The sequence below is a fragment of the Vibrio sp. Y20_XG_PY13 genome (genome assembly GCF_024181925.1).
Lineage (GTDB): Bacteria > Pseudomonadota > Gammaproteobacteria > Enterobacterales > Vibrionaceae > Vibrio > Vibrio parahaemolyticus.
In genome coordinates this window covers 523,319-700,476 of the sequence record NZ_JAMZAL010000002.1, presented here as the reverse complement: position 1 = coordinate 700,476, position 177,158 = coordinate 523,319, and the positions used below count along the sequence as shown (strand labels likewise).

General features: G+C 44.8%; 150 protein-coding genes, 2 tRNA genes, 1 other RNA gene, 1 pseudogene and 1 riboswitch (1 of these 155 cut by a window edge). Of the genes and pseudogenes, 99 read left to right on the top strand and 55 right to left on the bottom strand.

The genetic code is table 11. From position 1 onward, the window contains the following. Nucleotides 1-32: 32 nt before the first annotated feature. Nucleotides 33-117 (bottom strand) — tRNA-Tyr (locus NL646_RS08235). A gap of 282 nt (nucleotides 118-399) precedes the next feature. Here NL646_RS08235 and vmeE point away from each other — a divergent pair. The 3 genes from vmeE (at nucleotide 400) to NL646_RS08220 (ending at nucleotide 5,026) form a co-directional block, all read left to right on the top strand. Beyond that, a complete protein-coding gene (gene vmeE, locus NL646_RS08230; protein ID WP_253664074.1) occupies nucleotides 400-1,494 on the top strand; it encodes a multidrug efflux RND transporter periplasmic adaptor subunit VmeE in 1,095 nt (364 codons plus the stop codon). Continuing rightward, the gene (gene vmeF, locus NL646_RS08225; RefSeq protein WP_253664073.1) at nucleotides 1,494-4,607 is read left to right on the top strand and encodes a multidrug efflux RND transporter permease subunit VmeF; all 3,114 of its coding nucleotides are present in this window, start codon (nucleotides 1,494-1,496) and stop codon (nucleotides 4,605-4,607) included. The genes vmeE and vmeF overlap by 1 nt, the downstream gene beginning before the upstream one ends. 221 nt (nucleotides 4,608-4,828) lie before the next feature. Continuing rightward, a complete protein-coding gene (locus NL646_RS08220; protein ID WP_005461161.1) occupies nucleotides 4,829-5,026 on the top strand; it encodes a type II secretion system protein in 198 nt (65 codons plus the stop codon). Nucleotides 5,027-5,116: 90 nt separating this feature from the next. Here the strand turns inward: NL646_RS08220 and NL646_RS08215 are convergent, their stop codons facing one another. After that, nucleotides 5,117-5,692 carry a porin family protein gene (locus NL646_RS08215; protein WP_005461140.1) on the bottom strand — a complete coding sequence of 192 codons (576 nt, stop codon included), beginning with the start codon at nucleotides 5,690-5,692 and terminating at the stop codon, nucleotides 5,117-5,119. Between the two features lie 215 nt (nucleotides 5,693-5,907). Here NL646_RS08215 and NL646_RS08210 point away from each other — a divergent pair, with 215 nt between their 5' ends. Next, nucleotides 5,908-6,225 carry a DUF1244 domain-containing protein gene (locus NL646_RS08210; RefSeq protein WP_021449582.1) on the top strand — a complete coding sequence of 106 codons (318 nt, stop codon included), beginning with the start codon at nucleotides 5,908-5,910 and terminating at the stop codon, nucleotides 6,223-6,225. Nucleotides 6,226-6,285: 60 nt separating this feature from the next. On the opposite strand, the gene NL646_RS08205 is transcribed toward NL646_RS08210, so the two are convergent. After that, nucleotides 6,286-7,380: a PLP-dependent cysteine synthase family protein gene (locus tag NL646_RS08205; RefSeq protein WP_025518212.1), complete on the bottom strand. Its 1,095-nt coding sequence runs from the start codon at nucleotides 7,378-7,380 to the stop codon at nucleotides 6,286-6,288. Between the two features lie 139 nt (nucleotides 7,381-7,519). On the opposite strand from NL646_RS08205, the gene NL646_RS08200 reads away from it, so the two are divergent. Together NL646_RS08200 and NL646_RS08195 are read left to right on the top strand one after the other, a co-directional pair. Next, nucleotides 7,520-7,984, top strand: a complete 465-nt coding sequence (locus tag NL646_RS08200) for an Lrp/AsnC family transcriptional regulator (RefSeq protein WP_005481879.1) — start codon at nucleotides 7,520-7,522, stop codon at nucleotides 7,982-7,984. 456 nt (nucleotides 7,985-8,440) lie between these two features. Further along, a complete protein-coding gene (locus tag NL646_RS08195) occupies nucleotides 8,441-11,485 on the top strand; it encodes a cadherin repeat domain-containing protein (RefSeq protein ID WP_253664072.1) in 3,045 nt (1,014 codons plus the stop codon). A 64-nt stretch (nucleotides 11,486-11,549) separates the two neighbouring features. On the opposite strand, the gene tesB is transcribed toward NL646_RS08195, so the two are convergent. Next, nucleotides 11,550-12,410 (bottom strand): acyl-CoA thioesterase II, encoded by an 861-nt coding sequence (gene tesB / locus NL646_RS08190; protein WP_005461165.1) that lies wholly within the window; start codon nucleotides 12,408-12,410, stop codon nucleotides 11,550-11,552. Between the two features lie 311 nt (nucleotides 12,411-12,721). On the opposite strand from tesB, the gene NL646_RS08185 reads away from it, so the two are divergent. Then, the gene (locus tag NL646_RS08185) at nucleotides 12,722-13,156 is read left to right on the top strand and encodes a YbaY family lipoprotein (protein ID WP_005461146.1); all 435 of its coding nucleotides are present in this window, start codon (nucleotides 12,722-12,724) and stop codon (nucleotides 13,154-13,156) included. A 29-nt stretch (nucleotides 13,157-13,185) separates the two neighbouring features. Here the strand turns inward: NL646_RS08185 and NL646_RS08180 are convergent, their stop codons facing one another. Beyond that, complete coding sequence (locus tag NL646_RS08180; RefSeq protein ID WP_005461131.1) at nucleotides 13,186-13,488, bottom strand: DNA base-flipping protein; 303 nt, start codon at nucleotides 13,486-13,488, stop codon at nucleotides 13,186-13,188. A 268-nt stretch (nucleotides 13,489-13,756) separates the two neighbouring features. On the opposite strand from NL646_RS08180, the gene NL646_RS08175 reads away from it, so the two are divergent. The 4 genes from NL646_RS08175 to NL646_RS08160 all read left to right on the top strand — a co-directional run bounded on the left by NL646_RS08175 (nucleotide 13,757) and on the right by NL646_RS08160 (nucleotide 17,765). Beyond that, nucleotides 13,757-14,500, top strand: a complete 744-nt coding sequence (locus NL646_RS08175; RefSeq protein ID WP_005461144.1) for a hypothetical protein — start codon at nucleotides 13,757-13,759, stop codon at nucleotides 14,498-14,500. Between the two features lie 160 nt (nucleotides 14,501-14,660). Continuing rightward, nucleotides 14,661-16,664 (top strand): GGDEF domain-containing protein, encoded by a 2,004-nt coding sequence (locus tag NL646_RS08170; RefSeq protein ID WP_229620853.1) that lies wholly within the window; start codon nucleotides 14,661-14,663, stop codon nucleotides 16,662-16,664. 137 nt (nucleotides 16,665-16,801) lie between these two features. Further along, nucleotides 16,802-16,898: signal recognition particle sRNA small type (ffs, locus tag NL646_RS08165), an RNA gene on the top strand. Between the two features lie 132 nt (nucleotides 16,899-17,030). Further along, nucleotides 17,031-17,765: an RNA methyltransferase gene (locus tag NL646_RS08160; protein WP_005461159.1), complete on the top strand. Its 735-nt coding sequence runs from the start codon at nucleotides 17,031-17,033 to the stop codon at nucleotides 17,763-17,765. Between the two features lie 91 nt (nucleotides 17,766-17,856). Here the strand turns inward: NL646_RS08160 and fdxA are convergent, their stop codons facing one another. Next, nucleotides 17,857-18,180 carry a ferredoxin FdxA gene (fdxA, locus tag NL646_RS08155; RefSeq protein WP_005495940.1) on the bottom strand — a complete coding sequence of 108 codons (324 nt, stop codon included), beginning with the start codon at nucleotides 18,178-18,180 and terminating at the stop codon, nucleotides 17,857-17,859. Between the two features lie 205 nt (nucleotides 18,181-18,385). Between fdxA and NL646_RS08150 the strand changes: the two genes are divergently transcribed. The 4 genes from NL646_RS08150 to udp all read left to right on the top strand — a co-directional run bounded on the left by NL646_RS08150 (nucleotide 18,386) and on the right by udp (nucleotide 24,326). Beyond that, on the top strand, nucleotides 18,386-20,005 hold the full coding sequence (locus NL646_RS08150) for an NAD(P)/FAD-dependent oxidoreductase (protein ID WP_005461132.1): 1,620 nt from the start codon (nucleotides 18,386-18,388) through the stop codon (nucleotides 20,003-20,005). Nucleotides 20,006-20,348: 343 nt separating this feature from the next. Beyond that, nucleotides 20,349-20,768 (top strand): CBS domain-containing protein, encoded by a 420-nt coding sequence (locus NL646_RS08145; RefSeq protein ID WP_005461138.1) that lies wholly within the window; start codon nucleotides 20,349-20,351, stop codon nucleotides 20,766-20,768. A 182-nt stretch (nucleotides 20,769-20,950) separates the two neighbouring features. Continuing rightward, on the top strand, nucleotides 20,951-23,257 hold the full coding sequence (locus NL646_RS08140; protein ID WP_253664071.1) for a zinc/cadmium/mercury/lead-transporting ATPase: 2,307 nt from the start codon (nucleotides 20,951-20,953) through the stop codon (nucleotides 23,255-23,257). 310 nt (nucleotides 23,258-23,567) lie between these two features. After that, nucleotides 23,568-24,326: a uridine phosphorylase gene (udp, locus tag NL646_RS08135; protein ID WP_005461152.1), complete on the top strand. Its 759-nt coding sequence runs from the start codon at nucleotides 23,568-23,570 to the stop codon at nucleotides 24,324-24,326. A gap of 190 nt (nucleotides 24,327-24,516) precedes the next feature. Here the strand turns inward: udp and NL646_RS08130 are convergent, their stop codons facing one another. Both NL646_RS08130 and NL646_RS08125 read right to left on the bottom strand, forming a co-directional pair. Next, nucleotides 24,517-25,677 carry a DUF1887 family protein gene (locus tag NL646_RS08130; protein ID WP_005461150.1) on the bottom strand — a complete coding sequence of 387 codons (1,161 nt, stop codon included), beginning with the start codon at nucleotides 25,675-25,677 and terminating at the stop codon, nucleotides 24,517-24,519. Between the two features lie 153 nt (nucleotides 25,678-25,830). Then, nucleotides 25,831-27,822, bottom strand: a complete 1,992-nt coding sequence (locus NL646_RS08125; protein WP_253664070.1) for a methyl-accepting chemotaxis protein — start codon at nucleotides 27,820-27,822, stop codon at nucleotides 25,831-25,833. 236 nt (nucleotides 27,823-28,058) lie between these two features. Here NL646_RS08125 and hinT point away from each other — a divergent pair, with 236 nt between their 5' ends. The 7 genes from hinT (at nucleotide 28,059) to NL646_RS08090 (ending at nucleotide 34,276) form a co-directional block, all read left to right on the top strand. Next, nucleotides 28,059-28,409 carry a purine nucleoside phosphoramidase gene (gene hinT, locus NL646_RS08120; RefSeq protein WP_005461572.1) on the top strand — a complete coding sequence of 117 codons (351 nt, stop codon included), beginning with the start codon at nucleotides 28,059-28,061 and terminating at the stop codon, nucleotides 28,407-28,409. A 74-nt stretch (nucleotides 28,410-28,483) separates the two neighbouring features. Beyond that, nucleotides 28,484-29,881 (top strand): COG3014 family protein, encoded by a 1,398-nt coding sequence (locus NL646_RS08115; protein ID WP_005495934.1) that lies wholly within the window; start codon nucleotides 28,484-28,486, stop codon nucleotides 29,879-29,881. Next, nucleotides 29,881-30,273, top strand: a complete 393-nt coding sequence (locus NL646_RS08110) for a YcfL family protein (RefSeq protein ID WP_005456243.1) — start codon at nucleotides 29,881-29,883, stop codon at nucleotides 30,271-30,273. Before NL646_RS08115 ends, NL646_RS08110 begins: the two co-directional genes overlap by 1 nt. Nucleotides 30,274-30,339: 66 nt before the next feature. Further along, nucleotides 30,340-30,930, top strand: coding sequence for a penicillin-binding protein activator LpoB (gene lpoB, locus NL646_RS08105; RefSeq protein ID WP_253664069.1), 591 nt, complete (start codon nucleotides 30,340-30,342; stop codon nucleotides 30,928-30,930). A gap of 24 nt (nucleotides 30,931-30,954) precedes the next feature. After that, the gene (thiK, locus tag NL646_RS08100) at nucleotides 30,955-31,836 is read left to right on the top strand and encodes a thiamine kinase (protein ID WP_021449349.1); all 882 of its coding nucleotides are present in this window, start codon (nucleotides 30,955-30,957) and stop codon (nucleotides 31,834-31,836) included. A 74-nt stretch (nucleotides 31,837-31,910) separates the two neighbouring features. Next, on the top strand, nucleotides 31,911-32,450 hold the full coding sequence (gene ycfP / locus NL646_RS08095; RefSeq protein ID WP_005456278.1) for an alpha/beta hydrolase YcfP: 540 nt from the start codon (nucleotides 31,911-31,913) through the stop codon (nucleotides 32,448-32,450). A 536-nt stretch (nucleotides 32,451-32,986) separates the two neighbouring features. Then, on the top strand, nucleotides 32,987-34,276 hold the full coding sequence (locus tag NL646_RS08090) for an NAD(P)/FAD-dependent oxidoreductase (RefSeq protein ID WP_005456272.1): 1,290 nt from the start codon (nucleotides 32,987-32,989) through the stop codon (nucleotides 34,274-34,276). A gap of 129 nt (nucleotides 34,277-34,405) precedes the next feature. Here NL646_RS08090 and NL646_RS08085 read toward each other — a convergent pair whose 3' ends face one another. The 4 genes from NL646_RS08085 to NL646_RS08070 form a co-directional block, all read right to left on the bottom strand. Next, nucleotides 34,406-34,954 (bottom strand): GNAT family N-acetyltransferase, encoded by a 549-nt coding sequence (locus tag NL646_RS08085; protein WP_253664068.1) that lies wholly within the window; start codon nucleotides 34,952-34,954, stop codon nucleotides 34,406-34,408. Between the two features lie 212 nt (nucleotides 34,955-35,166). Next, complete coding sequence (locus NL646_RS08080; protein ID WP_021449347.1) at nucleotides 35,167-35,934, bottom strand: peptidoglycan binding protein CsiV; 768 nt, start codon at nucleotides 35,932-35,934, stop codon at nucleotides 35,167-35,169. A gap of 7 nt (nucleotides 35,935-35,941) precedes the next feature. Further along, nucleotides 35,942-39,403, bottom strand: a complete 3,462-nt coding sequence (gene mfd / locus NL646_RS08075) for a transcription-repair coupling factor (RefSeq protein ID WP_021449346.1) — start codon at nucleotides 39,401-39,403, stop codon at nucleotides 35,942-35,944. A 5-nt stretch (nucleotides 39,404-39,408) separates the two neighbouring features. Then, complete coding sequence (locus tag NL646_RS08070) at nucleotides 39,409-39,978, bottom strand: PilZ domain-containing protein (protein WP_015296459.1); 570 nt, start codon at nucleotides 39,976-39,978, stop codon at nucleotides 39,409-39,411. A 264-nt stretch (nucleotides 39,979-40,242) separates the two neighbouring features. On the opposite strand from NL646_RS08070, the gene lolC reads away from it, so the two are divergent. Genes lolC through lolE form a run of 3 tightly spaced genes read left to right on the top strand, consistent with a single transcriptional unit; the run spans nucleotide 40,243 to nucleotide 43,398 of the window. Then, entirely contained in the window at nucleotides 40,243-41,451 is a 1,209-nt protein-coding gene (gene lolC / locus NL646_RS08065) for a lipoprotein-releasing ABC transporter permease subunit LolC (protein ID WP_253664067.1), read from the top strand. Beyond that, nucleotides 41,444-42,151 carry a lipoprotein-releasing ABC transporter ATP-binding protein LolD gene (gene lolD, locus NL646_RS08060; RefSeq protein WP_025554247.1) on the top strand — a complete coding sequence of 236 codons (708 nt, stop codon included), beginning with the start codon at nucleotides 41,444-41,446 and terminating at the stop codon, nucleotides 42,149-42,151. The genes lolC and lolD overlap by 8 nt, the downstream gene beginning before the upstream one ends. Before the next feature lie 2 nt (nucleotides 42,152-42,153). Next, nucleotides 42,154-43,398, top strand: coding sequence for a lipoprotein-releasing ABC transporter permease subunit LolE (lolE, locus tag NL646_RS08055; RefSeq protein WP_021449343.1), 1,245 nt, complete (start codon nucleotides 42,154-42,156; stop codon nucleotides 43,396-43,398). Nucleotides 43,399-43,602: 204 nt separating this feature from the next. Here the strand turns inward: lolE and NL646_RS08050 are convergent, their stop codons facing one another. Next, nucleotides 43,603-44,112, bottom strand: coding sequence for a DUF2062 domain-containing protein (locus NL646_RS08050; protein WP_005456245.1), 510 nt, complete (start codon nucleotides 44,110-44,112; stop codon nucleotides 43,603-43,605). An 8-nt stretch (nucleotides 44,113-44,120) separates the two neighbouring features. On the opposite strand from NL646_RS08050, the gene NL646_RS08045 reads away from it, so the two are divergent. From NL646_RS08045 to kdsB, 5 genes are read left to right on the top strand one after another with little or no spacing between them, the layout of a single operon-like run. After that, the gene (locus NL646_RS08045; protein ID WP_140383518.1) at nucleotides 44,121-46,379 is read left to right on the top strand and encodes a DNA internalization-related competence protein ComEC/Rec2; all 2,259 of its coding nucleotides are present in this window, start codon (nucleotides 44,121-44,123) and stop codon (nucleotides 46,377-46,379) included. Between the two features lie 31 nt (nucleotides 46,380-46,410). Further along, a complete protein-coding gene (gene msbA, locus NL646_RS08040; RefSeq protein ID WP_253664066.1) occupies nucleotides 46,411-48,159 on the top strand; it encodes a lipid A ABC transporter ATP-binding protein/permease MsbA in 1,749 nt (582 codons plus the stop codon). A gap of 5 nt (nucleotides 48,160-48,164) precedes the next feature. Beyond that, complete coding sequence (gene lpxK / locus NL646_RS08035) at nucleotides 48,165-49,172, top strand: tetraacyldisaccharide 4'-kinase (protein ID WP_021449340.1); 1,008 nt, start codon at nucleotides 48,165-48,167, stop codon at nucleotides 49,170-49,172. Next, nucleotides 49,153-49,332 carry a Trm112 family protein gene (locus NL646_RS08030; RefSeq protein ID WP_005378451.1) on the top strand — a complete coding sequence of 60 codons (180 nt, stop codon included), beginning with the start codon at nucleotides 49,153-49,155 and terminating at the stop codon, nucleotides 49,330-49,332. The genes lpxK and NL646_RS08030 overlap by 20 nt, the downstream gene beginning before the upstream one ends. After that, nucleotides 49,332-50,087, top strand: a complete 756-nt coding sequence (kdsB, locus tag NL646_RS08025; RefSeq protein ID WP_253664065.1) for a 3-deoxy-manno-octulosonate cytidylyltransferase — start codon at nucleotides 49,332-49,334, stop codon at nucleotides 50,085-50,087. The genes NL646_RS08030 and kdsB overlap by 1 nt, the downstream gene beginning before the upstream one ends. Before the next feature lie 77 nt (nucleotides 50,088-50,164). On the opposite strand, the gene NL646_RS08020 is transcribed toward kdsB, so the two are convergent. From NL646_RS08020 to NL646_RS07980, 9 genes are all read right to left on the bottom strand, one after another. Then, on the bottom strand, nucleotides 50,165-51,724 hold the full coding sequence (locus tag NL646_RS08020; RefSeq protein WP_005456192.1) for a SpoVR family protein: 1,560 nt from the start codon (nucleotides 51,722-51,724) through the stop codon (nucleotides 50,165-50,167). Between the two features lie 11 nt (nucleotides 51,725-51,735). Then, nucleotides 51,736-53,007 (bottom strand): YeaH/YhbH family protein, encoded by a 1,272-nt coding sequence (locus tag NL646_RS08015; RefSeq protein WP_005481863.1) that lies wholly within the window; start codon nucleotides 53,005-53,007, stop codon nucleotides 51,736-51,738. Between the two features lie 47 nt (nucleotides 53,008-53,054). Next, complete coding sequence (locus NL646_RS08010) at nucleotides 53,055-54,989, bottom strand: PrkA family serine protein kinase (RefSeq protein WP_005456210.1); 1,935 nt, start codon at nucleotides 54,987-54,989, stop codon at nucleotides 53,055-53,057. A gap of 489 nt (nucleotides 54,990-55,478) precedes the next feature. Beyond that, nucleotides 55,479-55,979, bottom strand: a complete 501-nt coding sequence (locus tag NL646_RS08005) for a YfbU family protein (protein ID WP_005456271.1) — start codon at nucleotides 55,977-55,979, stop codon at nucleotides 55,479-55,481. A gap of 154 nt (nucleotides 55,980-56,133) precedes the next feature. Beyond that, nucleotides 56,134-56,802, bottom strand: coding sequence for an energy-coupling factor ABC transporter permease (locus tag NL646_RS08000; RefSeq protein ID WP_253664064.1), 669 nt, complete (start codon nucleotides 56,800-56,802; stop codon nucleotides 56,134-56,136). 160 nt (nucleotides 56,803-56,962) lie between these two features. Further along, on the bottom strand, nucleotides 56,963-57,703 hold the full coding sequence (gene pflA / locus NL646_RS07995; RefSeq protein ID WP_005456250.1) for a pyruvate formate lyase 1-activating protein: 741 nt from the start codon (nucleotides 57,701-57,703) through the stop codon (nucleotides 56,963-56,965). Nucleotides 57,704-57,849: 146 nt separating this feature from the next. Further along, entirely contained in the window at nucleotides 57,850-58,827 is a 978-nt protein-coding gene (locus NL646_RS07990; RefSeq protein ID WP_253664063.1) for a lipid A deacylase LpxR family protein, read from the bottom strand. 152 nt (nucleotides 58,828-58,979) lie between these two features. After that, the gene (pflB, locus tag NL646_RS07985) at nucleotides 58,980-61,256 is read right to left on the bottom strand and encodes a formate C-acetyltransferase (protein ID WP_005456189.1); all 2,277 of its coding nucleotides are present in this window, start codon (nucleotides 61,254-61,256) and stop codon (nucleotides 58,980-58,982) included. Between the two features lie 305 nt (nucleotides 61,257-61,561). Further along, entirely contained in the window at nucleotides 61,562-63,109 is a 1,548-nt protein-coding gene (locus tag NL646_RS07980; protein WP_253664062.1) for a DUF3360 family protein, read from the bottom strand. A gap of 456 nt (nucleotides 63,110-63,565) precedes the next feature. On the opposite strand from NL646_RS07980, the gene NL646_RS07975 reads away from it, so the two are divergent. The 6 genes from NL646_RS07975 (at nucleotide 63,566) to NL646_RS07950 (ending at nucleotide 71,300) form a co-directional block, all read left to right on the top strand. Then, nucleotides 63,566-65,041, top strand: a complete 1,476-nt coding sequence (locus NL646_RS07975) for a hypothetical protein (RefSeq protein WP_024702781.1) — start codon at nucleotides 63,566-63,568, stop codon at nucleotides 65,039-65,041. A gap of 264 nt (nucleotides 65,042-65,305) precedes the next feature. Beyond that, entirely contained in the window at nucleotides 65,306-66,076 is a 771-nt protein-coding gene (locus NL646_RS07970) for an ABC transporter ATP-binding protein (RefSeq protein WP_005456207.1), read from the top strand. Between the two features lie 83 nt (nucleotides 66,077-66,159). After that, complete coding sequence (locus tag NL646_RS07965; RefSeq protein ID WP_005456273.1) at nucleotides 66,160-66,930, top strand: ABC transporter substrate-binding protein; 771 nt, start codon at nucleotides 66,160-66,162, stop codon at nucleotides 66,928-66,930. Between the two features lie 81 nt (nucleotides 66,931-67,011). Then, the gene (locus tag NL646_RS07960; protein WP_229615148.1) at nucleotides 67,012-67,752 is read left to right on the top strand and encodes an ABC transporter permease; all 741 of its coding nucleotides are present in this window, start codon (nucleotides 67,012-67,014) and stop codon (nucleotides 67,750-67,752) included. 3 nt (nucleotides 67,753-67,755) lie between these two features. Beyond that, nucleotides 67,756-68,433: an ABC transporter permease gene (locus NL646_RS07955; RefSeq protein ID WP_005456275.1), complete on the top strand. Its 678-nt coding sequence runs from the start codon at nucleotides 67,756-67,758 to the stop codon at nucleotides 68,431-68,433. A gap of 146 nt (nucleotides 68,434-68,579) precedes the next feature. Next, complete coding sequence (locus tag NL646_RS07950) at nucleotides 68,580-71,300, top strand: ImpA family metalloprotease (RefSeq protein ID WP_253664061.1); 2,721 nt, start codon at nucleotides 68,580-68,582, stop codon at nucleotides 71,298-71,300. 97 nt (nucleotides 71,301-71,397) lie between these two features. Here the strand turns inward: NL646_RS07950 and xthA are convergent, their stop codons facing one another. The 5 genes from xthA to dinG all read right to left on the bottom strand — a co-directional run bounded on the left by xthA (nucleotide 71,398) and on the right by dinG (nucleotide 75,876). After that, entirely contained in the window at nucleotides 71,398-72,204 is an 807-nt protein-coding gene (gene xthA / locus NL646_RS07945) for an exodeoxyribonuclease III (protein WP_005481860.1), read from the bottom strand. 90 nt (nucleotides 72,205-72,294) lie between these two features. Continuing rightward, nucleotides 72,295-72,459 carry a pleiotropic regulatory protein RsmS gene (gene rsmS, locus NL646_RS07940; RefSeq protein ID WP_005456217.1) on the bottom strand — a complete coding sequence of 55 codons (165 nt, stop codon included), beginning with the start codon at nucleotides 72,457-72,459 and terminating at the stop codon, nucleotides 72,295-72,297. Next, nucleotides 72,459-73,004 carry a primosomal replication protein gene (locus tag NL646_RS07935; RefSeq protein ID WP_031416462.1) on the bottom strand — a complete coding sequence of 182 codons (546 nt, stop codon included), beginning with the start codon at nucleotides 73,002-73,004 and terminating at the stop codon, nucleotides 72,459-72,461. The genes rsmS and NL646_RS07935 overlap by 1 nt, the downstream gene beginning before the upstream one ends. Continuing rightward, on the bottom strand, nucleotides 73,001-73,786 hold the full coding sequence (locus NL646_RS07930; RefSeq protein ID WP_005456200.1) for a TSUP family transporter: 786 nt from the start codon (nucleotides 73,784-73,786) through the stop codon (nucleotides 73,001-73,003). Before NL646_RS07930 ends, NL646_RS07935 begins: the two co-directional genes overlap by 4 nt. Before the next feature lie 14 nt (nucleotides 73,787-73,800). Then, nucleotides 73,801-75,876 (bottom strand): ATP-dependent DNA helicase DinG, encoded by a 2,076-nt coding sequence (gene dinG / locus NL646_RS07925; protein WP_021823168.1) that lies wholly within the window; start codon nucleotides 75,874-75,876, stop codon nucleotides 73,801-73,803. Between the two features lie 514 nt (nucleotides 75,877-76,390). Here dinG and NL646_RS07920 point away from each other — a divergent pair. Next, nucleotides 76,391-77,374, top strand: coding sequence for a porin (locus NL646_RS07920; protein ID WP_021453112.1), 984 nt, complete (start codon nucleotides 76,391-76,393; stop codon nucleotides 77,372-77,374). A 259-nt stretch (nucleotides 77,375-77,633) separates the two neighbouring features. Beyond that, nucleotides 77,634-78,287 carry a DUF2057 domain-containing protein gene (locus tag NL646_RS07915; protein ID WP_025818114.1) on the top strand — a complete coding sequence of 218 codons (654 nt, stop codon included), beginning with the start codon at nucleotides 77,634-77,636 and terminating at the stop codon, nucleotides 78,285-78,287. A gap of 98 nt (nucleotides 78,288-78,385) precedes the next feature. On the opposite strand, the gene NL646_RS07910 is transcribed toward NL646_RS07915, so the two are convergent. Continuing rightward, nucleotides 78,386-79,084: a pseudouridine synthase gene (locus NL646_RS07910; protein WP_020840328.1), complete on the bottom strand. Its 699-nt coding sequence runs from the start codon at nucleotides 79,082-79,084 to the stop codon at nucleotides 78,386-78,388. A gap of 311 nt (nucleotides 79,085-79,395) precedes the next feature. Here NL646_RS07910 and NL646_RS07905 point away from each other — a divergent pair, with 311 nt between their 5' ends. After that, entirely contained in the window at nucleotides 79,396-81,621 is a 2,226-nt protein-coding gene (locus NL646_RS07905; RefSeq protein WP_029855917.1) for an NADP-dependent isocitrate dehydrogenase, read from the top strand. Nucleotides 81,622-81,751: 130 nt separating this feature from the next. Here NL646_RS07905 and cspD read toward each other — a convergent pair whose 3' ends face one another. Beyond that, nucleotides 81,752-81,970 (bottom strand): cold shock domain-containing protein CspD, encoded by a 219-nt coding sequence (gene cspD, locus NL646_RS07900; protein ID WP_005456215.1) that lies wholly within the window; start codon nucleotides 81,968-81,970, stop codon nucleotides 81,752-81,754. Nucleotides 81,971-82,669: 699 nt separating this feature from the next. Here cspD and clpS point away from each other — a divergent pair. From clpS to NL646_RS07885, 3 genes are all read left to right on the top strand, one after another. After that, complete coding sequence (gene clpS, locus NL646_RS07895) at nucleotides 82,670-82,990, top strand: ATP-dependent Clp protease adapter ClpS (RefSeq protein WP_005456259.1); 321 nt, start codon at nucleotides 82,670-82,672, stop codon at nucleotides 82,988-82,990. Nucleotides 82,991-83,037: 47 nt separating this feature from the next. Next, entirely contained in the window at nucleotides 83,038-85,308 is a 2,271-nt protein-coding gene (gene clpA / locus NL646_RS07890; RefSeq protein WP_005495889.1) for an ATP-dependent Clp protease ATP-binding subunit ClpA, read from the top strand. A 133-nt stretch (nucleotides 85,309-85,441) separates the two neighbouring features. After that, complete coding sequence (locus tag NL646_RS07885) at nucleotides 85,442-86,482, top strand: serine hydrolase (RefSeq protein WP_069533522.1); 1,041 nt, start codon at nucleotides 85,442-85,444, stop codon at nucleotides 86,480-86,482. Between the two features lie 68 nt (nucleotides 86,483-86,550). Here NL646_RS07885 and infA read toward each other — a convergent pair whose 3' ends face one another. From infA to aat, 3 genes are all read right to left on the bottom strand, one after another. After that, on the bottom strand, nucleotides 86,551-86,769 hold the full coding sequence (gene infA / locus NL646_RS07880) for a translation initiation factor IF-1 (protein ID WP_001040192.1): 219 nt from the start codon (nucleotides 86,767-86,769) through the stop codon (nucleotides 86,551-86,553). A gap of 81 nt (nucleotides 86,770-86,850) precedes the next feature. After that, the gene (locus tag NL646_RS07875) at nucleotides 86,851-87,552 is read right to left on the bottom strand and encodes an arginyltransferase (protein WP_024699955.1); all 702 of its coding nucleotides are present in this window, start codon (nucleotides 87,550-87,552) and stop codon (nucleotides 86,851-86,853) included. Next, nucleotides 87,549-88,259 carry a leucyl/phenylalanyl-tRNA--protein transferase gene (gene aat / locus NL646_RS07870; protein WP_020840333.1) on the bottom strand — a complete coding sequence of 237 codons (711 nt, stop codon included), beginning with the start codon at nucleotides 88,257-88,259 and terminating at the stop codon, nucleotides 87,549-87,551. The genes NL646_RS07875 and aat overlap by 4 nt, the downstream gene beginning before the upstream one ends. 39 nt (nucleotides 88,260-88,298) lie before the next feature. On the opposite strand from aat, the gene NL646_RS07865 reads away from it, so the two are divergent. Beyond that, on the top strand, nucleotides 88,299-88,775 hold the full coding sequence (locus NL646_RS07865) for a glycine zipper 2TM domain-containing protein (RefSeq protein ID WP_005495881.1): 477 nt from the start codon (nucleotides 88,299-88,301) through the stop codon (nucleotides 88,773-88,775). Between the two features lie 161 nt (nucleotides 88,776-88,936). Continuing rightward, the gene (gene aroA, locus NL646_RS07860; RefSeq protein ID WP_005495880.1) at nucleotides 88,937-90,217 is read left to right on the top strand and encodes a 3-phosphoshikimate 1-carboxyvinyltransferase; all 1,281 of its coding nucleotides are present in this window, start codon (nucleotides 88,937-88,939) and stop codon (nucleotides 90,215-90,217) included. A 57-nt stretch (nucleotides 90,218-90,274) separates the two neighbouring features. Here aroA and NL646_RS07855 read toward each other — a convergent pair whose 3' ends face one another. Next, nucleotides 90,275-90,523, bottom strand: coding sequence for a YciN family protein (locus NL646_RS07855; protein ID WP_005478953.1), 249 nt, complete (start codon nucleotides 90,521-90,523; stop codon nucleotides 90,275-90,277). A gap of 464 nt (nucleotides 90,524-90,987) precedes the next feature. Between NL646_RS07855 and topA the strand changes: the two genes are divergently transcribed. The 4 genes from topA (at nucleotide 90,988) to NL646_RS07835 (ending at nucleotide 97,805) form a co-directional block, all read left to right on the top strand. Continuing rightward, nucleotides 90,988-93,618, top strand: a complete 2,631-nt coding sequence (topA, locus tag NL646_RS07850) for a type I DNA topoisomerase (RefSeq protein WP_253664060.1) — start codon at nucleotides 90,988-90,990, stop codon at nucleotides 93,616-93,618. A 596-nt stretch (nucleotides 93,619-94,214) separates the two neighbouring features. Next, nucleotides 94,215-95,432 carry a glucose-1-phosphate adenylyltransferase gene (gene glgC, locus NL646_RS07845; protein ID WP_023585404.1) on the top strand — a complete coding sequence of 406 codons (1,218 nt, stop codon included), beginning with the start codon at nucleotides 94,215-94,217 and terminating at the stop codon, nucleotides 95,430-95,432. Next, nucleotides 95,422-96,879 carry a glycogen synthase GlgA gene (gene glgA / locus NL646_RS07840; RefSeq protein WP_253664059.1) on the top strand — a complete coding sequence of 486 codons (1,458 nt, stop codon included), beginning with the start codon at nucleotides 95,422-95,424 and terminating at the stop codon, nucleotides 96,877-96,879. The genes glgC and glgA overlap by 11 nt, the downstream gene beginning before the upstream one ends. Nucleotides 96,880-97,001: 122 nt before the next feature. Further along, on the top strand, nucleotides 97,002-97,805 hold the full coding sequence (locus tag NL646_RS07835) for an alpha/beta fold hydrolase (protein WP_005495870.1): 804 nt from the start codon (nucleotides 97,002-97,004) through the stop codon (nucleotides 97,803-97,805). Nucleotides 97,806-97,847: 42 nt separating this feature from the next. Here the strand turns inward: NL646_RS07835 and NL646_RS07830 are convergent, their stop codons facing one another. The 5 genes from NL646_RS07830 to torD all read right to left on the bottom strand — a co-directional run bounded on the left by NL646_RS07830 (nucleotide 97,848) and on the right by torD (nucleotide 102,225). Beyond that, on the bottom strand, nucleotides 97,848-98,168 hold the full coding sequence (locus NL646_RS07830) for a DUF2007 domain-containing protein (RefSeq protein ID WP_005483105.1): 321 nt from the start codon (nucleotides 98,166-98,168) through the stop codon (nucleotides 97,848-97,850). Further along, nucleotides 98,168-98,860 carry a TVP38/TMEM64 family protein gene (locus NL646_RS07825; protein ID WP_017448272.1) on the bottom strand — a complete coding sequence of 231 codons (693 nt, stop codon included), beginning with the start codon at nucleotides 98,858-98,860 and terminating at the stop codon, nucleotides 98,168-98,170. Before NL646_RS07825 ends, NL646_RS07830 begins: the two co-directional genes overlap by 1 nt. Before the next feature lie 211 nt (nucleotides 98,861-99,071). Then, nucleotides 99,072-99,662 carry a TfoX/Sxy family DNA transformation protein gene (locus NL646_RS07820; RefSeq protein WP_005457243.1) on the bottom strand — a complete coding sequence of 197 codons (591 nt, stop codon included), beginning with the start codon at nucleotides 99,660-99,662 and terminating at the stop codon, nucleotides 99,072-99,074. 116 nt (nucleotides 99,663-99,778) lie between these two features. Then, nucleotides 99,779-99,868, bottom strand: a riboswitch (cyclic di-GMP riboswitch). Between the two features lie 267 nt (nucleotides 99,869-100,135). Next, nucleotides 100,136-101,140: an HTH-type transcriptional repressor PurR gene (gene purR / locus NL646_RS07815; RefSeq protein ID WP_005457245.1), complete on the bottom strand. Its 1,005-nt coding sequence runs from the start codon at nucleotides 101,138-101,140 to the stop codon at nucleotides 100,136-100,138. A gap of 437 nt (nucleotides 101,141-101,577) precedes the next feature. Next, entirely contained in the window at nucleotides 101,578-102,225 is a 648-nt protein-coding gene (gene torD / locus NL646_RS07810) for a molecular chaperone TorD (RefSeq protein WP_020904011.1), read from the bottom strand. A 265-nt stretch (nucleotides 102,226-102,490) separates the two neighbouring features. Here torD and torR point away from each other — a divergent pair, with 265 nt between their 5' ends. Beyond that, nucleotides 102,491-103,204, top strand: coding sequence for a two-component system response regulator TorR (torR, locus tag NL646_RS07805; RefSeq protein WP_253664058.1), 714 nt, complete (start codon nucleotides 102,491-102,493; stop codon nucleotides 103,202-103,204). 69 nt (nucleotides 103,205-103,273) lie between these two features. Here torR and elyC read toward each other — a convergent pair whose 3' ends face one another. Beyond that, nucleotides 103,274-104,059 (bottom strand): envelope biogenesis factor ElyC, encoded by a 786-nt coding sequence (gene elyC, locus NL646_RS07800; RefSeq protein WP_005457224.1) that lies wholly within the window; start codon nucleotides 104,057-104,059, stop codon nucleotides 103,274-103,276. A 114-nt stretch (nucleotides 104,060-104,173) separates the two neighbouring features. Here elyC and cmoM point away from each other — a divergent pair, with 114 nt between their 5' ends. The 4 genes from cmoM to mukB are packed head-to-tail and all read left to right on the top strand — an operon-like array spanning nucleotide 104,174 to nucleotide 111,477. Then, nucleotides 104,174-104,965 (top strand): tRNA uridine 5-oxyacetic acid(34) methyltransferase CmoM, encoded by a 792-nt coding sequence (gene cmoM / locus NL646_RS07795; RefSeq protein WP_029803718.1) that lies wholly within the window; start codon nucleotides 104,174-104,176, stop codon nucleotides 104,963-104,965. Nucleotides 104,966-104,967: 2 nt separating this feature from the next. Beyond that, nucleotides 104,968-106,305, top strand: a complete 1,338-nt coding sequence (gene mukF / locus NL646_RS07790) for a chromosome partition protein MukF (RefSeq protein WP_005483103.1) — start codon at nucleotides 104,968-104,970, stop codon at nucleotides 106,303-106,305. Beyond that, nucleotides 106,286-107,011: a chromosome partition protein MukE gene (gene mukE / locus NL646_RS07785; protein WP_005483111.1), complete on the top strand. Its 726-nt coding sequence runs from the start codon at nucleotides 106,286-106,288 to the stop codon at nucleotides 107,009-107,011. Before mukF ends, mukE begins: the two co-directional genes overlap by 20 nt. A gap of 2 nt (nucleotides 107,012-107,013) precedes the next feature. After that, nucleotides 107,014-111,477 carry a chromosome partition protein MukB gene (gene mukB, locus NL646_RS07780; RefSeq protein ID WP_021823155.1) on the top strand — a complete coding sequence of 1,488 codons (4,464 nt, stop codon included), beginning with the start codon at nucleotides 107,014-107,016 and terminating at the stop codon, nucleotides 111,475-111,477. Nucleotides 111,478-111,645: 168 nt separating this feature from the next. Here mukB and NL646_RS07775 read toward each other — a convergent pair whose 3' ends face one another. The 7 genes from NL646_RS07775 to NL646_RS07745 form a co-directional block, all read right to left on the bottom strand. Then, complete coding sequence (locus NL646_RS07775; RefSeq protein WP_005457235.1) at nucleotides 111,646-111,798, bottom strand: hypothetical protein; 153 nt, start codon at nucleotides 111,796-111,798, stop codon at nucleotides 111,646-111,648. 202 nt (nucleotides 111,799-112,000) lie between these two features. Then, nucleotides 112,001-112,969, bottom strand: a complete 969-nt coding sequence (locus tag NL646_RS07770) for an alpha-L-glutamate ligase-like protein (protein ID WP_193229431.1) — start codon at nucleotides 112,967-112,969, stop codon at nucleotides 112,001-112,003. Nucleotides 112,970-112,972: 3 nt separating this feature from the next. Continuing rightward, nucleotides 112,973-114,478 carry an inactive transglutaminase family protein gene (locus tag NL646_RS07765; RefSeq protein WP_005495851.1) on the bottom strand — a complete coding sequence of 502 codons (1,506 nt, stop codon included), beginning with the start codon at nucleotides 114,476-114,478 and terminating at the stop codon, nucleotides 112,973-112,975. Between the two features lie 11 nt (nucleotides 114,479-114,489). Beyond that, nucleotides 114,490-115,236, bottom strand: coding sequence for an ATP-dependent zinc protease (locus tag NL646_RS07760; RefSeq protein ID WP_062907829.1), 747 nt, complete (start codon nucleotides 115,234-115,236; stop codon nucleotides 114,490-114,492). A gap of 221 nt (nucleotides 115,237-115,457) precedes the next feature. Next, on the bottom strand, nucleotides 115,458-116,429 hold the full coding sequence (cmoB, locus tag NL646_RS07755; protein WP_005483112.1) for a tRNA 5-methoxyuridine(34)/uridine 5-oxyacetic acid(34) synthase CmoB: 972 nt from the start codon (nucleotides 116,427-116,429) through the stop codon (nucleotides 115,458-115,460). A gap of 112 nt (nucleotides 116,430-116,541) precedes the next feature. Beyond that, nucleotides 116,542-117,279 (bottom strand): carboxy-S-adenosyl-L-methionine synthase CmoA, encoded by a 738-nt coding sequence (gene cmoA / locus NL646_RS07750; RefSeq protein ID WP_025552850.1) that lies wholly within the window; start codon nucleotides 117,277-117,279, stop codon nucleotides 116,542-116,544. Nucleotides 117,280-117,421: 142 nt separating this feature from the next. Beyond that, entirely contained in the window at nucleotides 117,422-118,288 is an 867-nt protein-coding gene (locus NL646_RS07745; RefSeq protein WP_025526353.1) for a DUF72 domain-containing protein, read from the bottom strand. 273 nt (nucleotides 118,289-118,561) lie between these two features. Here NL646_RS07745 and aspS point away from each other — a divergent pair, with 273 nt between their 5' ends. The 21 genes from aspS (at nucleotide 118,562) to NL646_RS07640 (ending at nucleotide 137,995) form a co-directional block, all read left to right on the top strand. Beyond that, the gene (gene aspS / locus NL646_RS07740; RefSeq protein ID WP_253664057.1) at nucleotides 118,562-120,340 is read left to right on the top strand and encodes an aspartate--tRNA ligase; all 1,779 of its coding nucleotides are present in this window, start codon (nucleotides 118,562-118,564) and stop codon (nucleotides 120,338-120,340) included. 128 nt (nucleotides 120,341-120,468) lie between these two features. Then, nucleotides 120,469-120,990 carry a crossover junction endodeoxyribonuclease RuvC gene (gene ruvC / locus NL646_RS07735; RefSeq protein ID WP_005457261.1) on the top strand — a complete coding sequence of 174 codons (522 nt, stop codon included), beginning with the start codon at nucleotides 120,469-120,471 and terminating at the stop codon, nucleotides 120,988-120,990. A gap of 121 nt (nucleotides 120,991-121,111) precedes the next feature. Continuing rightward, nucleotides 121,112-122,563, top strand: coding sequence for a methyl-accepting chemotaxis protein (locus NL646_RS07730; RefSeq protein ID WP_023585411.1), 1,452 nt, complete (start codon nucleotides 121,112-121,114; stop codon nucleotides 122,561-122,563). Between the two features lie 78 nt (nucleotides 122,564-122,641). Continuing rightward, the gene (gene ruvA / locus NL646_RS07725; protein WP_005486097.1) at nucleotides 122,642-123,256 is read left to right on the top strand and encodes a Holliday junction branch migration protein RuvA; all 615 of its coding nucleotides are present in this window, start codon (nucleotides 122,642-122,644) and stop codon (nucleotides 123,254-123,256) included. A gap of 21 nt (nucleotides 123,257-123,277) precedes the next feature. After that, nucleotides 123,278-124,282, top strand: a complete 1,005-nt coding sequence (ruvB, locus tag NL646_RS07720) for a Holliday junction branch migration DNA helicase RuvB (RefSeq protein ID WP_005457270.1) — start codon at nucleotides 123,278-123,280, stop codon at nucleotides 124,280-124,282. Between the two features lie 460 nt (nucleotides 124,283-124,742). After that, nucleotides 124,743-126,329 carry a cytochrome ubiquinol oxidase subunit I gene (gene cydA, locus NL646_RS07715; protein WP_005457265.1) on the top strand — a complete coding sequence of 529 codons (1,587 nt, stop codon included), beginning with the start codon at nucleotides 124,743-124,745 and terminating at the stop codon, nucleotides 126,327-126,329. Nucleotides 126,330-126,346: 17 nt separating this feature from the next. Further along, complete coding sequence (cydB, locus tag NL646_RS07710) at nucleotides 126,347-127,483, top strand: cytochrome d ubiquinol oxidase subunit II (RefSeq protein ID WP_005483614.1); 1,137 nt, start codon at nucleotides 126,347-126,349, stop codon at nucleotides 127,481-127,483. 12 nt (nucleotides 127,484-127,495) lie between these two features. Beyond that, on the top strand, nucleotides 127,496-127,603 hold the full coding sequence (gene cydX / locus NL646_RS07705) for a cytochrome bd-I oxidase subunit CydX (protein WP_000270284.1): 108 nt from the start codon (nucleotides 127,496-127,498) through the stop codon (nucleotides 127,601-127,603). Then, on the top strand, nucleotides 127,596-127,898 hold the full coding sequence (gene ybgE / locus NL646_RS07700) for a cyd operon protein YbgE (RefSeq protein WP_005495828.1): 303 nt from the start codon (nucleotides 127,596-127,598) through the stop codon (nucleotides 127,896-127,898). The genes cydX and ybgE overlap by 8 nt, the downstream gene beginning before the upstream one ends. A 172-nt stretch (nucleotides 127,899-128,070) precedes the next feature. After that, nucleotides 128,071-128,490 (top strand): tol-pal system-associated acyl-CoA thioesterase, encoded by a 420-nt coding sequence (ybgC, locus tag NL646_RS07695; protein WP_005483618.1) that lies wholly within the window; start codon nucleotides 128,071-128,073, stop codon nucleotides 128,488-128,490. Further along, complete coding sequence (gene tolQ, locus NL646_RS07690) at nucleotides 128,480-129,178, top strand: protein TolQ (RefSeq protein ID WP_005485405.1); 699 nt, start codon at nucleotides 128,480-128,482, stop codon at nucleotides 129,176-129,178. The genes ybgC and tolQ overlap by 11 nt, the downstream gene beginning before the upstream one ends. 3 nt (nucleotides 129,179-129,181) lie before the next feature. Further along, on the top strand, nucleotides 129,182-129,625 hold the full coding sequence (locus tag NL646_RS07685) for an ExbD/TolR family protein (protein WP_005485411.1): 444 nt from the start codon (nucleotides 129,182-129,184) through the stop codon (nucleotides 129,623-129,625). 12 nt (nucleotides 129,626-129,637) lie between these two features. After that, complete coding sequence (gene tolA, locus NL646_RS07680) at nucleotides 129,638-130,708, top strand: cell envelope integrity protein TolA (protein ID WP_005485402.1); 1,071 nt, start codon at nucleotides 129,638-129,640, stop codon at nucleotides 130,706-130,708. A 10-nt stretch (nucleotides 130,709-130,718) separates the two neighbouring features. Next, on the top strand, nucleotides 130,719-132,071 hold the full coding sequence (tolB, locus tag NL646_RS07675) for a Tol-Pal system beta propeller repeat protein TolB (RefSeq protein WP_253664056.1): 1,353 nt from the start codon (nucleotides 130,719-130,721) through the stop codon (nucleotides 132,069-132,071). Between the two features lie 30 nt (nucleotides 132,072-132,101). Continuing rightward, entirely contained in the window at nucleotides 132,102-132,626 is a 525-nt protein-coding gene (gene pal / locus NL646_RS07670) for a peptidoglycan-associated lipoprotein Pal (RefSeq protein ID WP_005459802.1), read from the top strand. A gap of 15 nt (nucleotides 132,627-132,641) precedes the next feature. Beyond that, a complete protein-coding gene (ybgF, locus tag NL646_RS07665) occupies nucleotides 132,642-133,397 on the top strand; it encodes a tol-pal system protein YbgF (RefSeq protein ID WP_020904002.1) in 756 nt (251 codons plus the stop codon). 211 nt (nucleotides 133,398-133,608) lie between these two features. Beyond that, nucleotides 133,609-134,670, top strand: a complete 1,062-nt coding sequence (nadA, locus tag NL646_RS07660) for a quinolinate synthase NadA (protein ID WP_005459805.1) — start codon at nucleotides 133,609-133,611, stop codon at nucleotides 134,668-134,670. Between the two features lie 118 nt (nucleotides 134,671-134,788). Then, nucleotides 134,789-135,832, top strand: coding sequence for an ion channel (locus NL646_RS07655; RefSeq protein WP_025502392.1), 1,044 nt, complete (start codon nucleotides 134,789-134,791; stop codon nucleotides 135,830-135,832). Next, a complete protein-coding gene (locus NL646_RS07650) occupies nucleotides 135,832-136,248 on the top strand; it encodes a DUF350 domain-containing protein (protein ID WP_253664055.1) in 417 nt (138 codons plus the stop codon). Before NL646_RS07655 ends, NL646_RS07650 begins: the two co-directional genes overlap by 1 nt. Before the next feature lie 8 nt (nucleotides 136,249-136,256). Beyond that, complete coding sequence (locus NL646_RS07645; RefSeq protein WP_025541142.1) at nucleotides 136,257-136,826, top strand: DUF1190 domain-containing protein; 570 nt, start codon at nucleotides 136,257-136,259, stop codon at nucleotides 136,824-136,826. A 2-nt stretch (nucleotides 136,827-136,828) separates the two neighbouring features. Further along, on the top strand, nucleotides 136,829-137,995 hold the full coding sequence (locus tag NL646_RS07640; RefSeq protein WP_253664054.1) for a glutathionylspermidine synthase family protein: 1,167 nt from the start codon (nucleotides 136,829-136,831) through the stop codon (nucleotides 137,993-137,995). A 72-nt stretch (nucleotides 137,996-138,067) separates the two neighbouring features. On the opposite strand, the gene NL646_RS07635 is transcribed toward NL646_RS07640, so the two are convergent. Beyond that, nucleotides 138,068-138,679, bottom strand: a complete 612-nt coding sequence (locus NL646_RS07635) for a YecA family protein (RefSeq protein WP_005459839.1) — start codon at nucleotides 138,677-138,679, stop codon at nucleotides 138,068-138,070. A gap of 53 nt (nucleotides 138,680-138,732) precedes the next feature. Between NL646_RS07635 and NL646_RS07630 the strand changes: the two genes are divergently transcribed. From NL646_RS07630 to NL646_RS07600, 7 genes and pseudogenes are all read left to right on the top strand, one after another. Then, complete coding sequence (locus NL646_RS07630) at nucleotides 138,733-141,153, top strand: hybrid sensor histidine kinase/response regulator (protein ID WP_029850603.1); 2,421 nt, start codon at nucleotides 138,733-138,735, stop codon at nucleotides 141,151-141,153. Nucleotides 141,154-141,609: 456 nt separating this feature from the next. Beyond that, on the top strand, nucleotides 141,610-142,059 hold the full coding sequence (locus tag NL646_RS07625) for an L-alanine exporter AlaE (RefSeq protein ID WP_005459815.1): 450 nt from the start codon (nucleotides 141,610-141,612) through the stop codon (nucleotides 142,057-142,059). A gap of 144 nt (nucleotides 142,060-142,203) precedes the next feature. Beyond that, nucleotides 142,204-142,291: transfer RNA gene (locus tag NL646_RS07620), tRNA-Ser, on the top strand. A gap of 457 nt (nucleotides 142,292-142,748) precedes the next feature. After that, a pseudogene (locus NL646_RS07615) lies at nucleotides 142,749-144,385 on the top strand (methyl-accepting chemotaxis protein). Between the two features lie 424 nt (nucleotides 144,386-144,809). Further along, entirely contained in the window at nucleotides 144,810-145,949 is a 1,140-nt protein-coding gene (vmeA, locus tag NL646_RS07610; protein WP_017448300.1) for a multidrug efflux RND transporter periplasmic adaptor subunit VmeA, read from the top strand. 2 nt (nucleotides 145,950-145,951) lie between these two features. After that, nucleotides 145,952-149,113, top strand: coding sequence for a multidrug efflux RND transporter permease subunit VmeB (vmeB, locus tag NL646_RS07605; RefSeq protein WP_005477950.1), 3,162 nt, complete (start codon nucleotides 145,952-145,954; stop codon nucleotides 149,111-149,113). Nucleotides 149,114-149,311: 198 nt separating this feature from the next. Next, nucleotides 149,312-149,764 (top strand): MarR family winged helix-turn-helix transcriptional regulator, encoded by a 453-nt coding sequence (locus NL646_RS07600; RefSeq protein WP_020903997.1) that lies wholly within the window; start codon nucleotides 149,312-149,314, stop codon nucleotides 149,762-149,764. A gap of 74 nt (nucleotides 149,765-149,838) precedes the next feature. Here the strand turns inward: NL646_RS07600 and NL646_RS07595 are convergent, their stop codons facing one another. Next, complete coding sequence (locus NL646_RS07595) at nucleotides 149,839-150,795, bottom strand: AEC family transporter (RefSeq protein WP_253664053.1); 957 nt, start codon at nucleotides 150,793-150,795, stop codon at nucleotides 149,839-149,841. Between the two features lie 637 nt (nucleotides 150,796-151,432). On the opposite strand from NL646_RS07595, the gene trpS reads away from it, so the two are divergent. Beyond that, nucleotides 151,433-152,455 (top strand): tryptophan--tRNA ligase, encoded by a 1,023-nt coding sequence (gene trpS / locus NL646_RS07590; protein ID WP_043046150.1) that lies wholly within the window; start codon nucleotides 151,433-151,435, stop codon nucleotides 152,453-152,455. 70 nt (nucleotides 152,456-152,525) lie between these two features. Here trpS and NL646_RS07585 read toward each other — a convergent pair whose 3' ends face one another. From NL646_RS07585 to NL646_RS07570, 4 genes are all read right to left on the bottom strand, one after another. Further along, a complete protein-coding gene (locus tag NL646_RS07585) occupies nucleotides 152,526-153,485 on the bottom strand; it encodes a chromosome partitioning protein ParA (RefSeq protein ID WP_253664052.1) in 960 nt (319 codons plus the stop codon). After that, complete coding sequence (locus tag NL646_RS07580; RefSeq protein WP_253664051.1) at nucleotides 153,482-154,810, bottom strand: sphingomyelin phosphodiesterase; 1,329 nt, start codon at nucleotides 154,808-154,810, stop codon at nucleotides 153,482-153,484. Before NL646_RS07580 ends, NL646_RS07585 begins: the two co-directional genes overlap by 4 nt. A gap of 250 nt (nucleotides 154,811-155,060) precedes the next feature. Further along, entirely contained in the window at nucleotides 155,061-155,831 is a 771-nt protein-coding gene (locus NL646_RS07575) for a tRNA isopentenyl-2-thiomethyl-A-37 hydroxylase MiaE (RefSeq protein ID WP_005459884.1), read from the bottom strand. Nucleotides 155,832-155,955: 124 nt separating this feature from the next. Beyond that, entirely contained in the window at nucleotides 155,956-156,720 is a 765-nt protein-coding gene (locus NL646_RS07570) for a hypothetical protein (protein ID WP_005459911.1), read from the bottom strand. 314 nt (nucleotides 156,721-157,034) lie between these two features. Here NL646_RS07570 and cysB point away from each other — a divergent pair, with 314 nt between their 5' ends. Further along, complete coding sequence (cysB, locus tag NL646_RS07565; RefSeq protein ID WP_005459882.1) at nucleotides 157,035-158,009, top strand: HTH-type transcriptional regulator CysB; 975 nt, start codon at nucleotides 157,035-157,037, stop codon at nucleotides 158,007-158,009. 56 nt (nucleotides 158,010-158,065) lie between these two features. Next, nucleotides 158,066-159,262: a methyltransferase gene (locus NL646_RS07560; RefSeq protein WP_140354120.1), complete on the top strand. Its 1,197-nt coding sequence runs from the start codon at nucleotides 158,066-158,068 to the stop codon at nucleotides 159,260-159,262. Between the two features lie 92 nt (nucleotides 159,263-159,354). Here the strand turns inward: NL646_RS07560 and ald are convergent, their stop codons facing one another. After that, entirely contained in the window at nucleotides 159,355-160,479 is a 1,125-nt protein-coding gene (ald, locus tag NL646_RS07555) for an alanine dehydrogenase (RefSeq protein WP_005459904.1), read from the bottom strand. Nucleotides 160,480-160,635: 156 nt separating this feature from the next. Between ald and lrp the strand changes: the two genes are divergently transcribed. The 8 genes from lrp to NL646_RS07515 all read left to right on the top strand — a co-directional run bounded on the left by lrp (nucleotide 160,636) and on the right by NL646_RS07515 (nucleotide 169,596). Next, the gene (gene lrp / locus NL646_RS07550) at nucleotides 160,636-161,130 is read left to right on the top strand and encodes a leucine-responsive transcriptional regulator Lrp (RefSeq protein WP_005378234.1); all 495 of its coding nucleotides are present in this window, start codon (nucleotides 160,636-160,638) and stop codon (nucleotides 161,128-161,130) included. Nucleotides 161,131-161,282: 152 nt separating this feature from the next. Beyond that, nucleotides 161,283-164,369 carry a DNA translocase FtsK gene (locus NL646_RS07545; protein ID WP_253664050.1) on the top strand — a complete coding sequence of 1,029 codons (3,087 nt, stop codon included), beginning with the start codon at nucleotides 161,283-161,285 and terminating at the stop codon, nucleotides 164,367-164,369. Between the two features lie 74 nt (nucleotides 164,370-164,443). Continuing rightward, nucleotides 164,444-165,070, top strand: coding sequence for an outer membrane lipoprotein chaperone LolA (gene lolA, locus NL646_RS07540; RefSeq protein WP_017448307.1), 627 nt, complete (start codon nucleotides 164,444-164,446; stop codon nucleotides 165,068-165,070). A 66-nt stretch (nucleotides 165,071-165,136) separates the two neighbouring features. Continuing rightward, on the top strand, nucleotides 165,137-166,426 hold the full coding sequence (locus tag NL646_RS07535; RefSeq protein WP_301339292.1) for a replication-associated recombination protein A: 1,290 nt from the start codon (nucleotides 165,137-165,139) through the stop codon (nucleotides 166,424-166,426). A 91-nt stretch (nucleotides 166,427-166,517) separates the two neighbouring features. After that, nucleotides 166,518-167,825: a serine--tRNA ligase gene (serS, locus tag NL646_RS07530; protein ID WP_005495761.1), complete on the top strand. Its 1,308-nt coding sequence runs from the start codon at nucleotides 166,518-166,520 to the stop codon at nucleotides 167,823-167,825. A gap of 369 nt (nucleotides 167,826-168,194) precedes the next feature. Continuing rightward, entirely contained in the window at nucleotides 168,195-168,761 is a 567-nt protein-coding gene (locus NL646_RS07525; protein WP_226056634.1) for an ATPase, read from the top strand. Further along, complete coding sequence (locus NL646_RS07520; protein WP_031777588.1) at nucleotides 168,755-169,195, top strand: hypothetical protein; 441 nt, start codon at nucleotides 168,755-168,757, stop codon at nucleotides 169,193-169,195. The genes NL646_RS07525 and NL646_RS07520 overlap by 7 nt, the downstream gene beginning before the upstream one ends. Nucleotides 169,196-169,329: 134 nt before the next feature. Continuing rightward, the gene (locus NL646_RS07515; protein ID WP_021449297.1) at nucleotides 169,330-169,596 is read left to right on the top strand and encodes a DksA/TraR family C4-type zinc finger protein; all 267 of its coding nucleotides are present in this window, start codon (nucleotides 169,330-169,332) and stop codon (nucleotides 169,594-169,596) included. A gap of 69 nt (nucleotides 169,597-169,665) precedes the next feature. Here NL646_RS07515 and bioA read toward each other — a convergent pair whose 3' ends face one another. Continuing rightward, nucleotides 169,666-170,946, bottom strand: a complete 1,281-nt coding sequence (bioA, locus tag NL646_RS07510; RefSeq protein ID WP_253664048.1) for an adenosylmethionine--8-amino-7-oxononanoate transaminase — start codon at nucleotides 170,944-170,946, stop codon at nucleotides 169,666-169,668. Between the two features lie 130 nt (nucleotides 170,947-171,076). Here bioA and bioB point away from each other — a divergent pair, with 130 nt between their 5' ends. Genes bioB through bioD form a run of 4 tightly spaced genes read left to right on the top strand, consistent with a single transcriptional unit; the run spans nucleotide 171,077 to nucleotide 174,756 of the window. After that, nucleotides 171,077-172,129, top strand: a complete 1,053-nt coding sequence (gene bioB, locus NL646_RS07505) for a biotin synthase BioB (protein WP_253664047.1) — start codon at nucleotides 171,077-171,079, stop codon at nucleotides 172,127-172,129. Next, a complete protein-coding gene (bioF, locus tag NL646_RS07500) occupies nucleotides 172,116-173,267 on the top strand; it encodes an 8-amino-7-oxononanoate synthase (RefSeq protein ID WP_253664046.1) in 1,152 nt (383 codons plus the stop codon). Before bioB ends, bioF begins: the two co-directional genes overlap by 14 nt. After that, a complete protein-coding gene (gene bioC, locus NL646_RS07495) occupies nucleotides 173,267-174,073 on the top strand; it encodes a malonyl-ACP O-methyltransferase BioC (RefSeq protein WP_025509840.1) in 807 nt (268 codons plus the stop codon). Before bioF ends, bioC begins: the two co-directional genes overlap by 1 nt. Then, nucleotides 174,070-174,756 (top strand): dethiobiotin synthase, encoded by a 687-nt coding sequence (gene bioD / locus NL646_RS07490; RefSeq protein ID WP_005460040.1) that lies wholly within the window; start codon nucleotides 174,070-174,072, stop codon nucleotides 174,754-174,756. The genes bioC and bioD overlap by 4 nt, the downstream gene beginning before the upstream one ends. 82 nt (nucleotides 174,757-174,838) lie before the next feature. Here the strand turns inward: bioD and NL646_RS07485 are convergent, their stop codons facing one another. Continuing rightward, a complete protein-coding gene (locus NL646_RS07485; RefSeq protein ID WP_005459995.1) occupies nucleotides 174,839-175,006 on the bottom strand; it encodes a hypothetical protein in 168 nt (55 codons plus the stop codon). Between the two features lie 357 nt (nucleotides 175,007-175,363). On the opposite strand from NL646_RS07485, the gene htpX reads away from it, so the two are divergent. From htpX to NL646_RS07470, 3 genes are all read left to right on the top strand, one after another. Continuing rightward, nucleotides 175,364-176,227, top strand: a complete 864-nt coding sequence (gene htpX, locus NL646_RS07480) for a protease HtpX (protein ID WP_005459987.1) — start codon at nucleotides 175,364-175,366, stop codon at nucleotides 176,225-176,227. A gap of 214 nt (nucleotides 176,228-176,441) precedes the next feature. Beyond that, nucleotides 176,442-176,861: a nuclear transport factor 2 family protein gene (locus NL646_RS07475; RefSeq protein WP_020840374.1), complete on the top strand. Its 420-nt coding sequence runs from the start codon at nucleotides 176,442-176,444 to the stop codon at nucleotides 176,859-176,861. After that, on the top strand, nucleotides 176,858-177,158 hold the 5' portion of the coding sequence (locus tag NL646_RS07470) for an SDR family oxidoreductase (RefSeq protein ID WP_020840375.1). The gene runs 425 nt beyond the window's last position; 301 of the gene's 726 nt are visible here — the first part of the coding sequence; it begins with the start codon at nucleotides 176,858-176,860; its stop codon lies beyond the right edge, outside the window. The genes NL646_RS07475 and NL646_RS07470 overlap by 4 nt, the downstream gene beginning before the upstream one ends.

The window sequence follows — 177,158 nt, the reverse complement described above, 5'->3', positions numbered from 1 at the left end:
GTTTTCTCATGACATAATCACAAGAAAGAATATGGTGGAGGGGGACGGATTCGAACCATCGAAGGCGGAGCCGGCAGATTTACAGTCTGCTCCCTTTGGCCACTCGGGAACCCCTCCAGGGTGTTTTATACTTGAAAAATGTTTTCCCAACGCATCTCTCAAGTGCGGAGCGCATCATAGCAAACTCGCTCCGGCTGTAAAGCGTTTTTCTAGCGTTTTTACGTTGAATGCTGCCTTTTTGGGCAAAGATGGTAGAAAGTCAGCGTTTTGTATGTCCTTTATACAGAACGAAAATATACTTTTTACCGGAATTTACACTACTTGACGTTAAAAGACGTATCTATTGATAAACTGTAAGCAGTTTAATGACATAAGTTTATTCGTTTAGTAGTCAAGATCATGAGCATGAAAGCCACTTTATCCTTATCTGTTTTAACGCTTTCTACATTAATGGCTTCCCCTAGCGCTTTTGCAGCAAAGCGAGGTCCGTCTGCGGTCACGGTTGTGACTGAGCAAGTAGAAACGCACGAAATTAATCAATCTTTATCCCTTATCGGCAAATTGAAGGCGGCAGAGTCTGTGGTTGTCGCTTCAGAAGTTGCAGGTAAGGTCAAAAAAATTGCAGTAAAAGCAAACCAGAACGTGCAGCAAAACCAACTGTTAATTCAATTGGATGATGATAAAGCGCAAGCAGCACTGGTAGAGGCAAAAGCTTACTTAAAAGATGAAGAACGTAAGTTAAAAGAATTTCAGCGTTTAGTTAAACGAAACGCAATTACTCAAACCGAAATTGATGCACAAAAAGCAAGCGTGGAGATTGCTCAGGCTCGACTTGATGCTGCGAAAGCGAATCTCGCCGATCTGCATATCACCGCGCCCTTTTCTGGAACGGTTGGATTTATCGATTTCAGCCGCGGGAAAATGGTTAGCGCAGGAACTGAGCTTCTGACATTAGACGATCTGTCGGTCATGGAGTTGGATTTACAAATTCCAGAACGTTATTTGTCGATGTTGTCAGTTGGAATGGAAGTTGCCGCGAAGACCAGTGCTTGGGGTGAACAACGTTTTTCTGGGAAAGTCACGGGTATTGATACCAGAATCAGTGCAGAGACATTGAATTTGCGCGTGCGCATTGAGTTTGATAACCCAGAAAACCAATTGAAACCGGGTATGTTGATGAACGCTTCACTGGCATTTCCTGCTATTAAAGCGCCGATCATTCCTGTTCAAGCACTTGAATACTCAGGCACCAAACGCTTTGTATATGTAATTGATGAAAACAACAAAGCGACTCGCCAAGAGGTGTTGCTGGGGGCTCGTGTCGACAACAAAGTAGTGATTGAATCTGGCGTTGAGATTGGTGACAAGATCGTTGTTCAAGGTATTGTTAACATGCGTGATGGCGTTGAAGTGAAAGAAATTGTCGCGCCACTCAAAGTGAACACCACGGATGTGACAGGCAATGACAGTGAATCGGCTGAGGAAGGAAACTAATGTTAATTTCCGACGTTTCAGTTAAACGCCCTGTCGCGGCGTTAGTTCTGAGCATGCTGTTGTGTGTGTTTGGCTTTGTGTCATTCACCAAATTAGCCGTTCGTGAAATGCCTGATATTGAGAGCCCAGTCGTTTCTATCAGCACGCGTTATGAAGGCGCGTCGGCGACCATTATTGAAAGCCAAATCACCTCCGTACTGGAAGATCAGCTTTCTGGGATCAGTGGCATTGATGAAATCAGTTCCACCACTCGTAACAGCATGTCACGCATCACGATCACCTTTGAGTTAGGTTACGATCTGAATACTGGGGTGAGTGATGTGCGTGACGCCGTTGCTCGTGCTCAGCGCTCGTTACCTGATGAAGCAGATGACCCAATTGTTTACAAGAACAATGGTTCGGGTGAAGCGTCCCTTTACATCAATCTAAGTTCTTCTGAAATGGACCGCACACAGCTGACGGATTATGCCGAGCGTGTTCTGATGGATCGTTTCAGTTTGATCACGGGTGTGAGTTCTATCGATCTCTCTGGTGGTTTGTACAAAGTCATGTACGTGAAACTCAAACCAGAGCTTATGGCTGGTCGTGCGGTCACGGCATCGGATATTACATCAGCTTTACGAAGTGAGAACCTAGAAAGCCCGGGTGGTGAAGTTCGCAACGACTCGACAGTGATGTCGGTGCGTACGGCTCGTACTTACAACACACCTGAGGACTTCCAGTATCTTGCCATTAAACGTGCAAGCGACAACACGCCTATCTACCTAAAAGATGTGGCGGATGTCTTTATTGGTGCAGAAAACGAGAACTCGACCTTCAAAAGTGACGGTGTTGTAAACATCAGTCTTGGTGTGGTACCGCAATCAGACGCAAACCCGCTAGAAGTGGCGAAGCTGGTTCGTTCTGAAGTCGATAACATTCAGAAGTTCTTACCAGAAGGAACACGTCTCGCGATTGATTACGACGCGACAGTATTTATCGAGCGTTCAATCGAAGAGGTGTACAGCACGCTGTTTATTACAGGTGGCTTGGTGATCTTGGTGTTGTATATTTTCATCGGACAAGCCCGTGCGACTCTAATCCCAGCGGTTACGGTGCCCGTTTCTCTGATCTCTTCGTTCATTGCCGCGTACTACTTTGGCTTTTCTATCAACTTGATCACTTTGATGGCGTTGATCCTGTCTATTGGTTTAGTAGTGGATGACGCGATTGTGGTTGTTGAAAACATCTTCCACCATATTGAACGTGGTGAATCGCCTCTGCTTGCCGCGTACAAAGGCACTCGAGAGGTTGGTTTTGCGGTTATCGCGACAACGTTGGTTCTGGTGATGGTGTTTCTGCCAATTTCCTTTATGGATGGCATGGTAGGGCTGCTATTTACAGAGTTTTCTGTATTGCTGGCTATGTCGGTAATTTTCTCCTCTTTGATTGCACTGACACTTACACCTGTGTTGGGCAGCCAGATCCTAAAGGCAAATGTAAAACCAAATCGATTCAACGAAGTGGTCGATCGTCTGTTTAGCAAGCTGGAGAATGGCTACCGCTCATTATTGAAAGGAGCATTGAAAGCTCGTTTGGCTGCGCCTTTGGTGATTCTGGCTTGTATGGGCGGCAGTTATTTCCTAATGAATCAAGTACCAGCTCAATTGACGCCACAAGAAGATCGCGGTGTGATTTTTGCGTTTGTGCGCGGCGCAGATGCTACGTCGTACAACCGAATGTCAGCCAATATGGATATTGTCGAAGACCGATTGATGCCATTGCTAGGGCAAGGCTATCTGAAGTCATTCAGCATCCAAACGCCAGCGTTTGGTGGTCAGGCAGGTGACCAAACTGGCTTTGTGATCATGATTCTAGAAGATTGGAATGAACGTGATGTAACGGCTCAGGAAGCGCTCAACAAAGTACGTGGTGCATTGGCGGGTATCCCTGATGTTCGAGTGTTCCCATTTATGCCAGGTTTCCAAGGTGGTTCGAGTGAGCCTGTTCAGTTCGTATTAGGCGGTTCTGATTATGATGAGCTTCTCGTCTGGGCTGAACTGTTGAAGAACAAAGCCGAAGAATCACCAATGATGGAAGGCGCTGAGATAGACTACTCAGAGAAAACGCCAGAGCTGTTAGTTACGGTCGACAAACAACGCGCGGCTGAACTCGGTGTGAGCGCAAAAGACATTTCTGACACGTTAGAAATTATGCTCGGCGGTAAAAGCGAAACGACTTATGTTGAGCGTGGCGAAGAGTATGATGTTTACCTTCGCGGTGATGAAAATAGCTTCAATAATGCTGCCGATTTGAGTCAGATTTATCTGCGTACCAACAGCGGCGAGCTAGTGACATTAGACACGGTCACAAAAATAGAAGAAGTGGCAGCATCTATCCGTCTGTCTCACTACAACAAACAGAAGTCCATCACCATTACTGCAAATCTTTCCGAAGGTCATACATTGGGTGAAGCGCTGAATTACCTCGATCAGCAAGCTATCGACAACTTGCCGGGTGACATTTCTGTGAGTTATTCGGGTGAGTCGAAAGACTTTAAAGAGAACCAAGCGAGTGTCGCAGTTGTGTTTGCACTGGCATTGCTGGTGGCGTATCTCGTGTTGGCGGCTCAGTTTGAAAGCTTCGTGAACCCGCTAGTAGTGATGTTCACTGTACCAATGGGTGTGTTTGGTGGTTTCCTTGGTTTGGTCGTGATGGGGCAAGGAATGAACATTTACAGCCAGATCGGCATGATCATGTTGATCGGTATGGTAACGAAAAACGGCATTTTGATAGTAGAATTTGCCAACCAGCTACGTGACCGTGGCGTTGAGTTTGAAAAAGCGATCATTGATGCCGCCGCGCGACGTCTACGCCCAATTTTGATGACTGCGTTTACCACACTTGCAGGTGCAATCCCGTTGATCGTATCAACAGGTGCTGGTTATGAGAGCCGTATTGCCGTGGGTACGGTTATCTTTTTCGGGATGGGGTTTGCTACATTGGTGACCTTGTTTGTTATCCCTGCGATGTACCGACTGATTTCTGCGAAAACACAAGCTCCAGGTCATGTAGAAGCAGAACTGAACAAAGCGCTCAGCCACGATTCGAAAGGCCGCACAGTGCATCCTTAACGACAACATGTAACGCTTTGATTAAAAACGCCGAACCATTTTTGTTCGGCGTTTTTTTATATTTCTAGTGATTATTTATAGATCTAACCATTAATTGTGGTTATTATTTCGCCACTTCTTCGAGGGGCACAGGACTCGCTCATCGTTTATGACTGAATGTCGAGTCTTGCTAGGTATAAAGCCAGGAAGGTGGCTATACCTATGATTATTGAGGTGTTCCCTTGAAAAAAGTTCGTGGTAGTTACATGGTAGAAATGGTTCTGGTTGCGGGTATTATGGCGTTGTTAGTCACCACTGCACTTCCAACGTTTACGAATGCGCTAAAAGGTCATCAAGATGGTATTTTGGCGTCACTTGATACTGTTCAACCTAGTAGTCATGTAAACAAAGAGACCGCAGAAAAGTTTTCCGCTCAATAAGCAAAGCTACTTTCTTGATTGATAAAAGAAGCCGAGGCATTTGCCTCGGCTTCTTTACATTTAACTTCAAATACTGGGTTCAACGTCGTACTAGAAGCGTTTTCCTAAGCTGATTTGTAGACCTTCATAGCTGTCGTAAAAGTCTTCAAAGCCCATATCTGCGACATTGTAGATGTACTCTGCGCGTAACCAGATATCTTTACTCATATCCCAATGAACTCCAGCTCCCACGTTAAACAGTGCGCCAGAGTCGTCAGTCACTTTCTGGGCATTTGGAACATACATTTCTGCTTGAGTCCCCAAAGCGGTCACGCGGCCAAACAAAGAGAGTGGTGTGTCGCCTAAGTTGTCACTGGTCAATACCGCTGACATGCCTGCTTGGTAATAGTGCAAATCCAAATCTGTTTTTAGCGTGTCGTTCTTAAGCTCGTTTTGGGAGTAACGAAGCACACCTTCAAACGCAAGGTATTGATTAACATAATAGCCCCAGCCAACAGTGATATGCGGTGTGGACCACTCATTGTCTCTGTCTGATCCAAAATACGGCGTATCGAAACCAACGTTACCAGTACCCAGGTAAAAATAAGATTGATGAGTTTGTTCTTGAGCAGCAAAAGTCGGCACACTGATGGTCAAGGCAGACAATAATAGGATGGCGTTTTTCATAACTTGACGATAACCTTTGTAAAAGACCGTTGTAATGATTTGTGTTAATATTAATTTAATCAATAAGATAGATGGCGCTTATCATATCAGTTTTTGTTCAAAGGTAGTGATTTTCGAATGGGAATTGTTGCGCTAAAGCATACTTCCTACTTATGAAAGTGGACTAACTGGATATGGTGACGAAAGCCAATCAAATAAGAGAGAAGGAAAGTAAAGTGGCTGAATTCAAATATAAAAATCTGACTCAAGAAGAACAAGACAAGTTAGACGCAGCGACATTTCGTCGTTTATTGGCGCATTTAGATGCAAACAAAGATGTGCAAAACATCGACCTGATGATCCTTGCGGGCTTTTGTCGTAACTGCTTTAGCAAATGGTACAAAGCAGAGGCTGAAAATCTCGGTTTGGATTTAGATATTGATGACGCTCGCGAACGTGTTTACGGCATGACTTATGATGAGTGGAAACAAAACCATCAACCAGCAGCAACGCCAGAACAATTGGCCGCGTTTGAAGCGCGTCAGAAAAAGTAATCCCAATCAAAAAAAACAGCCCGCACATAAGCGGGCTGTTTTTATATTCGAATTTGCATCTTAAGTGGTAATTGGACCGCAACATGCTGGCTCAACACAGCCTTTCGCTTGAATGACTTCAAGTTGCGCGAGATAAGGTTGAATATCACCGATGTTCTCTTTTACCCATGCTAAGTCGTAATACGTATCTAAGTAACGCTCACCAGAGTCACATAGAAGTGTCACGATAGAGCCTGTTTCACCGCGTTGTTTCATTTCGCAGGCCAGTTGAAGTACACCGTAGAGGTTCGTCCCCGTAGATGCACCGACTTTACGTCCAATCAGCTGAGAAACCCAATGCGCGGTCGCGACACTTGCCGCATCAGGAATTTTTCGCATCTCATCAACCACTCCGGCGATAAAGCTTGGCTCAACACGTGGTCGGCCGATGCCTTCAATTTTGCTGCCAGTATTGCCTTTTAATTCATTGTTGCCGGATTGGAAGGCATCGTAAAACACTGAGTTTTCAGGGTCTACCACACACAGTTTGGTGTCGTATTTTTGGTAACGAATAAAGCGGCCAATGGTTGCTGATGTGCCACCAGTTCCTGGACTCATCACTACCCAACTCGGAATTGGGTGATCTTCTAACTGCATTTGGCTGAAGATCGAGTTCGCGATGTTGTTGTTGCCGCGCCAGTCAGTTGCACGTTCAGCATAAGTAAACTGATCCATGTAGTGGCCATTTAACTCTTGAGCCAAACGTCGAGACTCGTCATAAATCTGATCTGAGCGTTCAACGAGGTGTGCTTTGCCACCGTAAAACTCAATTTGTTCAATCTTTTTACGCGCGGTGGTTTTTGGCATAACGGCAATGAAAGGTAAGCCAAGTAAGCGAGCAAAATACGCTTCTGAAACGGCAGTGCTGCCTGAGGATGCTTCAATTACTGTGGTTTCAGGACCAATCCACCCATTACAAATCGCATAAAGAAACAACGAACGCGCCAATCGGTGTTTGAGAGAGCCTGTTGGATGCGTGCTCTCATCTTTTAGGTAGATATCGATACCATCAAGAGAAGGCAGTTCGAGTTTAAATAAATGAGTATCAGCAGAGCGTTGAAAATCCGCTTCAATTTTACGCACTGCATTGTTGATCCAGTCGTGGTCAGTACACATGGCGTCTCTCCTTGGAAATCGATAGATAAGCATTAGATAGGGATAATTTACCTATAAGGTGAGAGAAAAACTTTGCTATAGTTGCTCTTGATAAGTATTAGGGTGGAAAAATTTTCTACATTTTATGGTTTTTATAGAAATGAAATTAGATCGGGTCGATAAACAACTGCTTGCTTTGCTACAAACCGACAGCACCTTGTCATTAAATGACTTAGCAGAGCGAGTCAATCTGACAACAACGCCATGTTGGAAGCGTTTAAAAAGGTTGGAAGAGGAAGGCTACATTGAAAAGCGCGTCGCGTTACTGAGCGCAGAAAAACTCGACTTGTCTTTTATCGCTTTTGTTCAGCTAAAAACCATCGATCACTCCGAAGATTGGTATCACCATTTTGTCACAACAGTGAGTGATTTCCCTGAGGTGATGGAGTTTTATCGTATGGCCGGCGAGTATGACTACATGATGAAAGTGCTGGTGAAAGATATGAAGTGCTTTGACGAATTTTATAAGCGCTTAGTGAATAGTGTAAAAGGGCTATCTAACGTGACTTCAACATTTGCAATGGAGTCGATTAAATATACCACTGAGTTGCCAATTCGAAGCTAATCTAAGTTTACAGTTACTGGAATAATCGTTGTTACTGACGAGACATTAAAATGGAATGTAAGAGTGACATTATTCCAGTTTTAAAATACATATCTCTTTTATTAAATATAAACGAGATTCGTTCTTGCTTTTATTTGTGCATTAGATAATTATGTTTTTCTAATCTGTTAATGTCCATACAGCATAACCCGCCAAAAATTAACGCAATTTTTCTTCATTATTTTTCCTGTTTTATTTTGTTGAATATTCACTCTTTCTAAATTAATCAATTACATTAATTTAAACGTTTGCTTCGCGTTTTTTCGGGTAATTTTCTCGCCATTTATCAGAATTTATTTTTACCCTTAATATAGTAGTAAATACTTAAGTAATAAAGTCATCAACAATAGGGATGGCGATTAATAAAACATCGTATTATTATCTCGCCCCTTGAGATGTAACAAATTATTACTAAAAATGAACAGAAATTATTATTTGATTTTTCTTGCTGCTTTACTTGCTGGTTGCGGTGGAGGAGGTGACTCCAAGCCGAGCAATACAAGCTCTCCAACTTCTATCACGAAGCAGAGTCGTCCACAGCTGATTGTTGAAGATGCCTCGTTGCAGTTTGAGGGTGTGGGAACCATCACTCAGACACTATTGAGCAACGTTCGCGGCTCAGTATCTTACCAAGTCATTGATTCAAATCCGCCGAATGTGGTGAGGGTGAATGATTCGGGTGTATTTCAAATCCTGCGTCCAGGCACTGCGATAATTCGTGCAACAGATACCAGTTCTGTGTATGAATCTTCTGAAACGACGTTTTCGGTCACGGTTGAACGAGGTTTTAACAATGATCTTTCTGCCAGTGATTTAAGCCTAGTTGCACTCGATCCTGACGGGAAAGCTCTGACCGTGCGCGGGCAGAAAGGTAAACTGACTTACCAAGTCGAAAGCGGGCAGAACCTCATTCAAGTTGATGATAACGGCGTTGTTTATTCACTTGGTTCTGCGGGTCAGGCTTCTGTACTGATTTCCGATTCAGGTAACGACTTATATCTACCTAAGCAAGTTCGTGCAACCGTAACATTGTATGCGATAGGTGCTGAGCAACTTAAATTTGCCTTAATCGAAGATGAGTATCGAGACGGTTTAACCTTAGCGCCTTCACGTTTGGATAAAGTTGAAACGCAAAATATCACTTACAAAATTTTGCGCAGCGAACCAGACAACGAGGTTGCCGAGTTACTAAACCCAGAAACGGGTTTGCTTTTGATCCACAACGTTGGTCAGGTAACCGTCGAGGCGACAGCAACATACAGCGATGCTTTCTTAAACAAGCAGCAAGTCGCTCAGTTTGTGGTCGATGTGAAACAGGGTCAACGTCAAGCCATCAGTGTTGCGAATATTGCTAAGACGTATGAAGACGGTGGACGCATTTTCCCTCAAGTTGCACACGCTCGCGGTGACTATGGATATCGCATCATCAATGGTGAAGACGTTGTCGCTAAAACTACGGATGGTGAAGCGTTGCTGATCAAAGGCGTTGGTAGCGCAGAAGTTGAAGCCTACGAATACGACTTGCGTAATTATCCAGCAAGTAAAACTCGCTTCAACATTGAAATCGAACGCGCACCTCATCCGGTAATGAAAGACGTGGAAATGTCTCTCACTTATCAGCCTAAACTGGCTATTCCAATGGCGTTTGCTGGTCAGAAAGGCAAAGTCAGTCTGATTGGTGGGTTGCCGGAAGGTCTTCGAATGAAGGATGGCAACTTAGAAGTGGATACCGCGGGCGAATATCGTCTTAAGTTTGAAGATGATGGCGGTGACTTTTACCAACCAATTCAATTCAACGTTGTGATCAAAGTTGCGAAAGCGCAAGGCCAAGCGATGACGACGCAAGATTATGAAATGGTATACAGCAAAGACTACGATTTTAACTTGCAGCGTGATTTTGGTTTAACGGCCAGCAATGATCATTTGGAAGTCGTTGACAATACTTCTCCAGGTGTTGCAGATGTTATTGGTGACGGTCTTATTCGTGTCTACAAAGCGGGTCAAACGACGTTAACGGTTCGCAGGAAAGAGAGTGCAAATTACACGGCCGGTCCAGATCAAAAAGTTCGCTTCAACATTCTGAGTGCGCCAAGCCGAATTGCTATCCAGTCAGGCGTAGTAGAAGGTACGTGGAACATCAACCAACCTTATGTCCAAAAACCATCTATTCTCGGTACGGTTGGCGAAGTGAGCTACCGATTTGCGACGGATTCTGCAACTGATGTGGTTTCATTAGATCGCAAAACGGGTGATATGCGCATTCTGAATGCGGGCAGCACCAGAGTTATTGTGTCGGACGCAGGCAACGATAAGTTTACTCCAGGTGAAAGTAGTTTCGCTGTAACGATTAAACAAGGTAGCAACCCGGTTTCTATTACTTATCCAACTCTGGACTTTTCTGCTGGTGCGGTTATCACACCTGTGATGAGTGGGGGAGAAGCCAAAGCAAGCTACCGTCTGATTAACCAAGCTGAGCCGGTGGTTGAGTTGTTATCTTCAGATTCTGGTCGTTTGAAAGTGCTGCATGCTGGCAATTACCAAGTGGAAGTGACGTTAACTGCACGTAACTATACAACTAAAACCGTATTGGTTAACGGCACCATTAATAAAGCGGATCATCCAGGTCTTACGACGAAGCTTCAAACTGTGGAATTTACGCCATTTAAGACGATTAGTTTGGATTTTGGTAAAACGGTAGGCACTCGCACTTACGCATTTGCTGATACCGTGAGTGAAGAGCTTGCAACGTTAGACAATGCGAAAGCTGAGTTGACGCTAACTAATTACTCTCAATATCATTCTATTGCGTTGGATATTTCTGAGAGTGAATCGCGAGATTACAAAGCGTTACCAAGAACTAGAGTTACGGTTCATGTCGATTTGGCAGAATCGGGTGTTGCAGATAAATACACACAACTTGATAGCGAACAAACCGTCATCGTCAGTACCCTCAGTGCCCCACAGTTTTCCAATTTAGAAGAAAGTGAGTTTGGCATCATGGGGTCGCGTTCGGTACGTGAACCGACGGATGATGAGCTGCAAAAATTTGGCAAAGGTAAGGTCGCGCTGTTCTTGTTAAAACCAGTGGGTAGCGATGACCGAACCAAACAAAAGGCAGTCTGGGTGCATGTTGCTCGATTTGATGGCTGTACTGCGGATCTGTTTTCTAATGATCTAAAACCATTCGATGCAATTGATTATGATGCTGTAGGTTATTGTGCGAACGGTAGTACGATTCGTATGACTCGCTTTTTAGTGATTGACGACTCTAAACTAGAAAATATTGAGTATGAGTTGGCAGCGCCAGTCATGTACTACCGTCGCGGTCAACGTGAGTTCTTAGCGAGTGATGACGGCGGTTTTTATGCCAAGCCAAATGTGGTGTACGGCAAAAGCAAGTATGGCTATCCGAAATCACTTTATGAATGGTCAGTGGTCACCATGAAGTATCAACCGAATTAATCATCGTTTGATACCCACGAAAAAGGAGTGCTGAGCACTCCTTTTTGCGTCTTATACGCACGGGTTACTTCGTGTAGCGCATGACTCCTTCTTGTACGGCAGTCGCTACCAAATGACCTTGCTGGTTATAAATTTCGCCACGCACTAAGCCTCGAGTATTACTCGCCGTTGGGCTTTCTATTGCGTACAAAAGCCATTCATCCATCTTGAAGGGACGATGGAACCAGATTGAATGGTCAATCGTCGCAACTTGGAAATTCGGCGTCATTAACGACACTTCATGTGGATGCATCGCCGTGACCAAAAATCCCCAATCTGACGCGTAAGCCAGCAAGTATTGATGAATCAGTTGGTTATCTGGCATCTCACCGTTAGCACGAATCCAAAGGTACTGTTTTGGCTCCGCTTTTTTGGGTTTTAGAGGATTGATCACCGTGACAGGGCGAGTCTCAATCGGTTTTTCTCCGCAGAATGTTTTACGCAAGCGCTCTGGCAGAAACTCCGCGATATGACTTGCGAGTTCACTCTCTGAGGCGAAGTTTTCAGGCCCCGGAATATCTGGCATGGCTTTCTGGTGATCGAACCCCGGTTGATCGCCGTGATAAGAAGCCGTTAGGTAAAAAATAGGTCGTCCATTTTGCACTGCTTTAACGCGTCTGGTGCTAAAGCTACGTCCATCTCTTAAATTTTCCACATCGTAAATGATCGGCTTTTCAGGGTCTCCAGGGTAGAGAAAATAGCTATGGAAGGAGTGTACAGTGCGTGTTTCTTCTACTGTGTAACGCGCCGCTGAGAGGGCTTGTCCAATCACTTGGCCGCCGTAGACTTGAGGTAAACCTAGGTTTTCACTTTGTCCACGAAACAAGCCTTCTTCTAATTTTTCGAGTTGTAGTAGGCTGAGCAATTCTCGTAATGGTTTACTCATTGTGTCTCCTCACCGATGTGTTTTTTCTTCACGTTACCTCAAGATCTGATGATCTGTGAAGTGACTTTGTTTAGAACTGTTGAGTGACTTAATAGTAGTCTCATCCTTAAACCTACGAATAAGGCAAAAGGAATGGTAACAACGTTTCTGCTTTGCAGGAAAAGTCCGGCTAGTCCTAATTATGAAACGAAATCAATTGTTTGAAAAATTCTAACTTAGTCAAACTATTGTCAAATAAACGAAAGGAAACAAGACAGTTTTATATTCCAACCCTATACTTATCCCGATTTAATACTCTTCTTGAGGAATATATGAAAAAAACACTACTACTTGTTACTTCTTTACTTTTTGGCGCTGCGTTAGTGGGTTGCCAAACTTCTCAAACAACAGAAATGGAATCTGCTGAGGCGTCAATGAAGACAATTACAGGTACAGTGGCTTACCGTGAACGTATTGCTCTACCACCAAATGCTGTGGTTACGGTAACACTAGAAGATGTGTCTTTGGCTGATGCGCCATCTAAGCTTCTAGCAAAACAAACGTTCGAAACAGAAGGTAAGCAAGTTCCTCTTTCGTTTGAGCTGAGTTACGACAGCAACGAAATTAAACCGAATCACACTTACAGCGTGCGCGCGCGTATTGAAGTCGATGGTAAATTGCGTTTCATCAGTGATACGCATAACGGTGTGATCACAGATGAAGCACAAACTCACCAGTTGGATATTCGTCTAGTTGGTACGCGTTAATACCAAACATAGCGAACAAAAATGGCAGCCTAAGGCTGCCATTTGTATTTTCTGAGGGCGATTTTTCCTATCTCAGAAACTTCGATCCCTTCTGCTTCTAATTTCTGCTTTTGCCTGTCTAAGTCTCTGCCTTTCAGCGATATCTTCCCTTGACTATTGATGACTCGAAACCAAGGCAATTTGCTACCTTCTGGCAAATTCCCAAGAGCTTTTCCTACGTGTCTGGCGTATCCCGGATAGCCTGCCATTTTGGCAATTTCGCCGTAGGTCGATACTTTTCCTTTTGGAATTTGGTGAATTACAGCAAAGATTTGCACTAAAAATTGGTCCATACTGAAACTGTCCGTTGTGGCTTGCTAAGGAATGGTAATACACACGACTTGTATTTCGCTAACAGTTCTTGTGCATGGTTAACATTTGTTGCTAATGAGTTAGATGCCTTTTTAAAGACCTTTTAACTAAAGACAAATTGGTGCACCAAGCGCACGAAATACAAATTAACGATAAGCTAAGCTTGAATCTAGACCCACTCAACGACTTTAGATACCCAGTTTTATTTGCCGTTGAGTTACCAAGTTGGTGGGGAAGCCAGGAGGCGCTATGATTTTTTCAACACTTCAATTTTTCATCACAACTTTTCTTGCCGTTGTGTGTGCCCGAGCGATGAGTTTGAGTGAGGGCGAAATCCCAGTACTCGCACTCATGATCCCGGCATTATGGCTGTTGCCTCAAGGTGGCCTTGCTGGCTTAGTGTTGCTCGGCGCTATGATGGTGTTTGGTGCGACGCTTTCGATGCAGCCCATTGCGTTGTCTGTTGGTGTGCTGATTCTATTCCCGTTACTTATGGTGGTGTTCTCACATCGCAGCTCTCTTGGCGTTCTCCTTACCACCGGTTTGATTGTGATTACCTTACAAGTAGGGCTGATGGTCACGCAACAAGGCGGTAAGCTTGATGGTTCAGCTTGGGTGACCGTGGTTCAAACGTTGTCTGTTGTGGTCATGTGGTGGGCTGCAACGCATTGGAAACGCTCAGAAAAACACAGCTGGTGGCCTTTGCTTTTACTATTGCCTCTCTGGATTGCCGATCTTCATTACGCGGTGCTGGTGGCGTTGAGCATTACTGGGATGTTGGCTTCGATGGAAACACTCGCCAAATTAAAAGACTCGATTCGCTGGAGTAAGTTGCTTTGTTGGACACTACCAACCGTCGGTTTTGCGGCGTTGGTGGTGAGCCCTAATACGGATGTACCAAACCCTGTATTTGTGGTCTGGATCTGTTTGTTGGGTACTGCTTGGATGACGGACTACATCTTACGTAGTAGTGACGAGCAGGCGGAGTTATAAAATAGTTGTAGGCGTTCAGAGGAAAAAGTGACCCGTGCGGCAGACTGTTGAATTGATTGTGAAACAATAAGTGAATTAGTATATGTTCATCATTTCATAATTATTCTACTTTCCATAATAATAACCACACTGTAAGTGGTTAATTTTAGATAAGTTTGTCATGATCACACTTGCTCGAACGCTGCTGCTTTTCGCTTGTCTGTTGCCAAGCCTTCATGTAAAGGCCGAACCTTCATTAAAGCCTCACTATAAAATCGCGACGGAAGCGGATGATGTTGTCACTCGCGTTTTATTTGATGCGGTATCCACTGAATTTGGTGTGAGTGTTGAGTACATCAACTACGCGAGTTTTGATGCCATTTTAGATGCAGTCGCGAATGAAGACGCGGACTTTGCTGCCAACATTACCTATACCAATACTCGCGCTGAGCGTTTCAGCTATTCCCGACCAACAAACATTGAATACACATACTTATATGGGCTGAGCGACTCGACATTAGATGATATTTCACGTGTTGGTGTGCCTCAAAACACCATCTACTCAGAACTGATCAAACAGTATCATCCAGAGTTAAAACAAGTTCCTTATAAAGGCCATAACGAAGCCGTACGTTTGTTACAAACTGGTTTAGTGGATGGCGTGGTTGATGCGATTAACCAACTCAAACCAATGTTGTTGGAAGGGTTTGATGCCAAAATGCTCAACGATCAGATCTCCATCAAACCTGTTTCTATCATTAGTAAAAAAGGTCACCACTTAGAAGAGTTGGATACCTTTGCCTCGTTTATTCATGGTGAAGCGGTACAAAAGCAACTTCGTGAGCAAATCGCGTTGTATCAATTTGAGTTGAGACGCTCAGCCCTGCGAGATGCGATCAAGTTACTGCCTGTCGATTTAAAAGAGCCAATTCGAATCAAAATGGAATCCATCTTTCCTTACGTGGTGTACAACCCTGATGGCACCGTACAAGGGATGACAGCCGATATCGTTCTACAAAGCTGTGAAATTTTGGATTTAAACTGTGTGATCATCAGTGAGCCTAACGAAAGTTGGGAGTCGATGTATCGCCAGTTCATGAAAGGTGAATTTGATATTTTGGCACCATTGACGGTGAGCAGAGAACGGCATGAATTCAGCTATTTCCCAAGACCGCACTATTCACCAGCTTCAGTGATGGTCAAGCGATTGGGCTACAAGCCAAACACCTATTCCCATGTGTCACAATTGATCTCTGAAAGAATCGGTGTAGTCAAAGACGATTTCTTCGATCAAATGATGACTCAGCTTTTACCGTTGAAAGAGCTTGAGCGTTTTAACACGCAGCACGATCTTATTGAAGCATTGCTTAAAGGGGAGGTGGATTACATCCCGATGGATACGGCAATGCTCAACCATTTCCTTCGTTTGAGCGAGCTTGTGCCCATCGAACAAGATACCGCGATAGGGGAGTTTTACAGTTCGCAGTTGTCTATCGGCCTCGTCGCGAATGAACGCGGTGCAATGTTAGCGCCATATTTTAGCCGCGCGATCGCGATGTTGGGCGTTGACAAAATTGTGGCTCAATACGATTTGCGTCCAGATTGGCGCACGGCGTTAGAGTATGAGGTGCGATTGGCAACACAAACCCAAGCGGTATTTCTATTCGTACTTGTATTGGCAATTTGTGTTTCTCTCTATCTGTATCGTCAATCCAACACCGATAATTTAACTGGGTTGAGGAATCGTCGCTCTTTGCAAGTTAAGTATCGCCAAGGGGTGAATAAGGATTTGGCGATTCTTTATTTAGATATTAATCACTTCAAACAAATCAACGATACCTACGGTCATTTAGCGGGTGATGAAGTGCTGCAATTGCTTTCGCTGAAGATACATCGAGTGTGGTCTGGGCGAAGCTATCGTATTGGTGGTGACGAATTTATTTTGCTCGGATACCCAACACAAATAGAGCTTTCGCGAGCCGTTCAAGAACTGAGTCGATTGGATGTTACCGATAAATTGTGCGCGGAGCTGAAAACCGTCACGATTTCAGTTGGTGTTTCTGAGAAACGAAAGCAGCACATGAGTTTGGAACAAGCGCTGCATTTGGCGGATGAAGACATGTACGTCAGCAAACATTCTTCTCGTCATTATTCTGGTTCTAGCGACTATCTTGTTCAGTCTTAAATGGATGAATTGATCGAGTTTTGTCCAAACGAATTAAGAATAGTGGATTTAGCGGTTTTTGCCCTTGCATTATGAAGGCCGATACTGAATAATCCCCAACATCATTTGAGGCAAGCCCTCAAAAAAGAATTATGGGGCTCTGGTCCTCTCGCAACAATAGCTCGTGAACTCGGTCAGGTCCGGAAGGAAGCAGCCGCAGCGTGTGACTTGTGTGCCGGGATGTGGCTGGGGTCCCACCCTTTAAAAGCCCCGCTTATATAGCGGGGCTTTTTCGTTTTTAACATCTCTTTTTGCCTTGAGCACTTTACTTTATAATCACGCTTGTTTTAATTCGCCAAGTATTCACTTTCCTCCTGAGATATTGTCATGATTTCAAAAAACCAACTAAAACTGCTTCGTGCTTTGGGCCAAAAGAAACAGCGTAAAGCGCATGGTTTGTTTCTTGTTCAAGGTGAAAAGAACGTATTAGAGTTGGCGAGCAGCTCATTGGTTGTGAAGCAAATTTTTGCTACGGCAGACTTTTTGGAAAGTCACCGCCAAGAGCTAAGTGGTTTTGAGTGCGTTGAAGCGTCGCTTGATGATCTAACCAAAGCAAGTACGCTTGTGAGCAACAACGCAGCCATTGCTGTGGTAGAGATTCCAAACGTAAAAGAACCACAGGCAAAGGGCTTGATGATTGCTCTGGATGGTGTTTCAGACCCAGGTAACCTAGGTACGATTATCCGTGTAGCTGACTGGTATGGCATTAAGCACATTATTGCGAGCACTGACTGTGCAGACCCGTATAACCCAAAAACCATCAGCGCGACAATGGGCAGTTTTGGGCGTGTGCAAGTGAGTTTGGTTGATTTGCCAAGCTACTTAGCTGAAGCAAACTTGCCAGTGTATGGTGCTTTCCTTGAAGGTGAGAGCGTGCATAAAACTGAGTTTTCAGCAGAAGGTATTTTGTTGATGGGCAGCGAGTCACATGGTGTGCGAGAAGAAGCGTCCAAGTTCGTGACAGATAAGATCACGATTCCTGCTTTCGGTGGCGCAGAATCTTTAAACGTGGCAATGGCGACGGGCATCATTTTAGACAACATGCGTCGTCAGCACAGCTAATCGTATCAACAAATTTTAGATACAAAAAAAGCGTAACGGCCCAGGCGATGTCAAGCTGAGGTTCATTACGCTTTTTTCGTTTTGAATGCGGTTATTTTTCTAACATATCCAACTTGTTTGGCACGCCATTCCATTTTTCCGCTTCATCCATCGCTGGTTTCACTTCAGTTTGTACCGGCCAGATTTCTGCGAGTTCGGCGTTGAGCTCTTTGTAGATGATTTGATCTTCAGGCAGCTCGTCTTCTTGGAAGATTGCCGCTGCGGCACACTCGTCAACACACAAGCCACAGTCGATACATTCTATTGGGTTGATTACCATGAAGTTTGGACCTTCGTGGAAGGCGTCAGCCGGGCACACCGCGACACAGTCGGTGTATTTACATTGGATACAGTTATCGGTTACGACAAACGCCATGATAATCAGCTCTTAAGTTAGTCAAAATCAAAGAAGGGGGATAATACTCATCCCAAGGCAAAATTCAACATTCACCAAGTTAAATCCGTCGTCCAACCTTGATTTAGTATGACAGACAATTCAATTTCTCGTAAAATGCGCGCCATTGTGAGCTGGGGGCCGTTAGGTTTTTTGGCTAAGACACCTACTATAACGAGACATCGATATGATTCGTATTAATGAAATTAAGCTTCCTCTTGATCATGAGGAAGGCGCGCTATTAGACGCGATCACTAAAAAACTTGGCATTCCTGCTGAGAAAGTTATCTCTTTTAACGTCTTTAGACGCGGCTACGATGCTCGTAAGAAAACCAATATTCATCTTATTTACACGCTAGACATCATCGTTGAAGGCGATGAAACCGCGTTGCTAGCGAAGTTCGCAAACGATCCTCACGTTCGCCAAACGCCAGACATGGAATACAAGTTTGTTGCGAAAGCACCTGAGAACCTAACAGAGCGCCCAATCGTCATCGGTTTTGGTCCATGTGGTCTATTTGCTGGTTTGGTGTTGGCTCAAATGGGTTTCAACCCAATCATTGTTGAACGTGGGAAAGAAGTTCGTGAACGTACTAAAGATACTTTCGGTTTCTGGCGTAAACGCACGCTAAACCCAGAATCAAACGTACAGTTTGGTGAGGGCGGTGCGGGTACGTTCTCTGACGGTAAGCTGTACAGCCAAGTGAAAGATCCAAACTTCTACGGTCGCAAAGTGATCACTGAATTTGTAGAGGCTGGCGCACCAGAAGAAATTCTATACGTAAGTAAACCGCACATCGGTACTTTCAAGCTGGTAACGATGATCGAGAAAATGCGTGCGACTATCATCGAGCTAGGTGGTGAAATTCGCTTTAGTACTCGTGTTGATGATCTTCATATGGAAGACGGTCAAATCACTGGCGTGACATTGTCAAACGGTGAAGAGATCAAATCTCGTCACGTGGTATTGGCTGTTGGTCACAGTGCGCGTGATACATTTGAAATGTTGCACGAGCGCGGTGTGTACATGGAGGCGAAACCATTCTCGGTTGGCTTCCGTATCGAGCACAAGCAATCGATGATCGACGAAGCGCGTTTTGGTCCAAATGCGGGTCACCCAATTCTTGGTGCTGCGGATTATAAACTGGTTCACCATTGTAAAAATGGTCGTACCGTGTACAGTTTCTGTATGTGTCCAGGCGGCACTGTTGTTGCGGCGACATCTGAAGAAGGTCGCGTAGTGACGAACGGCATGAGCCAATACTCTCGTGCAGAGCGTAACGCAAACAGTGCGATTGTTGTGGGTATCTCTCCTGAGGTGGATTACCCGGGTGATCCTCTAGCAGGTATCCGTTTCCAACGTGAACTTGAATCTAACGCTTACAAACTAGGCGGCGAAAACTACGATGCGCCAGCACAGAAAATCGGTGACTTCCTGAAAGGTCGCGATCCAAGTCAACTTGGTGATGTTGAGCCATCATTCACGCCGGGCATTAAGCTCACAGACTTATCGAAAGCGCTGCCTCCATTTGCGGTAGAAGCGATTCGTGAAGCCATTCCAGCTTTCGATCGTAAGATCAAAGGTTTTGCATCTGAAGATGGCCTACTGACTGGCGTTGAGACTCGTACCTCTTCACCAGTTTGCATTAAGCGCGGTAAAGATTTCCAAAGTGTAAACTTAAAAGGCTTCTACCCTGCGGGTGAAGGTGCAGGTTACGCTGGTGGTATTCTTTCTGCTGGTATCGATGGTATTAAAGTCGCAGAGGCGGTTGCGCGTGACATCGTTGCAGCAATGGAAAATGCATAATTAAATCACTTTTTGATTTGATGAAAGCCAGTCAGTTTTGCTGACTGGCTTTTTTGTATGTGCTGCATAGCTAATTAGGATTAGTGAGCATTTTCTGCGCGATATTTGAGACGTTTCCTCGTCATGTCTCAGGCTTTTGTTGGTGTTTGCTTCTGCAGATAACTTTTTCTTATTGGGATAAATATGCAACAAGATTTAGCTTGAGAGCAGTAGAGAAATGAATTTTGATAGAGATCAATAGACTACGCCTATGAACAAAATTGCTAATTTCCATTTAGTAAAATCAAGAAAGTAGACGACACTTATCTTAAGGCCGCAATAAAATGCCGCTAAGGAGATAAGAATGCATTCATTAAAAGTAAAAGATTACATGACGTTGCAAGCGGTGACTTTCACTAAAGACATGTCACTTACAGCCGCTTTGAACAAAGTGATGCAGAGCGTGACGCTTGGTGGTCCAGTCATTGATGAAAACGAAAAAGTAGTGGGGTTCTTATCTGAACAAGATTTGTTAGATAAGTTGGTGAAAGCCAGCTACCACTGCCAAGATACACATACTGTGCAAGAGTGTATGCATGAAGATGTGTTGTCCGTCTCGCCAGAAATGTCGGTCATTGAATTGGCGGATATGATGAAAGTCGGTAAGCCAAAAATGTACCCAGTAGTTGACGACCGAGGAAAGCTTGTTGGCATCATCACTCGCCGTGATGTTCTGCGCGCTATTGGGATGACGTTAAACGAATGCTTTAAACATCCAGTTTGATGACGATATCGACATGACTACTTCGAAAGGCGCCGCGGCGTCTTTCTTTTCTCGGAAGAGGCTGAGGTTGAGCGAAGTGGTTATTTTTCTCTTTTAACAAAATTCGTCTTGACCTTGGAGCTAGCTCCAAGGTTTATCCTTAGTGGTAGATGAACAGTCTCAGCCAATAAGGAAAATAAACTATGTGTACAAAACATCAAGGTTGCCAGTCAGGCAAAATCAAAACTGCGGTGCCACTCAGCGCCCATGACTCTTGCTGCGCGCCAACTAAACCGACGCTAAATATTGCTCAAGCGGGTGTTGATACTGTTGAAAGCTCTTGCTGTAGTGGAGGCAGTTGCAGTTCGGACACCGCCGATGAAGAAGGCCCCGCGGAACAGCGAGAATTCTCGATTCGTAGCAGTTGGATCGTGTCCGATATGGACTGCCCGTCTTGCGCGCAAAAGCTTGAAAAAGCCATCATGTCATTGCAAGGCGTTACGAATGCTAAAGTCCTTTTTGCTACAGAAAAGTTAGTTGTCGATTTTGATGACCATTCTCTAAGTTCGATCATTGAACAAACAGCGCGCCAAACTGGTTTCCCGCTTTCTGCGCTGGATAAACCAAAGCAAAAGAAAGAGAACAAAGGCTGGTTCGGTTTTGTTCAAGACAATCTACAGATTTTATCGATCGCAGGTGCTATGGCATTTGCGGGCCTAGTCGCAAGCATCAACCCTCAGCTTAGTAGCTGGATTTTTACTTTAACCTGTTTGCTGGGTTTGTATCCTATTGCCCGTAAGGCAGTCAAACTGGCTCGTGGTGGCACACCATTTGCCATTGAAACACTGATGAGTGTGGCTGCATTAGGTGCGTTGTACTTAGGTGAAACCGCAGAAGCCGCGATGGTGTTATTGCTCTTCCTTATTGGTGAAAAGCTAGAAGCATACGCATCATCACGAGCTCGAAGTGGCGTTCAGGCCTTAATGGATTTGGTACCAGAAAACACCACGCTGATCATTGATGGTGTACGCAAAGAAGTACCAGCGTCTCAACTTCAACCTGGGGACGTCATTGAAGTGGCACCTGGCGGTCGTTTGCCAGCTGATGGTGTATTGATGACGACGTTAGCCAGCTTTGATGAAAGTGCATTGACCGGTGAATCGGTTCCTGTTGAGCATGAAGAGGGCGGGAAAATCATGGCGGGGGCTGTGGTAGTCGATAAAGTAGTGCAGGTGCAAGTGACCTCCCGCCAAGGTGAAAATGCCATTGACCGCATCCTTCATTTGATTGAAGAAGCTGAATCGCGCAAAGCGCCGTTAGAACGATTCCTCGATAAATTCAGTCGCTGGTACACACCACTTATGATGTTGGTGTCTCTTGCCGTCATCGTTACGCCACCATTACTGTTCGCTCAACCTTGGGAAACATGGGTGTACCGTGGTTTAGCATTGCTCTTAATCGCTTGTCCTTGTGCCTTGGTTATTTCAACGCCTGCTGCGATTACGTCGGGTCTGGCTGCAGCGGCACGCCGTGGTGCATTGATCAAAGGTGGGGCAGCGCTTGAGTTGCTTGGCAAAGTGGAGTCGGTCGCGTTTGATAAAACAGGCACGTTGACACAAGGTAAGCCGCAAGTAACAGACGTGGTGAGTTATGATGTAACAGAAGAAACGCTACTGAGTTTAACGGCTTCTATCGAGATGGGGTCAAGTCATCCTTTAGCGGTTTCATTAGTGAAGCGGGCCGAAGAACAAGGCGTTTCGATTCCTGAGGCAAGTGATAAAACTGCTCAAGTCGGCTCTGGCGTAACAGGTTTGGTGAACGGTAAATTAGTGCAAGTTATTGCGCCATCAAAAGCGGACTTCCCTGTTTCTTCGAAAGTTGAACAACGTGTTATTGAACTGGAAGAACAAGGCAAAACCGTGGTGATCGTTCGTCACGATTACGAAGTTATTGGCGTGATCGCGTGGCAAGATACTCTTCGTCAAGATGCACAACAGGCAATCGCCACGTTGAAAATGTTGGGCGTGAGTTCTGTGATGTTGACTGGGGACAACCCACGCAGTGCGGAAGCGATAGCCCATCAAATTGGTTTGGATTACAAAGCAAGCTTGTTGCCTGCCGATAAAGTGCGTTATGTGGAACAACTTTCTACTGAGCACACGGTTGCAATGGTTGGTGATGGTATTAACGACGCACCTGCGATGAAAGCGTCTAGCATTGGTATCGCGATGGGCGGAGGTACTGACGTCGCATTAGAAACTGCTGATGCGGCACTAACGCACAACCGCTTGGTTGAATTGCCAGCAATGATTGAATTATCACGTGCGACGCTGAACAACATTCGTCAAAACGTGGCGTTGGCGCTTGGCTTAAAAGGTGTGTTCTTAGTCACCAGTTTATTGGGTATCACTGGGCTTTGGGTTGCGGTATTGGCAGACAGTGGGGCGACTGCGTTAGTGACACTCAATGCTCTAAGACTTCTGCGTTTTGAATCTAAACAAGTGCAATAACGCTATTCTCAAAGTTGCTCTATATTTAACCCGAGGCGTTTCTCGTCTCGGGTTTTTATGTTTCTGTGGGCACTATAAGTTTTGTAAATACAATCTGAGCCATTGGACTTGCTGTTATGCAACGAAATGATAAATTTGCCCGAATAATGTGATCAAAACCGTTTTAATTTGAAATTGTAGATTTATTACATTTTATCAATGTGATTGTGATCACTCTATGTTGGTGCAAGGTTCGCTACAGTGCTCCTGTACCCAACAACTTACTAATGAGCTTATTGTTTACAAAATAAGCCACAATAAGGAGCGACATATGTCTCAAGCTGTATTCCATTTAGGTGTTACTGAAGCTGATCTTAATGGTGCAACTCTAGCCATCATTCCAGGTGATCCAGCGCGTGTTCAAAAAATCGCAGAACAAATGGAAAACCCTGTATTCCTAGCAAGTCACCGCGAATACACGCTTTACCGCGCAGAACTAGACGGTAAGCCAGTTGTGGTTTGTTCAACAGGTATCGGTGGTCCATCTACCTCTATCGCTGTAGAAGAGCTAGCACAGCTTGGTGTTCGCACATTCCTACGTGTAGGCACAACTGGTGCAATTCAACCACACGTAAACGTAGGCGATATGATCGTGACAACAGGCTCTGTTCGTCTAGATGGTGCAAGCCTACACTTCGCTCCAATGGAATTCCCAGCAGTTGCAGACTTTGATGTTGCGACAGCGATGAAAGCAGCAGTTGAAGAATCTGGTGCAACAGTTCATATGGGTGTGACTGCTTCAAGTGACACTTTCTACCCAGGTCAAGAGCGTTACGACACATTCACAGGTCGTGTTGTGAAGCGTTTCCAAGGCTCTATGAAAGAGTGGCAAGACATGGGCGTGCTGAACTTCGAAATGGAATCAGCAACGCTACTTACCATGTGTGCAAGCTCTGGCCTGAAAGCAGGTTGTGTGGCGGGTGTAATCATCAACCGTACACAAAAAGAGATTCCAGATCATTCAACACTGAAAGAAACGGAAGCTCGCTCAATTAAAGTTGTAGTAGAAGCAGCACGTAAAATGCTTTAAGCGCTCACTTTAGTTGGCATTTAAACAAACAGAAAAACCCAGAGGCTTGCCTCTGGGTTTTTCTATGCGCCTTGTTCAAGGTGCGATTTTCTAGATTCTGAAACGCAAAGTGATTGAAGCTAGGATAGGCACTAAAAACAGGCATTAAAAAGCAGCTCCAGTGAGCTGCTTTCGTGGTTTTAGAGGGCGACTAAATTTCGTCAGAACCGCCAGCGGCTTCAAACCATTTCGCAAGATGCGTTTTGAGATCTTTCAGCTCTTCAGGGCCGATAAGCGCAAGGCCAAGATCCTCTGCACGAGTAATGTCATTGTGACGAAGAGGGCGGAAGCTCACCAGCATAGCGCGTGCTTGTAGACCGCCTAGCAGGTCACGCAAAGATTCCAGTTTGTACAGTGTATCGTCACCATCATCGCGCATGCCTTTCGTTTTACACTCAATGATGTGCAGCTTGTTATTTACAACCGTTGCTACGTCTAGCTCGTTACGTACTTCACTTTCACCCAGCTTACGATATACCTGAACATTCAAAGAGCGGTCTTGAATCGTGGGCATGGTGTCTTGGATTTGCTTCACAGTGCTGTGAACCAGAGTCTCCAACCATTCGCCGTTAGAGAATCGACGTGCGTCTTCGTTCGCGAAGGTCAAAATGCCATTTTCGTAAGTCGCGATCTGTGCTTCGACAAGATCCGACAGCAGCATGTTGAGTTCACGGTAGCCTTGTTGCTTCTCAGACAGCTCCACATCCAGCTTCTGCTCCTTACGGCAGGTTGTCGCAAGGTAGTTGAGTGTCGCCAAGCCTGGGCCCAATTCAAGCGCATTTGACGCCCAGCGTTCGCCAAGCTCATACAGTTTTTGATCAAGAAGAGGAGGAAGGTCTACGTGGTGGAACTCGCCGCGCGCACCGAAAATGGTTAGGTAGTCGGAGATAGTAATGTGGTCTTCAACTTGCGTATCTTCTTTGCCATCTGGGTAAAGCCAGCAAAGTTTGTCACTGTTTGGTTCAACCACGAAGATAGGCCAGCGATAAGTACGGAAAACCTCGTAAACCGACAACAATCGATGACGAAGGCCACAGCTTGCGTTCAGTTTGACGTCTTCTCCACGGTCGTGAAGATCTTTCGCGAGCTTTTGAATCGATTGTTTAATCAGGGTTGTATTGACAGCAGACGGAATTTCAAAAAACTCAGAAGTAATCTCTCGCTGCTCTAACACGCTACTCAGTCGGTCAAACATATCTACCTGTGTTTTGTCACCAATGAATACGATATGTGTGCTTAAAGTGCGATTATCCAATAGAGGAGTGACCAATCTCACTGGGTCTTGGTCGATAATACCAACATGAACAGCCATAGATTTTCCTTTTTGTGTGGCCGCTCGAAAAGAGAAGTGCAAGGGATGAGCAGGCCATATTACCCATATGTAGACAAGGCCGAGAAAAAACAAGGGCGACTTCATAAAAAGTCGCCCTTATACAGCTGGTTGCATCAACTATTGCATAAAAATTTACAATTTAAAGCGATGGACTAATTCATTTTGCTGATGAGCAAGCTGAGTGAGAGATTCACTCGTATGAGTGATACTCGACATCGCGTGGTAACTTTCATCCGCAATATTGTTGATGTCTTCAATGTTGCGCGCAATATCTGCTGAGGTTTCGCTTTGCTCTGCTGCCGCTTGAGAAATGTGCGTACTCATTTGGCTGATTTCGATAATGAGTGCTTGGATCTCTTCCATTGAACTGTTCGCTTTCGAGGCTTGCTCAACCGACATTTCCATATCACTCATGCAGCTTTGAATCACTTGGTTGGCTGACTGAGAGCTCGATTGCAGATTGCTGATCATCGATTCGATTTCTGTGGTGGATTGTGTGGTTTTTGATGCCAGCACACGCACCTCATCGGCTACCACGGCAAATCCGCGTCCTTGCTCTCCTGCACGTGCTGCTTCAATCGCGGCATTGAGAGCCAACAAGTTGGTTTGCTCAGCAATGTTGCGGATGACATCCAAAATTGAGCCAATTTGACCACTCATCTTTTGCAGTTCAGAAACGGCAGACACAGACTCGTGAAGGCGCGTTTCTAGCTGATTGATAGTCGAAATGTTACTACTCATGACATTTCGGCCTTCTTCGGATGCAGACTCAACACGTTGAACCATTTCCAAAGAGCCTTGAGCGCTTTGCGCAACTTCTTGAACCGAGTGAGACATCTCGGTCATAGCCGTTGCCACGTTGGCGGTCTGCTCACGTTGTGCATTCAGCTTAGATTGCGCTTGAGAAGACGTTCGTTCGTTCGTTGTCGCGGTCGAGGCTAAGTTTTCTGATGCTTCATTTAGCTTCACTAGAATGTCGTGCAAGCTGTCCGCTAACGTGTTGATATGGCCACTAACGCGGCTGAACTCGTTGTTAAAGCGAATATCAATACGTTGCGTCATATCGCCTTTAGTTAGGCTCTCTAGCGCACTGAGAATACGTGTTAATGGCTCACGCACACTTTGCGCGATGTGATAGCCGATAGCCGCCGCAAACAAAACCACAACTACACCAATCACAATCGCTTTCGTCACGCCAGCAGAGTAAATGTCACCGGCATCATCAAGAGATTCGTTTAGTTTGTCTGTTGCTGTCGTTGTGAATTGCTCAAGGATAGCCATCGTAGAATCGACTTTGTTAGCTAAGTTCGCAATGTTGTCGTACAGAGCTGCGCGAGCGTTGAGGTAGTTGTTGTGTTGGTCTAGCACACCACCACGCATACCTACGTCACGGGTAAATTGTTCTACGGATTCGCCAAAAGCTTTTTCTAACTCAGGAAGCTGAGTGACCAACCCACGGAATGCGTAGTTCAAGTGCGTTACTGCTTTACGGTTTTTCGTTACCGCTTGCGTAACAAACTCAGGATTGGAGCTGGCCAGCGCATCGGAAGTGATCACTTCGGCATCTTTGAGTTTGATGAAGTAGCTTTTCGCCATAACCTTCACTGAAATACTCGATTGGTCTGCAACGTATTCTTTCAAGCCAACAGAAAGTTCAGTGTTGAGTTTTTGAAAGCGGCGCGATGACTTCTGCACTTCTTCTTGTGCTGAAAACATTGCTTCATAGTTGTCCATTGCTTCGAGCGCTTCGGTAAAGTAGCTTTGCTCTAGCGTCTTCAGTTGAGAAAAAGGTTCGGCAAGAGAAGGGTAGATCTGGCTTGCTGATTCGAGCTGCGCCAAAGTGGATTCAAAACGTTGTTGAGATCTCGCAAACTCCTGACGCATTTCTTCCATGCGCTGTTTATTCTCAGTGGTTAGAAAATCTTTAAAAGACTTGTCGGCAGAAAGCAGTTCCACACTGGTTTGGTTAGATAACGATACAAGGGGCAACGATGATTTAGAGACGGTTTCAAATTTACCGTGAATATCGTGCATTCCCCCCATCATAATAGCAATTGTGACAGCAAACAGGATGATGATCAGCGCAAAGCCCGCATACATCCTTTTAATAACTGAACCTCGCATAAGTGAGCTTCCTCTCCCAAAAATAGACAACATAAATAAGAATTGTCTTAAAAAAGTAACAAAATTCATTGGATTGTATTGAGTTCGTGACGCACGTTTTATGACGCATACGACAAAAAAAGCTTCGTTTATTAGCATTAGATTGATAATGTTAAGTGAACACTGTTTTTTATTGAGCTCAGCTTTGGGTTGGAGCATACTAAATGGGTTACACACCTTTATAAAATGGAGTCCCCATGGCGGAAGAAACTATCTTTAGTAAAATTATTCGTAAGGAAATCCCAGCAGACATTCTTTACCAAGATGATTTAGTGACCGCGTTTCGCGATATTAACCCTCGCGCGCCAAGCCACATTCTTATCATCCCGAACAAGTTGATTCCGACAACGAACGATGTGGAAGCAGAAGACGAAGCAATGATGGGACGCCTATTCACTGTGGCGAAGAAGCTTGCGAAAGAAGAAGGCATTGCTGAAGACGGTTACCGTTTGATCCTTAATTGCAACCCTCATGGTGGCCAAGAGGTTTACCATATCCATATGCACCTACTAGGCGGTCGTCCTTTAGGTCCAATGGTATTGAGCTAAGCTAATTTGAAAAGGGTGGTGCCTATGCCACCCTATTTATATTCTTTTCTGAGCACACATTTGCGGAGATAAATGTGAAATTAGGTGTGAAGCTGTTTGGACTGATTAGCTGGGTCTTGATGGCGTCTGGCTGCGCTAATTTGTCTGCGGGCAATTTGTTTAGCCACTACAGCGACCAGAATCAAGAAGTTTATCAGGCAGTTGTTGCTGGCAATTATGCCAACGCTGAGCAACTCCAATCGAGCGACGTCGGTGGCGAGATCCTTGGCAATTTCGAAAAGGGTCGTATTTCATTCCTTGCGAAAGATTATCCAACCAGCCTCAAAGCTCTCGAAGAGAGCGACCGCGCGGTACGTGTTCAACAAGACCGAGCAACCATTTCTGTTTCTGAAACAGCGACGAGCGTAGGTTCACTCGCTGTAAACGACAATCTTAACGAATACCAACCTGCAGACTACGAACTCGGCTTTTTGCATTTATACCTTGGTCTGAACTATCTACAAAAAAATGATTTAGAAGGCGCACTCGTCGAAGTTCGTCGTGCCAACCAAGTTCAGGAAGCGGCGAGAAAAGCGCGTGAAAAAGAGCTGAAGTCGGCAGAAAAAGATCTAAAAAACCAAGGTATGTCAGCCAACTTAGGCAGCGTGCTCGCGAGTTATCCAGACGCAGGGAAAAAACTCAGTGCGGTGCAAAACGGCTATCTCTTCTATCTTTCTGGTTTGTTGTACGAAGCGTCACGCGATCTAAACAGCGCTTATGTGGATTACCGTCGCGCTTTGGCTGTGATGCCAGATAACAAACAAGTTATTGAAAGCACGATGTACGCCGCGAAAAAGCTCGGTATGCGTGAAGATTTACGTCTGCTTGAAAAACGCTATGGCAAGGCACCGACAGGGTTAAATAAGTCACAAGGACGCGTCATTGTGATTGACGAGCAAGGTGTGGTTGAGGCTTTGCAAGGTTGGCGTATTGATTTACCTATTTTTGACAGTCGCGGCAATGGCGCAATCTACTCATTGGCACTACCTTATTATCCGAAACGTGGGGCACCACGCTTTAGTGATGTGGCTTTGAATGGAACAAAACTGCCTTCTAGTACGTTGGCTGACGTTAATGCCATGGCTCAGAATGATTTGAATGAACGCTTAACGACAATAGTGATTCGCCAAGCCATTCGCGTTTGGGCGAAAGACCGAATCAGAAAAGAAGCAGCGAAAAAAGGCGATGACGTGGGCAATATTCTTTTCAACGTTTGGAATACGTTAACAGAACAACCAGATACTCGAAGCTGGCAAACGCTGCCAGCGCAAGTGAAGACGGCCTCACAAATTGTGAAGCCGGGTACACAGCAGCTAAATTTAGGCGATCAAGTCTATCAATTTGACGTACCAGCGCAGCAAACCACACTGGTGTGGGTTTCTCGTCAGGGAGCGCATTCGACGGTATGGCATAAACAATTAGGGAGATTGTAATGAGAGCATGGCTTATTGGCTTAGCAGTCATTATCGGTTTGGCAGGTTGTGCGGACAACACTGCTGGGATCCGAGTTGATGGCCAAACACAAAACGTATTTTTTAACGATAACGTATTGGGCAGCCGACTGTTGGTTGACAACATCACCACGACTTACGTCGATGATCGACCACGTGGTGTGGTGCAGTTAAGCAGTAACTACAAAGGTGACCAGCATATTCTTTATCGCTTCTACTGGTACGACAACAATGGTTTGGAAGTGAACACCAAACCGGGGCCTTGGCGCAAAATGATCGTGCGTGGATTTGAATCTGTGACGCTTTCGGAAGTCACGGTCAATCCAAATGGCACACATTTCCGTGTTCAAATTAGAGAAGCACAAGACGATTAATCTTAACGGCTTTGCCGTAGCTGCCGCGCCAACATGCGCTGGTATTGATATAACTAAGGAACTCTCATGAAAAAAAGTATTATTGCTCTTTTAGGTCTAGCCGTTATTTTGGGTGGTTGTTCTAACAAAGTCTCTTACGGTGATTCACAAGCGACTGAAACCACAACCATCGATTTCGGTTCGACGGACCTACAAAAAATTGCTGGCGAGATGGTAGACAGCATGATGATGTCAGGTTCAGTAGCAGCAATTACTCGTGACCAACGTCCAATCGTGTTTGTTGAGCGAATCAAGAACAAAACCAGTGAGCACATCGACACTGAATCGATCACTGATACCATCTCAACTAAAATGCTGAACTCAGGCAAATTCCGCTTTGTTGATATGGACCGCGTAGAATCGGTTCGTGAACAACTTAACTTCCAAAATACGGACGAGCTTGTTAACCAAAGTACAGCAATTCAGTTTGGTAAAATGGTCGGTGCGCAATACATGCTTTACGGTAACCTTTCTAGCATCGTGAAAAATGCAGGTAGCTATAAAGATGTATACTACAAAATGACAATGCGTTTGATGGATTTGGAAACAGGCCTAATCGAATGGGCTGATGAAACAGAAATCCGCAAAGAGCAATCCAAGAGCCTATTTGGCCTTTAATTGACCATAATGGAGAAGTCATCAATGGCGTGGTTTTCTTGGCAACAAGCAAAACAGTTAGATCCGAGCTTAAATGCGTTAGATGGCTTCTTTTCAGAACCACCGGTGAAGGTGCAAACCGTCACCGGCGGGCTCACCAACCGCTGTTGGCGGTTGGAATCTTCTCAAGGCCTTGCTTATGTCTGGCGACCGACCAGCAACGTATGCAAGGCTTTTTCTATCTCTCGTCATAACGAGTATCAAGTTCTTCATGCGATCGAGCCGCTAAATCTCGGGCCAAAGCCGATCTTCGTTCATGAGCAAGGGTTATTAGTGGAGTGGATCGATGGGATCACGCTGACAAAAGATGGTATCGAGTTGGAAGAACTCTTACCCATCGCGGCGACCATTCATCAATACCATTCGAGCTCCATACCTGTTGTGCCATTTTCTTACATCTCACGAATTGATCATTATTGGTTGGAGTTAGAAGGAAAGTACGTCGGTTCGGAATTTGAAACCCTATACAAACACTGGCGTTCTGAACCTAGTGTTGAACAAATTCCGTTAGCGCTGTGTCACTTTGATTTGGGGTGTTACAACCTAGTTAGGGGAGATCAGGGCGTGAAAGTCATTGATTGGGAGTACGCAAGCCTTGCAGACCCAAGATTGGATTTAACGCTCATTTTGCAAATTACCGATTCGCCAATAGAAGAGTCGGTTGAACGCTATTGCCAGATTCGAAATATTGAAAATACCTCAGTTTGGCTTGAAGGAGTAAAAGCGTGGCAACCCCGCACTTTAGTGATGGCAATGCTTTGGTACTTGCTTGCTTATAAATTATGGGGAGATGAACAATACTTAAACAGTGCGCAAGAGTTTAAAGACTTATTGTGTTTAGAAGATCACTGTTTTGAGAACTCGTGACGTTTTCCCCTTTATCAGTAAGGAAATAGTGGTAGTTTTAAAAAAAGTACCAGATTTTACAGGGAGAGGTACACATGATTATTTACTTGCACGGCTTTGATAGTACAAGCCCAGGTAACCACGAAAAAGTTCTTCAACTACAGTTCATCGATGACGATGTCCGTTTCATTAATTACAGCACGCTTCATCCTAAACATGACATGCAGCACCTGCTAAAAGAAGTGTCGAAGGTTATCGATCAGTCTGATGATCCTAATCCACTTATCTGTGGGGTTGGCCTTGGTGGGTATTGGTCTGAGCGTATTGGTTTCTTGTGTGGTATTAAGCAAGTGATGTTCAATCCGAACTTACATCCAGAAAACACCATGGCTGGTCGCATCGATCGCCCAGAAGAATACGAAGATATTGCAACGAAGTGTGTAGATCAGTTCCGAGCTAAAAACCAAGGGCGCTGTTTAGTGATTTTGTCGAAAGAAGATGAAATTCATGACAATACAAAAACGGCTTCTGAGTTAGAAAAGCACTACGACATCATCTGGGATGAATCGCAGTCACATAAGTTCAAGAAAATCTCTCAGCATCTTCAAGCGATGAAAGAGTTCAAAAATACCTAGTACGCAAAACTCATTGTTTACGATTTAAACAGCACTGCTTGCAGTGCTGTTTTTCTATCTGTCCCATTTCGCTTTTTGCTGGATTATTCCAGCTCACATTTTCAGCCGTTTAAAGGCAAGAATATTGTGTTCTTTCTATGGTTTTCTTACTGATGAACTATGTGGCACGAATACCTTGTTGTAGAGTAGTCGAAAAGTAGTCAATCCGCATCCAGAGTAAGGATTTTGGTTGCCTTCAAAGGATGGCTCTATATAATGAACCAGACTAAAATAATTTGATAAATATCAAAAAAAATTGAGAGCGAGTGAGAAACTTGCCCACTTTTGTCTGGAATCGTATGTTTCAGGCGATGTTAATGATGCCCAATGAACAAACAGTAATAACAACGAAAAACATAGGCATCCGTTTTAATCCAAACAAGCTGAGACACCTCTAAGAACCAAGAATTCATCGGTTGGATGTTTTACCGCAGATTTGCTGTGAGTGAGACATCGGGCTGAACCCCATATATTCATTTTTGTAGAGGAAAATCATTGTGACACGCATTATCGTTGTAGGCGGCGGTGCTGGTGGCCTTGAGTTGGCGACTAAGCTTGGCCGTACTCTTGGTCGTAAGAACCGTGCGCAAATTACGCTAGTAGACCGTAAAGCGAGCCACTTGTGGAAACCACTGTTGCATGAAGTTGCAACGGGTTCTTTGGATGAAGGTGTTGACGCTTTGAGCTACCGTGCTCATGCGAAAAACCATAGCTTCGATTTCCAAATGGGTAGCCTTCAAGACATCGACCGTGAACGTAAAGTGATCATTTTAAGTGAGCTGAAAGACGAGCACGGTGAACTTCTTATGCCAAGCCGCGAGCTTGAATACGATCTTCTAGTGATGGCGATTGGTTCAACATCGAACGATTTCAACACTCCAGGCGTTCGCGAAAACTGTATTTTCCTAGATAGCCCAGAACAAGCGCACCGTTTCCGTACAGAAATGAACAATGAGTTCCTAAAGCTGCATGCGAAAAACGGTAACGGTACAGTGGATATCGCGATCGTTGGTGCTGGCGCAACGGGCGTTGAGCTATCGGCTGAGCTGCACAATGCCGTGAAAGAACTTCGCACTTACGGATTTGGTGATCTAGATTCAAGCAAGCTGAATGTTAATCTGATTGAAGCGGGCGAGCGCATTCTTCCTGCATTGCCACCACGTATTTCGTCTGCGGCGCATCAAGAGCTTGTTAAGCTGGGTGTAAACGTTCGTACAGCAACGATGGTGACTAAGGCGGAGAAAGACGGCCTAACTACCAAAGATGGCGAAAAGATTCCTGCGCAAATCATGGTTTGGGCTGCGGGTATCAAAGCTCCTGATTTCATCAAAGACATTGCAGGTCTAGAAACAAACCGTATTAACCAATTGGTTGTGAAAGGAACACTGCAAACAACGCGTGATGACGATATTTTTGTTATCGGCGACTTGGCACAATGCACACAACCAGACGGCTCATTTGTGCCACCTCGTGCGCAAGCTGCGCACCAAATGGCTAGCCAAGCGTTCAGCAACATTGTGGCGAAGCTAAATGGTCGTGAGTTGAAAAACTATGTGTACAAAGACCATGGTTCTTTAGTATCTCTAAGCCGTTTCTCTACAGTAGGTAGCTTGATGGGTAACTTAACCAAAGGTTCGATGATGGTTGAAGGCCGTATTGCACGTGTTGTTTATATCTCACTATACCGCATGCACTTGATGGCACTTCACGGCGTGTTCAAAACAGGCTTGATGATGCTGGTTGGCCGCATTAACCGTGTATTGCGTCCAAACCTTAAGCTTCACTAATATCGGCGATTCAGCCAGTTTAAGTGTTGAAACTATAGAATAGAAAAAGCCACCGCAAGTCGGTGGCTTTTTGTTTCTGTATTGTTCCGTACCAAATAAGACTGACACCTTCTAATGCTTACCGCTGTCTTACAGCAAATCTGTTGGCAGAAGTGAATACACGACGCCATCTTTTGGTTTGCCATGGAAAATAAATCGATTTCTGGCGATGGCTTCTTTTTTTGCTCCAACGGATTCGCTCAACGCTTGGCTGGCGTTGTTATCAGGATCACAAACGATTTCAATACGAGTTAAGCTCAGTTTCGCAAAACAAAATTCTGCCAACGCTTTAATCGCCTCTTGAGCGTAGCCTTGTCTTTGGTAACGGTCTGCTACCCAATAACCAATACTCGCCATATTAAACGTATGGTAAAGCTCATTCACGGCTGCCATTCCCAGCAAGGTATTGCTATCTCTATCATAAATACCGAAACCAAATGCTTCCGTTTTGACCCAATTTAAACGTGTTGCTAGTAGAAAGTCTTGGGCATCTTTTAGCGAGACTTCTGCGTCACACCAATCAAGCCAAGTATGCAAAGATGGGGATTGGGAGAGCAATCGTTGTAGCGAGTGAGCGTCATCTGCTGGGATAAGACGAAGGGCTAGGCGAGGGGTGATGATTTCAAAATCTGGGCTCATGAATAAATACGACTTCCATTGCTGATTTTAGAGATACCGACCTTTCGTTCCTTAGGTCATTGTAGTTGCTGGCTTGGGTTTACTTCGCTCAAAGGCTAAGGCTTCAAACCGAGTGACTACTGGCATGGTTGTGATTAAATGAGTTTAGGTGATATGAAGTGGCAGATAAAACAAAGCGCAGCGATTGCTGCGCTTTGTAGAACTGTCGAAGTTTAGTTAACTCGACGCACTTGGATGATCATTCCCATTAGAGGGTTGTCTAAGTAGTGCGTTTCGCTGCTTTTCATGCGGCGTTTTTGATCCAATCGGTAGCTCTTTAAGAAGGTTTCTTCAGTCACCGTTGGTGAGATTTCTGCGAGGTTACCCACTTGAACGTTGCCGTCAACATCACCGAGTTCATCATTCAACTGGTCAGTTGATTTAGACTCAAAGCGAACTTCACGAACGCTTGGTTCACGCAAATCCAGCGTGGTTTCTGCAAACAAGTAATGCTGCACGTAAATTTGGAATTTGCCATCTAACTCATACAGTGGGCCGTTGATGGTTTCTTCGTTATAGCCATCGCTAGAGTAGCTGTTATTGCCATTAATCGGGCTACCATCTGCATTGTAAGAGCCAGAGAAATCACGACCACCTACAATTCGAAAGATTGGCGCGCTTGCTTTACCTCGATCACCTTGACGCCATGCTACGTGTTTTAGCACTTTAAATCCGGCATGATTGTTCAGCGCCGCTTCTTGTGCGTTTAAGCGGAAAGAAGAGCGAGGTAACAGAGTTACGCCTTTAGAGCGGCGGTAGGCTTCGCTGTCCAAACTGCCGACATTTTCCATGTCGATTTTAGGCAGTTGGTTTGGCCAAGATTCAGTAGTGCTTTCAGCGTCGACTGCTCGCTTGAAAATAATTACTTCAATATCAAATTGACGCGCAGCCCAAGAAGGCATTGAGACACATAGAAGCAATAACGGGATCAATATTCTCATTCGACTATTAGCTCGTTGGTAATAAATTCTGTTTAAAATCATTCAGTAAGTCTTGTACAAACTGAATGCGTTTACGTCGGTCCGCCAATGGTACGCTAAACTTGAACTTAGTTGGACCTTCCATTGCAAATTTTTGCGGCTGTGATTGCAGGAGTTTAACTAAATACGCTGGATTTATGTCAGCATCAGGGTAAAACTCGATAAATCCACCTTTATCATGGGCTTCTATCTTCTTCGCTTTAATACTACCTGCGGCAAATTTCAATTCTGAGACAGCCAGCAAGTTCTTCGCGGCATCAGGAAGTAAGCCAAAGCGGTCGATCAGCTCAACTTTTAATTCGGATAGCTCATCGCTGTCGCTCACACTCGCAATTCGTTTGTACATCGACAGACGCGTATTGACGTCTGGAATGTAATCATCAGGCAGTAGCGCAGGGATTCTCAGTTCCACTTCTGTTTGTTCACGAAGCAGATCATCCAATGATGGCTCTTTACCTTCTTTCAACGCTTCGACTGCTTGTTCAAGCATTTCCATATACAGTGTAAAACCAACCGATTGAATTTGACCACTTTGTTCGTCACCAAGCAGTTCACCAGCGCCACGAATTTCCAAATCGTGCGTTGCCAGAGTAAAGCCCGCGCCTAAGTCTTCCAGTGAAGCAATGGCATCGAGACGTTTAATGGCATCTTTGGTCATTGCTTTTGGATGTGGCGTTAACAAATAAGCATAAGCTTGATGGTGAGAGCGACCAACACGGCCACGCAATTGATGCAGTTGCGCCAAGCCAAGGTTGTCAGCACGATCCATAATGATTGTGTTGGCCGTCGGAACGTCGATACCCGTTTCAATGATGGTGGTACACACCAACACGTTAAAGCGCTGGTGGTAGAAATCATTCATGATGCGTTCTAGTTCGCGTTCACGCATTTGGCCATGTGCCACGGTAATACGGGCTTCTGGAATGAGTTTTTGTAAGTCTTCTGCCGTTTTTTCAATGGTTTCTACCTGATTGTGTAGGAAGTAAACCTGACCACCACGCATAATTTCACGCAGTACGGCTTCTCGCACCACGGACTCTTCACGTTCACGAACAAATGTCTTGATAGCTAAACGGCGTGCTGGTGGTGTGGCGATGATCGACAAATCACGCATACCACTCATTGCCATGTTCAGCGTACGAGGAATCGGCGTTGCCGTTAGGGTAAGAATGTCCACATCGGCGCGCATCGCTTTGACTTTCTCTTTTTGACGAACACCGAAGCGATGCTCTTCGTCGACAATCAACAAACCCAAATCTTTGAATTTGATGTCGCTGGAGAGCAATTTGTGCGTACCGACGACGATATCAACTTTGCCATCGGCAACATCTTGCAAAATCACTTTTTGCTCTTTGGCTGATTTGAAGCGAGAAAGCACCTCGACTCGGATTGGCAAGTTCGCGAAGCGGTCACGGAAGTTTTCAAAATGCTGCTGAGCAAGCAGGGTTGTTGGCACGAGTACGGCAACTTGCTTGCTGTTGTCCGTAGCAACAAAGGCCGCACGCATGGCAACTTCTGTTTTACCAAAACCAACGTCACCACACACCAAGCGATCCATGGCTTTTGCTTGGCACATATCGGAAAGCACCGCGTTGATTGCCATGGCTTGATCATCGGTTTCTTCAAACGGGAATGTTGCCTTGAAGGTCGCGTATTGGCCACGATCTAAGGCAAATTTAAAGCCCGGTTTTAGCTCACGCTTCGCGTATACATCAAGTAGCTCTGCTGCAACATCGCGTACTTTTTCAGCCGCTTTTCGACGTGCTTTCGACCATGCTTCACCGCCAAGTTTGTGCAGAGGAGCCGTTTCTTCAGCGCCGCCAGAGTAACGGCTGATCAAGTTTAGCGAGGAAACGGGAACATAAAGTTTGGCGTCGTTTTGATATTCAAGCGTCACATACTCGGTTTTCATTCCCCCCGCTTCAAGGGTTTGCAGACCAATGTAGCGACCGATACCGTGGTCTATATGAACAACAGGTTGGCCTGGTTTCAGCTCGGCAAGGTGGCGAATAACAGTGTCACTGTTGACGGCTTTTTTGTCTTTGCGACGGCGTTGAATTACGCGATCGCCAAGCAAGTCACTTTCGCATATCAGCGCGAAATTCAGCTCGTCATGAATAAAGCCGTGTTCTGCTGAACCAAGAATCAACGTGAAACGGTGGTCTGACTCTAAAGCGTGATACAGCGATTCTTGTACCACTGGGCGAACTTTGATGCCTTGCAGAAGCTCAGTCAGAGCTTCGCGTCGACCTTCCGATTCCACCGAAAAGATGATTTTGCCCGTAAATTGTTCGCTGAATTGGCGCAAACGAGATAATGGCTCTTTGTTTTGCTGTTGAACGCCAAGTTCTGCCAGTGTTTGTACCGCTAAGTTTTGGCGGCCAGCACGTTTCACTACTTTCTCTAGGCTGAGCTGTGCCTGAGGAAGTTGTTTGAAGTGTGCAAACAATTCGTCTTTCTTGAGCCACAAATCATGTGGGGCAAGAAGTGGACGCAGAGGATCAATTTTCTTTTGATCGTAGCGATACTCGACGTCATTTAAGAATGTGTCGACAGCTGCTTCAATGTCGCCGTATGTGATCAGCTGCGAATCTTCAGGTAAGTAGTCGAACAGGGTTTCGGTATGGTCGAAGAACAGTGGTTGCCAGTATTCAATGCCTGCCGGCCACGTTCCTTTGGTGACTTGCATGTAGATGGATTCTGGCTCGCGTCTCGCCTCAAACTGGGTGCGCCAACGAGTACGGAAATCTTCAATCGCTTCTTTCGTCGTTGGGAATTCATGCGCAGGCAGCAATTGGATTTGCTGAATGTCTTCAATAGAACGCTGGTTTTCCGGATCGAAAGTGCGAATGGTGTCGATCTCATCATCGAAAAAGTCAATACGGTAAGGATCAGCACTGCCCATCGGGAATAAGTCGAGAATCGAACCTCGGCTCGCGTATTCACCCGGCCCAAATACTTGGTCTACGTGACGGTAACCCGAGTTCTCTAGTTGCACTCTCAGGTTTTCTAGCGAGAAATTATCGCCTGTTTTGACCATTAGTGTGTGCTGTAACAAAAATTCTCGCGGAGATTGGCGCTGAAGAACAGTGCTGACTGGCACGATAGTGACGCCGCCACGTTGATTTGGCAGTTGGTATAGGCGAGCAATACGGTCAGAAATTATCTCTTGGTGTGGAGAAAAATTGTCGTATGGCAACGTTTCCCAATCAGGGAAAAGGCTTACCGGTTGGTCGGTAAACTGTTCGATTTCTGCTTGCAGTTTCAACGCGATCTGCGGATCTGGCACAACCAGTAGTGAGTGACTTGAATGCTGCTTGGCCAGTTCGGCAATGGCGAGTGGCAGCGCTGCACCGGGTAAGTTGCCAAGTTGTTTTTTGTCGCCACGCTCTGTTGGATTGGTGACGGAAAGTATCGTTGCTTTGGTCATAGGAGTTATTTTTTATCTCGCTCCAGTGAGCGCTGACGTAAAAGTTTTTGCTGTTGATATAAAGCGGCTTTAATGAGCAAATCTTGGTCTGCTTCTCTGAGCATTTTATATCTAAGAGTGACGACGAACCCTTGCTCAGAGGCGACACACTCTACGACTTGAGCGTAGCAGTAAATTGCCGCAGCAGGATGGTCAAGAAAGAGTTTCACTCGGACAAATTGGTCCGTTTCAACTGGGCTTGATGAGCGGTAACTCAACTGACTTGCTCCAAATTGAGTGGTTTGGAAGCGAACCGAAATATCATCTTGTTGAGACAACATAAAGCTCAGCAGTAAGTTGAGCTTTGAGTTTTGCGTATCGAGCAAACTAATAACGTGTTTAAGCTCTTTATTTTGCAGCTCTAGGCGTGCGTTATCTGCCAATGTATCTAAGTGGCTGAACTCGCTCGCGACAATAAAAGGCGCAGGAATTTCTGACACAAACGTTTCTTCGTCTGGCAAAGCAAAATCGGTCCCCAAGGCTTCCACGTTAATGGTGAGGTTATGGTGAACGGTGAAGTATTCTTGCTCTGTCATAAATCGGTCCTTTGTTGCCAGCGAGCACTCTCATTTCACGAATAATAAGAGGGATAGGGCACTGATTATCGCTAACTGAATGAAGTTATCAAGTTTACCACTACTGCGTTTGAACTTTTTGCCCTAAATGCAGACTTATTGCATGTCGTTGACAAATTTAGCGATTATCTTGTCTTCTTCATGAGAAGAGTAAGGTAAGATAACTCTTATTATTTAGAACTAGGGTCAATCGCCCTTATTAGAAAACCAGTTGGTTTGTCCTGTATGTATCATCCTATCTCTTTGTTTATTGGCTTGAGATATCTTCGGGGACGCTCCGGAGATAGGTTTAGCCGATTTGTTTCTTATATGTCGACGGCGGGCATCACGATCGGTGTGATGGCGTTGGTTACTGTGCTTTCGGTTATGAACGGATTCGAAGCACAACTGAAAGAGCGCATTCTTGGTGTTCTTCCTCACGCGGTGATTTCTCAACATGATGGTAGCACTCCACTGACGGAGTCTGCGCCGCAATTCATTCAAGCGATGTCGGATGTTGCTGAGCCAGAACCTGTTGTTCGCGGAGAGGCGGTAATTCAAAGTTCGGCACAACTGACGGCAGGTTATTTGATTGGGATTGAGCCTAAGAAAGGCGACCCGATTGCCAACCATTTGATTGCGGGTCGTTTGTCTTCTCTTCAAGCGGGAGAGTACAAAGTGTTTCTTGGCCACAGTTTAGCGCGCTCTCTTAAGGTTTCTATTGGCGACAAAGTTCGTTTAATGGTGACAAACGCCACGCAGTTTACCCCTCTTGGTCGAATCCCTAGTCAGCGCAACTTCACAGTGGCTGGTATTTTTAATACCGGTTCGGATGTCGATGGTCAGCTTATGATCGTCAATATGGCGGATGCAGCTAAGTTAATGCGCCTGCCCAAAGATACCGTATCTGGCTGGCGAGTGTTTTTCTCTGACCCATTTATGGTGACGGATTTCGCAGATAAACCGATGCCAGAAGGTTGGCAGTGGAGTGATTGGCGTGCACAACGTGGTGAGCTTTTCCAAGCTGTGAAAATGGAAAAGAACATGATGGGCTTAATGCTGGGTCTCATTGTTGGCGTTGCAGCGTTTAACATCATTTCTGCTTTGATCATGGTGGTGATGGAAAAACAATCTGAAGTCGCGATTTTGAAAACGCAGGGTATGACGCAATCGCAAGTCATGACGATTTTCATGGTGCAAGGCGCAAGTAGTGGTGTGATTGGGGCTATTGTCGGCGGAGCGGTTGGCGTGGCGTTGTCACTCAACCTCAACGCCATTTTGGAATCGGCTGGCGTGGCTCTGTTCAGCTTTGGCGGGCATTTGCCAATTGTGATTGATTCTTTCCAAATTCTATTAGTGGTAGTGCTAGCGATTGCTCTGAGTCTGGCTGCTACTGTTTATCCTTCTTACCGAGCATCTTCTGTTAAACCTGCTGAGGCACTTCGCTATGAATAAGCTATTAGAATGTCGTGATATTCGTAAAGTATACCGAGAAGGTTCCTTGGATACGGAAGTGTTGAAAGGCGTGAGCTTTGATATCGATAAAGGTGAGCTCGTTTCTATTGTTGGCTCATCGGGCTCTGGTAAGAGTACGCTGCTTCATATCCTTGGCGCATTGGACGACGCTACGCAAGGTGAAGTGGATTTTTTAGGGCAGAACCTATCGGCGTTAAGCTCCAATAAACAGGCTGCTCTTCGCAACAAACATCTTGGTTTTGTGTATCAATTTCACCACTTACTTGCTGATTTTACGGCACTTGAAAATGTCGCAATGCCACTGCTGATTGGCGGTACTAAAGTGACAGAAGCTAAACAGGCGGCAAAAGCGCTGCTTGAGAAAGTGGGCTTGAGCCATCGTATGGATCATCGCCCATCAGAGCTGTCTGGTGGTGAGCGCCAGCGCGTGGCCATTGCTCGTGCTCTTGTGAACAAGCCTGACTTAGTTTTGGCTGACGAACCAACTGGTAATCTGGATCATAATACGGCTTTGGCGATTTACGATTTGATGCGTGAACTAAACAAAGAGTCGAACATCGCCTTTTTGGTGGTGACGCATGACAACGAACTCGCAGCAAAAATGGACCGTCAGATGCACATGCAAGATGGCCTTCTGGTGGATCGTTTGATGACCAAATCTGCATCGGTGGAGGGCTAGTTTTGTTCTCTTCTTTAGCATTAATGATTGGTGGACGCTTTAGCCGTGCGAAAAAGCGCAACAAAATGGTGTCGTTCATTTCTCTTTCTTCAACCATTGGTATTGCAGTAGGCGTGGCGGTGATCATCATTGGCCTTTCGGCGATGAATGGTTTTGAGCGTGAGCTTCAGTCGCGTGTGTTGTCCGTGATTCCTCATGGTGAGTTAGAAGGGGTTAATGGGCCACTGCAGAACTACACCAAGACGATGAACCAAGCGCTGCAACATGAGCATGTCGTTGCTGCCGCACCGTACGTCCGATTTACAGGTTTAGCCGAAAAAGGCAGTAAACTAAAGGCGATTGAAGTGCGTGGTGTGGATCCTGCCTATGAGCAAGCGGTGTCGAGCATGTCTGACTTTATTGATCCAGAGGCATGGCAAAACTTTTACTCAGGCCAACAACAAGTGATTTTAGGTCGAGGGGTTGCAAATGAGTTGAAGGTGCAAGTCGGTGACTACGTCACGTTGATGATTCCTCAAGCGGGTGGCACGAATAAAGTTCAAGCGCCAAAACGTGTGCGCGTCAAAGTGGCGGGTTTCTTGACGTTGAACGGTCAAATTGATCATTCATTGGCTTTAGTTCCGCTGGCGGATGCTCAGCAATACGCTCGTTTAGGAGACGGGGTAACTGGAATTTCTCTAAAAACCGATGATGTTCTTGATGCGCCTTCGATCGTTCGAGAAGTCGGCAACCTAGTGAATGTGTACGTATATTTGAAGAGTTGGCAGCAGCAGTTTGGCTTTCTCTACCGTGACATTCAGTTGGTACGCACGATCATGTATTTAGTCATGGTATTAGTGATTGGTGTGGCGTGTTTCAATATCGTCTCGACATTGATGATGGCGGTGAAGGACCGCGCAGCAGAGATCGCGATTTTGCGTACGATGGGGGCAAAAGATGGTCTGATTAAACGTATTTTCGTTTGGCAGGGCGTCTTCTCTGGAGTATTTGGTAGCCTTGTCGGTAGCCTTGTTGGTGTGTTGGTTGCGTTGAATTTAACTCCAATCATTAAGGGGCTTGAAGGCTTAATAGGACACCAGTTTTTATCGGGTGACATCTACTTTGTGGACTTTCTTCCATCGCAGTTGCATTGGCCTGACGTCGCATTGGTGTCGACCACCGCTATCGTATTAAGCCTATTGGCCACTTGGTACCCAGCTTCTCGCGCAGCGAAACTGAACCCTGCCGCAGTTTTGAGTGCTAAGTAGCGAAGGAAGGAAAGCTAGCCTCGTAGACATCGTTGTTAGCGATGACTTATTTTGCTAAGTACACTAGATACAAAAAAGGACCTTTCATGGTCCTTTTTTGTATTCATTAGCATCTTTTCATTCTTTGCTTACATTTCGTTTCAGCTTTATTGTCGTTTGAACCTCAAGCCATGTCGCAACGAATGATTTTAGCGTCTTATCCGCTTATCTTACTTTTCGTTTTTGCCAACTGCGAACGACAGAGTAGCGCCACAATCCGCGAATACCGAAATAACCAATGATCGCAGAACCCACACCGCAAATTGCGCACCCCAATAGGAATGGAGGCCCAATCGTGCTCATCTGTTGCATGATAAAGTCCCAAGATAGCTCAAAATGGAATGGCTGAGGTGGAACATGCATGACCCATGCACCGAGCTTGTAAGCAAAGTAAAACAAGACTGGCATGGTAATAGGGTTGCTGACCCAAACGAGAGCGACTGACAGAGGTAAATTTACGCCCATTAAAATGGCTAAACCTGCAGACATGATCATCTGGCTCGGAAGCGGGACAAACGCCATAAATAGGCCAACGGCAAAAGCACCTGACGCAGAGCGACGGTTTAAGCACCAAAGGTTCGGGTTGTATAACACATTGCCGAAGACCTTCAATGCTTTTTGGCGTTTGATCACTTCGTGATCAGGCATGAAGCGTTTTATCAGCTTTCTAGGCATAGGACGACATGACTCTCTTAGAAAAAAGTTGGACCTTGGCGTTATTTGTCGCGAGCGTAATTTCGTCTGCATGGTGGCCGACGATGCCGGATTGGCGTTGGTTGCTGCTGGGAATAATTACCACTGGCTCAATAATTAAATTACGTCGAGGCTTAATTAGCATAGGCGTAATTGTGGGCTTTATGGTTGTCATCGTCCACGGCAATATTATGGAGTATCAGAGACAAGCCCTTTTTCAAGCAGGTGAGAATAGTACCATAATTGGTAGAGTTGACAGCTCTTTTACGCAAATAAGTCACGGATATGAAGGTGTCGTAGCGATAAAACAAGTGAATTCTCACACTCTGTTACCTTTTCTTAAACCTAAAGTCCGCCTTATAACGCCATTCCCACTAGCTGTTAACAGTGAGTTTACGACTAACGTTTTGATTAAGCCCATTATCGGCCTCAGAAATGAAGCGGGTTTCGACGCAGAAAAGCAGTCAATGGGAAGTGGTGTTGTTGCAAGGGCGGTCGTAACTAAAGATTCATACTGGGTCATTCGTACTTCTTCGTCTTGGCGCGAAGCTATTATTCAAACTGTTGAGCGTGATATTTCTCGCCTTGAGCATTTTGCTCTAATCAAAGCACTGGCTTTTGCTGATCGCACTGGGCTTACGAAAGAGGATTGGCAGTCTCTGCGTGACAGCGGACTACTGCATCTTGTATCGATTTCTGGTTTACACATTGGGATGGCACTGACGTTTGGGCTCGCCCTTGGTGGGCTTATTCGGCTTGCTATGCCGCGATATTGGTTTCTGCCATCAGTGAGTGGGTTGGCGTTTGCCATTGTTTACGCTTGGCTTGCTGATTTTTCTTTGCCGACGACCCGAGCCGTTTCTGTTTGTATCATCTATATTGCTTTGAAGTATTGGCTTGTTCATTGGAGCCCATGGCGCGTACTGCTACTGGCCGTGGCGTTGCAACTTTTCTTCCAACCTTTTGCTTCTTTTAGTTTGAGTTTTTGGCTGTCTTATTTATCCGTTGGTGCCGTTTTGTTTGCGGTTAACACAGTGCAAGACTCGAAGGAAGGTCGTTTAGGAAAGTTGCGGATACTTTTGTTGACTCAACTGATACTGAGCTTATTGATTGTCCCGATCAGTGGCTATTTTTTCTCTGGATTTAGCTGGTCTTCTTTAGTCTACAATTTGGTTTTCATTCCTTGGTTTGGCTTTGTTGTCGTTCCAATCATGTTTGCTGCTTTAATTGCGTCATTGCTCTTTCCTATGTTGGCGAAGGTTCTATGGTATTTGCTTGACATATTCCTGGTTCCACTAAGTTGGTCGGTTCGATATGCCATAGGAACTTGGCAACCCATTAGTGCCGAGTGGACATTTGTTATTGCTGTAGTGAGTGCCGTGCTCGTTTTAAGACATGTTATGCCTCGTTACGTTTGGATGTTTGTCTGTGTAATTGTTGTGGTGACAGGGTTGTTTCCTAAGCAAGATAACCAAACTTGGCGTATTGATGTGCTTGATGTCGGGCATGGGTTGGCGGTACTGGTTGAAAAAGAGGGGAGAGTTTTACTCTATGATACGGGCAAGGCTTGGCAAAACGGCAGTATAGCTGAGCAAGTGATTACGCCAGTACTGCACCGCAGAGGTTACTCAAGTGTCGATACGATGATTTTAAGTCATGCCGATAATGACCATGCTGGCGGCCGAAAAGTGATAGAGCAGTACTTTTCACCTAAACACAAACTAAGCAGCCAGAGCTTTTTACATTATCAGCCTTGTATTGCTGCTGAGAAATGGAAGTGGCAAGGGTTGAACATGGAGGTACTTTGGCCTCCTAAACCTGTTGTACGTGCATACAACCCCCACTCTTGTGTCATCAGTCTGGAAGACCCTAGTTCAGGTTTTAAAATGTTGTTCACTGGTGATATCGAAGCCATCAGCGAATGGATACTGCTTCGAGAGCCAGAAAAGCTGCGCAGTGATGTAATGCTAGTGCCGCATCATGGAAGCAAAACCTCTTCTAATCCTAAGTTTATCAATGTTGTTGAGCCTAGCTTGGCTATTGCGTCAACGGCAAAACTAAACCAGTGGGGAATGCCTGCACCTGAAGTCGTTCAGGCCTATACCGATAGTGGTGTTAGTTGGTTAGACACTGGAAGTGATGGCCAAATAACAATCTTACTTGATGGCAATAACTGGCGTTTTGAAAGTAAACGTCGTGAGACAATTGAGCCTTGGTATAGGCAGATGCTGCGTAACCGAGTAGAATAAGAGTCTTACTGTAAGAAAATAAAGCACTTCTATGTCGATAAATACTGATGAAACGACTTGGCAGACGTTTAAACGTCTTTGGCAATTTATCCGCCTTTACAAGTCTGGCCTTATCGTTGCCGTCATTGCATTAGTGATTAATGCTATCTCTGATACTTATATGATTTCTCTACTAAAACCGCTTCTCGATGAAGGTTTTGGTAATGCGGATTCTGATTTTCTACGTACACTTCCTTTAATTATATTTGTCATGATGTTCATTCGTGGCACGAGTGGTTTTGTCTCCACGTATTGTTTGAGTTGGGTCTCTGGCAATGTGGTGATGCTAGTACGACGCATGGTGTTTAATCACTTTATGCACATGCCTGTATCGTACTTTGACAAAGAAAAAACGGGTAACTTGCTTTCTCGAATCACTTACGATTCAGAGCAAGTCTCTGCGGCGACGAGCCAAGCGTTAGTGAGCATCGTACGTGAAGGCGCAAGCATTATTGGTTTGCTTGTTCTGATGTTTTACAACAGCTGGCAGTTGTCATTAGTGCTGTTTGCTGTAGCGCCTGTGGTTGCTTGGGGTATTGGTGTCGTTTCTAAACGATTCAGAAAAATCTCTAAGAACATGCAAACGATGATGGGTAATGTGACCGCATCGGCTGAGCAAATGTTAAAAGGGCACAAAGTCGTATTGAGCTACGGTGGTCAAGACATTGAACGTCAACGTTTTGATAAAGTCAGCAACCAAATGCGTCAACAAAGCATGAAGTTGGTAACGGCTCAGGCTGCGGCAAACCCAATTATTCAAATGATTGCATCATTTGCGATTGTTGCTGTTCTTTATCTGGCAAGTATTGATTCAATCAAAGAGCAGCTGACTCCGGGTACTTTTACCGTGGTCTTTTCTGCGATGTTTGGTTTGATGCGCCCACTTAAAGCACTGACAAACGTAACTTCTCAATTCCAACGTGGTATGGCAGCAAGCCAAACTTTGTTTGCTCTGATCGATTTAGAACCAGAGAAAAACGAAGGTAAATACACGGTTGAGCGCGCGAAGGGTGATGTATCTGTGAAAGATGTCAGCTTCACGTATGTAGGTTCAGAAAAGCCGGCTCTAGAGCATGTCAGTTTTGATATTCCTCGAGGTAAAACGGTCGCTCTAGTGGGGCGTTCAGGTTCAGGTAAAAGTACCATTGCGAACTTGTTTAACCGTTTTTATGACGTAGACAGTGGCTCGATTACATTGGATGGCCGTGATATTCGTGACTATGAATTGAAGAACTTGCGTGAGCAGTTTGCTTTGGTTTCGCAAAACGTACATCTTTTCAATGACACCATAGCAAACAACATTGCTTACGCGACGGAAGATAAGTACCAGCGCAGCGATATTGAGCATGCAGCGAAGCTGGCTCACGCAATGGAATTCATCAGTAAGATGGAAAATGGTTTAGATACCATGATCGGTGAAAACGGCGCGAGCTTATCTGGTGGTCAGCGCCAACGTGTAGCTATTGCTCGTGCGTTACTGCGTGATGCGCCTGTACTGATTCTTGACGAAGCAACCTCCGCATTGGATACGGAATCTGAGCGTGCTATCCAAGCTGCCTTAGATGAGCTGCAGAAAGATAAAACTGTGTTGGTGATTGCTCACCGCTTGTCAACGATCGAAAAAGCCGATGAGATTCTAGTCGTAGACGACGGTGTCATTATTGAACGAGGTAATCACGCAGACTTGATTGCTAAGAATGGCGCTTACGCTCAACTTCATCGCATCCAGTTTGGCGAATAATTGCTGTGGTTGAAAAAATCTGGTTTGAAAATCATCCATTAAAATATCTGTTGTGGCCATTATTATGGCCACTCAGTGTGTTGTTTGGTGCAATCAGTAGAGCGAAGCGTCAACAGTTCCAAACTGGTCGCAAGCAAGCGTATCAAGCACCCGTGCCCGTAGTAGTGGTCGGTAATATCACCGCTGGTGGCAATGGTAAGACGCCTGTTGTGGTTTGGCTGGTCGAGCAATTACAACATCTGGGGTATAAACCGGGAGTGGTGTCTCGAGGATACGGTGCGAAGGCTCCGCAGTATCCGCTGGTGTTAAATGATGATACTCCTACTCAACATTGTGGTGATGAACCTAAACTCATCCACCGGCGCACCGGAGCTCCTGTCGCAGTAGACCCTGTACGTGCAAACGCCGTGAAAGCGCTATTAGAGTTAGATGTGGATATCATCATTACCGATGATGGTTTGCAGCATTATGCTCTAGAGCGTGATGTTGAACTTGTGATTGTTGATGGAAATCGTCGTTTTGGTAATGAGTGTTTGATTCCGCTTGGTCCATTGCGCGAAGGTGTTGAGCGACTTCAGGAAGTTGACTTTATCATCACCAATGGTGGTTTGGCCCATCAGGGTGAGATCTCGATGTCTCTAGCGCCATCAAAAGCGATCAACCTAAAGACCAAGCAGCAAGTTGATGTGAGTGAGTTAAAGGCGCTGGTGGCATTTGCCGGTATCGGGCATCCACCTCGGTTTTTTAATACACTAGAATCAATGAATGCGGATGTTAAAGTCACGAAAGGTTTTGCGGACCATCAAGACTTTGACCAAAAAGAACTTGAAGCATTGGCTCTGCAAGGGGCGAATGTGATTATGACAGAGAAAGATGCTGTCAAATGTAGCGACTACGCACAAGACAATTGGTGGTATCTGCCTGTATCTGCTCAATTTGAGCCTAAAGATGCAGAGCGAATTTTAAATCGAATAAAAGAGGTTAAAGCGACTTATGGATCACCGTCTGCTTGAGATTGTGGCTTGCCCAGTGTGTAAAGGTAAGCTGACTTACGATAAAGATAATCAAGAGTTGATCTGCAAATTGGATCGCCTTGCTTACCCTATCAAAGAGGGTATTCCTGTTCTGCTTGAGCCAGAAGCTCGCACCATGAGTATGGATGAGGGACGTTAATGTCTTTTACGGTTGTGATACCGGCTCGTTACTCTTCGAGCCGTTTACCAGGTAAACCACTGGCTGATATCGGTGGTAAACCAATGGTGCAATGGGTTTACGAACAAGCAATGCAAGCTGGCGCTGATGACGTGATCATTGCTACTGACGATGAGCGAGTTTCTGTGGCGGTTGAGCAATTCGGTGGCAAAGTTTGTATGACTTCGCCAAACCACGAATCTGGTACAGAGCGTTTAGCGGAAGTGGTAGACAAAATGGCCATTCCTGCTGACCACATTATTGTGAACGTTCAAGGTGATGAGCCTTTGGTACCACCAGTTATCATCCGCCAAGTCGCAGATAACTTAGCCGCTAGTGATGCGCCTATGGCTACGTTGGCGGTTGAAATTGAATCTGAAGATGAAGTCTTTAACCCAAATGCCGTAAAAGTCGTTGCTGATGAGCGTGGTTATGCCATGTACTTTAGCCGAGCAACAATTCCTTGGGATCGTGATAACTTCGCTAAGCAAGACAAAGCTATCGTGAATCCATTGATGCGTCACATCGGTATCTATGCATACCGCGCAGGTTTCATTAATACTTACGTAAACTGGGCGCCAAGTGCCCTAGAGCAAATTGAATGCCTAGAGCAGTTACGAGTGCTTTGGTACGGCGAGAAAATCCACGTTGCAGTCGCTAAAGAAGCGCCAGTAGCAGGCGTTGATACGCCAGAAGATCTTGAAGCCGTTAGAGCTATTGTTGCGAAAAAAGCGTAACGATTCTACTTCTTGCAGTTAATAAAAAGGCTCCTTTCATGGAGCCTTTGGCTTTAAGGGGATGAGTCTATTTTTTGCTAAATGTTTGAGTCGTACTGATTGCGTTTTGGACAAGTGGCTAATGTTTCTCTGTGTCCCGTGTCTTTAACTTCTTCTAAGATTACGTCAAAGCCCCATAGGCGATAGACGTGTTTCAATACCTCATCATAACTTTCATCGAGTGGAATGCGGTTATGAGGAACGTACTGCAACGTGAGTGAACGGTCACCACGAACATCCACGTTAAACACCTGAATGTTAGGCTCTAAGTTTGATAGGTTGTACTGCGCTGCCAGAGTTTCTCGAATGCGTTTGTAGCCCATTTCATCATGTATGGCGGAGACTTCAATAAAGTTCTTCCTGTCATCATCGTTGATGGCGAACAGTTTGAAATCACGCATCAATTTCGGAGACAGATATTGGCTGATAAAGCTTTCATCTTTGAAATTATGCATAGCAAAATGCAAGGCATCTAACCAATCTGTTCCTGCTAGATCCGGGAACCACTCTTTATCCTCGTCAGTTGGCTCTTCACAAATACGCTTTATATCGCGGAACATCGCAAAACCGAGAGCATAGGGGTTGATACCGCTAAAGTAAGGACTGTTGTAAGGTGGTTGAGCAACCACACTTGTATGGCTATGTAAAAATTCAAGAATGAACTTTTCGGACACAATACCTTCATCATACAAGTGGTTTAAAATCGTATAGTGCCAGAACGTTGCCCATCCCTCATTCATAACCTGAGTTTGCTTCTGTGGATAAAAGTACTGGCTGATTTTTCGGACGATTCGAACAACCTCGCGTTGCCATGGTTCCAAGAGCGGCGCATGTTTCTCAAAGAAGTAGAGTAGGTTTTCTTGAGGTTCACTAGGGAAGCGCTCTTTAATGTCTTCTTCTTTAGTTTTGGCTCTTGGTACGGTTCGCCACAGTTCATTGACTTGAGATTGCAGATAAGCCTCGCGCTCCTCTTGGCGGGCCTTCTCTTCGGTAATCGAGATTTTCTCTGGTCGTTTGTAGCGGTCGACACCAAAGTTCATTAACGCATGGCAGGAGTCGAGAAGTTTTTCAACCTCTTGAACGCCGTAGCGCTCCTCACATTCGGCAAGGTACTTTTTAGCAAAGAGTAAGTAGTCGATGATAGAACTGGCGTCCGTCCACGTTTGGAACAGATAATTCCCCTTGAAGAAAGAGTTGTGACCGTAGCACGCGTGCGCGATGACAAGTGCTTGCATGGTGACTGTGTTCTCTTCCATCAAATACGCAATACAAGGGTCAGAGTTAATCACAATCTCGTACGCTAGGCCCATCTGACCATGTTTGTAGTTCTGTTCTGTTTGAATGAACTTTTTACCAAATGACCAATGGTTGTAGTTGATAGGCATACCGATACTTGAGTACGCATCCATCATCTGCTCAGACGTGATCACTTCGATCTGATTTGGATAGGTGTCCAAACGATAGTGCTCCGCGACACGTTTTATTTCCTTGTGATAGCGTTCAAGCAGTTCGAATGTCCAATCCGGTCCGTCAGGTAGCAACTTGCTGTTGCGCTTTTTAGGCGCCTCTCCAGAGAGGTTTTTTGTTGCGGTAGTCATCGCTAGCCTCCTTACGCCGTTTCTTTTTGGAATAGTTCTCGGAAGACTGGGAAGATATCCTCCACAGAGCGAATATTCTTCATAGCGAAGTTTGGAAACTCGTCGGTGAGCTTCTCATACTCGTGCCATAAGGTTTGATGTGAGCGACGCGTGATTTCTATATAAGAATAGTACTGACAATTTGGCAGCAACTTATTCACGAGTAAATCTCGGCATCGTGGTGAGTCATCCGCCCAGTTATCCCCATCGGACGCTTGAGCTGCGTAGATGTTCCACTGACCAACCGGGTAACGCTCTTTGACGATTTCATCCATTAATTTCAAAGCACTAGATACGATGGTGCCACCGGTTTCTTGCGAGTAGAAAAATTCGTGTTCATCGACTTCTTTGGCTTGCGTGTGGTGGCGAATAAACACAACGTCTACGTTTTCATAGGTGCGAGTCAAGAACAGATACAACAGCACATAGAAGCGTTTTGCGATGTCTTTGGTCGCTTGATCCATAGAACCAGACACATCCATCAAACAAAACATCACGGCTTGGCTAGAAGGGACTGGTCGTTTTTCGTAGTTTTTAAAACGTAAATCGAAAGTATCGATGAACGGCACATTTTCAATTTTCTTGCGCAGTTCTTCGATTTCTTTTTTCAGACGATTTTCTTCAAGTTGTTGTGCTGGCTCAATATTTTTGATGCGAGTCAACTCGTCTTCGAGCTCTTTAAGAAGTCGCTTTTTGCCAGCCGTCATGGCGGTTCGACGAGCTAACGATTGCTGCAATGAACGAATAACGGAAATATTGGAAGGGATCCCCGCAGTTTGGAAACCTGCTCGGTGAGTTTTCCATTCCGTAATTTTAGCGATTTGATTTTTTTCTAGATTCGGTAGCTCTAAGTCTTCAAAAAGAATATCCAGGTATTCATCTTTTGAAATTTGGAACACAAATTCATCTTGACCTTCGCCATCGGGACTTGCGTTACCTTCACCAGAGCCACTGCCTTGACCTCCACCTTTTGGACGCTCGATTTTATCACCCGTAATAAACTGATCGTTACCAGGGTGCACGCGTTCACGCACGCCACCTTTCCCTTGATGGAAAATCGGCTCGTTAATGTCTTTGTGCGGTATTGAGACGTCTTCGCCCGTTTCTGTATTCGTGATCGAGCGTCGATTCACTGCGTCAGCTACCGACTCTTTGATCTGCTCTTTATGGCGCTTCAAGAAGCGCTGTCTGTTAACAGCGCTCTTGTTCTTGCCATTGAGCCTGCGGTCTATAAATTGCGCCATGAAATAGCCCTCTTCATGTTTCACAAGCGACCTAACTCAACACTGGGTTAGGATGACTTACGTACTCGTAGGTACCACTCAGAAAGTAGGCGAACCTGTTTCTCGGTATAGCCTTTTTCCATCATGCGAGCGACAAAGTCGTCGTGTTTCTTCTGATCTTCAGAAGAGGTTTTCGCATTAAACGAGATAACCGGAAGAAGCTCTTCGGTATTGGAGAACATTTTCTTCTCGATTACCGTGCGCAGTTTTTCGTAGCTGGTCCAAACTGGGTTTTGACCATTGTTATTGGCTTTCGCACGAAGCACAAAGTTGACGATTTCATTTCGGAAATCTTTCGGGTTGGAGATACCAGCGGTTTTCTCAATTTTCTCTAGTTCCGCATTGAGAGACGCGCGGTCAAATAGCTGCCCCGTTTCTGGATCACGGTATTCTTGGTCCTGAATCCAGAAGTCTGCGTAGGTAACATAACGGTCGAAGATGTTTTGGCCGTATTCAGAGTAAGATTCTAGGTATGCGGTTTGAATCTCTTTACCGATAAACTCAACATAACGAGGAACGAGGTACCCTTTCAAAAACTCAAGATATTTTTCTGCGGTTTCTGAAGGGAATTGTTCGCGTTCTACTTGTTGTTCAATCACATAGAACAAGTGAACTGGGTTTGCTGCCACTTCGGTTTGGTCAAAGTTGAACACGCGAGACAAAATCTTAAACGCAAAACGTGTAGATAGGCCGTTCATACCTTCATCGACGCCTGCGTAATCTCGATATTCTTGGTAGCTTTTCGCTTTGGGATCGGTGTCTTTTAGCGTCTCGCCGTCGTACACGCGCATTTTCGAGAAGATAGACGAGTTTTCAGGCTCTTTCAGACGAGAAAGAATGCTGAATTGCGCCAATGTTTCTAATGTGCTTGGTGAGCAAGGGGCTTGAGACAGTTCACTGTTTTCAAGCAGTTTTTGATAGATTTTAACTTCTTCCGATACGCGTAAACAGTACGGTACTTTTACGATGTATACACGGTCTAGGAAGGCTTCGTTGTTTTTGTTGTTGCGGAAGGTTTGCCACTCAGATTCGTTAGAGTGAGCCAAAATCATGCCGTCGAATGGAATCGCAGAAAGGCCTTCCGTCCCGTTAAAGTTGCCTTCTTGTGTTGCGGTTAGTAATGGGTGCAATACTTTAATTGGCGCTTTGAACATCTCGACGAATTCCATCAAGCCTTGGTTTGCTTTACACAGCGCGCCAGAGTAGCTGTACGCATCTGGGTCGTCTTGAGAGTAGTGTTCGAGTTTACGGATATCCACTTTACCAACGAGTGATGAAATATCTTGGTTGTTCTCATCACCAGGTTCGGTTTTCGCAATACCGATTTGGTCAAGGATAGAAGGACGAACTTTCATCACTTTAAATTTGGTGATGTCGCCGCCAAATTCGTGAAGGCGTTTCGCTGCCCAAGGTGACATGATTGAGCGAAGGTAGCGCTGCTCAATACCGTAGTCCGTTTTCAGAATCTCGCCATCTTCGGTCGCTTTGAACAAACAGAATGGGTGGTCGTTCACTGGGCTGCGTTCGCCATTAGCGCTCAATACGTAAATAGGCATCGCTTCCATAAGCGATTTTAATTTTTCAGCAAGTGAGGACTTACCGCCACCAACAGGGCCCAATAGATAGAGGATCTGTTTGCGTTCTTCTAATCCTTGTGCCGCATGTTTGAGGTAAGAAACAATTTGTTCAATCGCATCTTCCATACCATAAAAGTCTTTGAATGTTTCATAGCGAGAGATAACGCGGTTGGAGAAGATGCGGCTCAAACGTGGGTCTTTAGCTGTATCTATTATCTCTGGCTCACCGATTGCCATCAGTAGGCGTTCTGCTGCATTCGCATAAGCACTTTTGTCATCCTTACACAGGGCTAGAAACTCCTGTAACGACATCTCTTCATCTTTTGCAGCTTCATATCTGGATTGATAGTGGTCGAAAATACTCATGTCGCTTTCCCCTTTAATAGTCAGTCTACCGACGAACGTTGGTGCAGGCTGTTCCACGTTTTGCTGTGCTCTTAGTTGCCTGAATGTCGACGTCCTGTTATCTCATTTGGTTTGTACGAAATGTATGACCAGTAACACCAAAGACTTTGCTTTATGGACAGTTTTTTCATCACAACGGTGAGCAGTGGATGTGTACTTTTCAGTCACAGCCTTTCTCTACTTAAGCCTAGTCGGGGATTTGCAATTTTGCTTAACAATTATGAATTTATTGTAAAAGTGACATTTGAATCACTCTTTAGATAAGGATGAATTTATGTTGCGAATAGGGCGGAGATAAATCAAATATTTGGTGAAAAATACAGAATTTCAGTGATTCGTTATTCCACATTGCACAAGATAAGCAGAAGGATACGGTAGTGAAGAATGGAAGTTGTGATAGGAAAATAAAAAAAGGAGAGCGAATGCTCTCCTAATCAAAGACTTGCTATCTTACGCACTAAAAATTTGTGCAAGCTCGTTTTCACACAAGTGATATTGACGAGGGCAGTTACGCCAAGTTTGCAGCATGCGGCGGTATTTATCTAGCATTGGCATTTGGCTGTTAAAGTGGTGATCTGCCTTGTCGAATTGTGGGTAAAGACCTTCAGAATCAACAAGGAAGCGGACGTAATGCACTTGCTGCGCTTCTGTTGCGATATCGAAACCTAAGAACTGTAAGCGACGTTGGTCTACTTTGCTACGCTCTTCCGCATCTAACATATTGTTAGATTCTTGCATCGCGTGATACATCTCCATAATGTCGATGATTTCACGGCATTCTGCTTCTGAAAGGCAACCGAAATCTTTGTTCAGTTCGCGCATTTGTAGCTCATAGCCGCGTTCAACGATCGTCTGTAGGCGTTTGTATTTAGCCGCATTATTCGGATCAAGCTGAGACATTAGGTTGTATTGGTTTGATAGGATCAAACGTTGAGCGTTTGACATTTCCATGATGACCTCACTAAATAATCTAATACATTTTTAATGTGCTTAGGTTAACGCTTCAGACAAGGGTGAAACATGATCTCAACACATATTTAATATGAAAAAATGGCAAGAATTGTCGAATTCAGCCACGTTGAGATACACGATATAAGAAGAATATCTACTTTTTGTGATAGTGGTTGTATATGTAATCTCGGTCCGAAAACACTCTTAACCACTCTGGCTTGAAGACGGTTAATACTGCCAGTGACATCCCGTTAAGTAACCCTTCGGGGAACGCAAGCAATGGGACAAAAATAAAGTAGTTGTGTTGAATGGTTTCCCAATCGTAGTGGCCAACCAACAAGTGATAAAACGAGTTAAATACTAAGTGTAAGCTGCCTGTGAGTGCGCCATTAAAAAAGCCAGCGACAAAAATAAACACAAAGATGTTGCGGGGTAAATAATGGTAACTAAGCAAAAAGACTAAGTAGCTGATTAATATTGGAACGAGCGCCGATAGCACAAGAGAGATCGGGAGCAAGATAAACGAAATATCGTGTATCCAGTGGTAGGCGATCATAGCAGGAATGCTGAGCAAAAAAGCCATTCGCCAACCGTACATCATGGTTAGTGTCGTTAACGCGAGAAAGTGTATTTGTAACCCTTCTTTTACTCCTGCTTGAGCAGACCAAAGAACCGTAATGAGGAAGAAAGAGGCAAGTACGATATGTTGAAATGCTTTCTCTTGTTCAAGTTTAGGCCAAACTACTTTTCTCCAATCGGGTATGCAAAAAGCAACGACAACCCAAGTGACGATGATGAGTGAGCCTACGTTAAACCAGTCCATGAACTCTTTTCCTAAAATGCGTTTGTTACTTTTACGTTAATCCTTTTGTTGGGGCGCTATTTTACACGCCTTGGTGATTTATATAAGGAATTTGCCAGTGTTACATACAAAAATGCCAGCTAAATGCTGGCATTTCTAGAACGTTAAGTTTCTTATTTGCTTAGTATTTCACGTTAGAGTGGTACTGAGACAAGATGGATTGAATTTCATCCATTGTCTCTTTTGAAGGAGGATTCACGCCTTCAAGAGGGTACTCTAAACCAAGAGCTTCCCATTTATGTGCACCGAGTTTGTGGTATGGGAGCAGTTCAACTTTCTCGATGTTGTCCATATCTTTAATGAATTCACCCAGCATGTGCGCCGCTTCTGGATCATCGGTGTAACCCGGCACAACTACGTAGCGGATCCATGTTTTTTGACCAATTTTGTGCAAGTAACGAGCAAAGTCTAACGTACGTCGATTCGACACACCGATAAAGTCTTGGTGAATTTCATCTTTCATATGTTTGATATCTAGCATCACCAAATCAGTCGCGTCCAATACTTCGTCGATCACTTCTGTGTGTTTACGAATGTAGCCATTGGTATCTAGACATGTGTGGATGCCTTCTGCGTGAGCCGCACGGAAAAAGTCGCGAACAAATTCTGGTTGAAGCATGGCTTCGCCACCAGAACAAGTGATACCACCACCTGATGCATTCATGAAATGACGGTAGCTTTTCGCTTCGGCAATGATTTCTTCAACAGTAACTTCTTTACCATCATGCGTGTCCCAAGTATCGCGGTTATGGCAATACTTACAGCGCATTAAACAACCTTGCAAGAAGACGATAAAACGAATACCAGGTCCGTCTACGGTACCGCATGATTCAAATGAGTGAATACGACCAGTTGTTGACATCTTTTGCTCTCATTACTAATAAATTCTTGCTGTTATTTTATTACAAAAAGCAGGGTTAAAACAGCCTTGTGGGTGGCTAAGGCAGCGTAATGTGACCAAAGAAAACGGCCAATGATGCGTTCATTGGCCGGAGAGATAAATACTATTTAAAAGAAAGCAAAGACTGAGAAAGAACCAGTACCATAAACGTCAGTTTGTGATTCTTCGTAATCAGGTGTTTTCACCGTAAAGGTTAGGCTTGCGCCGTAATTCTGGTTATACCAAGTTGCACCTGCAACGGCACTTGCTTGCCAGTTTTCTAGAGTCACATCATAAGGTTCTGATGAGCCTGGAATACCTGAGCGATCGCCTTCAATGGTGATATCGTTGAAACGGTATCGACCTTCAAATCCTGTAAAGACAAACCAACTGGAGGTATTTTTCGCAAGCATACTGGCAGAGAAAGGGCTTTCTACACTGATGTTTGCTGCGCCAATACTGTTGGCTAGATTCGTGCCCCAGCGGAACATGACACCTTGTGATACATCGCTGCGGAAGTTACCTGCGTTAATGTCATTCACATTAGTGATTTCCCATTGCGTCTTCTGGCCCTTACTGCGCATGAGTTTATTGAAAGCTCGGTAACCAACGCTAAAGGCAATTTCATCGTCAATTTGGTAATCCCAGCCTTGAGGATCGGTTGAACCAGTGATGCCGTGAACAATTTCCTGCGCTTTTTCTGATAGAGAACTTTCACCTGTGGCACCAATGGTGAAGTTATAGCGAACGGCTTGATCGGCGGTTAGAGATAGGTAGTTGATTTCAGTGTGTAGGTAACCAGCATATGGACGGTCATTGGCAAGAGGGTAGTCTGCTTCAATATCACTTGGAGTCCACATCTTGTGGCCAAGTACTACCTCGATCTTATCGACATTGGATTGGTCTGCATTTTCTAAGCTGAACCATTTCCATTCGCTTTCTTTTTTTAGCTTCTCGGTTGCGTAAGAGAAGAATATACCGTTGGTGTAATCTTGGTCGACACCAAAAATGCCATCGTTATCAAGGGTAAAGGATACTGTGGATTTGGTGGATGCCAGAGCAACTGGCGATAAAAGGGTAAGGAAAATTAATTTACTGAGTTTCATATACTGCATTTACTAACTTTTTTTGCATCATACGTAAGAATTCAATCAAAATCTTCCGCAATGTCACAACTTTAGTTCAAGAAACAAAAAAAGGCTGATGCTTTGCAGCATCAGCCTTTGTTGTATCACTAAAACGTTATTTCGCTATAGTCTTATAGAGACTCAGTGAATGTACGTGCGATTACGTCAGCTTGTTGCTCTGCAGTTAGAGAGTTGAAGCGAACAGCGTAACCAGATACACGAATTGTTAGCTGAGGGTATTTCTCTGGGTGCTTAACTGCGTCTTCTAGAGTTTCGCGGTTAAGAACGTTCACGTTTAGGTGTTGACCACCTTCGATACCAGCTTCGTGGTGGAAGTAACCATCCATCAGACCAGCAAGGTTAGCGCGTTGTGAACCCTCATCTTTACCTAGTGCGTTAGGTACGATAGAGAATGTGTAAGAGATACCATCTTGTGCGTCAGCAAACGGCAGTTTAGCAACTGAAGTTAGTGATGCTACAGCACCTTTCTCATCGCGACCGTGCATTGGGTTTGCACCTGGAGCAAATGGAGCACCAGCACGACGACCGTCAGGTGTGTTACCAGTTTTCTTACCGTATACCACGTTTGAAGTGATAGTAAGAATTGACTGAGTAGGGATTGCATCACGGTAAGTCTTAAGCTTACGGATTTTGCCCATAAATACAGAAACAAGTTCACATGCGATGTCATCAACGCGTGGGTCGTTGTTACCAAATTTAGGGTAATCGCCTTCGATTTCGAAGTCGATTGCTAGACCGTCTTCATCACGGATAGGTTTAACAGTTGCGTATTTAATTGCAGACAGAGAGTCAGCAGCAACAGATAGACCAGCAATACCACAAGCCATAGTACGTTTAACGTCACGGTCGTGCAGAGCCATTAGTGCAGCTTCGTAGCTGTACTTGTCGTGCATGAAGTGGATTGCGTTTAGTGCAGTCACGTACTGCTTCGCTAGCCAATCCATGAAGTGGTCCATTTTTTCCCACAACTCGTCATAGCTTAGTACGTCGCCTTCGATCTTAGGCATTTTCGGACCAACTTGGATTTTTAGCTTCTCATCCACACCACCGTTGATGGTGTAAAGCATAGTTTTCGCAAGGTTAGCACGAGCGCCGAAGAACTGCATTTGCTTACCAACAACCATTGGAGATACACAACATGCGATTGCGTAGTCGTCAGAGTTCATGTCTGGACGCATTAGGTCGTCGTTTTCGTACTGGATTGAAGAAGTATCGATAGATACTTTCGCACAGAACTTCTTGAAGCCTTCAGGTAGTTGCTCAGACCAAAGTACAGTGATGTTTGGCTCTGGAGAAGGACCCATTGTGTATAGTGAGTTTAGGAAACGGAAGTTAGTACGAGTAACTAGCGTACGACCGTCAAGACCCATACCACCCATAGACTCAGTTGCCCAGATTGGGTCGCCAGAGAATAGGTCATCGTACTCAGGAGTACGTAGGAAACGAACCATACGTAGTTTCATTACGAAGTGGTCGATCATTTCCTGAGCTTGTTCTTCAGTAAGCTTACCAGCAGCGATATCACGCTCGATGAAAACGTCTAGGAACGTAGAAGTACGACCTAGAGACATTGCAGCACCGTTTTGAGACTTAACAGCTGCTAGGTAGCCGAAGTAAGTCCATTGGATAGCTTCTTGTGCAGTTTCAGCAGGGCGAGAGATGTCACAACCGTATTTCGCAGCCATCACTTTCATTTGGCCAAGTGCACGATGTTGCTCAGCGATCTCTTCGCGAAGCTGCATAGTCATTTGAAGATCTTCACCGTTCTCAAAACGCTCTTGTAGAGATTTGAATTGAGCCAGTTTGTCCTTCATTAGGAAGTCGATACCGTATAGAGCAACACGGCGGTAGTCACCGATGATACGGCCACGACCGTAAGCATCTGGAAGACCAGTTAGAACACCAGATTTACGACAAGCTAGGATTTCTGGAGTGTAGATGTCGAAAACACCAGCGTTGTGAGTTTTACGGTATTCTGTAAAGATTTTTTTAACTTGTGGGTCTAGTTCGCGGTCGTATGCTTTGCACGAACCTTCAACCATGCGGATACCACCGTTAGGGATGATAGCGCGTTTTAGAGGAGCGTCAGTTTGAAGACCAACGATAGTCTCAAGATCTTTCTCGATGTAGCCTGCATCGTGAGCAGTGATGGTAGAGATGATAGAAGTATCGAAATCAACAGGAGCGTGAGTTGAGTTCTCTTGCTTGATACCTTCCATTACCTTAGCCCAAAGCTTGTTAGTTGCTTCAGTACCTTCAGAAACTAGGAAAGATTCGTCGCCTTCGTACGGAGTGTAGTTCTTTTGAATGAAATCACGAACGTTTACTTCGTTTTGCCAGTCACCTGCAACAAAACCTTCCCAAGCTTTAGCAAATTGCTCTGCCATGACATACCTACCTTTTTAGTAGAAAAAATTACGTACTGCTTCGCCGTTGAGCCAGCTATCCCCAAAATCTGAGGGGGAACAGTACACTCTTTTGAATAACAATATTTATAGTCTTAAATTTAAAAAATTGGGTCACAAAACTATAAATATTGTCACTATCTTTAATGACACTCTTTTTAAGAGACAACTAGAGGTTAAACTAAAATTTTTTTGCAAACCTTAAACTAAATCAATAAATCCTCAAAAATCTCGATAAAAATGGGGTAGCGACAAGCGCTACCCACACGTTTTTTGAACAATCAGCCTTACAGCCAAGCTTTGATGCCATACTGGCCTTCTAGCATACCAACTGCAAGCATAGCGACCAAACAGATAACAAGTACACCTACTGGGGTCACAATCTTGTCTACGAATGACAGGCGAGCTGCACGCTCTTTGTCACCAATTAGACCGTTGTTATCAAGTAGCATTGTTAATGCCCATGCTAGTACAGGGTTAACGACGGCAGAACCGAAAATACAGATACCCGCTGCTTGAGAGTCTTTAGAGTCTTTCACCATTTGCATACCAGCTTCAAGTAGAGGTAGAGATACACCTACAAGAAGAGCGACACGCATTACTGGTGGCCATACTGCGATGTCCATTGGGAAGCCAAGGATCGCGATGATCATCACCAGAAGACCAAGAAGGATAGCACCGCCAGGAATTGGACGTTTTGCAATCGCTGCTGGGATCATGTAAGTACCCCAAGATGAAGTGATGTTACCACCACCTACCGCTGTACCTACCATCTGACGGATAGAACACATAGTCATTGTGTCATCAACGTCCATTAGTACTTTTTCAGTCTTTTTAGGGTAGTTAAGTTCTTGGAAAATACGATGACCTAAGAAGTCAGGAGACCACATTGCTACTGCTAGGATTGCAAAAGGCAGTGACGCGATGAAGTGTTCCATATTAGGAAGACCGAGCATCCAACCTTCTTCAGTGCTGCCCCACCAGTAAACAGGGTTTAGATTCGGTAGACCAGTTTCAGTGACGAATTTGATGTCAAAACCAGCACCTAGCACTAGAGCGATAATAAGGCCTGTGAAAGCACACACTGGAATCGCAAGCCAACGTTTGTTCACTTTTGCAAGGAAAGCGTATAGTGCGATAGTCACTGCAAGCACGATCAGACCCACGTAACCCATGCTACCAGCTTCAACAGTAGAAGATTGTAGACCAACCGCCCATTCTTGAATCGAGTTGATTTGGCTCATGGTACCCGTCAAGCCCAAGAAAATGAGCAAGCCACCAGCTGTACCCTCTGAGGTGAGGTTCACCAGTTTAGAACCGCCTTTCAAGAAGCTAAGTAGAAGACCGAATACACCAATAAGAATTGCCAATGCAAGAGGGTGAGCACCAGCGAGAGCGATGGTACCAATAAGAGGGATCATTGGACCGTGGTTACCTGCTAAGTTGGCTTTCGGGTTGATAAAGCCAGAAGCAAGCACACAGAAAAGTAGTGCAGGGATTAGCATTTCTACACGCGCAACTTCGATGGCAAAATCTTTACCTAAGTTAACGTGGTCCCATGCTGCAGTAAGACCTTCAGCCCAAGACATCATTACCGCAGAGTACATTGCGATAATGCCGATAGTACCAGCAAGTGCTGGAACTAGGTCTTCAAGCTCAAAGCGGAAGTCACGACCTGGCAAGTTTAAGCCGAAACGACGCGGCTTCATGATTTGTAGTTCGTGGTCTAGGTAGTCTGAACGGCTCGCGAACTCAGATGATGGACGATGAAGCTCACGGTAGCTTTTGGTCTCGATATCTGAATCAGAGTGCGCTTTGTTAACTGCGTCTGACATAGATTCCTCATATATTTAAAAGTTATGAATTATTCATTCAAGTGTGTTATTCCGCATCCTGCGGCACGTCCTATGCTAGCTATTATTAGATTTGTTACACGTCGACGTCGTGCCTAAGCATAGCTAATAACTTGTTGTGTTGAGGCACAAAAAATTCCTCATCTTTTGGCTGGAGTCTAGCAAGATAGCCATTTAGGGTGATTGATTTAGATCACTTTAAGAATAGATGTGAAATAAAACTACAGAAAGTGTCTGGTATGCGAATGAGATGGTTATTTAGTGTGTAATTTCATTACACAAGTTGCATAAAATTAGAGTTTATTGCCCTGCATCGCATGAGTCACCCTTAAATGATCAATATTCACGATGTTTATATAAAGCTGGCTTTATTCTTGCTTTGTACCGAGCAACGACGATTTTTTGGCTAATCATTGCCGCTCAGTTTAGGAAGAAGACATGAAACAGCTTAAAGTACTGCCACTTGTGGCAATTATCTCAGGTTTAATGGTCGGTTGTGGCGGCGGTGGCGGCGGTGGTGGCGGTGCTGCGCCGAAAACAGCGTTTACTTTTGATTTTGCTATACCAGCAACAATGACTGAAAGTGAAGCTACTGCGAAAGGTTGTACGGTGTATGACCACAAAACCGAGCTCAACGGTGATAAAACGGTTTTAACCTATAGCGCAGCGTCAAAAGAGCAAGTGACTAACTATGTTATCGGTTACTACTCTGATGCAGATGGCAAAAGAGCCGGAGACATCATCAAACCAACCACTGATAACTTTAAGTTTTATCTTGAAGATATCCCTGACGGCGGCTTTGTAACGTTTCAAGCAATAGAATTTAACGGTAGAGAAGCTCGCGTAAATACGTTTTCAAAAGAATTCTTACAAGATAAGAAACTACGTAATGCCACGTTTGCCCTTAACCGAGACTCTTTGAACAAGTGCTTTACTGGCGGTAACTTAGCAAGCAATAAGTTTACTAACCTAGATTACCGAAATGCTGAATCAGGTGGTGGAGACTACAACTTTGTCTCGCAAACCGATATTTTCACGTCACCTAACCCTGATATGTTGCCTACCGATGAGCTTATGGGACTTAAAGGTGAGCCAACGGCGTTGTTCCAGTATGAATCTGGTTCAAGCGACAAAGCGCTTTACCAGTATGGTATTGGTTCGTGGGGGACTGGTGAGATCGCCTTAGTCAGAGCGGATAATACGTCAAACATTTATTCGTCTTCTGATTATACTTACGACACTCTCCACATTGGTTTTGTTACTAACGGCTTTGCGTATGATGCGCTGAAGCTAGATAAAACTGCCGTTGAATACAATCGCCCTAGTGCAACGAATAAAGAAACTTGGGTATACATGGCGTTCTCAGAGAATCAAGTTAATGGTTGGGAGTCTCTACTTAACGAAACGGTCTCTGATGGATGGGATATTGACGTTGATCCAAGCTCTTACTTAAATATTGATAACCTGCCAAACACAAAACCAAGTGTATCAACACAAGGAAGTGCAGACTCGGTGATTGATCTGGACATGGGTTTAACATCGTCTACAGAAGGCTTTACTCGTGTTGCTTACTTTGCGGCTTCAGGCGACTATAAAGTCACACATCGTATATTCACAAAGAGTGACAGTGACTCTGTTGTTGTTCCTGAGCTCCATTACTACAATTTCCCAACATCAGCCGTTAACGGTTTGAAAGTTTCAGCTTCGGACGATTTTAATCGCACTGCTTTGGTATTGAGTGACGATAGCAATATCGACTCTAAAGTTTTCATGAGCTTCTTTTCTAATGGTGAAGCGTCAGAGCCTGAGCTAGATGAAGACTTGGATGGCATCATTACTTCTGAAAAAGAAGGCCTAGAAAATGAAGTGACATTACGTACTTCAAACTCATTGGTAGTCAGTCGTTTTAATTAATTCATTACGACCCTAAATAAGTTTCAATTAACACTTTTGTAAATTTATTAAGCCCCTTCTAAAGGGGCTTTTTTATATTTAATATTCAGCTTTTGAAGAATATGTTGCTATATATTGCATATTCATTTGTCTATCGTATCTATCTATTCGATTTATTTAGGTTAATAATTTGTTGCAACTTTCTGGGGGTGGTGCTAATTTGTTCCGAAATAGAGAGGGCGGAGTCCCTTAATTGCAGTGACAAAAACACAGGGAGTAGAGCGCATGAATGATGTACCAGCGCTAGATATAAAAGACCTGCACAAAACATTTGGACAGAATGAAGTCCTGAAAGGCATTTCACTTGCCGCTCACAAAGGGGATGTTATCTCCATCATTGGCTCTTCCGGTTCTGGCAAGAGTACTTTTCTTAGATGTATTAACTTACTAGAAACACCGACCGCTGGTGAAATTTGGGTAAACGGCGAGCTTATTCAAATGAAAAACAACCGCGCGGGTGAATCCGTACCTGCCAACGAAAAACAAGTTCAGCGTATTCGTTCGCGTTTAGCTATGGTTTTTCAGGGGTTTAACCTTTGGTCTCATCTTACCGTTCTTGAAAACGTCATCGAAGCACCTGTTCACGTTCTTGGTGTGCCGAAAGCTCAAGCGATTGAAAATGCAGAGTTGTTACTGAAAAAAGTCGGCCTTTACGAACGTAAAGATTATTACCCAGGTCATTTATCTGGTGGTCAGCAACAGCGTGCTGCGATTGCTCGTGCCCTTGCCGTAGATCCAGAAGTTATGCTGTTTGACGAGCCTACCTCTGCGCTTGACCCTGAGCTTGTTGGGGAAGTGCTAGGGGTAATGAGAGATTTGGCAGATGAAGGGCGAACCATGTTGGTGGTGACGCACGAAATGGCGTTTGCTCGTGACGTCTCAAATCATGTGATGTTCTTGCATCAAGGCTTAGTGGAAGAACAGGGAGATCCAGCTAAGCTATTTACTAACCCCGATTCTCAGCGATTACAGCAGTTTATCTCATCTATCTACTAATATTCATTAGGCGGCAGAGTTTTGCCTCCTAAGTAAGCACAACGAACAAAACCAAATAAAATAGCAATCACAGGAGTATGGAAATGAAAAAGTGGTTATTGGCAGCAACTCTTGCTGCAACGGCAGTGTCTGGTGTTGCTCAAGCGAAAGAATGGAAAACAGTTCGCTTTGGCATTGAAGGCGCATACCCTCCATTTAGCTGGACAGAAACCGATGGTTCTCTAAAAGGCTTTGATGTTGATATGGCCAATGCGCTGTGTGAAGAAATGCAAGTGAAGTGTCAGATCGTTGCACAAGATTGGGACGGCATTATTCCTTCTCTATTGGCTCGTAAATACGATGCGATCATCGCGGCAATGTCGATTACCGAAGAACGTAAGAAGAAAGTGGATTTCACGGGCAAATACGCACTGATCCCAAATAAGTTCATCGCTAAGAAAGGTGCAAACCTAGACTTTGCTAATCTAGATGGCCAAAAAATCGCAGTTCAACGCGCGACCACTCACGATAAATATCTAACTGATAACTACGGTGACAAAGTTGAAATTGTACGTTACGGCTCTTTTGACGAAGCGTATCTAGACCTTGCGAACGGCCGTGTTGCTGCAGTTTTGGGCGATGCATCTGCTCTAGAGGAAGGTGTATTGAACAAGGCTGGTGGTGATGCGTACGAATTTGTTGGCCCATCTCTGACTGATGCGAAATGGTTCGGTGAAGGTTTCGGTATCGCTGTACGTAAACAAGATAAAGATCTAACGAAGAAACTTGATGCGGCAATCTTGTCACTGCGTGATAAAGGTATTTACCAAGAAATTGCTGGCAAGTACTTTAACTACGATGTTTACGGCGAATAAGCGGTAATTAAGCGACCGTTGGCTTGTTCCTAGAAGTAGTCAACGGTCGATTTTTTGAGTTTAGGGATTAGGAACTCACCTATGCTGGATTTACAAGGATATGAAGCCTCCATTTTTAAAGGGGCTTTGGTAACCATCGAAGTAGCAGTTCTGTCACTACTGCTTGCGGTGATATTGGGAATGCTTGGCGCGCTTGCTAAGCTCGCTCCCTACAAATGGGCAAGAGCAATTGCCACACTTTACACCACCATTATTCGCGGCATTCCAGACTTAGTTCTGATGATGTTGATTTTCTTTGGTGGGCAAATACTTTTAAACAATAGCCTCTATTCCATCAACGAAACGCTCAATGAATGGTTTGCATCTAGTGACGCAAATCATGAGTGGACTTCTTACTTACCTGACTACATTGATGTGAGCCCGTTTATTGCAGGTGTGCTGACAATTGGTTTTATCTTTGGAGCTTACATGGCGGAAACTTTCCGTGGTGCGATCATGGCCGTCGATAAAGGTGAGTTGGAAGCAGCAAAAGCTTATGGCATGAGCCCAGTGTTGTCGTTCAGAAGAATCCTTCTTCCTCAGATGATTCGCCATGCACTACCGGGATTTGGTAACAACTGGCTGGTATTGTTAAAAACCACCGCGCTTGTCTCCATCATCGGGCTTGAAGATATGGTGAGAATGAGCTCTCTGGCGGCTGGTACAACAAAAATGCCGTTCACGTTCTACATGGCCGTTGCGCTGATTTTCCTTTTCTTCACCAGTATTTCGACGGGGTTGTTAAAACTCGTTGAACGCAAATTCAGTATTCATGCGAGGTAAGTAATGGATTTTTCGTTGATTATTGAAAGTTTCCCTGTTTACTTTCAAGGGCTTTGGACGACCGTTTGGCTGGTGGGCATTTCATTGGTGATTGGCTTGTGCGTCTCCGTTCCACTCGCCATTGCGAGAAACAGTACCAACTACGCTTTGAGCCTTCCTTCTTGGGGATTCATTTACTTTTTCCGAGGAACGCCACTGCTTGTTCAGTTGTATCTGATTTACTATGGCATGGATCAGTTTTTCCCAGTGAAAGATACCTTATGGGAACACGCGTGGTTTTGTGCTCTGGTTGCGTTTGTACTAAACACATCAGCGTATACGGCAGAGATCATTCGTGGTGCGATTAACGGTTTGCCGAAAGGCGAAGTGGAAGCCGCGAAAGCGTATGGCATGAGTAAATTTATGACTTACAAACGCATCATCTTGCCAAGTGCGTTACGCCGAGCACTACCTGCTTATTCTAATGAAGTGATCTTCATGCTTCACGGCAGTGCGGTTGCAGGGATCGTAACCATCGTGGACTTAACTGGTGCAGCGCGCTTAGTTAACTCTCGTTATTACGCACCATTTGAGTCGTTCTTGACGGCTGGACTTTTCTATATGTCGCTCACGTTTATCATTCTTTGGTGCTTTAAACGCGCGGAAAAACGTTTCTTAGCGTACCTGCGTCCTCTGAGCTAAATCATGTATTTAAGTAATGGTACCTACGGGTACCATTCTATTTTTGATACCTTCATTCATACTTTTCTGATTTATCAACAAGACTATTTCGCTCCCTTGTTCGCTTACATTACACTTCGGCAAAACCCTTGTTTAATAAGTGAAATATGAAAAAAACAATTATATCGTTGGGTCTTGCCGCTGTTGCCACCGGATGCGGTGGTGGAGAGAGCAAGTCACAATCAAACAGTCAAGTCACACCAACTCCAGTTCCTGTTCAACAAGCGCTAGAAACGGGCAATGCACTGTTAGTTTCTGACCCAAATGACTTCATTCGTGAAAGCCGTCAAGTTGTTGAGGCGCACAAGAAACAGTCGAATGCGATCAAATCTGCGATAGCAAAAAATCTTTCGGGTCTTTACTGGGATCCGACGCATGATGCCGCGATTTTTGCTCCTACCTATGGATTCAACGACACCATCTTGATGACCAATAAAGCGATGGCGAGTGGTTACAAAGACCAAGCGTTGTCGATTGGTATTGCTGGTGAGCAAACTAATGGCCAGCGTTATGCTGTTTTAGGCAGTAACCCATTTCGAACCGCACAACGTTTTCCTGATTCTTCTAATGCGGCAATGACTCAATGGTTAAAAAACCTCGTTACTTGGTTGTCAGGTGGAGCTACTTTAAACGTCGTCATCGCGCAAATGGATCAGTCTTATTACTTTCCTGATGAGCAAGCGACGCGCAGTTGGTTAAACAACAATATTTCACCAGCCCTGACATTTAATGAAGCTAACCTGTGCGACGGTTCAAAATTACTTAGCTGCTTGAAAGCCGATAAGCCAAACCTGTTGATTCTGTCACAACATTTGCTGTCAGGAGATACCAACCAACAGGTAATAGATGCGCTGGCTTATGCCGAGCAAGCTAAAATTCCAGTTCTATATCTGCATTGGGACGGTGGGCTGACCGATCTTGGCCGAGACATTTTGGCAAAATTCCATGTTGACTACGTGGGGGACAACTATTGGCGTAAGTTAGGTTTGGTCGATTGGGCACCTTCATCACTGATGAACTTTGTGCCAGATTCTGTCATCACGCAACAAGCGTTGTTATCCCGTTTCGAAACTCAAAACTTCAATGTTGATTTGTCCCAATGTGATGATAAATCATGCCCAGAAGTAGCGAACATGGACAGTCAGTTTTACGACGCTGCCAACAGCATTCGCCAATGGCTGAAATCACTTGATGAGCAAAAAATCTCGTTGTTTGAACAAGATGGTTATCAATACGAAAAGCTGATGGTGTTATTGGCGGATCATTATCGTCAAACGGCCTCCTTTCCAATGGATAAGCAGTCTACGGGGACGACTGAATTTTTGAAATCGTATTTCGCGGACTACGTTCAATACAACAGTCGTCGCATCAACCCAAAACAACCAAATATGGGAAACTTCAGCCGCAGTGAATTTGGGGCCGATGTAAAGAGAATTGATACTACGGTGAATATGGAGTCTAAACACAACTTCCGTTCGGCAGGAGTGTATGCGCTGCCAGGTGAGACTTTCACGGTAACGCGTAAAGACAACAATGATGTGACCACAAAAATTGTCATCAATAGCTTAAGAAGTGGTGCGACTCATGAGTTCAGTAAAGACGGTTATACTCGACCTAAACTGCTGACTTCATTTGCTTACGAAGTCAAAGCGGGTGAAACCATCACGCTGACTTCTCCTTATGGCGGCCCAGTACAGGTTCACTTTGACAAAAATGATATTCCGGTTGAACTGAGATTTAACCATGTGGCACAGCATCCTGTATGGAGAAGTGAGAAGGACAACGACACCTTTATTCAGCAGCTAGAAGCCAATTTGTTTGATTGGGCCGAGCTGATCACCCCTGGGTTTGAAGTGCACTCAAAGCGTGACAAGATGTTAGAGTCGGTCAACGATGAAATGTGGTCTACCCCTGCGGAAATGGCGCTTGCAACGGAAGAATATGTTCATAACTACCCGCATGTTCTGGCTGGTTTCCAAGGGCCGGGTATAGACGAAGTACCTGAAATTATTCAATACGCTCAAAACCAAGGCTGGGAAATTGCCAATATTGATATGGTTAAGCACATGAATGCTGACCAAGCCACTTGTGGCTATGGCTGCTCTGGTAACCCGTACGATGCTTATTGGGCCTTCAGTCCTTTAGGTCACGGTGATTTGCATGAGCTAGGCCACGGTTTAGAGAAAGGACGATTCCGATTCGCTGGTTGGGAAGGGCATTCGACGACCAACTACTACTCCTACTACAGCAAGTCTCGTTTCTTCCAAAATACGGGTAAGGAATCAACCTGCCAAAGCTTGGATTTCAAAGGTCAGTTTGAACTGTTGCAAACCAGTCGAACACAAAGCGATCCAAATGCTTATATGGCGGAGCAAAACCAAACGGGTTGGAGCTGGGGTGCTCGCGTTTACATTCAAATGATGATGGCAACTCAGCACGAAGGTGTGCTTAAAAATGGTTGGCATTTACTGGCGCGACTTCATCTTATTGAGCGTGAGTTTAATCGTTTGAAAGCAGATGAGGCACTGTGGAATGCGAAACAATCAAACATTGGCTTCTCGATGTATACCAAAGATGAAGCGAACAGCATCTCAAACAATGACTGGTTGCTCATTGCCCTAAGTTACGTGGCTCAGCGAGATATGACTAACTATCTCGACATGTGGGGATTCTCGTTCTCAGAAAAAGCGAAGCAACAAGTTGTTGCGTTGAATCTGACGCCGATGCCTCTCACTTACTTTGCAAGTAGCAATACTGGCTACTGTCTGAACGAATTCGCTCAAACGCCAGTAAGTATTGATGGTCAAACGGTTTGGCCGCTGAACTAGCTGAGTAGAAAATAACGTGCATGAAAAAGGGAGACTGAGTCTCCCTTTTTACTAGATTTACCTTAGCGTTGAGTCACGGTTATTGCTTTACAATGTATTACTTGAATGTCGACCAGATTGGCGCGTGGTCTGAAGGCTTTTCAATACCGCGTAATTCATAATCGATACCCGACTCAATACATTTTTGCGCGAGAGAAGGAGTCGCCAAAATCACATCAATTCGTAGGCCTCGGTTGTCATCAAAGCCGCGAGATCGGTAGTCAAACCACGAGAAGCGATCGTTCACTTCTGGGTAAAGCTTACGGAAAGTATCTTCAAAGCCCCAATCTAACAACGTTTTCAGCCATTCACGTTCTTCTGGTTGGAAAGAGCATTTACCCGTTTTCAACCAACGCTTACGGTTCGGTTCTCCGATACCGATATCTGAATCGATAGGGCTGATGTTGATATCACCCATAACAATCAACTGTTCATCGTTGCTGTGATGATCGTTTAGATACGTCATTAGATCTTTGTAGAACTGGCGCTTGTATGGGAATTTCGTTTCGTGGTTAATGTTGTCCCCTTGAGGGAAGTAGCCATTAAGCACCGTTACTTTTTCACCATTTTCGTTTTCAAACGTCGCCATGATCATGCGCTTTTGGTGTTCTTCGTTATCCGTTGGAAAACCTTTTTGTACGCGGATTGGCTCTTGCTTACAAAGCATCGCTACGCCGTAATGCGCCTTCTGGCCATGAAAATACACTTTGTAACCCATGGCTTCGACATCTTCAATCGGGAACGCTTCATCATGCACCTTAATCTCTTGAAGACCAATAACGTCAGGCTGGTGTTTATCGATTAGCGCTTGGAGTTGGTGCAGTCGAGCACGTAGTCCATTGATGTTAAAGCTGATTACTTTCATTATTTATCCTTTTGAGGGCGTATTTTTCTAGAATGGTATCATTCTGAAAGCGTAGTGAAAATGAATCTCAACAAAAGAAAAAAGCGCGTTTTACTGCGCTTTCAATTTGTTTTCTAAATCTGTTTGTACGATCTTCAATGCTTTAATCGCAACTTCTGGATCAATCTCGTTGGTTTCAAGCAAGTAGATCAAATCAACGGCCAGCTTGATCTCTTCTGGTGCATCATCAAGAGGAGAGGTTGGTTGGTCTGCCATTATTGGTGCTTTTCCCTATGTGTAATTTGATTTTCTAGTTTAAGAAGCGCTGCCTCGCAACGAGCTAAACGTTGCTCTGTCGCCAGCAATACTTTCTGAGCTTCAGCTCGCGTGAAACTAGGTGCATTTTCCACTGCGCGTTCCTTTTCTAACACCATTTCTCGCAAGCGTCTTGCCCATTCTTGGTGTTGCGCGAGCTCTTGATAAAGCACGTTAATTGGTTTGCGAAAGTGGCTGCTATGTTTGATTTCATTCTTACGAATTTTAGTGGTAGAAATCTCTCGCTGAATTGCGCCAATTTGCGCTACGAGTCGTTCGGTGAGGTACTCCGCTCGCAAAGCGGTGAGCTTATTTTCGTTTTGCTCTCGGATAATTGCGTCCAGTGTCGATTTCGCTTCTTTTACGCAAGGGGTCAGTAAGCGAGAACGGCAGCTAAATAAACGTTCATCAAACAACGGAACGTGATGCTCTCCTCGTTGGCGATCCAATGTCGCGGCTTGATTCGCCATGTGTTCTAAACTTTGCGAAAGTTGTTCGATGTTCATGATAAACCTACAAACCAAGCGTCATAAGCCAGCTTAATCGCCAATACGCTCACGACCGTGACAAAAACGGGACGAATGAACTTAGAGCCGAATCGAATTGCAGAATGCGCACCAACAAATGCCCCAGCCATTAAACACACACCCATTGTTAAGCCTAGCACCCAGTTAATATGACCTAAAATAGCGAAAGTAATAAGTGAGGTAAAATTACTGGTGAAGTTCATTGCTTTGGCTAAACCAGAGGCGAGCAATATATTGAGACGGTACAGCGCCATAGAACTTACAGTCCAAAACGCGCCAGTTCCTGGACCGGCTAATCCATCGTAAAAACCAATCGACAAACCTTGCAGGTACTGTTTTTTATGCAGCTTTGGGCAAGGCTCTGGTATTGGGCTTTGATGAGGGGAATGTGGCGTTTTGTGGAATACGGTATACAGCGCAGCGGCTAATATAATAAGAGGCAAGACTTTTTCTAGCCAATCCGTACTGATGGCATCGACAAAGAGCGTGCCCAATGTTGCGCCGACAAGCGTTGCTGCAAACGCGCGCCCCCAACACTGAGGTTTGAACAAGCGTTTTTTGTAGTAAGTGAATGCGGCAGTTGACGATGCAAAGGTAGCAGCCAACTTGTTCGTCCCCAAAGCAATGTGAGGAGGAAGCCCCAAAGACAGCAAAGCAGGGACGGTTAGCATCCCTCCACCACCTGCGACTGCGTCAATAAATCCAGCAACAAAAGCGACTAGCGCCAACACCAACAGCATTGTCGGCTCTATCATTTCCATAAATTCTTATTCTTCTAATATTCTATTTTTCGTTTAAATGGCGGCAGTGAGTCGATAAGTGCTTGCCCGTAGCGTTTGGTTACGAGGCGTCGATCCAGAATGGTCACTCTACCAGAATCTCGTTCTTTACGCAGTAGGCGGCCCACGCTCTGGATCAGCTTTTTGCTCGCATCAGGTACAGTGATTTGCATAAACGGGTTGCCGCCTTTCTTTTCTATGTATTCTGAATGCGCTTGTTCTACTGGAGAGGTAGGAACACCAAATGGAATTTTGGTGATCACTAAGTTTTCCAGTAACTCTCCTGGCAAATCGAGTCCTTCCGAAAAGCTTCCTGTACCAAAGAGAACGCTGGTTTTGTTTGTTTCTACAAGCTTTTTATGTTTTTTTAGAATTTCTTGACGAGAACTTTCGCCTTGTACTTGCAAAGCCCAGCCTCGTTTTATGAACTCTGAAGACAGCGCTTCTGCGACTTGGTTCATCTGCCAGTATGAGGAGAATAATACCAAGTTGGCCTTTTTGTCTTCTAAGTACTTAGGCAAGATCTCAATAAGATATTCAGTAAACTGAGGTGCCGATGGTTCGTACTTCATTGCCGGTATGAGTAACTCAGCTTGGTTTTGATAATCAAAAGGCGAAGCGAGTGCCAAAAACTGAGTCCCAGATTCTGGCTTGCCATCAATGCCTACTTGATGGCAAAAATAGTGGAAAGAGTTCAACGCTCGCATTGTTGCTGAAACTAATACGGCACCAATACAACGACTCCAAATCTGTTGGTCTAGCTGCCATCCAATCTCAAGCGGGGAGACGCTCACAATAAAATCGCCTTCACGATCGGGGTGAGTTTCTAGCCATCTCGCTAAAGGCGCTCCTTTTTCTCGTGTTGGCTCTGCCATTAAATGCCAAACTTGAGCGAGGTTCTCTAGTCGTTGAATATAGAAACCTAGTTCAGCGAGCGCAGGCTCGGCCAATCTTGCCGCGAGTTCGCCATCTTTGACTCTTTCTGCAATAAGATCGGCGATTTTCGCGACGCTTTGGTTTGCTTTCTTGCTGAACTGTTTTAGCTCTTTAGATTGGTTTTCTAGCCAAGTAGGCAGCTCGCCATGTTCAAAGCGGTAGATGCCTTCTTCAAACTGAGCTGGATCGAACTGCTTAGTCAACTGAGTGAGCGCAGGTATTAAGTTTTGCACGGAGTCTTGCAAGTCATTGCGGAATCGAGCGACACGTTTCTCATCAGCCAGTGATGAAAATTTACTGATTGACTGATTCAGCTTCTCTAGCCACGCTGCTGCGCCTTTTAAACTTGCGGATGCTGAAGCGTGATCACGGGCGACGTGAGGCAGGTGGTGAGCTTCGTCAAAGACATAAATCGTATTTTCTGGCTCTGGTAAGATTACGCCACCACCTAAGTCAGCATCAGCCATAACGAGAGAGTGATTCGCGATGATCACGTCATTTTTATCTAACTCAGAGCGAGCCTTTTGAAACGGGCACCCTCTGTGACCTGGCAAACTGTTATTACAGCTGTGTTTGTCGCTGACAATCAATTGCCAGATGCGGTCGTCTATGGGTTTAGGCCAAGCGTCGCGGTCACCATCCCATTTCCCTTGAGCGAGTGAGCGATACATGGTTTCCAGTAATTCAATGTCTTTTTTCTTTGGCTTGGTCTCAAACATCGCTAGTTGACCGCCATCCACACCACTGGCTGTTGCGAGCTTTTCTGCGCAGCAGTAGCGCTGCCTACCTTTGGCAAGAATGAAAGAGAATTCTCGGTCTGTAATACGACGGAATAGAGGAAGGTCTTTATTCACTAGCTGTTCTTGAAGCGCGACGGTTGCCGTTGAGATAACGACTTTGCGGTTGTTATGCACGGCAACTGGTATAGCGGCCATCAAATAAGAAAGTGACTTACCGATCCCTGTGCCTGCTTCTGCTACCAGTATTCGATTGGACTTATGATATTGACCACAAAGCGTCTTTGCGATTTCAGCGACAAGATAGTTTTGAGCTCGTCTTGGTACAAAGTTATCGAGTTGGGCTTGTAGATTTTGATAGCTATTGCGAATCGATTTTTGAATGTTACTGGTCAGCATACGGGCCTCAAATGCGTTGGAGCCGAATAGTAGCACACATCACTAGTTGTACAGTAGTTCACAAAACGGAATGCTTTTGTAAGGAATCTAGATCTTCTTCACAAAAAAATATTGAACTCCATATCAATGCAAATAATTTCATTATATGAAAAATATAAAACTTCAAAAATATAGATTTGTTAGATTTTGATGCTGTTTTTCTTGCTTTGAAGTTTATTTTTAGATTTAAATTTTGATTATTAATAGGATGATAAATTGAGGAAAATCAAGCCGATAGTTTAGATGTTCATCGAATAAATTAAATAAAGCAAATTAAGCTATTGTTTTTATTGGTTATTTTTATTTTTTGATATTTATATTTAGAAAATTTGACAGGCAGAATAATCTTTTGCAATCTAGTGCCCAGATTTTGTAGGTCATGCATTGTTACGAATCGATAACAAGTGGCCTCAAAAATATAAAAAAGGGAATTCGGAAAGGATATCCCAAACTAAGAAAAGGCAGTGGATTAATTATGAAAAAGACTCTAGTAGCTCTTGCAGTAGCAGGCATCTCTACGTCTGCACTAGCAGCAGGCAACATCTACGACAACGGTACGACTTCTTTCAACCTTAAAGGTGAGATTGATACTTACGTTAGTACTGTAGAAGGCAAAGAAGACGGCAAAACTAAAGTTAAGCGTGACGTAGACGTTGACCTTTGGGCTAAAATCCAAATCGATGCAGAACATAAACTAAACGAAGACGTAAAAGTATTCGGTTCATTTGAACTAGAAAACGGTGAATTCTTCGATAAAGATAACAGCTCTGATCACGCTCGTGTACGTACAGACGATCTTTACTTCGGTGCTTACTTCGGTGACAACTGGGGTGTGGCTTTCGGTGAAGTTGGTGACTTCGGCGACTCTCTAGACGCAATCACTATCGACAACACTAACGAAGGTCTTGGTTACGTTGATGATTTCGTAAAATCAAAAGAAAGTGCAGGTCACGCTGTTTCAGTTAAAGGTAGCTTCGACAAGCTAACAGTTATCGCTGATGCATACCTAGATCAAGACGAGAAAATCGATACTGCATTCGGTCTATCTGCGCAATACGCAATCAACGATATGTTCACAGTTGGTGCTTCTTACCAAGATCAAGAGAACCGTGATGCTGCAGGTACTGATTACCAAGTAATGGGTGCGGCTGTTCGTTTCAACATGGACAACTTCTCTGCTGCAGTAAACTACGTTGCTGAAGAGCTAAACAAAGCGGATCAAGATACTTGGTCTGCAGTAGCTGCTTACAAAATGAACGAAGCGCGCGTTTACACTTCATTCGGTTTCACTGAGTACGAAGGCGACCACGACCAGTCTTACTACACGTTTGGTGCTGACTACGCTGTAACTGGTAACGTTCTAACGTTCATTGAATACACTTCAAGCGAAAACGACGAGAAAAACGTTTCTAAGAAAGAAGCTGACCTAGTTGTTGCTGGTGTTTACTACACGTTCTAATAACAGAACTTAAGTAGATATAGTAAAGGTCGCATTTATTGCGGCCTTTTTCATATTAAAGCGTCTAGACCACTCAGTAACTATTAAACATAGGTCAAGCGGGTATAGAGTTTCGAGGCAAGAGTGCGCTTACCAATTATCTACAGCGAGTTGTGGTGAAATGATTGGCTTTTCATTAATGATTTCCTCAAACTGTGATTAGTGGTAAGCGAGATTTAACTTTTTGATGTAATTAATCGATTTTTAAGGTTATTCGGATATGAGACTAAAAACTTGGATTGTAGCGTTTTTTCTTGGTCTGTTTGGTACAACAGCGAACGCAGACACAACACATAAAACTGATGTATCAGTAACTTTAAGTACCGCACAAGGTGTTCAAGTTCTGTTTGTAAATGGCGTTAGTACGGATGAATTGAGTACTCCGTATACTCTCATCGATGGCTCAAACCAAGTGGTTATTAAGGTAAACAGAGCTATCGGGCGTGGTGACAAGCGCACTCAAGTTTACTCAGCTCCGTATATTATTGGCTTTAATACAGGGGCGGGCGAGCTTTACATTGATGCGCCATCTTTTAGAGATAAGCGTCAGGCAGACAAGCTGTTTGAACAAGATACAATGGACTGGAAAGTAAGCATCAATGATAAGTCTATTGATTACTCGCAATATAAGATGCCAGGTAAAAAAGGTGCTTTCCCATATTCAAACCTTGATGAGCAATTGGCAGAGTACAACGAACTTAACGGCGTCTATTTTTCTAATGGCAAGCGAGTCGAGTTATCTGAGCTTCAGGCAACGGGTACAGCTAAAGAGACTCACAGAGTGAATTCGCCACTGACAAAAGCAAAAATTGCTTATCTAGAAATGACTGACGAAGAACGTCAGGTATTCATGAAGTGGGTTTCTCAACAATAATTGTTATTGGTGACGATAAAAATATAAAAAGCAGGCAATGGCCTGCTTTTATGTTTTTTGATGTTGACTACTTTAAGGAATGTGTTGTTTTAAGATGGCTAGAGCTGAATCTCTTTCCATTGGCCAGGCTGCAAGTCTCCAAGGGTAATGTCGCCCATTGAATAGCGTACTAAGCGTAAAGTTGGGAAGCCGATATGAGCGGTCATGCGTCTTACTTGGCGGTTTCTACCTTCAACGATAGTGATTGCTAGCCATGTCGTTGGAATATTTGCACGAAAACGAACTGGTGGGTTTCTCTCCCAAATCGTCGGAGCATCAATGACTTCTACTTTTGCGGGTAAGGTCATACCATCTTTTAATTCAACGCCTTTACGCAACTTCTCTAAATCTTGCTCTTGTGGCGCTCCATCCACCTGTACCCAATACGTTTTCGGCGACTTTGATTTCGGCTGAGTCAGCTTCGCTTGTAGGATACCATCATTGGTTAACACCATTAGGCCTTCACTGTCTCTATCTAGTCGACCTGCTGCGTAGACGTCTTTTACTGGAATGTAGTCAGCCAATGTTTTACGGCCGTCACCATCGGTAAATTGGCTCAGCGTATCGTAAGGCTTATTGAAAATAATGACTTTTCTATTTTGCAGGTCGACTCGAGGTTTATTGGCTTTGGCTGTGCGAGTAGGGTGGCGTCTTGTGGTTTGATCCTCTACACGGTTTGGTTTACCGGAACGTTTAAAATGGCCTGTTTTAGATTGGCTGGTACGACGCCCTTTTTCATGACCTGTGCGAGATGACATGTTAACTACCCTGCAAAAATGTAAATGAACTGTGTTTGAAAGTTTTAAGTTTTCTTAAGATCGGCTATCATTTGCGCGCCTAAAACTAACAAATGCGCACAGAATAATAGACTATTTCGTGTTATTTGTTTAATTATATCAGTGCACTCATGGATTCAGAGCCAAGAGCTTCAAACTACAAGAAAGAGTGCAAACCGCATGTGGCGTTAGCGAGGAGATACACACTACTAACGTGTAGCAATGCGTCAATTACACCAACTCAGACGCTGAGTTGATCAGCCAACAAGTTGATTCAAAAATAGGGAAATTTCATGCCTACAGAAAAACCTACCATTATCTACACCATCACTGATGAAGCACCGGCGCTAGCAACTTATTCATTACTACCAATCATTCAATCGTTTACTGCATCGTCTGGCATCAACGTAGATACTCGTGATATTTCACTAGCGGGTCGAATTATCGCTAACTTCCCAGAGCACTTAAAAGAAGAGCAACGCATTGGCGACGCGTTAACTGAGCTGGGCGAACTCGCACAAACACCAGAAGCAAATATCATCAAGTTGCCAAACATTTCGGCTTCTATTCCTCAACTAAAAGCCGCAATCAAAGAGCTTCAAGCTAAAGGTTACGACCTGCCAAACTACCCAGAAGAGCCAAGTACTTACGAAGAAAAAGCGATTAAATCGGCTTACGATAAGATTAAGGGCAGTGCGGTAAACCCAGTACTTCGTGAAGGTAACTCTGACCGTCGTGCGCCACTTTCTGTTAAGAACTATGCAAAGAAAAACCCACACTCAATGGGCGCATGGTCATCAGATTCTAAATCTCATGTATCAAGCATGGCGGGTGACGATTTCTTTGGTAGCGAGAAATCAACAACCATTTCTGGCGCAACAGAAGTAAAAATCGAGTTTGTTGGCGAAGATGGCTCTGTAAAAGAGCTAAAATCTGCTTTCCCACTGTTAGACAAAGAAGTTATTGATAGCTCTGTACTGAAGAAAAAAGCATTGGTTGAGTTCTTCGAAAAAGAAATTGCAGATGCAAAAGAGCAAGACGTACTGCTTTCTCTACACATGAAAGCGACGATGATGAAGGTTTCTGACCCGGTTATCTTCGGTCACGCTGTAAAAGTTTACTACAAAGACGTTTTTGCTAAATACGGTAAGTTATTCGAAGAGCTTGGCGTTGATGTAAATAATGGTCTTGGTGATGTTTACTCGAAAATCGAGTCACTACCAGCAGCACAGAAAGAAGAGATTGAAGCGGCAATTCAGGCGGTTTACCAAACTCAGCCTGAACTTGCGATGGTTGATTCGGATCGTGGCATCACGAACCTGCATGTCCCAAGCGACATCATTGTCGATGCATCTATGCCAGCAATGTTGCGTTCTTCTGGCCAAATGTGGGGTCCTGACGGCAAGCAAAAAGATACTAAAGCGATGATCCCAGATCGCTGCTATGCAGGTATCTACCAAGCAGTTATCGATTTCTGTAAAGAGCACGGCGCATTTGACCCGACAACAATGGGCAGCGTACCAAACGTGGGTTTGATGGCTCAAAAAGCAGAAGAGTACGGTTCTCACGATAAGACGTTTATCCTAGATGCAGCAGGTACAGTACGTGTTGTTGATGCTTCTGGCGCAGTGCTGCTTGAACAGGCGGTAGAAGAGGGTGACATCTTCCGTATGTGTCAGGTAAAAGACGCGCCAATTCAAGATTGGGTGAAACTTGCAGTAACTCGCGCACGTGCGACAGGCGTTCCAGCTGTATTTTGGCTAGATGAAAACCGCGCACACGATGCAGAGCTTATTAAAAAGGTCAATGCATACCTGCCAGATCACGATACGACAGGCCTAGAAATTAAGATTCTTGCTCCAGTAGAAGCATGTAAATACTCATTAGAGCGAATGAAAGCTGGTCTAGATACTATTTCTGTAACGGGTAACGTACTTCGTGACTACCTAACAGACTTGTTCCCAATTTTGGAACTGGGTACATCCGCTAAAATGCTCTCAATCGTTCCGTTGATGAACGGCGGTGGCCTGTTTGAAACCGGTGCTGGTGGTTCTGCTCCAAAACACGTTCAACAAGTTGAGAAAGAAAACCACCTTCGTTGGGATTCTCTAGGCGAGTTCTTAGCATTAGCTGCTTCTCTAGAGCATTTAAGCTCAGTAACTGGCAATGCTAAAGCGCAAGTTCTAGCCGATACACTAGACAAAGCAACGGGTGAATTCCTAGACAAAAATAAATCGCCATCACGTAAAGTAGGTGAGTTGGATAACCGTGGTAGTCACTTCTACTTAGCACTGTACTGGGCGAAAGCATTGGCAGAGCAAACGGTGGATGCAGACTTAGCCACTGAATTTGCACCTATTGCAAAATCTCTTGCTGAACAAGAAGAGAAGATTGTTGCAGAACTTAATAGTGCTCAAGGCGTGAAAGGTGAGCTAGGTGGTTACTACTTACTAGACGATGTTTTGGTGTCTAAATTGATGCGTCCAAGCGAAACGTTTAACGCAATCATCGACAAGTAATCTGCGGATGACACGTCGTGATCGGCGTGTTTTTCAGATAATAAGAAACCCGCTTAATTGGCGGGTTTATTTTTCTCTTCACAAAGGTTTAAGCTATGTGAGAGCAATGGTTTCTACGACAGCACTCAATTTACTTGGCTTGGGCTTCAATTGGCACAACGCTACTTGCGTGGCAACCCTTTGGACCTTTTTCAATCTCGTAAGAGACTTGTTGGCCTGCTTTCAGTGTACGATAACCGTCCATTTGGATAGTTGAGTAGTGGGCAAAGATGTCTCCTTCCTCTTCGTCTGAACAGATAAACCCAAATCCTTTGGCATTGTTAAACCACTTTACTGTACCTGTAGCCATGCTTATACATCCCTCATGCATTTTTTACTGATGTTGTTACAACAACCAAGTTATACCTTTAACTTGGTACTACTGTTAGCGACCGCTAACAAACGTCTCATTGATACAGAATCACATTCACCAAGTTGCTTAAATTCAAACTGATCCAGAATGAGGATTTATGCATCAATACTTTCCACTGTAGTCAATGAATCCATACAGTCAATAGTGTCGAGCAACAAACGGAAACATAATTGAAAACAAATCACTTTTGAGATTAACAATTTTGCAAACTGTTTTTTGAACGTACATCGAAGTTTAGATATTTAGACCAAAAAGCGACGGGTTACGAAAAATCCATACTGTTGGTGTTGCTTATGATAGTGAAATCATCGGATTGAATAAAAAATGAAGTTTTCGTGATAAATAACATTTTCTCAGTGAGGAAGTGTGATCTGACACAGAAATTAGTGTTGGTCAGATTCTGTTCGTTAGTGAGAAAAGAGAGTGATTTTTGAGTAAAAGTTCAGGGCTTATCGATAACCATCTTTTATTTGCGCGCCCGCGAGACGTGGATTAGTCTCTATATTAGGTAGCAACTTTTATCTATCAAAGTTCTAAATCGGTGCCACATCTCACTACACCGCACAGCATGCTTGTGGTAGATTGTTTTTATAGGTCGAAAACATCAACCCTTTGATACGATATCTTTAAATTGCCATGAGTAAAAATTTTGAATGGGTCACTCCGGACTCTGATCTTCTGGAGCGAGAAAGTACAAAAGTTCAGCCACCTAAGCTGTATAACGTTGTACTCAATAATGATGACTATACACCTATGGATTTCGTCATAGAGGTACTTGAGCGATTCTTTTCACATGATATTGATAAAGCAACACAAATCATGCTCAAAGTGCACTATGAAGGAAAGGCAGTCTGTGGAACTTACAGCGCAGAAATTGCCGAAACAAAAGTAGCGCAAGTTACGATGTACGCAAGGGAAAATGAACATCCGCTACTTTGTACTATGGAGCAAGCGTAGAAGAAGACTTGCTCGAACAACCCAAGTTGTTTTTTCGGGAGGTACTTATGCTAAATAAAGAACTAGAGTCAAGCCTTAACGGTGCATTTGCTCGTGCAAGAGACAAACGTCACGAGTTTATGACTGTCGAACACCTCCTACTTGCATTGTTGGAAAACGATGCAGCTAAGGAAGCCCTTTTAGCCTGCAAAGCAGACCTCGATGCTTTGCGCAATGAGCTAGATATATTCATCGATCAAACTACGCCGCTTATCCCTGAAAGTGATGAGACGCGCGAAACCCAGCCGACTTTGAGTTTTCAACGTGTATTGCAACGCGCGGTTTTCCATGTTCAGTCGTCTGGTCGCAACGAAGTAACGGGTGCTAATGTATTGGTCGCAATCTTTAGCGAACAAGAGTCGCACGCCGCTTATTTATTGAAGAAAAACGACATTTCTCGCTTAGATATTGTCAACTTTATCTCCCACGGTATTACGAAAGCTTCTGGCGCCGGAGAAGATCCATCTTCTTCAGATTCGTTTAGCTCGGATAGTGTCGAAGAAACAGGTTCCGATGAGCGTTTAGAAAGCTTTGCAACAAACCTCAACCAAGTGGCGAAGGCCGGTAATATTGATCCATTAATTGGCCGTGACAAAGAGCTAGAACGTACGATCCAAGTTCTATGTCGTCGTCGTAAGAACAACCCATTGCTCGTTGGTGAAGCTGGTGTGGGTAAAACGGCAATTGCAGAAGGCCTAGCTTGGAGAATTGTTGAAGGCCAAGTGCCTGAGGTGATTCAAAATAGCGTTATCTACTCACTTGATATCGGTTCGCTGCTAGCAGGCACTAAGTATCGTGGTGATTTCGAGAAACGTTTCAAATCGATTTTGAAGCAGCTTGAAAAAGAAGAAGATGCCATCCTGTTCATTGATGAGATCCATACTATTATCGGTGCTGGTGCAGCGTCTGGTGGCCAAGTCGATGCGGCAAACTTGATTAAACCTCTACTAAGTAGCGGTAAGTTGCGCTGTATTGGTTCAACTACCTACCAAGAGTACAGCAATATTTTCGAGAAAGAGCGTGCGCTATCTCGTCGCTTCCAAAAAATCGACGTTGTAGAACCATCTCTGGACGATACAACCAAGATCCTGATGGGCTTGAAACCAAAGTACGAAGCTCACCACGAAGTGCGTTACACCAACAAAGCACTGCGTGCAGCCGTAGAGCTGTCTGCGAAGTACATCAACGAGCGTCATCTACCTGACAAAGCGATTGACGTTATTGATGAAGCCGGTGCTCGTAGTCGATTAGCTCCAGCAAGTCGTCGTAAGAAGACGGTTGGCGTGGCTGATATTGAAGCCATGGTTGCAAAAATGGCTCGAATTCCAGAGAAGTCGGTGTCTTCATCTGACAAAGACATATTGAAGAATCTTGATGGCAAAATGAAGATGCTAGTCTTTGGTCAAGACAACGCTATTGATGCGCTTTCGGAGGCTATCAAACTGTCTCGTGCTGGTTTGGGTGTAGATAACAAGCCTGTGGGTTCGTTCTTGTTTGCAGGGCCTACTGGTGTGGGTAAAACCGAAGTAACTGTTCAGCTATCGAAACTGCTTGGTATTGAACTGCTTCGTTTTGATATGTCTGAGTATGGTGAGCGTCACTCTGTGAGCCGCTTAATTGGTGCTCCTCCAGGTTATGTTGGTTATGATCAAGGTGGCTTGTTAACCGATGCCGTTATTAAGCATCCTCATTCCGTTGTTTTGTTGGATGAGATTGAGAAAGCGCACCCAGATATCTTTAATTTGTTACTGCAAGTGATGGATAACGGTACGCTGACGGACAACAATGGTCGCAAGGCCGACTTCCGTAACGTGATCCTTGTGATGACCACTAACGCGGGTGTGGCTGAAACTGAGAAGAAATCGATCGGTTTAATCCAACAAGATCATAGTCACGATGCCATGGCTGAAATTAAGAAGGTGTTCACTCCGGAGTTCCGTAACCGTCTTGATAATATCATCTGGTTTAATAGCCTAGATGAAAGTGTTATCCATCAAGTGGTTGATAAGTTTATTGTCGAGCTTCAAGTCCAGTTGGATGCTCGCGGAGTATCCATGGAAGTATCGCAAGATGCTCGCCATTGGTTAGCACATAAAGGTTATGACAAAGCGATGGGGGCACGTCCAATGGGCCGTGTAATCCAAGAGCAATTGAAGAAACCATTGGCAAATGAACTGTTGTTCGGATCACTTGTTGATGGTGGTACGGTGAAAGTGTCGTTAGTAAATGATGCGCTTGAATTTGAATATTTGAGTGAGAAAGAAGCAGCAATGCACTAACGTTTGTCGTCAATTTCAAATCAAAAGCGTGCGATTGGTCGCACGCTTTTTTTATATCTGTCTAGCACGAAGACTCATCTCTTTATTTCTGTTTTATTCATGGTTGTGCATATTGAGGAATAAAGAGGAAAGCATGAAAACTTTCATCATAGCGTGGTTGCTTATCCTACTCGTAGGGTGTGATAAACACGCCGTAGTTGTTGAGGCGAGTAAGCCAGAGTTTGATCCTATCATTCAGCGAGTAGAACAAGGACAAGCAGCAAACCTGCATAGCTTACTAGTGTGGCAAGATAACCAGTTAACGTTGGAGCTGTATCGTCAAGGTGGTGGGCTTGATGGTAATCGTCAAACACCAAATGTGCCTGTCGGGCAAGAGGTTGTGCATAACGTGCATTCTGTCACGAAATCCTTTGTCGCTACGCTGATTTTCATCGCTATTGATGAAGGCAAAATCGAAGGGTTAGATACGCCAATATTTGATTTCTTTCCAGAGTATACCGAGCCAGATAGAAAGGCGAAGCTAGCGATAACATTACGAGATGTTCTAAATATGTCCACAGGCTACGCATTGGACGAATTGTCCGTACCATATGGACAAGGCAACATTTTTTCTCGTCATTACAATGCGAAGGACTTAAAACAGCAGTTTCTTTTCACTCAATTAGCTTTTGATCCAGGAACAAAGTTCGCGTACAGCGGTCTTTCTACAGTTGGTCTTTCTAAAGTGATTGAAAAAGTATATGGGCAATCATTTACGAAAGTAATGAAAGAGAAGATTTTTTTCCCTTTAGATATTGAAGAGTATCAGTGGCTGCCAAACATCGGTAGTGGCGAAGCAGGAGCAGACTGGGGCTTACGTCTAACATCTCGAGATATGGGTAAGTTTGGCTTGATGTGGCTTAACAAAGGACAATACAACGGAACGCAAATTGTTGGTGAAGAATGGTTGAATGAACTCAGAAAGAGTAAGTTCTATTCGTATGAGATGGGGTATGGGTTACATTTTTGGCAGGTTTCTAACGTTGAGAATGGCGTTGCGGCTGTTGGGATAGGAGAGCAGTACATTGTTGCCATTCCGAACAAAAATGCAGTGATTGTCACGACTGCTGGGAACTACGAAACAAGATCTCGACCAGTGTTAACTCTGATCCAGCAATTGTCATCGTTACTTTAATTCAATGTTTACAAATAAAAAACGGAGCAAAAATGCTCCGTTTTTTATTTGCATCCGAAAATCAAAGATTAACGAGCGCGGAAGACGATGCGGCCTTTTGATAGGTCGTATGGAGTCATCTCTACAGTTACTTTGTCACCCGTTAGGATACGGATGTAGTTCTTGCGCATCTTGCCAGAGATGTGAGCAGTCACAACGTGACCGTTTTCAAGTTCAACACGGAACATAGTGTTTGGTAGAGTGTCAAGGACAGTACCTTGCATCTCGATTACGTCTTCTTTAGCCATTTAATCCTCTTTAGAAATTAGGCAATATTAGCGAGCGTTATTGTGCCGCTAAATAGGAATTATGTAAAGTTGGGGCGTATTCTACCCTTGCCAACGCTGATTTACTAGCCTTTGGTGACGTTGAAAACGCGTTTTGTAGTTCATTGCTGGACATTCATCAATCTGATAACCCAAATATAGCCACTGCTCGTTATTTTGTTGGCAGTAGTTCACTTGGTACAGCACCGCTAGTGTACCGAGTGAAAGTGGGTAGTCTGGATCAAAAAACGTATAAAACGCGCTAGAACATTGTGTCATCACATCAGTCACCGCTACACCAAGTAATTGATTTGATTCATCATAGATGTGCAAGAACAACGTTGTCAGCCAAGTCGTTTGTGCAAAACGTGAGAACTCATCTCGCTTGGGAGGGTACATGGTACCGTTTTTGTGTCGCTTGCAAATGTAACGGCTGTAGAGCTCAAACCACTCGGCGTCCATCTCCGTTTTCATCTCCCAACGCAGATTTTTGGCTTTACTGAGCAGTCGTTTTTGACTTCTAGATAGTACGAAATCAGGTATCGATATGCGAATAGGTTGGCAAGCATGGCAACGCTCGCAATGTGGTTTGTATATTGTATCTCCGCTTCGACGAAAGCCATTAGCCATCAATAGTTGATAGTTTTGTTCAGTATGTAATTCAGCGTCCAATGCCACCGCAACACGCTCTTGTCGCTCCGGTAAATAGCTACAAGGATGGTTGTTGGTTAACCCAATTCGAATGTGTTGTAGATCTGTGCTCATGATTCTGAATCCTGCAAAACTTGGGGCGTAAAGGTGTCAGAAGCCGTTTGCTTTTCTCTTAAAGATAGTAGCTTTTGTATGAACTCGTCTCGGTCAAGTTCAAATGCGCCGAGGGATGCCAAGTGCGGGTTCATCACCTGACAATCTATTAATTGACCATGCTTTGACGCCAAATGCGTGCACAAATACCACAATGCGATTTTTGATGCGTTGTCTTTCAAACTGAACATGGACTCGCCACAAAAAAGTTGACCCACGCTAATGCCGTATAAACCGCCAACAAGCGTGTTGTCATGCCATACTTCTACTGAGTGGCAATGCCCTAGGTTGGATAGCTGAATATAAGCGGCTTGCATCTCTTCATTCAGCCATGTTTCATCTGCTGGCCGGGTAGACGAGCAAAGTTGAATGACGCGCTCAGTCGCTTGATTTATAGTGACTTTATATTGATGCTTGCGCTGAAACTTTTTAAGACTTTTTGATGGCTTAAACGTTAAAGGATCAAACACCGCACGTGGCGAAGGACTCCACCATAAAATGGGTTCTCCTGGACCATACCAAGGGAAAATACCTTGGTAGTAGCCACTCAAAATTCTATGTGGATCTAAGTCTCCGCCAAAAGCCAACAGACCATTGGGATCTGACAGAGCTTCGTAAGGGGATGGGAAGTTGAACGTTGAATCGAGTTCAGTTAAATAGATTGCCATAGAAAAGTACTGACCAATATCGAACCAAAGGAATTTGTGATGACTCGAGTTAGAAAATTTTTGAAAGTATGTCCTTGGATCATACTGTTTTTACCCCTTTTCGCCAATGCAGCGTACCAAAGGAATGTCGCAAAACCAGTGAATGAAGTGGTGTACGGGAAGATAGATTCAGTGCGTTACATCACTCAACAAGAAGTTGTGCAATCGAAAAGTAACGGTTGGAAAACCCTATTAGGGGCAACCATTGGTGGTTTAGTTGGCAACCAGTTTGGTGGTGGCACGGGTAAAGAGGTAGCCACAGCAGTTGGCGCACTGGCTGGCGCTGCGGTTGCTCAAAACCAAAGTAATTATCAATACACAGTTGAATATAAGTTGGTTGAACTGCTAATTAAAGTTAAAGGCGATAAACTGATCAACGTTATTCAGGATGTTGATAAAAATATGCTGTTTAGCCGAGGGGATGAAGTTCGTATCTTATATTTCGATGATGGAGTGCGCGTAGATTTAGCGTACTGAGTGGGTGTTTTAGCGTCAATTTTATCGTTGACTAATTATTCAGAAATTAGCGCAGATTTGCTCTGGTTTTGTGCTGGTTTTTTCGTTAGTCTGAATCCACGAAGAATTGTTTAGCTCTCACAACAGCGTGAATTGAGAGCACAAAGGATTATCAACTTTTAATGGAAAGCCTAACGTTACAACCGATCAATAAAATTCAAGGGGAAGTGAACCTTCCTGGTTCCAAAAGTGTTTCTAATCGAGCACTTTTACTCGCTGCATTAGCAAAGGGGACGACTCGTCTCACCAACCTTCTCGATAGTGACGACATTCGTCACATGCTAAACGCACTCACTAAACTAGGCGTGAAGTACACATTATCTGCAGATAAAACAGAATGTGTAGTTGAAGGCCTTGGTCGTCCGTTCTCAGTATCAGAACCTGTCGAGCTCTTTCTGGGCAATGCGGGCACAGCCATGCGACCTTTAGCAGCCGCACTTTGTGTTGGCCAAGGTGAATATGTGCTTACTGGCGAGCCTCGTATGAAAGAACGGCCAATTGGTCATCTTGTGACTGCATTGCAAGAGGCGGGAGCAGATATTGAATATCTGGAAAACACAAACTACCCACCACTAAAGATTGTCGGTACTGGTCTGAAAGCAGGCACAGTGTCGATTGATGGTTCTATTTCTAGTCAGTTTCTCACGGCTTTTTTGATGTCTGCACCACTTGCCGAAGGCGAAGTGCGTATTAAGATTGAAGGTGATTTGGTATCAAAGCCTTACATTGATATTACGCTGCATATCATGAAGCAGTTCGGTGTCGAAGTGATCAACAACGACTATCAAGAGTTTGTGATTCCAGCTGGTCAACACTATGTTGCGCCTGGTGATTTTCTTGTGGAAGGGGATGCTTCGTCGGCCTCTTACTTTTTAGCTGCGGCAGCAATCAAAGGCGGTGAAGTCAAAGTAACTGGCATCGGTAAAAATAGCATCCAAGGTGATATTCAATTTGCTGATGCGCTAGAAAAAATGGGCGCAGAGATTGAATGGGGCGATGATTACGTTATTTCCCGCGTCGGGAAGCTTAAGGGCATCGATATGGATTACAACCATATTCCAGATGCAGCAATGACCATCGCGACGACGGCTTTGTTTGCTGAAGGTACCACGGCAATTCGCAATGTTTATAACTGGCGTGTAAAAGAAACCGATCGTTTGTCTGCAATGGCAACAGAGCTTCGTAAAGTTGGTGCGGAAGTGGAAGAAGGTGAGGATTACATCATCGTTAAACCAGTACCTCACCTTAAACATGCGGCGATTGATACCTACGATGATCATCGTATGGCGATGTGCTTTTCTCTGGTGGCGTTAAGCGATACACCAGTGACGATTAATGACCCGAAATGTACGTCCAAAACATTCCCGGATTATTTCGACAAGCTTAAAGCGTTGAGCTGCTAGATCTCTAACTGAAAAGCCAGAGCGATGATGCTCTGGCTTTTTTGTCTTAATTTGCTGTTATTTAATCAGCGTAAATTCTTTAGAAAGGTGATGGGCTAAGTATTTGAACATATTGAATACTGCCGTAGTATTTGCGGTTGGTAAGCCTTTGTCATCAAGGAAGTACTCACCTTTAAATACCAAAACCCCGTCTTTTTCTTCTACGCTTGTCGCTCGCATTCCGTTGATGTAATCATCGTGCTCTTGGATGATTTGGTTTGCGATTAAAAGAAGGTCGAATTCTTCAATAAACTTTCTATCAGACATAACGTTCTCATCATTCATTACAAATTAAAAAGTGTGGCGAAGTATACCCATATTCTTTAAGGGTTTGCATGATTAATTCCATCACCACGTTGGTTGATTTGAGGCGAGGGTTAACTCAGTACTGAGGTTACGCGGATACAAAGTGGCTTTCAGCGCAACAACCTAAGGTTGCGCCATATTGACAGAAAATATTTTGTGATGAGTAACAAAATTTATTGCATTGGATTAGCAGTAGCAAAGTTTGCCTGCTTAGATATGCCGCTCAATACCTTTCAGACCCCTGTCTCTTTGAAGTATAAAGACGATGAATTGTCAACCAATCGGATCTGAATTTCAAAAAAGCAGTTGATCTTCTTTTCATCTCGCACAATAGTAAAAAAAGAAGCAATGAAATAGAACACTATGCGGGTGACCTTAAAACGAGGTTTCTACCCGCATTATTATGAAGGACGTTAGAGTCAGTTATGGGTAAATCACTCGTTATAGTGGAGTCTCCAGCCAAGGCAAAGACGATAAATAAGTACCTTGGTAAGGACTTTATTGTTAAGTCTAGTGTTGGTCATGTGCGTGATCTGCCTACGGCCGGTCAAAGCACTGGTGAGAAGAAAGCTGCAGCTATCTCAACAAAAGGGATGAGCGCAGAAGAGAAAGCGCGCGTTAAAAAAGAAAAAGATCGCAAAGCGCTGATCAAAAAAATGGGGATTAACCCATATCATGACTGGGAAGCGAACTATCAGATTCTTCCGGGTAAAGAAAAAGTCGTAAGCGAACTACAAAAATTAGCCAAAGATGCTGATTGCGTTTATCTCGCAACCGATTTGGACCGCGAGGGGGAAGCAATCGCATGGCACCTTCGTGAGATCATCGGTGGCGATGAAGAGCGATACAAACGAGTAGTCTTTAACGAAATTACTAAAAATGCTATCCAACAAGCTTTCCAGACTCCTGGCGAGTTAAATATGGATGGCGTTAATGCGCAGCAAGCGCGTCGATTCATGGACCGCGTTGTAGGTTTCATGGTTTCTCCATTGCTATGGAAGAAAGTGGCACGTGGCCTGTCTGCTGGTCGTGTTCAATCTGTAGCGGTGAAGCTATTGGTAGAACGTGAGCGTGAAATCAACGCATTTGTGCCAGAAGAATTCTGGGATATTCACGCAAATACCAAAACTAAAGATAAGTCAGATTTCAAACTGCTGGTTGCGCAGAAAGATGGCGTTGCGTTTAAGCCTGTTAACGAAACAGAAACTAAGGCAGCCATTTCTGTCCTTGAAAACGCAAGCTACGAAGTGTGTAAGCGCGAAGACCGCCCGACGAAGAGCAAGCCTTCTGCGCCATACATCACATCAACATTGCAGCAAGCGGCAAGTACCCGTCTAGGTTACGGCGTTAAGAAAACCATGATGTTAGCTCAGCGTCTGTATGAAGCGGGTTACATCACATATATGCGTACCGACTCGACTAACTTGAGTGCGGAAGCAGTTGATGCTGTTCGTGACTTCATTGGTTCAGAATTTGGTGACAAGTATCTTCCAGCTAAGCCACTAACGTACGGCAGCAAAGAAGGTGCTCAAGAAGCGCACGAAGCGATTCGTCCATCTGATGTATCAGTGAAAGAAGAAGACTTGCAAGGTGTAGATGCGGATGCTCACAAGCTTTACTCACTGATCTGGAATCAGTTCGTTGCGTGTCAAATGACACCTGCAGAATATGATTCAACCACAATCAGCGTAAAAGCGGCGGAATACACGCTAAAAGCGAAAGGTCGTATCCTTAAGTTTGATGGTTGGACTCGCGTACAGCGTCCAATGGGCAAAAACGAGGACACAATCCTTCCTGCGGTACAACTTGGCGATAAGCTAAGCCTAGAGTCACTTGACCCTAAACAGCACTTTACAAAGCCACCTGCGCGCTTTACGGAAGCGGCATTGGTTAAAGAGTTAGAAAAACGAGGCATTGGTCGTCCTTCGACTTACGCATCGATCATTTCTACTATTCAAGACCGTGGCTACGTAAAAGTAGATCAGCGCCGATTCTACGCTGAAAAAATGGGTGAAATTGTTACTGACCGTCTTGATGACAGCTTCAACGATTTAATGAACTACGACTTTACTGCGCGTATGGAACAGAAACTGGACCAAATCGCAGAAGGTGAAGTGAACTGGAAAGCAGTACTCGACAACTTCTTTGCGGATTTCACTGGTGACCTAGAAAAAGCCGAGTTAGACGAATCTGAAGGTGGTATGAAGCTAAACCACATTGTGATGACGGATATCGAGTGTCCGACATGTGGTCGCCCTATGGGTATTCGTACCGCTTCTACAGGCGTATTCTTAGGCTGTTCTGGTTACGCATTGCCACCTAAAGAACGTTGTAAGACAACCATTAACTTGGGTGACGAAGAAGGTATTATCAACGTTTTAGAAGAAGACGTTGAAACGGCTGCTCTTCGTGCGAAAAAACGTTGTCCGATCTGTGAAACTGCGATGGACGCGTACTTGATTGATGACAAGCGCAAGATGCACGTTTGTGGTAACAACCCGAACTGTGAAGGCTATGTTGTTGAGTACGGCGAATTCAAAGTGAAAGGCTACGATGGCCCTGTTGTTGAGTGTGACAAGTGTGGCTCAGACATGGTGCTTAAGAACGGCCGCTTTGGTAAATACATGGATTGTACGAGTGAAACTTGTAAGAACACCCGTAAAATCCTGAAGAACGGTGAAGTAGCGCCACCTAAAGAAGATCCTGTGCACTTCCCTGAATTGCCATGTGAAAACTCAGATGCGTACTTCGTGCTTCGTGATGGTGCTTCTGGCCTATTTATGGCGGCAAGCAACTTCCCTAAATCGCGTGAAACAAGAGCACCTCTAGTCTCTGAACTGGCGCGTTTTGAAGAGCGTCTACCAGAGAAGTTTAAGTACCTAACAACGGCTCCTCAAGAGGATCCAGATGGCCGCCCAGCCGTGGTTCGCTTTAGCCGTAAGACGAAAGAGAACTATGTTCGTTCAGAAGACGACGGTAAACCAAGTGGTTGGACTGCACTTTACGTTGATGGTAAGTGGGAAGTCACTGATAAACGTAAAAAAGCGAAAGCTTAAGCTCAACTTGTAAAATAAAGGCAGCAAATACGCTGCCTTTATTTTTATATCTTCCTGTCTAAGCGGGTTTCCATCTGCTCCTTTCCCTACCGTTTTTAAGCTCTGTTTTCCCACTTTTAGCGATTTGTTTTGTATGAATCTACAAGTGTTTTTTTTGTAAACAACATTCAGTTGAACTATTCATTTTATATTCACACATTTGTTATATCTTGGTATTTCAAACATGAACTGTAGTTAACGCGTTCGTAAATTGTTTTCACAATGTAATCGCTTACTTGGCCTTGTGTGATCTGGATATCGTCTTGAGCAAGTAACCTTTGTATGCAACACAGAACGGCATATTAAAAATTGTAATTTAGATTCTGGTTGGATAATTTATTACAAAATTAGTGCAATTGTATGCATTTATTTAGCGTCAAAAAATAAGAACAATTTGAATATTTGCATACTGGAAAATGCAATAGCTTTTTTATCTACACTGCAAGGGCTCAATAGAGGCTCAGGTGTAGGTGCAACAATGTATTCGCTTGACTCCCCGAGTTTTACTCATTCAAGTGAGTACTAAATCCAAGCTATAACGATATGGAGAACAACGAATGGCTGGTGTTTTGGGAATGATTCTTGCTGGCGGTGAAGGCTCTCGTTTGAGACCTTTAACTGAATCCCGTAGTAAACCTTCGGTACCTTTTGGTGGAAGTTATCGGCTGATTGATTTCGCTCTAAACAACTTTGTAAATGCGGATTTGATGCGCATTTATGTCCTTACTCAATTTAAATCTCAGTCACTTTTCCATCACTTGAAAAAAGGGTGGAATATTAATGGTATTACTGATCGCTTTATTGACCCAATTCCTGCGCAAATGCGTACGGGTAAGCGTTGGTATGAAGGCACTGCAGATGCTATCTATCAAAACCTACGTTTTATGGAGCTCGAAGAACCGGATCAGGTTTGTATCTTTGGCTCTGACCACATTTACAAGATGGACATCAAGCAGATGCTGAACTTCCATACGGAGAAGAAGGCGTCATTGACGGTGTCTGCACTGCGCATGCCACTAAAAGAAGCTTCTCAGTTTGGTGTAATAGAGGTTGATGCTGAAGGCAGAATGATTGGCTTTGAGGAAAAACCCGTTAATCCAAAATCGATTCCTGGAGAACCAGATTTCGCGTTAGTCTCGATGGGGAACTACGTATTCGAAGCGCAAGTTCTATTTTCTGAACTCGTGGAAGATGCAGACAATGAAGCTTCTTCTCATGATTTTGGTAAAGATATCATCCCGAAAATGTTCCCTCGTGGTGACGTTTTTGTCTATGACTTCAGCACCAACAGAATCAGTGGTGAGAAAGAAGAGGTTTACTGGCGTGATGTAGGTACGATTGATGCTTATTGGCAAGCGCACATGGATCTATTAGAAAAAGACGCGCCATTCTCTTTGTACAACCGTAAGTGGCCTCTTCATACCTATTACCCACCATTGCCACCTGCAACGTTTACCGATTCAGACAACGGTCGAGTGCAGATCATCGATAGCTTGGTATGTAATGGCAGTTATGTTCGTGGTTCTCGTATCGAGAAGTCAGTACTTGGATTTCGCAGCAATATTGCATCCGCGTGTGATATTAGCGAATGTATCCTATTAGGTGACGTAAAAATTGGCGAAGGCTGTGTGTTACGTCGTGTTATTGTCGACAAGGATGCCGATATTGCACCTGGAACTCAAATTGGTGTGAATCTTCAAGAAGATAAAAAGCATTTCCATGTATCGGAAGAGGGCATTGTTGTTATTCCGAAAGGAGCACGAGTTGGCTACTAACAACTTATCCATTCTGTTTGTAGCTTCTGAGGTTGAAGGTCTTATTAAAAGTGGTGGCTTGGCAGATGTTGCCAAGGCACTGCCGGAAACCCTTCAAAACCTACAGCAAGATGTAAGAATTACGATTCCTGCGTACACCAGTATCGAAAGATTAGCGGACGCAGAAGTTGTGCTAGAAACAAATCTAACGTCATGGCCGAATACAAAGTATCGAGTTCTATTGCTTACGTTAGGAAACAATCCTGTCTATCTGATTGATTGTGAGCCGTACTTCAATCGGCCATCAATGTATGCAGAGAACAACCAAGCGTATACCGATAATGGTGAGCGTTTTGCGTTTTTCAGTGCTGCATGCCTCGACATGTTGCCGAAGCTGGCGTTTCAACCTGATATCATCCATGCAAATGATTGGCACACAGGGCTGGTTCCGTTTTTGCTTAAGCACAGGTATGGCAATGATCCCTTTTTTGCTCATACAAAAAGCGTCATTTCAATTCATAATGCGGTCTTTAAAGGCGTATTTAGTTATGACGACGTACAGTGTTTGCCTGAATTTCACTGCCGAAACGTTCCCGATGCTGCGGTGAGTGCCACGCATATTACTATGCTCAAAGCTGGCGTAATGAATGCCGATAAGATAAATGCAGTCAGCCCAACGTACGCTGAAGAGTTAAAAACAGAACTTGGCAGTCATGGAATGGCATGGGAGTTTCAGCAACGTGCAGGGGATTTAGTCGGAATTTTAAATGGCTGCGATTACAGTGCTTGGAATCCGGAAACTGATGCTTATTTACCAATGAACTATAGTGCCGACAAACAAAGTATGGTTCTAGGTAAAAACACTTGTAAGCGCGCATTACAGCAGAAGCTAAACCTTGCTGAAAAAGATGTAGCCATGTTTGGTATGGTTTGTCGTTTGACTCAGCAAAAAGGCGTGCATTACTTGCTGCCGGCTTTGGCGGATTTTTTGAAGCATGATGTTCAAGTTGTTGTTGTTGGGACGGGTGATCCCGTTTTGGCTGCACAATTGGAAGAGGTTGCGGCGCAATTCTCCGACAAGTTTGTGTTTGTTGAGGCGTATGACAATGAACTCGCGCATTTAGTTGAAGCTGGTTCGGATTTCTTCTTAATGCCTTCTGAATTCGAACCATGTGGCTTAAATCAGATTTACAGCATGGCTTATGGCACCTTGCCTATCGTGAGAGGGGTAGGTGGCTTAAAAGACAGTGTGAATGATTACGACGTAGACCCTTGTGACGCTACTGGATTTGTATTTTATGAACCGACGCCTCGAGCGCTGCTACTTACTATGCTGCGAGCGTTGCTGTTGTATGCGCAAAACCTGACGGAAGTGCAAAGAGTACAACTGCATGCAATGCAAAAAGATTTTTGCTGGCGGAAGGCCGCAGAATCGTATTTGCAACTCTATCGTTCAGCGTTAAATTGACGCAAGTTTGATAAAAAGTGTAACCAAAGGCACCTATTGAGGTGCCTTTATTACCTTGGTTATACGGAGTGTGATAGGATTCTGTCACTCTCTATCACAAAGAATCTTACTTATACTGACTCATGACTCAGCCACTGCTTTTTCACAAAACCTATTTACATCCTACTAGTAATGAGTGGGTTGTTTTCGTGCATGGTGCTGGTGGCAGTTCTTCGATATGGTTTAAACAAATTAAAGCATATAAGCAGCACTTTAATTTGTTGCTGATCGACTTACGAGGACATGGAAAATCCAATCAGCTTTTGAAAGAGTTGATAACTAGTCGTTACACCTTCACGGAAGTGACGCAAGATATATTAAAAGTGCTGGATCACCTCAAAATCCAGTCGGCGCACTTTGTTGGCATGTCGTTGGGTACGATCATTGTTCGAAATTTAGCGGAGTTGTCTTCTGAAAGAGTTCGTTCGATGGTTTTAGGCGGTGCGGTGACACGCCTGAATACGCGTTCGCAGATTTTGGTTAAGTTGGGTAACTTCTGTAAACATATCTTGCCTTATATGTGGTTGTATAAGCTGTTTGCCTACATTGTGATGCCTCAACGAAGTCAGCGTGAATCAAGGCATTTGTTTATTCGAGAAGCAAAGAAGCTGTGCCAAAAAGAGTTTAAACGCTGGTTTATTCTTGCTGCGGATGTAAACCCATTGATGAAGTACTTCAAAGACAGAGAGTTACCCATACCGACATTGTATTTGATGGGTGATAGAGACTATATGTTCATCCAACCGGTGAAAGAGATGGTTGCAGCGCATAAGCTCAGTATCTTGCGTGAAATTCCAAACTGCGGTCATGTCTGCAATGTAGAGCGTCCTGAAGATTTTAACCAACACTCTATCGAATTTATAAAGCAACAAAGTATCGTCGCCTAGCCATCAATATAGACACCTGAAATGCGAGAATAGGGGGAACGATCATGGCTCCCCAATTTGATATCCACATTGCCAACACGCACCAAACTGTCCTTCGTTGTGTTCAAGACAATGAGGACATTGCCAGTCTTCATATATGTTGCTTTGTGACTGCTGCCTAAATGCTTCAATAATTGAGTGAGCTTTCAATTGTTGTTCTGGATCTAATAGCCAAACATAAGGATCAGTATCATCGCCAAAAGGAAGCTCACCTTTCAGACCAAAAAGTCCTTCTCCACGCACCTCACAGCATATATCTTCAGTTTTTAATAGTTCACATACGATATGCGCTTCTGCTGGATTTTTCGCGATAAAGATTTTCATCAAATACTGCCATTTGGCTGAGTAGGGGTTGGCCTGACCTTATTCATAACCCATTTTACGAGTATTGGAAACAGCCCCAGCAAAGCAAAAGATGCTAATACCGTCGGGGATACGATACCAGAAAGGCTATCAATGGTTGCTAACTGAGTACCAGCGTTAAGGTAAACGGCAGTACCAGGGAGCATGCCTATTTGACTGGTTAAATAAAAGCGCGCAATGCTCATAGGTGTTAATCCCATCAGTAGGTTGATGAGGAAAAATGGGAACACTGGAATCAAGCGCAAAGAAAACAGATAAAATGCGCCATCCTTTTTTACTCCTTGGTTAATCGCAACAAGCTTTTCCCCAAATCTCGATTGAACCCAATCCCTCAGCAAATATCGGCTACTCAAGAAAGCTAAGGTCGCACCGATCGTACTGGCAAAAGAAACCAAAAGTAAGCTAAACCAAAACCCAAACAAAGCTGCGCCTAGCAAAGTAACCACTGCTGCTCCGGGAATAGAAAATGCGGTAATCGCAACATACGCTAAAAAATACACCGTGGCGGCATAGACAATGTTGGCTTCGATGAATGAATTGAGCGCTTCTTGTTGCGCTTTTGCGTTTTCAAGCGTTAGATATTGACCAAAATTAGCGCCTAACAAAAGAATGGTGGCAACAAGTATCAGTCCAAAGATAAGTTTTTTATTCATGTGTGCTCCGTTTCTATATCTAGGCTACCGCTTAAAGTATTCATACTGAATATTGTTTTAACAATCTCGTTATCGAAACTAAGTCGTGGCGCTGAAGATACGGGTGTTTTGGGATTTACAAAGGAGTAGACACGAGGGGAGCTAAAAAAATTTCATAAAAAAACCGCAGTTCGCACTGCGGTTTTAGTCGATAGATTAGAGAAGACTTCTGTTACGAAAGGCCATTCATTAATTCTTCACGACGAGACTGGGGGACTACACTCCAGTGTGTGCCGTTAATAGCACCTTCTAAGGCCCAAAGTAGCTCAAGGCTAACTGTGGTGGAGTGCGTGTCTCTGATCGCTTTATAAGCACTTAGTGCGCCTTCTTCTTCAAGTTGAGCAACAGAATCAATACCCGCTTTCTTAAGCATTCTTTCTGTAGCCAATCTCAGGTTCGGCAGATCTTTCAAGCGATTAGGCTTAGTGCTCGCTTGTTGTTCTTTCTCAAGTTTGGCGTTTTCTAAGGATTTTTTCGCTACTTCAATTAAGCGATCGCTAGATTCCCATAGTTCGCTGGAAATAGCGTAGTACTTAGTAACGACTGGGAAGCCACGTTTTTTATAAACGTAAGGCTTTAGACCCTGTGTCTCGAAGTCAGATGAAGTTTGTTGGTCTGCTCGTATATGAAGCTGGTTGTTTACCACTAGTGCAAACATCGTTTCATCAGCGAAAAGTCCGAAGCCACCAAACATTGAGCGCGACTTGATAGTACCAAGTGCCTCAAATAGCTTCATAGAGTCTTTGAGTATCGGTTTATCCATGTTTTGTTATCTCGGTGTAATTAATATTACGCCACCAAAAGTCAGGTCCGAGAGAGTAGCAAACGTGCGCAAAGGCAATGTCATTAAAGGGTAAAGACATTGGTTGCACACTTGCCATCGGTAACCCCGCTACCTTCCATATACTACTATGGTTCAGGCCGGAGGCTTTGCGTCCCACCCTTTCGGATGGTTTGCCCTGTGCGTGACCAGATGAGGATACTTCGTATATTGAATTAACATCACACTTTAGATTTTAAAACGTGATCTTGATTCAATAAATAATGCCATTTTGTGCATGGGTACTCATAATTGAGAATTGTATTTAATGTTTGAAAAGAAGCGGGAATTAATAATTCACATGTAAAGAAAACAGTAACTTATGGAAGTTATTGTTTTTAAGAATGAGGCAAAGTGTGCGGGAAGTGTTATTTTTTTAATAAAAAAAAAGCGCCCCTAAGGGCGCTTGTGTTCATTTAATTAAGTTTCTTAACGGTGTTGCGGATAACAATCTCTGGTTGCATCTCGAACACACGCTTTTCGTGTTCTTTATCTTTAATGCGTTCAAGTAGGATCTCAAACGCATTTTTACCCACACGACGTTTAGGTTGGTGAATCGTTGTTAGCGGTGGTGAGAAGTACTCTGCAAGTTCAATGTTGTCGTAACCGATAACAGAAACGTCATCTGGAACCTTGATGCCGTTTTGTTGCAGACGGCTCATTAAGCCAAGTGCCATGGTATCGTTAAAACAGAATACTGCAGTAGGGCGTTTTTCCATCGCGGTGATCTTGTCTGCAACCAGTACCGCAGTATCACATTCAAAGTTACCTTCAAGAATCCAATCTTCATTGATTGGCAGTTTTGCTTCAGCCATGGCACGACGAAAACCAGCGATACGCTCTTGGCAAGCAAGTTTCTCAAAGTGACCACTAAGGCAGGCTATGTCAGTGTGGCCGTTATCGATAAGATATTTAGTTGCTAGGTAGCCACCTTCTTCAGAGTTATCGATGATCTTGTCCGCACGAGAACTCTCTGGGCCCCAATCCATCACAACTTTCGGGATATCTGAGTGACGATCTAACATCTCTTTTAGTTCTTCGGTTAGATCTGAACACATCACCAAAATGCCATCTACACGTTTCTCAGCAAGCATGCGGATGTAGTCGCGCTGTTTCTCGTAGATGCCGCCAGTATTACACAAGATCAACGTGTAACCTTGACGGTAGCAGTAGCTTTCTACACCGTCGATCACTTCAGAGAAGAACAGGTTAGTTGACTGTGTTACCAACATACCAATAGTACGAGTTGAGTTGCATTTTAAACTACGAGCAACTGCGCTTGGTGCGTAGTTAAGCTCATCAACCGCTTTCATTACTTTTTCTTGGGTTGCTTCTGCAACAAAACGTGTCTTATTAATAACGTGCGAAACTGTCGTGGTAGAAACGCCGGCTAAGCGAGCAACGTCTTTTATAGTGGCCATAAATGATGTCCTGTATCGAGCTACTTAATACCGTAGTGAATACAACCATACGCTTAGTTTTTTGCGCAAACTAAACACCACAACAACAGTAGTGTCTATTCTAGTAGGCAGCGGTTGTACCGAAATCGGTATAAAAAGATTTGTAGCAACTTGGTTGAAGGTACTCGGCTTCCTACTAAATATGAGGAAGTGGTTATCAACCTATTAATAAAAAACAAAAACCGCTATATTTCAGCGGTTTACATATAAATCATATTTAATCGTTTGCGTTCACATTTTAGCCCTATGTGGGCTGGCTGGCAATATTTTCAGCAAGAGTTTTGTGTATTTGAAGTCACATTTTGACTGCTAAATGAACGAACGTCTTTGAGCCAGATTAAAAGCAAGCGAATAAAATAGGGAGCCCGACAGGCAGGCTCCCTAAAAATAGGCGGTGATTATTCACCAAGAAGGTAAGCGCTGTCCAGTTTACAAAATGCAATTAATAGTTGCGCAACGCTTAAGTAGAAGCCAAATTCATCAAATTGCTTACATTTTTCAGCAAATTTTGGCAACCAAGACATGAGTTGATTTTGGATGAAGTCATTTTGTTTAACGAAAGCCTCTTCCATATGTTTTTCTTGCTCTAACTCATTTGAGCGAATGATCATGTTGCCCAAAAAGTCCAATTCGACAGCGAGATGGTCTGCTGGTTCTTTGAGGTTTTCGTCTACCTGAACCCCAAAATCTGCCATCAGTTTTTCCATTTCTTCTGCAGGTTTGTCATTAAGCAAGCCTGATTCACCAATGTACATAGAAGCGTACGGTAGTGCCCCATACTTATCTGTTTTTAAGAACAGCTCGCAAAAATCTGCTGCAAGTTCTAGTTGAGCATCATTGCGGTCTTGGAGTCGGTTTAGGGCATCAACTAGGCGATCAACGGCTGGCTTGAGTGATTCGTTCTCACCTAAGCCCGCTAAAAAACTGCGAATTTCAACACTGTGGTAGGTTTCTAGTTCTTTTTCGCTGAGTTCTTTAGCGAATAAGCTCGAAAACCACCAGTAAATTTCAGCACGCTTTTCATTAAAAGCTTTCACTTCTTGCATTTTTGGCTCCTGAAGGATGCTTCGAGTATTGCATCATAAAGTCAATTAGGGATATCCCCTAAGTGTAATCAAATAAGATGAATAGCAGTAACTATAATTATTGTTGATTATGTTGAATTATGTGCACTTATTAACAGTGATGGGCAAGCTTGTTTTGAATCAATAAAAACGCTAAATCTTGCTTTTTAATGTATCTATGACTAGAAATGTTACTAGTTATGAATAGAATACGTCTTGGATAATAAGAAGACAGAAAGTGGTGTAAATGAGCTATCACGTATTAGTCGTAGAAGATGATGTTGTAACTCGTAGTAAGCTTGCGGGATATTTCCAAAATGAAGGTTACAAAGTTAGCGAAGCAGAAAGTGGTGCAGAGATGCGCGAAGTTCTGCAAGGTGGCGACGTAGACCTTATTATGTTGGATATTAACTTGCCGGGCGAAGACGGCCTAATGCTTACGCGTGAGCTACGCAGTCAATCAGACATCTGCATCATATTGGTAACAGGACGCACGGATAGCATCGACAAAATCGTAGGCCTAGAGATGGGCGCAGACGATTATGTGACAAAGCCTTTTGAACTAAGGGAATTACTAGTTCGAGTTAAAAATCTACTGTGGCGCATTTCTGCGGCGCGAAGTGGAGCAAGTAAAGCGGCAAGCGAAACAAACGATGAACACATTGTTCGCTTTGGTGAGTGGACATTCGATATTCAGCGTCGAGCACTTAGCCGTAATGGTGAGCCGGTAAAATTAACCAAAGCAGAATATGAGCTTTTGGTGGCGTTATCGTCTTACCCGAATCAAGTGCTGAGTCGTGAACGTATTTTGAATATGATCAGTCACCGAGTTGATGCTCCAAATGATCGTACGATTGATGTTCTTATCCGACGCATGCGCGCTAAGATGGAGTTTGATCCTAAGAACCCACAAATTTTTGTGACCGTTCACGGGGAAGGCTACATGTTCGCAGGTGATTAATCACCATCAGACAAGCAGTAAAGAAAAAGGAGAGCCAATGCTCTCCTTTTTTGTTTTTATAAATCGGGTTTATTCCGCTTCCACCATCGGCGTTTGCCCTACGGTGTCACGCAGTCTTTGCCAAACGCTACCAAGGTATTCATGCCAAAACAGTTCAGTTTGCTCAAGGTAGCGAGCTTTAGGTGAATACTTGTCCCACGGTTGGCTAACTTCGTCTATCGCTAAGAAATTCGTTGGAGCAGGGATAGGTTTAATTCCAGCTGCGTTAAACTCGTACAGCGCACGGCTCATGTGGCTCGCTGATGTGACCAGCACAATCTCTTTTTGTTGAACAAAAGCGGCGGCTTGTCTTGCTTCTTCCCACGTGTCTTTTGCGTCTTCTAACAAAATAATGTCGGATTTCGCAACACCTAATGCCAAAGCAACGTTTGCCATCATACGAGCATGGCTGATCTCAGAGCCACCATCATAACCAGATAAAATTAGCTTTGCGCCTGGGTACATACGCAAAATACGAATGCCTTCCGTTAATCGCATCAACGCCGCGCGGCTTAATTGCGATGTTGGTGGAATTTCGTCATCGACCACGTGGCCATTACCCAGCACCATAACGTAGTCAATGGTACCTGACACAGGTAAAAAGGCCTTATGCTCGCGCTCAAGTGGCATGAGAAGCTTGGTTGAAACAGGTTGGAAGGCAACTAGAAAAAGGCCAACAAAAGAGAACAGAACAACGAAGCAGCCAGTTTTACGTTTTGTGGTAAAACTAATGAGAGCAAGACCTAACAAGCCTATCAGTAGCAATGCCGGAAGCGGCATAAGCAAGGCTGACATTACTTTTTTCAGCTCAAACATACATAAATAGTCCGAAAAAACATCAATTGATAATAAAAATGAGGGTGACCCTCTTTATTCCTGCTTTCCTTGTGCCAGAATAGCGGCACAATCCGATATGATAACTCAGCAGAAGTGACAGAAGACCGCAATTTCGACGATATCGCCCACAAATTTGCAAAAAATATTTACGGCTCCGATAAAGGGGAGATCCGCCAAATCATTGTGTGGGAAGATTTTCTACAGATTCTAAGTGAATTGGATGCGAGCCAGCAACCCCTAGAAGTACTTGATGCAGGTGGTGGTTTAGCACAAATGTCGCAAAAGCTTGCTAAGCTCGGACATCGTGTTGCGTTATGTGATCTATCTTCGGAAATGCTGCAATTAGCCAAACAGGATATTGAAAAAAACGGTTTGCTTGAGCAGTATCGCCTGATTCATTCGCCTGTTCAGTCCATTGCGGAGTACATGGAAGAACAGGTGGATCTCGTTATGTTCCACGCTGTCATGGAGTGGCTCGCTGATCCTAAAACGGCGCTAGAGACAGTATTGGAACAAGTAAAGCCGGGGGGCATCGCATCAGTGATGTTCTATAACCACCATGGTTTAGTCTACAAAAACGTGGTTTGTGGCAACATTCCTCATATTTTAGACGGCATGCCCCACCGAAAAAGATTTAAACTACAGCCGCAAAAAGGCTTGAAACCGGAAGATGTCTATCAATGGATAGAAGAGGCTGGTTTTAGCATTTGCGGCAAATCTGGTATTCGTTCCTTTAGTGATTACATAGGTAATATGCAATACATGGGCGATTACGAGTTTGAAGATGTGTTGGCGCTAGAAAAACAACTATGTCGACAAGAGCCATACCTCTCATTAGGCCGCTATATTCACGTGTGGGCCAAAAAGAACGATAAACAGGAATAACAATGAGTGAGATGACTCTCAATGCTGCAGAGCAACCAATCGATGAGTTGGTTGGCTGGGTTAAGCAGCACGATTTCTCGTTGAACCTGACCACAGAGCGATTGGCATTTTTGATTGCCATCGCCGTACTGAGTAATGAAAGGTTCGACGAAGAACTGGGTGAAGGTGAACTGCACGATGCATTTGCCATCGTCACTCGACTATTTGATGAGACTGGCGAAGCCTCCGCTTTTCGTGCGAACAACGCCATCAACGAGATGGTCAAGCAGCGTCTTATTAGCCGTTTTGTCAGTGAAATTACTGACGGAGCGAGCATTTACCGCTTGTCGCCTTTAGCGATAGGAATTACCGATTACTACGTGCGTCATCGCGAGTTTTCAAGACTGCGTCTGTCTATCCAGCTATCGATGGTAGCGGATGAAATGGCGAAAGCGATTGAAGCGGCACAAAAAGGTGGCACACCGGGCCACTGGAAGAAAAACGTGTACGGAGTTTTAAAATATTCTGTAGGCGAAATCTTCGATCAAATCGACCTCAACCAACGTGTAATGGATGAGCAGCAGCAATCTGTGAAACAACAAATTGCCGACCTGCTAAACAAAGACTGGCGTGAAGCGATCAACAACTGTGAAGCACTTCTGTCAGAAACATCAAGCACGTTGCGTGAACTTCAAGATACGCTGCAAGCCGCGAGTGATGAACTGCAAACTCAGATCCTAGATATTCAAGAAATTGTTTACGGTGATCCTGAGCTTGAGTTTATTGAAGAAGCCTTGTTTGGTCTGCAAATGAAGCTAGACCGAATCACAAGCTGGGGCCAGCAAGCGATTGACCTCTGGATTGGCTACGACCGACACGTGCACAAGTTCATCCGTACCGCTATCGATATGGATAAGAACCGTGCATTTAGCTCGCGTCTGCGTCAATCGATAAAAGACTATTTTGATATGCCTTGGTATCTGACTTTTGCAGATGCAGAAAGGCTTTCCGACCTTCGTGATGAAGCTTTGGTACTGCGTGATGACGAGGTAACCGGCCAAGTTCCGATGGAAGTGGAATACGAAGAATTTCAACAAGTCAATGATGAGCTATCAGAACGCATTGGTGACATGCTAAAAGCGCATAAAGAGCAAGGCACGCCAATCGATTTGAGTGTGGTACTGCGAGATTACCTTGCACAACATCCATACACTCATCACTTTGATTTAGCTCGAATTATCGTTGATCAAGCCGTACGTCTTGGTTATTCGGAATCGGATTATCAAGCGATTCAGCCTGACTGGAAAGCAATCAACGAATTTGGGGCAAAGGTACAAGCGAATGTCATCGACCGATACTAATGAATACATGTCAGATAATCTGGCAAAAGCAATTTCTAACCCTCTGTTCCCAGCGCTAGACAGTATGCTACGAGCAGGGCGTCATATTTCAACTGAAGATCTCGACAATCACGCGTTGTTGTCTGATTTCGAGCTTGAGCTTTCTTCTTTCTACCAGCGCTACAACACCGAGTTGGTAAAAGCGCCAGAAGGCTTTTTCTACCTACGTCCACGTTCAACGTCATTGATTGGCCGCAGTGTTTTATCTGAGCTGGATATGCTGGTGGGTAAGGTACTGTGTTTCCTATACCTAAGCCCAGAGCGCTTAGCGCACGAAGGCATTTTCACCAATCAAGAGCTTTACGACGAGTTGCTTGCATTAGCAGACGAGAAAAAGCTGATGAAACTCGTGACGAACCGTGCAACGGGTTCGGATCTAGACAAAGAAAAACTGTTTGAAAAAGTACGTACGTCACTTCGTCGCCTACGTCGTTTAGGGATGATCATCAACATCGGTGAAACCGGTAAATTCAGCATTAGCGAAGCGGTATTCCGTTTTGGTGCTGATGTTCGTGTGGGCGATGACATCCGTGAAGCGCAGCTGCGTCTTATCCGTGATGGTGAAGCCGTAGTCCACACTAAAGAGCCGAGCCAAGGCAGCTTGCTGTCTGAAGAAGACCAAGAAGAACAAGCCCAAGAAGAAATGACAGAAGAGGGTGAAGCATGAGCATGATTGAACGCGGTAAATATCAATCGCTGACCATGGTCAACTGGAACGGCTTCTTTGCCCGTACGTTTGACATCGATGGTCTGGTTACGACGTTGTCGGGCGGTAACGGTGCCGGTAAATCAACAACGATGGCAGCGTTCATCACAGCGTTGATTCCTGACCAAACGCTACTGCACTTCCGTAACACAACCGAAGCGGGCAGCAGCCAATCGTCTCGCGATAAAGGTCTATACGGTAAACTACAGCCGGGTGCGTGTTACGCGGCGCTAGACGTAGTGAACTCACGTAACCAACGTCTATTGTTTGCAGTAAAACTGCAGCAAGTCGCGGGTCGTGACAAAAAAGTAGACATCAAACCGTTTGTTATCCAAGGTCTTCCAAGCCATGTGAAACCAACGGATATTTTGGTTGAAAGCGTATCGGCGACTCAAGCGCGCGTACGTCAAATCAATGAAGTCAAAGATGCGATTGCGGAATTTGAAGGCGTTCAATTCAAAGCCTTCTCTTCAATCGTGGATTACCACGCGCAAATGTTCGAGTTCGGTGTGATTCCGAAGAAATTGCGCAACTCAAGTGACCGCTCTAAATTCTACCGTTTGATCGAAGCCTCGCTTTACGGTGGTATCTCAAGTGCGATTACACGCTCACTGCGCGATTACCTTCTGCCACAAAACGGCGGTGTGAAGAAAGCATTCCAAGACATGGAATCGGCATTGCGTGAAAACCGCATGACGCTAGAAGCGATCAAAACCACTCAGGCTGACCGTGACTTGTTCAAACACTTGATCACCGAGTCGACAAACTACGTGGCTGCTGACTACATGCGCCATGCTAACGATCGTCGCAACAAGCTTGAACAAACTCTATCTTTGCGCTCTGAGCTCTTTGGCTCACGCGAGACGTTGATTGAGCAAAACAATCTGCTTAATCGCGTTCAAGAAGAACTTGAGCTTCTAATCGAATCGGAATCGGCACTAGAGCAAGACTATCAAGCGGCTTCTGACCACTTGCAATTGGTGCAAAACGCACTGCGTCAGCAAGAGAAAATCGAACGTTACCAAGAAGATCTTGAAGAGCTTAGCGAGCGTCTTGAAGAGCAGATGATGGTCGTTGAAGAAGCGCAAGAACGCGTGATGATGGTGGAAGAGCAAGCAACCGTTGCAGAAGAAGAGGTGGACAGCCTCAAGACGCAACTTGCTGACTACCAACAAGCACTAGACGTTCAGCAAACTCGTGCTCTTCAATACCAACAAGCGGTTCAGGCACTTGAGAAAGCGAAACAACTACTTGGTGATGACTGCCTGACGGCAGAATCCGCGCAAGCACTTGTTTCTGAGCTTAAGAACAAAGAATCAGAAAGCACTAACGCGCTGCTATCGGTTAAGCACAAGTTGGATATGTCTTCTGCAGCAGCAGAGCAATTTGAAACTGCGCTGAAGCTCGTACAAAGTATCGTTGGGCAAGTCGAACGTAAAGATGCGGCTGAACAAGCGAAAATCGTCATTACGAAAGCGCGTGAATCTCAGCAAATCGCACAAAACGAACAACAATGGCGTGCTCAACATCGCGACCTCGAACGTAGCTTAAACCAACAGCGTCAAGCTCGTGAATTGGTCAAGGAATATCAAAAACAGTTCCATGTTGAACTGACGGACGAAATCACGTTTGAACAAGAACGCGAACGTCATGCGATGCAAATCGAAACGCTAGAAATGACGCAAGAAGAGCTGCGTGAACAACGCAGTGAACAGCGTCGCCTAGAGCAAGATGCTGCGGCAGAAATCAACAAGCTAGAAGCCATTGCACCAACATGGATTGCGGCGAACGATGCGCTAGAAAAATTGCGTGAGCAAAGCGGTGTAGAGTTAGAAGATCGCCATGCTGTGATGAGCCACATGCAGGTTGTTCTGGAGCAAGAGAAAGAACTGTCTCTTGCGAAAGACAAACTGGCAGAGCGTCGCTCGCAACTAGAAAGCGAAATCGAACGATTGGCATCACCTGGTGGTTCAAACGATCCTCGTCTGAAAGGCTTGGCAGATACACTAGGCGGTGTGCTTCTATCTGAGATTTACGACGACATTACAATCGACGACGCACCGTACTTCAGCGCGATGTATGGTCCGGCACGTCACGCGATTGTGGTTTCTGACCTGTCGGGTATCGAAGAGAAACTGGTAGAGCTAGACGATTGTCCGGAAGATTTGTACATCATTGAAGGTGACATAGATGCCTTTGATGACAGCTCGTTTGACGCAGAAGAACTTGAAGGTGCGGTATGCGTTCGTATGAACGACCGCCAAATGCGTTACTCTCGTTTCCCTGAAATTCCATTGTTTGGACGCGCGGCGCGTGAACAGCGTTTAGAGCTACTGCGCAATGAACGTGAGGAAGTGGTTGAGAAGCACGCAAAAGCGGCTTTCGATTCACAAAAGATGCAGCGTCTATACCAAGCATTCAACCAGTTTGTGGCTAACCACATTCAAGTCGCGTTTGAAGCTGACCCAGAACAAGCATTGGCAAATGTTCGCGAAAAACGCGGTCAAATCGCCCGTGTATTGGCTGATTTGGAAGCGAAAGAACAGCAACATCGTTCTCAGCTTCAAACTAGCAAGCAAGCTCTGTCTTCGTTAGACAAGCTCGCACCAAACATGGCTCTGATTGAAGACGATACGCTGCAAGCGCGTTTCGACGAGCTGGAAGAGAAAATTGCGCAACTGTCGGAAGCGAAAGCGTTCTTGAACAACCACGCGAAAGCCGTGGCTGAGCTTGAAAAAATTGCTTCTGCACTTGATGCAGACCCTGAACAGTTCGATGCGCTAGAAGCAGAATACAAAGCCGCGGACGAGCAACTTCAAGAATTGAAGAAGCAGATCTTTGCCTTGTCTGATCTCGTTGAGCGTCGTCACTACTTTGCGTATTCAGACTCCGTTGATTTGCTTAACCAAAGCAGTGAACTTAGTGAGCAGTTAAAAGCGAAGCTGGTTCAGGCTGAGCAAATGCGTACACGCTCTCGTGAAGAGTTGAAACAAGCGCAAGGTCAAATGAACCAATACAACCAAGTATTGGCATCATTGAAAAGCTCGCACCAAGCGAAATTGGAAACCGTTCAAGAGTTCAAACAAGAACTGCAAGAGTTTGGTGTTAACGCCGATGAAGGCGCAGAAGAGCGTGCGATCCGTCGCCGTGATGAGCTGCACGAGCGTCTACACACATCTCGTAGTCGTAAGAGTGAATACGAGCGTACCATCACCTCTACTGAGCTAGAGATGAAAGGTCTGGCGAAACGTCTGAAGAAAGTTCAGAAGGAATACGCAGAGCTGCGTACCTTCGTGGTTGCTGCGAAAGCGGGCTGGTGTTCAGTACTTCGCTTGGCACGTGAAAACGATGTTGAACGTCGTCTTCACAAGCGCGAGTTGGCGTACATGTCTGCCGATGAACTGCGTTCAATGTCGGATAAATCGTTGGGTGCGCTGCGTCTTGCTGTTGCAAACAATGATGACCTACGTGATGCGTTACGTTTGTCTGAAGATAATGCACGTCCAGAGCGTAAAGTTCTGTTCTACATTGCGGTTTACCAGCACCTTCGTGAGCGTATTCGTCAGGACATCATCCGCACAGATGACCCAGTAGAAGCTATCGAAGAAATGGAAGTAGAGCTAGCGCGTCTGACTGAAGAGCTAACTCAACGCGAAAACCGTCTGGCAATCAGCTCTGAGTCTGTGGCAAGCATCATCAAGAAGACGATTCAGCGTGAGCAAAACCGTATTCGCATGCTAAACCAAGGCTTGTCGAACATTTCGTTCGGTCAGGTGAAAGGTGTGCGTCTAAACGTGAAGATCCGTGAAAGCCATGAAGTGCTATTACATGGTCTGTCTTCGCAGCAAGAACAGCATAAAGATTTGTTTGAATCTCCACGTTTCACTTTCTCAGAAGCGATGGCAAAACTGTTCCAACGCGTGAACCCTCACATCGATATGGGTCAACGCTCTCCTCAGGTTCTGGGTGAAGAGCTACTGGATTATCGTAACTATCTAGAGCTAAGTGTGGAAGTTAACCGTGGTTCTGATGGTTGGCTGCAAGCGGAATCTGGGGCGCTATCAACGGGTGAGGCAATCGGTACTGGTCAGTCAATCCTATTGATGGTTGTTCAGAGCTGGGAAGAAGAATCCCGTCGTCTACGCAGCAAAGACATCATCCCATGTCGTTTGTTGTTCCTCGATGAGGCGGCACGTCTGGATGCGAAGTCGATTTCAACGCTATTCGAACTGTGTGACCGTCTGGATATGCAGCTGTTGATTGCTGCGCCAGAAAACATTAGCCCAGAGAAAGGTACAACCTACAAGCTGGTACGTAAGGTGTTTAAAGATCACGAACACGTACACGTTGTTGGTCTGCGTGGCTTTGGTCAAACAGATAAACCGAAGAGTGAAGTTCAAGAAATGATTGAAGAGTTTGAATCATAAGCTTGGAAGTATAAAAAACACCCGCAATTAAAGCGGGCGTTTTTGTATCTGACTAACAGGGAGATGCAGGTAACGGGCATAAAATAAGCCGAGGCTGTAGGACGACAGTCTCGGCTTTTTCGTGAGCACTTAGACCAATAGCAGGGAGTATTGGAAACAATCTAAGCGCTATTCCTCTGAAATATCGGTTCCAGCTTCGATAATTTCAGCAAGCTCTTCAAGTGCTTGAACTGAAAGCTCAGACAAACGCTGTAAGTGTTGGTCAAAAGTTTCCTGGTCTACAAGCTGTGGTTCATTATTATTTGTTTCTTTTGTTAGCATCGCCCAACCTCTTTAAGTTGAGTAAGGGGAGTAAACATCATACTCAATGGGCTCAGTGGAAAAGAAACGATCTATGTTGATTCTGTTAGCTCGATCATTGATTCAAATGATGAAACCGGCGAAATGAGATAGGAAGGGGAGTGAAAACGATGGCAGAAAGAAAAAAGCTAGCAACCATGTGCTGATTGCTAGCTTGTAAGATTTAGAACTTTGGTTTTACACCAAACTGCTCAACCGCGTAGGCTACGCGCTCTATAGGCTTAGGGTACTCCGCTGGAGTGCCGAGGCTTTCAATATGCCTCAAGCGAGGAAGCAATCCTGCTCCGTTCGCGATTTGAATAGCCAAACCAGGACGAGCATTCAGCTCAAGTACCATCGGACCTTCTTCTTTGTCGAGAACCATGTCGGTGCCCATGTAACCAAGCCCCGTCATTTCCCAAGCACTTGACGCAAGTTCTAGCAAACGCTCCCAATGAGGCACTTGCAGAGTTGATAAATCTTTACCCGTATCTGGGTGGTGCGTTACTGGTTGGTCGAATTGCACCGCACGAATGGCTTTGCCTGTTGCGATATCAATGCCGACGCCGACCGCGCCTTGGTGAAGGTTAGCTTTACCATCAGACGCTGATGTTGAGCAGCGCATCATCGCCATGACAGGGTAGCCTTTAAATACGATGATGCGTACGTCTGGCACACCTTCGTAGCTGAAACCATCGAAGCAGTCATCAAACTTAATCAAGTTCTCAACCACGGCAACATCGTTCTTACCGCCGAGCGAGAACAGCCCTGCCAGTGCATTACTGATGTGGCGTTCCACTTCTTCTTTGTTGATTGTCGCACCAGAAGGTTTGGTGTACACACCGTCTTTATGCGATGTCACCACCAGAATACCTTTACCACCGCTGCCTTGAGCTGGCTTAATCACAAAACCCGGCCAGTCTTTCACCATGTTGTGGATGGTTTTTACTTCTGCTTGGTTGTGGATCACGCCGATAAGGGCAGGGACGGTTGCCCCTGCAGCTTGAGCGATGATCTTGGTTTTTAGCTTGTCATCCACCAATGGGTATTTAGAGCGATCGTTATAGCGACCAATGTAGCTATGGTTACGCTTGTTCATGCCCATAATGCCTTTGTGGCGAAGTTTTGATGGCGTAGTGTAACGTTCAAACATCGTTTAATCCTCCGCTAGCGGTTTGAAACGACGTAGTTCTGTTAGACGGTAACCAGTGTAAGTACCTAGTAATAGAATACCCGCCAAAACAATTAGCTGTAGGCCGATAAAGTTAAATGTTAAGTGCTGGATATACGAGTTGGTCATCGCCAAGTAAACCAGTACCGCAGTCAGTAGTGAACCACCACCTTGCATTGCTACTTCTTTCGCGCCTTCTTCCTCCCACAGAATCGACATACGTTCGATCGTCCATGACAAGATGATCATTGGGAAGAAGGTGATTGTTAGACCTTCTGTCAAACCAATCTTGAATGCTACGACGGTAAACACCGAGATGATCATAATAACCGTGATAATAACCGCGGATATCCTTGCTACCAGAAGTAAGTTGAGCCGCGATAAGTAACTTCGGATGATCAAGCCTGTACCAACAATTAATAGGAAGCCAACAATACCAGTCACAAGCTGCGTTTGAACGAACGCAACCGCAATCAGTACTGGCATGAACGTACCAGAGGTTTTAAGACCAATAATTACGCGCAGGAACACAACGATCAATGCGCCAATTGGGATCAGCATGATGGTCTTGAACATCGCTTGCTCTTCTAGAGGCAAGCTGTGGATTGATAAGTTAAGCAGGCCATCGGCCTCAACCTTGTTGTTTGTCGCTTGTTGAGGCGTCACTTCTTGTTTGATCATGGAGAAATGAACTTGGCTGTTCTTGCCTCCCACAAGGTCAAGTAACGAAACGTTCGATTCATCCCAAACAAGAAGGTTAGGTTTTACGGCTTTCTGCTCTGAATTTGGCGAGAACAGAACCCAATCTTTTCCAGACCAAACTTGCACCATCGGTTGGATGGTTTGACGACGACGGCCATCTTCAAGCTCGATTACGCCAACAATTTTACTTTGAACGCCAGCTGACAGAAGAATTTTGTGCAGTGCATCGGTGCGGTCAAAATCGTTTAATAATAGAGCGGAGTTTTGGCTGTCTGGATCGTTAAGCGCTTTGATTAACTCGCGTGCAAACGTCACGTTGTCCGCAGAACGGCTCATGGCTTGATCGATGAGGGCGCTTGCTGCCGCTTGTTGCGGAGCGGATAAAGTCGGTGGCGTGATATCGCCAGCAGGAGGCAGTGGTTCTACTTTAGCTTGTGGATCAACTAAGAACTGCGCTTTGTAGTAAATTGTTTGAGGGCCTTTCGCTTGGCGAATCGACCATTCGGCACGGCGACCTGAATCAGAGTTAATGTAGGAAACGCCATAACCAGAAGAAGAAGCAGACTCGCCAATCAGTGTATAACCACTTTGTGTATGAGGAGCGGCAAGAGAAGCTTTCACTTCATTCCCGTTTGCATTGAACTCGATACGAGCCTCTACATCCCACACTTGACGTGTTTCGCCTGGCGTCCAAGGCACGCCGTAATTTTGGTGTCTGAAAACACTCAAAGCAATGCCCGCAACCACCAACAAGATGATTGAAAGGTAAAACGGTATTTTTGACGTCATAATCTACCTTATTATTTTTTATCTTCGTCCGTTTGAATGTATGTACGGCTCACATCAACCAATGCGATGTCGCGCATAAATTCTCTACCTAGTAAAACAGGATGGTTCATGTGGGAGCGATCTGCCAACGTAAATTGCGCTTTTTCATGAATTTTTCCAACTCGCACCCAAAGTTCGACCACAGCGCGACGCTCCAGTTCTTCACTTGTTACTTGACGAATTTTCACATAACGAAGAACAGGCGCTTCGATCCATGTATTTTTCTCTTCTTCTGATTTTGTTGCATCAGCAAGATGGAAACGAACCCAGTTTTTACCGTTTCTTTCGAATTCTTCAATATCAACTGCATTCAAAGATGATGTAGCCGCACCTGTATCGACGCGAGCATCAAACGTTTGTTTGATGGAGTCGATGGTCACTTTTTCGATCGAACCTAAAACGATGTCATGAGTCGGCGTTGGTTCAATAGGGGTAGGCGCTTGGACAATAATAGGCTCTTTCGGTTTTTTAACCTCTGCCATTGCCTCTTCGCGGAAGGTGCTTAGATCACCTTGTAACTTATCGACTTGGTCTTCAAGGCTGTCGATGTAATCTGATTGGTTACTGATCTGCAGCTCTAAGTTAGTTATGCGATTATTGAAATTCGCTTCTGAAGCTTGAATAGCGGCTAACGTTTCTTGGTGGTACTGTTCGCCTTTAGTAAGTGTGCATCCAGATAATAAGGCGATGGCAACAACCGGAGTCAATCGTATTAACATTGAAAACCTTGGGATTGGATTAAGTTGTTTGTTTTTTAAGAGTTTAGCTTATATCGATAAAGGCTCACAAGTAAGAATCTTTCTCTATCTCTTATTGAGTGAGGAATAGTGATGAAAAGCTAATAATCAAGGATGCAAAGTGCACCCTTGATGAGAATAGAAGAGAGGGTAATGTCTTAATGGCAGGAAAGAGTTAAGACAATGTCAGAAATCTCAGTTAATTATGGCTTACGTGCTACAAGCACAGCGCGGCGTGGTGCCGGGTAGCCTTCCACTGTTTTGCTTGGATCGTTTGGATCTAAGTAATCTGGTAGAGAGTTATGTGTCATCCAATCTGTTGTGCGTTGCTCATCAACTGAAGTCACGTTCTCATCCACAATATGAACATCTTCAAAACCAACCAGTTCTAGCCACACTTTTAGTGCTTTCGCAGACGGGAAGAAGTACACATTGCGCATTTGAGCGTAGCGTGAGGTCGGCACAAGTACTGCGTTTTCATCGCCTTCGATTACCAAGGTTTCCAATACTAATTCACCACCAGAAACCAACTGATCTTTTAGTTGAATCAAATGGTCAAGTGGAGAACGACGGTGGTAGAGAACACCCATGCTGAATACGGTATCAAACGCTTCCAGTTTAGGCAGTTGTTCAATACCCAGCGGCAGTAGGTGCGCACGTTGGTCGCCGCCCATGAGTTTGCGAATTGCTTCAAACTGGATCAGGAACAGGTGAGACGGATCGATACCCACGCAAAGACGAGCACCTTCGCCTAACATGCGCCACATGTGGTAACCATTGCCACAACCCACATCGAGCACGCTGCGATTTTTCAGTGGAGAAATGTGTGGAAGTACGCGATCCCATTTCCAGTCGCTACGCCACTCGGTATCGATATGAATGCCGTGCACCGTGTATGGACCTTTGCGCCAAGGGTGGAAAGTACGCAGTAAATTTTCTAGCTTTTTCAGTTCGCCTTCATGGAAAGGCGTATCGTTGCTGATGGTTACAGAGTTCTTGATATCAACTTGATCTGGTGAGCCTTCTGGAATTTTGTTCAGTGCTTTCAACCAGCGACCAAAGTCACCGTGCTCTGCATTTTGCCAGTCCGTTAACTGTTGTGGTAACACATTCAGCCAAGGTTGAAGACGTGTGTCTTGGGCAATCAATTGGTAGAAATTTGCAAAGTTAAACATAGTTAGTTAATCGCTGAGTTGATGATGTAATTAAATGAGTGAAAGCGCCGCCAAAGGCAGCATAAGTACTTGCCTGCTTGAGTACAAACTGAACGGGGTTTGACCGCGAACCTTACTTAATCGCGAACATAGAACCGAAGTTAAAGCATTGGAACCAAACGTCGTAGCTAGAGAAGCCAATTTTTGCGAAACGTTCTTTGTGGTCTTTTTTAGAGTCCGGACGCATTACGTTTTCGATTGCGCTACGTTTTTGGCTGATTTCCAATTCGCTGTAACCGTTGGCACGTTTGAAATCATGGTGAAGGTCAATGAGTAGCTCGTTCGACACTTCATCTTCGAAAACGAATTTCTCTGACAGAATCAAAATGCCACCAGGACGCAGGCCCGCGTAGATTTTTTCAAGCAGCGCGTAACGGTCTTCTGGTGATAAAAACTGGAGCGTGAAGTTCAATACAACGACAGATGCGTTTTCAATTTCGATATCACGAATATCGGCTTCGACCACAGTCACTGGCGTGTCGCTGCGGTAAGCGTTGACGTGTAACTTACAACGCTCAACCATCGCTGGAGAGTTGTCTACCGCAATGATTTTGCAGCCTTCTTGTTTGATATGGCGACGCATGGACAGCGTAGCGGCACCCAAAGAACAACCTAAGTCGTAGATGTTTGAGTGAGGCTTCACAAAGCGTTCTGCCAACATACCGATTGCAGAAATGATGTTGCTGTAACCCGGCACCGATCGCTGAATCATGTCAGGAAAAACTTCCGCTACGCGTTCATCGAACGTGAAATCCCCAATTTTATCGATTGGAGCCGAAAAAATAGTATCTGGATTGCTCTTAGGGTTCATAACCAAATCTCTGCATACAAGCTGACGGGGCGATTCGTCTTCAAAAAACTATTAGTCTAGTTTTCAAAAAACGTCAGGCATCAAAAAAGGCGCGTATTTTATGAGAAATTCGCGCCTCTGTCATGCGTTGAGCAAATTATTGTTAGAACATCTGTAACTGCGAGTTGCCATCATTGGCAGGGAAGGGGGCTAAATCTGGCAGGGCGACATGCTTTTGTAGATTCTTGTAAATGTTCGCTGCCAGCTCAGGCGCAATAATATTATCTGCTGTGTGAATCATCACATATGGTTGTTTACCTTCCGCAATCCATTGTGGCAATTTACTTAGCCAAGGCACAAAGAAGTCGTAATTTTTTTGTTCTTCCGGATGGCCAATAAAACGAATCATCGGGTGTGAAGCGGTTGCAATCGCATGAACGGGAACTTTGGGCTTCTTCATTTGAGCATCAATGATGGCTTCATTGTTAGGCTTTGCCGCAAACACAGGGCGGCTATCCATGATTATTCGGTCAATACCGTTTTCCACCAACCACTGATTAAGCGCTCGCTCTTCCTCGCCTTTGGAGAAAAAGGCCATATGACGTACTTCTACGCCCAGTGGAAAGTTAGGCGGGAAACTGGCGCAAAACTTTTTCAAACGTTCAAGATACTCTGGGCCAAAAGCTGCTGGGAGTTGGATCGTCCATTGACCGACGCGCTCATGCAGGGGCTCCATGATTTTCATAAAATCACGAAGTTGCTCGTTGCAGCCTCTTAGCATTTGTTCATGAGTGATAGCCTTAGGGAGCTTAAACGTAAACTTAAAATCGTCGTGCGTTGCCGCTTTCCAATTTTGCACCGTGTTGTGTGTCGGCGTGGCGTAAAAGGTGGTATTTCCTTCCACAGTATGAAATACCTGAGCGTATTTTTCTAAACGCTCAGCAGGTTTAGTTCCACTACCGTAAAAGCTTTGTTGCCATTGGTTGTGAGACCACATGGTTAAACCAAGTCGAAGGGGTAAATTATCCATCATTCTTTATTGTTTGTATCTCCTGTACGCACTTTACGAGAGTTTTGCTGAAATAGGTAATTTCACGCTATAATCCCCACCAATTTTTTCGCTTTGGTGGGCTTTTGAACATTTGTTGTACTAAAAACCACCAGGGAATGATAAAACACACTTAATTGTATGTTGAGTAGTCGATTTTCATAGACTTTCAGCGTATAACGGAATCTTTACTCTGCTCGGCAATGAGGCTGACAGAGCGTAGTTAACAATATTTGAGAGATTGGGAATTTCATTATGCGTACCCATTACTGTGGTCACCTGAACAAGTCCCTTGCAGGACAAACTGTAGAACTTTGCGGCTGGGTTAACCGTCGTCGTGATTTAGGCGGTCTTATTTTCATTGATATGCGAGATCGTGAAGGCATCGTTCAGGTAGTTGTAGATCCAGATATGGCGGATGCGTATGAAGTGGCTAACACACTTCGTAATGAATTCTGTATCAAATTGACGGGTGAAGTTCGCGTTCGTCCAGAAAGCCAAGTAAACAAAGACATGGCAACAGGTGAAGTTGAGATCCTTGCGAAAGATCTTGAAATCATCAACCGCAGTGACGTTCTGCCTCTAGACTTCAACCAAAAGAACTCAGAAGAGCAACGTCTGAAGTACCGTTACCTAGATCTACGTCGTCCAGAAATGAGCGACCGTATCAAGCTACGTGCTAAAGCGTCTAGCTTTGTTCGTCGTTTCCTAGATGACAACGGCTTCCTAGACATCGAAACACCAGTACTAACCAAAGCGACACCAGAAGGCGCGCGTGACTACCTAGTACCAAGCCGTGTTCACAAAGGCAGCTTCTACGCGCTTCCTCAGTCTCCACAGCTATTCAAACAGCTTCTAATGATGTCTGGTTTTGACCGTTACTACCAAATTGTTAAGTGTTTCCGTGACGAAGACTTGCGTGCAGACCGTCAACCAGAATTCACTCAGATCGATATCGAAACGTCATTCATGACGGCTGATCAAGTTCGTGAAGTAACTGAAAAAATGGTTCGTGAAATGTGGCAAGAGCTACTGAACGTTGACCTAGGTGAATTCCCAGTAATGCCATTTAGCGAAGCGATTCGTCGTTTCGGTTCTGATAAGCCAGACCTACGTAACCCACTAGAGCTAGTAGACGTTGCAGACCTAGTAAAAGACGTTGAGTTCAAAGTATTCTCTGGTCCAGCGAACGACGAAAAAGGCCGTGTTGCAGTTATCCGTGTACCAGGCGGTGCAGAGTTAACTCGTAAGCAAATCGACGGCTATGCAGAATTCGTAGGTATCTACGGTGCAAAAGGTCTAGCATGGATGAAGGTTAACGACCGTGCGGCAGGTGTGGAAGGTATCCAATCTCCTGTAGCTAAATTCCTAAGCGAAGACGTAATCAACGGTATCCTAGATCGCACTCAAGCGGAATCTGGCGACATCATTCTATTTGGCGCAGACAAAGCTAACATCGTTGCGGAAGCACTAGGCGCACTTCGTCTTAAACTAGGTAAAGACCTAGGTCTGACTAAAGAAGGCACTTGGGCTCCTCTATGGGTTGTTGACTTCCCAATGTTCGAGGAAGACGACGAAGGCAACCTACACGCGATGCACCACCCATTCACATCACCTCTAGGTGTGACAGCGGAAGAGCTAAAAGCGAACCCAGCAGTAGCGAACTCAAACGCATACGATATGGTGCTAAACGGCTACGAAGTGGGCGGTGGTTCTGTACGTATCCACAACGCAGAAATGCAAGCTGCGGTATTCGATATCCTAGGTATCGATGCAGAAGAGCAACAATTGAAATTCGGCTTCCTATTGGACGCTCTAAAATTCGGTACGCCTCCACACGCTGGTCTTGCATTCGGTCTAGACCGTCTAGTCATGCTGCTATGTGGTACTGAGAACATCCGTGATGTTATCGCGTTCCCGAAAACAACAGCAGCGGCGTGTTTGCTAACAGATGCTCCAAGCATTGCAAACCCAGCGGCTCTAGAAGAACTAGCGATTGCGGTAACTGCAGCGAAAGCAAAAGACGCAGAATAAGCGCACAACAATTAAAGAAAAAACTCCCGCACCTGCGGGAGTTTTTGTTTTAATGGGATATATCCAAACGACTTAAGAATGCTTGGGTTTAGATTCCAATAAAAATAGCGAGTTATTTAGGACGCTTCATGTCAATTATTTTGGGTATTGACCCAGGTTCTCGTATTACTGGTTATGGCGTTATTCGCCAGCAAGGCCGTCATCTGCAATATCTCGGCAGTGGGTGTATTCGTACCTCAGAAAAAGAATTGCCAGGTCGGCTTAAGCAAATCTATGCCGGCGTTACGGAAATCATCACCCAGTTTCAACCAGACGTATTTGCAATTGAGCAAGTGTTCATGGCGAAAAATGCCGATTCTGCTCTAAAGCTAGGGCAGGCTCGCGGTAGTGCGATTGTTGCGGCGGTGAATGCGGATCTTCCTGTGTATGAGTATGCTGCACGCCTAATTAAGCAAGCTGTAGTGGGGACTGGTGGTGCAGACAAAGTGCAAGTTCAGCACATGGTGCAGCACATGTTAAAATTACCTGCAAAGCCTCAAGCCGATGCCGCGGATGCACTCGGTGTGGCAATTTGTCATGCCAATACGAACAAGACTTTGGTTGCGCTCGCAGGCAAAGCAAGCAGTGCGAGAAAAGGGCGTTATCGCTAGACTCTCACCGTACTAAAAATGAGACACCTCAGACAGATTTAAGGAATAAATTTGTTGTGAAAATGTTACAAAACTATAGTGGTCGGATGTCTGATAAGAAATCAATCAAGGAAGATTGAACATGAATCCAGCCACGCTGTGGCGCAGTGTATTTATGCCGCGCCAACCTCAATGGACGAGAACGCAACAACGTCAAGCTGACATCCTCTCTTTATTTACCTTCATCGCTTTTCTGGTCGGAATTTATAGCTTAATTAAGTGGTTCAAGCATGGACACGAAAGCTTGATCTTAACTTCTATCATTCTGATTACTCTTGAGCTTATTTCCGCTTCTAGTCTCAAATGGTTTAAGCAACCTGCGTTATCACTGAACCTTGGTTTTGTCGGGATGTCGGTGCATGCACTCAATATCATTTATCAAAGTGGTGGTGTGGTTGATTCAACTCAAACTTATTGGGTGCCTTTGTTGGTTGTCGCTTTCTTCTTATCTGGCACTCGTCTTATCGCTATTGCTTGGAGTGGCGTGGTGATTGCCATTTCCGCCTTAATGACACATCAGCATGTTTCAGGTTTTGAGTTTCCTCAACTGGTATTATCGGAAGCTTCTCAGCGATTAGAAATTTGGTCTGGTACCGTATTGCCGCTGGTGGTGATTTGTATCGCTCAGGCATTTACTGCTAAGCAACGTGATGATGCGATTGAAAATGCCGAAGCAGCAAAAGTCGAAAGTGAACAAGTCGCCAAAAAAGCAACAGAAGGTGAACTGCATCTGGCTGAAGTATTGGAACAAGCTAATTTAAATTCGATAGAGCTGAAATCTGTTTCGCAAGCGCTTGATGAGCAATCATCGCAGTTGGATGAGCAAGTCAATGCACTCAACGTGAATAGTGAATCTCAAGCAAGTGCGGCAGAGCAAATGAGCCAACAAGTACATCACATGGCCACAGGGATTGAAGAGTCGAGCAAGTTTGTGGAAGAGCTGCGAGAGAAGAGTGAAGACGTTCATCAACAAGCAGAGAAAAGCTCGGAATTGCTGGAGGATTCTACCCAAGCGATCGGCCAGATCATTACTAGCCATGAAGAAATCATGAAAGTGGCAGACTTGATTACCTCTGTCGCAGAGCAAACCAACTTGCTGGCTTTAAATGCGGCAATCGAAGCGGCGCGAGCAGGAGATCAGGGCAGAGGTTTTGCTGTGGTTGCCGAGCAAGTACGAGAGCTATCAGCGAAGAGTAGCCAGTCCGCTATTGAGATTCGACACTTACTTGATCGTAGTGAGCAAGAAGTGAAGCATGGTCAAGACGTGGTGACGTCAAGCACCGAGAGGATGAACAATATCATTCAGCAAGTGACGACGATATCTCATGACGTACAAAGTTTATCAAGCATTATGGCAACGCAAATGACAGCGCTAAAAGAACTTGATGAAGCGAGTAGCGAAGTGGCGAATGGTGTAGTGAATACAAAATCCATTGCCGAGATTGTGGCTCAATATGGCAAAGAGCTCAGCGGTCAAGTTGTTGCTGTCCGGACGCTCACACAACAACTTGATCAAGTTGTCTCAAAAATCTAACCCCACAGCATAAAGGACTGGATGTCTATCCAGTTCTTTATTATCCTGTCGCAAATTCATTTCCAAAGAGTATTTATAGTGATTGGACGTCTTCGCGGCATTTTGCTTGAAAAGCAACCACCTGAAGTTTTAATTGAAGTTAACGGCATTGGCTATGAAGTTCAGATGCCAATGAGCTGTTTCTACGAACTGCCAAATATCGGCGAAGAAGCGATTATTTATACTCATTTTGTTGTGCGTGAAGACGCGCAATTGCTTTACGGTTTTAATACAGTAAAAGAGCGTGCGCTATTCCGTGAAGTGATCAAAGCAAACGGCGTTGGCCCTAAACTTGGCTTAGGTATTCTTTCAGGCATGACAGCGAGCCAGTTCGTGTCTTGTGTAGAGCGTGAAGATGTTTCTACGCTTGTGAAGTTACCAGGTGTTGGTAAGAAAACCGCCGAGCGTTTGGTCGTTGAAATGAAAGACCGCTTAAAAGGTTGGGGAGCTGGCGACTTATTCACGCCGTTTACTGATGCCGCTCCTACTGACTCGGCTGCCGCTTCGTCAAATAGTGCAGAAGAAGAGGCGGTCAGCGCACTTCTTGCTCTAGGCTACAAGCCAACTCAAGCGTCGAAAGTAGTTTCTCAAATTGCTAAACCGGACATGAGCAGCGAGCAGCTGATCCGTGAAGCACTAAAATCAATGGTGTAACGGAAAGTTCAAGGTAACAGTATGATTGAAGCCGATCGTTTAATCGCTCCTGAAAATCCAGCGTTTCGTGATGAAGATGTTATTGACCGTGCTATTCGCCCTAAAAAGTTGGCGGATTACCAAGGTCAGGATCATGTCCGTGATCAGATGGAGATTTTCATCAAAGCGGCACAATTGCGTAGTGAGGCGTTAGACCACCTACTTATTTTTGGCCCTCCAGGTTTGGGTAAAACGACGTTGGCAAACATTGTTGCTAACGAGATGGAAGTGAACATCCGTACTACTTCTGGACCTGTTCTCGAAAAAGCAGGCGATTTGGCTGCGTTGTTGACCAACCTTGAGGAAAACGACGTGCTTTTCATTGATGAGATCCATCGTCTTAGCCCTATGGTCGAAGAGGTGCTGTATCCGGCAATGGAAGATTACCAATTGGACATCATGATTGGTGAAGGCCCGGCCGCACGTTCTATCAAAATTGATTTGCCACCATTCACATTGATTGGTGCAACGACGCGTGCGGGGTCTTTGACTTCTCCGCTGCGTGACCGTTTTGGTATTACTCAGCGTCTTGAGTACTACAAAGTGCAAGATCTACAGAACATTGTTCAACGCAGTGCAGATTGCCTAGGGTTGTCGATGGAGCCAGAAGGCGCGTTAGAAGTTGCTCGACGAGCTCGTGGTACGCCTCGTATTGCAAACCGTCTATTGCGCCGTGTCCGTGACTATGCAGAAGTGAAGGGCAACGGACATATTTGTGCCGATGTTGCTGACAAAGCGCTTAATATGTTGGATGTGGATGCTCAGGGCTTCGATTACATGGACCGCAAGCTTCTTCTCGCTATCATGGAGAAATTTGGTGGTGGTCCAGTTGGACTCGACAATATGGCTGCCGCTATTGGTGAAGAGAAAGACACCATTGAAGATGTGCTAGAACCATATTTGATTCAGCAAGGCTATTTACAACGCACTCCCCGAGGAAGAATCGCCACTGATCGCGCTTATTTGCATTTCGGAATTGAAAAATAAGATTCTAAGGCTGAGCAAAAATGCTCAGCCTTTCACCATAAGTGACCAACCTCTCATTTATTGAATTTCTTCTAATACTAATTAGGTAAGAAAAAAGCACTGATTGTTAACTCGATGTTTGCATGCAACTGGTTAATTTCTCTCCTGATTACTCTCTCTTAACATACGCTTCTAATACGGGTTGATCTGGATCAATGTGATGGATTTTTGTGCAAATTCAGCGCATAAACATTGATGTATATCAAAGCGCATTCCGGCTATAAACCTTTTGAAACAATCTGTTTTTACAAGTAATATTAGCTCCAGCTATATTAGCTGATGCTTAACAATTAACTAACCAATGAAGCACATTTTTGCAACAAAGAGTTGTGATAATTCAACAATTTTCAAGTGTGAATAACACCTGGATATGGATTGCAATATGTAGAGAGTGTCATTCAGCCGACACATAGGAGTTACCATGATTGACGTAGTTGATCTATCGCGGTTGCAGTTTGCACTAACAGCGATGTATCACTTCCTATTCGTACCATTGACCCTTGGTATGGCCTTCCTTTTGGCCATTATGGAATCGATGTACGTAATGACGAACAAGCAAATCTACAAGGACATGACCAAGTTCTGGGGTAAGCTGTTCGGTATTAACTTTGCACTTGGTGTGGCTACCGGCCTTACCATGGAATTCCAGTTTGGTACTAACTGGTCGTACTACTCCCACTATGTAGGTGACATCTTTGGTGCGCCGCTGGCGATCGAAGCACTTGTCGCTTTCTTCCTGGAGTCAACTTTTGTTGGTCTATTCTTCTTCGGGTGGGATCGTCTATCTAAACGCCAACACTTAGCTGTTACTTGGCTTGTGGCGCTGGGCTCTAACTTCTCTGCTCTTTGGATTCTTATCGCAAACGGCTGGATGCAAAACCCAGTAGGCGCGGACTTCAACTTCGAAACCATGCGTATGGAAATGGTAAGCTTCTCTGAAGTTGTACTAAACCCAGTTGCTCAGGTTAAGTTCGTGCATACGGTTGCTTCTGGTTACACTTGTGGCGCAATGTTTATTCTAGGCATCAGTTCATACTACCTATTAAAAGGTCGTGATATTGCGTTTGCTCGTCGTTCATTTGCTATCGCTGCATCTTTCGGTATTGCTGCGATCCTATCAACCATCGTTCTTGGTGACGAATCTGGTTACGAGCTTGGTGAAGTTCAAAAAGTGAAGCTTGCTGCAATTGAAGCAGAATGGCACACAGAACCAGCTCCAGCAGCGTTTACGTTGTTTGGTGTTCCTAACCAAGAAACCATGCACACCGATTACGCAATCAAGATCCCTTACGTAATGGGTATCATCGCGACACGTTCTTTTGATGAGCAAGTGACAGGTCTTCGCGACCTTCGTGATGAGCACGTTGAGCGTATTCGTGGCGGTATGTACGCTTACGAACTTCTTGAGAAACTTCGTGCTGGTGACAAGTCAGAAGAAAACATGACTGCGTTTGATGAAGTGAAAGGTGACCTAGGTTACGGTCTACTTCTAAAACGCTACACAGACAATGTTGTTGATGCGACAGAAGAGCAAATTCAAGCTGCTGCGGATGATTCAATCCCAACAGTATGGCCACTATTCTGGTCATTCCGTATCATGGTTGCTTGTGGCTTCATCATGTTGTTCGTATTCGGTGCGGCATTTATCCAAACATGTCGTCAAAAAATCGAACAAAAACAATGGATTCTTAAAGCTGCACTATTGAGTATTCCACTTCCGTGGATTGCGATTGAAGCGGGTTGGTTCGTCGCTGAGTACGGTCGTCAACCATGGGCTGTTGGTGAAATTCTTCCTGTGCACGTTGCGGCTTCAGCATTGACTGCAGGTGAAATCTGGACGTCACTATTCGCAATCTTGGCGCTATACACGGTATTCCTGATTGCAGAAGTTTACCTAATGTTGAAATTCGCTCGTAAAGGTCCAAGCAGTCTGAAAACTGGCCGCTACCACTTTGAGCAAAACGCTGACTCTGTTGAAGACAAAGTTAGCCGCCAAGTAGAAGCGTAAGGTAAGGAGATAACAAGATGTTTGATTACGAAATCTTGCGACTCATCTGGTGGGTACTAATCGGTGTTCTACTAGTTGGTTTTGCAGTAACAGACGGTTTCGATATGGGTGTAGGCGCGCTTGTACCTATTATCGGTAAAAACGACACACAACGTCGTGTAATGATTAACTCAATTGCCCCTCACTGGGATGGTAACCAAGTTTGGCTTATCACTGCTGGTGGTGCATTGTTCGCCGCTTGGCCTTTGGTTTACGCAACGTCATTCTCAGGCTTCTACTTAGCAATGATCCTGACGCTAGCAGCACTTTGGCTTCGTCCTCTGGGCCTAGATTACCGCTCTAAGATCGAAGAGCCAAAATGGCGTAATACTTGGGATATCTGTATCTCAATCAGTGGTTTTGTTCCGCCAATCATCTTTGGTGTGGCGTTTGGTAACCTTCTACAAGGTGTTCCATTCCAATTGAGCGAGTTTTTGATGCCAACATACCATGGCTCATTCTTTGGCCTGCTAAACCCATTTGCTCTGCTTTGTGGTCTGGTTAGTTTGTTCATGATTTTGATGCAAGGTTCTACTTGGCTACAAATGAAAACAACGGGTGAAGTTCACACACGTGCTCGCAACGTTGCTCAAATCACGGGTCTACTAACAGTCGTTGCGTTTGTTGCCGCAGGCTTCTGGGTTCAAAACATTGACGGTTACGTGATTGTTGGTGGCATCGACACAAATGCAGCTTCTAACCCTCTAAACAAAGAGGTAATCCGTGAAGCTGGTGCGTGGATGAAGAACTTTGAAAACTACCCACTACTATGGGCTGCTCCTGTACTAGGTGTTGCAATGCCGCTGCTTGCTGTATTGTCATCTCGTCTTGAAAAGTGTGCGATTTCGTTCATCACTTCAAGCCTAGGTGTTGCTGGCGTTATCTTTACTGCAGGTTTTGCGATGTTCCCATTCATCATGCCTTCAGATCTAATGCCAAGCCACAGTCTAACAATGTGGGATGCAACATCATCTGAGTTGACTCTGAACCTGATGACAGGCGTAGCGTTTGTTATGGTTCCAATCATCCTTGGTTACACGTCTTGGACTTACTACAAGATGTTTGGTCGCCTTGATGATCAGTACATTGAAGACAACAAAAACTCACTATACTAAGGAGCAATTACTATGTGGTATTTCGCATGGATTCTAGGTGTACTACTTGCTTGTGCATTCGGTATCATCAACGCTCTTTGGTTAGAGCACTCAGAAATGATGGACAAAGACAGTGAGTAATCTCGCTGACAAGGTAGCGAAGTTTCACGAACCAATGGATAAGACTCTGTTAAGAGTCTTATCCCTCATCCTTGGCTTTATGCACGTAGGATTGGTGATGTGGGATCCAGAAGCGTACCATCAAGCGATTGGTGGCTTTAACGCAGTGATCGCCCCGGCACTTATTTGGGCATTGTGCTCAAGTATGGTGTTCGGAGTAGGCTTCAAACCGAGAAATTGGTACTGGCAATTGTTGTTTAGCCCTTACTTCTCGTTAGCTATCTTAATTTATCTAACTGCGCTTTATTTCATGTAAATTGAATTACATTGCAATAAAGTTGGTTATTAAATCATCGAGTAAAAGCCGGGCAGTTTGTCTGGCTTTTATTTTTTCTACAAAAATCAAAAATATTCCTTCCGTTCAGTACCAATTACTGTTGCTTCAGTTATAGTAACCACTTTAAAGAATTGAATATATTGGTACTCCCTTGCAAGGCACATCAAATCCCTTCCGCTGGCCGATCACCGTGTACTATGAAGACACCGATGCGGGCGGCGTTGTATATCATTCAAACTATTTAAAATTCTTTGAGCGCGCGCGTACCGAGATGTTGCGTGCAAAAGGCATTTCTCAACATGTGTTACTGGAACAAAATATTGGCTTTGTTGTCCGACACATGGATATCGATTTCAAACAAGGGGCGAGACTGGACGAACAGTTGACAGTATTAACCCGAGTGTCAGAAATAAAACGTGCGTCTTTGCAATTCTGTCAAGAGTTGGTCAATGATCAAGGCAAGATATTGTGCAAGGCCTTTGTTAAGGTAGCATGTATCGATAATAAGAAAATGAAACCAATAGCTATTCCAACATTTATCAATTCGGAGCTAACAAATAGTGACTGCTGATATTTCCATTTTAGATCTCTTTCTTCAGGCCAGTCTGTTGGTAAAACTTGTGATGCTGACATTGCTAGGCATGTCAATCGCGTCATGGGCAATGATCATCAAGCGCAGCAAAGTGCTTTCCCAAGCATCAAAAAATGCAGAGCAATTTGAAGACAAATTCTGGTCAGGTACAGACCTTTCCCAACTTTACCAAAAAGTGAAAGGGCGCAAAGACGAGATCGCAGGTACAGAAGAAATCTTCTACGCAGGTTTCACAGAATTTGCTCGTTTACGTAAGAGCAATGCGAACTCACCAGCATACATTATGGAAGGCACAGGTCGCGCGATGCGTGTTGCTGTTGCGCGTGAAGTTGATGAGCTTGAAACAAGCCTACCTTTCTTAGCAACTGTCGGTTCAATCAGCCCATACATTGGTTTGTTTGGTACTGTTTGGGGCATCATGCATGCGTTTATCGCACTGGGTGAAGTGAAACAAGCAACGCTTTCCATGGTTGCCCCAGGTATCGCAGAAGCGTTGATCGCGACTGCTATGGGTCTATTCGCAGCAATTCCTGCGGTAATGGCTTATAACCGACTAAGCAACAAAGTAAGTAAGCTGGAACATACTTACGCGACATTCTCAGAAGAATTCCACAGCATCCTTCATCGTCAAGCGATGGCTGGCCGAGACAGCGCGGATAAGGAATAAAGCATGGCGGGTTATCAACCTAAAAAGCGAAAAATGACGGCAGAGATTAACGTCGTTCCTTATATTGACGTAATGCTTGTGCTGTTAATTATTTTTATGGCGACCGCTCCGTTTGTAACTCAAGGCGTAGATGTCGATCTACCAAAGACATCAAATGCAACTCCTGCTCAAGAACTTGCAGGGGATACCGATAGCAGTTTTATCATCATTGAAATCGATCGTGACGGCAATTTAGGCCTAAGCGTGAACGATGAAGAAGTGCAACGTGGTCTTTCACTGCAAGATGTCATTGTTCGAGTTAAAGCAGAGCGTTCCATCAAACCTGATTCACCAGTTGCAGTAGGCGGCGATGCAGCGACGCCATACGCTGATGTTGTCCTTTTACTTGATGAATTGAGTCGTGCTGGAATCCCTAAAGTAGGGCTCCTGACCGATATTAGGGAATAAACGTCAATATTCATGAAAGACAAAAAGAAACAATCGAAAGAGTACACTAAACCGATAGTCATATCGGTAGGTCTGCATGCTCTCTTGGTAGCAGCATTGCTCTGGGGTACTGATTTTGCGATGACCAAGCCTGAGCCAACTGGACAGATGGTTCAGGCTGTCGTGATAGACCCTAAACTGGTGCAACAACAAGCGAAAGAAATTCGTCAGCAGCGTGAAAAAGCGGCCAAAAAAGAGCAAGATCGTCTTGATAAATTAAGACGTGAGGCGGAGCAGCTTGAGAAAAACCGTAAGGCTGAAGAAGAACAAATTCGTAAGTTGAAAGAACAGCAAGCGAAAGATGCAAAAGCGGCCAGAGAAGCTGAAGCGGCTCGCAAGCAAAAAGAGCAGGAACGCAAAGCAGAAGAAGAACGAGTTCGCCAAGAAAAAGAGCGTGCAGCTAAACTTGAGAAAGAGCGTAAAGCGAAAGAAGAAGCTGTACGTAAAGCAGAGCAGGAACGTTTAGCCAAAGAAGCGGCGATTGCCAAAGCGGAACAAGAGCGAGTAGCTCGCGAGAAGGCGGCAAAAGAAGCGGAAGAAAAGGCAAAACGTGAACGCGAGGCGGCTCAAAAAGCGGAACAAGAACGCATTGCGAAAGAAAAAGCGGCAAAAGAAGCTGCGGAAAAAGCGCGTAAAGAAAAAGAGCGCCTTGAGCGTTTAGAACGTGAGCGTAAAGAGCAAGAAGCTGCACTGGATGATATTTTTGCTGGCCTAGAAAGTGAAGCGAGTGCAAACCAACAGGCTCAGGGGAAATTTGTGGCTGATGAGGTTTCCCGCTACAGTTCAATCTATATTCAGCTTATTCAAAGCCGATTGCTAAAGGATGACTACCTATTGGGAAAGGAGTGTAGAGTTAACATTAAGCTGATTCCTACGGGAACTGACATGATTGTTTCGTCAGTTAACGTGCTTTCTGGTGACTCTAGAGTATGTGCAGCTGCAAAGAGTGCAATTGCACAAGTACCAAGTTTCCCGATGTCAACCGATTCAACAGTTAACCAAAGGCTGAAGGATATTAACCTTACGGTCGCACTACAACAATAAGGGATAAGCCGTGATTAAACGTCTTTTACTAGGAATGTTTGTACTGCTAGGCAGTCTAACAAATGTAGCGCACGCTGCATTGGAGCTGGTCATTACTGATGGTATTGATTCGGCACGACCAATTGCTGTTGTTCCCTTTAAATGGGAGGGCAGTCAACCACTTCCTACCGACATTTCTGCTGTCATTGCATCTGACCTACAGCGCAGTGGTAAGTTCAGCCCAGTGCCAACTAATAAAATGCCACAAACGCCATTCAATGAATCAGAAGTTAACTTTGATTCGTGGACAAGCCTTGGTGTAGATGCGCTGTTAACTGGCTCTATCAAGCAAAATGAGCAAGGCGATTACGTTGTAAATTACCAGCTTGTTGATGTGGTACGCGGTCAGTTAACTGGTGGGCAGAGCAAAGCTCTAGGGAGTGACGGCGAGCTTGTTTTATCTAAAGACCATGTTTTGTTTAACAAAGTGGCTACGGTAAAAGGCCCTCGTATGCGTGAGTACGCTCACCGTATTTCCGACCTTGTCTATGAACAACTGACTGGTGAACGTGGCGCATTTATGACTCGTATTGCCTACGTGGTTGTAAACGACAAAGACCGTTTCCCGTACCAGCTTCGTGTTGCTGATTACGATGGTTACAATGAGCGATTAGTATTGCGTTCTAAGCAGCCTCTGATGTCTCCTGCATGGTCTCCAGATGGGCAGAAACTTACGTATGTAAGCTTCCAAAATGGCCAAGCAGAAATTTTCATCATGAACATCTATACCGGTGAACGTGAAAAAATTACGTCATACCCTCGCCATAATGGTGCGCCAAGATTCTCTCCTGATGGTAACAAGTTAGCGCTTGTACTGTCTAAGACGGGCACTCTACAGGTGTACACTTTTGATCTGAAAACTCGCAAACTCACCCAAATTACGCGTAGCAGATCAAATAATACTGAACCGTTCTGGCACCCTGATGGCAAATCGCTGATTTTCACATCGGATAGGGGTGGTAAACCACAGATTTATCAAGTAAATTTGGGCAGCGGTTCTATCGATCGCTTGACTTGGCAAGGTAGCCAAAACTTGGGTGGTCAAATCACACCTGATGGCCGATTCCTAGTAATGGTGAATCGCAGTGATTCAGGTTTTAATTTGGCGAAACAAGATTTGGAAACTGGTGCTCTTCAAGTCTTAACTAAGACTCTATTAGACGAGTCTCCGAGTATTGCCCCTAACGGTGGCATGGTTGTGTATAGCTCGATTTACAACAAGAAAAACGTACTATCGATGGTGTCAATTGATGGTCGATTTAAAGCTAGATTACCGGCAACAAATGGGCGTGTGAGAGCGCCTGCGTGGTCACCGTTTTTGTAGTAATAAGTTTGATTAATAAAGGAAAATAAGATGCAACTGAACAAGGTTCTAAAAGGGCTACTAATCGCGCTTCCTGTAATGGCTATGACTGCGTGTAGTTCAAGCGACGACGCAGCTTCTAACACTGGCGCAGCAACTAACAACAATGCTGCAGCAGAAACAACAGTAGCGACGCCGATCGATCAAAGCGGTCAGCTAACTGAACAAGAGCTAAAAGAGCAAGCACTTCGCGAAACTCAAACAATTTACTTCGCGTTTGACAACTCTACAATTGCAGGTGATTACGAAGAGATGCTAGCAGCTCACGCTTCTTACCTAAGCAAGAACCCTGCTCTAAAAGTAACGATTGAAGGCCACGCTGATGAGCGCGGTACTCCTGAGTACAACATCGCTCTAGGTGAGCGTCGTGCTCAAGCAGTTGCTAACTACCTACAAGCGCTAGGTGTACAAGCAGATCAAATCTCAATCGTTAGCTACGGTGAAGAGAAGCCACTTCTTCTAGGTCAATCAGATGAAGTGTACGCTAAAAACCGTCGCGCGGTTCTAGTATACTAATTCGAGGAAATCCTCATGTTCAGTAACACTAAGCGCGCTGTTGCGCTTACGTTACTGGCAAGTGCAGCGAACTTCGCGTTCGCTGCACCAGCTCCAGTATCCGATCTCAACAGCACATCCTCAGTCTCTAAGAGCCGTTCATCTGAAACGGAAGTCGAGCGATTAGAGCGTCTACTACAAAATCGCAACCGTGTTCAGCTCCAAATGCAAGAGCAGATTGACCAAATGTCACAAGAGATCAGTGATTTGCGTGGTCAATTAGAGCGAAATAGCTATGAAATGCAGCAAATGTTGCAGCGTCAACGTGAGTTGTTTGTCGAGCTTGACCGTATTCGCGGTGAGATGAAGTCGGCACCGGTAAAAGAAACCAAACCAACAGAAACTAGTGGTAAATACACGCCAAATGTTGATGAGCAAACGGCATACCAAAATGCGGTTGACTTAATCCTTAAAAAGCGTGACTACACTGGTGCAATTGCTGCGTTCCAGCAGTTCCAGAAAGACTATCCTGATTCCACATACTCAGCGAATTCACACTATTGGTTAGGCCAATTGTACTTTGCTAAGAAACAGGATAAAGACGCGGTTAAAAGCTTTGCTGCGGTAGTGTCTTACAAAGACTCTAACAAACGAGCTGACGCCTTGCTTAAGTTAGGCGAAATCGCAGAGCGTAATAACAATGCCGCTCAAGCGAAAAAATACTACCAACAAGTTGTCGATGAATACCCAGGTAGTGCGTCGGCTAAACTGGCTGGCTCAAAGCTGAAATAAACACCATTCTAAAAAGGAAGCTTAGGCTTCCTTTTTCTTTTTAGATGCCTTCTGCTTTTTTAATTTCTTACAAAATTGCCATGTATAATAAAATGCCACATGCAACAAATATATACGTCTAGACCGCTAGAAATTCTAGTTACAGGTTGGTTTTTGAAAATTATCGAGGTTACAATACGCGGATTAAAGGAAGTTGCGTAGAGCAAGAGCAATGAGCCACATATTAGATAAAATCGACACTGTTTACCCATTCCCACCAAAACCAATTCCGTTAAGCGAAGAAGAAAAATCGTCTTATATCGCGAGTATCAAAGAGCTGCTAAAACAAAAAGACGCAGTGCTGATCGCGCATTACTACACCGATCCTGAAATTCAAGCACTAGCGGAAGAAACAGGTGGTTTTGTTGGGGATTCACTAGAAATGGCTAAGTTTGGTAACCGCCACCCAGCAAGCACACTGATTATTGCAGGCGTACGTTTTATGGGTGAGTCGGCTAAAATTCTGACACCAGAAAAACGAATTTTAATGCCAACGCTGGAAGCGGAATGTTCACTTGATCTAGGTTGTCCGGCGGACAAATTCAGTGAATTCTGTGATGCACACCCAGATCATACGGTTGTTGTCTACGCAAACACTTCTGCGGCAGTGAAAGCTCGTGCTGACTGGGTGGTCACATCAAGTATCGCGCTTGAAATCGTGGAACATTTAGACGCTGAAGATAAGCCAATTATTTGGGGACCAGACCGTCATTTGGGCTCATACATTGCCAATAAAACGGGCGCAGATATGTTGCTTTGGCAAGGTGAGTGTGTAGTGCATGATGAATTTTCTGCTGATGCACTTCGTAAGATGAAGAGTGTTTACCCAGATGCTGCGATTCTTGTTCATCCAGAGTCACCAGCAAGTGTGGTGGAATTGGCTGATGCTGTCGGCTCTACAAGTCAGCTTATCAAGGCTGCGAAAGAACTCCCTCACCAACAAATGATCGTGGCAACGGATAAAGGCATCTTCTTTAAGATGCAACAACTGGTGCCAGAAAAAGAACTGATCGAAGCGCCTACTGCTGGTGCTGGCGCGACTTGTCGCAGCTGTGCACACTGTCCTTGGATGGCAATGAACGGTTTGAAAGCGATTGAAAAAGCGCTTAGTGAAGGTGGAGAAGAGCACGAAATCTTCGTAGATGAAGCGCTACGAGTGAAGTCTCTCATTCCACTGAACCGCATGCTAGACTTTGCTGAGCAGCTAAATATGCAAGTGAAAGGTAACGCGTAATCACTTCTATTTATTAAGATAAATCCCAAAAAACCAGCCGAATATGGCTGGTTTTTTTGTTTTTGATTATCAATGGTTTAATATTGATTGATTTTGTAAATGCAGGGATCGGATATTTATGGCTGTGTGGCTAGTAGTTAAAAAGTGGCTTAGTTCGCACCTATTTAAATTAAGCAACCGAAACCTTCTTGTTATTAGCATTTTGTACATCAGTTTATCGTGGGGGTTTTTGGCTCTTGCGGGTGAAAAAGCGCTAACGGACAACTTCTCCAACTTCATTTATTACCTCATGGTTACCGCTAGTACGGTGGGCTATGGAGATCACTCTCCGGTCACAGACTTAGGGAAGTGGGTTGTTGTGTTGTTTGTTATTCCCGGTGGCTTGAGTTTGTTTGCTGCGTTACTGGGGCGTGTAGCTGGTTCTGCAATCGATTATTGGCGAGCGGGTATTTTGGGTAAACGGAGAGTGAGAGTGGAAAATCATATCGTATTGCTTGGGTGGAACGGGTCGAGAACAATGCACCTGATTCGTATGTTGCAACACGAAGAAGAAGGCAAGCGCCCTATCGTGTTGTGTAGTCGCTCTGATATTGAAAACCCATTGCCGGGTGAGATTCATTTTATCAAAGTGACCAGTTATACCGACGCACAGGAAATGCAGAACGCCAACATTACTGATGCGAGTTGTATCATTGTTGATAATCTTTCGGATGACATTACGCTCTCCGCTGCGCTTTATTGTGCCTCTGTGAATCCTGACGCACACTTGCTGGCTTATTTTAAAGACGACGCCTTAGGTCGATTGCTCAGTCAGCATTGCCCTAAAGCAGAGTGCATTCCTGCCGTAGGAGCAGAAATGTTGGCGAAAGCGGCAGTAGACCCTGGCTCTAGTGCCTTGCACCAAGAATTACTGGCATCCACCCGTGGGATGACACAGTACTCAGTCATTTATCCTGAGAATCAACCTATTACAACCATTGAGAGCATCTTTGGCTTTATCAAAAAGCGTCACCACGCGACGTTGATTGCGTTTGATATCGGCAACGGTATCCAACTCAACCCAGATTTAGATGCGGAAGTGCCACCGGGTACCAAGCTGTTTTACATTGCAGATGAACGTATTGATGATTTTGCATGGAAAGAAATGAACAAGGAACAATAATGCACATGATTGCCGGCCTGTTAGCAGGTTTTCCAAACTTTTTACTCTACTTCTCAGTATCCGTTATTTTTGTTTTGGCGTTTAAGTTCATCTACGTCAAGCTTACGCCTTATGATGAATGGCATCTGATCAAGGAAAAGCAAAATACCGCAGCCGCAGTGGCGTTGAGTGGCGCTTTTCTGGGTTATTGTATCGCGATTTCGGGTGCGGCAAAAAACTCAGTCAACATTGTCGACTTTATGGTTTGGGGCGTTGTTGCCATGCTTGCGCAAATCATCGCATTTGCCATCGTGCGTTTTATGTTGCTGCCAAGAGTTACTGAGCGTATCGAAAAAGATGAGCTGCCTGCAGGCATTGTACTTGCGGCGGTTTCTATATCGGTCGGCATGTTGAATGCTGCTTGTATGACGTACTAGGAGGAACGATGAAGCGCAGTTCCAACGTTAAACGTTCTTCCATGGATAAAAGCTTAAAGCTTGGAAAAATCATACCGTTCGCGGCATTTGGCGGAATTTTCTTTCTTGCGACCCAAGAATCAAAGACTGAAGGCTACATTTTTTCTGACGCCGATGAATGTAAATCCAACTCGCCAGAGTTTAGTGAGCAGTGTGATATTGCTTACCAAGAGGCATTGGCTCGTGCTGAACGAAATGCTCCTCGTTATAACAATGAATTCGAATGTGAAAACGACTTTTACGAAGACGATTGTTACTACAGCTCAGGCTCTCGTGCTTATGTCCCTCATTTTGGCGGCTTTTTCTATAGTCGTTCAGTTAATGATTTGAAAGGTTACAACAAGAGTTATTATTCGGAACCGATGTACCGCTATAAGTCCAAATTTTATAACGGTGCAGGCCAGTTTTTTGGCTCCTATCGTAACCAGTCGACCAAAGTCGCGACCAGTAACTTAAACAAACGTGGGGGCGGAACCATTGGAAGAGCCATGTCTCGAGGTGGATTCGGGAAAGCGGTTTCGGTCAGTCGTGGCGGTTGATTATGTTTCGACGAGAGATACAAGAGCGAGAAAACTGGCGTGAATTAGCACGCCAGTTTGGTTTTGGTTTTCATTCTATGTATGGGCAACCGTATTGGGATGAGAGTGCTTACTACCAATTTACGCTGGAGCAAATCGAGCACGACCTAGAATCTCCCACTGAAGAACTGCATCAGATGTGCTTGTCTATTGTGGATGAGGTGGTTCGCTGTGAGCAACTACTGACGAAATGTGCGATTCCTGAGTTGATGTGGGAACAGGTAGCGTCTTCGTGGCAACGAAAAGAGCCTTCACTCTATTCTCGTTTGGATTTTGCGTATAACGGAACATCACCAGCAAAGCTACTCGAAAACAATGCCGATACACCGACAAGTTTGTTTGAAACGGGTTTTTGGCAATGGGTGTGGCTGGAAGATGTAGTTAACAAAGGTCGAATTCATCAAGCTGCGGATCAATTCAATATTCTTCAAGACTTTCTAATTGAGCGTTTTGCGGAGATAGCCAAATATCAACCGGGACAAACTCTCCACTTTAGCTGTTGCAAGTACACAGAAGAAGATAAAGCGACTGTCCAGTATTTAGAAGATTGCGCGCGCGAGGCGGGGCTAGCGACAGCTTTTGTGCACCTCGAAGATATTGGTGTAACGGAAGACGGAAAGTTTGTGGATGTGGACGAACGAGCCATTCGTTGGATGTTCAAACTTTATCCTTGGGAATTCATGTTTGAAGAGGAATACGCGAAATACTTAGCGACTGCAAATGTCAACTGGCTAGAACCCATGTGGAAATCGATTTTATCCAATAAAGCACTTTTGCCATTGTTGTGGGAACGCTTTCCAAATCATCCCAATCTTTTGCCTGCCTATTTTGCTAATGACCCAAAAGCGAGTTGTTTGAACGATTATGTCATCAAACCGTTATTCTCACGGGAGGGGGCGAATATTGAGATCGTCAAAGATGGAAAGCGCTTGGTGAAAACGCCGGGGCCTTATGAATCGAAGTTCAATATCGTTCAGAAATATCATCCGTTGCCTAAGTTTGGGCAGAACCATACGTTAATCGGTAGTTGGCTCGTCAATGATAGAGCGGCGGGTATTTCGATTCGTGAAGACAGTAGCCTAGTGACACAAGATATGGCGCGCTACATTCCACATGTGATTTTGACGTAATGAAAAAGCTCTCCATTCGGAGAGCTTTTTCATATCAGATGTTCAATTTCAATGATCAACGATTACGTTATTTTATTGCTCTTCAGCCAACGCAACACCGCGTTGAGTAAGACCACATAGCATCACAGGTATAGCATTGAAGATCTCTTCAAATTGCTCTAAGCCTTCCATGCCTTGCTCTGCAAGCGTTGCAATGGTGGTTTCTGGATCGTACAACATGGTAAGAGAGAGCAGCACTCCACCCAATAGGGCACTGTCTTCGCTGTCTTCTGGCATTAACGTTTCCCAATCATCACGTGTCAGTTGCCAACCTTGAAGTACACCTTCACAGAAATCACGAGTACTTGCTGAGACAATGTCTTGCTCATCGAGAGTACAACCTTCAGGCCATTGCCAAGAACCTTCTAGCAAAGCTGGTCGAGTTTGGTTCCACATTTGTACAATTTCATCAATGTACAGTTCTAGTTGTTCACCATCTGAGAAAGGTGCAGTCTCTTCGCCGCCCCATAAGAATGGCAGCCACTCTTGAGGGTTCAACACGTTTGGCGCTGATGCCATCGCGGTTACAAAGCCTTGAGTTTTCGCTAGGTTTAGTAGTTTTCCATCAAGTTCTGGAAGAGAAAGCATGTCTTGTAGTTTCAAAATAGAATACCATTTGTTAATGGGCTGATTGGTTGCGCTCATCTTACCAATCAATCAGTGATAAATCGATATTAGGGAATGATTCGTCTACAGATATGGAAATTCGTTCGTCACTTAGAAAAAAAAGCATTCTCGCTCTCACACTGTACCTGTGTTTTTTTATCGCTACGATAGGGTCGGTGGTGTACTTGGTGGTTGAGCCACCTGTCCGTGACAAACTAGAAAGAAATCTCGATTTACGTACCCAACTGCTTGCATCCCAGATAAAAGAGCCGCTCATCACATCCACAGGCGTACTGAATAGCTTAGTTGGGCTTGCGCAAAGCTCAAACCAAAGCGATTCCCTTAAATCGACCATCCCTCAGATTTTAAGATTAAGCGATGAGATCATCGTCAGTGGTGGATTGTGGCCCAAACCAGAACTCAAAGATGAACGATGGCGGTTTACCAGTCTGTTCTTTAACAAGAACAGTGAGGGGAACATCGATCAGATTCATTCATACAACAATCCAGAATCTGGCGGTTATGACAATGAGCCGTGGTATCGCGCAGCCGCTGAACAACCGTCAGGCTCGGTGAGTTGGTCTGCGGTGTATATTGATACTTTCACTCAAGTTCAAATGATTACCGCCTCTGCGCCGTATTATAGAAATGGAGAGTTTGCAGGCGTTGCGACGGTCGACCTTTCTTTGGAGGCCTTATTCCAGTTCATTCGTGAGCACACCAACCAATACTCTTTGGGGGTGGTCATTCGAGATGCTAACTCGAATGTCATCATCGAACACAACTTTCAAATCACCAAACAAATGTACATTAGTAAACTCGATTTTGGTGAATTTCATTGGAAGCTAGAAGTTGTCAATGCTAAGGCGAAAGTGGCAGATCAAGTGTTCGAGCAAGTCATGAGTGTTGAAGGCGGCATCATCCCATTCTTATTGCTATGCGTTCTCGTTGGGTACTATTTACTTAACCGATACATTGTCGAACCTATCGTACGAATCGCTACAAAAATTGATGATTCCAAAACTGGCGGGATCATTGATATCGATTACGGAAGTGAGGACGAAATCGGCCATCTCATTACCAAATTCAACGAGAAGACCATTTACCTCGAACAAGAGAGAGTAAAAGCCCAAGCGTCGACAAATGCCAAAACTGCTTTTCTTGCCACTTTGTCGCATGAAATCCGTACACCGATGAATGGGGTACTCGGCACCGCTCAAATCCTGCTCAAAACGCCGTTAACGGACGAACAAAGAAAACACCTCAGTACATTATACGATTCTGGTGATCACATGATGACGCTACTGAACGAGATTCTTGATTATTCCAAGATAGAGCAGGGACATGTAGAGTTTTCGAACTCGCCATTCCCCATAGAATCGATCATTGGCAGTATAAAAAGCGTTTATCATACCTTGTGTGCAGAGAAAGGATTGCAGTTTAAGGTGACGTCGTTAGTTCCTGTGGGACGCTGGTATGACAACGACAAAGCGCGCCTTCGTCAAGTGTTGTTTAATTTACTCAATAACGCCGTGAAGTTTACTGATAGAGGCATTGTTGAAGTGACGCTGAGTGAGCAAACTCACTATGACAAAACTGTGTTGGTTATCGCGATAAAAGACACGGGAATAGGGATATCTAAAGAGGCGCAAAAACGTATATTTCGCCCATTTGAGCAAGCAGAATCATCAACCACAAGGCGCTTCGGCGGGACTGGCCTTGGCCTTGCAATTGTTAAAGAGATCGCCGAGCACATGGGCGGTCATGTGACTGTGCAAAGCCAAGAAAATATCGGCACCACATTCACGGTTGAAGTTGAGATCTCTCCTTGCGAACCGGGGAAAGTGGAATCAGGACATAGGCACAAGCTCAATTGCAATGGTTTGAAGGCCTTGATAGTAGAGGACAATCGAACCAACGCCATCATTATGGAAACCTTCTTAAGAGCAAAGGGCTTTGAATGCTCAAGTGTTGAAAATGGACAGCTAGCGGTAAATAAAATAGCTGTAGAGCCGTTCGATTTAATATTGATGGACAACCATATGCCTGTCCTTGATGGAGTTGGGGCAATCTCAGCAATTCGCTCCATGAGCAGCGCTGCGAAGTCGGTACTGATCTTTGGTTGTACTGCAGATGTGTTCAAAGAGACCCAAGAGCGCATGTTAGGTGTAGGCGCTGACCATATCATTGCTAAACCAATAGTGGAGTCCGAACTGGATGATGCTTTGTACCGACATGCCGATTTGCTGTATCAATATCAAACCAAGCAAAATCAACAAGCATTAGAAGTGTTGGGAACCGATTCTTTGCTGATTAGCTTTTATGTCGCTCTAGATAATGGCAATCTCGGAGACGCTCTTGATGCGCTACTTGCTATAATGGATAGCCTTCAACCTAATACAGATGAGGTATTGTCGGAGGTAATCACTAGGATTAAACGCGATCTACTGCGTCAATCTCCACCCGATCAGGAAGATATAGACACATTAACTATGTTACTTGCTACGCCGTAATATACAGGTAAAAAAGCAGTCCATTTGTTTTCTTCGCCGCTCTTTTGGCTCTTCCTGAACTTCAGCGTATTTTTACCATATCGGTAGTGCTTTGTGCCGTCATTTATACTCTGAGTTTTTACATCTAGGTAGCATAAGCGTTTGCAATTGGTGTAATAAAACCAAATTTTGTTCCAATTCTATACCATCTACTCATTTTCAACCCTCTTAAAAGTAAGCCATTTCCATATTTTTGTGCCTTTTTTACCCGTAAAATCCTGTTTTTTCGCTAAAACGGTGAAAAAAACTACTTTTGTTTCTAAAGTTGGTTATTAATTTACAACTTCATTTTAAATATGGAGCCATAATCTACAAATGTTGTGATTTAATAGTGCCATTAACTGGTAATTAAGTTGTGTGGCAGTTAATCGTATTTAGTTCTTTATTAATTGCAGTGTTTGATTTTAGGGGTTGTAAATGAAGTCTCGTGGACCATTTTGTATTCGTCATGCCGCAGCGGATACTTTTGCTATGGTTGTTTTTTGCTTTATTACAGGGATGATTATCGAGATTTTGATTTCAGGAATGACGTTTGAGCAGTCTCTGGCATCACGCACGTTGTCTATACCAGTAAATATCGCGATTGCTTGGCCTTATGGCATGTTCCGTGATTGGGTTTTGCGCCAAGGTAACAAACTTTCACCTTCCTCTTTCATGAAAAATGTGTCTGATCTTGTATCGTATGTGCTTTTCCAATCACCTGTGTACGCCGGCATTCTTTTAGCCGTTGGTGCATCGTATGATCAAATTGTTACGGCAGTTGCGAGCAACGCTGTGGTTTCTTGTGGAATGGGCGTGTTATACGGCTACTTTTTGGATATGTGCCGTCGTTGGTTCCGCGTTCCGGGTTATCATCAAGGCGTTTGATTGACACTGTTTTGTTCAATTTAGTTACTTAGTGAGCAAACGAGTGTAAAAGAAGGCTTTTTTTACGGTTTAGCCTTGACCATGAGGCTCATAATCATTAAATTAGCGCCTCGTTAGCCAAGAATGCTAACCACAATTTGATTCGGTGAGTTGTCCGAGTGGCTGAAGGAGCACGCCTGGAAAGTGTGTATACGGCAACGTATCGAGAGTTCGAATCTCTCACTCACCGCCACATTCGAAGCCCTAGCAGAAATGCTGGGGCTTTTTCGTTTTATCAATTCGTATTTTTCTTCTTCCTTTCCTTTATTCTTCTCGAAAAGCCTATTTATATCCATCTATCTCAATTTATTTGTTGCTGTAAGCTTTAAACATAAATAGATCATCTGCCTAACGTCATTCACTGTTTGGTGTGATTCTAAGGAAAATATGAATAAAATCAGGCTACGTTGAAATCAACTTAGTACTATTTTGTTACATTTTTTACGTCGTGAATCATTTATTTTTCATCATTCTTGTGATTTGCCTCGATTAAAGAAAATTTCCTATAAATCAATTAATTGTTGAAAACAGAACCGTTATCAAAAAGACAAAAAATATTAGATAAAGTTGATCTAGTTACTCAGTTGAATAGTCCATTTGTTTGATATGATAGTGAACGAATTGTACATATATATTAAGGGAATCTATTCATGTTCCAAAACTTTACAATCAAACAAAAGATAGTGATTCCTCTATCTTTGATAATTGGATTGTTCACCGTGAGCTCAGTATTAAATGTTATGACAACGAGCAAGCAATCTGAATTAAGCGACACCTTAAATGAACAGATCGTACCCAACCTGTTCACGATTGAAGATGCGTACCGCGATCTTTACCAAGCGACTTCTGCTGTTCAAGGCATTGCCTTAGCAGAAACACAAGCAGATATTGATCATCACATTCACGAGTACAAAGACAATGCTTACAAAGCGTTGCCGCGTATGGAAAAAGTGATTGAGCTATCACGTGCGGGAGTGATGCCTGCATCACACGGTGCTGATGTGCAAAAACTGGTGACTTTAGGTCAAAAGTGGCTACAAAGTTACGAAGTGATGTTGAGCAGCCTCAATCTCAATGGCTAAGCTACTACAACGAGCACAAGAACACGTTTGAGGAGCAATTTGTTGATGTTCGAGCCCAGCTCAATGTCGTGAAAAGTGCTATCGAAGATAAGCAAGGTGAGTTGAAGTCAGACATTTCAGCGGCGACTGCACGAGCAGAATCGATTTTAGAAATGGGCATCATCGTTGTGATCTTAGCGGCGCTTGGCATGGTGTTCCTGCTGCTACGCACAGTACTTAAACCATTAAACGACATCAAAGACGCAATGGCGCAAATCGCTTCGGGTGATGGTGATCTTAGCCAACGAATCCAAATTAATACGCAAGATGAAATTGGTCAGCTGGCCAAGGCATTTAACGAGTTTGTTTCTAAAATCCAAGCGACCGTGTCACAGGTGATTGATAGCTCAAACACGCTTCGTCAAGAGATGGCAAACTTAAGCTCGCTCACTGAGACGATTGCAGATTCGACAGTATCTCAACAGCGCGATAGCGAAGCAGTTGCTGCGGCAGTGCATGAAATGCAAGTGACTAGCCGCAATGTGAGCGAGAGTGCAAATGAAGCAGCAGTTGCAAGCCAAACCGCGAATGATGAGCTTTCTAATACCAATGTGATTTTGGAGCAAACGGTCGGCTCGATTCGTGACTTGGCTGGAGAGATCGAAAGCACAAGCCATGTGATCAATACGCTAGATAATGATGTGAGCGATATTGCCTCTGTACTAGATGTAATTCGCGGCATTGCAGAACAGACTAACTTACTTGCACTGAATGCGGCGATTGAAGCGGCGCGAGCGGGTGAGCAAGGTCGTGGTTTTGCTGTGGTTGCTGACGAGGTACGCTCTCTTGCAAGTCGTACGCAGCAAAGTACGGGTGAAATCCAAGCTATGATTGAAAAGCTTCAGTCTGGTGCAGGGCAAGCTGTAGAAGTGATGCGTGGCAGCCAAAATAGCAGTGAAGAGACCATTCAATCTGCCGGGCGAGCAAGCGAATCTCTGGCTGAAATTCTCAATGCAATTTCACGCATGAATGAGATGAACACGCACATTGCAACTGCAGCGAGTCAACAAAGTACAGTGAGCGATGAAGTGAATACCAACGTTCAAGGTATTGCAGACAGCAGTACATCGATTGTTGATATCGTCACGCAGGCTCAGCAATCACTTGCGATGCTGTCACAACAAACTCAGAGATTGGATCAGCAAGTCAGCCAGTTCCGAGTTTAAGCTCTGACATTTGAAATTGATGCGAAACAGCCCGCCGATGTGCGGGCTCTTTTTTAGCTGACGTTTAACGTAGCTTTTCGCCAATTGGATTTAATCAATTAAATCTGGACTTGAACCCCAAATTCTGTACAAACACTCGCCGTTTTTATCATCAAATTACTCACTCTTTGACCCGTCCACTTGTACACAGAAAAGTGTGATTTCCAACACAATATCTTCAAATCTGAGAGTTCTATTGCACCTTTACAACAAACGCATTCGACAAGCGTATAGAAACGTAAATTTTGTTGTATGTACAACACTGGGTAATTATCATTCTAACTAATTTGTTTGGGATAGATGCATATCCACTAATCATAATCGAGCCATTCAGAACGCATTGAATTGGATATTTGTAGGGCTTGCAAAATAAGAGAGATGTTTCATGAGACGTAGAACCACGCTATCGCTGCTGATTGCATCGAGCCTGTTTATGGCGGGATGTCAACCAAGCCAAGAAGGAACTGAGCAAGGTGGTGGCGCCGCTCCCGCAACCGAAGTGAATGTGTTGACGGTTGAACCTGTTCGACAAGCTTTGACGGTTGAGTTGCCGGGCCGCAGCCGTGCATTTAAAGAGGCGGAAGTCCGCCCACAGGTAACGGGTATTATTTCAGAACGTAACTTTGTTGAAGGTGGCGTTGTGGAAAAAGGTCAGTCGTTGTATCAAATTGATGACTCTTCATTTCAAGCGGATTTGCTTAGTGCAGAAGCGGAGTTGATTCGTGCGCAAGCTTCTGAAGAATCGACGTTTGCAACCGTTAAACGTTACCGCGCATTGATTACCAAGAAATCGATCAGTCAACAAGATCTGGATGAAGCAGAAGCGGCTTACAAAGAAGCGAAAGCGCAAGTGCTCGTAGCCAAAGCGAAGATCAATACTGCAAAGATCAATTTGACTTATACCCGTGTGAAAGCGCCGATCAGTGGCGTGATCAGCAAGTCAAATGTGACTGCGGGAGCGTTGGTTACGGCAAACCAAGCCGACAAGCTAACGACGATTCAACAACTTGATCCGATCAACGTGGATATCGTTCAGTCTTCTGCTCAATTGCTACGACTAAAAGCGGCGCTTTCTCAAGGCCACATGCAAGAAGATCAATCTGCGCAAGTTGCATTGACGCTTGAAGATGGCTCGACTTACGAGCACAAAGGCACAATGAAGTTCACGGAAGTTAACGTGGATGAAAGTACGGGAAGCGTGACTTTGCGAGCGGAATTCCCAAATCCTGATGGTTTACTTCTTCCGGGTATGTTCGTGCGTGCGACCGTGATTACTGGTGTTGACCCTAGCGCGATTTTGATCCCGCAAAATACCGTGACTCGCGATGCAACAGGCAAAGCTTCGGTGATGACGGTGAGTGCTGATAATACCGTTGCGATTACGCCAGTCATCACGGCTGAAGTTATAGACAACCAATGGCGAATCATTGATGGATTAAAAGCCGGTGATCAAGTCATTACGGCGGGTTTGCAAAAGGTGCGTCCGGGTAGCCCAGTCACCATCCAAACGGGAGAGCAGGGATAATCATGGCTCGATTTTTTATTGATCGTCCGGTTTTTGCCTGGGTACTGGCGATTCTGACCATGCTTGCGGGGATCATGTCCTTGTTCAACTTGCCAGTGTCGCAATATCCAACTATTTCGCCGACCACGATCACCATCAGCGCGCGCTATCCTGGTGCTTCTGCTAAAACGGTAGAGGACTCTGTCACGCAGGTTATCGAGCAAAACATGACAGGCCTGGATTACCTACGTTACTTGTCTTCGAGCAGTGACGCTTTCGGCAATGCGACCATTACACTGACTTTTGATAGTGAAGCCGATCCTGATATCGCGCAGGTTCAAGTGCAGAACAAACTGCAATTGGCGTTGACTTCGCTTCCTATGGAAGTGCAAAGCCAAGGTATTGTGGTGAACAAATCTAACACCTCATTTTTGATGGTGGTGGCGGTTTATTCTGACGATCCAGATTTTACACAAAACGACATTGCCGACTTTGTGGTAACCAACATTCAAGACCCAATCAGCCGTGTGACGGGTGTGGGTCAAGTACAGGCTTTTGGTTCTCAATACGCGATGCGTGTGTGGCTTGACCCGTTTAAGCTGACTCAGTTCAACCTGACGGCAATTGACGTTGCGAATGCGATCAGTGAGCAGAATGCGCAAGTGTCATCTGGTCAATTGGGGGCAGCACCTGCGCAGAAAGGTCAACTGCTTAACGCGACGATTTCTTCTGCGAGTCGTTTAAGCAGTGTGGCTGAGTTCCAAAACATCATCTTGAAATCAGATGCGAGCGGTGCAAACGTTTATCTAAGAGACGTTGCTCGCATTGAGCGCGGAGCAGAAAGTTACGATATTCAAGGTCAGTACAACGGTTTGCCGGCGTCTGGTTTAGGTATTTCACTTGGTACAGGTGCGAACGCGCTGGAAACGGCGGCTGCAGTCAAAGAGCGTTTAGCAGAGTTAAGTGAAAACTTCCCAGATGGTCTGAAAGTCGCTTATCCATTTGAGACAACACCGTTTGTAGAAGCATCGATTCAAGAAGTAGTGAAAACGCTACTGGAAGCGATTGTGTTGGTGTTCTTGATTATGTACCTGTTCTTACAGAACTTCCGTGCAACGATCATCCCGACGATTGCGGTTCCGGTTGTACTCTTGGGTACGTTTGCCATTCTTTACGCGACTGGCTTCAGCGTGAATACCCTGACGATGTTTGCGATGGTTCTGGCGATTGGTTTGCTGGTGGATGACGCCATCGTTGTGGTAGAAAACGTTGAGCGTGTGATGCACGAAGACGGGCTCGATCCAAAAGAAGCCACTAAGAAATCGATGGGGCAGATCACTGGCGCGTTGATTGGTGTTGGTTTGACCTTATCGGCAGTATTCGTCCCGATGGCATTTATGTCAGGTTCGACCGGGGTAATTTACCGCCAGTTCTCGATCACCATCGTTGCTGCGATGACGTTGTCAGTGATGGTTGCGATCATCCTGACACCAGCGCTGTGTGCTACGTTACTGAAAAAAGGTGACGCTGAATTTACGGATAAAAAAGGCTTCTTCGGTTGGTTTAACCGTAAATTTGATTCGATGACCGCAGGTTATGAGGCTGGTGTAGCCAAGTTGCTAAAACGCACTGGGCGCATGTTGTTGGTGTTTGTGGCAATGAGCGCTGGTGCGGGTTGGTTATTTATGAATCTGCCGACGTCTTTCCTACCAGATGAAGACCAAGGTACGGTGTTCTCGATGGCAATCTTGCCGCCGAACTCGACTCAAGAGCAGACAGAAAAAACACTCGATAAAGTGCGTAGCTATTTCTTGGAAGAAGAAAAAGACAACGTGAGATCCGTGTTTACCGTGGCTGGTTTTAGCTTTGCTGGTCAAGGTCAAAACATGGGTATGGCGTTTATTGGCTTGAAAGATTGGTCTGAGCGTGAAGCGCCGGGTTCGGATGCTGCATCTTTGACAGGCCGTGCTATGGGTTACTTCTCAACCATCAAAGAAGCCATGGTATTTGCGTTTGCACCTCCTGCCATCCAAGAGTTGGGTAACGCAACGGGTTTTGATTTCTATCTACAAGACTCCCTGAGCCTTGGTCACGAAGCATTGGTTGCCGCACAAGGGCAATTACTGGGAATGGCAGCGCAGAATCCAAAACTAGTTGGTGTTCGTCCGAATGGCCAATCTGATGCGCCAATGTACCAAGTGCATGTTGATCACGTTAAATTGCGCGCGCTGGATGTCAGCATCAACGACGTGAACCAAATCCTATCCGCCGCTTGGGGTGGAGCGTATATCAACGACTACATTGACCGTGGTCGCGTTAAAAAAGTGATGGTGCAAAGTGACGCAGAGTTCCGTATGCAGCCAGAAGATTTTAACTCGTGGTATGTACGTAATGCGCAAGGTGAAATGGTGCCGTTCTCGGCGTTTGCTAGTGGTGAATGGACGTATGGTTCACCGCAGCTTCAACGCTTTAATGGCCTAGCTGCCATGAACATTCAAGGTGGTGCTGCTCCAGGTGTCAGTACGGGTGAAGCAATGGCTGAGATTGAAGCTATGGTTGAGCAGTTACCAGAGGGCTTTACGGTGAACTGGAACGGCATCTCTTATGAAGAGCGTTTGTCCGGCAACCAAGCTCCAATGTTGTACGCGTTGTCCATTTTGGTCGTGTTCCTAGTACTTGCTGCGTTGTATGAAAGCTGGTCTGTACCGCTTGCGGTCGTGTTGGTTGTACCTTTGGGCGTACTAGGCGCTGTGCTCGCAGTACTTGGTCGTGGAATGGACAACGACGTGTTCTTCCAAGTGAGTTTGTTAACCACAGTGGGTTTGGCAACGAAAAACGCGATTTTGATCGTTGAGTTCGCGAAAGAATATTACGAGAAAGGTGCAGGTCTGATTGAAGCTACACTGCACGCGGTGCGTGTGCGTCTTCGTCCAATCATTATGACGTCCTTGGCGTTTGGCTTGGGTGTGGTTCCGTTGGCAATCAGTGCTGGCGTGGGCTCTGCTGGTCAAAACGCGGTAGGTACTGGTGTGCTTGGAGGCATGATCAGTGCGACCTTGCTTGGCATCTTCTTTGTTCCGGTGTTCTTTGTTGTGGTAGAGCGTTTGTTTGATCGCCGTGCCCAAAAAGAAGCGCAGAAAGAGCGATCTCAAGAACTCGCTCCAGCAACGGAAAAGTCGGAGTAAGACTTCGTAAGCTTAACTGAGTTATACTAATAACAATAAACATAATAAAAGGGCGCGTAAGCGCTCTTTGTTTATGCTTTCAACTCGATGGTTTACGCCACCGATTTTGAATGAAGCCTAGGAAGAGCGATCTCGTTTCGAATTCCTCATAAAAAGGTCAGAAAGCATAACATGAAGCCATAAGTTAAATAGGCGGCTATGAAAGAGCAAAAAATTTCACCTATCTCCGTTTTGGATCAAAGCCCAATGTTTGTCTCTGGGGTGATGCAACGGATGTATCGCAACCGAGCGCAAGCAGAGTTATGTCGTCAAAATCAGATGACCTTAGAGATGGCCAGTGCGTTGGCAGCGTTAGAAGAGTTTCAGCCCATGAGTCAACAAGCGTTAGCCGATGCCGTTTTGACCGAACGAAGCGTTGCAAAGCGCATGGTCGATAACTTGGAAAAACGTGGTTTTGTGTGCGTTTCGAAGAGTGAGGCGAACCAACGACTGAAAATGCTCAGTTTGACGAAAGAAGGTGAAGTAACGATTAAGAAAGTTCATCAAATAATGAAGAACTTGCAGCGCGAATTCTTCTCTTGTTTATCAGAAGATGAGTCGGCAGAGTTTTTTCGTTTGGTAAGGAAAATGACATTAGCCAATCATTCGTAAGCGTTTTCTCTGCGTTAAATCTAAGCCTTTTTGTAAAGCCTCAGCTATATTCTGAGGCTTTTTTATTTCATTTTTCAGATCAAACCGTACGATTTTAGAACCACAATACCGAACGTGCAGGTGACGGTTGAAAGCACTGTTGTCAAAGCAATAATGTTGGCTGCCAGTACCGCATTTCCTCCCATTGAGCGGGCCATGACGTAACTCGCTGCCGCAACGGGCGAGGCGTTCATGAAGAATAAAATCCCCAATTCAATACCTCGAAAACCAACAAAATACGCGCCTAACGTGATAAACACTGGGGCGACAATCAACTTGTAACTGCTTGCAAACCAAGACGGGCTTTTTTCCTTTCTCATCAAACTAAAATCCAACGACCCGCCTGTACATAACAATGCGAGCGGCAACGTCATTTTCGACAGATAGTTACCCGCATCAATGACTACGTTTGGAACCGGAATCGACAACAAGTAGAAAAGCATACCTAAAACGATTGAGATGATAAGCGGGTTCTTCGTCAGTGTTCTTCCCATCATTTTTGCTGCTTGAGAGGCAGACGTAGCGCCTTTGGGTGATAGGCAGATCACCGCTTGAACGTTGTAGATAAATGTGGTGATGGCGACATACAGAGCAGCTAATGCGACACCCTGTGAACCATAAGCATTCGCAACGTATGCAATGCCGATAATGCCAGTGTTGGCGCGAAACCCACCTTGAATCAACACGCCCTGATCGGGAGAAGACTTAAACAGAATAGAAACGGATATGTAGGTGAAAATAAAAAACAGAATGCTCGCGACTACGCCGTAGTTGATGAAACCACTGGCGGCAGAAAAATCATGCTCAGAAGCCACAATACTGACAAACAACATGGCTGGCAGCGTGACCTTAAAAACCAGCTTAGAGCCTATTTCAATAAAGTTATCGTTGATGAGACCAAACCGTTTAAAGATAACGCCAAGCACCAACATTAAGCAGATGGGGCCGGTGATCGACAAAGAGAATTGCAACTGATGTAAAACAGAATCCATGTAAGTATCCGCAGCAAAAAAGAAAAAAGTCATTATTGTTTCGCTATTAAGCCACAAACTAGGGGGCGGGGAATAGGGAAGCGATGAAATTTTATTCTTATGTTGATTAGGATGTAAGTTGCATTCCGATATGAGCCTAATATCTCAGTTTGACCAAGCTCGACTGGTCGAAGGTTGCATATATTGGTTTACTACTCCGACTTATCGCACTGGAGATAAAACAGATCTCCAGCGCCGACAAGTGAAATGAAGTTGAGCCGTGCTCATTCCTTGTGCGGTTCTGGTGGTGATAAATAGGAGTCCATCGATGAAAAGTAAACACAACAAAACCGTTCTATGTGCATTTGTTTCTGGTTCGGTATTTGGTGCTGTTCTCGTTATCGCAATGTCCTTGCCGATGTAATCGGGCAAATTTTCACACACTGCATTTTCTTCACATTGGGATTGAGCATTGTCTTAGTCCCTGTTAGCTTAAGACGCATGAACTTATTCTTCACACCTTCATCATCATACTTTTTCTGGTGGCGCTCTATGTAGAGCGGCGCGGAATTCTTACATTCTTACGCTGCTGGAAGGTAGCGAAGAGTGTCTTGTCTTTTTATCTCCAGTAGCGATCTATTTTGACTAGGAGATAACCATGAACATCAAAGAAACGCATCAACAACGCGAAATCATTCTCACGGGGGACCGAGCTACAGGGCCTTTACACCTTGGTCATTACGTCGGTTCGTTACAACAGCGTGTGGCATTACAATCGGAGCATGACCAAACCATTCTGGTCGCCGATATGCAAGGCCTGACCGATAACGCGCACAATCCTTCAAAGGTATCTTCGAACATTCTAAACGTAGTCGCAGATTACCTTGCAGTTGGCATCGACCCCATTCAAACCACTATCTGTTTGCAATCTCAGCTGCCAGCCCTCGCAGAATTGACGATGTATTACAGCAACTTAGTTTCAATTGCTCGCTTAGAGCGTAACCCAACCGTAAAAAATGAAATTCAAAGCAAAGGTTTTGAGCGTTCAATTCCTGCAGGGTTCCTGACTTACCCAATTTCTCAAGCCGCTGATATAACGGGTTTTCGCGCTACACTTGTTCCGGTTGGGGATGATCAATTACCAATGCTTGAGCAAACGAATGAAATCGTGAGAAAGATTAACCACCTTGGCGGACAAGAGATCCTAAAAGAGTGCCGTCCGTTGCTTAGTGATGCGTCACGTTTACCGAGTACTGATGGCAAAAATAAAATGTCGAAAAGCATGGGCAATGCCATTAACTTAGGGGCGACTGAAAAGGAAATCTCAGTTGCAGTGAAATCCATGTACACCGACCCAAGCCACTTGCGCATCGAAGATCCTGGTCAAGTAGAAGGCAACATTGTGTTCACTTATCTCGATGCTTTTCACTCCGACAAAGAGTATGTCGAGCAACTCAAAGCGCACTATCGCCGTGGCGGGCTAGGAGATGGAACCACGAAAAAAGTATTGGAAGAATGCCTTCAAGAAATGCTGCGTCCGATCCGAGAGAAACGGGCGTTGTATTTGAACGACAAAGCGCAACTTATCGAGATTCTTAAACATGGCAGTCAAGTCTCTCGAGAAAAAACAGAACAAGTTTTGTTCGATGTTAAGGGGGTATTTGGCTTGAACTTGTTCTGAAATAGGTTCGGGAGCACAAAGTAAAAAGGCACGAAAGCTAACCTGCAACGTGCTTTTTTGTATGCGCACCTTATGAAGCAAAGAAATCGCGACGAAAATTTGCTATCTCTTGTTGATAGTAACGCTGCCAGTCAGATTCAGACCAACTCGCGTGGCTGGTGGCTCTTTGTGTTGCCAATCTGGATTCGAGCTGTTTTAGCTCGGTTTGATAGCTGCGAACTTGCTGCTTTTGTTTTGCTATTTGTTGTTCACGAGTGCGGATTTGGTTGCTTTCTTGTTCCGACAGATAGTTTTTCTGCAACTCTTGAATCAAGGTTTGTCTCTCGATCCCATTCATACTTACAGGGATCAGAGCCACCGCTCGTTCATATTTTGTTTGGTTGCTGTCTAACCCCAAGGCGTTTTCGTTCCCCTGCCATTCGGTGATTAAATCCTCGAATGCTTTCACGTAATCCTGAGCTGATACGGCGTCAAGTTGCTCGGCTTGTAAGTTGAAGTCGTAAAGTGCGAACTCATCGGCGAAAATCACCTCGGCGAGCTCTCCCCAAATCTTTCTCGCTTCGGATTTTAATCGTGCGACACGAGAGGCGAGCGGTTGCTGCTCATCAAACAACAAATTGCCAACGCTTTGCTGCCAAAGGCCATCGAGTTGATGGTAGTTCGCTAACAAATTAAAGCGCTCTGCAGACAAATCTATAGCTAGTTCATTAAGTTTGAATTCGCAATTGAGCTCGGACATACAGGTGTGCCAAAACGTCTCGATTTCTGCTTTCAATGCTCGACCTTTAGAACGGTTTAGTCGCTCTGCAAGATCTTGAATCTCTGTGGGCATGTTGTCTGATTTTGACTTGGACTTTTGAGTACTGCTTTGACGCTGGGGTGGCCTCGAATCACTATCAACCAATGCGATTGATTTATCCTGCAACTCCGAAGAAAGCTGCGTTAAGTGATCGCGCTCGTCGACATTGACTGAAAACCAAACTATGCCCGCCAAAACGGCGGACACAGTGATTAGTAAGCTGAGCTTCATGGCTTGATCACGGCGCTGACAGGGAAGTGATCCGACAGGTTGTAATGTTTCCACAACCCCTCAGCCGTTGAACGTGGAACATCAACGCGATTGTCGTTAAACGATTTCACGCCATATTCGTTGCTCACCATGACGTAATCGAGGTATTCCACATTTTCGCCACCAGATAGTGCTTCGCCTGCTAAGTTATTGATACGAGGGTCGAACGTAGACGCTGTATAGCCAGAGTATTGAGGCTCCATCGCACTTAGGTTTGCGATCATCTGCTGGTAATCTCCAGGGAACTTCAGCTTGTTTACATTAAAGTCACCACTGTAAACGACCGTTTCGTTATTCGGAATGTTGAGAGACTGCGCCATAGTGCGCATTTGTTGAAATTGACGCTGACGATACTCACGCGCTGTATCAGTATCGAAAGACGCGGTATGTGTAGCAAAAACATGGTAGGCCTGACCACCTTTGATGATCTCTGCGTAGTTTACGCCTTTATCAGCGAAACAATCGGTACCCGAACAATCTGGGAACACGTATTGTGCCTCGTTGACGATAGGGTAACGACTCACAATGACTACGCCTCCGTCGTAAACGTTGAAACCATCTTTATCCAACATTTTCGTTTGGTATGGGTACTCTTTTGCAAGCTCACGTAAAAATGCATCACGACCACTAGCAAAAACCTCTTGCAATGCCAGTACGTCATAGCCTTTTACGTAATCGGGGATTAACTCGTAACGTTCACCAATATGTGACGCAATCGCAGGCAAGGCCCAAATGTTGTAAGTCATCAGTTTGAGATTTTGCTCGTTGTTATCGACGGCTTCATCCACTTTGCTTGGTGTGACGGTGTAGTACAAATCGTCATAACGCGCGGTGCTATCCGATTTAAATGCTAGCTCTGCGCTGCGAGAGCCAAACGCCTCGGTATTTGAACGATGAATCGTGCGATCGTCTTTTAATGCCAAGTTCACGTCGGCGGCTGATAAACCGTACTCAATGGTCGAGTTGTACCAATGTCCTTCCATGACTTGGTGGAGTGTAATGCTTTCACCTTGCGGGTTAGATACGACAGTTTCAAAGCGATAGTTCTGACCCGATTTCACCCCTTCCCAACGATTAAAACTCAGTACGGGCTTTGTTTCCCAAGGGCCTAATACTTCTACGTGTTGCTGCCATTCTTCTCCGTATTGCAGCAGATCACTGCCATCGTGTTTGACCTGAATGGTTAATGGTTGGTCTGAGTTATTGGTGAGGTATACGTCCGTATCAGCCAAGCTCGGCAATACTACTAAAGTGCTCAGCAAAAGACTCCACTGCGAAAATTTCATCTTGTTTATCCATGATTTGTGTTAGAGCAATCATTCTTATTTATAAATGTTACTCGAGCGTTAAAGATGGATGACAGCTTATGGTTCGATGAAAATAATTCGCTACTTGTGACCTTGGTTTTAACGGAGTTGGTAAACAAAATGAAGTTACAGGCGCGGTTTATACAGACGGAGAGGTAGGTTGAAATGGTGAGATTTAAAACTAAAAAGCCAGACTCACATCTGGCTTTTTAGTGACGGTTTAGCACGGCTAAGCAGGTATACCACTGTGGAACTTGAAGTCTTCGTCGGGAGTTGAAATTAGCTCAGCTTCGATACGGCCGAAGTATGCAATACGCTCGCTGATATCTTTGCCTGCAATCTGCTCAGCCAGTACAAGGTAGTCTTGATAATGGCGTGCTTCAGAGCGGAGTAGGGAAACATAAAACTTCGCAATGTCTTCATCCATGTGCGGCGCAAGTTTGGCGAAACGTTCACATGAGCGAGCTTCGATGTAAGCGCCGATAATGAGCTTATCGATAAGCGTCTCGGGCTCATGAGTCTTCATGTGTGAAATCAGCGTTTTTGCGTAGCGGCTTGCGGGAATGTTTTTGTATTCCACGCCACGGCTCTCCATGATTTCCAGTACTTGATAGAAGTGATGTAATTCTTCTTTGATCAATAGAACCATTTTATCGATCAGATCTTGGCTATACGGCGAATCAGATTTTGCCATGATGGCTTTCGAAATATTGCTCTTACCTTTTAATGTCTCTAATGAGCCGATTTTTCGGTAAGCGAAATCTTCATACGGTTTGAACCAGTCAAGTAAGGCATGTGAACTGTCTTTATCTACTGCGTATTTGCGGATCAAGAACATGGCTGACTGACCTGCTTTTAGCTCGCACAGTAAGTGATCCAATAAAATGGTTTGCAAGTTTTCTGGTTTCTTTGCTTCTTCAACCCATTCGTTGGGTGTGCTGCATTGCAGAAATTGATTGATAGGAGCAAGAAGATCTTGATAGGCGTCGAGATTAATCATTTTATTTTTAGTACGTTACGTTCAAATTTGGTTCATCCAGAGCATAAGTAAAACGGAAATCTGGATAGAAAAAAGGCTGCAAACGCAGCCTTTAATCGGATAGGGCGAAAAGCTGGTGGGGATATTACCACTTTTTCTTCTCGCCGAAGAGTGCTTCCATGTCGTTGTCACGCTCTTTGTCTGCCATTTGCTGCATTTCTGCATCGCTTTTGTCTTGGCGTTTTTTGTCTAAGTCGCCAAGCATCTCTTCAAGCTTTTGTTTTGCTTGGATGGAGTACGGATCGCTTTTTGTACTCAGCGCATCGATACCTTTGCGAAGCAGTTGTAGCGCAGTGCCCGGTTGGCCGCGAGCAATGGAATCGTTCGCTCGCTTAATCACGTTTTCGATGTTGATGCGAATTTGCATCGTTTCCAAACGCGCATTTTCGGTTACGTAAGTCTGGGTGTCTAATCGGCCTTTGTTGTGCTCGTTTCGAACGGTGTCACGCAGGCGCTTAACCAGCTTAAGCATCACGATGGCTTGCTTATCGCTGCTTGGCATTTTGAAAGAGGTACTTTCACCAGTCGGACCGTTTTCTTTTAGCTGTCCGATTTGCTGCTTCATATTCTCTATGCGTTGAGTGAGCTGCTTATTTTTCGGGTCAAGCTCATGCATGCTTTCTAGTGCATCAAGAATACGATTGTTTAGGCACAGCAGAAGCTCCTTACTAAAAGGAATATGGTGTGCGTGACCAATCAGTTCTTCAGTGCCATCAATAAGTGCAACATAGCGTGCCGATTCCTGCCTTTTGGCGGTTTCAACTTTAACCTTGTATTGCAACATGATGTTATAGCCTAGGATTAATACCAGTAGGATGGCTACCAAAGCGATTATTAAACCAATATTCATATCTTTGCGTCTGCTTTTACTTTTCTACGGCTAGCGTTCAAGAATACATGAATCTTATCTTACTCGGCACCTTATTTGTTTGATTATTTTGCCTCACCCACGTTTTCGTTACTGATAGAACCAACATCACTAAAATCGATGTTTTTATAAGCTCAACATTGTGCATATTGTTTCTTTGCTTAAGGTTATCAGCTATATGTTAGAAATTACTGTTCATTTCGTTGTGATCGCGTTATAACTAATCATTATATCGCTCGTAAGAGCGGTCAATTTAGTTATGACATTATTATCTCGTGAATGAGTAAGGGATTACGATGAAACTGCAGCAGCTGAAGTACATTGTTGAGGTTGTGAACCATAACCTAAACGTTTCTGCGACGGCAGAGAGTTTATACACCTCTCAGCCTGGTATTAGTAAGCAGGTTCGTTTACTAGAGGATGAGCTGGGAATCCAGATCTTCGAACGAAGTGGTAAACATTTAACGCAAGTGACACCAGCAGGTGAAGAGATCGTTCGTATTTCCCAAGAAATCCTTGCTCGTGTTGAGAGCATCAAAGCGGTAGCGGGCGAGCATACTCACCCTGAAATGGGCACGTTAAACATTTCAACAACCCATACTCAAGCGCGCTATGCATTACCTGATGTCATCAAAGGTTTTACGGCACGTTACCCGAAAGTGTCTTTGCACATGCATCAAGGTACGCCTTCTCAAATGTCTGAAGCGATTGCAAAAGGTACAGCCAACTTTGCGATTGCAACAGAAGCTCTCCATCTTTACCAAGATGCTATCATGTTGCCTTGTTACCACTGGAATCGCTCTATTGTGGTGCCAAAAGATCATCCGTTGGCGAAGAAAGACTTAGTTACTATTCACGATTTAGCTGCTTATCCTTTGGTGACTTATGTGTTTGGATTTACTGGTCGCTCTGAGTTAGATACCGCTTTCAACCGTGAGGGTTTGACGCCGCGAGTCGTGTTCACTGCAACCGATGCGGATGTGATTAAAACGTATGTGCGCATGGGTATCGGTGTTGGTGTGATTGCGAGCATGGCCGTCGATGAAGAGCAAGACCGCGATTTGGTTGCTATTGATGCGAGCCATTTGTTTGGTGCAAGTACAACCAGTATTGGTTTCCGCCGTGGCACGTTCCTGCGTTCTTACATGTTTGACTTTATGGAGCGTTTCGCACCGCACTTAACGCGCCCTGTTGTAGAACAGGCGATTTCTCTTAAGTCGAATGCTGAAATTGAAGAGATGTTTAAAGACATCGAGCTTCCGGTAAGATAACACTTCATTCAAGTTACGATTCCCCCTACAATCCATCCCAAATTGTAGGGGGAGCTATGCAAACGCAATTTCAATTTATTAATGACTGCTTAATTGAGAATCAACCATTATGGCGATTCGAGCCATTTCAAAGTAGCATTCAACCATCATTACCTTGGCAGGAAACACACCCTCAGCTTTGCCAATGGTTAGAATCGCTTTCTCCCTCTCAAATAGAAACTCTCAAAGCTGACCCAGACCTTGCGTTGGCTGAAATCAGTGTGTTTTTGCCAGATTTACCATCCTTACTTAGGCATACACAGTTAGAGTCGATGGCATTAGATGGCCTAGCGCTAGAAAGAGGGTTAGACAGTGGAATCCCAGGGCGCAAGCTAGAACAGATCACAGCGATGGGGGAGGCAGCGATTCAATCTCATCAAGGTGAGCAATGGTTAGAGTGGTGCTCGGGTAAAGGATACTTAGGTCGGATCTTAACCACGCAAACCGATCAACCAGTGACCAGTTTTGAATATCAACAAGCGTTATGCGACTCCGGCCAACAAGCCGCGAATGAACATCATTGGAAAATGACCTTTATCCAAGGTGACGCGTTTGATCCTCAAAACAAGGCAGTATTCAAACCCACGCAACATGCTGTCGCACTGCATGCTTGTGGTGACCTTCATGTTCGGTTGATGGAATATGGAAGTGAAGCCGGCATCGCGGCGATGACGATTTCACCTTGCTGTTATCATTTGATTCAAAGCGAGACGTACCAAGCGTTATCCCAATCAGTACGAGCGTCTGAACTCATTTTGTCTAAGCATGAACTGCGCATTCCATTGCAACAGACGGTGACAGGCGGTGAACGTGTGCGTCGCCATCGTCAACAAGAGATGGTATTCAGGCTTGGTTTTGATTTACTGACACGTGAGATTTTGGGAGTTGATGAGTATCAACCCGTGCCAAGCATTCGAAAATCACAGTTAAGTGATGGTTTTGAGGCATTGTGTCTCTGGGCTGCGAAAGAAAAAGGTATCGAGATTAACCAAGCGATTGACTTTGCCGAGTTTGAAAAGCGGGCAATAAAACGTTTTTGGCATATGGAAAGGATGAGCTTAGTGCAACTGGTTTTTCAGCGACCTTTGGAGATCTGGCTCGCATTAGACAAAGTGCTTTATCTTGAAGAACGTGGTTATCGTGTTAGATTGGCAGAGTTTTGCCCTAAATCAGTTACGCCGAGAAATATTTTAATTTGTGCATATAAGAATTAGTTATTTTTTATATCTAAATCGACTATATGAAAAAGCCCACTTTATTGTGGGCTTTTGTAAACAAAACGTGACAAAATTGCTTAATTTTGTTGTTAGTTGAACATGGCGATAGCTTGTTCAGGATCTACATATTCAAGGTCAAAGCTTTCTGCAACTTCTTTACAAGTGACTTTACCGTGAATCACGTTTAGACCTTCTAGGAAGCCTTTGTCTTCCAGAAGAGCTTGTTGATAGCCTTTGTTTGCAAGTTTCACAATGTAAGGGAGAGTGGCATTATTCAATGCGAAAGTTGAAGTACGTGCAACTGCACCAGGCATATTTGCTACACAGTAGTGAACGACATCATCAACCACGTAAGTAGGCTCGGCGTGTGTTGTCGCGTGAGATGTTTCGAAACAACCACCTTGGTCGATAGCTACGTCAACGATTGCTGCGCCTGGCTTCATCTTAGCAATATGCTCTTTTGTTACCAGTTTCGGAGCTGCCGCGCCTGGGATTAGAACTGCACCAATAACAAGGTCTGCTTCTAGAACATGCTTCTCGATAGCGTCTTCTGTAGAATAAATGACTTTCGCTTGCCCTTGGAATTCTTCATCCAGTTTACGCAGAGTGTCTACGTTGCGGTCAAGAATTGTTACGTCTGCGCGAAGGCCAACAGCCATACGAGCTGCGTTTGCACCAACGACACCACCACCAACGATAACGACTTTAGCAGGCTCAACACCAGGTACGCCGCCAAGAAGTAAACCACGACCACCGTGTGATTTTTCTAACGTTTGCGCACCCGCTTGGATAGACATCCGACCTGCCACTTCTGACATTGGTGCTAACAGTGGCAAACGACCCATATTATCTGTTACAGTCTCATAGGCTATACAGACAGCTTTGCTCTTGATTAGCTCATCAGTTTGTGGAAAATCTGGTGCTAGGTGTAAATAAGTAAATAAAATTTGCCCTTCGCGGAGCATTGCTCTCTCAACTGCTTGGGGTTCTTTTACTTTTACTATCATGTCTGCTTGCGCGAAAACGTCTGCAGCATGAGGGAGAATGGATGCGCCGACGGCGATGTAATCATCGTCTGAAAAACCAATGCCGGCACCTGCATTGGTCTCAACTAAAACTTGGTGGCCATGTGAGATGAGTTCTCTCACGCTGGCAGGGATCATACCCACACGGTATTCGTGGTTCTTGATTTCCTTAGGTACGCCAATGATCATCCTGTATCCTCTTTCTATAATGGTTGTAAAAACTATTTGTAGGGTGTTATTGTCGAATTTGTAACTAGTATAGTTATAGGTTTGTAAAATTTGGCACCAAATATTAAAAAGTTGTAGTATATTTTTTTGCAAGGAAGTAATAAGGTGGAATAAAAAATGGCAGACAACTATAAAAAGCCGTCCAAGGAACTAGACCGTATCGACCGCAACATTCTTAATGAACTGCAGAAAGACGGTCGTATTTCAAACGTTGAGCTTTCAAAACGTGTAGGACTTTCTCCAACGCCATGTTTGGAGCGTGTGCGTCGCTTAGAGCGTCAAGGCTACATCACAGGATACACTGCGCTACTTAATCCGCAGTTCCTAGATGCATCACTACTGGTATTCGTTGAGATTACGTTAAACCGTGGTGCGCCAGATGTGTTTGAACAGTTTAACTCAGCTGTTCAAAAGCTAGACGACATTCAAGAGTGTCATCTAGTTTCAGGTGACTTTGACTATCTTCTAAAGACCCGTGTATCTGATATGGGTGCTTACCGTCGACTACTTGGCGATACGTTACTACGTCTACCTGGCGTAAATGACACTCGCACCTACGTAGTTATGGAAGAAGTGAAACAATCTAACCAGCTTGTGATTAAAACTCGTTAATTTCTTGCAAAGAAAGCGGTATATGCTTCCGCTTTCGCCATAGAGTAATTGGGTTTTTCTCTTTGATATGGTTAAATCAATTTACCGAGCGGCTTGATGCCGCTCGGAATGTTTTGCAAATTCCTATTTCATTTCCATATTCAAGTTGATTTATGTTCAAAGAGAACGCAAAGAAAGTCGAAACCATCATTAAAACCAGTGAAGAGCCTCAGTCTTCACGCTTAAATGGCTTCCAACGCTTAAAAGAGTGCTGCTTTATCGTTGGCGTTCTTAGCTCGGTATTGCTCGCTGTAGCACTATTTACCTTTAGTCCAGCTGATCCATCTTGGTCCCAAACTGCATGGGGTGGGGAGATCGATAACGCTGGTGGCCTGTTTGGCGCATGGCTTGCCGACACTCTATTTTTCACTTTTGGCTCTCTCGCCTATCCGATTCCTTTCCTACTGGCTGCCGCTGCGTGGGTGATTTGTCGTAAGCGAGGGGAAGATGAGCCAATTGATTTTATGCTGTGGGGAACCCGTTTACTGGGCCTAACTGTTCTTATCATGACCAGTTGCGGCCTTGCCGATATTAACTTCGATGATATTTGGTACTTCTCATCGGGCGGTGTAGTAGGCGATGTTCTATCAAGCCTTGCTTTGCCGACGTTGAATGTACTGGGTACAACACTCGTCCTTCTATTTCTGTGGGGGGCTGGTTTTACTCTGTTTACGGGGATTTCTTGGCTGAACATCGTCGAATGGCTTGGTGATCGCTCGTTAGCGGTATTGGCTGCCATCGCGAATAAGTTCAGAGGTTCAGAACAAGAGACGCTAGAGCCTCAGCTTGATGAGTTTGTTGAGGATAAAGTATCAACAAAACACGTTGAAGACGATCAACAAGACGATGAGACGCTTCCTCACTTAACGGCTTACGAAGTTGAAGAACCAAAAGAGAAAGCGGCAGTACACGAATATCCTATATATATGCCGCAAGCCAAATCAGAAACGTCTACGGTAAAACCGACGCCAGAGCCCCAAACTCAACGAGTTGCGGCAGTAAATGCGACGCTAACGTATGTTGAACCAGAACCACAACTTAAAGCGGTCAGCACAGATAACGTGGACCCAATGGTTGAGCGTACCAAGCAGCTGAATGTAACCATCGAAGAGTTGGAAGCTGCAGCGCAGCAAGCAGATGATTGGGCGTCAGAAGAACAAACAAGCCAATCTTATGCGGATACAAACGCAGTCTATCAAGAACAGGTGCAAGCCAAGCATGAAGAGGTTGTTGAACACGATACGCCTCAACGAGAATCAAGCTATGAAGAGTATGAACAGTTTGCTGCTCAGCAAGAACAGCAACTCCATGTGGAACCAACGCCACACGAAGAGCCTGTTATTGACACTCGTGCGCTTGATGACATTACCGACCACGCTGAGCCAAGTGAACATATTGAACCAACCATCTCTGATTTTGATGTAGTAGATGAAGAGGAGGCATATGTTGCTCCTCAACCTCAGTCGCGTTCACCAGAGCCTCAACCTATAGTTCAACCACAATCGGTTTCTCAAATTCAACCAGAACAGACACCTGAGCCGAGTGTAGTGTTTGAACCAGCGCCACAAGAAGTTGAGGTTGAGGAAGTGCAAGATGGCGATCAAGATGTTGCCGCATTCCAAAGCATGGTATCCAGCGCGCAAGCAAAAGTTGCCGCGACGCAAAACCCATTCTTGATGAAGCAAGAACAGAATTTACCAGTGCCAGAAGAGCCGCTGCCAACACTTGAATTGCTTTACCATCCGGAAAAACGTGAAAACTTCATCGATCGTGAAGCGCTTGAGCAAGTCGCGCGTTTAGTCGAAAGCAAGCTTGCAGACTACAAAATTAAAGCTGACGTAGTCGGCATTTACCCAGGCCCAGTCATCACTCGATTCGAGCTCGATTTGGCGCCAGGTGTGAAAGTAAGTCGAATTTCTGGTCTGTCTATGGACTTGGCGCGTGCTCTATCTGCGATGGCGGTACGTGTTGTAGAGGTGATTCCAGGCAAACCTTATGTCGGTCTTGAGTTGCCAAACATGAGTCGTCAGACGGTTTATCTGTCAGATGTCATCAGCAGCCCTCAATTTGAGCAAGCTAAATCGCCAACGACGGTGGTACTTGGTCAAGATATCGCGGGTGAAGCTGTCATTGCTGACATCGCTAAAATGCCTCACGTACTTGTTGCGGGTACGACAGGTTCAGGTAAGTCGGTCGGTGTAAACGTCATGATCTTGAGTATGCTCTACAAAGCTTCTCCAGAAGATCTACGCTTCATTATGATCGACCCGAAAATGTTGGAGCTTTCTATTTACGAAGGTATCCCTCATCTTCTTGCCGAAGTTGTTACTGATATGAAAGACGCATCCAATGCTCTACGTTGGTGTGTGGGTGAAATGGAACGCCGTTACAAACTGATGTCGGCACTGGGTGTGCGTAACGTGAAAGGCTTTAACGAGAAGTTGAAGATGGCAGCAGAAGCCGGCCACCCAATTCACGATCCATTCTGGCAAGAAGGCGACAGTATGGATACAGAACCGCCGTTGCTTGAGAAATTGCCATACATCGTCGTTGTTGTTGACGAATTTGCCGACCTTATGATGGTTGTGGGTAAAAAGGTTGAAGAACTGATTGCTCGTTTGGCTCAGAAAGCGCGTGCGGCTGGTATTCACTTGATTCTTGCAACTCAGCGTCCATCGGTTGACGTTATTACCGGTCTGATTAAAGCAAACATTCCAACACGCGTGGCGTTTACTGTATCAACGAAGACGGACTCGCGTACTATCCTTGACCAAGGCGGCGCGGAATCGCTACTTGGTATGGGTGACATGCTGTACTTGCCTCCAGGTTCTAGCCATACGATTCGTGTTCACGGCGCATTTGCGTCGGATGATGATGTACATGCTGTGGTGAACAACTGGAAGGCGCGAGGTAAGCCAAACTACATCGATGAAATCATCAGTGGTGACCAAGGCCCAGAAAGTTTGCTTCCGGGCGAACAAATGGAATCAGATGAAGAGATGGATCCATTGTTTGATCAGGTTGTTGAGCACGTGGTTCAGTCGCGCCGTGGTTCGGTTTCTGGCGTGCAGCGTCGATTCAAAATCGGCTATAACCGTGCCGCACGAATTGTCGAGCAGCTTGAGGCTCAAGGCATCGTTAGTGCGCCGGGTCACAATGGTAACCGTGAAGTCTTGGCTCCTGCGCCACCAAAAGATTAATGAACTTGTTTTACTCACCTTAGTCCAACTGAGGTGAGTAACTTTAGGTCTTTGACCCTCTGATAGGTATCTGAATGAAAAAACGATTTTCAGCGAAACTTTTCTCAGCGCTAGTTTTAAGCATTTCTTTCTTCTCTGTTGCAAATGCAGCCTCTCCAAAAGATGAACTGAACAAACGCCTCGCGATGAATGAGGGCTTCAGTGCCGATTTCTCTCAGCAAGTGATCAGCCCAGAAGGGGAAACGGTCATGGAAGGGGAAGGCTCGGTTGAAATCGCTCGTCCAAGCCTGTTCCGTTGGAGCACGACATTCCCAGATGAGAACTTGTTGGTTTCAGACGGTAAAACTTTGTGGTACTACAGCCCGTTTATTGAGCAAGTTAGCATTTACTGGCAAGAGCAAGCGACCGAGCAAACACCATTTGTGCTCTTAACTCGCAACAGAGCAAGTGATTGGGATAATTATAAGATCTCCCAGAAAGGGAATGAATTTACGCTTATCCCAACCGCAGTAGACTCTACTCAAGGTCAGTTCCAGATCAATATTGACGCGAAAGGCGTAGTGAAAGGCTTTAACGTCATCGAGCAAGATGGTCAGAAAGGGCTCTTTACATTCAGTAATGTTAAGCTTGGCAAACCAAAAGCAGACAGATTTACGTTCACAGTTCCAAAAGGCGTGGAAGTGGACGATCAAAGGAATTAATAGGTAGTGAGTAATTACACATTAGATTTCTCGGGGGACGAAGATTTTCGTCCCCTTGCTGCTCGTATGAGACCGCAAACTATTGAGCAGTACATCGGTCAGCAACACATTCTTGGCCCGGGTAAACCCCTGCGTCGCGCGTTAGAGGCTGGCCATGTCCACTCAATGATCCTTTGGGGGCCTCCTGGTACAGGTAAAACCACGTTAGCGGAAGTCGCTGCTAATTACGCCAATGCGGAAGTTGAACGCGTGTCTGCGGTGACGTCTGGTGTGAAAGAGATTCGTGCTGCAATTGAAAAAGCGCGCGAGAACAAAATGGCGGGTCGCCGCACCATCTTGTTTGTGGATGAGGTTCATCGCTTCAACAAATCGCAACAAGATGCTTTCTTACCACATATTGAAGATGGAACTGTCACGTTTATTGGCGCAACGACAGAGAACCCATCTTTCGAACTGAATAACGCATTGTTGTCTCGTGCTCGAGTCTACAAGCTGACTTCACTGGATAAAGAAGAGATCTCACTCGCACTAAATCAAGCGATTAACGACAAAGAACGAGGCCTGGGCGATACGCCAGCGAACTTTGCTGATAATGTGTTAGACCGTCTAGCCGAGTTGGTGAACGGCGATGCTCGCATGTCGCTTAACTACCTTGAACTTCTCTACGATATGGCAGAGGACAATGCGCAGGGTGAAAAAGAGATAACACTCAAACTGCTTGCTGAAGTAGCCGGGGAGAAAGTCTCTCGCTTCGATAATAAAGGCGACATTTGGTACGATTTGATCTCCGCTGTGCACAAATCTATTCGTGGATCAAACCCAGATGCCGCTTTGTATTGGGCTGCTCGTATGATAGCTGCAGGTTGTGACCCACTTTACATTGCCCGCCGATTACTTGCGATAGCATCGGAAGATGTCGGCAATGCGGACCCTAGAGCCATGCAAGTTGCACTCTCCGCGTGGGACTGTTTTACACGCGTTGGTCCAGCAGAAGGTGAGCGTGCGATTGCTCAAGCAATTGTTTATCTCGCGTGCGCTCCAAAGAGTAATGCCGTTTATGTTGCTTGGAAACAAGCGCTCACTGATGCACATAACTTTCCTGAATATGAAGTGCCGCATCACTTGCGTAATGCACCCACCAGTCTGATGAAAGACATGGGCTATGGCGCAGAATATCGATATGCTCACGACGAGCCGGGTGCTTATGCAGCGGGTGAGCAATATTTGCCACCAGAAATGGCGGATCGTAAGTACTATCAGCCGACAAATCGCGGTCTAGAAACCAAAATCGGCGAAAAGTTAGATTACTTGGCTAAATTAGACGCAAATAGCCAACAAAAGCGCTATGAAAAGTAGGCGTTTTTGGATACATTTGTTCAGTAAATTTTTTTAACGCGTACGCTTGGAAAGTGCGCGTGATTTCACAACAAAAAGCATAGGATTAACAATGCTGGATTCTAAATTACTTCGTACAGAGCTGGATGAAACAGCTGCTAAACTGGCGCGTCGTGGCTTTAAGCTAGACGTAGAGACTATTCGTAAACTTGAAGAACAACGTAAGTCCATTCAAGTAGAAGTAGAAAATTTACAATCCACGCGTAACTCCATCTCCAAGCAAATTGGCCAAAAAATGGCGGCTGGCGACAAAGAAGGCGCAGAAGAGATCAAGAAACAAATCGGTACTCTAGGTAGCGATCTTGACGCGAAGAAAGTTGAACTTGAGCAAGTAATGGCTCAACTAGACGAATTCACGCTTTCTGTACCAAACATCCCAGCAGATGAAGTGCCAGATGGCAAAGACGAAAATGACAACGTTGAAATCTCTCGTTGGGGTGAGCCTAAGACTTACGACTTCGATTTGAAAGACCACGTTGACCTAGGCGAAATGGGTGGCGGTCTAGACTTCGCAAGTGCAGTTAAGATCACTGGCGCACGTTTCATCGTGATGAAAGGTCAATTTGCTCGTCTACACCGTGCAATTGCTCAGTTCATGCTAGATCTTCATACAGAAGAACATGGCTACACAGAGATGTACGTACCTTACCTAGTGAACTCTGACAGCCTATTCGGTACTGGTCAGCTTCCTAAGTTCGGTAAAGATCTTTTCCACACTGAGCCTCTAGCGGAAAAAGTAAACGACGAAGAGCCACGTAAACTGTCTCTAATCCCTACAGCAGAAGTACCAGTAACGAACCTAGTTCGTGACACTATCACTGACGAAGCGGATCTACCTATCAAGATGACAGCACACACGCCATGTTTCCGTTCAGAAGCGGGTTCATACGGTCGTGATACTCGTGGTCTGATTCGTATGCACCAGTTCGACAAAGTTGAGCTAGTACAAATCACGAAGCCAGAAGATTCAATGAACGCGCTAGAAGAGCTAACAGGTCACGCTGAGAAAGTTCTACAACTTCTTGAACTTCCTTACCGTAAAGTCGTTCTATGTACAGGCGACATGGGCTTCGGCGCTCGTAAAACTTACGACCTAGAAGTTTGGGTTCCTGCTCAAGAAACTTACCGTGAAATCTCTTCATGTTCTAACATGTGGGACTTCCAAGCTCGTCGTATGCAAGCGCGTTTCCGTCGTAAAGGCGAGAAGAAACCTGAGCTTGTACACACGCTAAACGGTTCTGGTCTAGCAGTTGGTCGTACCATGGTTGCTATCCTAGAAAACAACCAAGAAGCAGACGGTCGCATTGCAATCCCTGCAGTACTTCAGAAGTACATGGGCGGCGCAACGCACATCGGTTAATTCATTAGCCACTAGAACACCAAAACCCAGCCTCAGCGCTGGGTTTTTTGTTATCTGCGTCGAGTGAAAATACGTTGTTATGTAGATAGCGCACGCAATAGTGAAGAGCTCGCCCAGAATTTGACAGGATGTGATAAATGATATTTTCTAAGCGGTTTTAAAATGACAAGCTAACGGCCTTATTTGTCCTTGTTGTTAAACGTTATGCCATTAAATCATCTTTCTTTGCTTGTTATTTTTCCTCTTACCTTGCTCGTTAGCGAGAGTGTTATCGCAAGTAGACTTATCCAGCCTCAATATCTAGATAGTGAGCGAACCGACCTCTTTTTCGCACGCGAAATAGCGCAGCCTTCCCAAGAAAATATAGATATGCGCAATTCATTCGACTGGGGATATGAGCTTGAGTTGAGTCGTACATCTGGCGAAACAAAATCGGTATCTAATTGCAAAGACCTGACTACAGCAAACTTGGCGGGTTTTACTGCGGCCAAAGCCTATGAATACGGCGCGTTTAAAGCGTATTTAATGCAGTGTCAAACATGGAGTGAGATGGCAAAGTTAGCTGCCTCTAAGCGCTCATTTATATCGAAATTGAAGTTAGACGATAACTTTCCTAAATTCGCTCCAAGTGCACTTGCTTTTGTTATATCTGACGAAAGTGAGGAGAAAGTAAAGACACTACCAACCTGGGATGAAGCAGACCATATCCAAAGTACTCGAGTCGTCAGTGAAGTGAGAGCAGAGTACTTCGACGCGACCGGTGGTTTTCAAGTCATCACGGTTGTAGCAAAAGGTGATTACAACGCTGACGGCATCGAGGATATCGTTATTGAGAAAGAAAATAGTGTACTTAGTGGCTCGTATTCTTCTTCACACGGATATGTATTAACTCGCATGTCTGAGCAAGCTTCATTTACTGTGCTGGCTGAATGGTAATGAAACTCATGGCGGTTATTTGGTTCTTAGCTGTTGCCATGGTGAGCACGTTTGCTCTCGCAGACACTCCGCCTAGAAAAGTCTTTGAATGCACGGTAAGCCAAACTACGAAGCTTAGTATATCGATAGACCAAGATAAGGAAGGGCTTCACTTTAAAGAGTTTATTGCCAATCGAAGTCAGCTTTCCCAATGGATAAGACCTCAAGATTATCACGTTAGACACTATCACCGAGCGTTAGTGGATGAAAAGTCACTGGAATTTAGTATTGGTGAACGTGTCATATTAGTCAGTGAGTACTTTAGCGAGGAGTTTAATGAGGTACAGAGAACACTCAGTGTTACTTTTAGGCAGTCAGGGAAAACAGAGTATTTTGAGTGTGAAGAAGGGAGTATTAGTAACCTTGCATTGCTTTTCAAAGAGAGCACAGAGTAGTTGAATGCATAATTATTACCAGGGTGTAATAGTGTTTTCTAATTCACCCTAATTATCTTGTTATTTGTAATCGATATAATCGTCCACCTTACCACGGTAAGTAGATTTTCTCATTCAAGTAACGAGGAGGGCTTATGGCCGTAGGGTGGGCAAATGACGATAGCGTTAGCCAACAAATTCAAAATACCATCGACGACGAGATTTCCCGTGTTCGTGGCAATATTAAAGGGGGCGAAAGTGCTCACTATTGTGATGAATGTGGAGACGAGATACCTGAAGCGCGTCGAGTTGCAATGAAAGGTGTTCGTCTTTGTATCGAATGTCAGTCAACAATCGAATTGGTGTCTCAACGCCAAGCATTATTTAATCGACGAGCGAGTAAAGACAGTCAACTTCGATAGCTTTGCTGTTCTTGTAAATAAAGAGACGGTTTGAGTCTCATACTCAAACCGTTTTCGTGTTGAGTTGAACTATGAAGCGAAGCAGTCTTTACGTTGCAACGCTGCATCAATCGCATTAATTAACTTTTCAATATCTTCTGGTTTGCTGATGAATGGCGGCATCATATAAATCAGTTTGCCAAATGGACGAATCCAAACACCGTGCTCAACAAACAGTGCTTGGATGGTTTCCATATTCACTGGGCGATGCGTTTCTACGACGCCAATGGCACCCAACCAACGGGTGTTTTTCACCAAGTCGTATTCTTCAAGTTTTGGCAGTAATTCAGAAAACAGCATTTCGATTTGCTGGGTTTGCTGCTGCCAGTCACCTTGTTCGATCAATTCTAAACTCGCCGTTGCTACAGCGCAGGCGAGGGGATTACCCATAAAGGTTGGTCCGTGCATGAAACAACCTGCGTCACCACCACAAACCGTGTCAGCGACATGTTTACTCGCCAGCGTCGCTGAAAGGGTCATGTAGCCGCCAGTGAGTGCTTTGCCGACGCACAGAATGTCTGGTTGAACATCTGCATGTTCACAGGCAAACAATTTGCCTGTGCGTCCAAACCCTGTTGCGATTTCATCCGTAATCAATAACAAGTCATATTTATCACAAAGCCTACGCACGCCTTTGAGAAATTCTGGATGGTAGATACGCATGCCGCCCGCACCTTGAACGATAGGCTCTAGGATCACCGCTGCAAGCTCTTGATGGTGCGAGTCAATCTTGTCTTCAAAGTCAGCAAGGTCTTCTGGCTTCCACTCATCCCAATAACCACAAGTTGGTGACTCCGCAAAGATATGCTCAGGTAAAAAGCCTTTGTAGAGAGAGTGCATTGAGTTGTCAGGATCGGTAACCGACATCGCCGCAAACGTATCGCCGTGATAACCGTGGCGCAAAGTAAGAAACTTCGGTCGGCGTTCGCCCTTCGCATGCCAATATTGCAGAGCCATTTTTAAGCTTACTTCTACGGCAACGGAACCTGAATCGGCAAGGAATACATGTTCAAGGTTATTTGGTGCGAGGGACAGCAACTTCTTACACAAACTGATTGCAGGCTGGTGGGTAATCCCGCCAAACATGACATGTGACACTTGATCGATTTGCTGGTGCGCCGCTTGATTTAGGTGGGGATGGTTATAGCCGTGGATAGTCGACCACCAAGAAGACATGCCATCGACAAGCTCTGTCCCATCTTCCAATTTAATGTGTACACCATTTGCTGAGGCCACTGGGTAGCAGGTCAGAGGTGTCAATGTCGAAGTGTAAGGATGCCAGATATGCTGGCGGTCGAAGGCGAGATCCATGTGCGATTCCAATAATAACTGAGATTGAAAAATAAACATATGTAAACTTTGTTATTTTGTGTTGTGTTGACAGTTTATCGAGACTCAGTAGACTGTCAACACAACAACAATAGTGACTAAAGGAATACACGTGGAAGTTCGTCATAACTGGACGCATGCTGAAGTGCGCGATCTCATGGAAAAACCATTCATGGATCTCCTATTCGAAGCGCAGCTTGTTCATCGTCAATACCAACAAACCAACCATGTTCAAGTAAGCACGCTTCTGTCGATTAAGACGGGTGCTTGTCCAGAAGATTGTAAGTACTGTCCTCAGAGCGCTCGTTACACCACAGACATCGAAAAAGAGCGTCTGATGGAAGTCGAACGTGTACTCGACGCTGCTCAAAAAGCGAAAAATGCAGGTTCGACGCGATTCTGCATGGGCGCAGCGTGGAAGAACCCGAAAGAGCGCGACATGCCGCATTTGACCGATATGATCAAAGGCGTAAAAGACATGGGTTTGGAAACGTGTATGACGTTAGGTATGTTAACGCCAGAGCAGGCGAAGCAGCTGGCAAACGCGGGTCTGGATTACTATAACCACAACCTAGATACGTCGCCTGAGTTCTACGGCAACATCATTACCACTCGTACTTACCAAGACCGTTTGGATACGCTGTCTCACGTTCGTGATGCTGGTATGAAGATTTGTTCTGGCGGTATCATCGGCATGGGTGAAAGTGCCAACGATCGTGCAGGTTTGCTGGTTGAATTGGCGAACCTTCCTACACACCCTGAGAGCGTACCAATCAATATGCTGGTAAAAGTGAAGGGCACACCGCTGGAGACTGTGGACGATGTTGAGCCATTCGACTTTATCCGTCTGATTGCGATCGCACGAATCATGATGCCTCAATCGGCTGTGCGTTTGTCTGCTGGTCGCGAAAACATGAACGAACAGATGCAAGCGCTGTGTTTTATGGCAGGTGCAAACTCAGTATTCTACGGCTGCAAACTTCTAACGACCCCAAACCCTTCTGAAGACAAAGATATGATGCTGTTTAAGAAGCTGGGCATTAACAGCCAAGAAGTGTCTCAAAAACCTGATGAAATCGAAGAAAGCGAATTGCTGGATCGCGTGGTAGAGCGCGTTGCTGTACGTCCAACTAAAGACGATCTTTTCTACGATGCCAGCGTTTAAATCTCGAATCGAATCTGCTCTTGCTGCTCGTAAAGCGCAAGGGTTGAATCGTTCAATGAATGTGGTATTCGCCGGGAACCAATCGATTTTAGAACATGAAGGTAGACGCTACATCAACTTCTCAAGCAACGATTATTTGGGCTTAGCCAATGACCAAGCGCTTGTACGTGCTTGGCAGCAAGGCCTGAGCGTTTATGGCAGTGGCAGTGGGGCATCACCCATGGTCACTGGCTTCAGTGCTGTGCACAGCAACTTAGAAGCGGCGTTAACTGAATGGTTGGGCTTCGAGAGGGCGGTATTATTTGGTTCTGGTTTCAGTGCTAATCAAGCGTTGCTTTTTACCCTGCTAGAAAAATCAGACGTATTGATTCAAGACCGATTAAACCACGCATCTTTGATGGAAGCAGGGTCACTGTCAACGGCGAAAATGAAGCGTTTTAAGCACAACGACATTAAGCATTTAGAAACGCTGTTTACTAATGAAGGCAATCATCTGGTCGTGACTGAAGGTGTCTTCAGTATGGACGGCGATTGCGCGCCGTTGAAAGACATTGCGGAAGTAGCTCGCTTACGTAATGCATGGTTAGCAGTGGATGACGCTCACGGTATTGGCGTGCTCGGCGAATCGGGTGGAGGCTCTTGTGAACTTGCTAATGTTAAACCAGAGATTTTAGTCGTGACCTTCGGTAAAGCGTTTGGTATGTCCGGCGCGGCGATTTTGTGTGACCAAGCAACGGGTGACTTTTTGACCCAGTTTGCTCGTCACCATGTGTATTCAACAGCAATGCCACCTGCGCAGGCCTACGCGTTGACACATGCGGTTTCTATGATTCAAGAGCAGTTTTGGCGACGCGAAAAGCTGGCGGAGCTAAATGAGGTTTATCAAACGAATCTAAGCGATCTGGATGGCTTTGTTGAAACAGATACCCCGATCAAGCCATTTGTGATTGGCGAATCAGAACTTGCTTTGCAGGTTGCGAACGCTTGTCGACAAAATGGCATATGGGTCACCGCGATTCGTCCACCAACCGTTCCGAAAGGTACCTCACGCCTTCGTATCACGCTCACTGCGAACCATAGTACAGAACAAGTTAAAACGCTTTCAATCGCATTGAAGCAAGCATTAGGAGCGCTGTAATGGATAATGCCGAAAACATGGTGTTGGACAACGTACACCAAGACAAAGAGGCGATTGCTTCGTCTTTTGGCAAAGCGGCTGACACCTATGACAAACATGCTGCATTTCAACGAGATGTTGGCCATCGTTTGTTAGAAAAGCTCCCAAGCGATCTTACCAACAAGCGCGTTTTGGACTTGGGGTGTGGAACCGGATATTTTTCTCAGCTATTGCTAGAGCGAGGCGCACGCGTTGTTTGTGCCGATCTTTCGCAAGGTATGTTGGACAAAGCGCGCGAGCGTTGTGGTGACCATAATGTTCGTTATGTGGTAGCAGACGCGGAAAGCTTGCCATTCGAGGACGCTAGTTTTGACTATGTGTTTTCAAGTCTCGCGCTACAGTGGTGTGTCGATTTAAGTTATCCATTGAGAGAAATTCGCCGAATATTAACTGCTAATGGGAAAGGGTGCTTCTCAACACTTGTTGATGGCTCGCTACGCGAACTGCGTGATTCGTGGGCAAAAATTGACACATATCAACACGTGAATAACTTTATTACTCTCAATCAGGTAAAAATTGCGTTAGCGCAATCTCGATGCCATAACCATCATCTAGACTCGACCACCATCACAGTTTGGTACGACTCAGCATTTTCTGTTATGCGTGATCTCAAAGGTATTGGTGCAAATCACGTAAGCGGGCGCTCACATGGTCTAACAAGTCGTCGTACTTTGTTGCAAGTCGAGCGCGCGTACCAAGCATTCAAAAACGATCAAGGTCTTCTACCTGCAACTTATCAGGTTTGTTTTGGAGTCATACATTTATGATTGATGCATTTTTTATTGCTGGTACGGATACTGATGTAGGCAAAACGGTGGCGTCGAAAGCCGTCTTGCAAGCACTCGCAGCAAAAGGACTAAATACCATTGGCTACAAACCAGTGGCTGCAGGAAGCGAAAAAACAGAGCAAGGTTGGCGCAATTCAGATGCACTGCACTTGCAAAAAGCCGCAACCTTAGAAGTGGCTTATGAAGATGTGAACCCATACGCTTTGGAATTACCAGCTTCTCCTCACATCGCAGCCAAGCACGAGCAGGTTGAAATCGAATACGATTTGCTGAGTGAAAAGCTCGCTCAACATAAAGAGCAAGCCGATGTTGTATTGGTAGAAGGTGCTGGTGGTTGGCGTGTTCCTGTGTCAGACACAGACAGCTTGTCTACTTGGGTACAGCAAGAGCAGCTACCAGTGGTACTTGTCGTGGGTATTAAACTGGGTTGTTTGAGCCACGCTTTATTAACGGCGGAAATCATCAAAGCAGATGGTCTAAACCTAGTGGGTTGGATTGCGAACCGAGTTAACCCAGGCACAGAGCATTACGCGGACATTATTGAAATGCTTGAATCGCGCATCGATGCACCGAAGTTAGGTGAGATCCCTTACATTCCAAGTGCGAAGCGCAAAGAGTTGGGTAAATACATTAACGTTGAGCCATTACTGAACATCGATTAAGAGCATTTCTTGTAAACGTACTCAAAACCAAAGGGCTGCAATTTGCAGCCCTTTCTATTGGTGTAGCTTAATAAGATTACTGCTACTTTTCTTGGCTAAGTCCCATCAACGCTTGCTGTGTCTCAGCAACACGTTTAGACAAGTGATGATCGGTTGAAATACCGAGTTGCTGTTTGGCCTCATCCTCTGAGATCCCTAGGTGACAACGTAGTAAATCGATAGCCATTTGATAGTCGTTAGTTTCTACCATGATATTTCCCTCAAGACATGGAAGTTTCGAGCTTCAATAACGCTCTTAGAGCGTGCTCTGTTTTGTTCATCTCGCTTGAATCTAGCATGTTCATTTGTCATCACAATAAGACCAAAGTCTATACTTAGCCTAAGGTGCTGTTTTTAGGTTGGTAACTTGTTTATGATTTTTCAGTCTCGAAAACAAATGTTGCAATTTATTGCTTAACCTTGTTTTTATCGCGGATAGACTATATCTATAACGCAACGGAGCACGAAATTAAGTGGAATAGGCTTTTACAGCGTTTGATTTCCCTTAAAAGATGTTCCATATAACAATCCGTTTTAAAAAAACGATAAGCTTCCTCGGAGAAAAGTAATGAAGCGAATTATGTTATTCCTAGCAACTAACCTAGCTGTTGTGCTGGTTCTTAGTGTTGTTCTGAATATTGTTTACGCGACCACTGGAATGCAACCAGGCAGTCTGTCTGGTTTACTTGTCATGGCAGCCGTATTTGGCTTTGGTGGCGCATTGATTTCGTTAATGATGTCAAAGGGCATGGCACTACGCTCAGTTGGCGGCATGGTGATTGAAAGCCCACGTAACGAAACAGAGCATTGGTTGCTTGAGACGGTAGGCCGTCAAGCGCAACAAGCGGGCATTGGTATGCCAACAGTAGCGATTTATGATTCTGCAGACATCAACGCATTCGCGACAGGTGCTAAGCGTGATGATTCACTGGTTGCTGTATCGACTGGTCTTCTACACAACATGACGCGTGATGAAGCTGAAGCCGTTCTGGCGCACGAAGTGAGCCACATTGCGAATGGTGACATGGTCACGATGACGCTAATGCAAGGTGTTGTGAACACGTTTGTTATCTTCCTATCGCGTTTTATCGCCAATATCGTGGCATCGAACGACGATGAAGAAGGACAAGGCACGAACATGATGGTGTACTTTGGTGTGTCTATGGTGTTGGAACTTGTCTTTGGTTTCTTAGCAAGCTTCATCACGATGTGGTACAGCCGTCACCGTGAATTCCATGCCGATGCAGGTGCAGCGCGTTTAGTAGGTAAAGAGAAAATGATTGCTGCTCTTGAGCGTTTGAAGATGAGTCAAGAATCGAAACTCGATGGCACAATGATGGCGTTCGGTATCAACGGTAAGCAGTCTCTAACAGAGCTACTGATGAGCCACCCACCACTAGATAAACGTATTGCGGCGCTACGTAACCAGTAATACGACTTACATAGTTTTTTGAAAAGGCTTGGTTTTTACCAAGCCTTTTTTTTGCCTGATGATCGCTCACCAATTTGGTTACGTACTACTTTCTAAAAATCAAAGTGCAGAAACAAAGTTATACAAGTTTTTTTTTGTACAACTTTTTCTAATTGGTCTATCTTGTACATATAATATTTTTGTACAACCATCAGTGACATTTGGGAGCGAAAGAATGGACATACAGTCGGTTGGAGACATTTACCAGAAGCTTAACAAAGCGAACCTGCATCTTCTGAAAGACGTTTATCACCAAGATGTGGTGTTTGAAGATTCGGCTCATCGCTTAGAAGGACTGCCTGCTCTTTCAGATTATTTCCAGTCATTGTACGCGAATGTGATTCGCTGTGATTTCATCATCCATGAGCATCAGCAGGTTGAGGACACGGGTTTCCTGACTTGGACTATGGATCTTCAACATCCGAAATTACACAAAGGGGCTCCAATCGCTGTGAGCGGCGTTTCCCACATGAAGTTCTCCGATGGCCAAGTCATTTATCACCGAGATTATTTTGATTTGGGTGAAATGCTTTATGAGCATTTGCCTCTGCTTGGCTCTGTCATCAAAACCATTAAGCAAAGGTTGGGGCGATGAACAGTGTCGTTTTAATTACGGGGGCGACCTCCGGGATAGGTAAACAGCTGGCTCTCGACTTTGCTGAGTCTGGTTCGCGTGTCATCGCATGTGGACGCAATGAAGCTGTACTTGCCGAGCTAGCGGCAACTTCTTCATCTATTGAAACGCTGAAGTTTGATGTAACCGATTATGAGGAGACGAAGCGAGTACTGTCTTCGCTTAAGACGATTCCAGATACATGGATCTTCAACGCGGGTGATTGCGAATACATGGATGATGGCATTGTAGATGCGCAACTTATGGCGCGCGTGATGA

Bases quoted from the DNA above. Each gene is read 5' to 3' on its own strand.
- vmeE (WP_253664074.1), top strand. From the start codon at position 400: ATGAGCATGAAAGCCACTTTATCCTTATCTGTTTTAACGCTTTCTACA.
- vmeF (WP_253664073.1), top strand. From the start codon at position 1,494: ATGTTAATTTCCGACGTTTCAGTTAAACGCCCTGTCGCGGCGTTAGTT.
- NL646_RS08215 (WP_005461140.1), bottom strand. From the start codon at position 5,692: ATGAAAAACGCCATCCTATTATTGTCTGCCTTGACCATCAGTGTGCCG.
- NL646_RS08205 (WP_025518212.1), bottom strand. From the start codon at position 7,380: ATGTGTACTGACCACGACTGGATCAACAATGCAGTGCGTAAAATTGAA.
- NL646_RS08200 (WP_005481879.1), top strand. From the start codon at position 7,520: ATGAAATTAGATCGGGTCGATAAACAACTGCTTGCTTTGCTACAAACC.
- NL646_RS08195 (WP_253664072.1), top strand. From the start codon at position 8,441: ATGAACAGAAATTATTATTTGATTTTTCTTGCTGCTTTACTTGCTGGT.
- tesB (WP_005461165.1), bottom strand. From the start codon at position 12,410: ATGAGTAAACCATTACGAGAATTGCTCAGCCTACTACAACTCGAAAAA.
- NL646_RS08185 (WP_005461146.1), top strand. From the start codon at position 12,722: ATGAAAAAAACACTACTACTTGTTACTTCTTTACTTTTTGGCGCTGCG.
- NL646_RS08180 (WP_005461131.1), bottom strand. From the start codon at position 13,488: ATGGACCAATTTTTAGTGCAAATCTTTGCTGTAATTCACCAAATTCCA.
- NL646_RS08175 (WP_005461144.1), top strand. From the start codon at position 13,757: ATGATTTTTTCAACACTTCAATTTTTCATCACAACTTTTCTTGCCGTT.
- NL646_RS08170 (WP_229620853.1), top strand. From the start codon at position 14,661: ATGATCACACTTGCTCGAACGCTGCTGCTTTTCGCTTGTCTGTTGCCA.
- NL646_RS08160 (WP_005461159.1), top strand. From the start codon at position 17,031: ATGATTTCAAAAAACCAACTAAAACTGCTTCGTGCTTTGGGCCAAAAG.
- fdxA (WP_005495940.1), bottom strand. From the start codon at position 18,180: ATGGCGTTTGTCGTAACCGATAACTGTATCCAATGTAAATACACCGAC.
- NL646_RS08150 (WP_005461132.1), top strand. From the start codon at position 18,386: ATGATTCGTATTAATGAAATTAAGCTTCCTCTTGATCATGAGGAAGGC.
- NL646_RS08145 (WP_005461138.1), top strand. From the start codon at position 20,349: ATGCATTCATTAAAAGTAAAAGATTACATGACGTTGCAAGCGGTGACT.
- NL646_RS08140 (WP_253664071.1), top strand. From the start codon at position 20,951: ATGTGTACAAAACATCAAGGTTGCCAGTCAGGCAAAATCAAAACTGCG.
- udp (WP_005461152.1), top strand. From the start codon at position 23,568: ATGTCTCAAGCTGTATTCCATTTAGGTGTTACTGAAGCTGATCTTAAT.
- NL646_RS08130 (WP_005461150.1), bottom strand. From the start codon at position 25,677: ATGGCTGTTCATGTTGGTATTATCGACCAAGACCCAGTGAGATTGGTC.
- NL646_RS08125 (WP_253664070.1), bottom strand. From the start codon at position 27,822: ATGCGAGGTTCAGTTATTAAAAGGATGTATGCGGGCTTTGCGCTGATC.
- hinT (WP_005461572.1), top strand. From the start codon at position 28,059: ATGGCGGAAGAAACTATCTTTAGTAAAATTATTCGTAAGGAAATCCCA.
- NL646_RS08110 (WP_005456243.1), top strand. From the start codon at position 29,881: ATGAGAGCATGGCTTATTGGCTTAGCAGTCATTATCGGTTTGGCAGGT.
- lpoB (WP_253664069.1), top strand. From the start codon at position 30,340: ATGAAAAAAAGTATTATTGCTCTTTTAGGTCTAGCCGTTATTTTGGGT.
- thiK (WP_021449349.1), top strand. From the start codon at position 30,955: ATGGCGTGGTTTTCTTGGCAACAAGCAAAACAGTTAGATCCGAGCTTA.
- ycfP (WP_005456278.1), top strand. From the start codon at position 31,911: ATGATTATTTACTTGCACGGCTTTGATAGTACAAGCCCAGGTAACCAC.
- NL646_RS08085 (WP_253664068.1), bottom strand. From the start codon at position 34,954: ATGAGCCCAGATTTTGAAATCATCACCCCTCGCCTAGCCCTTCGTCTT.
- NL646_RS08080 (WP_021449347.1), bottom strand. From the start codon at position 35,934: ATGAGAATATTGATCCCGTTATTGCTTCTATGTGTCTCAATGCCTTCT.
- mfd (WP_021449346.1), bottom strand. From the start codon at position 39,403: ATGACCAAAGCAACGATACTTTCCGTCACCAATCCAACAGAGCGTGGC.
- NL646_RS08070 (WP_015296459.1), bottom strand. From the start codon at position 39,978: ATGACAGAGCAAGAATACTTCACCGTTCACCATAACCTCACCATTAAC.
- lolC (WP_253664067.1), top strand. From the start codon at position 40,243: ATGTATCATCCTATCTCTTTGTTTATTGGCTTGAGATATCTTCGGGGA.
- lolD (WP_025554247.1), top strand. From the start codon at position 41,444: ATGAATAAGCTATTAGAATGTCGTGATATTCGTAAAGTATACCGAGAA.
- NL646_RS08050 (WP_005456245.1), bottom strand. From the start codon at position 44,112: ATGCCTAGAAAGCTGATAAAACGCTTCATGCCTGATCACGAAGTGATC.
- NL646_RS08045 (WP_140383518.1), top strand. From the start codon at position 44,121: ATGACTCTCTTAGAAAAAAGTTGGACCTTGGCGTTATTTGTCGCGAGC.
- msbA (WP_253664066.1), top strand. From the start codon at position 46,411: ATGTCGATAAATACTGATGAAACGACTTGGCAGACGTTTAAACGTCTT.
- NL646_RS08030 (WP_005378451.1), top strand. From the start codon at position 49,153: ATGGATCACCGTCTGCTTGAGATTGTGGCTTGCCCAGTGTGTAAAGGT.
- kdsB (WP_253664065.1), top strand. From the start codon at position 49,332: ATGTCTTTTACGGTTGTGATACCGGCTCGTTACTCTTCGAGCCGTTTA.
- NL646_RS08020 (WP_005456192.1), bottom strand. From the start codon at position 51,724: ATGACTACCGCAACAAAAAACCTCTCTGGAGAGGCGCCTAAAAAGCGC.
- NL646_RS08015 (WP_005481863.1), bottom strand. From the start codon at position 53,007: ATGGCGCAATTTATAGACCGCAGGCTCAATGGCAAGAACAAGAGCGCT.
- NL646_RS08010 (WP_005456210.1), bottom strand. From the start codon at position 54,989: ATGAGTATTTTCGACCACTATCAATCCAGATATGAAGCTGCAAAAGAT.
- NL646_RS08005 (WP_005456271.1), bottom strand. From the start codon at position 55,979: ATGGAAATGTCAAACGCTCAACGTTTGATCCTATCAAACCAATACAAC.
- NL646_RS08000 (WP_253664064.1), bottom strand. From the start codon at position 56,802: ATGGACTGGTTTAACGTAGGCTCACTCATCATCGTCACTTGGGTTGTC.
- pflA (WP_005456250.1), bottom strand. From the start codon at position 57,703: ATGTCAACAACTGGTCGTATTCACTCATTTGAATCATGCGGTACCGTA.
- NL646_RS07990 (WP_253664063.1), bottom strand. From the start codon at position 58,827: ATGAAACTCAGTAAATTAATTTTCCTTACCCTTTTATCGCCAGTTGCT.
- pflB (WP_005456189.1), bottom strand. From the start codon at position 61,256: ATGGCAGAGCAATTTGCTAAAGCTTGGGAAGGTTTTGTTGCAGGTGAC.
- NL646_RS07980 (WP_253664062.1), bottom strand. From the start codon at position 63,109: ATGTCAGACGCAGTTAACAAAGCGCACTCTGATTCAGATATCGAGACC.
- NL646_RS07975 (WP_024702781.1), top strand. From the start codon at position 63,566: ATGAAACAGCTTAAAGTACTGCCACTTGTGGCAATTATCTCAGGTTTA.
- NL646_RS07970 (WP_005456207.1), top strand. From the start codon at position 65,306: ATGAATGATGTACCAGCGCTAGATATAAAAGACCTGCACAAAACATTT.
- NL646_RS07965 (WP_005456273.1), top strand. From the start codon at position 66,160: ATGAAAAAGTGGTTATTGGCAGCAACTCTTGCTGCAACGGCAGTGTCT.
- NL646_RS07960 (WP_229615148.1), top strand. From the start codon at position 67,012: ATGCTGGATTTACAAGGATATGAAGCCTCCATTTTTAAAGGGGCTTTG.
- NL646_RS07955 (WP_005456275.1), top strand. From the start codon at position 67,756: ATGGATTTTTCGTTGATTATTGAAAGTTTCCCTGTTTACTTTCAAGGG.
- NL646_RS07950 (WP_253664061.1), top strand. From the start codon at position 68,580: ATGAAAAAAACAATTATATCGTTGGGTCTTGCCGCTGTTGCCACCGGA.
- xthA (WP_005481860.1), bottom strand. From the start codon at position 72,204: ATGAAAGTAATCAGCTTTAACATCAATGGACTACGTGCTCGACTGCAC.
- rsmS (WP_005456217.1), bottom strand. From the start codon at position 72,459: ATGGCAGACCAACCAACCTCTCCTCTTGATGATGCACCAGAAGAGATC.
- NL646_RS07935 (WP_031416462.1), bottom strand. From the start codon at position 73,004: ATGAACATCGAACAACTTTCGCAAAGTTTAGAACACATGGCGAATCAA.
- NL646_RS07930 (WP_005456200.1), bottom strand. From the start codon at position 73,786: ATGGAAATGATAGAGCCGACAATGCTGTTGGTGTTGGCGCTAGTCGCT.
- dinG (WP_021823168.1), bottom strand. From the start codon at position 75,876: ATGCTGACCAGTAACATTCAAAAATCGATTCGCAATAGCTATCAAAAT.
- NL646_RS07920 (WP_021453112.1), top strand. From the start codon at position 76,391: ATGAAAAAGACTCTAGTAGCTCTTGCAGTAGCAGGCATCTCTACGTCT.
- NL646_RS07915 (WP_025818114.1), top strand. From the start codon at position 77,634: ATGAGACTAAAAACTTGGATTGTAGCGTTTTTTCTTGGTCTGTTTGGT.
- NL646_RS07910 (WP_020840328.1), bottom strand. From the start codon at position 79,084: ATGTCATCTCGCACAGGTCATGAAAAAGGGCGTCGTACCAGCCAATCT.
- NL646_RS07905 (WP_029855917.1), top strand. From the start codon at position 79,396: ATGCCTACAGAAAAACCTACCATTATCTACACCATCACTGATGAAGCA.
- cspD (WP_005456215.1), bottom strand. From the start codon at position 81,970: ATGGCTACAGGTACAGTAAAGTGGTTTAACAATGCCAAAGGATTTGGG.
- clpS (WP_005456259.1), top strand. From the start codon at position 82,670: ATGAGTAAAAATTTTGAATGGGTCACTCCGGACTCTGATCTTCTGGAG.
- clpA (WP_005495889.1), top strand. From the start codon at position 83,038: ATGCTAAATAAAGAACTAGAGTCAAGCCTTAACGGTGCATTTGCTCGT.
- NL646_RS07885 (WP_069533522.1), top strand. From the start codon at position 85,442: ATGAAAACTTTCATCATAGCGTGGTTGCTTATCCTACTCGTAGGGTGT.
- infA (WP_001040192.1), bottom strand. From the start codon at position 86,769: ATGGCTAAAGAAGACGTAATCGAGATGCAAGGTACTGTCCTTGACACT.
- NL646_RS07875 (WP_024699955.1), bottom strand. From the start codon at position 87,552: ATGAGCACAGATCTACAACACATTCGAATTGGGTTAACCAACAACCAT.
- aat (WP_020840333.1), bottom strand. From the start codon at position 88,259: ATGGCAATCTATTTAACTGAACTCGATTCAACGTTCAACTTCCCATCC.
- NL646_RS07865 (WP_005495881.1), top strand. From the start codon at position 88,299: ATGACTCGAGTTAGAAAATTTTTGAAAGTATGTCCTTGGATCATACTG.
- aroA (WP_005495880.1), top strand. From the start codon at position 88,937: ATGGAAAGCCTAACGTTACAACCGATCAATAAAATTCAAGGGGAAGTG.
- NL646_RS07855 (WP_005478953.1), bottom strand. From the start codon at position 90,523: ATGTCTGATAGAAAGTTTATTGAAGAATTCGACCTTCTTTTAATCGCA.
- topA (WP_253664060.1), top strand. From the start codon at position 90,988: ATGGGTAAATCACTCGTTATAGTGGAGTCTCCAGCCAAGGCAAAGACG.
- glgC (WP_023585404.1), top strand. From the start codon at position 94,215: ATGGCTGGTGTTTTGGGAATGATTCTTGCTGGCGGTGAAGGCTCTCGT.
- NL646_RS07835 (WP_005495870.1), top strand. From the start codon at position 97,002: ATGACTCAGCCACTGCTTTTTCACAAAACCTATTTACATCCTACTAGT.
- NL646_RS07830 (WP_005483105.1), bottom strand. From the start codon at position 98,168: ATGAAAATCTTTATCGCGAAAAATCCAGCAGAAGCGCATATCGTATGT.
- NL646_RS07825 (WP_017448272.1), bottom strand. From the start codon at position 98,860: ATGAATAAAAAACTTATCTTTGGACTGATACTTGTTGCCACCATTCTT.
- NL646_RS07820 (WP_005457243.1), bottom strand. From the start codon at position 99,662: ATGGATAAACCGATACTCAAAGACTCTATGAAGCTATTTGAGGCACTT.
- purR (WP_005457245.1), bottom strand. From the start codon at position 101,140: ATGGCCACTATAAAAGACGTTGCTCGCTTAGCCGGCGTTTCTACCACG.
- torD (WP_020904011.1), bottom strand. From the start codon at position 102,225: ATGCAAGAAGTGAAAGCTTTTAATGAAAAGCGTGCTGAAATTTACTGG.
- torR (WP_253664058.1), top strand. From the start codon at position 102,491: ATGAGCTATCACGTATTAGTCGTAGAAGATGATGTTGTAACTCGTAGT.
- elyC (WP_005457224.1), bottom strand. From the start codon at position 104,059: ATGTTTGAGCTGAAAAAAGTAATGTCAGCCTTGCTTATGCCGCTTCCG.
- mukF (WP_005483103.1), top strand. From the start codon at position 104,968: ATGAGTGAGATGACTCTCAATGCTGCAGAGCAACCAATCGATGAGTTG.
- mukE (WP_005483111.1), top strand. From the start codon at position 106,286: ATGTCATCGACCGATACTAATGAATACATGTCAGATAATCTGGCAAAA.
- mukB (WP_021823155.1), top strand. From the start codon at position 107,014: ATGATTGAACGCGGTAAATATCAATCGCTGACCATGGTCAACTGGAAC.
- NL646_RS07775 (WP_005457235.1), bottom strand. From the start codon at position 111,798: ATGCTAACAAAAGAAACAAATAATAATGAACCACAGCTTGTAGACCAG.
- NL646_RS07770 (WP_193229431.1), bottom strand. From the start codon at position 112,969: ATGTTTGAACGTTACACTACGCCATCAAAACTTCGCCACAAAGGCATT.
- NL646_RS07765 (WP_005495851.1), bottom strand. From the start codon at position 114,478: ATGACGTCAAAAATACCGTTTTACCTTTCAATCATCTTGTTGGTGGTT.
- NL646_RS07760 (WP_062907829.1), bottom strand. From the start codon at position 115,236: ATGTTAATACGATTGACTCCGGTTGTTGCCATCGCCTTATTATCTGGA.
- cmoB (WP_005483112.1), bottom strand. From the start codon at position 116,429: ATGTTTAACTTTGCAAATTTCTACCAATTGATTGCCCAAGACACACGT.
- cmoA (WP_025552850.1), bottom strand. From the start codon at position 117,279: ATGAACCCTAAGAGCAATCCAGATACTATTTTTTCGGCTCCAATCGAT.
- NL646_RS07745 (WP_025526353.1), bottom strand. From the start codon at position 118,288: ATGGATAATTTACCCCTTCGACTTGGTTTAACCATGTGGTCTCACAAC.
- aspS (WP_253664057.1), top strand. From the start codon at position 118,562: ATGCGTACCCATTACTGTGGTCACCTGAACAAGTCCCTTGCAGGACAA.
- ruvC (WP_005457261.1), top strand. From the start codon at position 120,469: ATGTCAATTATTTTGGGTATTGACCCAGGTTCTCGTATTACTGGTTAT.
- NL646_RS07730 (WP_023585411.1), top strand. From the start codon at position 121,112: ATGAATCCAGCCACGCTGTGGCGCAGTGTATTTATGCCGCGCCAACCT.
- ruvB (WP_005457270.1), top strand. From the start codon at position 123,278: ATGATTGAAGCCGATCGTTTAATCGCTCCTGAAAATCCAGCGTTTCGT.
- cydA (WP_005457265.1), top strand. From the start codon at position 124,743: ATGATTGACGTAGTTGATCTATCGCGGTTGCAGTTTGCACTAACAGCG.
- cydB (WP_005483614.1), top strand. From the start codon at position 126,347: ATGTTTGATTACGAAATCTTGCGACTCATCTGGTGGGTACTAATCGGT.
- cydX (WP_000270284.1), top strand. From the start codon at position 127,496: ATGTGGTATTTCGCATGGATTCTAGGTGTACTACTTGCTTGTGCATTC.
- NL646_RS07685 (WP_005485411.1), top strand. From the start codon at position 129,182: ATGGCGGGTTATCAACCTAAAAAGCGAAAAATGACGGCAGAGATTAAC.
- tolA (WP_005485402.1), top strand. From the start codon at position 129,638: ATGAAAGACAAAAAGAAACAATCGAAAGAGTACACTAAACCGATAGTC.
- pal (WP_005459802.1), top strand. From the start codon at position 132,102: ATGCAACTGAACAAGGTTCTAAAAGGGCTACTAATCGCGCTTCCTGTA.
- ybgF (WP_020904002.1), top strand. From the start codon at position 132,642: ATGTTCAGTAACACTAAGCGCGCTGTTGCGCTTACGTTACTGGCAAGT.
- nadA (WP_005459805.1), top strand. From the start codon at position 133,609: ATGAGCCACATATTAGATAAAATCGACACTGTTTACCCATTCCCACCA.
- NL646_RS07655 (WP_025502392.1), top strand. From the start codon at position 134,789: ATGGCTGTGTGGCTAGTAGTTAAAAAGTGGCTTAGTTCGCACCTATTT.
- NL646_RS07650 (WP_253664055.1), top strand. From the start codon at position 135,832: ATGCACATGATTGCCGGCCTGTTAGCAGGTTTTCCAAACTTTTTACTC.
- NL646_RS07645 (WP_025541142.1), top strand. From the start codon at position 136,257: ATGAAGCGCAGTTCCAACGTTAAACGTTCTTCCATGGATAAAAGCTTA.
- NL646_RS07640 (WP_253664054.1), top strand. From the start codon at position 136,829: ATGTTTCGACGAGAGATACAAGAGCGAGAAAACTGGCGTGAATTAGCA.
- NL646_RS07635 (WP_005459839.1), bottom strand. From the start codon at position 138,679: ATGAGCGCAACCAATCAGCCCATTAACAAATGGTATTCTATTTTGAAA.
- NL646_RS07630 (WP_029850603.1), top strand. From the start codon at position 138,733: ATGGAAATTCGTTCGTCACTTAGAAAAAAAAGCATTCTCGCTCTCACA.
- NL646_RS07625 (WP_005459815.1), top strand. From the start codon at position 141,610: ATGAAGTCTCGTGGACCATTTTGTATTCGTCATGCCGCAGCGGATACT.
- vmeA (WP_017448300.1), top strand. From the start codon at position 144,810: ATGAGACGTAGAACCACGCTATCGCTGCTGATTGCATCGAGCCTGTTT.
- vmeB (WP_005477950.1), top strand. From the start codon at position 145,952: ATGGCTCGATTTTTTATTGATCGTCCGGTTTTTGCCTGGGTACTGGCG.
- NL646_RS07600 (WP_020903997.1), top strand. From the start codon at position 149,312: ATGAAAGAGCAAAAAATTTCACCTATCTCCGTTTTGGATCAAAGCCCA.
- NL646_RS07595 (WP_253664053.1), bottom strand. From the start codon at position 150,795: ATGGATTCTGTTTTACATCAGTTGCAATTCTCTTTGTCGATCACCGGC.
- trpS (WP_043046150.1), top strand. From the start codon at position 151,433: ATGAACATCAAAGAAACGCATCAACAACGCGAAATCATTCTCACGGGG.
- NL646_RS07585 (WP_253664052.1), bottom strand. From the start codon at position 153,485: ATGAAGCTCAGCTTACTAATCACTGTGTCCGCCGTTTTGGCGGGCATA.
- NL646_RS07580 (WP_253664051.1), bottom strand. From the start codon at position 154,810: ATGAAATTTTCGCAGTGGAGTCTTTTGCTGAGCACTTTAGTAGTATTG.
- NL646_RS07575 (WP_005459884.1), bottom strand. From the start codon at position 155,831: ATGATTAATCTCGACGCCTATCAAGATCTTCTTGCTCCTATCAATCAA.
- NL646_RS07570 (WP_005459911.1), bottom strand. From the start codon at position 156,720: ATGAATATTGGTTTAATAATCGCTTTGGTAGCCATCCTACTGGTATTA.
- cysB (WP_005459882.1), top strand. From the start codon at position 157,035: ATGAAACTGCAGCAGCTGAAGTACATTGTTGAGGTTGTGAACCATAAC.
- NL646_RS07560 (WP_140354120.1), top strand. From the start codon at position 158,066: ATGCAAACGCAATTTCAATTTATTAATGACTGCTTAATTGAGAATCAA.
- ald (WP_005459904.1), bottom strand. From the start codon at position 160,479: ATGATCATTGGCGTACCTAAGGAAATCAAGAACCACGAATACCGTGTG.
- lrp (WP_005378234.1), top strand. From the start codon at position 160,636: ATGGCAGACAACTATAAAAAGCCGTCCAAGGAACTAGACCGTATCGAC.
- NL646_RS07545 (WP_253664050.1), top strand. From the start codon at position 161,283: ATGTTCAAAGAGAACGCAAAGAAAGTCGAAACCATCATTAAAACCAGT.
- lolA (WP_017448307.1), top strand. From the start codon at position 164,444: ATGAAAAAACGATTTTCAGCGAAACTTTTCTCAGCGCTAGTTTTAAGC.
- NL646_RS07535 (WP_301339292.1), top strand. From the start codon at position 165,137: ATGAGACCGCAAACTATTGAGCAGTACATCGGTCAGCAACACATTCTT.
- serS (WP_005495761.1), top strand. From the start codon at position 166,518: ATGCTGGATTCTAAATTACTTCGTACAGAGCTGGATGAAACAGCTGCT.
- NL646_RS07525 (WP_226056634.1), top strand. From the start codon at position 168,195: ATGCGCAATTCATTCGACTGGGGATATGAGCTTGAGTTGAGTCGTACA.
- NL646_RS07520 (WP_031777588.1), top strand. From the start codon at position 168,755: ATGGTAATGAAACTCATGGCGGTTATTTGGTTCTTAGCTGTTGCCATG.
- NL646_RS07515 (WP_021449297.1), top strand. From the start codon at position 169,330: ATGGCCGTAGGGTGGGCAAATGACGATAGCGTTAGCCAACAAATTCAA.
- bioA (WP_253664048.1), bottom strand. From the start codon at position 170,946: ATGGATCTCGCCTTCGACCGCCAGCATATCTGGCATCCTTACACTTCG.
- bioF (WP_253664046.1), top strand. From the start codon at position 172,116: ATGCCAGCGTTTAAATCTCGAATCGAATCTGCTCTTGCTGCTCGTAAA.
- bioC (WP_025509840.1), top strand. From the start codon at position 173,267: ATGGATAATGCCGAAAACATGGTGTTGGACAACGTACACCAAGACAAA.
- bioD (WP_005460040.1), top strand. From the start codon at position 174,070: ATGATTGATGCATTTTTTATTGCTGGTACGGATACTGATGTAGGCAAA.
- NL646_RS07485 (WP_005459995.1), bottom strand. From the start codon at position 175,006: ATGGTAGAAACTAACGACTATCAAATGGCTATCGATTTACTACGTTGT.
- htpX (WP_005459987.1), top strand. From the start codon at position 175,364: ATGAAGCGAATTATGTTATTCCTAGCAACTAACCTAGCTGTTGTGCTG.
- NL646_RS07475 (WP_020840374.1), top strand. From the start codon at position 176,442: ATGGACATACAGTCGGTTGGAGACATTTACCAGAAGCTTAACAAAGCG.